We start from the raw sequence: 230686 nt of genomic DNA, 5'->3' as shown, positions 1-230686 counted from the left end.
GATGTATTTAATGTTTTATTACAAGTTTTGGATGAAGGTAGAATAACTGATTCATTAGGAAAAACAATTGATTTTAAAAACACAATAATCATAATGACTTCAAACTTGGGTAGTGAATATATGATTAATGCAGAAAAACCTGAAGACATTAATAAGGAATTAATTCAAAAAGAATTGCAAAAACATTTCCGTCCTGAATTTTTAAATAGAATTGATAATATTGTTTTATTCAATCCTTTATCAAAAAAGGTTATTGCAGAAATTATTGATAGAATGTTAGAACAATTAGCATTTAGACTTGAAAATACTCATTCTTATTTGATTTCTTTTTCATCTAAAACTAGAGATAACATTCTAAATAACGGATATGATAAACAGTTTGGAGCAAGACCAATTAGAAGATACATCGAAAAAAATGTTGAAACTTTACTGGCTAAAGAAATAGTTTCAGGAAATTTAATTGAAAATAAAAAATATGTAATTAATGTTGATGACAATGGAAATTTTATTTTAGAAGATTCTAAAGCCCTTAACTAGAAAGGTTGACAATGTTAACAGAGAGACAAGAACACATATTAAAAGCTATTGTTCAAGAATTTATTAAAACAGTTCAACCTGTAGGATCTAAAAGAATTTTGGAGTTGTTGAATGTTGATATATCTTCTGCAACCATTAGAAATGAATCAGCAGCGTTAGAAGAAAAGGGTTTTTTGGAAAAACAACACACATCTTCTGGAAGAGTTCCTTCTACACAGGGTTATCGTTATTATGTTGATTTTTTAATGAATAAAACAGACAACACTGATTTAAAAAAACAATTAGAGAAATTAAAGAGTTTGCGAAGTGAAAACATTGATGTTGTTTTAAATCAAGCTTCATCAATAATTAGTGAAATGACTAAACTAACCGCTATCATTTCTACTAAAGGGGCTAATGATAGTGTGGTTTTGAAAAAAATTGATTTAATTCCTTTATCGAATAAAAATGCTTCAGTCATATTTGCGCTATCAAATGGAAGTATTCAAACAAAAGTGTTTAATTTAAACAATACATCGCTAAACGATTTATCAATTTCAATTAAATTATTTTCTGACTCTTTAATAGATACAGAAATATCTAACATTGCTAATAAAATGAATTTAATTAAACCTGAACTTGAAGCAAATGTTAAAAACTATGAATATATTTTACAAACATTTTTACAAACTATTTTACAATCGAATGATGTTAAAAGAGAAATGTATGGAATGAAATATATGTTAGAAAATCCAGAATTTAATGACACTGAAAAAATAAAAAGTGTAATCAACTTAATGGAACATATGTCACCATTCGATTGATATGATGTTCGTTATTCTCAAAATCAACAAATTAACAAAATTAGTACAAAAATCGGAGAAGAAATTAGCGTTGATGCAGGGGACATAGGAATTGTGGGTACAGAATTTGAAAAAAATGGCAGCACCACATCTATTACCTTAGTTGGTCCTAAAAGAATGGATTACAATCAAGCAAATCAATTAGTTCAATGATTGCTTGAACTTGTGAATGAAAGAGGTGAAACTTAGTATGAGTAAAGAAAATAATCAATTAATCCCGAAAAATATTTTAGAAATTTTAGAAGGTTTAAAAAATCCTATAGAAACAAATAATGCAAACAATGAGCCGAAAGAAAATTCAAAAGAAAATCAAAAACATAAAGAAACTAAACCTTATGAAGTTTTAAAAAAATATCTTGAAGAATTAGTTTTAACTAAAAATAAATTAGAAGAACAAAATTTAGAATCAATCGCTAAAATCCAAACAATGGCAAGAAGACACAAAGAAGAAGAAATCAGCATTCGTAAGTATGGGGGCATTAAATTAGCTGAGGAAATTATTAAGCCAATAGATTTATTTAAAAAAGTTTTGGAAATGCCTACAACAAGTGATGAGGTTAAAAATTATTTAATGGGTTTCAATATGATTGTTAACCAATTAGAACAAGTATTTAGTGACAACGGCATTACAGTTATTTCTGTAAAGCCTGGAGATAAATTTGATCATACAATTCATAACGCCAATGAAGCAATTGAATCCAATGATTACAAAAAAGATGAAGTAGTTCAAGTTATATCGAACGGATATAAAATGCATGATCGTGTAATTGTACATGCCATAGTAAAAGTAGCAAAATAGGAAAAGGGGAAAAATTATGAGTAAAGAAAAAATTATAGGAATCGATTTAGGAACAACTAATTCAGTTGTTTCAGTTATGGAAGGTGGACAACCAATAGTTTTAGAAAATCCAGAAGGACAAAGAACTACAGCTTCAGTTGTTGCTTTCAAAAATTCAGAAATTATTGTTGGTGGGGCTGCTAAAAGACAAGCAGTTACTAATCCAAATGTTGTAATCTCAGCAAAAAGAAAAATGGGTACAACTGATAAATTTCATGTAAATAACAAAGATTACACACCAGAACAAATTTCTGCTGAAATCTTAAGATACATTAAAAAATATGCAGAAGATAAATTAGGGGAAAAAATTACTAAAGCCGTAATTACTGTGCCTGCTTATTTCAATGATGCTCAACGTAAAGCAACTAAAGATGCCGGGACAATTGCTGGATTGAAAGTTGAACGTATTATTAACGAACCAACTGCTGCTGCATTAGCTTATGGATTAGAGAAAAAAAATAAAGAACAAAAAGTTTTAGTTTACGATTTAGGTGGAGGAACATTTGATGTTTCAATTCTTGAATTGGCAGATGGTACTTTTGAAGTTTTATCAACATCTGGTGATAACAAACTTGGAGGGGATGATTTTGACCAAAAAATTATTGATTGATTAGTGTTTAAAATTAAAAACGAAGCAAATGCAGATCTTTCAAAAGACAAAATGGCTTTACAAAGATTAAAAGAAGAAGCAGAAAAAGCTAAAATTAATTTATCTTCTCAATCAGAAACAGAAATTAATTTACCTTTTATTGCCATGAATGCTGATGGTCCAGTTTCTTATTCAACTAACTTATCAAAAGCAGAATTCGAAAAAATGACAAAGGACTTAGTTGATAGAACTTCAAAACCTGTTAAAGATGCTCTTGAAGCAGCTAAATTAAAACCATCAGACATCAATGAAATTTTATTAGTTGGAGGATCAACAAGAATTCCTGCTGTTCAAACTTTAGTAAAAACATTATTAGGAAAAGAACCAAACAGAACCATTAATCCAGATGAAGTTGTAGCTATGGGTGCTGCAATTCAAGGTGGAGTTTTAGCAGGTGATGTTACAGATGTTTTATTATTAGATGTAACTCCACTTTCTTTAGGAATCGAAACAATGGGTGGAGTGTTTACTAAGTTGATCGAACGTAACACTACAATTCCAACAGAAAAATCGCAAATCTTTTCAACAGCAGTAGATAATCAACCAGCAGTTGATATTAACATTTTACAAGGTGAAAGACCTATGGCTGCAGATAACAAATCTTTAGGTCAATTCCAATTAACAGGAATTAAACCAGCACCTAAAGGGACTCCTCAAATTGAAGTAACTTTTAAAATTGATGTAAACGGAATTGTTTCAGTAACTGCAAAAGATAAACAAACAAATGAAGAAAAATCGATCACTATTTCAAATTCTGGTTCATTAAGCGAAGCAGAAATCGAAAAAATGGTTAAAGAAGCTGAAGAAAATTCTGAAGCAGATAACAAAAAACGTCAAAATATCGAATTAAAAAATAAAGCTGAATCATACATTAACATTATTGAATCTTCATTAGCTGAAGCAGGAGATAAAATCACTCCTGAGCAAAAAACTCAAAGTGAAACAATGGTTAATGAAATTAGAGAATTGTTAGCAAAAGATGATTATGATGCTTTAGCACAAAAAATGGAAGAATTAGAAAAAGCAATGACAGCTGCTGCAGAATTTGCAAATAGCCAAGCACAAGCTAATCCAAGTGAAAATATAGAAGAAAATTCTGAATCAGATAAATCAGAAAATAATTAATATTCTAAAAACTAACTATTAGTTAGTTTTTATTGTTAATTAAGAAAGGTAAAATGGCAAAAAGAGACTATTATGAAATTTTAGGATTATCTAAAAATGCTGATGAAACGGAAATCAAAAAAGCATATCGGAATCTTGCAAAAAAATATCACCCTGATGTAAATAAAGGTCATGATGCAGAAGAAAAATTTAAAGAAGTCAATGAAGCTGCTCAAATTTTGTTAGATAAAGATAAAAGAGCTATGTATGACAAATTAGGCCATGCAGGAGTTGATGGGCAATCAGGATTTGGTGGTTCAGGATTTGGTGGTTTTGAAGATTTTTTCTCATCAGCTGGAGGATTTGGAGATATTTTTGGTAGCATGTTTGGCGGAACTGGACAAAGTTCTAGTTCTCGCAGAAATTATGGCCCTTCAAGGGGTGAAGATATTGTTGTTGATGTTCAATTAAATTTTAAAGAATTAATGTTTGGTGTTGATAAAATAATTAAAACTAAATTATTAACAAAGTGTAAGACTTGTGATGGTATTGGAGCTCCAAATAAAAATGATGTTAAAACTTGTGGTCAATGTGGCGGAAGTGGTTCAATAATGACAACTCAAAGAATGGGACCATTAAGTTTCCAATCACAAGCTAAATGTCCAAACTGTAATGGGGCAGGAAAAACATTCGCTAATAAATGCCGCGATTGTTCAGGACATGGTTATAAATTTGAAACTCAAGAAATAACTTTACCTATTCCAAAAGGAACTAGACCCGGTCAACAACTTATGATGTCGGGTGCAGGACACGCTAGTGAAGATGGTGGTCCTAACGGGAATATTTATATTAACGTTGGAATTATTAAAAGTAACATTTTTTCAATTTCTGGATCATCTGATTTAATTATGAATTATAACATTTCTTATTTAGATGCAATTTTAGGAAATGAAATCACAATTGAAACTTATGATGGAATCATTAAAATGAAAGTTCCTAAAGGAATTAATTCAGGAGAGTATATCACAATCAAAGATAAAGGGTTGCATAAGGATTCTCACTCTCATAAGCGTGGAGATTTAAAATTGAAAGTAAATATCGTTGTTCCTTCATCAGCTTCCAAAGAAGTTAAAGAAAAATTAGAAGAAATTAATAATAAAGATGAATTTAAAGCAAAAAATAAATTAGAATAATTTGTGTGTTTTGTGTGTATTTAAAAATAAACTGGACAGAAAAAAGCGAATTTACTTACTTGTTACCCCTTTTTATTTTTAAGTACACTTTTTTTATGGTTTTTATTATAAAATAATATTGTAAATTGAATAAAGAAAACTTATATAATCCTCCATATTGGGGAGGAGTCTCTACCTAACACCTATGTTAGCCTATGAGTTGTTTAACTATCTTTAGTTACGAGTTTTCGTATTTCTGGAGATGGTTTTTTTGTTTCTAGGTTTTCCTTTAACAATTTGCAAATAATTAAGAAAGGATAAAAATGGATACAGAAAATCTAATAAATTTAGAAGCAAATAAACAAAACAAATTTGCTAATCAAACCCCCGAACAAACGGCTGCTCTTAATGCTAAAAATTTTAAATTTAGTCAAAATAAAGCAATATCAAAAATTCAAAAGTATTTTAAATTTGATACTTTAGGTTCTACTTTTAAAAAAGAAATAATGGGAGGTTTGATAACATTTTTGGCAATGTCTTATATTTTATCTGTAAACCCAGCCATTGTTAGTAACGCTGTTTCGATTCATGATCCTAATCAACACATGAATACATTTGGAATTTTTTTAGCCACAGCACTAACGTCTTTTATTGGGACTTTTGTGATTGGAATTTTTGCAAATGTACCTTTAGCGGTTTCTGCTTCAATGGGTCTTAATGCAATGTTTGTTTTCAACATTGCCAACGGAAGTGGAGGAATTGGATATGAGGGTGCTTTGATTGCAACTATGTTATCATCAATTGTTTTCGTTATTTTATCAGTTACTCCTTTAAGAAAATTAATTATTAATGCTATTCCAAAAAGTTTAGTTCTTGGTGTCGGAATTGCAATCGGTTTTTTCATTTCTTATGCTGGAATATCTGGAATGGGTTGAGTTGCTAAAAGCGACGGCGGTTTACCAATTGCTTCTTTAGCGATTTTAAGAAATAATTATCCAATGATCATAGTAGGAACTTTTACATTTGGTTTAATGTTAATTTTGCATTATAAAAAAGTTCCTGGTTCAGCTGCTTTAGCAATTTTAACAGGATTTATAATTGTGGTTATTGTTGCCAATTCTTTACCTGATAATCATTGATTAGTTGTTGATAAAGGTGGTTTCGGAGCATCCAATTTTTCTTTAATTGGTCATGGTTGAGAATATGATTTTAGTGGTTTTACTTTAAATATTAAAAATACCTGAAAAGAATTTTCTAACCCCGAAATTTGAAATAAGCCAGTTTTATATATTTCAATATTTGTTGTTATGTTTATGTGTTTTTTTGATGCGACAGGAACATTAGCTGCTACAAGTGTTCAATTAAATAAACGAACTAATCAACATCACGAAATCCAACAAAAAGCTTTAATCGTCGATTCAGCTTCAACTGTTATTGCCGCTTCTTTAGCTTCAACTCCTGCTTGTGTTTATGTTGAAAGTTCAGCCGGAATTGAACAAGGAGCAAGAACAGGTTTTGCTTCAATTATTACTGCATTTTTATTTTTATCATCAATTGCTTTATTTCCTATTTTTAAAGCAATTCCTCAATGTGTTACTTCTGCGGCTTTAATATTTGTGGGAATTATGATGATTACAGGAATAACAGAAATAGAATGAAAAAAACCAGAATTTTCAGTAGCAGTATTTTTAACTATTATGTTTATGATGGTTACTTATACAATTGCTAATGGAATGGCTGTCGGATTTATTGCTTATACATTCATTATGATAGTTACAGGTAAAATAAAACAAGTGCCTATCGCAATGTGACCGTTAACAGCGATTTTTATTGCCTATTTTGTCGCAACATCCTTTATTCAATAACTAACTTAATATGTTAAAATAAAATTGCTTGTTTGTTAAAATGAGCAATTTTATTTTTATATAAAAATTAAGAAAAGAGAGTCAAAATGAAAAAGAAAGTGATAGTAGGTTTATCAGGTGGTGTTGATTCTTCGGTTGCGGCTTTATTGCTTTTGGAACAAGGTTATGAAGTTGAAGGTTTATTTATGCGTAACTGAGATTCAAATGTCAATGGTGATATTTTGGGTAACAATGAATCTCCTGATGAAATTTGCACCCAAGAACAAGATTATATAGATGCTACTCGTGTAGCTGACAAATTAGGCATTAAATTACACAGAACAGATTTTATAAAAGAATATTGAGATTATGTTTTTGAATATTTTATAACAGAATATAAAAAGGGCAGAACACCAAATCCTGATATTTTGTGTAATAAATATATAAAATTCGATAAATTTCTTGATCATGCAATTAATAATTTACATGCAGATTACATTGCTATGGGTCATTACGCAGGTGTTAGATTCAATAATACAACCGAACAATTCGAAATGCTTCGTGCTGCCGATCAAAATAAAGACCAAACATATTTTTTGTGTCAATTAAATCAAAAACAATTATCCAAAACATTATTTCCTTTGCAAAATTTAGAAAAAAGCGAAATTAGAAAATTAGCAAAAGAACATAATTTAGCAACTGCAGATAAAAAAGATTCTACTGGGATTTGTTTTATAGGTGAACGAGAATTTACTAAATTTTTACAAAATTATATACCAAATCAACCCGGAGATATAGTTGATATCCATACTCAAAAAATAGTTGGAAAACATATCGGTGTTATGTATTATACAATCGGTCAAAGAAAAGGTTTAAATCTTGGTGGAATGGATGAACCTTATTATGTTGCTAAAAAAGATATTGAACAAAAAATAATTTATGTTGCTAAAGCAAGTGATGAATCGTTTTTATTATCAAAATCTTGTGAAGTTAATGAAATTAACTTTACTTTAGATATTAGTAAATATGTTGATGATGTTAATGATTTTGAGTGTTCTGCAAAATTTAGATATCGTCAAAAAGACCAAAAAGTATTTTTGAAAAAAGTTGATTATAAAACTTATCAAGTAATTTTTGATAATCAAGTTAAAGCTGTAACAGAAGGTCAAGAAGCAGTTTTTTATTTAAATGAGATTTGTATTGGTGGAGGAGTTATTAATAAAGTTTTTAATTAATAATGCGAAAAAGAGACCCTATTAATTTATAATTTAATTATTGAGCAAATTTAGGAGAAAATCATGAGTACAATGAATATAATTTTGATCGTTGTTCTTTTAGCTGTAATAGTTTTTGTTATTGTAACAACAATTACAGGGAGAAAAGCATCGAAAAAAGAAAAAGCTAAAAGATATCAAGAAGTAAGAGATAGAATTAAACAATATCTAGCAAAAACCGAAAATAAAAAAAATTTAAGAGTTGAGTTTGAAAAAGTTTATGCTCGTAAAGGTGCTGAATATAAATATCGTGACGTCTTTGACGTTATTGTTGAAATAATCGAACCTAAGACTAACAAAATTGTAGAAATTACCGCTTATGAAATCGAAGGAATCACAACTAAAATTGATAAAAAAAATTATAAAACAAATTGAGTTGTTAATACTACATTAGATTTAGACGAAACTAAAAAAAGAATTGCTATAGCAGAAAAAGAAATTAAATTAACAAAAGAAGAAAAAAGAACTTTAAAACAAGAAGAAAAACTTCGTGAAAAAGAAATGCGCGAAAAAGAACGTTTGGAAATGAAAGAAGCAAAAATTGCTGCTAAACAAACTAAAACAAATAAAAATTCAGAAATCGAAAGAGTTACAAGAAAAACAGGGGACAAATTTGTACCCACTAGAAGAAAAGATTAATAATCTCATGGTTGGTATAAATTGCCAACCTTTTTATTTGGTAAAATATAGTTATTGTAATTAAACAAGGAGTTTATATGACTAAAATTTATAAAAGTAAAATAAGTAAAGAAGACTTTAAAGTGATTATGACTACTTGTTTTAAATCTGCGTGAATTACCTATAATAAAGAAAATTTTCTCCAAGCATTAGAATGAAAAAAAAATAAAAAATATGAATATTTTATAGAAAACCAAATTGAAAGTGAAGAAGATTTTAATAGTGATTCTTCATCTATTGATTTATTTGAAACTTATAATGATTTGCTAAATGATAATTTTAATGAAAATAAAGAAAAATTAAAAACATTTGATCAACATTGAACCGATGAAGAAGGCTTTGTTTTAGAAAAATTTGTAGGTGAACAAATTGAAAATGGAAATGCTGTCGGTTTAGCAGCAAGAGAATATTATTCGATAATTAATGCAAAAGAAAATCTTGAAAATAAACTTAACAAAAAAATTTTAGATTTGAGTGATGAAACTTTTGAAAAAGCTTTAAAATCAACTACACAAAATTTAACAAATAAGGAAATAAGTTATATTTTTGAAGCGACATTTCAATATGATGAAAATAATTTTAAAACAAGATGTGACATTTTAAAAATTAAAGAAAATCGCCATGTTGAAATCATTGAATTTAAAGCAACAGCAAAAGTTAAAAAAGAACACTTTTTTGATTTGCTTTATCAAGTTTGAGTTTTAGAAAAAAACGGAATGATTGTTGACAATGTTTTTCTAGGGCATTTAAACAATGAATATTTAACAGATTATGGATCAGTTACTAAAACTGAAATTGAGGAATTTATTAATTCATTTGGTGAAATTAATTTTTTAGATATAAAAGATTTTGTTAATAATGATTTTCATGTTGAGCCAACTAAAGAAAAAATTGATGTAGATTATAATAAATTGTTCATTATTGATGAAAATTTTAAAAACTATAAGAAAGGTGGAATTAAAATTATTGATTCCATCAATTCATTTAGAGAAGTAAATGATTTGGATGAACTTTTTTCAAAATATTCAGATATGTTTTCTTGAGATAAAAATAAAATTGAAAAATATTTTGATTTTGACTATTGTGATTCTCCATTTATTTTTAATAATAATATTTTAAAATGAGAAAATGAATTTTTAAAAAATGAAAACAATTGTTATTGTTTTCATGTAGTTAAATGATTCGATAAAAACCGTCAGACTTTATTTAACATTCCTAATTTAGCAAATAAAACAAAAGCTAAATTATATAAATTTTCTGACAAAATTTATTTAGATGATATTTCAAGTCTTGATGCTAGTTACTTTCCTTTAAATGAAAAAAACAAGAGTGAGTTTAATGAAAAGCATTATATATTTTTTGATTCATATAAAAAATATCAACAAAATGGTTTTCAAATTAATTGGTCTGATTGTGTGAATAAACAAGCAATTGGTGAATTAAATAATATGTTGAATTTATATAAAAATTTTCCTGTTTATATGTATGATTTTGAAACTATAAAGTGAGCAATTCCGAAATTTGCTTTAACATCAGCATACATGCAAATACCTTTTCAATATTCTGTGGATATTATTTATGATGAAAATTTTGATTACAATAATGCTGAAAATACAATGAAGCATTTTGATTTCATTAGCAAAAATAAAAAAGATCCAAGACCTGCATTTATTCAACAGTTTTTAAAAGATATGTTTAGTCAAGGACCTGGAGTTTATGTTGCTTACTATAAATCTTTTGAGAAAAATGTTTTAAAAAAATTAGCTTTCTTATTTCCTGAATATGCAAAACCGTTGCTTTTTATTGCTCAAAATACAATAGACTTAATGGATTTTTTTCAAGGTAATAAAAGCGAAAATAGAAGTTCATTTTTAATATATCACCCCGATTTTGCAGGATCATGTTCAATTAAAAAAACACAGCCCGCTTTAGACCCTAAATTTTCTTATAAAGATTTAAAAATTAACAAAGGAGATAAAGCGTCTCAAACTTTTAGAGAATATGTTGAAGGTTTGGTTGATGAAAATGCATGAAAAAAATTAATCAAAGAGGATATGATTAAATATTGCAATCGCGACACTTTAGCAATGGTTGTAATTTTACAAAGAATTCAAGAAATATTTAATGACTTTAGAAAGGAAAACCCACAATGGATAAATTAAAAATAGTTTTTTGTGGAACTCCTGAAATCGGGGCTACAATTTTAAAAAAACTTACAAAAATGCCTAATATTAATGTTTGTTTAGTAATTACACAACCAGACAAGGCTGTGGGAAGAAAAAAAATTATTACCACAACGCCTGTAAAAAAAGTTGCATTAGAAAATAATCTTAAAGTGATTCAGCCCCTTAAGATTGGAACAGAATTTGAATTTATTAAAAATTTAAATCCAGATTTTATTGTCACGTGCGCTTATGGTCAATTCATTCCTTCAAAAATTTTAGAAATACCTAAAATTGATTCCATTAATTTACACGGGAGTTTATTACCTAAATATCGTGGAGGTGCGCCTATTCAATATGCGATTGCAAACGGAGATGCTCAAACTGGTATTTCGATTATGAAAATGGTTAAAGAAATGGATGCTGGAGATTATTATATTCAAGAAGCTATTCCTATAACACTTGAAGATAATGCTGGAACTATTTTTCTTAAACTTGCTGATTTAGGAGCTCGAATGCTTGAAGAAAATATTTGAAAAATAGCAAATCGAGAATTAATACCAATTCCTCAAAACCCTAAAGAAGTTACATTTTCTAAAAACATAACAAGTGAACAAGAAAAAATTGATTGATCAAAAAGTAATTTTCAAGTCTTTAATCAAATAAGGTCTTTGCAACCTTGACCAATTCCCCACACTTTTCTTGAAAATGAAAGGTACAAAATTGGTAAATGTTCTATTACAAATTTATTTTTACCTGAAAAAATAAAAACCCAAAAATTTAAAATCGGAGAAATAGTTTTTTTCGACAAAGAAGGGATTATTGTAAAAACAGGTGAAGGTTATTTAAAAATTTTAGAAATTCAAAGACCGGGAAAACCAATGATTGATGCAGGTTTAGCAGCTAATGGTCAATTTAAGGATTTACAGATAGGAGCGACTTTTAAATAATGTATCGTTTTAAGTCAATTAGATATATAGTTGAAGCATCAATGATTTTAGCAATTTTGGTAATTCTTTCTTTGACAACTTTGTTTTTTAAAATTAATGACACAACATTTCAAATAACTGATGGTTTATATTTAGTTCTTTGTGCTTTAGTTCCGGGTCCCATGATGTTAGTTGTTGGTATTTCCTATTCAACAATTATCGATCTTATTTCCGGGGGTTTTATTTTTATACCAATTACAATAACAATTCATATACTGATGTTTTGTGTTGTTAAAATTCTAAAAAAACCAATTTCGCCTTATCTTTCTTTTATTGTTGCAGCGTTATTGATTTTCATATATGTCTTTTATGTATATTTATTAAACTTAAATTTAGGGCATTTACAAGCTCAAAATGTTGCTATAAAAGAATTGATAACTGATTCGATTCAATTTGGAATATCAATTATTATTAGTTTTGTTCTTTATTTTTTCTTGAGTAAAAAAAATATCAAAACGATATTATTCAATGATAACAAATACAATAGCTTTAAAAGCAACAAAAGTAGATATTAAAAATAGTGATATATTGCTATAATTAATTAAGATTATTAGAATTTAAAAGGGAGATTTTAAGTAAATGCAAGTAAATGATTTAAGACCCGGAACAACATTTTTATATGAAAATAATATTTTTGTTGTTTTGGAACAATCTTTTTCAAAAACAGGTAGACAACAAGGAAAAGTAACTGTTAAAGTTAGAAATTTGCGTACTGGTTCTAGAACTGACATTACTTTTACTGGTGGTGACAAAGTTGAAAAAGCAATGATTGAAAAAAAAGATATGCAATATTTGTATAACGATGGAAACGATGCTTTCTTGATGGATATCGAAACTTATGAACAAGTTCAAATTCCGATGTCAAGATTAGAATGAGAACAAAATTTTTTAACTGACGGTTTAATGATAAAGATGACCGAGTACGATGGTGAAATTTTAGGAATAAATTTGCCAGATAAAGTTGAATTAAAAATTGTTGAAGCTGAAGCAGCGGTTAAAGGTGATACAACATCAGGTGCACAAAAAAAAGCTAAAGTTGAAACAGGTTGGGAAATTCAAGTTCCATTATTTGTGACAGAGGGCACTGTTGTACTAATTTCAACAATTGATGGTAAATACTCTGGAAGAGTACAATAATTTTTAATAAGAAAGTGAGGTGTTCAAATGTATATTTCTGTCGAAAGAAATAATCGCGGTAGTTTAGATATTGAGCAATATGCTCTTAATAAATTAATTCAGTTTACGGTTAATAGTTCACTTAACAAAGAGGTTAAGGATGTATCAGTATTAACTCATTTGCATCATGATAATTTAATTTATGTGTTGATTAAAATAACTTTATTGGATGGTGTTAGAAAAATTGAAATTGACGAAAAAAGTATTAACAAATCTGTAGAAGAAATAATTATTAAAACACTTGATTTAAAACCAAAAAACATTGCTATCGCATATAGCAAATAAGGGAGAAAAAATGAAATTTTTAGAAGAAAAAATAAAAGATAAAGGTCAAGGTAAGTGATCTGTAACAATTGAAGGTAAAGAATGAGAAGAAATTCTAAAAAAAGCCAAAAATAGAGTTAGAACAAACATAGAAATACCAGGATTTAGAAAGGGTAAAGCTCCAGAAAGTGAAGTTGTTAAGTTATTAACTCCATCAAAAATTTATAATGAAGCGTTTAGAATTTCGGTGCAACCAGCTTTTGAATTTGCTCGTAATTCTGAATCAAAACTTGAACCAATGACTAGCCCTGAACCAATTCCTTTTAAAGTGAATGAGAAAGAAATAATTATTGATTTCGTATTTGATTTAAAACCTGAAATTAAATTAGGTAAATATACAGGAATAAATTCAATTTCAAAAGAAAAAATTGAAGTTACTAAAGAAGATTTAGAACAAGCTATAAATCAATACCAACAAAAATTTGTGATGGAAAAAATCCGTGATCAAAAAGAAACTATTAAAGACGGCGATTCAGTAACATTTGATTTTAAAGGTTTCATTGATGGCGTTGCTTTTAAAGGTGGAGAAGCAAAAGATCATACTTTAATAATTGGTTCTAACCAATTTATTCCAGGTTTTGAAGCTTCAATGATAGGAAAAGGTTTAGGAAAAACATCAATTAATGTTAAATTTCCTGAAGATTACACTCCCGAATTAGCAGGAAAAGATTCTACTTTTGAATTAGAAATTAAAGAAATTAAAGAAAGAATTTTACCTAAAAAAGATGATGAACTAGCAAAAGATTTAAACATTAAAGGTATTACTACTTTTGCTGAATTAGAAACTAAACTTAAAAGTGATATTTTAATTCAAAAAACTGAAAGCATTAAAAATCAATTTGTTAACAACGTGATTAATGAAGTAATTAAAGATTCTGAAATTGATTTACCTGCTTCAGCTATAAAGCACCAAATTCAAGATCTAAAAAAAGAATTTGAAGAACAAGTTAAACGTCAAGGATTAACATTAAAAGATTACAAAAAAGCAACAGGACTATCTGATGCTGATATTGAAGCAGAAATGGTTGATGATGCTAAATACAGATTGAATTCTTATCTTGTAACCAGCGAAATTAAAATTAAAGAAAATTTTGTTCCAACAGAAAAACAAATAAATGAAAAGTACAATGAGTTAGCAACTAAATTTGGGGTTGAACAATCTTACATTAAAGAAATTCTTGGTTTAGAACAAATTAAAGCTGAAATGCAAAATGAATTATTAACTAACTTTTTATATGAAAACAACGGTAAATAATAATTATTTTAAAACTGAAAATATTAAAACAAAAAGGAAACTTTTTGTTTTTTATTAGCACTCAAATGTTGAAAGTGCTAATAAATATGTTATTATAATCGTGTACCTTAAGGAGGAACGGAAATGAGTAAAAAAGTAAACCTTCCAGTTTTGGTGACTAGAGGAATTGTGATTTATCCCAATTTTTCAGAATCAATCGAAGTTGGTCGTAAACAGTCTGAAGATGCAATTAGAGCTGCTATAGATAATTTTGATGGTCAAATTATAGTGACATCGCAAAAACAAATTTCGGACGATAATCCTTCAGTTGAAAATATTTACACTACAGGAACACTTGCTAAAGTTGAAATATCAAAAAATTGAAAAGATGGTACATTAACTGTTTTATTAACAGGATTGCAAAGAATTAAATTAGAAAATATTTCTTTAAATGAGAAAAGTTTTTTCATTGCTGATGCAATCATTCTTGAACCAAAAACAGAATTTAGTGAAGAATACCTTACTGAAGCTGTTGAGTTAATTAAAAAATTAAAACTAGAAATAAAACAAGTTAGTTCTGAAGTTGAAAGTTTTATTTCTAATCCAAGTTCTGAAAAATTAGATGAAATTGTTGATAAATTATCAACAGAATCGCCAGTTTTTAGTACTGAGCAAAAAGCAGAATTGATTACAACAATTGATCCAATTCAAAGACTTGAATACTTACTAAAAATTTATGGAACTAAATTTGTAACATCTGATGTCGATAATTTAATTGCTAAAAAACTTAAAGAAAAAATGGATAATCAACAAAGAGATTATTATTTGCGTGAAAAAATGCGTGCAATTAAAGATGAACTTGGCGAAGGCGAAGGCGCTGATATAGATATTTTAGAAAAATACAAAGCTCGTTTAGATAAGGAACCTTTTCCTAAACATGTTAAAGAAAAAATTCTTTCTTCTATTTCTAAATTAGAAGGAATGCAATCTGGTAGTGCTGAAGCCAATGTTGAAAGAAACTATATTGAATGAATGATGTCACTGCCTTGATGAGAAAAAACAGAAGACATTGAAGATTTAAAACATGCTAAAGAAGTTTTGGATTCTCATCATTATGGATTAAAAAAAGTGAAAGATAGAATTATTGAATATCTTGCTGTTAAATCAAAAACTAAGGATTTAAAAGGACAAATAATTACATTAGTAGGTCCTCCTGGAGTTGGTAAAACTTCATTAGCTAAATCAATTGCTGAAGCAATAGGACGTAATTTTGTCAAAATATCTCTTGGAGGAGTTAAAGACGAAGCGGAAATCAGAGGTCATCGTAAAACTTATGTTGGTGCTATGCCTGGACGTATCATTCAAACAATGAAACGCGCTAAAGTTAAAAATCCTTTGTTCTTATTAGATGAAATTGATAAAATGGCATCAGATCAAAGAGGGGATCCAGCTTCAGCAATGTTAGAAGTTTTAGATCCAGAGCAAAATGCTGAATTCTCAGATCACTATATCGAAGAACCTTATGATTTAAGTAATGTTATGTTTATTGCTACAGCTAACTATCCTGAAGACATTCCAGAAGCATTATACGATCGTATGGAAATCATCAACCTATCAAGTTATACTGAAATTGAAAAGATGAAAATCGCTAAAGATTACCTTGTGCCAAAAGTTCTAAAAGAACACTCTTTGACAAACGAAGAAATTGAATTTAAAGATGAAGCATTAGATGAATTAATTAAATATTATACTCGTGAAGCCGGTGTACGTTCTTTAGAGAGATGAATTTCTTCTGTAGCTCGTAAATTTATAGTTAAATTGTTAAATAAAGAAGTAACTAATGTTGTTGTTGACAGAAAAGTTATTAATGATTATCTTGGAAAAAGGTTGGTAGAGCACTCAGATAAACAAAAAGTATCTGAACCTGGTGTGGTTACTGGATTGGCATATACACAATTCGGTGGAGATATTTTACCAATTGAGGTTAATTATTTTCAAGGTAAAGGTGGTTTGACTTTAACAGGTAAACTTGGAGATGTTATGAAAGAATCTGCAACAATAGCTCTAGATTTTGTTAAATCAAATGCTGAAAAATATGGAATAAATCCAGATTTATTTGAAAAGAATGATATTCACATCCATGTCCCAGAAGGAGCTGTTCCAAAAGATGGACCATCAGCTGGGGTTACTATGGTTACCGCTATCGTTTCTGCTTTAACTAATAAACCAGTTTCTAAAGAAATTGGAATGACAGGGGAAATTACTTTAAGAGGTTTAGTGTTTCCAATTGGTGGATTAAGAGAAAAATCTATTGCCGCTTCTAGAAGCGGATTGAAAAAAATCTTAATTCCAATGAAAAATTTAAAAGATCTTGATGAAGTGCCTGAAGAGGTTAAGGCAGTTTTAGAAATCAAAGGTATTGAACACTTTGATCAAACATTTTCAGAAGTTTTTGGATCTAACTCTGAATTAAGTAAGTAAGATTTTGTAGTAAAATAACTAGTGTAAACTAGTTATTTTTTTATAGGAGGATAAAATGAATAAAAAGCCATTAGCATTTATTTTAAGACCCATATCAACTAGAAATATAGTTGGTCAATCAAAAATTAACTCATCTAATGGTTTAATTCAAAAAATGATTAAAAACAACTTTTTGACTTCATTGATTTTTTTTGGACCACCAGGAACTGGTAAAACTTCCTTTGCGATAGCATTAGCTAATGACCTTAATGTTAAATATGAAATTTTTAACGCTTCATATGATAAAAAAGAAAAACTGGACAAAATAATTAATTTAGCTAAAAATGAAAATAATTTTATTTTGATAATTGATGAAATTCATCGTATGAATAAAGATAAACAAGATTTATTGTTAGAACATATGGAAGCCGGTAATTTAACCATTTTTTCTACAACAACCGAAAATCCTTTTTTTGTTATTAATCCCGCAGTTAGATCGCGTTCAACAATAGTTAAGTTAGAATCGATTACAAATCAAGAAATGTTTGAATATTTCGATAAATTGCTCTCTGATAAAATTATTAATTTAAAAATATCTAATGAAGCATTAAACTATTTAATCGAAATTGCGGGCGGGGATCTACGTAGCGCTATTAATAATCTGGAATTATTTATTAATTTATATGCTGATGAATATATTGATTTGGATTTAGTTTTAAAAGTTATGCCCTTAGCTAAAACAAGAAGTGGTGGTTATGGAGATGATTTTCATGATTTAAAATCAGCTTTACAAAAATCTATTCGAGGAAGTGATATTAATGCGTCATTATATTATTTTTCGAGATTAGTACAAATTGGTGATTTTGAAACATTAATGCGCAGAATGGTTATTATGGCATATGAAGATATAGGTTTGGCAAATCCCAATATTCCTATCCATGTTTTGAAAGCATGCGAAAGTTTTAGAATTATTGGCATGCCTGAAGGTATCATTCCTTTAGGTTTAGCCATTGTAGAAATGGCTTTAAGTGAAAAATCTAATTCCGCATACCTCGCAGTTAACAAGGCCATGAGTGATGTTGAAGCAGGAATTATTTTAGATGTTCCTAACCATTTAAAAGATACTCATTATAAATCAGCAGCGAAACTTGGTTACGGAAAAAATTACAAATATCCTCATGATTTTAAAAATGATTGAGTTGATCAACAATACCTACCTAATGAAATAAAAAATGTGCAATATTATAAACCTAAAATAAGTTCTGCTTATGAAAAAAAAGTCATTGAACTTTACGAAAGAATGAAAGGGAAAAAAATAATATGATAAATATTGGATTATTTTTACATAACAAATTTGAAGAAATAGAAGCCGTTGCAGCAATAGATATTCTAAGAAGAGCAAACTATAACGTTGAAATTATATCGGTTGAAAATAACTTAGAAGTTACCGGTTCACACGGGATTAAAATCATTTCAGATATAAATATATCTGAAGCTAATTTTGAAAAGTATAATGGATTAATTATTCCTGGTGGTCCTGGAATTGAAAAATTAATTAATAATGATATGTTTTTAAAAATCATTACTGATTTTTATAGAGAAGACAAAATGTTAGGAGCTATTTGTGCTGCTCCGCAAATTTTAGGTAAACTCCAGTTACTTAACAACAAATTTATTACACATTTTCCAGGAGCTGATAAATTTTTATTGAATGCAAAAATAGATTTATCAAAACCTTCAATTATTGACAAAAATATTGTGACCGGACAATCAGCAGGTACTGCTGTCCAATTCGCTTTAAATATAATTGAATATTTTGAGGGGATTGAACGAAAAGAAAAAATGAGTAAAGAAATTGTTACAAATTATAATTAATATTTCTAATTATAATTGAGGTGATAATTTGTGGAATTTGTAAAACAAGATAGCAATAATGATTGTGGAGTTGCTTGTATGGCTATGATTTACAATCATTTTTTCAAAAAAAGTATACTAACGTATGAAATTAAAGAAAATTTAAATTTAGGTGATGATGTTTTAAGTTTTTTTGACCTAATTAATATAGGATCAAAATATAATTTAAAAGCATCACCTTTTGCTTGTGAAACAAATATGTTGAGTGAACAAAAAAACAATTTACCAATTATCTGTCAAGTTCAAAATGAAGTTGGCTATGTTCATTTTGTAATTGTTATAGAAATGAATGAAAATTTATTCAAAATTGCAGATCCGAGTAAAAATAAAATTTGTAAGATACCGAAGCAAAAATTTCTCGATTCATACTTAGGTAATATTTTAATATTTAAAAAAGGTAAATTTGTTAAAAATAAACTGGATTTTAAGTTTGAATTCAAAATAGCTTTTAAACACATATGGTGAATTATCTTATTGTTTTCTTTAACTTCAGCAATAAATACATTATTGTTATACAATTCTCTTTTTGTTAAAAGCTTTTCAAACTGATTTACTGATACGTCTAATATATGGAATGACATATTGGTTTTTTCTTTACTTTCTTTATTAACTAGTTTATTATTTTTTGCAAAAAGTATTTTGTTTAAACGTTTTAAGGTATTGATATTACAGGATAATTTAAATTTGATAAAAATTTATTTCAAAAACATGTCAAATGAAGAATTCTGTAAAATTAGTTTTCATAAAAAAGAGAATCATTTACAAAAGTCTCATATCTACACACTTTCTTTTATACAGCTCTTTTATAATTTTCCAAATTATCTTTTATTTATGATTTTTTTATCTTTTATGATTATTGAAATTTCTGTATTAATTTTTCTAATTTTAATCACATTTATTTTTTTAGAAGTTTTCTTGAATTTCATAACACTTAGTATTGAACAAAAAAATAAATACAAACAAGAAAATAAAAAGCAAAAAAGTATAAAAATTATTTATGATTTCTTATCACTTAAAAATAAAGAAACCGAAAAAATAACAAAAGAAATTATTTATGATTTGCAGGAAAATTTAAAAAATAGTTTTGAATATTTCTTTAGTAAAATTTCATATTTTGTTGTCATGTTATTTTCCTATTATTTGATAAAAACAAATCAAATAGATTATTCTGATGTTTTGTTTTTAACAATAATTTCTTTTAGTTTAAATTCAAATATAAAATCTTTTTTTAAGTTTTCTACAAATATCATTTTAAACAAAAATGGGAAAAAATATTTAAATATTTTTTTGAAAACTAAATCAATTGAATTTACTAATCTTAATGAAGAAATAAATAGTATTCGAATAGTTAATTTAACAAAAAATATTAACGAAATTGATGTGTTAGAAAATTATAATTTAACAATTAAAAAAAATACTTTTATCAAAAACCATGGAGAACTTTTATTAAAAATTTTAGGTGACAAGATAAATTTTTATACGGGAAAAATAACTTTTAATAATATTGATATAAAAATTATTAGTAAAGAAAGTCTTTCGAAAAGAATAAAATATTTTGAATCATATTCAGAAATTGATTTAAATTCCAATGTTTTAAAGCACATTGTTGGTGAAACTATAGACGTTAATATTTTTAAAGAAATAAATTGTACAAATATTTTAAAAAACAACAACATTAACTTATTTGATAAAATTTCTTCTTTAGATTCTAATCAAAAAAATTTGGTTAACTTTTTATCTCTGTTTTTTACAAAATTTGAAACTATATTTTTGAATAATCCTTTACCTAATTTTTCTTTTGAATTTAAAGAAGAACTTTATAAAAAGTTTTTAGAATTAAATAATAAAAAAGCTTTTATTGTTTTGACTGATTTAAACCATGATTATAGTCACTTATTTTAAATTTTTAAATATTGTTATTATATAATTTATTTAAAGGAACATTCAATGATAGATATTTTTTTCGATAACAAAGCAAAAGTTAATATGACAAAATTTCAAGATCTTGCTATAAAAGTTATTGAAAAAGGTGTTTCGGAACTAAAATTAGAAAATCAAAATATTGAATTATCTATAACTTTTTTAAATGAAGCTGAAGCTTTAAAAATGAATAAAACATACCGAAATAAAAATTATATACCTGATGTGATTTCTTTTCCTATTTTTTTAACCAATAAAGAAATGAAAAAAATTAAATCTAGAGAAATTGGTGACATTTTTATTTGTTTTGAAGAAGCTAATAAAAAAGCTATTAAGTATATGCATACAATTGAAGAAGAAATGTGTTTCCTTTTTGCGCATGGTTTTTTACATTTGTTGGGATACGATCATGAAGAAAGCAAAAAAAGAGAAAAAGAAATGTTTGATTTACAAGAAAAAATTTTATTGTCAATAGGTGTAGAATATCAAATTAAATTTGCAGAAGAAGATTATGAAAAGGATAAAAAACATTATGGCTAATTTTAAATCAGGATTTGTATCAATAGTTGGTCGTCCAAATGTCGGAAAATCAACACTTCTAAATAAAATTATGGGACACAAAATTTCGATTGTAACAAGTAAAGCTCAAACAACAAGAAATAATATCAAAGGAATACTAAACAAAAAAGACGCATATCAAATTATTTTTATAGATACTCCAGGAGTGCATAATCCAAAAAATGATTTGGATAAAGTTATGAACGCTTCTGCACTTAAAAGTATTAAAGATGTTGATTTGGTTTTGTTTTTAGTTCCAGCAGACGAACCGATCGGTAAAAATGATAATTTTTTATTAAACGAATTAGAAAAAAGAGATGTACCCAAAATTCTAGTTATAACCAAAGCAGATAATGTTAAAAAAGATAAATTATTAGAAAAAGTTATTGAGTGAAAAAGTTTAAGTTCTAACTTTAAAGACGTGGTGATAACATCTTCTGTTGAAAATATTAATATTGAAAAACTTAAAGAAATAATTTTAGATAAATTACCAGAAAGCGAACATCCTTATTATCCATATGAAACAATTACTGATCAGCCAAATAGATTTTTAATCAGAGAAATAATAAGAGAAAACATTTTATTAAAAACAGGACAAGAGATACCTCATAGTGTTGCCATATTAATAGATGATTTAGATGATGAAGAAAATATTTTAAATATATCGGCATCTATTATAGTTGAACGTAAATCCCAAAAAGGAATTATAATAGGTAAAGCTGGAAACAAAATTAAAGATATAAAATATAAGTCAAAAAAAGAATTACAGGAAATATTTGGTAAAAAAGTTAATTTGGAAGTTTTTGTTAAAGTTCAAGAAAATTGAAGGAATTCACCTTCATTAATTAAAAAACTTGGCTATGACAAAGATAAGTACTAAAAACCAAAAAGAGGTGAACTTATGGCCGCAACAATATTTAACGCAATTGTTTTAGATTCTTTTGATTTTGATGAAAACGCTAAAATAGTAACAACTTTTTCTGATAAATTCGGTAAAATCGCTTTTGTAGCACTAGGTGTAAATAAAGTGAGTTCTAAAAATAGATACTCTATACAAACTTTTTCTAATTCAGAATTCGAAGTTTTTAAAAGCAAAAAATATAATGGACTATCCAAGTTGAAAACAGGAATTTTAATTAATCAAAACAACAATATAGCAAATAACTATGATGATTACTTATATGTTTCTTGTATTTCCAAAATAATTATTTCAGGAACAAATTTTGATCAAAAAAATTATAAATTATATAATTTGTTAAATGAAACAATTAAAATTATTAATAATAAAAAATCATCATTTTCATGTTTTGCATTTTTTTTGTTTTACGCTATGAATTTTTTTGGCGGCAGTTGATCCTTGAATCAATGCCTTAGATGCAAAAGAACTAATCCGATAATAAAGACATTCTCATTTAACGATTTTGGAATTATTTGTCATAATTGTTTTCAAGAAAATGACACAGAGTATTCTTATGAATTTATTTCATTTTTAAAAAAAATAAACGATAATAATATCGCTTATATGATTGAACAAGTTAATAACTCTTCTTTTTTAATTGCGTTACTATATGCGTTGATAACATATTATCAAAAAGTTCTAGGTATCGATAATAACCTGTTTTCATTTTTGTTGAATAAGAAGATTTTTTCAAAAGAAAACCTTCTTAACAACACTTATAGTGTCTTGACAAAAGCGGGAAAATGAGTATAATAAAAGAAAAATATAAATGATCAAAAAAGTCAGCTTGAGCTGGCTTTTCCATTGTTAGAAGGAGAAAAGATGGCAAAAAACATGGAAGATATAGTTAATCATCTTAAAAATTCTGGTTTTGTTTTTCAAGGTTCTGAAATTTATGGAGGTTTAGCTAATAGTTGAGACTATGGACCATTAGGTACTGAATTAAAAAACAAATTAAAAAAAATGTGATGAGATTATTTTATTAAAAAAAATTCTTTAAATGTTGGTTTGGACTCATCTATAATTTTAAATTCTAAGGTTTGAGAAGCTTCTGGACACATTGCTGGTTTTAATGATCCTTTAATTGATTGTAAAAACTGCCGTTCTAGATGAAGAGCGGACAAATTAATTGAAGATTTTGATTCAAAAATAATTATAGGCAATATGAGTAATGCCGATATGGAAATGTTTATCAAAAAAAATAATATAAAATGCCCTAAATGTGAAAAAAATGATTTTACTGAAATAAGACAATTTGGATTAATGTTCAAAACTAGTCAAGGTGTCTTGGAAAACGAAAATTCAAGAGTTTATTTAAGACCAGAAACAGCACAGGGTATTTTTATAAATTTTAAAAATACACAAAGATCATTGAGAAAAAAACTACCTTTCGGAATTGGACAAATTGGTAAATCATTTAGAAATGAAATTACACCCGGAAATTTCATCTTTAGAACAAGAGAATTTGAGCAAATGGAGCTAGAATTTTTTTACAACCCTAATGACGATAAAGATTGATTTAAATATTGATTGGATCAAGTTACTGATTTTTTAGATAAAAAAGTTGAATTGAAAAAAGAAAATTACAGAATACATGAAATTGATAAAAAAGATTTAGCTCATTATTCAAATAGAACTTGTGATATTGAATTTAATTTCTTGTTTGGTTGAGGTGAACTTTGAGGTATTGCTCATCGTGGGAATTTTGATTTAAATGTTCATCAAAAATCAAGCGGAGAAGATTTAACATATTTAGATCCTATTTCTAACACTAAAATTTTACCGAATATAATTGAGCCTTCTGTTGGTGTTGAAAGACTTATTCTAGCAATAATTACACAGGCATACGAAGAAGAACAAATTGAAAACAATAATTATAGAATAGTTATGAAATTTCCATATGCTTTAGCGCCTTATCAAATTGCTGTTATGCCATTGCAAAAACAACAAAACGATGTTGCAAAAGAATTGTTTAATAATTTAATTCAAGATTTTGATGTAACATTTGACGAAACAGGAAATATAGGAAAACGTTATCGCCGTCAAGACGCAATCGGAACACCGTTTGTTATAACTTGTGATTTTGAAACCGAAAATGATAATAGTGTTACTATTAGAAATCGCGATACTATGCATCAAGAGAGAATAAAAATATCAAGTTTAAAAGAGTATTTTAGTTCAAAATTTTAATTGTTTTAAAAAGGAGGTTTTAGTTATGAGTACTGTATCAGAAGAAAAAATAAATCAAATTATTAATAAGGCTGATATTGTTGAAATTATTTCATCTTATATAAAACTTTCAAAAAAAGGAAGAAACTATTGAGCTGTTTGTCCTTTTCATGAAGATAGCAATCCTTCTATGTCTATTTCTCCTGATAAAAAAATTTATAAATGCTTTAGTTGTGGAGCGAGCGGAAACATTATCAAGTTTATTGAAAATTTTGAAAAATTAGATTTTCTTTCCACTTTAAAAAAATTAGCTTTAATAACCGGTATTGATTTATCAGAATTAAAAAACGAAACAAAAACAAGTAAGTATAATGAAAAAGAACAAAAAATATTTGAAATAAATAATGTTGCAATGAATTTTTATCAAATGGTTTTAAATTCTAAATTCGGAAGTGATGCTAAACATTATCTCGAAAATAGAAATATTAAAAAAGAAGAATTGATTTTTTGGGGTATTGGTTTCGCCTCTAAAGAAGTAAAACTTTATGAAAAACTTATTGAAAAAGGTTTTAATCTTAAAGAAATAGAAGAGGCTGGACTTATTTCAATTAAAGAAGAAAAGATTTATGACTTTTTCTTTGATAGAATTATTTTTCCTATCATGAATGAAGATGGTAAAGTTATTGGTTTCTCAGCCAGAACAGTAAATGATATAAAGCCAAAATATATTAATAGTCGAGAAAATTTAGTATTTAAAAAATCGGATTTAGCTTATAATGTTCAAAATATTCAACAAGAGGTCAATTTTAAAAAAACAATCATTGTTTTAGAAGGTTTTATGGATGTTATTTCTATGTATAAAGCTGGAATAAAAAACACTATTGCAATTATGGGAACTTCATTAAGCGATTATCATATTAAATTATTCAAACGTTTCAAAGCTCATATTAAATTGTTTTTAGATGGTGACAATGCCGGCATAGAAGCAACAATAAAAGCTAGTAAAAAAATTATTGCAAACAATATTTCTTTATCAATAATTGATAATCAAACAAATATGGATCCTGACGAATTAATCTCTAATAATGATTTAAATTCGGTATTAACAATGATTGAAGAAAGCGTTTATCCTTTACATTTTATTGCAAAAAAAACTTATCAATACGTTAGAAATGAAGATCCTTATAGTTTAGATGAATATTTGGATAGAATTTTTTCGATATTAATATTCATTAAATCAGATGTAGAAAAAAGTCAAACATTACAAAAAATTTCTGAAATAACAAAAATTGATATTTTAGAAATTAAAAAATATTTTGAAAATTATTCAAATAAAAGTAATGGTCAGAATCAAGTTTTGAGTGATAAAAGATTTGAAAATATTAAAAAAAGCAAATTATCTAACAAGGAATTAGAAGCATACCAAAGAGCTGAACAAAGAGTTTTTCTTTCTTTATTAAAAAGCGATAATTTCATTGATCAAGTAGAAGAAAATATTGAAAACTTCAATTCCCCAAAAACAAAAATGTTAGTAAAAAGTATTATTGAAGAATATAAAAAAGGAACTTATCAAGGCAGTGACTTTAATTTGATTAGTCATATTTTAGAAAATAAAGGATTAAAAATAAATGATTTAATTTTTAATTTAACAGAAGATAAATTTCTTAATATTTTAGAAATGTCTGGAACAGAAATGGATGATTCATTGCGAAAAATGAAAATATACCAACTAGAGAAGGAAAAAGATATCTATTTTAAAAAAATAAGTGATGCGAAAAGTTATATTGAACAAAAAACTTATTTGGAACTAGTCGATAAATACACAAGAAAAATAAATTTATTAAAAAACAAGAATTAAGAGGAAAAGACAATGACAATTAAAAAGTTTAAACCAGCAGATTTTAAAAAAATCAGTAATACCGAGGATTTTAAAGATTATATTTTAAATTTCTCTAAAGTAAACGGAAAAGTGAGCATTGAAGAAATTCAAGATACAATAGCAAAACAATTTCCTAATTTTACAGATGATGATCAAGAAAATCTTTTTGAAGAATTTACGAAAGCTAAAATTTTATCTGGAGATCAAGATTTCGAAGAAGATTTTGTTCCTGAATTTTTATCTGATGATGAAGATATTGAAATTATTGAAAATATTGAAGATTTGGAAATTGAAAGTTTGGAAGATGATTTTTTAGATGACATAAAAGCATCTAAAAAAGCTATGGACAAAGCAAAAAAAGAAGCTAAAGAAATTACTAATTCAAAATATAGAGTTGGCGGAATATCTAATGAAACAAAAATCCAAGACATAATCAAAGCTTATTTTAACCGTATTGGTTCTGCAAGAATATTATCAAAAACAGAAGAAATTGAATATGCTAAAATGCTTGAATCTGAAGACCCTGAAGATGTTTTAGAAGGTAAACATAAATTGATTGAATCTAACTTGAAACTTGTTATTTCTGTTGCAAGAAAACATCTTAATAGGGGTCTTGATTTTTCTGACTTGATTGAAGAAGGAAATATAGGTTTGATGAAAGCTGTGGATAAATTTGATTACAAAAAAGGTTTCAAATTTTCTACTTATGCAACATGGTGAATTAGACAAGCTATAACTAGAGCAATTGCAGATCAAGCAAGAACAATAAGAATTCCAGTTCATATGGTTGAAACGATAAATAAATTATCAAGAATTGAAAGACAATTGACTCAAGAACTTGGTCGTGAACCATCACCAAAAGAAGTTGCTGAAAAATTAGGTGCAGGAATGACTGCTCATAAAGTTGTTGAAATTAAAAAATTGTCAACTGAACCTGTATCTTTGGAAAAACCATTTGGTGATGAAGATGATACTCATTTTGATGATTTTGTAGAAGATAAAGATATGGTTTCTCCTAATGAATATGCTGAAAAAGAAGTTTTAAAAGAAGTTATGGATAATGTTTTTTCAGAAATGGCTCCAAGAGAAGAAAAAGTTATTCGTATGCGTTATGGAATAATCCCAACAAAACTTAGAACATTAATACGTTTAGCTGAAGAATGTGGTGATGATTCAGTTAAAGAATTAAGAGATGCAGTTAAAGAACTAAACATTCATATAGATACTCCAATTGAAAAAATTAGAATTTTTGATAGTGAAATTATCAAACTTCACTTATCTAAATATGATTCGCCAAAAACTCTTGAAGAAGTTGGAAAAGAACTTAACGTTACTAGAGAAAGAATTAGACAAATTGAAGCAAAAACTGTTAGAAAATTAAAAACACCTCAAAATAATAATAAATTAGGTAAAACACTTAAAGAATTTTATAAAGGGTAATAATGCACATTTCTGAAAGAATAAAACTTTTAGTAGATATACTTCCAAATGATAAACTTACTTTGGCAGATATAGGGACAGATCATGGATTTTTACCTATATATGCAGTAAAAACAAATAAAGCAAAAATGGTTTATGCTGTAGATATAAATGAAGGTCCTCTTAATTCGGCTAAAAATAACATTTCTAAACATGATCTAGATTCACAAATCAAAATCATTTTAGCAAATGGTTTAGACTTTATAAATGAAAAAACTCAAATTATTGATTATGTAACAATTTCTGGTTTGGGCACAAAAACAATGTTAAAAATAATTGAAAATGATAATGAAAAAATTAAAAACTATTTATTCTGTTCAAATACAGAAATCCAAGGTTTAAGACAATGAGCAAAATCTAATGATTATAAAATAGAATTTGAAAGTTTTATTTACGAAAACAAAAAACCTTATTGAATAATTATGATAAATAAAAGTTTTAAATTTAAAAAACATGATTTGGAATTAGGTGATTTTAATTTTTATAAAAATAACTTAGAATATAGAAGTTATTTATTAAACAAATTTAACTACAACAATGAAATTATTTCAAAAATATCAAAAAAAAGCAAAAGCAAAAAATTAAGAAAATCTAATAAAAAGATAGTAAGGTTTATAAAATTATGGAATTAATAAAAATCATAAAGTACTTGGACAAAAAATTCGATCCTAATTTAGCTTATGAATGAGATTTTAACGGTATTCAAAATATTAGTAACAAGCAAAATATAGATTTTAATACCGAAATTACAAATGTAGTTATTGCTTTAGATTTAAATAAAAATGTCGTTGAGTTTGCAATTGCAAATAATGTTAATTTGATAATTACTAGGCATCCATTTATATTTGGTGAATTAGTTGTGGAAAAACAAAATCCGCAAAAAAGTAAAATGATTAAATTATTAATTAACCATAATCTTGTAATATATTCTATCCACACAAATTATGATGCTTCAATATACCAAAATATACAAAATATTGTTTCTGAACAATTTAATATAAAAAAATTTAGCCATCTTAAAAAAAATAAAGAATGCATTAAATTTATTTTAAAAAATAAAATTACACACAAAGAATTTAGAGAAACTTTCAAAAAAATTTTTTCACTTGAACACTGTCAAATAAATAAAAGCTGAGATGATCATAAACAATTAAATGAATTTTATTTAACTAGTGGTTCGGGGGCTTCAACTATGATTGAACAAAAAATGGAACAAAAGATTTTTGTAACAGGTGAAGTAAAGTGAAATGAATGAATTTATGCAGAAGATAATGAAGTGAGTTTGTTAGCTTTGGGTCATTATATGGAAAACTATTTTATTTATGACATAAAAAACAAATTAATAAATACATTTAAAGATTTAAAAATTACGACTATTGATATTGAAAATCAATTTAGAAAGGGTTAAAAATATGTTATTTTCATCATTTGGATTTAAAAAATATATTAACGATACTCTTTTTGATATTGGTTTTGAAACTCCAACATCAATTCAAAACAAAGTTATCCCATTAATAAAAAAGCATAAAAATGTCATCGGTTTAGCTCATACAGGAACTGGTAAAACTCACTCTTTTTTGCTGCCTATTTTAAATAACTTAGATTTAAACGTGTCTTTTGAAAAAAGACATGTTCAAGCTATTATTATTGCTCCAACTCGTGAATTGGCAAAGCAAATATTCGATAATATAAAACCATTCCAAAAACAAGAATCAAAAATAACTTGTGGACTTTTCATTGGTGGTGAGGATATTAATAAAAATATAAGTAATTTAAGAAAAACTCAACCAATGATAGTTGTAGGAACGCCAACTAGAATCAAAGAATTATATGAACAAAATGAATTGCGAATTACAACAGCTAGTTATGTTGTTGTTGATGAATGTGACATGATTTTCGATTTAGGTTTTATTGAAGATGTTGATTTCATGATTTCTAGGGTAAACCAAAATGTTGTGATTTCACTTTTTTCAGCAACTATAGATGAAAATCTACGACCATTTATTAAAAAATATTTAAAAAATTCTATTTTTATTGATGATTCTGAATCTATTCCCTCAACTAAAAATGTGGAACATATTTTAATAGATACTAAAAATAAAGAAATTGAATTAGTTTTATCGAATTTAGTTAAAAGTATAAATCCTTATATGTGCTTGATTTTCGTTAATAGTAAAGATAATATTTCTTCAATTGTTAAGATATTGCGTAAAAATAACGTTGGTCACGTTGGCGAATTACATGGTAATCTTCAACCAAGAACAAGAATGGCAACTCTTAAAAAGGTAAAAAATAATGATTTCAAATATGTTGTTGCTACAGATGTTGCGGCAAGAGGTGTTGATATTGAAGGAGTTTCTCATGTAATATCAATAAATTTACCTTCTGATTCCAATTACTACATCCATCGTTCAGGAAGAACTGGTAGATCAAATCTTAAAGGTAAAAGTTATGTTTTATTCAATATTAAAAATCAACAAAGAATTGAAGAACTAAAAAATAAAGGTATTGAATTTTCGATTCAAAAATTAGTTGAAGGTGAACTTATTGATATTAAACAAAGAGAGCAAAAAAAGAAGAAAAATAATTTAAATTTAGATACAGAGTCTAAAATTGTTATTTCTAAATATAAAAACACAAAAGTTAAGCCCGGGTACAAGAAAAAACGTAAAGATGAATTAGAAAAAATCAAACAAAAACGCAAAAGAGAACATATTAAAGAATCTATTGCTAAAATTAAAAAAGAAAAGTATAAAAGACGTCGTTCAGAATTGTTTGGTGACTAGGAGAAATTAAATGAAAATAACTGTTAAGACAAAGAAAAAAACAAAAGTTGTTTCTCTTAGTGAGCAACAAGTTTTTGAAATTAAAGCTTCGGAATTTTATGAAAAAATTCACAACACGCTTATTTCTAAAGCACAAATAAGTTTAATGAGAACAACTTATTTTAAAAGAGCTTTTTGATATGAGTTTTTATTATTGTGTTTAGCTGCCTTTGCAACAACTATAGCAATAGATTATTTTATTTCTTCTACAGGTAAAACGGGTCTATTTCCAGGCGGTTTAGGTTCTTTTGCAAGATTTTTATCGGTTGTAACTTATCCAGATAATGCTAGTCAACAAGGTAGTTTCTATTTTGTTTACTACTTCCTGTTAAATATTCCGTTAATTATTTTTGGTTATTTAAAGTTAGGAGTTAAATTCACTTTAACAACACTTCTTTATATGGTTTTATCAATTGGTTTTGACCAAATCATCACAAGACTTCCAGTTATAAATCCTACTGAATGACATTTTGTTTTGGATTATCAATTAATTTCTTCATTGCAAGATTCATGAAACACAACTATTTGGCTGTTTGTGTTCGCCTTTTTTGGAGGAGCTTTGTTAGGTTGATCTTTAGCAACAACTTATAAAGTTGGTGCTTCTTCAGGAGGAACTGATTTTTTAACACTTTGATTTGCTAAGAAAAAAAATAAAGATATCGGAACAATTAATCGTAATATGAATTTTGTTATTTTGTTCATAGTAATAATTTCAAACACAATGTTATTAGTACCTGAAGATTTTCATAAATCATTTAAATATTCAGTATTAAATAGTTCAACAAATGCTGAAATTTTAAATTTAAATGGTATTGATGAATGATTTAAATCATCACCTCTTTGAAACGAAAGTCAACCAACAACACTAGCAGATGCATTAAAAAATTCAAGACAAGAAGTTTTAAGATTATTGTCAACAGACCCAAATTTCTCTGGTTACTCATCAAGCATGCTCGCTATTTTAAGAGTTAAATTTATTTTTGGACCGACTTTGTTTGCTTCTGTTATCTTGGTTATTGTTCAAGGAGTTGCAATTAATGTTAGTTATCCTAAAAATGTTAAAAGAACAATATTGTTAACTACAACAAAACCAGATGAAGTTAAAAAGTTTTTATTTGATTCAGGTTACAGAAATGATGTTCTAATTCACGAAACAGAAATTCATCATTCCGGAAGAGAAATGACAAAGAAAAAGGTATTAACAATAACAACCACTTTAATGAATTGAAAATCAATTGAAAAAGGAGTTATGAACGTAGATTTAGATATGAATGCTAATGTTATTCAAACTAGAGCAGTAAAAGGACCTTTCATTTCGGAGCTAAAAGATGAAAGACGAATGGAATCAATTAAGTTGAAATTGTCTGCAGACAAAAAAATGATGAACAAAATTGACAAAGAAGCCATTTATAAAACTTGAAAACGTATGCAAAGCAAAATTAAGAAATAGTTTTTATTTGAACTTAAATTTGTTATAAATAAGTTAAAGATTTATTTCAATTTTGTTAACTTGTTTAATAATCTTGAATAGAAAGGGGCGTTTGTATGAAAAACCAAAATAAAAAACATAAATTTCGGCCAAAAAGTATAGTTAGAATTTCAATTATATTCTTAATGATCGTGGCTTTAGTTTTAAGCATAGGTTTTTCTATATCTTCTTCTCAATCTAATTTAAAGCTAGGTCCGCAATATCAACGAAAATTTCAAGCACTTGTTGATGTTTACGATACAAAAAAAACTGATGAATCAACTGTTTTACCAAATGGTAATGCTGATAAGGCGGCTGAAATTTTACAGTCAAAATTATCACCTTTTTCTGATGGTTCTGTTGATGTTAAAATTTCGGGTAAATCAAGATTATTAGTTTCTGCTCCAGAAAATTTTTATAGTAATAACAAAGAAATTTTCAAAAACGAAATTGAGTCAGCTGGAGGTTTATTTGCTTTAACTCAGGATACTCACAAAGATATAATGTTTGATCAAACATTAATGTCTAAAATCGGGATTACAAATGTAGAAGAAGGTAAAAAAGGTTTATCTTCTGTATTTGGACAAGTTCAAACAGAATCTGTTAAAGTTGGAGAATCTAACAAACCATATATTTCTTTTGAATTACCTGAAGGTAATTGAGAAAAAATTATTGCTAGTGAAAGTTCTGAAACAGAAGGTAATGAATCCAATAAAACACCAACTTTTGACTTAATTGCTAATGTCGACGGTTTGTTTAGTAATTTTAGATCTTATTTTTTACTATCCAATAATGATAACAAAGATAAATTTTACGAAAATTATGTCGATGGAGTTATTAAACCTATTGAAAATTACTTAAATGACCTTAATTCAGACAATAAAGATACTAAAAATATTTTAAATGATTTTTTCTTTGGAACTTTTTACTATAGAAATGCTGCTGGTTATTGAGTAGAAAAATCCGGATCAATAGTTGATAAAGACTTTATTGACGCTGTTATTGATGAAACTAGAAATAGTAAAGATGGATTAGTTGACATAAGAACAAGTGAGGGGCTTGGAAAATTTTTAAATCCAGAAAATAATCCTGACCACAGTTTTAAATTTGCGAACCAAATTTCCAAATATGTTTACGATTCTAATTCAGTTGCTGCTGATTTTTCCAACAAATCAACTGAAGGCGCGGTTCCTGGTAAGTATTCAAAATCCTTGATTTCTAAAAAAGACCCAACTATTGAAATTGGAAGAGTTGATAAAGTTTTTGCAACTTTAGTTGATACAATTTTCACTAAATCTTTAGAAATTAAAAATGGTATAATTTCGTCATCTAACTTTGATAAAGATATTTTTAAATATAACTTTATTTTTAGTGGTTCTACACGAAAAATAGAAGCAACAGAAGCCAAACCAAAAAATTATATTGATCCAAATGGTAAGAAATTTTTTATTGAAACTCCAAATTATACTTTTGCAAAAACAATTAGAGCTCAAATAGCTGCTAATGCTGAAGGTTTGTCTTTTAAAGTTTCATCAATAAGTTCTGTTGAACCAACATTAACAAAAGCTTTATTAATCGCTTCAATTATCTTTTTAATTATTATTGTATTAGCGATGATGATATTCATGTTGTTTTTCTATAGATTATTAGGGCTTTTCACTCTTATCGTGGCTTTAGCTATTGGAAGTGCCGTGTTGTTCATGTTTACCTTGTTCAATATCACTTTAGGACCTGAATTTATTCCTTTGCTGATGATTGTTATAGGTATTACAATAGATATAGCAGTAGTGTTCTTTGAGTCTTTAAAAAATAATATTTATATAGAAAAAAGACCTATTTTGTCTTCTTTCAAAATAGGAAGTAAAGAAACCTTAGGAATTGCAGTTGATATGATCATTGCTACAATAATTCCTAACATAGTTTTATTTTGAATAGGAACTGAAGGATTGAGAAATTTTGCAACAATCGCTACTCTTGGTCTTATTTGCGTTCTTGTCTTTGCGGTTATCTTCTTCAGAATTTTAATGTTTGTGCTTGTTAGAACAAACATATTCAAAAAATACGAATGATTATTGCCGATTGACACTTCATTTAAAAATGAAGGTTCATTCTTTATTCAATATTTAATTGAATCTAATAAAGAAAAAAATAATAAATTGTCACAAAAAGATAAGTTAACTTCTAAACAATTAATTAAAATTAAAAAAAATGAAGATTTAATTAAAAAATTAGAAACAAAACAAAAGAATATTATTGAAAAGAAAAAGATTAAAATAACAAATAAAATTGAAAAACACAAACTTAAATGAATTAAAAAAACAAATAAAATTGAAAGAAGTTATCAAAAGGCTTCTTCTTCAAAAAATAAGTTTATTTTATTAATGATTCTTCCTTTTATAAGTTGAAAAAAATCTTATATAAAGTCCTCACAAAATTCACAATTAGAAAATAGCCAAGATATTAGTGTAAATCAAATAAGTAAGGTAAATTTTTTAGAAAAAAAAGTTAATAAAGCTGGAATTATAACAACTATTGTAACTGGCATTCTTTTACTTGTGTCAATAATTTTATCTTTATTATTTGGATTTAATTATTCTTCTAATTTTGGAAAAGGATCTAACATTTATATATACGGTTCTTATATAACTAGGTCATTTGATTTAGATAGTCGTGATGACTACGAAATAAATTCTCAATTAAAATCTATTAAAGATAATACAGAGATTAGAATTAAAGAAAAATATGAAATTAATGGTGAAATAGCAGAAAACACAATTGCTAAAAAAGAATGACAAGCAGCTACTGTTGCGGGTTATTACGAATATATTTTTGCAAATGACAAATTAGGATTATTTTTCTCAAAAGCAAATGGAATATCTTTAGATGATGTTAAAGTTACATACGGAATAGATTATTCAACCAACACCAATATTCCTATTTCGGAAACAGGTTGAATTTCAATATTTACAACTTCTAACATAATTAAACAAAGTAATATTTTTAGAATTGCGGTTCAAAAAATTGCTAATGAAAACATTTCTGAAATTACTCCAGTAGAACCAACACCAACTGAAGGTGTTTTGGTATTAGAAACTAAACCATATACAACTTATAAACAAATGATTCAAATAGTTGTAACATTTGCAATTGTTCTTTTAGCATTGTTGGCTTACATGATTATTAGATTTAAATGAACATACTTTGTAGCCTTAGCTTTAGGATTGACTATTGCAGTAGTAGCGACAGCTGCAGTAATAATTACATTAAGAGTTCCTTTCTCTATTGAAATTTTACCGGCGATTGTTACAATTATTAGTTTTGTAATTCTACTAGGAATATTAATATTAGGAAAAGGTAAAAAAATTATTGATTCTAAAGATGAAAAATCATTGCATAATTACTTTAAACAAGAAATTGAATTAACGTTTAAAATCAAAAACAAACAAAAGGACATTAAAAATAGAATTTTAGAATTGAAAAAAATCAAAAAAGAGCAGTTATCTAAATTTGTAAAAAAAGAAAAAATTCAAAGTTCAACTAAAAAGAAGATTTCGAAATTTAAGAAACAATTAGAAATGAATTTTAAAAAATTATTTAGTAAACTTCCAAAAGAATTGAAAGTAGAAAAAAGAATTATTATTCAAGACTTTAAACATCAAAAACAAATGTTAAAAGAAGAATTGAAAGTATTTAAGTCAAAAATTAACAAAGAAATTAAAATTGAAGCTAGTCAAAATAATTTTTTAAAAGAAATTTTTGCCCAAATATTTAAATTCGGAATAGTAAGATCATTAACTATTGGTTTATTGTACTTGTCTATTAGTATTGTTGCGGTAATCACAATGCCAACAATTATAGGTATGGGTCTGTCGTTAACAATCGGAATTATTGTTGCTTCAATTGCAGTTTTAACAATTATGTTACCGCTTTGATTAGTTCTAGAACAAAAAAGAATTCGAGCAAAATACGGATTTAAAAAATATATTGCCCAACTAAAAGTTTCGGGAGAAGAACAAATTATAGAAAACATAAATGATTAAGAGGTTAAGATGAATTTAAAAGATTTTATTTATGATGTTAAAGATTTCCCTAACAAAGGCGTTAACTTTAAAGATATCACCCCGTTGCTAAATAATGTCGAAGCTTTTCAATACGTAATTGAGCAAATTTCTATTTTTGTTAAAGAAAGTAAAGCTAATGTTGTTGTAGCTCCAGAAGCAAGAGGATTTCTTTTAGCATCAGCTGTTGCTTTTAATACCAAAACTAGATTTGTTTTGGTACGCAAACCAGGTAAATTACCAAGAAAAGTTTTAGATATCGAATATACATTAGAATACGGAACAAACCATCAACAAATGCATGTTGGGGATATTCAACCAGGAGACAAAGTTGTAATTATCGACGACATCTTAGCCACTGGTGGAACAATTGAAGCTATTATTGATTTGGTAAATCAACAACAAGGACAAGTTAGTGGAATTTCTTTTTTAGCAGATTTAACAGATTTACATGATAAAAGTTTATTATCCAAATATCGTGTTCAAAAATTAATTGAATATTAGAATATTTAACGACGATGTATAATCGTCGTTTTTTATTATCTATTGTATAATAATTAGCATAAGAGGCTGATTTATGATACTAAACAGAAAAAAAGAAATTACATCAAGAAAATTATTAAATGTTGTTCAAATTGATGATTATGCTCCATTGGAAAAGGAATTAAAAACTTATATTTATTCCAAAAAAGAACTACGATCAATTTATGAGGCATTTGAATTTGCAAAAAACCAGCATGAAGGACAACTTAGAAAAAATAATGATCCATATATTTGTCACCCTTTGTCAACTGCTTATTATTTAGCGCAATTAAAATTGGGACCCAAAACTATTATTGCTGGTTTGCTACATGATATTTTAGAAGACACAGCAATAACGTATGCAGAACTTAAAGATGTTTTTGGCGAAGAAGTTGCTAATCTTGTTGAAGCTGTAACTAAGGTTTCTTATTTTGCCAAAGAAAATCGTGAACAACAAAAAGCTGAATACTTAAGAAAAATTTATCTATCGATGGCTGTTGATATTAGAGTAATTATAATCAAATTAGCAGATCGTATGCACAACATGCTGACAATAAAAAATTTGAACGAACAAAAACAACAAATCATTGCTAAAGAAACTTTAGAGACTTACACAGCAATTGCCCATAGATTAGGAATGAAACAAGTTAAATCGATTCTTGAAGATTTATCATTTGAAGTTTTAAATCCTGAAGAATACAAAAAAATTGAAAAATTGGTAGAAACTAACTCAGAAAAAAGAATATCTTCAATAAACTCTATAATCAAAGATATCGAAAGATTCTTAAGAGTTGAAAAGCATATTAAAATAATTGATATTTTCGGAAGACCAAAAACAATTTATTCAATATATCGAAAAATGAACCAAATTGGTAAATCATTTGATGAAATTACAGATTTATTAGCTATTAGAATTATTGTTAACTCTGCAGATGATTGTTACAAAGTTTTAGGTTACCTACATCAATTTTATACGCCCGTGACAAGTAGATTCAAAGATTATATAGCAACACCTAAAAATAACGTTTATCAATCATTACACACAACTTTAGCTGATGTGAAAGGAGAAATATTCGAAGTTCAAATCAGAACTGAAAAAATGGATAAAGTAGCAGAAACCGGAGCAGCAGCACACTGAGCATATAAAGAAGGTGAATCTGTTGATATTAATAAAAAACAAAAAGAAATCGATGAACAAATAGATTTATTTGATCGTATTATTTCTTTGGATCAAGAATCAGCCACAATTTCAGATGATTCAACAGAAAAAAAAGAAAAAATTGAAGATGTTTTAAAAGAAGATATTTTTACTTCTTCAATTTATGTTATGACTCCAAATAAAAAAGTGGTAACTTTACCATTCGGTTCAACTGTTTTGGATTTTGCGTATAGAATTCATACAGAAGTTGGAGAACATACAACTGGAGCTAAAATTAATGGAGTTTATTCTCCTATTAATACTGTTTTAAAATCAGGACAAATTGTTGAAGTTAAAACTTCTTCTAAACAAAAGCCGACTCATGAATGGTTGAAAATTGTTGTCACAAGCAATGCTAGAAATAGAATCAAAAAATATTTAACTTCAATGATTAATGAAACAAATATTAAAGATCGTAAAGACGAAATTAAAGTTTATGTTGAAAAAACTAAAAATGCCATTAATTCAGCAATTAACCAAAAAGATTTGCGTTGAAAACGAAAAACATCCGCAGAAATTCTTGAATCACTTAAAAAAATATCATTTAATAGTGAAGATGATTTTTTGTATGCTGTTTATAAAGGTGAATATTCAATTGAAAAAGCAATTGATTTAATTTATATTGATCATGATTTTAGTAAAGATGACGCAGCAAGAGAAGCGATTAAAAGTGAAAAAATACAAATTTTAGATTTTAAAAATGATGTTTTAGTTGACGGAATCGCTAATTTGAAAACACAACTTTCAAGTTGTTGTGCTCCTATCCCTTATGAGTCAATTGTTGGATATGTTTCTAAAGGTAATGGGATTAAAGTTCATTTGTCAGAATGTATTAATGTTAGTGGTGATTTGGCGCAAAGATTGGTTGTTGTAAATTGAAATCCTAATGTTGCAGAAACACATGATTACCAAACAACAATTAAATATTATGCAACTGATAGACCAAATCTTCTTTATGATGTTACAAAGGTGCTAATTGGTTTAAAAGCTTCAACAATATCAGCAAATGTTAAAGCTGACCAAAAATCATTATTAGCTACAGGGACAATGAAGATTAAAGTTAGAAACAGTGATCAATTATCAATGATAATTTCTGCTTTAAAATCAGTGCCTGCTGTTGTTGATGTTGTTAGAGATATTAAGAAAGAAAACAAAAAAAATGACTAGTATAGCATGAAACGAATATAAGTTCTATCTTTATAAAGGTTATGAGCCAGTTGATATTAGAGAAAATATTGAAACAGATCTAGCCTATGTTTCTGAAGCTAAATTGCTTCCGTTTTCACAAATAAATGAAAACCTTAGTTTTAATAGTTAATAAAAAATTTTTGTTATATTGTGCTAGTGGTAGAAGGGTTCACAACTTATTATCATAACTAGAATTTCAAAAATTTGATGTAAGTGAATTAATTAAACATTGAAGGTGAGTACAATATTTACCGTACAATAAAATAACTTTCTTTTTTAAAACAACATACAATTTGTTAACTTGTATGTTGTTTTACTTTATTTTTGCAAAAGAGAATTTCGATAATGCGACTAATATAAGTTATAATTTTATAGATGAAAGAAGTGAAATAAATGATTCAAAAACCTCGTGGAACACAAGATCTTTTTTTAAATGAAATAAATGAAATAATTGAATTGGAAACAATTTTAAAAACAATTGCTAAAAACTATAATTTTCAAGAAATTAGAACCCCTATTTTTGAGGCTAAAGAATTATTTGTTCGTTCAGTTGGAACAACTAGTGATGTTGTTTCTAAAGAAATGTATGAATTTGTAGATAAAAAAAATCGTCAATTTGTTTTAAGACCAGAAGGAACAGCGCCAGTAGTTAGAGCATTGATTGAAAACAAATTGTATGCTCCTGAATTTATACCATTTAAAACTTTTTATATCGGACCAATGTTTAGATATGAAAGACCACAAGTTGGAAGAAATAGACAATTTAATCAATTTGGAGTTGAAGTATTTGGCCCAAACAATATTGAGCAAGACTTAGAATTAATAAATTTTGCATATGCGATTACAAAAAAAATAGGTATAGAAAAAAACATTCAAATTGATTTAAATTTTTTGGTTACAGGAATTAGAAGAGAAAAATATATTTCGGATTTAAAAAAATATTTAGAAACTTTTAAAAATTTATGTAATGATTGTACTCAAAGATTATCGTTAAATCCTTTAAGGGTTTTAGATTGCAAAATTGATGGTATCAAATTTTTAGATGCACCTAATATGCAAAAATATTTAAACTCAGAAGATGAACTTTATTTTTCAAAAATCGTCCAAAAGTTAAAAGAATCAGAAATTAATGTAAAAATTAGTAGTAAATTAGTTAGAGGTTTAGATTACTATACTGGTTTAATATTTGAAGTTAAATATAATTCAGAAATTTTAGGTTCTCAAGATACCATTATTGCCGGAGGAAGATACAATAACTTAGTATCAGAATTAGGTGGACCAAATATGCCGGCTGCAGGTTTTGCTTTAGGTATAGAAAGAATTTTGATTATTTTAAAAAATTTGAAAAAGGACTTAAAAACAAATAAAGGCTTAGATTTATACACAATTGCATTGTCTGAAAAAGGAATGGAATTAAATTATAAAGTTTTAAGAACATTAAGAGAACAAAATGTTATAGTTGATACAGATTTGATGAATAGAAGTTTTAAATCAGCTTTTAAACAAGCAGAAAAGTTAGATGCAAAATGAATTATTATTTTTGGCGATGAAGAATTCACAACTCAAAAAGTTACATTAAAAAACCAAAAAAACGGTGAACAAATTATGGTTGATGTAAAAGATATTTTTGAAATAATTCAAAAAAATAAATAGGAAAGGGGCTAACATGAAAAGAACACATACATGTGGAGAATTAAATATTTCCAACATTGGGCAAAAAGTTTTATTGCAAGGATGAGTTAAAAAAATTAGAAAGATGGGAGCAATGACTTTTATTGATTTAAGAGATCGTTATGGAATTACACAAATTATAGCTTCAGATAAAGAAACCTCAATATTAAATGACATTAAAACAGAATTTGTTGTTGAAGTTATAGGTATAGTGGTTGAAAGGAAATCTAAAAATTTAGAATTAACTACAGGTGAAATTGAAATTCAAGTTGAAAATATTTTGGTAATTAATAAATCAGAATTGACACCTTTTCAAATTGAAGACAAAATAGATACATTAGAAGATACTCGTCTATCATATCGTTATTTAGATTTACGAAGACCTGAAATGACAAACAATCTTTTAATAAGATCAAAAATGAATTCAATTATTCGTAGATACTTAGAAGACCAAAAATTTGTGGAAGTTGAAACACCAATTTTAGGAAAATCAACACCCGAAGGAGCTAGAGACTTTTTAGTACCCTCAAGAACTAACAAAAATAAGTTTTATGCTTTACCACAATCTCCGCAGCTTTTTAAACAACTATTAATGATTTCGGGAATAGACAGATATTTTCAAATTGTTAGATGTTTTAGAGATGAAGATTTAAGAATTGATCGTCAACCAGAATTTACACAGTTAGATATGGAAATGTCGTTTGCAACCAATGAAGATGTCATGGAAATTATCGAAAATTTAATCAAAAAAATTCTTAAAGATTTAAAAAATGTTGATATTATTGAACCGTTAATAAGACTTCCTTACAAAGAAGCAATTGCAAATTATGGAGTTGATAAACCAGATTTAAGATATGATTTACTAATCAAAGATCTTAATGAAGTTTTTGCTAATACAGAAATCAAAATGCTAAAACCTTTAGTTAAGCAAAATCTTTCAATTAGAGGAGTTATGATTGATGAAATATTAACTAAAAAGCAAATTCTTGAAATCGAAGAAACAGCTAAGCAAAATCATTTAAAATCAATTGGATTTGCTAAATTTGAAAACGATACTTGATCAGGTTCGATTGCTTCACAATTGAACGAAAAAGAAAAAAAAGAATTACTTACTATTTTCAATATTAAAGATAAGGGAACTTTATTTGTCAATGGAGACAAATATAAAACCATTTCTCAAGCAATGGGTGCAATCAGAATTAATTTAGCTAAAATTTTTAATTTAGCTAACGTTACCGATTTTAAATTGTTGTGAGTGGTTGATTTTCCTTTATTCGAATGAAGTGAAGATGATAATCGTTTTGTTGCAGCACACCACCCATTTACAATGCCTAAACAAGAATCATTAAAAGATTTTGATACCAATAAAGAGCAAGCTTTAGCTAATTCGTACGATCTTGTAATGAACGGTTTTGAAATTGGAGGAGGTTCTCAAAGAATAACTAATTTCGATCTTCAAAAACGCATGTTTGATGCAATAGAATTATCTAAAGAAGAAATTGTAAATAATTTTGATTGATTTATGAATGCTTACAAATATGGAGCACCATACCATTCGGGTCTCGCCTTAGGTTTAGATCGTATAGGAATGTTATTAACTGGCGCTTATTCAATCAGAGATGTGATTGCTTTTCCTAAAAACTCATCTGGAATTGATCCGATGTCTAATGCTCCAGATTTTGTTAATGATTCCCTTTTAGAACAATTAAACGTTAAAACAATAAAATAAAAAGAGTTCTTAATGAACTCTTTTTATTTTATTTTCTCTGGTGTTTAAAATGTGCATATATAAAGTTGAGAATCCTATTAAGATTGCTGCAATTGCAATAACTGCAATAAAGAATCAAGCAACCCCTGGTAATCCAACAACTTTAGCTTCATGAACACGTAAGAAGAAGTATGGGTATTGAGTGTCAACAGGTTTGTTTCCCTGGTAACGAATTTCTCCTCTAATTAAAATTAAAATTCCATAAGTCAACAATAAGATGATAGCCTTAACTCAACCTTTTTTAATATATTGTTTAGCTTTTTGAGTATTAATGGGTTTCATTACTAAAGCGACATATAAAATTAAAGCAAGTGGGAATAACATGTGTTCTAATACAGTTGTTGTTCAATTGAAGGCACTCATGTAATCTCCATTCATTAATGAAGTTGGTAATAAAATTCCATTATAAATAATTAAAGTAATTGTTATGTAAGTTGTTACAATAATTGTTGAATTTAATGAAATATAACCTTTAATTCCTTCGTTTTGTGGTTTTAATGCAGCTACTAAAAATCAAATTCCTACAGCAATGTTTGATAAAGTTGTAAAGTATGTAAATGAATTAATGAAAAAATCACCAAAACTTGTTGATGATAATCATCCGATGTTATCACCATCAATTTTATTAGGGACAATAGATATCCAATTCATATAACTTCTAGCTTCATCAAATCCTTTAAGTGTTGCGATTTCCTTAACTTTGTTGAATATATCATCAATGCTAATGCCTTTAAGTTCTGAACTTGCCAGAATGGCTTCTACTTGCTTAGAAGCAGTCATTAATGAAACCATGTCTGATATTTTGGTACCAATAATTAGGCCCATAATACTTAAACCAATAATTAATTTAAATCAAAATTTTCAATCATGAATCATATCTTTTGTTATGATTTGTTTTTTCAAATGCATGATCGTTTCTCCTTATTTTCAATCGTCTCTTTTTGAGACAGTTTAAAATATTTTAGCATATTTATTTTTGGTGCAAACCCATTGGTTAAGTTTTTTCATTTTTTTCATTTAATTTATTTTTAGTAAATTTAAGACAAAAACATTATAGTTAGAAACAAAATTTAAATTTAAAGAATTATAAATTATTGCATGTAATAAAGTGTCTGCATATTTTTCTTTACTTAATTGTTTGTTTTTAAATAACTTACTAGCATATTTCACAATTGAATTAACGATTAAAGAAGAATCATTTAGTTTACCGTCATTAAAATTTTCATTTTTAAAAATAACATCTAGCACTTCATTATTGCCTAAAGTATTTATAATGTTTTTTTTAAAACGATCATAAAATTCTAGGTTTTTATTGTTAAAAACTTTTATTGAATGTCCTCTTTTATTATTAATTTCTAAGCTATTAAAATCACGATAATAATAAATCATAATAACAATTGATCAACACGTTCCTAATAATAATGAGTAATCGCTGATCATTTTTTGAAATTTTTTAATCATTTTCAGTTCATTTTTTATTTGTTTAATTTTAGGTTCAAAAAAAGTTTGCATATTATTGACCGCTTGAAACAATTTTTTATAATCTTCAATTTTTTCTTTTGGTTTTAACGAAATAAAAATATTTGAATCTTTATTAAATCTTTTAATTCAATTCAAGTTCTTTTGCACAAGTTTCTTTAAAGTTTTTTCTCATCATGGATTAATATAATTTAGTTGAGATAATTCATTATCTGATAATTTAGGTAATTTGTATATTTCTAACATGGATTAACCTCCGAGATAGTTTTATTATATACAATATAAAACTTATATAAGTTATAATCTTAATAATTAAAGAGGTAAAAAAATGACGCTGGGAAATGAACTAATTAAAGAAGAACTTGAAGTAAATTTTTTTGAACCTGCATTAGGACTTATTATAACTAATCTTGAATTTTTAGAAGATGAATTAAATCAAGAAAGTAAAAATGTTAAATTTATAAGCAAATTTATTGATAATTTAAATGAATTAGATGATTATGATGATTTTGATAATCTAGTTAAAAAATTTGAAATAATTGAAAACGAAATTATTGATGTAATTAAACAAACTCGTGATGCTGATAAATATATGTTGTTGGATAATTTTTTCACAGCTAAAACTCTTTTGAATGAAATGATTTCTCAAGGTTCATTTATGGATAAAGCTTTAAGTTTTGAAGAACAAGAAAACATTTCAGAAATAGAACTTATTAAGGAAATGAAAAAGTTTGTTATTTCACAAGCGAATATTTGATATCAAAATTTAGATAATAAAGACCAAAATGATTTTAATATTTCTAATGAATTTGCTAAAGTTTTGAATATTTTAATAAAAGAAAAAGATTTTGTAGATTTTAAAGAAGCTAATGATATGTTAGTTCAATTATTTGTTTTAGATAATAAAATTACTTTAAATAATTTTGCATATATCGAAGAAATATTTGCAAAATTAATAAAGACCAAAGCCTTAATAACTTTAATTGATTTTTGAGAACAAGGAGAAACTGATTAATAATTTTTAAAGGAGTAAACGTGGAAATAAAGTACATTTTTATATTAGTTAGTTTATTAATATATTTTGGAATTTTAATAATTTCAGGATTTTTAGCTTTTTCATATAGCAAAAAACATAAACCCTTTATTGAAGTTAGAAATAAATACTTTAAAGAATGAAAGATTAAAAAAAGCACAATTAATATTAATGAGCTTATGAAACCATTAAAAGTAAAAATAGAATTACCTATTGGAGAAATTCTTCATTTTCTAGAAAATGAAGTAATAGTATACCTGGTTGAAAAAAAACAAAAAGCTTACAAATTTTTTGACAAAATCAGTGACGGTAAACTAACTAATTATGATGACTATTTTGAAGACCCTGATTTTATATCTTTAAAAAACAATTATCGTTTAAAAAAATCTAATTTAAAAGAACATAAATACAAAGGCATGATGTATATTTCTAATTTAAGAGTTTTGTTTGAAAATAAAGGTAAATATGAACAAATTTTAATTAATGATATTTTAAAATCATACATTTCTATTATTAGAGTCGGAGATCAATATTTTCCTGGTTACATTCTTCATACAGATGAAAAATTATATGAAGTTATTTCTAACAATCCGCAAGTAACTATCATAATCAACGAATTAATTTCCACAAAAATGAAAGGTGATCATTAAATGTTTTTAGTCGAAAATAATAATTTTAAATTAATGCTTTCAATTTCAGGTTTCATTTTGACAACTATAGTTATGATTTTAGTTTTTTATTATTTAATATCTTTCACATTTAAATACAAACAAGTTAGTTTGTTTAAAAAACAAGATGTTAAATTTTTTGAAAATAAAAATTACAAACTTTTATTTATTTTTTCATGACTTATTACTTTGTTTTTATATTTTTCTAATATATTAACTTTTACCATTTATTTATTGCTGGATAAAAATGCTAATAGTTCTGAAATTGTTGTTTATGTAATTAATGAAATAATATCGTTAATCCTAATAATTTGAATAATTGTTTACATTGTTGTAATTTCTAAATCTTTATCTTCATTGATAGTTATCGTAAAAAATGAGAAAATTGTTTTTATAGAAGATATTTTTGAAATCAAAAATATTAAGGAGATTTTTAACGACTCAAAACGTAAATATATTTTTATTAATTTTTTTATTAAAGATAAGAATAATAATTCTCAAAAATCTGAACAATTGAAAATTAGGTATTGTTATCAATTAAAAGATTTTCTTGATGAAATTCAAGGTATCAAAAAAACATGAAATTAAGGAGATCAAGCAATGATTAAACAAGCTATTTTTATTAAATCTGCAGCAGACAAAACGGGATGAATAATTGATGAAATTCCTGAAATAGTGTTTGTAGGAAGATCAAATGTTGGTAAATCAACTTTTATAAATGCAATTAGTAATCAAAATAAATTAGCAAAAGTTTCGCAGATCCCAGGTAAAACTAGATTATTAAATTTCTTTGATATAAACAATGGATTGTTTAGAATTGTTGATGCGCCAGGATATGGTTATGCTAAAGTAAACGAAAAAATGCGAATGGATTTTGCAGAAATGATGGAAGATTACTTAACTACGAGAACAAATCTAAAAGGTGTGTGCATGCTTGTTGATTTACGTCATAAACCAACAAATGATGATAAGGAAATGTATTCTTTTTTTAAATCAATAGGTCTTAATGTTTTATTAGTTGCAACAAAACTCGATAAAGTTAAAAAAAATGATATTATCAAAAATGAAAAAATGATTAAGCAAGAACTAAAAATGAATTCAGACGATCAATTTGTGAAAGTTTCGTCACCGGACAAAAAAACAGTGATAGGAATATATCAAGAATTCATAAATTTGTTAGAAAGGGAATAATAAATGAATAATTTTGAATCACAGACTCCAAAAGATATTGAAAAAAATCTCAATACAGATTTTAAAAAGGGTTTAACTCAAGATGAGGTAAATCAAAGACTTGCTAAAAATGGAAGAAACGAACTTCCTGCAGGTAAAGTTAGACCTTGATATGTAACATTTCTTTTGGCTTTAATTGAGCCATTACAATTAATTTTATTGGCTGCAGCCGTTATTTCTGTGGTAGCTCCTAGAATTGGGAATTGGAATGCCCCAATAATCGTTGAAGACTTTATTGATTTTGTCGTAATTGTTTTAATTGTTATTGTTGATGCTGTTTTAGAAACCGTTCAAACAGTAAAAGCTCGAAAGTCAGTTGATGCTTTAAAGTCTTTATCAAAACCTAAAACAGTAGTTTTAAGAGACGGTGCACAAAAAGAGATTGATGCTGCAGAACTAGTCGTTGGAGATATTGTTATTCTGGAAGCTGGTAAATATGTACCAGCAGAATTAAGAATTATTGAATCTTCAGAATTCATGATTGATGAGTCTATTTTAACCGGAGAATCTGTACCTGTTGAAAAAACTCATAAAGCACAATCAGAAACTTTAATTTTAGCTGAAATGAAAAACATTGCCTTTATGTCAACTTTTACAACTGCTGGAAGAGCTATTGGTGTAGTTATTAAAACTGCAACTGATACAGAAATTGGTAAAATCGCAACTACAGTTAATGCTAATGTTCACCAACAAACACCACTAGAAAAAAAATTAAGTTCTTTTTCGTATTGAATTTCAGCAATCGCTGCTTTAATTGGGGTACTAATTTTTACAAGTATGTTTTTCACTGGTGAAAGACAAGTTTGAGCAGAATATCTAATGATTGCAATTACTTTAGCAATTGGTGTTATTCCAGAATCTTTATCAGCCGTTGTTTCAATTACCTTATCTTTTTCGACAAAAAGAATGACAAAGGAAAACGTCATTGTTAAAAAATTGGCGTCAGTAGAAACGTTGGGTTCTGTAAATGTTATTTGTACTGACAAAACCGGAACTTTAACACAAAATAAAATGACAGTTAAAAGAGTTATTTTAAATAATACAACTATCACTAGCGAAGAGTATGTTAAATCATTATTAGATGAACAAAAAGATTTATTTTTAAAATCATTGGTTTTACCAAACGATTCAGTTACAGAAGATTCTGAACGTTTAGGTGATCCAACTGAGTTAGCTTTAGTTGACTTTGCCGAATTAATGAATATTGATGAACAAAAAGCAAGAATTGATTGAAATCGAATTGATGAAATACCTTTTGATAGCGAAAGAAAATTAATGACAACTGTTAATAACATTTCTGGAACAAATACTGTTTTTACAAAAGGTGCTATTGATCAATTATTGAATATTTGTGACCGTATCATGCTTAATAACAAAATCGTTAAGTTAACAAAAGACCATAAAAATCAATTACTTGAAGAAGCTAAAAAATTATCAAATGATGCTTTAAGAGTTTTAGCGTTTGCTTACAATGAAAATTATGATGATGTCGATAGTAATGGGGAACTAGAAAAATCATTAATCTTTTTAGGCGCTGTTGCTATGATTGATCCTGTTAGAAATGAAGCTGTACAAGCAATTAGTGAAGCTCACGCTGCAGGAATTGGTGTAGTTATGATTACAGGAGACCACGCAACTACAGCTTTAGCTATTGCTCGTGATTTAGATTTAGCTTATACAAGTTATGAAGTAATTTCTTCTGAAGTATTAGAAAAAATGACAGATGATGAATTAGGAAGAATTATTGATAATATCAGTGTCTTTGCTCGTGTTAACCCAGAACACAAAGTTAGAATTGTCTCAGCATTACAAGCAAAAGGTTATATTGTTTCTATGACTGGAGATGGTGTTAATGATGCACCATCATTATCAAAAGCAGACATTGGTGTTGCGATGGGAATTACTGGAACAGACGTTGCTAAACAAGCATCAGATGTTATTTTAACTGATGATAATTTCGCAACAATTATGAAAGGGGTTAACGAAGGAAGAAACGTCTATCAAAAAATTAAACGAGCTATTGTTTTATTGATGGGATTTAACTTAGCTAACGTTTTAACGATTTTTATTCTTTCATTACTAATTCATGTTTCCCCTCTTGAAGCAACTAATATTTTATACATTAACTTGATTGTGGAGTCATGTTTAGCAATCGCTATTGGAATGGGTCCATTAGATCCAACATTAATGATGTTGCCTCCAAAAACAGGAAAAAATAAATTATTAAACGGTTTAATTTGACCAATCATCAAAATAGGAATCGCTACAAGTATTGCAGGAATTGGTTCATTCTTTATTGGAATGACATTCACTCCCGATTCTTTACTACATGGTTTATCTTGATATGATCTCCTTACTTCAACCGAAATATCAACTTTAGTTAAAGAAGAAGGGATTGTTTACGGACGTACTTCATTATTTATTACAACTGTCTTTGCTGCTTTATTTTTTGCTCATACAATTAAACTGTCAAATTGAAGAGTTTCAAGAAAAGTTAATCTATTAATATCACCAACATTAATATATGCTTCATTTATTGCAGGGGCTATGAATTTAATATTGATTTTAGTACCTGGAATTAATAGTTCGATTTTCGGATTAATGAATTACGGTGCAGAAGGTTGAAATGCATCTAATGTTGGTTTATTTTTTATTGCTTTTGCATTGTCATTTATTCCAACAATTTTAATTTTAATTTTTGATGCGATTACTTTTTATTCATATCACTGAGCTCCTAAATCTTGACAACGCAATCGTCACTTAGTTAGCACAATGGTCGAAGAAGATCGTAAAAAAGAATTAGCAAAAGTTAAAAGAAAAAGAAAACAATATAGATAAGAAAAAAATGCAAATTTTTGCATTTTTTTTGTTTACCTTTTTTAAATAAGTGAGTAAAATAAGCATAATGATAATTTTTTAAAAAAGAGAGGAGTTAATTTATGGAAGAAAATAATAAAATAATCAATAATGATGAAGCTAAAAATTTTGAAGTTAATGTTAATCAAATTATTAAAGAAGATAAATTTTCACAACAAGCAACTTTATTTACTAGACGTGAATGAATTTTAAGATATGCTTCACCATTTAAAGCATTAATGTTTATGGCAGGACCAATGATTATAATTACTTTGGTTAATGCATTGTATGGAATAATTGATAAACAATTAACTTTACATTTTGCGATGGACCAAGTAATTTCTATGGTTAAATCTGGAGAAATAAAAGGTTGATTAGCAGATGGGATTACAGAGATTAATGCAAACACCGATAATGTTTATTTAGAGCTTTTTGCTAAACAATTAATTAATGTTTCAACACAATATTCTAATACGATTATTTTTATTCTTCAGGCATTATCGTTATTAACTGCTGTTGGAACGGCTGTTAAATGAGGACAAGCAATGGGAAGAAGAAATAAACAAGAAATGGATAGTGTTCTTGTAACTGGTTTATTACAAACCTTATTGATGGCAGTTATTGGAGTTATTATTTTATATTTTGTTTCACCTCTAATAATTTGTGCACAAGCTAATGTTGCTTATGGAGACCGAGAAACTTCAGTAGCTTATTTACTTGCCAGTCAATACACAAGTAAGTTTATTATGGGATTTCCATTATTAGTTTTTGCAACCTTTTTATCAACTTTACTAAGAACCGAAGGTAAGGTTTGATGAGTTATTGCAATTAACGTTGCTTCAGTTGCTATCAACATGATTACTGGAGAATTAATTATGAAAGCATCTCCTGCAGATCAAAAAATGGCTGGGGCAGTTTATGGTTCAATGATTGCTTGAGGATTTTTAATTATTGTTGCTTTATTAATTATTACTTTTTCAAAAAATACATTATTAAGACCAAATTTGAAAAAAATTAAATTAACTTGAAAAGACTCACTTTCAATTTGGTCTTTAGGATTTTCACCATTTTTATCAAATTTCATTTTTGCAGCAGCTAACTTCATTTTGACTTTGTTAATTACTGTAATGCACCCAAATCCTGGTCCACCTTCACAAGCATGAGCAGGATGAATAATTATTGTAGTTAATGATCATCCAGCCTATGTTTCAACAGCAATTCGAGTATTGTCAGCAGGCAGTCCTTGAATGGGGATTTTATGAGCACCGATTGTTGGAATGATGCAAGGTGGAAATGCAAACTACGCTTACAACAAAGGTTCAGGAAATCGATTTAGAATTTTACAAACTTTAAGAATCCAAATGCTAATTAATACAATTTGAGGATTTTTAGTGGTATTTATTGTTATGGCATTTGGAGGGATGATGTTACAGTTGTTCGACGGTCCAAAAGAACAACATTGATGATTTTTCTTGTATTTCAGTTGTTTCTTTATGGCTGGATGAACTTATTCAGCGATGTCGCTTTTTCAGGGAACAGGACAATCAACTTATGCGACATTATTATCGGTTTTAAGAGCATTAATTTCGGTTATTACAATGACAATTATTGGTTGAGCAATTGCTCGCGGAAGTTGAAATAATAATGGAAATGCAGATTGAATTATTTTTTTATTCTACGGAATGGCAGAAATCCCTGCAGCAATAGCAGCAACGGTGTTATTGTATTTAACTTCTAAAAAAGCTATCAAAAATTACCAATTAAATAATGTTAAAGATGAGTTCACACCTCCAACCTTGCTAGAATCAGCTTTAAACGAAGTAACGATTGCAAATGAAGCTGATATTAGTCATGTTAATAAAACAATTGGAATTAAAATTCATGCACTCGAAGTAAGTGAAAAAAGCAATAAAAAAGATTTGATTAAAGAACTTGAAAATAAAAAAAATAAATTAATTAATTCTATTATTGAAAAATCACGTTTAAAACGTGAAAAAATAAATATTAAATATCAATTTGACGATCAAATCAGTAATGATATTTTTGAGAATAGCGAAATTGCTTTAACAAGAAAATTTAACAAACATCAAATTTTTTTGAAAAAATATAAATTAGACAAGACAAAAATTATGGAGATGTTAAATAAACATCAAAATAAATCAAAAGCTAATTTAGCAAAAAAACATAAAAAATGACACAAAGATATGGAAGCACGTCAAAGTAATGTTCTTAAACCAACACCATTTAATGTTTTGTTTTCATTAACCGAACCACAACCAATCAAAAAATATGAGCAAGATATTATTGACCATAAAGAAGTCGTTATTCGTTAATTGTAGATAACTAAAATCGAAAGCAACACAGCTTTCGATTTTTTGTTTTTGCATTTATAAGAAACTACTTTTAAGGTAAAATTATTATATTGAAAGTTAGAGAATTCCGCTATGAAAAATAAAGAATTAAGTCCTAAATATGATTCAAATTTAGTTGAAAAAAATAAATATGAAAACTGAATTAAAAATGGTTATTTTAAGGCTGATATCAATTCTTTAAAACCACCTTTTTCTATTATTTTGCCCCCTCCAAATGTTACTGGTAAATTACACTTGGGTCATGCTTGGGATGGAAGTTTACAAGATGCTATTATTCGTTTCAAAAAATTGAATGGCTTTGATACTTTATATCTTCCAGGAATGGATCATGCCGGAATCGCAACACAAACAAAAGTTGAATCTAAACTAAAAGAACAAGATTTAACTCGCCATGATTTAGGTAGAGATAAATTTTTAAAAGAAGTGTGAAAATGAAAAAATGAATATGCGCAAACAATTCGTCAACAATGAGCCAAAATGGGTTTGGCACTAGATTATTCTCTTGAAAACTTTACATTTAATCCTGAAATTAATAAACTAGTTAATTCAGTATTTGTTTCGATGTTTGAAAAGGGTTTAATTTATAAAGATAAAAAAATTATTAATTGAGATCCTAAACAAAAAACAGCTTTATCAAATATTGAAGTAATTTACAAAGAAGTTGAAGGGAAAATGTTTTATTTCAAATATGTTATTGAAGGAACAAATGATTTTTTAGAAGTAGCCACTACAAGACCAGAAACAATGTTTGCGGATCAATGTTTGGTTGTTAATCCAAATGATCAAAGATATTTAAAATTTGTTGGTAAAAAAGTTATCAATCCAGTTAATAATAATTTAATTCCTGTTATCACTGATGATTATGTAGAAATTGATTTCGGAACAGGAGTTATGAAATGTACACCAGCTCATGATCCTAATGATTTTGAAATAGGAAAACGTCATAATTTAGCACAACCCATTTGTATGAATGAAGATGGAACAATTAACGAATTGGGTGGAGCCAACTATAATGGTTTAGATCGTTTTGCAGCAAGAAAAAAAATTATTATTAATACTAAAAAAATGAATACTTTCATTAAAGAAGAAGCAATTAAACATCAAGTTGGTTTTTCAGAACGTACTGACACTATTGTTGAACCATATTTGTCTAATCAATGATTTGTTAAAATGAAAACTTTGGCTCAAGAGGTTTTAAATTTACAAAATAGTAATCAACAAATTAATTTTTTTCCAGAACGATTTAATAAAGTTTTAGAAAAATGAATGACCGATGCCTATGATTGAACAATTTCACGTCAATTATGATGAGGTCATCAAATTCCTGCTTACTACAACAAAAAAACTAAACAAATGATTGTTAGTTTGACTCCTCCTGTAGACTTAGAAAATTGAGAACAAGATACTGATGTTTTAGATACATGATTTTCTTCTGCTTTATGGCCATTTGCAACACTAAAATGAGAAGCTACAAAATTTAGTGAATATTTTGAACGTTATTATCCGACAAATGTATTAGTAACAGGTTATGATATTATTTTCTTTTGAGTAGCAAGAATGATTTTTCAAGGTTTGGTTTTTACAGGTAAAAAACCTTTTAAAGATGTTTTAATACATGGTCTTGTTAGAGATGAACAAGGACAAAAAATGTCTAAATCTTTAGGTAATGGAATTGATCCGATGGACTTAATTAATCAATATGGTGTTGATTCGTTGCGTTTCTTTTTGTTAACAAATTCAACCCCAGGACAAGATATTAAATATAGCGAAGAGAAAATTAGAAGTTCATGAAATTTTATGAATAAATTGTGAAATGCTTCTAGATATTTATTGATGAATATTGGAGATAATTTTGAACCACAAATTATTTCCAACGAAACCTTGTTAAACAAAGAGTCTGATGTTGATAGATGAATTCTTAATGAATTTAATAAATTAAATATTCAAGTTTCAGAGTTGATTAATAAATATGAATTCGCAATTGCCGGAAAATTAATTTATGATTTTGTTTGAACTAAATATTGCTCATGATATATTGAATTTGCAAAAGTAAATTTAGCTTCAACTAATTTATCAATTGTAAATTCAACTAAACAAACACTTTTTTATGTTTTGAAACAAATTTTAATTATTTTACATCCCTTTACGCCTTTTATAACAGAAGAAATTTATTGTAAAATGAATTTAAAAAATTCAATAATGTTAGAGCAATGATGCCAAGAGAAATTCAATTTTGAAACTGAATATATCAATTATGTAGTTGATTTAATTAGTGCTATTAGAGAATTTAGAAATTCAAATAATATCAAAAATGTATCATCTTTAAATTTTACGGTAACTAATTTAAATGACAAAAATTTCGAAATTTTTAAGAAAAATTTCGAAATAATAAATGAATTTTTAAAAAGTTTTGTAAATTCAGAAATTAGCTTTGAAAATTTAAATACAAAGGATGTTTCATCAATATCTATTAATGGATATTTTTTAGAAATTTTAAATTCACAATTTATTAATAAAGAAGAACTTTTTAAAGAGCTTCAAGCGAAAAAAATTGAGTTGGAACAAGAAATTAAACGTTCAGAAAAAATGTTAAACAATTCTAATTTTGTTGAAAAAGCTTCTTCTGAAAAAATTGCATTAGAAAAAGATAAATATAAGTCTTACAAAGAACATTTGTTAGCAATAGAACAAAAACTTCAAAATTTATAAAAGAGATTTAAACAATCTCTTTTTTTATTTCTAATCTTTTATGGGGAATAAATGAAAAAAATACTTTTTATCTTTATTGTTATTTTTAGTTTTTTAGGTGGAGGAATAATTTATTTTTATAACCAAGAACTTGGTTTATCGAATAAAGAAATAACTAATTATTATTGTGCAATTAGATATAATTTGCCAACTGAAATTAAAATAAATTTTCCAAAAATTTTATTCAAAGATTCAAACGTACCATTAAAAGAACAATTTGTTAGTAATAACTCTAATATCGATTTTTTTGAACCTATTATTTTTGAAAAAAATTATGTAATTTTAGATATTAAAACTAAATATGTACAAAAAATTAATTACAAATTATTAACAATTAATTTTTTAAAACAAACACTAAGAGTTTCTGAGCAAATATGTTCTGATTTAATTGCTATTTTTAAAACTGGTTTAAACAAAGAAATAAGAAAAAGAGAGGTGATCAATTATTGTTCAAAAATTAATCAAAGCATTATTTACGAAAAAGGAATGAAAAAATTTATTATCTTTTAAAATAAACACATTATTTATTACGACATTGTTATTAATTATTTCAATTTTTTTTCTTTATTCTAAAGGTATTTGAACAATAAGTTTAATTTCTTTAATTATAGTTTTAATAATGATCTTTTATAAACCCAAACAAAACAAATATTTATTTCTTTTATTTCTCTTGCCTTTAGTGTTTTTTATAATATATTGAAAAATTACTGAACCCTCAATGAAATCAGGAGATTATTTAAATAATGTTGAAGTAACTGCAATTAAAAGTACAAATAGTTATTTAATTGTTAAATATAACAATACTTATTTTTATTTAAATATTTTCAACAATACTCACATTGTTGGTCAAAAATTTAACATATCAGGAACTATTGGAGCAATAGATTCAAAACAAAATTTCTTTAATTTTGATTTTCAAAATTATTTGTGAACTCAAAATATTCATCAACAAGTCATTGATTATAAAATCGATGCCATAGAAACGAATAACATTATATTTTTATTTAATAAATATATTGTCAAAAAATTTAATAATGAATTAATTCAAAAATTTATTTTTCACAATTATTTACCAGGTGATTTAAAAAATACTTTTAATAGTTTAGGTATAAGTTATTTATTAAATTTAAGTGGTTTAAATATATTCTTAATTTCTGTTTTTTTAAATAAAACAATTTTTAGATTTAAAAAAAATATTTATTTAAAAATGGTAATTGATGTTTTCTTATTTTTTTATCTTTTTTTATTAAAGTTTCCATTAATTATAACAAGAGTATTTTTTGGCATTTATATTAATAATTTTGGCTATTTAAAAAAAATAAAAATATCTAAAATAACTAAAAATTGTATCATTATTGTTTTATTGGTTTTTGTTCAACCATTATTTTTTTTAAATATAACTTTTATCTTTTTGTTAGTAACTTTAATATTTTTTGATAGTAAAAATAATAATAGTAACTGAAAATTTATTTTGATCAATCTTTTAAAAGCAACAATGATTTTTATACCTTTACAAATTTATTATGATTGAAAGTGACATGTTTTTGATGAGTTTTTCCAATTGCTTATAAGTCCTTTTGTTTTTGTTTGCTATTTTTTGACATTTTTATTTTGATGATTACCTAATGTTGAAACTTTTTTTATATTTTTGAAAAATGTTTTAATTAATTATGTTCATTTGTTTAGTTATATTGATATTTGCTGAAATATTGGGCACCTTAGTCCGTTTTTGATATTTTTATATTATTTATTTTTATATGCTTTATTAAAATATAAAAAATATTTAATTTTAAGAATTGCTATTTTTTGTAGCTTTACAATTTTTATATTATTTTTAAATAGATTATTTCTTCCCGAAGAAATATTAACTATGGTCAATGTTGGTAATGGACAATCGATAATTTATATAAATAAGGTTAAACATGTTACTATTTTGTTCGATGTTGGTAATGGACAAGGCTTTGGTAAAACTAATGCAGCTGACTTGTTAAGGTATTGAGGAATAAATGACATTGATTATGTCTTTATATCTCATAATCATGAAGACCATTATAATGGAATAAATAAAATTAAAGAAGAGTTCCATGTGAAGAATATAATAAAACGCGAAAATACGCAAAGCGAATGAAATATTAATGGATTAATTTTAAAAACTTTTAAATTAACAAAACAAAAAGATGAGAATGATAACTCTAGATTGATAATATTGATGACAGGTAAGAGCAACATTTTTATTAGCGGTGATTTAACTAAGGTGGGAGAACAACAATTTATCAATGATACAAACTTTCAAAAATTAATTAAATCTTTGAATATTGATTTAATGATTATTGGACATCACGGTTCAAAAACTTCTTCTAGCGATGATTGAATTAAGTTAATTAATCCGCTTTATGCTTTTATAAGCGGAACAGATCATAACAATTTACATTTTCCAAATTCTGAAACTTTAGAAACATTAAAAAACAATAATATTCAGTATTGAATAAGCCAAAACATTCACAATTGAACTTTGGATTTACAAACAAAATCGATTTTTGATCTAAAATAAAAAAAGTTAGATAATAAATCTAACTTTATAAATTCTAATTGTCGAAGTAATTGAAAATTAAGCACTCATTAAACGTGATTTTTCACGAGCAGCTTTGTTAGCTTTAAAAATCCCTTTTGAAACACCTTTATCAACTAATTTAATTGCAGCTAAAACTAATTCATCTTTGTTAGTTGCATTTTCTGATTTAGCAACTAAAGCTTTTTTGATCGCTGTTTTAACTTCTGATTTTAATGATTTATTAGCTAATCTTGATTTTTCATTAGTTAACACACGTTTTTTTTGTGATTTGATATTTGCCATTTTTTCAACTCCTTTTTATATTTCGGTCTAATCGTCAATACAAAATAAATTATAACAAATAAAAACTCCATATGAGCAATAAAAATGTTTATTTTTTTGTCTAAAACCTTTAATATTATATAAAGGAGTTTTAAAAGGATGCACTTCATTTATTCTTCAGATTTGTTTTTGTTAAAAAAACATTTAGATAAAATAATCAAAAATATTAGCAAAGATAAAAAATGCGAAATAATTGAACATTCATTCATTGAGGATTCTCTTCAAGATATCAAAAACACTTTAATAACTTTTTCTATGTTTGAAGATTTTAAAATTATTATTTTAAAGGAATCTTGATTTGTCAATGAAAGCAAAGTTCAATTACACAAGGATTTTAACAATGAAACACTAATCTCAATGTTGTCTAAAATTGCTCCAAATACAGAGGTAATTTTTACATTAAATAGTGATAAATTTTCTAAAAAATTGAAAATAGCTAATTTCATTAAATATAATTTTGAAATTTACAAAATTGAAAAATTATCAGAACAAACTACATTTAATTACATTAATGAATTTTTTAAAAGAAATAATAAAATAATTGAAAATGAGACAATTTCTTATATTGTTAATAATTTACCAAATGATATGCAAGTAATCTCTAATGAATTAAATAAATTTATTAACATTCCTGAAAATGAAATCACATTAAAAATAGTTGCTGAGAATTTGAACAAATATTTTGATGTAGATATTTTTGAATTAAGCAATCATTTTATCAATAACGATTTAACAGGATTTTTAAATAAATTTAAAGACTTTTCGATAATAAATAACGATTTGACAGGATTTCTTTCTTTACTTAACACAAATTTATCTTTTACAAGAAACTTAATAATTCTCAAAAATCAAGGAGTAAGCGATCAAGAAATAGCTAAAAAATTAAATACCACACCTTATCGTATAAAAATGACATTAAAATTTATTAAAGCCGATATTAACAATTTAAATGATAAAATTATATTATTATATAACCTTAACAAAAAAATGATGCAAGGCAAATCTGACAATAAGATTATTCCTGAATATGAATTTTTAAAGGTAATGAAGGGGTAAAATGGAACCAAACAAAATTTACGAAAGTATTGTTGAACTACTTTATAACGTAATTAAAAATGAAAAATTACGTTATGAATTAACTAAGGATGCAGATTTTAAAAATCAAATAGTTAATCAGATAAATAATATTTTGTTTTTAGAAAAAGAAAATGCACAAAATTATAATAATGTTCAATGAGCAACAACTTTTGCTAAAGCTATTGTTAAAATAACAAATGAAAAACAACGTTTTGAAAAGCCTGAGCAAAAAAAATCTGAAGACATTTATGCAGAATACTCATCTTTTATTTCATATGTAACAAAAACTTTTGAAATCGGAAGAAACGAATTGGTAGAATCTAAAATAAAGTTTACCGAACAAGACGTAATGTTTATCTCTATAATGAATGATGAAATTAAAGCTAAATATAAACTTATTGAAGATGAAAAGATAGCAGCCGAAAAAGCAGTCGCAGATGCTGAGAAAAAATCAAAAAGTAATAATCAAAACAATAATTATTCAAACAATAACTTTAATCAAGCAGGGCAAAACCCTTTTGGTGGCAATGGTTTTAATGCTCAAGATAATTATTTTTCAAATATGCCTGTGCATCCAATGCAAGATCCTAGATTTTATCCATATAACATCAAGCGCAAATGAATGCCAATTGCAAAATATATTATAGCTGCTTTTACAATATTCACTACTTTATTCTTAATTGTGACAATGGCAATGTTAATGAGTACAAAAATTGATTTTAGTGGTTCTAATTATGTAAGTGATTATACAAACGGTGCATTTTTGTCTTGACAAGATATATTTAAATCAGATTTTAAAGATACGCCTACAGCATTAGCTTTAGCAGGAGTTTCTTTCCAAACAATTATGTCTTATTTTTTCTTTATTCTACCTTCAATTTATATTGGGGTTTCTGCTTTTAGAAAACCAAGAAGCATGAGAGACAAGTATAGAATTGGTTTATGACCAGTAATATTTACAATTATTTTCTTTACATTCGAAATTGTTAGTTTAATTTCTTATGTAGACTCAAATCACATTAAAACTAGTTTTGGCAAAATTTTAAAAATTATTGTTGATCCAGAAAAAGCTAAAGAAACTAATTTAAATGCATTTTGAAATGTGGTTATGAACAATTACGGTTCAAGAATTAATACTTTAACTTTAATGGCTGATCTTTCGATAGCCTTCTTGTCTCTTTCAATTGTTGTTGGTGGTGTAATATTGGCATTAAACCCAAGATTAGACAGAAATAAAATTGCTTTTGCAAATATGGAATTTCAAAAAGCTGCAGCTGCAATGATGCAAGGACAAAATTATACAATGGATCAATCTTTGTATGAAAATGATGATGAAGTTATTAACAGTAAAGAAACAAAATTTTCAAAATGATGAAATGATTTTATTAAAAAATTTAAAAAGAAAAAATAATGAGTGGTAAAACACTCATTATTTTATTCAAATATAACATAAAATAATAATAGAAAGTTGACAATACAAACTATGGGATATTACTTTAAACATGATTACAACTTTTCTTATCACGGTATTCAACGTTGCAAAGAAAGACTTAATTTAAAAGATAAAACAGATTTTGAAGTAAAAGACGAAGTTATGAAATTAATTAAAAAGTCTACTAAATCTTTTGAGACTGAATATGAAATTTATCTTTCAGCTGGTAATACTGATTTGTATTTTGTTATCAATAAAAGTTCTAAATTAATTATTACAGCAACAAATATATCCGTTGAAAAACAATTAAGAATGATAAGCAAAGGAAATTATTAAATTATGATATTAGGAATTTTTGGTTTAATTGGAGCAGGAAAATCAGCAGCAACAAAATATCTTGGCGAAAACTATGATTTTGAAATTTTAGATTTAGATAAAATTTCAAAAATAGTTATGAATCAAGATGACTCCAAAACTTTTGTTAGAAACTATATTCCCGAAGCTTATGTAATAGAAACACAAAGTATTGATAATAGTAAATTAAGAGAAATTTTGTTTTCAGATTTCAAAAGAAATAAATATTTATCAAAATATATATGACCTAAGGTATCTGATTTAACTAATGAAATCATTTTATCCATACCTAAAGAAAGAAACATTTTACTTGAATCTGCATTGCTACCATTACTTGATTTAAAAGTTGATAAGATGATTTATATTGCCTCTAATAATTTACAAAAAAATATTGCTCGTGTAATTAATAGAGATGGAAGAAGTTTGAAAGAAACTACTTCAGTAATTAATATACAAAAACGTTTAAACAAAAATGCTGATTATGATATTGTAATAATTAACGATAAAACAATCGAAAATTTACATGTTAAATTAGATTTATATATGAATAAATTAGGAATTAACAAAAAGAAGTAAAAAATTTTATTTCTTTTTGTTAGATATTTTTTTATCAATATTTTTATCAATGAATTTTTTTTGGATTGGATTGCTTGTTTGTAATTTATCTGCTGTTATTATTAAATTTTTACTTTTTTTGTTCATATCTCTAATAATTTCAAGAACTTTAGGTTTGGTTAAATTCAACTTTTCAGGATCATCTTCAAAAGATATTTGTTTATTATACTGCATTACATTTATTAAATTTGTAAATCCAACTCCGATTAAAGAGATATCTTTTTCAGGATTTTGTAAATAATAAAAACATTCTAAAATGCTTGCATATAATATTTCAAAATTATTTTCATAATTCTCTAACGTTATTTGTTTCGAACGTCCTAAATGATGCTTGGTGATATTGAATGTTTCGTTATTTTTGTTTTTTCAAACATATCTAACATGAACAAAAACCGTTTTCACTAAAAGATTTCTTATGTTAATTCTTAAAAAAATATGTTCGGTTATTTGTTTAACAATGGCTTCTAATTCTTCAAGGTTATTTGTCGGTCTATTAAGGGTGACTTCGTTAGAAATGCTTTTATTTTCATTATTTTGAACACTAACTACGCTATCATCGATTCCATTAGCCTTTTGCTTTAAAATGAGCCCATTACGACCTAAAATCTCATATATCTTTGCATCTGATATTTGCGCTAATTCACCAATGGTATTTATATCATTTTTTATTAAAGATGCGCCAGTTACATTTCCAACACCTATCATTTTACCAATATTTAAATTTCATATTTTTTCTTTGAAGTTCTGCGGTGTTAAAATTGTTATTCCACTGGGTTTTTGTAAATCAGTACCCATTTTCGCTAAAAACTTATTTCAACTAATACCAATTGAACATGTTAATTTAAATTTAGAATATATTTCGTGTTGAATTTCCAAAGCGATAGTTTTTACGGATTTATTTATATTTATTAAATCACTAACATCTAAATAACACTCATCAATAGAGGCTACTTCTATTTTCTTTGAAAATTTTTCACCAATAAGTTCTCATATTTTTTTAGAAGTTTCAATATATAGTGAATGCTCAGGCTCAACAACAATTAAATTAGGGCATTTCTTTTTAGCTTCAACTAAATTCATAGCTGATTTTATTCCGTATTTACGAGATTCATATGAAGCTGCAACAATAATTGAATGCTTATTATTATATGCAATAGCAATTGGTTTATTTCTCAACTGTTTATATTTAGCTTGTGTGCATGAAGCAAAAAAAGCATCCATGTCAATGTGAAAAATTATTTTTTCTTTTTTAATCGATGTTTGCATATAAATTATTCAAATTCTTGAACAGAATTATCTTCTAAAATTTTGTTAATTTTGCCTTTATAATTTTCTAATTGGTTTTTAGCTAAAGTTATTTTTTGCATACCCTCTTCAAAAAGTTCAATTGCTTCTTGCATTGATACATTTTCTGAATTTAATTTTATTAACTCTTCTTTTATTTCTTTAATTAATTGATCGTAATTTTTTTCTGAATTTAACATTATTTATTCTCCTTTATATCTTTAATTTCTGAAGTTATTAATAATTTTTTTAAGACTATTTCTATTTCATCATTAAGTTTAAAATCATTGTTAGAATTTATTATTTGACCATTTTTATTTTTTAGTAATGCATAACCTTTTTCTAATGGTTTTTTAGGATTAAGCAATTCAAATTTTTCAAAATAAGTTTTTAAATTATTTTGTTCAAATAAATAAAAGTTTTTTATTTGCTTTATGAAATGTTCCTTAAGTGACTCTAATTTTGTTGTTTCTAACTTTATATGATTAAAAGTTGTATTAAGAATTTTTTCTTGATTAGTATTTATTTGTTTTTGATTATATTCATAAATCTTTTGTAATTCTTTTTTATATTGCGAATAGTAATAAGAAAGTTCTCTTTTTAACTCAAGAATATCTGGTGTAGATATTTCTCCGGCAGCCGTTGGAGTAGCGGCTCTGAAGTCAGCAACATAATCAGCTAATGTTGTATCAGGTTCGTGGCCTACTGCTGATATTATTGGAATATTCGCATCTTTAATGGCTTGTAAAACGGGCATTTCATTAAAAGATCACAAATCTTCATAACTTCCTCCACCTCTACCAACAATTAATAAATCCAGTTTCGTTACAAAACTATCTGCTTGCTTGATTTTTTTGGAAATATCAAATTGAGCTTGTTCACCCTGGACTTGACTAGGAAATAAAAAAATGTTTACAAGTGGATATCTACGTTTAATTGTTGTAACTATATCTCTTATCGCAGCCCCTGTTGGAGCTGTTACTATTCCGATGTTTTTAGGGAATCTTGGAATAGGCTTTTTAAGTGATCTATCAAATCAACCTGCTTTTTCAAGTTCATTTTTACGTTGATCAAAAATTTCTTGTAACTCACCTTTTCCTTCAAGTTTAACATCTCTTACTTCAAAATTTATTTTTCCTGTTGGAACGTAATATGTTATCCTTCCAGAACAAGTTATTTTCATACCCTCTTTAGGATTTAAATTTATAAGTTTATTTCCATTATCTTTTCAAATCATGCAGCTTATTGCTGCTTTTTCGTCTTTAATTGAAAAATATATATGACCGGATTTATTCAGCGTTAAATTGCTAAGTTCTCCAATTACATATATATTTTTAAAATATTCTTCATTTTCAATAGATTTTTTGAGTAGGGTATTTATTTCTTGAACAGTAAAAATAAAACTTTCCATAGTACTCCTTTTTTTATTAAAATTTAATAATTTTGTCTAATATTGCATTAATAAATTGGTAGTTAAAATCTGGTTCAAATTCTTTTGAAATATTAATCATTTCATTTATTGTAACTGCTTTAGGGGTTTGGGTATATTTTATTTCAAAAATACCCACCAACAATATTGCTTGAATCAAAAATGGGATACGATCTCAATTTCAATCATCACTCAATTTAAATGCTATTTCATCAATTAAATCTTCTTTTTCTTTGAGGATTACTTTAATATTTTCCATCATTTCATCATTAATTTTTTCTTCATTTTTTAATTGGGTTTCGTCGAGTAAATCTTGAATAATGTAAGAATTATCATTATTCATTAAAAGATAACGATAAAATAATTGCACAAGAATTTTTCTTTTTTTGGTGACTCCCATTTTATTATTTTCCATATTAATTTTTTCTTTCTGTTTGTTTTTCACTTATTTCTTTAAAACCAACTTCTATATTATTTCCTAAATTAAATGCTGATTCTTGGTTATAAATTATTTGATTTAAAATATCAGATTTTATTGTTCCAAATTCCTCAAGATTTTTTTCGTAAAATTCTTTCATTTCTTTATCGATATATTTAGGTTTTTCCTTATTCTTTACTATGTTATCATAATCTAATTCTTCGCCAATCTGAATTTTAATATATCTAATTGCTGGTAAAAATTCATCTTTAATAAGATTGTCAATTAATGATGAATTAAGAATCACATCTTTTGGTTTTTTTTCTCCAATTTTTACTAACTGTTCGTATTTACCCTTGATTAAATTTAAATCATCTTGAATTTTTTTAGGACTTTTTGCTTCTCACAAATCATAAAATTTACTATTTTCATAATTGTCATTTTTTTCAGTTGATACAACAGCTTTTGTAACCGAAATGTAATTTATTGGCAATTTTTCAACAACTTCTTTTTCATTAGACTTTATAGATAAATAAAGAGTTTGAGTTTTATCTTTTTTAAGGTCTTCAATTTTCGCGATATCAAAATCACCTTTAGCGTTTTGCGAATATAGTGTTCCTGTTATTTTGTTTTTTTCAAATAAATCATAAACTTCTTTATAATTGTTGTAAAAAGAAGCTAAAATAACCGCTATTTTATTTCCGGAAACTTTGTTTTCTCCTAGATCTTTTTCATAAAAGTTAGCATAACTTCTAATATAAGTTCAATCATAAATTAATTTAGTAAAATCTTTGAAATTTCTATCTATCTTTTTGTCTACACCACATGAAACAACAGTAAAACTGGTAGTGGCTATTAACGAAATTGAACCTATTAATCCTAATAACTTTTTCATTTTCTCTTGCTCCTTGTGATAAACTTATCTATATGATTATATCAATAAAATCGGGTTTATTTTTCTCTTAATATTTCTAGTTTATTATCAAATAATTGTTCTCTAAAATTCTTTATTTCTTGTTTATACGGTGAGTGATCTCCAATATATGGAGTTTCTAATATTTTTGGTATTTCTTTAAAGTCTTCATCTCAAACGATGTTGTTTAAAACATCAAAACCAATTGTTCCGTATCCTATATTCTCGTGTCTATCCTTATGTGAATTAATTGGATTTTTAGAATCATTTATATGAAAAACTAAAATTTTTTCTAACCCAATAGAGTTTTTGATGGCATTTTTTATTTCTGCTCAGTCTTTTAAATTATAGCCAGCATCATTCATGTGACATGTGTCTATGCAAATTCCAATACGTTCTTTATTTTCAACCTTAGATAAAACATAACTTAGCTCTTCAATTGTTGTGCCAACCTCTGTACCTTTACCACTCATGGTTTCAATTGCTATTTTTACATTACCTTGTTTTTTTAAAACTATGTTTAAACCTTGTATTAATTTTTCTATTCCATCTTTGCTTGTGCCTTTGGTAAAAGAACCGGGGTGCAAGACTAAAATATTAATTCCTATTTTTTCGCATCTTTCAATTTCTTGTTGTAAAAAATCTACTCCAAATTTTCAAGTTTGTTCGTTAACGGGATTGGAAATATTTATTAAATAAGGTGCATGAACTACTAAATCCTTAATATCAATATTGTTTTTGATTAATATTTCTTTCATCTCTGAAAGATTAAATTCATCAACATTTTTTCTTAAAGTGTTTTGTGGTGGTCCTGTATAAATCATAAAAGTATTTCCACCGTCATTAATTGCTTGTTCAGCAGCACCAATTAAATAGTTATTGTTTTTATTAACACCAACATGGCTACCTAATATAGGATATTTTTTCATTTTTATACCTCTTCTTTAATTATTTTCTTCAATTCTTCTTCATCTTTTTTTAATAAAGATTTTAGTTCCTCTAAATTTTTTATTTTTACATTTTCTCTATGGTATTTAATTAATTCTAGTCTAATTCCTGATTTATAAATATCTTTACTAAAATCAAAAATATTTGTTTCAATAACTATTTGATCTAAAGGATTTTTTCATAAAACAGCCATTCCTCAATGGTTTATTTCGTCATTAGGTAATTTAACTTTTACTAAGTAAACTCCTTGTTTTAATTTTGTATCGTTAGAAAATATTAAATTAGCAGTAGGATATCCTATTGTTCTTCCTAATTTTTGTCCCTCACCAACAAAACCTTTAACGAAATAGTTGGCGTTATATTTTTGTTTATATTTTTTTAAATCAGCATTATTTAGAATTTCTATATCTTCTAAATTTGTAGGTTCTAAGATATTATCTTTTGCAAAAATTGTCAGATTATTATTGTAAACTTTTTGTAATTCTTCAATTCTAGATTCATTTTTAAAAACTACAACATTACTTAAATTAAAAAGATGTTTATAATAATCTAATGGTAAAAAGCCATTTTCATAAACCGTAATTAATTGGTCAACTCCTGCGTTTTCTGCCTTTTTAACAATTGCTTCATAGCTTAATAAATTATTTTGTGCATAATCTTTTTCAAAATATAAAAGAGTTACTGGTTGATTGTTTTTTTTCGCTTCATTAATTATTTCATTTGTTAAATTATTTCATTGCTCGGGGTATCCTATAACTCCTAATGTTGGTTTTAAATTTAGCATCATGCGAGTTAATGGATTAATTTTTATCTCTATCATTTTCAAATCACCTATGAATATATTATAAAATAAAAAGCACCTATAAAAAGTGCTTAATTAATTTACTTAATGGTGCCTGATGTGGGAATCGAACCCACAACCCACTGATTAAGAGTCAGTTGCTCTACCAATTGCGCTAATCAGACATTTATAAGTAGATTTTACTACTTATAATCATTTATGGAAATAGTGAACATAAATTCATTTTCATAAAGAGGCTAGTATTGTGTAAATAACAAATAATCCTAAAGAATATAAATATCATTCAAATTTTGGTGGTTGAATATTAAAAGTAAATTTAATTTCTGGGATAAAAGGTATTATAAAGAATAAGATCCCTGCTATTAGAATTGATAACAATAAACCATAAGCAGCATTATCAGTTAAAATAGATTTATAGTGATTTCTAATTATTAATACAGAAATTAAATGAATTATGGAATCTTCTGTTCAAATAATTGTTTGTAATATCGCTAATTTGCTTTCATATCCTTCAACACCGTTTTTAATATCAGAAAACATATCTGGGTATAACACAAATCCGGTAATTGCTAAGTTAACTAAAGAAATTATTTGAATAATTACTCCATTTCATATAGCAAATTTTAAAATAGATTTGGTATCTCAAGAAACAGGTCGCTTTGTATATCTTTCATCAACCCAATCATAAATAATCATATATTCAACAAAATCAAAAATTAGATTTTGAACCAAAAGCTGAATTTCGCTTATTGATTCATTTCCAAGCAAGAATAGTCCGATAATCAATTTAATCGTTATAGAAATTGATCAAACTGTTTTGATTTTAACAAATTTCATTACATTGACCAATGAACGTCTTGACTGCTTAATTGCTGTCAAAACTTCATAAATACCGTCGTTTCCTATCAACATATTTGCACAGTTTTTTGCAAATACATCAGAATCATGAGTTGTAATTCCGACATTAGCATTTAGAATTTGCAAAGAACTATTTAAATCTCTTCCAATATATCCAACTGTGTGTTTCAATTTCTTTAATATGTTAATCACACGAACTTCTGTAAGTGGATCCATATCGTAAAACAAGTTTATTTTTTCAACAACTTTTTGCAGTTCTTTGTCTGTCATGTTTTGTATTTCGGGACCAGAAATATAATCTGATACTTTAAAATCAAGGTTTTTAGTCATTGATAAAGCATATTCTAAAGTTCTTTGGGAAAATAATTTAAGACTTAATGCTGACTTGCTTAATAATTTTAATTGTTCATTAACTTTGGGTTTTGCTTCTTGCTTTAAATTTACTAATCCAATTAAAGTAAAATTATCTTTTATAATTTCTTCTTCATTATCTTTATTTATGTCATTTACTTTTTTTATTGCAATTCCCACAGAAATATAAGATTTATTAGTTATTGCCACAAAAGCTTCTTGTAAAGTTTTGTTTAAATTTTGCTTATTAATTGCTTTAACTTCATTATTGGTATCATTGAATTTATTGCAACTATTTAAGATTGTCGTTAAAGCCCCTCTACTAATTGCTCATCTTTGTCCTTGCTTGTCTTCAACAACAGTTGTGTATACACCTGGATGCGCTAAAGAGGAAATCGTTCTAATAACTTTATATTTATCGTTAATTTGATTTTTTAAACCAATCATTTTGCGTGATTTTGCAATAGCTGAATTAATATCTCTATTATCTGAAGGAGAAGCTAAAAAACTTAACAATGAAAGTTTTGCTATTTCGGAATCAGCTTCCAATTTTAAATTCACAATTTCTTCTAATCTGAAATTTTTATGAACGAAAATATCTTCATAATCAATCATTACGACATCCATTACCCCAATGTTTTGAACAGCTGTAATATCTCTAGAAATAATATTTTTTTTAGCAAGTAATTTTCTTGATTTCGAAAATGCAGAAGTCATAATCAAAGGTAATGCATCAGGAGCTAACGCCACAGCAATAGCCATTGAAAAAACTAATGAATCTAAATAAATATCAATGTTCTTAAAATCTGTACTGAAGCCCTCTAGAATAACAGCTAAAATAAAAATCATGGGCACAAAAATGATTACTGATCTTACTAAAAATTTTGTCACATCTTTAACTTTGTCAAAAAATATGGATTTAGGTTGATTATTTTTTGCTTTCGCTTGTTTAAATTCAAAGTATGTTTCTGCGCTTTTGTATATAACTATCGCTCAACAACTTCCATCAACAACTTTAGTTCCACGATACAAAATATTTGTTAATTGAAATAAATTATCACCATTATAAGTATTAAATGCTTTTTTCTCAATAGGAGTTTTTGCTCCATTCATTACTTCTTGAGTTAATTTTAGATTATTTTTATGAATAACTTTACAATCAACTGGAACAACATCACCAGATCGAAGGTAAATGATGTCTCCAACAAAAAGTTCTTCTTTTCTAATACGAGTAACTTTTTGTAACAAAATATCTTCACTAGTCAAAAGTGTATTTGGTGACAAAATAATGTTACGTAAACAACCAACTAATTCATTACTCCCTGTTTTGATTTTGTTGTTAGATTTGTGCATTGAATACTCGGCAGAAATATCAAAAATTATTGAAGCTCCAACTAAAAAAACTACTAGTAATCCACCAGCAATATTGGTAATATTTTGTTCTAAACCATACATAACTAAGTTATAAATTGCTATCGCCAACAATAATAAAGTAAATGGTTCTTTAAGATTTTTTAATAAATGTTTTCAAAAAGCAAAACGATATTTTTTCTTGTGTTCTTTCTTTAAAACACGTTTACTTTTTTGATGTTTTGATATATATTTTTCTGTTAAACCCAACGTTTCAACATTAAGTTTTTCAACAGTTTCATTAATTGAAAGATTTGCAAAAATTTTAATATCATTTTTATGAGGCCATTCATTACGTTTCAGTTTATTTTTAAAAACTTTTGGTTTTTCTAGAGTGTTATTAACCATAATTTGGCCTCCTTTTATTCATTTCTAGAAATTATATCATCATCGGTTTCGTTTGGTTTGACAACTTTATCGTGATCTTTATTTTTCCATCATTTAAAGGTTCCTTCGAATGGATATAATTCTTTAACTTTGCGATAAAGTTCTAAATCTTGTTCTGCTCCCAATGATTTTCAATTATATTTTTGAAATTTTTTTTCACCATTTGCAAAAGAATTAATGTCTTCTTCACTACGTTTCAATTCTTTTAAAGCTATCAATATTTTTTTGCCTTTAAATGATCCGAATAAAATATCTTTATGTCTATTTCTAGCGCCTACTAAAAGACCTAAAGTTAAAAAGATTAGAACAAATAAAATAATGATTGAAAAATTAATTAAAACTACATTTGTAGTAACTGGATTAGTTCCTAATTCAGGAACTCCAAAAACTATTGCTCCTAATCCTTTCAAAACATATGTGAAAGGTACTAAATAACTTATAATTTCAAAAAATTTAAATTGTGAGAAAGCAGGGAAAGTGCCACCTCCAGAAGCCAAAGATAAAACCATTACTAAAACTACTAAAAATTTACCTACAGATTCATCTTTAACTAAAAATCATAGTGCTTGAATTAAAATTACAAACATGAATCCTGAAGCAATTAAAAAAATTCAAACATAAAGAATTGTTTCTAAACCTAAGATATTTCATCCAAAAGCATATGCCATTCATACCTGAGCTGTAACTTGAATAAAAGTTGTTAACAACATTAATAATGTTTTTGATAAATATCATGTAGATTGTGAAGATTTTTTACGTCTTTTTGCTCGATCATAAATAAATGTTTGCATTAAAACACCGATTCAAATCCCGATCACAAGAAAGAATTCTCCTAATCCAATTCCGTATAAACCGTTTTCTTTTCCCCTTATTTCAACATCAACTCATTTAGTGTTTAATAATTGATCAAGTTCGTTCTCTAAATGAGTTTTTAAAATTATAGTTCTAATTAGTGAACCAATTGAATTTGCTAAACCATTTTCTTTTAAAACATGATTTATACCTTTGATAAAGTCATTTTGATTCATTACAGTTTTATCTGAGTTTGTAATTGCAAATTTAGAAAAATCTATCGTTTTGTTATCTAATTTTGTGCCTGTTAATATTTTAAAAATGATTTGATTAATTTCATTAATATCAATAACTGAATTGTTATTAAAAATTATTTTATTTATTAATTCAAAAATAAATTGTAGATTCTTCATTTGATTAATAAATTTTCCTGGAATAAAATCTTCTGGTTGTGTTCCGTTTGAATTTAATGTTCCAAATAATGTTCTTGTCGCTATTTGCTTTTCAGCTGCCTTTTTTTGTTCATTGTTTTCAAAATTAAATAATTTTTTTAAGTCAGCATTTAAAAGGATATAGTTAGTTTTTTCATTAAATTTATTCGAAACTTTTATTTCATTTCCTATTATCGCTCTTATTTGCTCACCTTTTATTCCAGCAGTTGAAAAAACATTGTCAAGAGCCGTGTCAATGATTAATCCTGGTATGCTTTGAAGAAACATTCCTTTTGCAAAATTAGAAAATGTATTCATGTAGTATCCAAAAATAAAATTGCGTTCAAAAGTAGTTCATATTTTTAATGGTTGAATATCAATTTGTTCATTTTTATTAGAAGGTGAATTAAATAATTTACCAAAACTATTAACAATTTTACTTAAATAATTATTTTCTATTTTTGCCTGTAAATAATATTTAGAACCTTCCCACTGTTTGCTAATTTCATTTGCGTTTGAAATATATCTAATATTTCTTAAAGCTAAACCTTCGGTGATTACAGGTGTTGAAAATTGATAATTTTCATCATTTATTTTTATATCAGTTTTAGGTAACAATTTGCTTTTTATAAGCTCTCAAGCACTAAGTACTCTCAATTTTGTTAGTTGGCCTTTTTTAATTTCACCATTATCAGTAGAAAAAATAAATGAATTTTTGCTTTCTTCTAAAGCTAATTTAATTTTTAATAATTCATCATATTTAAATTGATTAGATTGATTTGGGTTGTTGTAAATTTCTTCTAAATTAATATTATTTTGATCACCATCTTGATAACTATTAACAACTCCTAGCTCAATTTTTTTGTTTGAAATGTCAACATTTTCAACAATTAATATCGGATGGTCATTATCCATTATTGCAGTTGGAGCATTACCTATGTTTGGCATTGGATTTCAAAAGGCTACTAAACAAACAACGCCGTAAATGATTGGCACAAAAATTATTCCAATAAATTTAATAATTCGTTTTCTGCTCATCAAAACTCGATCTTGGAGTTCTGTTATAAAACTAATTCATAAATTAATTAATCAATTTTTAATTTTTTTCATAAACTTCCTCCTATTTGAGGTTTAAATTATGAAAAAATTATCTAGCAAGTTTTATAGAATTTTTTAGTAAAAAATTAACAACTTCTCTTAATTTCAAAATTTCTTCATCAGTTAAACCATCTTCAATATTTTTGACATATTCATCAACTGTTTTAGCTATTTTCTCAATTAATTGATCCGCTTTTTCAATTGTGCGTAAAACATTACTTCTTTTATTATTTTTATCTTGAACTCTTTCGATATATTTTTCTTCTTCAAGTTTAGATAAAATTCTTCCAGTTGTAGTTTTATCAATGTTTAAAGTATTAGCCACTTTATTTTGATTGATTCCTGGCATATGGTAAATAAGCATTAATGTTAAAATGCTTATTTTATCTAAATTTTGTGGGTCAATTTTTGAGTATAAAAATTTTACTGTGTTTATAACTAACATGTAAATTTTTAAAACTGTTGGTATATCCTTAAATTCATTGTTTTCGTGGTATATCATAATATCTCCTATTGTCTCAAATGAGATAATACCATATTTTTACTATTTTGTCATTAATTTTCAAGATTGTTGATTGCAGTATCATTAATTTTTATCTTTAATTCGTTTTTTACTATTTCTGTTTTAACATTCAATAAAGCTGGAGCATATTTTTCGCTATCTTTGCGTTTTTGCAATAAAAAAGCGAAAATAATAAAGCCAAATAATGGCAATAACATCCATAATCAAATTTTTTTTCTCATTTCTTTTTCAAGGTCTTTTAAAATTTTGTTAAATTCTATTATTTGATCTTTTAATACTCTATTTTCTTCAATAAGTTCTTTTTTACTTTTCTTTATATTTTCCATTATTTTTCATCCTCATTTATTTTCATTAGATTATGGACAACTTTTTCAATTAATGTGTCAATTGTTTGCAAAACGATTTTCAGTTCACTTAAATTGAAGATAAAGTTTTTCTTTTCGTGATCATCACTTTTTTCATCAAGTTCATTTCAAAGTTGTTGTGAATTTTGAATCTTTAAAATAAATTCCTCTATTATTTGAACTTTTTTTGCAAAATCCTTTTCAATTAAAATTATGCTTATGTAGTTGTCAATTTCTTTAAAAAAACTTTCATTTCATCCTCATATTTGATAATTATTTAAAGTATAAATAAAGTTAGAAAGATAAAAATCAATTTGAGAATTAAAATAGGGAATAAAAACTTGATTAAATGTTACCCAACTTCTAAATTTAAAGCTATCTGTTCAAGATCGTTTGTATAAATTGAATAATCATTGTTCGCTCTATTTAAAAAAGTATATCTTTGTAAAAAATATTGAACAACAATAGCAAGATTAATTTCTTGATCAGTTGCCAATTTTTCGAATAATTCGCCTAATTTATTAGCTATTTCATTTAAATCAGTTTGTTTTTGTATTTTGTCAATTTCTTTTTGGTATTTTTGTTTTATTTTAATATCTTTAAAACTGATTGTTTTGAAGTATTCTACATCTCTTGTAAAAGAGATAATACAATTATATCCAAACTAACAATTTGGTTAAACTTTTAAATCATAAATTCTCCTAACATTATTATCTTATTATATAATCACTATTGTATAAAGGAGAAATCTTGAATGAATTTCTTAGGTATCATTTTAGCTTCAATCTTCGGTTATTTATTAGGCTCTGTTTCCTTTTCAATAATCGTTGTGCAATGAAGAAAAGGATTTGACATTAGAACTACAGGTTCTGGAAATGCTGGAGCCACGAACACAACAAGAGTGCTAGGTAAGTTTTGAGGCTTTATCGTTGCCTTTCTCGATGGATGTAAAGTCATTGTTACAGCATTATTTGCAGTAGGATTATCTGCAATTAATTTGCCTCTATTTAGCGAAACATCTTACTTTATTCCTGCTTTTTTTGTATTAATAGGACATTGTTGACCAATTTGATACAAATTCAAAGGAGGCAAAGCAGTGTCTACTTTTTTAGGATTACTTTTTATTTCTAATATTTTCTACTTCATCTTTTTTATGATTTTATGATTTAGTTTTGCAGCTTATACAAGAAAAGTTTCTATTGCCTCAATTATCGCAGGACTTTCTACAGGTTTGTTTTTTATTTGATTGCCTTGAGTAAGTGGGATTAACGAGTTTAGTTACATGTGAAATTCTTACGATTCTTGATCATTAGTTTGAAATGGTCCTGATGGAGAATTTATGCGATTTGCTTGAATCAATTATTTACATGTTCCGACATCAGAGTTAACGGGTTATTATTTTGCAGATTCATTGTTGGAAATAAATTTAATAATTATGATATCTTTAATAATCTTGGCATATAGACACTTTCCAAACATTGTGAGAATTAAAAAAAGAATTGAACCTCAAACGTTCCCAAAGATGACCCCAGAGCAAAAAGCAGAATACAGAAGATATATTCATGAACCAAAAAAAAAGAAGCAAAAAAGATAAAAACTTGTTGCTTCTTTTTTTGTATTATTTTTTCTTAGCGTTTTTCATGGCGTTCATTGTTTTTTTAATGTCGCCTTCACTTGGTTTACGTCCCATGCTCATGTACATGGCTCTAATTTGAGCTTCTGTAATTGGTGGATTATCTTTCAATTGTTTTTTTACAATTGCTCTTGTAATAAAGAATCCTGCAATTCCACCAACTAATAAAGCTCCTATAATTACTCCAATTAAAGTACCAATTAAAGCTCCACCTGATAATTCTGCTAATAATGCTATATTCATTTTAAAACCTATTTAACTTTCTTCATAATTTCATTGTATATATTATTTGCTGTAAACCCAAATTTTTCAATAACAAGGTTACCTGGTGCAGATTCTCCGAATCTATCAATTCCAAAATTTAAACCATTATCACCGGTGTATTTGCTTCAACCGAATGTAGTTCCCATTTCCAATGAAATTCTAATTGTGTTTTTATCTATAATTTTATTTTTGTAACTTTGTTCTTGTTTATCAAATAAATTCATTGAAGGCATTGATACAACTCTTGTTAAAATGCCGTTTTTATTTAATAATTCTTGAACTTCAATTGCTAAACTAACTTCTGAACCTGATCCAATTAAAGTAATTTTTGGATTAGTTACATCAGAAATTATATATGCACCTTTTTTAACATTTTCTAAAACGTTTTCGTGTTGTAATTCTTTTAAATCTTGTCTTGTTAATATGATTGATGTTGGAGTTGTTTTTGATTCTAATCCTATTTTATATGCAGCCACTGTTTCATTAAAATCAGCTGGTCTAATAACATTGTGATTAGGAATTGCTCTTAACATCGCAAGTTGCTCAATTGGTTCATGTGTTGGGCCATCTTCTCCAACAGCAATTGAATCGTGAGTAAAAATAAACAATTCTTGTAAATTCATGATTGATGCTAAACGCATCGCAGGTTTCATATAGTCAGCAAAAACAAAGAATCCTGATCCAACTGGCAAAACTCCACCATGAGCAGCCATACCATTGTTGATTGTGGTCATTCCAAATTCTCTTACACCGTACATGATATTTCTACCAGTTCTATTTTCTGATGAAAAATTGCCATCCACACCTTTAATCTTAGTAGAAGATGCTAAATCTGCAGATCCTCCTATTAATGTTGGGTTTGTTTTCGCAATTGAATTAAATATTAAACCCGAACTTATACGAGTTGCTTGAGTTTTACCAGAATTTAATTCATTAATTTCATCATTGTTAATTTTTCATTCACCGTTAATAGCATTCAAAAGTTCTTTTGCTTCATTTTTATAAGTAACTTCATATTTTTTGAATAAATTTTCTCAAGTTTTAAATTTATCTTGACCAACATTGATTACGTTATTTTGATAAAAATCAGTAACTGATTGAGGAATAGTGAAGTCAACATGTTTTCAATCAAAGTAATCATTAACTTTAGATATATCGTTTCCAAGAGGACTTCCGTGAACAGCGCTAGTTCCTTGTTTTGAAGCTCCTAAACCAATAATTGTTTTAACTTCAATGTATGTTGGCTTATCTGATTTTTTAGCTTCATCAATCGCTTTATCGATTTCATTAATATTTTCACCGTCTTTAACAAGAATAGTATTTCAACCTGATGCTTCAAAACGTTTATGAAGATCTTCTATTTGTGCTTCTTTAACCAAATCATCCAATTGAACATCATTAGAATCATGTAATAAGATAAGTTTATTTAATTTATTTTTACCAGCGAATGAAATCGCTTCTTGAGCGACTCCTTCTTGTAAATCACCATCGCCACATAAAACGTATGTATAGTGATTAATGATTTCAAAATCGGGTTTGTTATACTTAACACTTAAAAATGATTCTGCAACAGCCATACCTACAGCCATACCAATACCTTGTCCTAGTGGTCCTGTAGTCACTTCAACCCCTTCTGTTAAGTGTTTTTCTGGGTGACCTGGTGTAATTGAACCTCATTGTCTAAAGTTTTTTAAATCGTCAATCTTTACATTAAATCCAGTTAGATGTAATGTTGAATACAATAATGCTGAACCATGTCCTGCTGACAACACAAAGCGATCTCTATTAAATCATTTTACATGTTTAGAACTATAATTCATTTTGTTAACAAATAAAGAATACATCATTGGTGCAGCTCCTAATACTATTCCAGGGTGCCCTGAATTAGCTTTGTTCACTGCTTGTACTCCCAAAATTCTGATTGCATTTAAATTATCATTGCTTTTATTGTTAACCATTATTTATTCTCCTCTTTAAGTTTTTTAATTTTGCTAGGTGTAATATCTTTACCGTTTTTATCAACAACTTTAATATTTTTTAAATTAGATATTAAATTTTCTTTATATGAATTAATGTAGGTTTTTCGCAATTCGTCACGAATATTTTTTTCTTCTTTAGTTAGTTCCTTTTTTTTAGAAATTTCAAAAAAATTATTTATTTCTTTAACAATTTCTTCAATTGTCATTTTACTTATATTCATAATTTAATATTCTCAATTATTTATTGCATAGTAAGCAGCACCTACAATACCTGCTTCGTTTCCAAGTTTTGCAATTTCTATTCGTATTTTGCCTTTGTAAATATTTAAAATAAATGGACTTAAACCTTCTTCAAAAATTTCAATTAAAGGTTGACCCATAGCGCTAGCACCACCACCAATGATGATTGCTTTTGGATTTAAAGCACCTATCATTATTGACATATGAGAAAATAGAGGTTTTCAAGAATCTAATAAAAAATCTTTAATTTCAACGGGTTTACCAGCTTTAATATAAGCTTCTGATATAGATTTAAAATTAAATTCTTTAATATTTTTAAAGTATTTGGTTAAAGATGATCTTGGATTATTTTTAACTTCTTTTTCAATTTCGTTAGCTATTCTAACAACAGATGCAGAAGGTTCTAAACAATATCTCAAACCACAGTTGCATGAAAATTTAGTTTGCATGTGACCACCATGGCCAAATTCTCCTGCAAAACCGTTTTCTCCAGAAATTAATTTACCATCAATTACAATAGCTCCCCCAATTCCTGTTCCTAACGTATAAAATATTTCAGAATTATAAGTTGAAGCAGCACCTGTTCAAAATTCACCTAATGCCGCTGCATTTGCATCATTTAAAACAGATATAGGTTTAGTTACAAAAATCGCTTCTAATTGAGACTTTAAATCAAAATCTCTTCAACCTAAATTTCCTGAAATTCTAACAATTCCTTCTTCGTGATCTAAAAATCCCGGTGTTGCGAAACCAATTCTCTCGATATCAATAGCATAATCATATCCTCAATTTTCTAAAGCAATAAGCGTTTGATTATATATATTAACCAATAAATTATCGCTATCGTTTTTTATAATTAATGATTTTTCTATCTCACCAAATTGATTAACGACTCCAACTTTAGCTGAGGTTCCTCCAAGATCTATACCCAATACTTTTTTCATATTTACCCCTTGTTAAAATCTATTCTCTTTTATTATAGATTAATTACCTTTTAATACCATATTAAAAATATAAAAAAAGGCACTATATAAGTGCTTTTCTTACTTGAAAATTATAATAATTATTCTTGTTATCTGTATTTGAATTAACAAAGATATTCACTTGTTTAACTTCTTTTGCATTAAAATTAATTCAACCCAAACCAGGCAATAAAATATCTAGTTTTTCAGATGATTTATATTTACTTTGAATTAAAATTTCCTCTTTAAAAACATTTAATAATTTTGAATTACTAGATTGCGGAAATATAATGTTATAGTTTCTATCAATATAGTCAAATGCATTACTTATTTTTGTTCTATGTAAATTTATTTCAGGATTCGCATACACATGTATGCTATTTTTAACATTGGTTGCAAAAACAAATTCAATTCAAACAACAGAACCAAAAATAATCGCTTGTTTTTGTTCTAATTGGTAGCTATATTGTTTAACTTCTTTTTTGAAATAAAAATATTTTCATTGTTTTGGATCTGTAGCTAATGCCAAAGAATTAGTTCTCGAAACACCGGGTGTATCAAAAATTTTCTTGTTTTTTGCAATAATTATTTCAATTAAATCCAAAGTTGTATTAAAAAACTTAGATTCCACTCCAACTGCTGGTTTGTTGCTATATTTTAAAATTGCATTAATTAAAGATGTTTTACCAACATTAGAGCTGCCTATAAAATATTGATCACCGTCAAATTTTAAAATTTCTTTTTCTAAAATTTCAATATATTTACCATTTCTTTTAGTTGTTAACATCACTTTTGCATTGTTTAATGGTGTTTCTTTAAAGTAATCTTCAATATATTTTTTTATTTTAGTTTTTTTAACTGATCTAGGAAGTAAATCAATTTTATTTATTAAAATAACAACTTCATGTTTTGCGATTATTTTTTCTAAATCAAAGATTCTTGAATTTTCTAAATCAAAGATGTCTAAAACATAATAAAATTTGTTTTTTTTATTTATATTGCATATATTTATAATGCTTTGCAAAAATAATTTAGGATCTAAATCTTGATTTATTAAATCATTGTAATGTTTTATTCTAAAGCATCTCAAACAATAATTTGCATCTATATTTTTTACATAACCAATTGTTTTTTCATTAGTTGATTGCAAAACAGATCCACAACCCGAACATTTTTTCATTAAATATCTCCTTTAAGGTATTTATTGTTGATATCTTCAAAATTAGTGAAAGCAAATAAAAATTTTATTAAATACAATAATTTCAAAACATCGTTATAACAATGAATTTTAGCTTTATTCACATCTTTATTTAATTTAATAAATTCATCATAATGCATCGTGTTTGCGGAAAAAAATTTTAAAGCAGAACAACATAATTTGTAAATATCATCTGATTCTTCAAATTTTTTAAGATCAAAAATGTTATTAAAATAATCAAAAAATTTTTTCAAAGAAGGTAAACTGATTGTATCTTCTCCAACTTTACCTTTTTCTAAATTTTGCTTTTTGTAAAATTCTAGTCCTTCAGAAGTGTAATTAGAAAAAGACAGTGCGTTTTCTAAAATATTATAGATATCAAAACTGTTAACCGAATAATCTTGTGTTTTTTCGTCCAAAACAAATAACTCTGTTTTTTTATTATTCAATATTTTTTTATTACTATTAATTCATGATGAAATTATTTTTTTATCATTTGCTGCACCTGCAAAAATTAAAGTTTTTATTCCCTTGCCAATACACATATTAATAAAAGAATTCATCATTGCTTTGTATTGTTTTTTAAAATTATATTTTTCATCTTTATAACTTCTTTTAATTGTTAATGATTTAATAGATTTGGTGTTTTTTCTTTCATAAATTTCTCTAAAATTTTTAGCAAATGAATATTGTAATATATAGACTAAATCTTTATTTATTTCATTATATAAATTTGATTTGTTCCCATTAGTTTCATGAGATTTGTTAAAAAACTCTGTGTCCATTATTATTGCAGGAAATTTAATTGTTTTAAAATCTTTTAACACAGTATCTTTGTTTAAATAAAAATACTGATGATCGTTTAAGTAATAACGATCACCTTTCTTTTGTATGGAATTGTTTTTCACACTAACCTCTTAATTGCTCTACTTATTATTTTAACAAATTGCAAGCAAATATAATTGTATAATAATTACATAATCAAAGGAGAAATCATGATAATAAGTAAAGAATCTACAATAAAAAGTTTGTTCGATCAGACAATAGTTAAATGATTTGTTGATTTAGTTAGCGAAAGATCACAAAGTGTAAGATCAGAATTTGTACAAATGACTAATGAATTACCAATTTTAATTCAAGCCGGAGCATCAGATTTAGAAATTGAGAGTGGTATTCAAAGTGTTATATCTGAATTAAAACTTTTAAAAAATGTAGAAGAAATTAAAATTTATTGCAAGAAAAATGAATTTAATTCAAATGAAGTAATGTTTAAAAATAATCAAATTTCCTTTGATACTATGACTCAATTTTTACAAAATGGAGAATCGGTAATTAAAATGATGTTGAAAGTTCAATTTGGTTCAACTTTTGCAATGGCAATTGATGTTATTGATAAATTTGAAGAAGTAGAACTAAAATTAGGTAAAGAAACTCAATTATTAGAAATGGAAATTGAGGATTTAAATTATTTATTAAATAAATCATTAGAAAAATGATTAGAAACTTTAAATGAATTTATTTCTAAAAATCCTAATGACATCGAAAACATTATTGTTGAGTTTGAACAAATCAAAAATAGTAAAACTTGAGAAATCAAGAAAAAGGCGATCGAAATCATCAATCGTTATTTATTGAATTTTAAGTCTCAAGACATATTTGCAAATTTAACAGATGTTCAAGATTTCAATAATGCCAAAAATAAAGATGAGATAATTATTTATAGTAGAACATTAGCTGCTGTAACTTCATTAAAATTAGCAATTGATTTAGCAATTGATTTAAATAAAGTTATTGACCAAACCGTTAATTAAAAATTAACGGTTTTTATTTTATCCAAATACATTATTCCTTGATTAGTGATCTTTCTACCTTTATAAGTTTTAATTATTAATTTTTCTTGCAATAACAATGGTTCAATAAAATTTAGAACGTTTGGTGTTGAAGTGTTAAGTACTTGACTAATGGTTTCAATTCCCATTACATTGTGTTCTTTTAATAAAAATAAATACTCTAAATCTTTTTTTGTTAAACCTAATTCATAAATTCCCATTTCCTTAAAAACATTTATAACAAATTCCGTTGTAATCTCAGTTTTGTTATAAGTAATACTAAAATCACTAATTCTTTTAAGCAAATTTATCGATACTCGCGGGATCTTTCTGGAATAATTTGCAATTAACTTGGCGATTTTTAAATCTAATTTTAAAGAAATTTTATCTGCAATATTCAAGACGATTTGTGTAATTTCATCTTCGTTATAATTTGTTAATTCAAAATTTATTGGAAATCTATTAATAAACGGAAAGGCTAAACGATTAATTTCTGTTGTAGCTCCGATTAAAGTAAACGGAGGAAGTTTAAGATTAATGACTTTAGAATTGTAATCTTTACCTATAATGATACTCATTTTATTTTCTTCTAAAACAGGATACAAAACTTCTAAAACTTCTTTATTGATAGCGTGTATTTCATCTATAAAGAGAATATTATTTTCTTTGATGCTTGAAAGTATTGAAATAACATCACTAGGTTTTTGCAAACTAGGTCCATTTAGAAAAATAAGTTTAGTTTTTAAAATTTTGGCAATTAAATAAGCTAATGAAGTTTTACCCATCCCACTTGGTCCATGAATCAAAATATGATCAAGAGCAGTTTGTTTAATTTTATTAGCTTCAACATAAACTTTTAGATTATTGATTATTTGTTTTTGACCAAGATATTCATCTCAAGTTGCGGGTCTAAAGTCTTGTAATTGCATTGTTACTTACTCTTTCTAATGTCAACTTTGTCATTGTTTCTAAATCACAATTACTATCAATTTCTTGAAGTGCTTGATATATATCTTTTGATTTAAAACCTAACTTAATAAGTGATGTAATAACTTTTTCCTGTCTTAATGTCATTTTTTTTGCAAAATAAATTTTGTTTAACTCACTAATAATAATTTTGGCAGTAAAACTTCCTACACCTTTAATTTTTAACAATGAGTCTAAGTCATTATTTCTAACTATTGTTTTCAGCTCATCTAATTCTAAAATGTTTAAAATTAAAAGCGCCGTTTTAGGACCTACTGTTTTTATTTGCAATAAACTTTTGAATCAATCTCTAATTTCTTTATTTTCACAAGCATAACATTCATTGATGAATTCATTTGTTATTTCACAAGTAAAAAGTTTTAAATTTTCAAGTTTATTTTTTTCTATGTTTATTGGTTTTATTAAGTTATACACAAAACCTTGTTTATTATTTTCTATGACAATCTGTTGTTGATTTAAATCAATTACTTTACCGATAATATATTCAATCATAAGACCCCCAATATAGATTAGAAAAAAATAAAAAAACGAACCAAAGTTCGTTTTTAAAGTTTTGATAAATCAACTAATGTAAAAAATTATTTAAATTTACGGTTTTGTTTTTGTTTGTAAATTCTTTTTTCTTTTTTACTTAAGTGATATTCACGTTTACGAGCTTCAGCTTTATTTGCTGAGGCAACCTTTTGAAAGCGTTTTAATGCTTTTTCAATTGGCTCTCCTTCGTGTACGATAACACTTGCCATTAATTCTCAACTCCAATTCTTTTAAATTATAACTTATTTATTAATGATTTTATTTATTTTTTTAACAAAAAAGAAGAGGAATATTATTTCTCTTCATCATCATCATCATCATTATCTATTATTGTTTCTTCTTTTAGAATATCATCATATTTTGATTCCATTTTATCCAAAAAGTTAAAAGCATCAATTGTGCTTGAAAAAGTTTCCTCATTTTTATTAGAACTTATGTCTTCATTGACTTTAACTGTTTTATCTTCATGATCATTTGAAAAAACATCAGCAAATGTTATCTTTTCTCGATTATCTAATCCCAACGTTTTTGTAATTTCATCTAGATTCACTGCTGAAATATCATCAAATTCATTTTCAGCAAACATTGATTCTTCAATAGTTTGAGTATTATTATCTTCAAAAGAAATTGATTCTTCAGTGTCTAATTCTTGTTGCTCAACAATTGTTGCTTGCTTAATGATGTTTTCAAAAGAAATTTCTTTAATTTTTGTTTCTTCGTTAAGGTTAATTTCTTTGAAACTTTCTTCACCTAAATCAACGTTGTTAATTGTTTCATTAAATTCAACATCATTTAAATCCGGAGTTTTAGCAAAAATATTTAGTTTATCTTCAAAAGCTAAAGTTTCATCAGCACCATAAGCGTCTTCTTCAACTGGCATCTCTAATTCGGCTAAAAATGAAGAGATTGTTTCATTAAACATTTTGCTTTCATTTTTATTTTCAATTAAAGATGAAAAAGTTGCTTCTAATTCTTCATCGCTTAATTCTCCAAAAAGTTTATCTACAGTTTCAGTAAATTCGTTTTTATGTGTAATTTCAGCTTCAATTTCTGATTCTAATTTATCGATATCTTTTAATTTGTTATGATTTACTGATGCGGATAAAGCATCAATTCTTGCTTGTTCTTTACGACGTTGATTCATTTTCATTTCGTAATTTTCTTGTTCTTCACGACTAATTGTTGATTTATTGGTGTTTTCAAATTTAGAAATGTTTTGACCTGTTTTTTCTTTATATTTTTCAAAAGCTCTGTCAGTATTTTTATTTTTATCCTTAAGTCAAATTAAGTACTTAGTGAAGCGAATAGTTTCATCAAGCATGTATTCTTCAAAAGCAAAAAGTTCATTAGACATTAACGACATAACAGAATTTTCATCAAGATTTAATCCCACTAATTCAAGGATTCTAGTTCTTATCTTTGGTGTCAAATATTCATCTATATGTCTTTTCATGTGTTTTGCTCCTTGCGTCTAATATAATTATATCTAAAATGCAAAATATTATCTTAATCAAAATAAAAACCTTTTGTAAAAAGGTTTTAAAGATTTTAAATTATTTTATTGCTACTTCAGCTTTTGCAATCGATTCTTTTAAAGTTGAACAAGAAGCATTGAATTGTTCTTGTTCTTTTTTGGTTAAATCTCAATTGATAATTTCACTTCATCCATCTTTACCAATGATTGCAGGAACTCCAGTATAAACATCTTTATTGTTGAATTCCCCATTTAATTTTGCTCCAACCATTAAAGTAACCATTTCGTCTCTTAAAACAGCTTTAACAATACGAGTTAAACAAACTCCGATTCCATAAAAAGTGGCACGTTTTAATTCAATTATTTTATAAGCCATATGAACTGCATCTTCACGAATTTGGTCTAATTCTGCTTGAGAAATTTTACCTTCTTCTATGTATTTAAAAATTGGTTTTTCCATAACTGTTGCATGTGATCAAACAGCAACTGATGAATCTCCATGTTCACCAGCTAAAAAAGCATTAACTGATTGAGCAGAAACTTTTAATTTGTCAGCCACTAAACGACGTAAACGTGCTGAATCTAAAGTGGTCCCTGATCCAATTACTTTATGCTCATCAAATCCTGTTACTTTTTGATATACATAAGTTAAAACGTCAACTGGGTTTGAAGCGATTACAGTAATTCCTTTGAATCCTGATTTTTTAACCTCTTCAGCAATTGATTTCATAATTATAGCATTACCTGCAACCATATCTAATCTAGTTTCACCTTCTTTTTGTGGACGACCTGCTGTAATAACAATAACATCAGCATCACCGCAATCTGCATAATTTCCTGCTTTAATTGATGTGAATGAAGTTGGTAAAACTGCCATTGTATCTGCTAAATCTAAAGCATTACCTTCCGCTGCTTGAGGGAAGGCATCAATTAATACATAATTTTCTGCAACTCCTTGATTAATTGCTGCGTACATAAAAGATGTCCCAACAGCTCCTGCCCCAATTAAAACAACTTTGTTACTTGTTTTTTTCATTTTTACTCCTCTTTTCTCAACATTAATTATATTCTTTCTTTCATAAAAAATAATCAACAAATTATTAAGTTTTAGAATATTCTTATAAAGGATTAATAAAAAAACAGCATCAAAGTGCTGTTTAAAAAATGTTATTTTTTAATTGTTTTATTTTTTAGGTTTAATTTCTCTTTATTGTTAGTTAATCTAAATTGATTATCAATTTTGTTTTGCAATTCTGGGTTCTCAATCAAGCGTTTTGCCATTTTCTTTTTGAAACCAGTGAAGTATCAAATTGTGCAAGTAGACATTGAAGTGATAATAAAAGCAATTTCAATAATTACTCCTGTTAATGTAGAACTAAAATGTTCAGCATCAACAGTTGCTATTTTATTAATTAGTTCATAATAATGTCAAACGAATACAAATGCTAAAATCAATAATACGATTGGGTATAAAATAATTTCTCAAATTTTTAAGCGATTTTTCTTTTTAAAGTGTAATGTCAGCGCAACAGCAATTACCATTCCGTAAATAAAGATCGTAATAACTGATGAAGCTTCTGTTAGTGATGAAACGTTAAAGACATCTTGATAAGTTACTGGATCGGCTCCATTTAATAAAGATACTCCTTTAATGATGTCAGGAATACATAACCAAATAAAAATCATAAATCCAGTGATAATTAAGTTAAAAATCGAAGCCTTAATTGGTAAATTATCTTTATTTAATTTTTTCATTTTATCTGGTAAGAAACCTTCGTTAGCTAATGGTTGAAGTGTTGTTCCTCCATATAAGGCATTTTGCATTGCGACATTGATTTTTAAAGCAACCGAAGAAATCATCATAACGATAGGTCCTCCATATAACAAGACTTTATTTAAAGTTGGTTGCGCTGAACTTCATGCCCCCATGTTCATATTTTGCTCAAAACTGCTATATGCTGCAAAAAAGATTATTGTGATAACAACATAAAAGACAGTTGAGATTGCCATAATAATAACAACCCCTTTCCCTACATTTTTTTCAGGATTTTCAATATTTTTTCCAGCGGTTGAAAATACTTCAAAACCAGCAAAGAAAAAGAAACATGAGTTAAAAGCTTTAACAAATCCCTCTAAACTAATCTCGGATTTAGTTGTTCAATGTTGCATATTATCGTGACCATTTTGAAAAGCCAAAACTAGTCCTAAAATAATTAGACATCCTGCAGTTATTCATTTAATTAAAGCTGATCCATGAGCAATTTTTTTATATCACTTAATTCCTAAGAAAATAATTGTCGCAGCTGACATGTAAATAAAAATTCCAATTAAATCTAATCAAAGATCTGTGAACGGACCTCAATTGGCAGCATATCATGCACCTTGTCCAACGTATTCTGGTGAAAACGAACCTTTAATCAAAGAGTTGATTTGAATTGTGATTAAAAATGGTAATGAAACATATTGCATGAATGCAATAAATACACCCCAAAATTTACCAAAGGTTGTTCTTACATAAATATAAGAACCTCCATTATTGTCTGAATTATGAATTTTTGCCATTCTTGCAAATGCAATAGCACAAATACCAGCAATAAATCCTTCTAATAGGAATAATCACGTCACATGAATCCCTATAGAATTTTCTTGTCCAATATTTGAAAGAATGGCAAAATTTCCAATAAAAGCAATTCCAACTGAATAGTTAAACCCCATTCAAATAAATTCTTTTAAACTAAATTTTTTTCCTGATTTATTTTTTACTTTCATTTAAAATTTTTCCTTTTTTACTATTTTTTAATTTATAAATAATTGTAATTAAAATTTTTTAAGTAAATCTTAATCCTTAGTCAACATAATATAAATAATAGCATAAATATTGTGTTTTTATAAGCAATTAATTTTTGAAAAGATCTTCATTTTCGTATTTTTGAAAATTTTTTAATGTCAAATTCTAAAATTGTAAAAAATTTAAAAATTAAACAAAATAAAAGGTTATGCACTTGTTTATTTGATGAACAATTTATTAAAAATGTTTTGCAAATTAAGAAATTCTATTTGCTAAATTTGTTGATTATTTAAAAATGCTATTATTCACTTAAGTTATTGATTTTGCGCATCTAAAACTTAAATTAGATGATGTTGATTCAGCACTATTACTGTTTCTTGAATAAACTTTATATCTTTTACAGAACTTATCATGACACAAAAATGAACCGCCACGAATTGCAAAAAAATTATTTGATTGTTTTTTATTTGCATTATAGATATTATGACTATTTTGTTGATTAAAATAGTCATAATCAACATCCTTAGGATTTGAGCATCATTCTCATACATTTCCCACCATTTGGTAAAGACCATAATTATTAGGCTTAAATGTTTTTACGGGTGCTGTTCCTAAAAAACCGTCTTCTTTTGTGTTTCCGAAAGGAAATTCACCTTGTCAAATATTACAGTTTCATTCTTCATTTAACAACAATTCATTGCCTCAAGGAAATTTTTGGTTTTCTAATCCACCTCGAGCAGCATATTCTCATTCTGCTTCAGTTAATAATCGTTTTCCTGATCAATTACAATATTCAATTGCGTCATTTCTTGAAACATGCACAACTGGGTGATTCATTCTAGTTTTAATATCGCTATGAGGACCTTCGGGATTTTTTCAATTTGCACCTTGAACATAATATCAAAGTTTATCAAAATCTACAGGATTACTTTTCTGTTTAGTTTTTTCATCAAGTAATGCTGTAAACACAAAAGAAGCATTATATTTTTCTGCTTCTGTAATATAACTTGTATCTTGAATAAATTTTTGGAATTCTAAATTCGTAACTGGAGTTTCGTCTATAAAAAAAGATTCAACTTTAACAGATTTTATAGTTTGGCTATTATCAACCTTAAAAGAATCGCTATTTTTTGAACCCATTAAAAATGAATTTCCAAGTATTTTGATCATATTTTTTCTCCTTTTTTATTTTTTAAAAGCTTATTGCAAAATCAACAAACATTTTTACTGAACTACCTAAAATTAATGATATTAAAATTCATCTTAAATAATTGTCTTTTTTAAAATATTTTTTAAAATAAATTGCACTTAAAGTTCCTATAATTACACCAATAATTGTCGGCAAAACTACTGTTAGTCAATCAATTTGATAATTTCCTATTACTTTATAATTTGTGATTAAAGTAATTAAACTTGTAACAGCTATTATCGAATGGCTAATTGGCACACTAACTTTTAAATTCAATTTTAACCATATTAAAAGAATTGGCATAATAATAGGACCACCCCCAATTCCAGTTAAACTTGTTAAAATTCCTGCTAAAAATATAATTAACGACAATTGCAAACAATTAATTTTTTGCTGGTTTTGTACTATATATATTCAGTTATATTTAGCGATTGGTTCTTTTTTTTGGTTTGGTTTAATGACATACATTTGTAAGATTAATATTATAGAAACCATTAATAATAATAAAGCAATCAAAAACTGAACTCATTTAGGGTTTATTAAAGTTTCTAAATAGTTCCCTAAAAAGACTCCGGGAATGGCAAAAATTATAACGTTTAAAAATATTAAATAATTATATTGTTTTTTATAAAAATTTATACATGTATTAATAAGACTCGATGTAAATACTAGTATTGTAGATAGCAACTTAATTTCTTGAAAATTATTATTAACTAACAATAGTAAAAAAAGCGGGAGAAAAAGAACACCCCCACCTACTCCAGATAAACTTCCTAACACAGAAATTACTAAAGTTATGATAATCAATAATGGAATTAATAAACCGATTTCCATAAGTTTATATTAACCTCCCGCTTTTTTCGAAATTATTTTTATAAATGTCGGCCTATTCGGCCTATTCTTTAAGATTTTTTTAAAGTAAATATATTTTTTACACTTTATTAATAAAAGGTTTTTTAAAATATTGTTATTTTTTAAAAAAATTACAATTCATTTGTTTGTCTAAATTTTTTGAATCATTCAAATGATTTCTTTTTATATCTTTTGCCACTACCATTATGATAGTCATCATAATCAACATAAATTAGTCCATATCTTTTTGACATTTCATTTGTGCCAGCTGAAACAACATCAATTGGTGTTCACATTGTGTAACCAAAGACATCACACCCATCTAAAATTGCTTCATTGATTTGTTTCATATGAGAACTTAAATAATCAATTCGATAATCATCATCAATTGTTTTATTTTCATTTAATTTTTCTAATACACCAATTCCATTTTCTGAAATGAATAGTGGTAAACGGTATCTATCTCATAAATCATTTAAAGTAATTCTTAGACCTATTGGATCAATTTGTCAACCTCATTCAGTTTCCTTTAAAAAGGGATTTTTTTCTAAAGAAAGTAGATTACCTTCAGTTTTTTCTTGACTTTTAATTGAAACTGTTGATGTCATGTAATAACTAAATGTTAAATAATCCATTGTATTATTTTTTAAAATTTCTTTTTCTTCGTTTGTTATTTCTAGATTAATCTTTTTTTGTTCAAAATATCTTTTAATGTAGTTTGGGTATTCACCACGTGCAACAACATCAAAGAAAAAATATTTATTTAATTGTTGCATTTTTTGATTTTCACGAACATTATCTGGATTGCAATCTAAAGAATATGTTGTCATATTTGCAATCATACAACCAATTTTAAAATTTTTATTAATTTTTTGTGCCAATTCTTTTACTTTTGCTTGAGCAACAAATTGGTGATGAAGAGATTGATAACATGCTTGTAAATATTGTTGATCATTTTTAAAATCTTCTTTAAAAATTCCTGTTCCCATTTCAGAAGCTAAAACCGCAACATTAATTTCGTTAAATGGTAATCAATATTTTATTTCGTCTTTAAATTCTTGAAATAAAACTTTTACATATTTTAAATACATGTCAATGGTTTTTTTATTAAATCAACCACCATATTTTTTGATTATTGGATATGGCAAATCAAAATGATGTAATGTTACCATGACTTCAATATTGTATTTTTTACATTCATTTATCACATTTCTATAGAAATCTAAACCTTTTTGGTTAGGGTGTTTGTCATCTCCATTTGGAAAAATTCTTGCTCATGCAATAGACATTCTATAAATGTTCATTCCTGCTTCTGCAAATAATCTAATGTCCTCTTTATACTTATGATAAAAATCAATTCCATATCTTTTTGGATAATGCAATCCTTCAACGTTTTTAATAGATTTTTCATAATCATTTTTTGTCATATTTCTTAGTACACTTAAATCTTTACGATTTAAGTTCGGATTATAAGGACGCATTTCTGCAATGGTTAAACTTTTGTCATTAACATCAAATGCTCCTTCAATTTGAGAAGCTGCAGTAGCACCTCCTCATAAAAAATTTTCTTTTACAAATTTCATTTTTGTCTCCTTAGTTTTTATCTTTTATCTTTTCTTGAAGGTACAAAATCGCCTGTTTCAACCATTCAATCTAAAATTCTTAACTTAAATCAAGCAATTTGTTCTTTATAATTTTCATTTTTTATTAAATTAAATATTTCATGAGGGTCACTATTTAAATCATAAAGTTCATCTAATTCATAAAGTCTGTATATGTATTTTAAATTATCTTTTCTACACATAATTGCCTTTGTATGCTCTGGTCCTTCTTGGCATTGTGTTTCTAATCTGGGCCAATATTCAGAATCGGGACCATGACCTTTTTCCATAGCATATGTTTCACCATGAATTCTTCCACCTTCGCTAAACACCACATCATTGAATTCGATTTCGTGATTTAATCTTTTAATTAATGAATGACCAAATTGGGTATAAGACAATTGAAAACCAGCAATATCAGCTAAAGTTGCTGGAATATCAATTAATTCGACCGGTTTTTCAATAATAGAAGATTTAATCTTTATGTTTTTTGAAGGTTTAAATAATAAGGGAACATTTACTACTGGATTTTCAAAAGAATTTTGAACTTTTTCAGCAATTCCATAATCACCAGTATAATCACCGTGGTCAGAAAATACAAAAATATTTGTGTCTTCAAATAATTTTTTTTCTTTTAAGACCTTTACTATATCACCATAATATTCATCAAATTTATTTACCATTCCTAAATAAACGGCTCTTAATTCATCTCATTTTTCTTCAGATCATTTTTTTAAATTTTGTCTTTCGAAAATTCCGTAAAGCATAGAAGATTTATTCTTTATCAAATTAATATTAGGTCTTCTTTTAGGCAGTTTTTTTCTATCAATTTTTGAAAAATAGGGTTCAGGAATTCCGTAAGGAGGGTGAGGAAGACCAATTGTACAATAAACAAAAAACGGTTTCGGTGAATTTCGATTTTTTAAATAATCAATTAAACTCTTTACTCAAACTTCATCCATTTTTAACATTCCAAAATTTTTTGGCACCTCACCATAATAAAACGAATAAAAATTATCACCTTTTCTCTTTTCTTTAATAAAATTTTGAGTTTCATCATTAATGAATTGTTCTTTCATTTTTTGCATATCACCATTAATGCCACTAATATATAAATCGCAATATTCAGATTTATCTTTTCTTGAATCAAGGACATCATTTCTTCCAATTCAAATAACTTCATATCCGTTTTCCTTCATTTCTTTTAAAATGTTGGGTTCAAAATCATTTTGTAAATAACTAATTGTTCTATGTCCTAACGTATGAGGATATAAACCGGTCAAAAAACTAATTCTTGATGGTGAACAAACAGGGTTTTGACAATAAGCATTTTTAAATGAAACACCTAATTCTTCTTTTACGATTGTATCTAAATTAGGCGTTAAAGAAGCTGGATTGCCTAAGTGGGCTAATGAATCAGACCTCATTTGATCTGCTATAAACATTACTATATTTGGTTTCATTTTATATTGCCTTTCGTGTTTTTTCTTTTTTTCCATTTGTTTGAAGATTTAATTTTAAATCATTAAAATCATTTAAAATTGATTGCTCAATTTCAATAGGTTGAGCTTCATTATAAAATATTAATAACGAGTTTAATGCATTTAAATATTCATTTTGATATTTTAAAATGTTTGTGTTAAATTCTTTGTCAATTTTTTGAATATTTTCTAAAATAGTATTTTTGTTTTTTGCAACTAATGTTTTTAATAAGTCAAAATTGATTTTTTCGTTTTCTAGTTTAATTTGCTCTTGCAATTGTCGTTTTTTATTGCCATATATATCAGTAATATGTTTTTCATATATTTTTTCGACTTTTAAAGTGTCATTATTTTTTACAGCTTTTTGGCCCTTTTTAAGAAGTAAATTTTTTATCTTTTTATCTTTTTTTAAAAGTGAATTATATAATTCCTTTAAATTAGCATTTTTTAAAATTTGTTTTTCTAGTTTTTTGATTTCTTTTTTTTCTTCTTTTGATACATTGAAACTTATTGCTTTAATTTCACTTTTGAATTTGTTAAATGTTTCTTCTGAAAAAATGCTTGATAATTTAACGAACTTTACAATATTGTTATTAATTTTTTGAATTAGACTTGTCTCTTTAATTCTTTCGACATGTAAAAGACTTGTAAAAACTATAGATGAAGCACACGCAATCAATGATGCTAAAATAAAGAATAAACCATTTTGAATGTTTGGTAATAAATTTGTTGGAGCTGATGATGGATCTACTGGATCACTAAAATAGCCAATAAAACCAAATACTCCTAAACCTGATGATACTCTAGAACTCACACCCATAGCACCTATAAATAAACCACCGATAGCTCCTCCTAAACAAGCAGCTACAAATGGTTTAAAGCGAGGCAAAGTAACACCATAAATTGCGGGTTCTGTGATTCCCATAATTCCGGGAGGTAATGCCCCTATAGCTTCATTTTTGGTTTTGCTATTTTTAGAAATTATCAATAATCCTAACAATGCACCTACAGAACCTCATTGTGTCATTGCTGCTGCTGGTAAAAGTGCTGAAACTTGACCTTGAGCAAATGATTGAACCTGGATAAGAGTAGATACAGGTAAATGAATCCCAAAGACAACTAATATAGGTCAAAATAACGATAATATTGCTTGCGCTATACCAAATGGTGCCAATGTTAGATAATACATTAATCCAGCAATAATCGTTTCTATTATGTAGTATATTGGACCGATCACAAAAAAAGTTAATAAAGCAATTGTTAAAAGTACCACAAAAGGTCTAAAAACCAATTCCAACGAAGGATGGATTCACCCTTTAATTCAAACATCCAATTTTGAAGCAACAAAAATTGAAAGCATTGCAACAAAGGGTCTATTTGCAAATATCATTATAGGAATTTTTGAAAATCCAAATCAAGCTGGATTAGTTGTTGGATCAGGATTAACATTAGTGGTGATTAAGTCTCATTGAATTCCTTTATCACCAAATCCTGAACCATAAAATAAAATTGGATTAGAAATTATTAAGCCAATTCCTGCTCCCAGTAATGGATTAAAATTAAAATATTTAGAAGCAGATATTGCTGTAAATAATGCTAAAAATTTTAATGGAACATCAGAAGTGACTTTTAATATCCCTCAAAAAACATTTACGTCTTGAATGAAATAGGTATTAGTTGGTAAGAGTTGTCCATCCGGAATCGTGTAAACAATTTTAGGCATTAAATTGCTAATTTGTAATATCGAAACTATTCCCATCATTAAACCTGCTCCAATTAATAACGGAATCAATGGAACCATAATACCGGAAATTATACTAAAAAATTTTTTAACAAGATTTTCTTTTTGATTATTTTTTAAAGTAAAATCTTGCAAATTTATTCCATTATTAAAACTGATAATCGCATCTTTAACTTTGTAAACATCTTGACCAATGACGATTTGCAATTCATTGTTATTTCAAATTATTCCTTTGACACCCTCGATTTGTCTTATTTGTTTTTCTTGAACTAAATTTTTATTTTTAATTTTAAATCTTAATCTAGTCATACAATTATAAACATCATTATAATTATTTTTTAAACCCACCAGTTCATTAATTTTTAAAGCTAATTTTGTATAAAAATCTTTTTGATTAAAATAATCTTCAAAATCTATATTGTTTTTGTTATTTAAGAACTTGTTAGGATTTTTTTTATCTTCTTTTAATTCAAAATATCCTATTAATTCTCCTCTTTTTACATTGCCTTTTTTGTTAAATTTAAAAATATATTTACTATTTTTAGTGTCTACATCCAAAGTTATCGGAACTTGTGTTTGTAAACCCATTGATTTAATATATTCTAAATCAACATCAACAATTTTAGTATTTAAATTGACTTTTTGATTTATTGAAACATGTTCTTTAAATGGGATCCCGTTTAATTTAACTGTATCAATACCAATATGCATAAGTAAATTAATATTATTTTCTAGTTCAAAAAAATATGCATGTTTTGTATCAGTAATTAAGGAAATTTTTGCATCTTCTAAGGGGGTATAGAATTCATTATTTTTAGGTATTATAAAAAAACCATTTCCTAACATACCTTTAGAAAAAACTCCGTCGTTTAAATCTTTTAATTTTTTAATTTCACCATCACAAGGTGCAAAAATGTTAATCTTTTGTGGTGGAACACTCATAGCAATCCTCCTTTCGCTGTTTAATCTAATGCACTTACATTAAGAATTAAAACATTTTAAAAAATTTAATAAAATGTTAAAAATGTTAATTTTAACTACTTTAAAAATATTTATTTAATTACAAAAGAAAAAGTTGTAGATTTGTAAAAAAAAATTAAATAAAAAATCTCTTTAAGCACTTAATGATATGTTTTGTTACCACTAAGTATTTTTAGAGAATTAGCTTTAGGATTATTTTTTGTCTTTTTCGTTTAATCATTTTTTAATATCTTGATTATCTTTTAATTCTTTGTTTAATTTCGAATCCATAAATGGATTGTATTCATTGGTATCATTTTTTGGTTCAACTTTTTTTGACTCTTTTTTCTTGTCAACTTTTTTTGTTTCATTACCTTTTAATAGTAGTTTTTCAGCATCGCTAGTTCTAGATGCATCAATTTCTTTTCTGATTTCATCTTTATCTGATTCATCATCAACGATTTGTTTTCTTTTTGCAAGAATTTGTTGGTTAACTTTTTTTTCACGTTCTTGATAAATTTTAATCTGTTCATTGATTCTTGAAAGTGATTCGAAAATAGCACCTAAAATCATACCAATTCAAACAATTGGATAGGTTGGTCCAAAAGCAATCATTACTTGATTAGCATGGTTTTCTTTTCAAATAATTGCGATGACAACATAAATAATGGCAGCTATCACACCTGATATATAACTGATTATAGAAATGGTTAAATATATTAAATCTTTATGTTCATATTTATATGATGATTTATGTTTTAAATAAAGTCTTAAACTAATGTAAATGCTAATTGTTGTAATTCCAATTGCTAACAAAATTGAAATTACAACAACCATAGTATCGACATTTGAAAAAATATTTCTTCATTGTTGTAAGAATCCTAATAATGGTGCTGTAAAAATAAAAATTGACCCTAGTGTTGCAATATATTTGGTAAAAGCGTAAGTTTTAATATTCATTATTTTCAAAAATTACTCGACCTTCTGCAATTGTTTTAAGCACTTTAAGATTTTTATCCAAAACTACAATATCCGCTAATTTGTTTGGGGCTAAACTTCCTGTTTGTTCGTAAACATTTAATTGTTTAGCGGCATTAATTGATGTCATTTTAATTAAATCAGTCATTTCCATTTTGCAAGTATTGTAATAAACACGCACATTGTGATCATAAGTAGCTCCAGCCGCTGCTAAAACACCAGAATCTTTTAAAGCAACTTTCATTCCTGTCTTTATTACGGGTAGTTGACCTATTTTGTATTCACCGTCTGGTAAACCTTTGGCATTCATAGCATCAGTTATGATAGAAATTTTATCAGGACCTTTATGATCGAAAATCATTTTTAGAATTTCAGGTTGCAAATGAATTCCATCAGAAATTACTTCAACAACTACATCATCGTGATTTAAAGCCGCAACTGCTAATCCTGGACGATAATGATCAACACCACTCATTCCATTAAATAAATGAGTAATATGTTTTACTCCAAGTTTTCAATCTTTGTCAAATTCTTGAGCAAGCATATCAGTATGTCCAATTGAAGGTAAAATATCATTTTCAATAAGGTATTTTGTGTAAGAACCATCTTGTAATTCTCCAGCATAAGTTATTATTTTAATATTATTTTTTGCTAACTCATTTCAGTGTTTTGTAATTTCGATGTCAGGATTGATTAAAAGCTTGGGATCGTGAGCACCTTTTTTGGCAGGACTAATAAAAGGTCCTTCCATGTGGGCTCCAAGACATATAGCTCCTTGCTTATTAGATTTACTCATGAAATCACCAAATTCTTTATAAATTTTATTGGTGAATCCCAAACTGTTAGTGATAGAAGCTTGACAATATTTCGTAATCCCTTCTTTGCCGACATTAAGAGCAAAATGTTCAAAACGGTTAGTATCCCCAGTTTCAAAATCGACTCCATATCCTCCATGAACATGACAATCAATAAAACCAGGTAAAACTCAATTACCTTTTAAGTCAACACCAAATTCATCAGTTGTTCCTTCAACAATATCGATAATTTTTTTATCATGAATAACAAGATATCCTTTTTCTATAATTTTGTGTTCTAAAACTATTTTTCCATTTTTAAGTATCATTATTTTTTTACCTCTTTTATTATTTTATGCTAACTATTAATCTATTTGTAGTTCTTTTAAACGTTCTTTAAGAGTAGTTTTACGTGGAATCGCTTCTCTTGCGGCAGCTTTAATAAACAAATTTTTATCACCTATCAAGACTAACTTATCTTTAGCTCTTGTAATTGCTGTATAAATTAATTTTTTATTTAAAAAGAAACTCTTTCCATTATCTTCGATAGCGAAGACAACATGTTTGTATTCGCTACCTTGAGTTTTATGAACACTGCAAGCATAAGAAAGCGAAACATCTTCAAAATTAGCTGTTTTTAAAGATATTCTTTTATCTTGACCAAAATTAACTAAAGCATGGTCAAGAGTATTTTTGTTTAAAATTATTTCTTCAATTATTCCAGATTCACCATTGGTTAAATCCATTTCTGAATCATTTTTTAAGAACATTATTTTGTCACCAATTGTATAGCGATGACGACCACGATCATAAACTTTATCTTTATCAAAAATATTGCTGTTAAATTCAACTTGGATTTCGCTATTTAAGTTTTCTACACCTAATTGGCCAGCATACATTGGAGAAATAATTTGGTAATTAAAAGGGTTCTGATTAATTGAATCTAAATTAGTTTCAAAATCTTTCTTTAATAAATGTAATGAAACTTCACTATCTTGATCAAAAAAGTTTTCTACATTATTTAAATTATTTAAATCTAAATTTGCTAAAGAATTGTTTTGAATTGCATGCGCTAATTCAATAATTCCGTTTCCTTGAGCTTGACGGTAAATATTCGTTAATTTAACTGTTGAAAATAAATTAACATCAATTAAATCTTCAAAAACATTTCCATAACCAACACTTGGTAACTGATTAACATCGCCAACTAAAACAAGTTTTTTACAACGACCAATCGCTTTAATGAATTGAGCAAATAAATGATTTTCGATCATTGAGCATTCATCTAAAATTAATAAATCAAATTTTAAAGGATTTTTTTCATTAACCAAATAATTATTACTAATATCTGCTTCTAACATTTTATGAATAGTAGTTGCTGATAATTCAGACCAAGATTCTCTTACTCTTGCAGCAGCTCTTCCCGTTGGAGCTGCGATTCCAATATTATTTGAATTAAATATTTTAGTAAATAATTTTGCCATTCCTTTAATAACAGTCGTTTTACCAGTTCCTGGTCCTCCTGTTAAGATTAAAAAATTGGAATTTGCAAATTCAATTAATGCTTGACGTTGGATTGAATCATATTTGAAATCAGTTTTACCAATTTCATAACCGATTTCTCTTTGGATTTCATCAATAATGTTTTCTAAGTTAATTTTGCTTGGCAACTTATGGATTTTATTTTTAATATCACAAACTTTTTGTGCAATAAGTTGTTCATCACTTCATGCTTCAGCACAATAAATCTTTCCATCAACAAAAAACAATAACTGGTTTTCTTTAGCGTATTTATAACCCGCTAAAACTAGTTCTGAATCATATATTTTTAAATCCTTGACAACTTTAGCATCCAAATTACGTTTGTCAGTGTAAGTATTTCCTGTTTGCATACAAAGATCAAGAACAATTTTAGCAGCTCAATGTCCAATTCTTTCAGGAGAATTTAAGTCTAATCCAAAATGAACAGCAACTCTATCCGCTTCTTCAAAGGGAAAAATATTTTTATCACGAGCAAATTTTAAAAAATTATTTTTAAAAATGTGTTCTGTTTCATCATCATCTTCAGTATATTTTTTGACTTGATTTAAAATATCTACTTTTAAATTATGTTCAAAAAACTCTGAAATTAGACGTTCTGAATATTGCATTTCTTTTAAAGCGTCAATAATCACTCTAGCAATTGCTTTGTCTAATCCCGGAACCTCATACAAAGCGTCAAAATCATTTTTGATTTGCGTTATAGCCTGATCTCCGAAGTGATTTACAATTAGCTCAGCTTTCTTTTCTCCAACGCCAGGAAAAATTGGTGATGATAAAAATTTAATAACTTGGTTTTTAGAATTAGCTTCAGCTTGTTTAAAGGTTGTCACTGCAAATGATTTACCATACTTAGGGTGTTCTTCATACTTTCCATTAATTTCATATAAAACTTTTGCTTTCATTAAAGAAATTGAACCTTTAATTTTAATTTGGGCTTTACTATTATTTTCATTAACAAAAATTGCTAATCCCCAACCATTAGTGTTTGAAGTTAAAAATCTCGAAATATAACCTCTTAATATAGTTGTTTCCATATAACCTCTTTAATGATAATTATAAATCTAAATACATTGTTTTAGAAAACTTGCTATAAATCCTTTTAAAAATAAAAAAACAACAACTTTTGTTGTTGTTTAAATGCAAAATGGCGGAAGATAAGGGATTCGAACCCTTGCATGATTGCTCAACTAACGGTTTTCGAGACCGTCCCCTTCAGCCAGACTTGGGTAATCTTCCATACCATCTTATTTTAATGGAAAAACAATTTAATTTATAAAATAAAAAATAAATTTTAGATTTATTATATATAGTTATAAAATATATATCTACCCGGTTTTTTAAAACCAATATAAAAAAATTAATTTTTAAAAAAGTTTTTTATTTTCTCATTTAAAGTGAAAGATATATCATTTCGGTCTTCTATTCAACCCGTTAAATCATCATAATTTTTATTTAAAAAATTTTTTATATAATTAAATTTTTTATTTTCTTTCTCTTTAATTTTGTTTAATTCTTCAATGTAAATTTTTGTTTTAAAACTGTTTATTTTTTTTAATTTAGAATTTATATAATCAATTTCTTCATTTAAATGATCACATTCAATTTTTGCATTAATAAATTGTTTTGTTGTAATACCGACAAGATCATTTTGATTTTTTAAATTTTTTTCTTTCATTGTAAACATTTCAGATTCTCAATTAAAATCCACATCTGCTTTCATAGAATTGTATTCATGAACATCATTTTCTAATTTCTTTTGTTTTTCTTTTGCTGTATTTAACTTATCATCTATTTTTAAAAATAAATTTTTGCATTCATTCAAATTTAAATTTAAAGAAGTTAATTTAGATGTTAGCAAACTTTTTATTTTTTTTAAATACGAGTTTATATTTTGAATTTCTGAAATATAATCATTATTAAAGTTATAGTAAAATTTTTGGCCTGATTTCTCTTGAAAAATTTTATTTACAAAATTGTCCATTTCGCTTAAATTTATGTTAAAAATTGAATTTGATCAATCGCTGGTTTTTACTTCATTTTTAAAAAAATTACTAATAATCTCATTAATTTCTTTGTGAAAAAGTTTAAAGTCATTTATATCATTGATAATTATAGATTTGAATACATCTGATGAATCTCATATAAATTCCTTTATTTTTTTTAAAATTTCATATTCCTCTTCTGTTTCAAAAATTCCATATTTTTCAAAAGAACTTTTAACTTCTCTGATACTTAATTTTTCACCATCAATGTCATTGTCTAATATTTTATTTATATCCATAATTAAATCTTCGTTTTTATTATTTTTAAATCCGTTTTTTAAAAAATTGTAATAATCTTGATTGAAATTATAAAAATTGAAATCTATATATTTTTGAATAGGGTATTCAGAATTCTTGTTTTCATCTTTAATATTATTTTTCATTTTTTCTAAATTAAGAGGTAATAAAATTAAAAAATTGGGGAATTCCTGCAGTTTAATTATTGATTTTAATAAATCCCAAGAATAAGAACCAAGTCTTTCTAAATTATCTATAAAAATAATTGTTTTAATTGCATTTTTTTGAAAATTTTTAAATTCTTTATTAATTTCACTTTCTTTCTTTTTGTCTTTTTCATTTAGTTTTTTAGTTGCTTGAAGACCAGCTGAAACAAAACCTAAATTAGCACTTAAATTAAAAGAAACCTGAGAAGGTGTTATTGATTTAAAAAGTTTGCTTACAACTCCATCTTTATTTTTTTCAGGTACATTATGTAATTGAACCAATTTTTTTGATATTTCTGTCGCAAATTCCGTAGGCACTGAATTTGATGACGAAAACTTTCAAGCATCAATTATTATAATTGAATCAAAAATATCCGATTTTATTTGTTTGTCAATAAAAGCTTTAGTGAAACTTTCTATAAAAAATGTTTTACCACTTCCTCATGGGGCGTTTATTATTGTTAAAGGAGATTTTTTAATCAAATCTTCGGGAGTAAAAATATATTTTTTATGATTCAAATATTGTTCATTTTCTTTTTTGGAATTTATATATTTTTCATTAAATTTTTTAAAATTTAATTCAATATTTTGTAAAAATTCTTTTGAAAGTTCTAAAAGGTTTACATCATCTACTTTTGCCACCAATTTTACTGAGTTACCTTCTTTATATTTGCTTTGCATATGTGCTTCTCCTATTTTAAAAACTAATTTAATTATACTTAATGTGTTTATTAATCTTCGAAAAGATCATCAAAGTCTAATTGAATTTTTGGACTATCTTTTTCGTCTTTTGCTTTAGATTTATTTTGAATCTCTTTTTTAGCGTTAGTAAATGACGAAGTAACATTAGATAAATCTCCAAGCAAATCACTTAGTGAAGAAGTATAAGAATTTACTTTTTGAACAGCTTCTTCTTTTGCTTTTGAAGTTATAGTAACTTTTGAACTTACTTTGCCTTCGTTTGACAGTTTTTCAGTGGCTTTTTTAGCCATTGTTGCTGCTTTAGAAACATATTCTTCTTCATCTTCGTTAAGTTGTGAAATTGGTGGTAAATCACCGTTTGTCACAATATATTCTTTTTCTAAAGATGCTCCAATAATTTCATTAATTCCAGTGTCGGCTGTTGTATCTTTAGGGTCTAACATTTTTACTTTGGCTAAATTAATTTCTTGATATAAATCTTCTCCGTTTAAAACATGCAAAATGTCATCTGGGGCAACTGAATAACCATTTGTTACTAATTCCACTCCACGCTTACGTTCTGGGAATAATCTTGAACCACGCTTAGGTCTGTTTAATAGTGGTATATCCAATTGCGATACTTTTTTCATATTATCTTTGTCAGTTAAAATGAATACAGAATCAATATCTTCTAAAGTAGTTCCAGAAATAATCAAATCATCTTTTAAATTAGCAGCTTTAACCCCTTTAGAACCAGCTCCTTGAATAGGAACATCCCCGATGTTATATCTAACTGCATAACTATTTTGCGTAACGATTACAACATTATTAGTTTTTGAAGTTACTAAACTAGCTGAAACAATTTCATCTTGATCAGCTAATTTAATTAATCTGAAAGCACGAGTGAAAATTTTCGTTTCCATATCAACAATTGGCGTTCTTTTAATACTTCCTAATTTAGTGGTGATTAAAATTTGTTGAGTTGCTGTTGAAAAGTCTTTAACAGCAAAAGCTGCAACAATTTGTTCGTTTCCATCCATGGTAGCAACGGTATTAACATGCATTCCCATATCACGTCATTTACTCATTGTTACTTTATATAATGGAATCGAGTAATAAGTCCCGACATTAGAAACTAAAATTAAATGATGTAAATTAGTTGTTTGTAAATGACTAATTCATAAATCTTGAGGTTTACGCCCAAAAGTAGATCATTCGTTTTTATTAATAACTCCTGGTTCAATTGCTTTTAAATAACCATCTTTTGAAACTCATAAATGAAAGTTTTTTTCCACCAAGGTATCTTTTAATTCCACTTCAAAATTTTCAACAATTTGGGTAATTTCGCTTCGTCTTGGAATTGCGAATTGTTTTTTAACTTCGCGTAAACGTTCAACAATTTCTTTATCCATTGCTACAGGGTTACATAAAATTTCTTGTAAATGTTCAATTGTTGTTTTTAAAGTTTTTTGTTCTTCTTGTAACTTAACAACATCTGTTGAAGTTAAACGATATAAACGCATATCTACAACTGCAGTTGATTGGGCTTCAGTTAAACCAACTTGTGGGTTTGAAGTTAAATTAACAATTGCATCAGCGCGATTAGTTGAATTACGAATAATCTTAATTACAAGATCTAAAATCGACATAACTTTAATCAAACCTTCAACAATTTCTAAACGTTTTTCAGCTTTATTTAAATCGAATTGAGAACGTTTTGTAAAAACGTCTTTGTAATGATTAATATAGGCTTTTAAAATATCGATAATGCCCAATTGTTTAGGTTGTTTATCAACAATAACAACATTGTTGTAATTGTAAGAAACTGATAATGGTGTACTCTTAAATAAAAATTTTCTTACAATTTCAACATTAGCTTTATCCGATAATTCAATTGCGATTCTTAATCCTGTTCGGTCAGTTTCGTCACGAACTTCTCTAATTCCTAAACCCGGATTAGCATCCACAACATCCCCAATTTTACGAACCAAATCTTGTTTAACTACTTCGTAAGGGATTTCGTCAATAATAATGTTTCCATGTTCTTCATGTCATTTAGAATTAATGATAACTTTACCTTTACCAGTTCCAAAAGCTTCACGAATTCCATCCATTCCTTGAACAATTCCTCCTGTTGGAAAATCAGGACCTTTAACAATTGATAGAATTGTGTCTAAACGAGTTCCGGGAGTATTAATAATTGCAATAGTTGCATCAATAATCTCCCCAAGATTATGTGGAGGAATATTAGTTGCATAACCAGCAGCGATTCCTGTTGATCCATTAACTAAAATATTTGGAAAATAACTTGGTAAAACGGTTGGTTCTTTTTCTGAATCATCAAAGTTAGGTGCAAATAAGACTGTTTGTTTATCTAAATCAGCTAACATTGCTTCTGAAATTTTTGCTAAACGTGTTTCAGTATAACGCATAGCAGCGGCTCCATCACCATCGATTGAACCATTGTTTCCTTGCATATCAATTAAAGGCATAGCTAGTTTTCAAGTTTGACTCATACGCACCATTGCGTCGTAAATTGAAGTATCTCCATGAGGGTGATACTTCCCGATAACTTCTCCAACTACTCTTGCTGATTTTTTATGTGGTTTATCAAATCATAAATTTAAATCACTCATTGCATACAAAATTCTTCTTTGAACAGGTTTTAAACCATCTCTAACATCAGGAAGGGCACGTTCTTGAATAATGTATTTCGCATAACGACCAAAACGATCACCCATTAAATCTTCTAATGGGTAATTTATAATTCCGCGTTCATTCATAACTTGGTTGCTATCAATTACTTTTTTAGCCATAAATTTTAAACTTCCTTTCTGTTATTTTGCAATTATTTTTGCATCGTTATCTAATAATTCGATTCCCTTATCTTCTAAAGTGAATTTAACATTTTCATCAATTCATTCTTTACGTTTTTCAGCATCTTCACCCATTAACACTTTAAAAGCTTTTTCAGCCGCTAAAGCATCATCAATCGTAACTAAAATCAACATTCTTCTTGCTGGATCCATGGTTGTTTCTCATAATTGATCAGCATTCATTTCTCCTAAACCTTTATAACGTTGAATTTCAAATTTTTTAGAAGTATTTTCCATAAAATCAGCTAATTCGTTTTCGTCTCAAAGATATTGAATCTTTTTGTCTGAGAAAGTAATTTTATAAAGTGGTGGTAAAGCAATATAAATATTATGATTAATAATCAAATCTTTCATATATCTAAAAAAGAATGTTAATAATAATGTTTGAATGTGTGCTCCATCAGTATCAGCATCAGTCATAATAATGATTTTTCCATAATTGATATCTTTAATATCAAAATCAGAACCAATTCCTGCCCCAATTGCAGTAATAATTGTATTAATTTCTTCATTTTTTAATAAATCAACTAGTTTAGCTTTTTCAGAGTTAATTACTTTTCCTCGTAAAGGTAAAATTGCTTGAAAAGTACGATCTCTCCCTGATTTAGCGCTTCCTCCAGCCGAATCCCCTTCAACTAAATAAAGTTCGTTGTTTTCTTTTTTACGACCTTGAGCAGGAGTTAGCTTACCTAACATGGTTTTACCTTTGATTTTACCTTTTGAATCACGAATTGCTTGGCGAGCTTTTCGTGCTTCATCACGGGCTTTTCTTGCTAATAAAGCTTTTTCAATAATCTTGGTTGCTTGAGCTTTATTTTCTTGCAATCAAAAGTTGAAATAATTATAAGTAATTGATTCTGTTGCAACTCTAGCTTCAACTGTACCTAATTTACCTTTAGTTTGCCCTTCATACTGAATTAAATTTTCAGGAACTTTAACTGTAACAACCGCAATTAAACCTTCACGTAAATCGTTAGAATCTAATCTTGGATCTTTATCTTTTAAAATTTTAGAAGATTTAGCATAATCATTCATTGCCTTTACTAAACCAATTTTAAAACCTGTGATGTGAGTTCCTCCATCACCGGTTTTAACATTATTGGCAAAACCTAAAACTGTTTCGTTATAGTCTTCAGTGTATTGCATACAAATTTCAACTTCAATTTTTGAATTTTCACCAGTTAAAGTTATTGGAGTTGTAATTGGTTTGAAATCTTCCGCTAATTCTTTAACAAATTCTTGTAACCCATTTTCAAATTGATATTCAATAAATTTATCGGCATGTTCATCTTTTAAAGTGATTTTTAAACCTGAATTCAATAATGCCGATTCTTTTAAACGTTCAGCGATAGTTGAAAAACTAAATTTAGTTGCTGAAAAGATTTTTTCATCAGGTAAAAAATTAACTGTAGTTCCAGTTTTGTAAGTATTACCAATTTCAGTTAAATCTTGAGCAAGTTTACCACCGTCTTTAAATTTGATTTCTCAAATTTTTTTATCACGATAAATGGTTATGTTCATTTTTGAAGATAAGGCATTAACTACCGATGATCCAACACCATGAAGTCCTCCAGAAGTTTTATATCCATCGCCACCAAATTTACCCCCAGCATGAAGAATTGAAAAAATAACTTCTGGAGTTGATTTTCCGGTTTTATGCATTCCAACAGGTACACCACGACCGTTATCACTAACAGTAACTGAACCGTTTTTTTCTAATATAACGCTAATTTCAGTGGCATATCCAGCAAGTGCTTCATCAATTGAGTTATCGACTATTTCTCAAACCAAATGATGTAACCCTTTAACATCTGTTGAACCAATGTACATTCCGGGACGTTTTCTTACAGCTTCAAGACCCTCTAAAACTTGAATACTATTTTCATTGTAATTATTTTTAATATCAGCCATTGAATCACCCTTTCTTAAACTAGTAGAAGATTAACTAAATAATTTATATTAATTATATAAAATTAAAAAGAAAAGTGATATTTTTTCCACTTTTCCACAATTATAAAAATATTATTTATTAAATTTTTATAAACATTTTTAAATAAATAAAATTAACAATAAATTTATTAACACAAATTTATTGTTAATTTTTGACAAACGATTATTTTATATTTATAAGTGCAAACAACATTTACTAAAATTTTCACTTTTCATTTTTTGTTTATTTTCTAAGTCATTTTAATAAAGAAATTATTTTTTATGGTTTGTTTAAAAGGTAGGTTAAGCTCTTGAACTGTAAAAATGTATTTAATAAAAGATTTGAAAAAAGTGGCAAATTTTAAAGCACTCAACAACAAGATATATTAAAAAATTAATGTTGTTTTTATTAACAAAATTGTGTAAAAAAACAATTAGTAATATTTAGTAATTATTTTAAATAGAACTAAAGATATTTCAAACATTGCTTATTTTTAAAAGATTTTTAACACAATTAGTGTTAAAAATGTTAAAAATGACTACTATATGTGTAAAAAATAAATATTTACTTTCCAAATTTTTAAAAAACACAGCTAATTTAAATTTTTAAATAACTAGAATGATTTAAACACAATTGCAAAAATATTTTTAAAATAAAATTAAGGTTTATATAAATAAGCCCCAAGAAATGGAGAACATTAAAATGAAAGTTTTATTATCTTTATTAAGTATTTCAGGAATTGGTGCCGGTAATGCCGCAGCACTTCTACAAAATCAAGATCAAAATATGAATCAAATCAAAAATGATAGTCTTTTGATAGGTTATTGACATAACTGAGATAACGGAGGCGGTTACAAGGGTGGTCTTGCTAAATACATGGATCTAACAGATGTTCCACAAGATTACGACTTTATTAATGTATCATTCTTAAAAGCAGCATATGGAAACAGAATTCCTGATTTTGTTCCAGCAATGCCAAATCGTGGAAATTGAACTCAAGCTCAAAAAAATCAGGAATTTAAAAATCAAGTTAAAATTTTACATGATCGTGGACAAAAAGTTATCTTGTCACTTGGTGGTGCTGATGCACAAATTTATTTGAAATCATCAGATTTAGAAGCTTTTAAAGCTAAAATTATTAGTTTGGTTAATGATTATGGATTTGATGGAATTGACATTGATTTAGAACAAAATGCAATTAATTACGCTGATAATAGAACCGTTATCCCCCAAGCTTTACGTGAAGTAAAAGATTATTTAAAAACCAAGAATAAATATTTCTATATAACAATGGCCCCAGAATTCCCTTACATGCATATTGGGGGAGAGTATATTCCATATATGGCTGGTTTAGAAGGTTATTATGATTGAATTAACCCTCAATTTTACAATCAAGCCGGAGATGGAGTAAACGTTTTCGCTGATGAACAAAAAGAATTGGGCTTGAATGGCTTGTGATGACTACCACAAAATAATGTTAAAAATAAAGCCGAATTTTTATACTTAATCAGTAAATACATTACAACAGGTAAAGATAATTTTTATCAAATAGATGCCGATAAATTAGTACTTGGTTTACCAGCAAATAATGATGCTGCAGCAAATGGGCAAGTTAAAGCTGGTGACATCAAAAAAGCTACCTCTTATTTAAAATCTAAAAATATTTATCTACGTGGAATGATGACATGATCAATCAATTGAGATAAAAACACTAATTATAATTTCGCAAATATTTACAAAGATGAATTTTATAAATAAAACAATATTATAAAAAACATTTTTTAAGATTAAATAATAACTAAAAAATAAAACCAGCATTTTATAGTGCTGGTTTTATAATTTTCAAAACTTATTTCAATATAAATGCTCCTAAGTGTAAATTACTAAACAAAGATGGTTTTATTATTGAATTTGAATAAAATATCATAGAATTAAATAGAATAATATAAATTTTATTTTCACTAACAAAGGAGAGATGATGACAAATCAAAATAATATCGATAATTTTAAGATAACCTTGAAAAAATATGGATTTTTAGGATGTAAAACTATCAAAAAGGAATTTTTAGAATTGAGCAAGACTTTACGAATAATTATATGTGTAACGATTGTGCTTTTTATTCTTACAGGAGTTTTTAATTTTACTGATTTAATCAATAACAATTATTCGCTAAATTTTTATAGTGCTTATGCAGCATTTAATAATAATGAGGCCTTTATTCCGATTCCTTGGTTAAATGCAATTCTTTCGCAAATGAATGTAATTTCATCTTCAGCAGGAATTCTTTCGTTAATTTTAATTTTAAAAGGAAAAATAAGTGGTTTCTTTTGATCAATGATAAATGTTCTTGGGTATGGTTTGTTTGCCTTAAATTTTAAATATGTTGGTGATGCTCAAATAATGTTATTGATTATGCCTGTTTCGCTAATTTTGGGATGATATATTTGAGCTAAAAACCCGGTTGAAGTCGAAGATATTAAATTAAGTAAAGAAAAAAAGATGCAAATTTGATTTTTTTCGGTTTATCTTTCGTTATTATTTCTAATAATTTGGTATTTTGAAATTCCGGCAATCACAAGTGCAATTAATCCTAACAACACTGCTACAACAATTGGAACTTGATTCGATTCTGTTACAAGTACATTTAATACAGTTGGAATCTTATTACAGGCTGTAAAAGTTCCGCAACAATGATACGCATGATTAATTGTTGATTTTTTCACAATTATTAAATATACGCCAGTTGTTAATGGTTGAGACCCAACAATTCTTCTTCAATATGTTTTTTGAACATTTTCAGCACTTGCTGGTTTATGATCATGAGAGATTAAAAAATGATTGTTTGTTAATAAATGGTTAAATAAAACTGAATTGTTAAATGTTTAAATTTAAAAAAACTTACAAAACAAAATTTTTGTAAGTTTTTTTAGCTTTATAGGAAGAAAATAATAAGAACAGAAGTTATAAAAAACACAATTTGAAATATGGAAATAAAAATTATTCTTTTTGATTTTCTCCTAAATATTTTCAAAGAATGTTCTATTTGATAATCGAGATGTCTTTCATAATTTTCAACATTTCAATTATCATAACTATCACTATAAATATTATGTTTTTTGTATTTTGTATTTTCTTCTTCATTTCTTTTTTTAAAAAGAGTTGGTAATTTAGGATTAATTAATAAAACTATTGAAATAAAAATAATTAAAAATACAGAAATAATTAAAACGATTTGGATTGTGTCAAATTTTTCTAAATTCGAGAAAGTGAATGCGATAATCGGACTTCACAAAACACTAAAAATAAACGTTAAAAAATTGATTTTTTGGTCAAGAACATTTTCTTGTCTTTTTACGAATTCTAATTCTTTTTCTTTAAGATCTAGTTCACTCATCTTTAATAACCTAACATCCTTTAAATTAATTTTACAATATTTTTTAAGGTTATTTTTTTCTTATTCGGTAATTAATCTAAGATTTTTCTAATTCAACAATCAAGTTAGCATAAACATTCAAAGCTCTTTTTAAGTTTTCTATATCAACTCATTCGTTATATTGATGAGCTGATGCATTATCTAAATTATCAATTATCCCACAAGCAATTAAATTAGGAACGACTTTAGCATAAGTTCCTCCACCCATTGGGAACGGTGGTAAATTGTTACCTGTAACTTTATTATAAACTTCGACCATTGTTTTAACAATTTTACGATCTTTTCTAAAGAAGATAGGTATTAAGTTGCCCTTAATAGCTACTTTCATTTTATAAGGTTCTGTTTTTTGCTCTAAAGGAGCAATTACATGAATTTGGTCTAATTTAGTTGCTGGAACTCTGAAATTAATTCCTAATTTATATTTATCTTTTTCTAATTTTATATACCCAATACATGCTGTTAAACCTCCTGTTTCATCAGTTAAGTCCCCAAATATTTTTTTGACATCATAACTATCAAAGAAATATTTACTTACAAATTCCGCTAACGGATGATGTATTTTAACTTCATCAATAGCTTTTAATAATCAAATTGCTGCATTAACTCCTAATTCAGGCATGCTTCCATGAGCGGGTTTTCCAAAAACATGTAATTCTGAATTAATAATTTGATTTTCAATTTTGTGTTTTGTTAGATATTTTGCTATTTCACCAGTTTTGTCACCATTATAAATAACGTGATCAATAACAACGTTGTAATCTTGAGATTCAATGCCTTTTCTGATTGTTAATGAAGAATTATATTTTCCGGTTAAATTAACATTAGATCAAGCTTTTTCGGCATAGACGCATGGGAAAACACCATCAGGGGTGAAACCAATCGTTGGAGCTCCAAAATCTCTAACATATTTTTTTAAGCAGCGCATTTCCTTTTCTTCATCTAAACCAAAGACAATTCTTATTAAATAATTCTTTGGCATTCAACCGTTATCCATTAAATATTTAAAGGCAAATAAAACCATGTAAGCTGGACCTTTATCGTCTAATGCCCCTCGAGCATAAATTTTGTCATCTTTAATAATGGGTTTGTATGGATGATGTTCTCATTTGTCAGGATTTGCAGCAGTCACCACATCAAGGTGTGGGGCTATCAAAAAAACATCACTGCCTTGCCCATATTCTAAAAAACCATAACTACCATCAGCATCTAAATGAGTTTTCAAACCTCATTTTTTAGCTAAATTTAAGGTATATTCCAAAGCTTCTTTGGTTTTTGCACCAAAGACAGCTCCTTTAACAGGTTCACCTTGTTCACTGGGGATTGCTAAAACTTTTAATAAATGTTCTAATGCTTCATCAAAATATTTGCTATTTAAAATGTTTTCATTAATTTTCATTTTATGCCTCCGTCTTAAAAATATTATATTCTTTTAAATTAGGTATTTATAAATTGAAAATTATAATGAACTTTTATAAAATCTTTTAAAACAAAAAAACACCAGCTTAGCTGGTGTTTAATATTTATTTGTTAATTTAAAACTACTTCTAAAGAATTTTCTAAAAGATCAACTTTAATTGGAACATTTAAATAAAACTTTACGTTATTATCATCACCTTTGTAATAAAACGAGTCGTTTTCACTTGGTTTTTTACCAATTGCCATGAATATACTATTGAAAAAATCGTATAGTTTTAAATCTAAGGCAAAAAAGGTGAAATTTTTATCTCCTGCTAATCTAGCTTTAAATCCAAAGTGTATTTTTATATCTCTAAAATTATAATTACCAAAAACTTCATGGTTAACGATATAATTATAACTATTTTTATTCTCATATAATTTAGAGGTAATTTTTCTTGTAGAGTGAGGTTGAACTAATATGGATTGCTCTGGAGAAGTCAAAGTTATATCAGTTGTAGTTGTTATTGAATGAGTGTATTGAATATTTAAATTTAATTTAAAGGTAAAAATTTTAATTGGAAATTCCATAATTACACCAGCATTACCCGAAGTTGTACTAGTTAAACTATTGGCGCGTTTTCATGAATAACCAGCTGATTTTAAAGTTTGGGGACTATCTGTATTATTTGTTAATGTATCTGTTTCTGTATGCACAAGATTCTTTTGAGAAGATAATAATTTTTCATGTTTTAAAATAGCATCTCCACCTGAAGGTGCCATTATCTGAAAAATATAAAAATCCAAACCTAATTCGTCAAGATAGGCATTTTGAAATTTTGAACTACCTTTGGCAATCAGTTCTCTAATATATAGTTCTACGTATTCTGACAAAAGATTTGGTACTGATTTGTAGTTTGTGTACGGATCATCATCAGCGGCTTTTTTTAGTAAATTATCATGTTCTTGATTATAAACAACAAGACTGTGTCTATTCAATTCTAAAGAACCGGCAGTTCCGGCTGCTATACTACTTGTTAATAAAAGTGGTAGTAAAAATTTCATACGTGTATCATCCTTCTCTCTTTATTTTTACTTCAAGTAAAAACGGCTTATAAATGATTTAATTTCGAAAGCAAAAGCTTAATAACTCTTGATTTCGCGATTATTATATTATTGTGTTTTCATTTAACAATGCTAAGCAAAGAAATGATTATTTTTTTTATTTTTTGATTTCCATTTTTTTATTATTCTATTTCCGATTTTCATTTTTTTACTATATTTAAATTAAAAAGACTTTTTTGTTTTATACAAACAAAAAAGTCTTTAAAAATTCATTTCTAAAAAAGAAAAAGCGAGTTAGTTATTTTCTTCAATAATAGCTTTGGCTTTTGTTGCTACCAAATCCATTGCTACCTCATTACCTTCATAATAAGGAACAATTAAATCAGCAACATCAATGCTTGGTTCAACAAATAAATCATGCATTGGTTTAACGGTGGTCAAATATTGATTAATAACATTTTCCAAAGTTCTACCACGTTCATGCACGTCACGTTGTAAACGACGAATAAATCTAATATCATCAGCAGTTTTAATGAATAACTTTAAATCACCATGATTTCTAATTTCAGGGATATGTAAAGCTAAAATTCCATCCAAAATAATAACATCCGCTGGCTCAAGAATCAAAGTTTTATTTGAACGCGAAAAAATTGTAAAATCATAAATTGGCACTTCAATTGCTTCGCGATTTTTGAATTTATTGATGTGTTCAACTAAAAGTTGGATGTCTAATGAATTAGGGTGATCAAAATTGATTTTTTTGCGTTCTTCTAAAGACATTTCGGCAAAATCTTTATAATAATTATCCATAGATCAATATCTTACAGATGTTTTGTTAGTAGCTGCTAATTCAGCTATTTTTTTAGCTAAAGTTGTTTTACCTGATGCTGTTCCTCCAGCAATAATAATAAAATAAACAGGTATTTTTTTCTCTCTCATAATAAACTCCACTAGATATTATTATAAATAAAATTTATAACAAACATTACTGTTATTTTTTAATTGATTTGTTTAGTTTTATATATGATATTTTTTATTCTAATGATTTATAATAGCAGAGTTATCTGTTAAACTGTTTATATTATGAGTATTGAAAGAAATGAATTTATTTCCAAGAAACTGGAAGCTCACTTACACCTTGCGAGTGAAGGAGCAATTGAGGTAAAAATTGTTAGTCCATTTATTTCTAAATTAGGGACTAAATTTTTGAAACAAATAATTGAAAACAATTCTTCAATTAAAAAATTAAAAATAATAACAACAACTTATGATGGAACATCAAAATTTTTAGACTTAGGTGCATTAGAGAATCTTTACAATAATTTTAAAAATAAAAACATTATTGAAATAGTCATTGAAAATAGTTATCAAAATAATATTGAAAGATTACACGCTAAGAATATGATTTTTATCAAACCGAATAATCTTTCTGTTGCTTTTGTAGGCTCGTCAAATGTAACCGATAAAGGTATGAACACAGGAAAAGAAACAAGTGTAAGAATAGATGAAGTTTTTAATCCTACAGTTTTTCATAACGCCAATAATTATTTTGATCAACTTTGAAATGATAGAGAAAATTTTTTTAGTATTGAAGATAGAGAAAAATTAAATTTAGCAATGAGTAAAAAAGAACGTTATGAAGTTCAAATTAAAAATTCTTTTTTAAAAAGACAACAAGAGTTAACCGATACTGATTTTCATAGTCTTCAATCCAAAAATGAAAGCAAAAAACTCTATGGTTATCAACAAAATGCAATTTGCAAAATTTTTGAAAACATTAAAAATGGAAATAACAAACATTTATTAGTTATGGCCACTGGAACAGGAAAAACTTTTACTATCATGAGTTTTATTGAACAATACTACAATAACCAAGATTATCATCAGAATAATGATTTTCCAAAAGTTTTATTTCTTGCGCCAAGAAACGAAATTCTTGAATCGAGCATCGAAACATTAAAATATAGTTTAAAAAATGTTAATGAATCATATATTTTTAAATTTTTTAGCAATTATAACAAAACCGAAAAGTATAATGGGGAATCATTTATTTTTTCAACATATCAATCAACAATTTTGAACAAAGATTGAATAAGTCAACAAGATTTTGATCTTTTAATAATTGATGAAGTTCACCACTCTGAAGCTGATGGCTTAAAAGAAATTATCGAACGTTTAGCAAATAAAACAAAACACTTGATCGGTTTAACTGCAACACCAGAAAGAACTGACGGCTTCAACATTTCCAATTATTTTGATAATAAATATGTATACGAAATAGGATTGCACGAGGCTATAGACAAAGGTTATTTGTGTGATTTTAATTATTATTTTATAAACGACGAGACCAATATTGAAGGGGTTGATGTCATTAATGATACTAAAGAACTGGCAAAACGTTTAAACAACAAAGAACGAAACAAATTAATACTTAAGACAATTAATGAACAAATTATCCCATATACCGAAGAAATAAAATCTGTTTTGTTTTGTATAAATATAGAGCATGCAAATGCAATTGCTGAATTTTTAAAATCTAACGACTTAAAAGCTGAATGTTTAAGTTCTCAAGATAACAACACTAAAAGAAGTGAAATTTTAGATAATTTCCAAAAAGGTAAAATAAATTTTTTATGCACAGTGAACATTTTAAATGAGGGGATAGATATTCCAAGTATTAATAGCGTTATTTTCTTAAGACCGACTCAATCCTTTTTAATATACTTGCAACAGCTAGGAAGAGGTCTGAGAAAATTTGATAACAAAATTTTAGAAATTTATGATTTTGTTAATAACGTGGATTTAAATATCAACAAGAAATATAATCCTTTCTTAATTCAAAAAGCGTTTTTCGGTGACAATAATACAGCACTTAGTGCAATTAAGGTTGCTCTTGAAAAAGATCAATTTAATACTATTGAAAAATGAATGCCAGGTGACTCAATTTTGCATTTATCAAAATTGAACAAAAAAACATTACTAGATAAAATTTCAGAGTACGGAAAATTGCAAAGTTTAGATTCAATTTTAAAGAACTATCAAAAAGGTGTTCTAGATTACGAAAAATACAAGAACTTTTTCAAAGACACACAATTAGCTACTTATGAATTATATAAAAAGAAAAAATCACTTTCTAAGAAAAATAGTAATTTTTCAAATTTTGGTAGTTATGACTACGATATACTTTTATCTTTTTCTATTTTTAATCACAAAAAAATTATTATTGAATTTTTAAAATTATTAGAAAACAAAACACACCAAAAAAGATTTGTGGTCGAAATGTTTATTTCATTTTTCTTCACCTCTAGAAAAGAAATTAATAAAAAATCTTGTTCAATTCAAGAAGCTTTAAAAGAAATTTTTTCTAAAAAAGAATTATTAAATGAATTGATATTTTTGCTTAATTGAAAATTGGAAAGTGAAATTTTATTAGAAAATAAAATAGAAGATTTATATGGAACTTATATCAATCAACTTCAAATGCAAGTTTTAATAGGAACTTATATAATTGGTGATAATATAGAAGCTAAATTAATTCAACGTGGTATTGAAATTGTTAATGATTCTGTATTTATTAAAGCAAGAGAACAAAATATTAACACCGCTTTTAAACATACTAATTTTTATGATTGAAATACTGGCGTTTTACATTGAGAATCTCCAGATGGTTGAAGAATTAACTGCGAAGTTAAAGAATATAAAACTTTAATTGAGCAATATAAACCTATATATGTTTTATGTAATAGTAAAAATTTATATGAAAAAACAGGAAACCCTAAGTATGGAATATTTTTAGGTAAACCAAAAAAAATCAAAATTATTAAAGAAGAAAAAAAATCAAACGGAAATTGAAATATTTTTTTCGAATTAACAATGAAGAACTAAAAGAATTTTCAAAACGCTTAAACCCTTAAGGGTTTTTTCTTTTGTCTATTGCAAAAAAAAAAAAAAAAGTTAAACTTTTTATTATAGAGGTAGCCATAACCATGAATAAAAAGTTGAAAGTTTTTGAAACGTTCGCAGGGATAGGGGCTCAACATAAAGCATTAGAAATTTTAAAGAAAAATAACACTTTAGATTATGAGATAGTAGGGACTAGCGAATGAGATGCTTGGGCAAATATTTCTTATCATGCAATTCATAATAATAATAAAAATATTGCTAAAGAATTAAGTGATGAAAAAATTGATAATTTTTTAAAAAAGTTTACTTTATCTTTAGACTCAAAAAGTCCGGCAAAATTTAGTTCAATCAAAAAATTATCAAGACAAAATAAAGAAATTTTATATTCTTCTCTTGTTTTAAACAATAACTTATCGGACATAACGAAAGTAACAGGTAAACAGCTCTTTGATACAACTAAAGGTATTGATCTTTTAACTTATTCTTTTCCTTGCCAAGATCTATCAACCGCTGGTAGTTTTCACGGTGGTAATCAAGGAATGAAAAAGGGAAGTGGAACAAGATCTGGTTTACTTTGAGAAATCGAAAGAATATTGAAAGAATTAAAAAAAATTGAACAATTACCTAAATTTTTATTATTAGAAAATGTTCGTAATATGCTCTCTAACGCACATATTAAAGATTACGAAGAATGGTTGAAGTTTTTGAATAGTATTGGTTATAACACACAAACATACGTTTTAAATTCAAATGATTTTGGGTCGCCACAAAAAAGAACACGTGTTTTTGGTTTAAGTGTTTTGAAACCTGATTATAATTTTGAGGATACATTTAAAGAAACTAAAGAAGTTATTGAAAAAAATAATCAACCAAAATCTGTTTCTGAAATATTTTCAATAACTAAAAAGCTAGATGAAATAATCACAACAAAATACACAAAAGACTTGTCTTTAAATTTAGATGAATTCATAAATTCTGTTCCAAACAATACATATTCAAGAAAAAAAATATTCGAAGACAATCCACATCTTTTTGTAAAAAATAAAGAAGAGTTAACAAAAAATATTAATTATCAAAAAATAAAGGATGGATATATGACATTAACAACAAGGACAATAACAACGAAACAAGATCGAAATCCTAACGCAGGAGTTATTGATATTTCTAACACAATAATCGAAAAAGAATTAATTAAAAGGGGTCTCAATAATAAATCTCGCTATAGATTTTTAACCCCTCGCGAATGCTTTATGTTAATGGGTTTTGAGTCTGAAGATTTTAATCGAGTTATAAAAGAAATTTGCAGAAAAGATATTTTACTAAGGCAGGCAGGTAACTCTATTGCTGTTAATGTTTTAGTGAGTATATTCATGCACATTAAAGAACAAAATAAATAAAAAAAATTTGAAACAAATAATTTGAAATATTTATTTTAAAACATAGAAAGGATTTAAAATGAAAACAAAAAATTTTGAATTTATTAAAAACTTAAATGATAAAGGCGACATTTTATATAATTTATATTCAGAAATTGAAGAAAATATAAACAATATAAATTGAAGTTTTAGGCAAAAATGCGGAATTGCATTAGAAGGTTTGGCAAAAATTGTTTTAAAAAAACCGTTAGATAAACCTTTTCTCATACAACAAGCAATTGAAGATATAAGAGGAAAACAAAATATTCCACCGGAAATTATGAATTCATTTAAAACATTACAATTGAACAGGAATATAGATTCACATTTTTTTGATGATGGTATATACAAAGAAGGAACGCAAACAATTAATCAAAAAATTAATTTACTTAGACAATTGTTTTATGTTAGCGCTTTTATGGTTAATGAATTTGTTGATTCTTTTGATCAAAAAGCAATTGCTTTTGGTGATTTTAAAGAAACTCCTTATTTTGAAAATATTTCTTCAAATATTAAAGAAATAGTTGAAGAAAAAGGCAGCGATAAACATGACGATAAATTAATTTTGATAGATAAACTATCTATTGCTGATTTATTGTTGAATAAAAAAATTTTCTTTTACATACCATCTTATCAACGCTCATATTCATGAAATAAGGAATTTTGTGAAGATTTAATAGAAAATGTATTACAAAATGGAAAAGTAAATGAATCGCAATTTTTTGGTTCTATAGCAATTATTATAGAGGAATGAAAAGACGACAACAAAAGAATTAAACTTATAGACGGACAACAAAGAATAACTACAAGTTTGATTATATTTAGAGTGATAAGAGATTTGCTTATAAATATTAATCAAAAAAATTTAATACTAGAAGATTTAAAAGATACCTTCGGAACTAAAGCACAATATAAAATCATTAATGACTCTGGTAATTATATCGAAGGAGATGCTCTGAAAGAACTTATAAAATATGATAAAGTACCATATGATGAAAAAAGTCAATATTTTAAACCCTTTAAAAAAACTAATGCTTGGAAAAATTATACTTCTATCTTTGATAAATTAAAATTACTTAATGAAGAAGAAATTGAAGGATTTTATTACTATTATGCTAAAAAGTATATTTTTTCGTGCATTGATTTCAAAAAAAACAGAGAACAAGAAATGGAAATTTTTGAAAATTTAAATTCAAAAGGTATGGAATTATCAATAATGGACTTGTGTAAAAATGCGTTGTTTCTAAAAATTGATAAAAAAGATTTCGAAGAACATGAAGATCTTATTGTTAATCTTTTCAATAAAAATTTAAATATATCAGAATATGAAAATAGATTGCCTTCAGAAGAAATAGAAGATAACAAAAAAAGAGAGATAGAAGAATCTTTTATATATACATACATAGTTTATGCTTTAAAAACAGATAAGCACAAACGAAAAGATAGAAGAAGTATGTTGAAATTTTTTACCCAAACTCTTAGTGGCGATAATTGAACTATCAACGAATTCGAAAAAAACATTAACAATTTGGGTAAATATTTTTCAATATTCTTGGAAGTTTGATTCGGAAGATATAAAGGACCTGATAGTTCATTATATGAATTTAGAAATTATATGGACGTTTTTGACAAAAAAGGCGCTTTGCTTTCGCTCTTGTTTTATATTTCTGATTTATTCGAAAAAAACTATGATCCTTATATAAAAAAAATCTTCTATAAAGACGAAAAATACGAAAAAATGAAAAATATATTTTTTGAAATAGAGAAATGAAGTTTTGGAGTTGTTCAATATAGGGGTGGACAATCTTCTGTTGGTGCAACAATAGCACTAACAAAATATATTGATTCAATCAAAAATAGAAGTAATTACTTTTTAGAATTAGATAAATATATAGGTAAATGATTCGGTGGTAAAGTCGGTGGTTTTGAAGAAAATGATAAAAGTATACCTAAAATAAGTATGGATTTTAAAACTCCTACAAGAGAAGAATTCATAAGTTCATTAATTGAAAAAAAACTAAAAGCACCAGTTAGAAAAACCTTTTTAAAAAGAATAGAAGAATACACATACAACCAAGGAAATAACAAGAAACAAATCGAATTTATTGATCCTTCTATCGAACACATAATTCCTCAAACTCTCTCTAGAGAATGAAAAAAATATTTAGTTGAAAATTCTGAAAATGAATATAACGAAAGCAATATTGAAGAAATCTCGACAAACAAAATAGATATGATAGGAAATTTGTTAATTTTTGATAGTAGTGAAAATACAAAAATATCCAATAAAATATTTAGTGATAAACAAAGATGGTATAAAAAATCTAACAGCATGTCAGCAAGAAATATAAATATAGTTGACAATTTTAATTTAACAAATATAGAAGTATTTTCTTTAAAACAATTAGACCATAGAACAGAGGCGTTGGCAACACTTCTTGCTGATACAATTTACAAATATGAATAAGATATATTTGGACCTACTTAATTTGTTAAATGAAACAAAAAATTATAAATTTTGAAATATAAAGACTTCTTTTCATAAACAAATAATAAGATTTGTTTGGCAAGTGAATAATAATGTTTTAGAAGAAGATAACTTTAGTTTTAACATTGTGAAGTATAGAAGCACAAATAAATATTCATTTTTAAAAAATAATGGAATTAATTTAACGCCGACGGAAGATGTATTAAATATTAATAGATCCGCTAGTGATTCTTATTTAACTCAAACTTTAAAAATATTAAGGTCGTTTGGAATTATCAAACCAGGATTACCATTTTACGAAAATGTAACTAATTGTTTTAAAAATGATAAAATTTATGAAAAATATGAAGTAACAGGAATTTATGAATATCGTAAAAATTTACAAAGTTTAAATAATAATAACGTTTTATCTAAGGTTTTCGAATATTTGCTAAATTTAGCAAATGAAAATAAATTTGAATCAAGAAGATTTGTTTATGGAATTATTTTAGGATGAATTATTTCTAAACTAGATTTTTCTAACGAAGATTACATAGAAATAATGAATGATAGCGGAAACAAAATAGAATGAGAAATACTAGAACTTAAAAAAGCTTTGGAAAATTCAAGTTATATATCGGCATGAATAGATGTTGTTGAAATGATTGCAATGAGAGATGAGCAAATAATAGAAGAATTGAAAAGAAAACTTTTTCTTAAATAAAAATATGCAAAATAGTTTTTTAATTATTTTGCTATTTTTTTAATTAACTTTAAAATCTTATTAACATAAATTTCTGGATTTTCAATATTTCCATCAATTAATAAAAAAGGCAATTTATCTTTTAATTTTTCATATCAATAATCATATTTCTTTACGAGTAATTTTCAAAATTCTTTATCAACTTTTAATTCTCTCTCGATTCCACGATTTACAATTCTTTTAATTGAAGTTTCAGGAGTAACTTTTAAATAAATTACTAAATCATAACCGTTAGTATTTTGTAAATTATTTGCAATTGACGGAACTACGCAATTTTCAAAATAATCAGAATAGACGTTTCAGTCAACTTCATTAATTCGTTGATTATCATAGTTGCAATGAACAAAAGTAATTGTATCCATAATGCCACGATCATAAATTACATTTTCGTATTTTAATGACTCTTTAAATTGTTGATATCTTGCAGAAAGCATATATATCTCACTTTTGTAAGTTGCTGCTTTTGCTAGTTCTAAATCTAGAGAATAACTATCTTCAAAATAAGGATTATTGGTGATGGGTTCTCAAAAAACTTTATAACTATTTGGTAAATTTTGTTTTAAATAATTAATAAGTGTTGTTTTACCTGCTCCAACTGTTCCATAAATTGCTATCTTCATTTTTTCTCCTAACTATCTTATTTTAAAATTAATTGTACTAATTCATTTAGCTTTTGAGCTACTTTTGGTAAAAACTCATCAAATTGTTCTTCATTGCTATTTTCTAAACCAATAACATCACTAACAATTTTAATTGCCACTATTGAAATATCAAATAAATAAGCCACTTGATAATATGCGGCACATTCCATTTCAACAATATGAGCTGTGAAAGGTAATTTAGAAGCATATTTTTGAACTTGTTCATAATTAGAAAAAAATCTATCACTAGTTGCTGTATTTGCTAAGAAAAAAGTTTGGTTTACTTGTTCTAATTTATAACCAATAGTGGCAATTAAATCTTCTGTGCCAAGAAAATATTTCGGCATTCTTGGAATTTGTCCATAAACATACCCAAAACCAGTAACATCAGCTGATGAATAACTGGCTTTTTCTATAAATAACAAATCACCTCTTTTGAAATCTTTATTAATAGCTCCTGCAGTACCCACATTTAAAACATATTCAACTGCTTGTCCATATTTGGTTAATAAATAAGTTAAACCAGTAGCTGCATTAACTTGACCAATTCCTGTTCAAGCAACTAGGACTTCTTTATCATTGCTAATATATTCTTGAATTAGAGAATTGATTACTGGTTTTAAGTTTAATGCCTTTTTTAAAGGTTCTAACTCTTCTTCCATTGCTCCGATTATAATTTTCATTATTCTCTAACTCCTTTAACTCAATAATCATATGTATGTTGCAACATTGATCCAATGCTATTTTTTCCATGTCTTTCAATCGCTACATCATATTGGTTTTTAACAAGCAGTTTGAAACCTTTAATTAAATCTTCAAAACAAATCTCTCTTAATTTTTCAACTTCAGAATAATTTCGTTCTGCAGATATCTTATCAGCACAAAAAACAATCATATCTAAAGGCGTCATATCGGGAGAACCCACAGTATGATTAAAAACCGCTTGAAGAATTTCTTGATCTTTAATTAATCAATCTTTTTCTAAATGCAATGATCCAGTAAATGAATGTCAAACAGGTAAAGGTTCATTAATTAAACCTGGAGTGTATTTCTTTAAATATCATTCTGCTTTTTGTTTGTCTCAACGTTTAGTAATATCGTGTAAAGTTCCGGCAACTAATGCTTTGTTTTCATCAACTCCATGTTTAATAGCTAATTTTTTAGCCATTTGACCAACATTTAAGCAATGAACAAATCTTTCATGATCCATGTGTTTTTCCATACGTTCTGATAAATATAAAAGATTGTAGTTAACATAATCATTGATTTGAGGAATTTGTTTATCAAGATGTTTTAAATCTCTAATATCTGTTGAAGATAAAAAATTATTGTTAAATTCAAAAACTTCTAAATTATATTTAGCAACAACATCTTTGTTGTATTTTTCTGATCTTAAAAAGACTTTAAAAGGAACTAAATTAATTAATTTGTCAAAATTATTTCATTTTTCAAAAGTATCTAATTGGTCTGATCCCATAATAAACGCAAATTCAAAATCATGATAATTTTCAACTAAATAAGCAACTGTTTCATAAGTGTAAGTTGGGCGATTATTTTGAATTTCATATTGATTAATACGAATAAAATGATGTTTTTTTTCAATGATTCTTAACATTGCTAAACGGTCAACAATCGGACTATGTTCTTTTTTCTTAAAAGGATTCAAATAAGCGGGAATCATTCAAACTTCTTCAAAATTTAATTTTTCGTGACATGCAAGAGCAATATTAACATGATCTGTATGAACAGGGTCAAAACTTCCGCCAAATAATGCTACACGCTTTTTAGTTTTCATTGTTGTCCTCAATCATTTTTTCTAGTTGTTGACCAACTCCATTTTGCTCTACACTTCCAATCACTTGGTAAGCAACTTTTTTTAGTTCGTTTACAGCATTGTTTACAGCATAACCATAAGTTACACCTTTTGTCATTTCTATATCATTATAATTATCTCCAAATGTCACTATTTTTTGATAATCTACACCAATTATTTTTGCAAAATGTTTCAATCCTGACAATTTGTTAACATTTTTTTTAACTATATTAAAAACACCAGGTAATGATTGCCCAAAATCAATTTTAGATAAATATTTTTTAAATAATTCATGAGCTTTTTGCTCAATTTTCTTATCAAGTGTATAAAAAATAATTTCAACAGGTTTAACTTCTTCATTTTTAATTGCTGTAGCAATTTCTTGTAAATTTGAATATGTAATTGTAGGAAAGTGATATTTTTTAGAAATTGTTTTCTTGTACTCTTTTCATTTATTCATTCGGACTGAATTAGGTGTTCCAACCATACTTCCTGGTTGATAAACTACCAAGTCTAAACCTAGTTCATGTCCTTGTTCAAATAGCTTAATACAAGTAGTTTTATCAATGTATTCTGCATGTAAAAATTCTCCAGTGTTAATATTTGTAATTAAAGCTCCATTACATGAAACAACAGGTAATTGAATTTTTAATTGTTTGGCAATTTTTTTGGAAGAAACATCTAAGCGTCCAGTTATAAAAGAAAAACGATAACCACTTTTTCTTTGGTATTTGACGATTGATTTAACTGTATCTTTAGCCACATCAAAACCACTGTCACAAATTGTGCCATCACAATCAGTTAATACATAATCCAATTTTTTACCAAACATTAGTTCTGCCCCTTTTAATCTTCTATCCCTTTTCAAGCACCACTTAATAAATAATCAGCACCTTTTTGAACTTCTTCTTTAGCTAAATCTAAATAATCCCATTGTCTCAAAACTTCATAAGCTGCAATTCCAACAGTATTAGCGATATTTATCGAACGTGCTTCAGGCACCATTGGGATACGAAAACAAGTTTCAATATTATCAATTAAAATTTGTTTTGGTATACCAGTTGATTCTTTACCAAACATTAAGAAAACGTCATCATTAATTGCTGCGAAATTAAAATCACTAATTGGCTTTTGTCCATATCTAGTCAAACAAAATAATTGCACTTGAGGATTTTTGTCTTGAAAATCATTTCAATCATCATATCTAATCGCATCTACGAATTTGTATTCATTAGCGCTGGGACGAGATAAATGACGATCATCATATGGGAAACCCAAAGGCTCAATAATGTGCAGTCTTGCATTAGTAGCTACACATGTTCGCATAATAGCTCCCATGTTTTGTGCTATTTCTGTTTGAAATAGCACAATATTTAATTTACGTTTATTAGTCATCTTTTTCTCCTTTTAAAAATTTGATTAATTGTTCCAATGCTAAATAACGAGCTGAAGTTTGGTTTTTAATATCTGCTCCCAACATTGAATATGGTTGTTTTTGACCATTTGGAATAAAAATATTGTCATAACCAAATCCTGATGGACTAGAAATCACTTTTGGTGATATTTGACCTTCCACTTTACCAACAAAATATTTTGTTTCAGTTGATTTTGCATCATAAAAAGCAATACAAGTTGTCATGTTGCAGGTTCATCTTTGATTTGGATACTTTTCATTAATTTTGTTGATTAAGGCTTGAGAAATTTCAGGATCATTAACCAGCGGATAAGCTCATCTTTTCGAATAAATTCCTGGAAAACCATCTAATAAATCAATGCATATCCCTGAGTCGTCTCCGATTGCAATTCCATTAACAAATTCAGCTAAATGTTTAGCTTTAATTAAGGCATTTTCTTTAAAGGTTGTTCCATTTTCTTCGATATCTTCATAACCTGGTAGATCTAATAAAGTTTTTACTTCATATTCATTAAAAATACTTTTATATTCCTTAGCTTTACCTTTATTTGCAGTTGCTACTCACAATGTTTTTAGACCCATACTCAACCCTTTTTAAAATGTTAATATAATTATATATTTACGAGGTTGATATGCCAAGAATAAAATTAAAAGGTTTAACTAATAAATTAATAGTAAAAAATAATTTAATTTACAAAACATCTAATAAAAAAGTGGATTACTTTTTAAATCGTCGCAATGAAAGTAATTTTTATAAACAAATGAAACAAAACAATAGCTCATACTGAGTTTTACCTACTGAATATTATTTTAATCAAAGAGGAAGATTTGTAAGTGTTTATAACTATTTACCTAATAGCAGCACTTTGTGAGATATTATGGAAATCGATCAAGAAAAGAGTCAAAAGATTATTAATTTAATTACTAACTTTCATAAATTAGATTTAGATCTTGAAGTGTTTAAACCTTTAGAATTTTTGATGCTATTTAAAACCAAAGTTAAAGAAATTAAAGAACTAAAAAAATATGATCATAAAATTGAAATGGTTATTAAAGATTGAAACAAATTGGAACCTGTAGTAAGTCACAACGATTTAGTGAGAGGTAATTTTTTATTAGTTAATGAGGAATGAAAATTAATTGATTTTGAATATGTTAAAAAAAATCATCCACTATTTGATTTTGCGAGTTTCATAAGCGAATCTTGCAGTTTAAAAGAAGCAAATATTTTTCTTAAAGAATTAAATCTTACACAACAAGAATTAAAAGTTTTAAATCAAATTATTATTTATCAAAATTATTTATGAGCCTATTGAGCAAAGTATATGTATAAAAAAACTTACAAATGTATTTATAAAAAAATTATGAAAGAAAAAATAAATGCAATTTTAACATTTAAAAAGACCTAAATAGGTCTTTTTAAATTCGTTGTTATAAAAAAATTAAGATAAAATTTTGTTTAAAATTTTGCATATTTTATTCAAAGTTTTTTGTGAGCAACCAATATTTATTCTAAATAGATTTTCAGAACAATTAGCGAAATCATTATAGTCAGAAAAAATAACTCCTGACTCTTTTGCTTTTGCAGTAAACTCCAAATAGCTGATATTTTTAAATTTACACCAAACAAGATAAGAAGATTCCAGATTCATAATTTCTAAATTAGATAAATTTTGTAATTTTTTTTGTAGTAATTTAAAATTTTCTAAAATAAAATCTTTAAAATCATCTAATCATTTTTGAGTTTCACTATTTGTATAAGCTGCGCTTATAGCGGGTATCGAAAAAACATTAGGAGAAGTTAATGAATTGCTTTCAAAAATGTTATTTATTTTCGAAAGCAACATTTTATTTTTTGATATTAAATAAGAACTTTTTAAACCTCCTAGATTAAAGGTTTTATTTGCGGAATTACAAATGATAACTTGATCATCTTGATTCATTAAATTTATTAAAGAAGTAAATTTTTTACCTTTTAAAGTTAAATCGGCATGAACTTCATCCGAAACAAGTAAAACATTATTTTTTCTACAAATTTCTAAAATTTGAATCAATAACTTTTTATTTCAAACAACACCACCAGGATTATGTGGATTACACAAAATAAATATTTTAGGTTTGAAATTTTTTATTTTTAATTTGAAATCTTCAATATTAAATAAATATCCATTAGTATTTCAAATTAAATCGGAAAAAATAGGTAATCTATTGCTGTTTTTTATGGCTCTTAAAAAAGGACCGTAAACAGGAGTGTTGATAATCACAGAATCTCCTTCATTGCTTAACCCCATTATTAATTGATGTAAGGCATTAACTGTTCCATGAACTAATTTTATTTGTTTTGAATTTAAAGAAACTTGATAATTTTTTTTATATCATAATTTAACTGCATAATAAAAATCATCAGTCACATAGGTATAACTATATGTTCCTTTTTTTGCTCTTTCTAAAATAGCTTCAATAATAGGCTTAGGAGTTTGAAAATCAAAATCAGCAATTGTTGAATTTATTATTTTTTTATTTTTGTCTATTTGAAAAGTGCGTTCGATGTAATTTTTATCGCTTTTTCTTTCTTGTGTTTTAGTTCTGTCAAAATTATTTTGAAATTCTTTTCTCATGTTTTCTCCTAAACTTAATTATTGAGCCACAAGTTCTATTTCGATTTTAGCGCCTCTTGGTAAAGCAACAACTTGATAAGCAGAACGAGCAGGTTTAACTTCTTTAAAGAAATTTTCATAAATTTTGTTCATTTCTTGAAATTCATTTATATCAGTTAATAAAACAGTAACTTTAATGACATTTTCTAAATTTTTGCCTGCAGATTTTAAAATATACTCTAAGTTTTTTAAACATTGCAATGTTTGGTCTGAGATATTATCAGAAACGATTTTTCCTATTTTATTATCAATGGGTAATTGCCCAGAAATATAAATTGTGTTGTTTTGATCTAATATAGCTTGTGAATATGGACCTATCGCTGCAGGAGCTTCGGGACTAAAAATAATTTTATTTTTCATTTTTTAAATTTCCTTTGTATTTTCTTGAACTTTTTTAATAGTTTTTTTAGATTTAAGCATTTTTAAACTAATTAACATTAACGAAGATAGTAACGTTCCTGTTAATGCAAAAGTGAATCATAATAATATAGAAATCCCTATCGAAAAACTTCCATTTGCAAATGAAATTCCAGCCATAGTTATAAATCCACCTCCAGGTATATTTGATCCTAAATTAAAGGCTGAAGTTAATCCACCGGAAATAGCGCCACCTAACATAAAAGAAGGAAGTACTCTACCAGGATCAGATAAAGCCAAAGGTATAGACCCTTCTGTAATTCCTAGAGAAGATAGCAATCAAGATATCTTTCCTGCTTCTTTTTCTGCATCATTACAATGTTTTCTTCCGATAATCGTAACAATTGTTGTTGTTCAACCCGTTCCTATACCTGCAGCTCAAAATGCAGAATAAGGAACTAATAATTCGGGTTTTACAACTTCTCCTGTTTCTGATAAAGCCCCAGACATTGATGCAAAAGCAAATGCTCAAGCAACTTTATTAAATGGACCTCCTAAATCAGAAACACACATTAGACCAACAACTGCACCCATAACAAATGCTGCTTTTGAATTTTGAAGTTTTGTAAGTCCGTCATAAATTAAACTAACTAATAAGGCAATTGGTTTACCAATACCAAATAAAATTAAACACATAATTAGCAATGAGCCAAAAACCGGATATATAAATCAAGTTATAACTCCTTGAATTTTTTTGTTAACAATATATTTTTTCGAAAATTTCATCATGTACCCAACTATAATTCCTGAAATTAAACCTCCTAAAAACCCCAAGCCTGCTACAACAGTAATTATTTCACCATTCACTATTTTATTATAGTTAACAGCATTACATGCCAAACCTCCTAAAAAACCAGGGAATAGACCAGGTTTGTCCGCTAAAGCATAAGCTATATAGCCTGATAACAATGGAGCTAATAAGATGCTAAGAGCTCCTCCGGCAGTATTACTTAAAGTGTTTAATCAATTAGCGTGAATTTTAATATTTTCAGCTCCTGCTATCTGTTGGATGATGGTAACTAAAGCAACAATAACAGTACCCGCAACAATAACCGGAACGGTATAAGAAATACCTGTTAAAATTGCATTTTTTAATGTTGAAGACCCTGCCTTAGTTTTAGTTTTAAATCTTGTTAAAAAACTTCCATTTATTTTATTAGCTTCAAATTTTGAAACTTCTGTATTTAAAATTTGATCTTTTACATCTCTGAACTTAGTTAACGCTTTGTTTCAAATATCTTCCATATTTCGCAATGGCTCAGCAACAGGAACTCTTAATTGAGGAACTGTGTTAAATCTATCCATTTTTGCAGGATTCACATCAACAGCTAAAATCATAAAATTTGCATTTCTTATATCTTCGTTTGTTAACTCATCTTCAATACCGTTAGCACCTTGTTTTTCAATTTTAACTTTGTAGTTTCTGGCCTTAGCAAAATCTTCAATTGCCTTAGCTGACATGTATGTATGAGCAACTCCGGCAGGACATGCTGTAATTCCTATAACATAACCTTTGTAATTTTCTTCTTTTTCATTTTTTTGTTCATTTTCAAATAATTTGTTAATTATTTTATTTTTATCATTTTCTTTCTTTAAAAAATCTCTTGTATTTTTATTAAGTAATTTTTGAGCAATTTCACTCAAAACACTAATATGCAAATTAACAGATTCATTTTCAGGAATTGCCAAAAAAATTGCAACTTTAACAGGTTTATTATCAAAGGTTTCTCATTTTATTGATTTCTTGAATTTAACAAAAAAAACTGCAGCTTTTTTTATCTTTTTAGACCTTGAATGGGGAATAGCGAAACCATCTTCAAGTCCTGTTGAGGTTTCTTTTTCTCTTGCGACAAGACCATCATACATATCTTTTTCATTATTAATAATTTTATTTTTAAAAGCTAAACTTGAAACTTCTTCGAAAGCTTCTTCTTTGTTTTTTGCATTAGAATCTAAAATAATTAAATTTGAATTGATGATTTGTTTTGCGTTTAGTTTATTCATTTTCATTGCCTCCAAATTAATTTAATAATTATTGAAACAACAAATGGTGTTAAAAATAATTTTTGAAATTGCTTACAAAAAATGTAATAAGTTTCATTAAACATTTTCTGAATAAAAATTATAATAAACGAAATCTCATATATGTTGCAAACTTTGACTTCTAAGGGAATAAACATCCCAAAGTTCACTTTCTTTATTATTAAAAATTATTGATTTATTTACAAATTTTTTAATCGGACTATCATTGCCAGAAATTAATATAGTTTGCGCTTTATTGTTAATAAATTTTGAATATTTTAGTAACATTGCGTTTTCGCCAGATAACGTAACAAAAATAACCAAATCATTTGGTTGTAGTAAGTCTATATACCATTCTATAGAAGAAGGATCTGATTCCAAAAAAATATTTGAATCAAAAGATCTCATTCTTTGAACAAAACTTTTTGATGCATTATATGCAACATTAAGACAAAAAATGTAAATATTTCGAGATTCTTTAATTTTATTTTTTAGAGAAAATAACTCTGAAGACAATTCAATTATTGAATGAAAAGATTCTTTTTTTATTTGCTTATATGCAACCAAAAAATCATTAGTAGATTTTAAGTCAACTCTTTTATATTCTTTTATTGGTTTATTTTGATTTTTTAAATAATATTTTAATTCATTAAATCCTTCTAGGTTTAAAATTTTACAAAAGCGAACAACCGAAGCCGTAGAGACATTACATTTATTTGCTACATATTTGATATTTTGATTTAATATATTTTCGCCTTTGTTTAAAATATAATTTGCAATAGAAATATTTACAGAATTATTCGTGTTAATAACTATATCTTTTATTTTTTTTATTATGTCCATATTTTTATTATATTTTTTTTATTTTAATAAAACAAAAATTTTCTGTAAATATTATCTGATTAGAATAATATTTACAGAAAATTTTCCATAGAAATAAATTGTTTAGTTTTTAAATAATTAAAAAGCAAACATTAATAAAATCTTATGATTGTTAATTAAAGTTTTTCAACAAATTTTTTTGTTGTTTTTTCTTTTTCTATTTTTTTAGTTTTTTTGAAAATTGATTTTAAACTAGTTCCTTTGGTTCCTTTAACTTGCACTTCAACTAAAATTCTAAATAAAATAATATGTACAAAGGTTCCGGCACTAATAGCTATTAAATATCATAAAATTCCTATGAAATTACCAGAACTGTCAGTAACTCCGGCAAAGACCGCAATAATAGGACCACCTCATGCTCCAACGTGTCCTTGAACCATGAATGCACCAGCTAATAAACCAGCAATCCCTGAACAAATAATATTTGGAATTATGGCAGCTCATTTGTATTTAATCGCGAATGGTATGGCGCTTTCTGACACCCCCATAAATCCAAGAATTGTAGCATTAATACCCATTTCTTTATCGTTTTTAAAGGTTTTGCCAAACACCATTGTTGCTAATCCTGCTCCAAGTGGCGCGACTGCAAATGCTGCAGCTGAACATCCCATTGCTAATCCTCCGTCAATCGGAATCATTGCTGTCGCTCCAAATGACGCAATTTTGTTAATGGGACCACCCATATCAACTCCCGATAATAAACCTAGAATTAAACCAACTAAAATCATTCCAACTCCAGATTTTTCTATTGACAGAATTCCGGTGTATAAGTATCCGATTGCAATTCCAATAATTGGGCCAAATGTAAACATGTACAATATTGCAAAAATTAGTGTTAAGAACACAGGAATAATAATGATTGGCATAATAGGTTGAATATACTGATTAATTTTTCATTTTGTATTAATTCATTTAATTGTGTAACCAACACTTAAACCGAATATAACAGCACCAAATATATTTAATGGTTGCATAACATCGTTAATTGAACCATTTATTCATTCACCATTTGGGCCCATTTGTTGAACCATTACATTTTGGAAATATCCTTGTCATACTAAATGCGGATTGTTTCCAATCATGACCAATATAAATGCTGGGGCAATTGCTGCTCTGCCGGCGATTGAATTAGCAATATATGCACCAGAAATAGCAAACATTACCGAAAATCCAATATTAGCAAATTCATTTAAATGTCATGCGAATATTCAAAATCCTTGTAAAGATGCTTTATTACTTAAATTAACTCCAGCAGCATTTGCAGCTCCAGCAATAATTGCTGATGTTAATCCAGCAAACACAATAAATGGAATCATGTATGAGATACCTGACATTAAGTGCTGAACTCAACTTTGTTTTTGTTTTTTTGTTGTTTCAGTTTTAAAATCATTTTTACTATTATTTGATGAATAAATATGAGCTTCCTCTAAAGATTTTTTTAATTCTTCTTCTGCATATCTCAACGTTTTTTTAGTACTTACTTGATAAACTTTTTTACCAATAAATCTTGTCTTATCAATTGTGATATCAATTGCTAAAAAAACAACATCTGCTTCTTCAATTTCTTTATCAGTTAATTTAAATTCTTGTCCTTTTTGTCCTTGAGTTTCTATTTTGACACTTCATCCAAGATTCTCCCCGGCTTTTAATAATGCCGTTCTTGCCATATAAGTGTGAGCAACTCCTGTTGGACATGCTGAAATTCCAACAACTTTTATAACTTTTTCGTTATTTTTTAATGGTTTTAATTTTTCCCCTTCAAGATCAAAAGCTTTAATAATCTCTAAATGAGTTTTAGCATTAATTATTGCATTTTTAAAATCTGAAAACATTAGCTTAGTTGCAATATCGCTTAGCATTGACATATGTTCGTCAGCTTTGCCCTCCGGAATTATTAAAGCAAATAAATATTGAGTTGGTTTTTTATCCATTGAATTTCAATCAATAGCTTTTTTAAGTTTTATAATTAAACAAGCCGGTTTTGTTGCTTCTTTAATTTTTGCGTGCGGAATAGCAAATCCATCTTCAAAACCCGTTGTGCCTTCAAGTTCACGATTTTTAAATCCTTTGATTAAAGCTTCTTTGTTAGTTATTAATTTCATATTTAAAGCCTGGTCAGCTATAAAAGAAAAAGCCTCGTCTCGAGATTTAACATCAACATCTAAAAAAATACAATCTTTTTTTAGGATTTTATTGTTCATATTTTATCCTCCTTGTTTTATTAAATAATAAAAATATTCATAAAATTGTAAAAATTACATTTTATGAATATTTTTTGAATATTTATTTCCACTTACATGGAAATAAATTTTTAGCATTAAAGTTTGAAAAAGGAACAGCTTAAAACAATATTTTTTTAATAACAAAATTTTATAAAACTTAAAAAATTAATTATGTTTATTTTTATTGTGTTTATCTCTTTGTTTTTTTTCTTTAGCATCAAGTTTGGCTTTTAGTTTATCTTTCTTTTCTTTTTGTTTAATTTCTAAATTGTCATAATTTTCTAATAATTTTTGATCTAAAGTCGCTTTAAAGTCTTCAAGATCTTGAAGGTTTTTTTCCCTTTTGGCAGCATCTTCTTCTGCTTTTTTAAATCTTAACATCTTACGATTTGGAACTTCTTGACCATTACGATATGCTTTTAATATTTCGTAATCTTCTTCTTCAATTTTAAAACGATAATTACGTGCAAAAGTTGTTAAAATCACTCCGAAAATACTTCCTATAGCAGCACCCACCAAACAAAATAAAAATCTTAAAAAAATTTTAATACTTTCATTAGCTGCTCATTGTTGCATTCAAGAAGCGTTTAAAATTAACATTACTCCTGTTAATCAAAAAGCGATTGTATATGTATAAAGATCGGCTTTAATTAATTTAGTAAAAAAGAAAATTGAAACAATCATTAAACTTCATATCAAAAATCCCAACAGAACAATTAATGCTAAATAACCAGTTTGTGGAGTTGGTAATTGCTCATAAAAATTAAAACTTTTATTTGCAAAGTCTGCACTTAATAAAATTCAAACAACAATAATAGGTGCAATGATTGCTAAAGATGTTACACCAAAACCAATTCAAAATGGTGTTCTTGATAAACGGAAGTCACGAATTTTGTTTCAATAATTATCATTGCTATTTTTGTTATTATCCACAATAATTCACTTCCTAACTTTTATAATTTTATCTTATTTTAAATGAAAAAATAAAAAAGAACCTTGCGGTTCTTTGTTTGTTTACAATGGAGCAGGTGAAGGGAATCGAACCCTCACAGTCAGCTTGGAAGGCTGAAGTTCTACCATTAAACTACACCTGCATGTTTAACACTCTTAAATAATACAATAGATTGTTGAAGAGTGTCAAGTTTTTAAGAAAATTATTTTCTAATTCCTAATTTTTCGATGATTGCTTTGTAACGATTAACGTCTTTTTTAGCTAAATAATCTAATAAATGACGACGTTGAGCAACTTTTTTTAATAAAGTTCTACGTGTTGGAACATCTTTTTTATGAATTTGTAAATGTTCTGTCATGTTTTTAATATCTGCTGTCAAAATTGCAATTTGCACTTCTGATAATCCAGTATTGCTTTCAGCTCCACCGAATTGTTTAATTAATTCTAATTTTTGTTCTTTTGAAACCATGTTTTTCTCCCTTTGTTTTTGATTTGCTAGTGTCTTATCAAAGTAATAAATCTGGGAAAGAATCAAAACTTTGGTAAACAATCACCTATAAAATAATATCATATTCTAATGTTATATGCTTGTTTTTGTTAATAAATTAAATCGCTTGTTTAGTATGGGTTAACATAATTTCTTTTAAGTTAACATGTTGTGGTAATTCATAAGTGTGTAAAATGACTTGAGCAACTTCTTGAGCTGTTAAACCATTGTCCATAGCAGTTTTACGTTTTTGATATTCTTGAAGAATTTGATCATTAACAGTTGTAGATAATAAATTAGTATCTACAATTCCTGGTTCAATTAAGATTAAACGCACATTATCTTTAGCAACTTCTTTTCTTGTTTGCTCTGTAATAGCATTAACCGCAAATTTAGCACCATTATAAAGTGAATGTTCAGCTGAAGTATATCTTCCTGCCACTGAAGAAATATTCATAATTGTGCCGTGTTTTCTTTCAACCATTCCTGATAAAACAACTTGCATTCCGTTAACAACACCTTTAATGTTGACATCTAAAGTATCATACTTATCTTTCATTGACTGGTTTAAAAATGTTTCTAAAGGCATAATCCCTGCATTATTAATCATTAAGTCAACTGGTCCATAAAGTGCTTCAGCATCTTCAACTGCTTTTTGAATGTCTTCAAGATTAGTGACATCGACTTTAGCAGTTACTTTATTAGCTATTTCTAATTCATCTAATAATTCTTTTCTTCTTGCCATCAACAAAACAGGATAACCCTTTTGGCCAAATTCTAAAGCTAAAGCTTTGCCAATTCCTGATGATGCTCCGGTGATTGCTACTAATGGTTTTTTCATATTACCTCCATAATATAAAGATTATAAAACAAAACAAAAATAGGTCACCCTATTTTTGTTTTGTTTTGTTTTTAATTCCTAAATATTTTTTCAAAAAAATCTTTTCAACGGCTAAATCATTCATTTTATTTAAATCAAGTACTGAAACTTGGTTATTTGCAATAAAAATTTTACCAGGAACTTCATTATTTAGAAAAACATTATAATAACCATCTTTAACTTTGCTATTTGGAAAATTTATTGCAAATTGTTGATCTTGAGAATTAGTTTTTTTGACATAAAGACTAAAAGGAATTCCTAACATTTTATTAGCTTTGTGAACTTTTCCTTTTGCAATATAAGATCTTATTTTTGAGCTTGAGTGAGATTTGACACGTTTTTTAATAATTACATTTTGTGGATCAAATTCTAATTCTAAATCTTTAATAGTTCCGACTCCTTGAGCGCCAAAACAAAAATCTTCACCTTCAACTAAAGCAATGGTTTTAAGGTCTTCTTTTAATCATTTTAAAAAATCTTTTGGTGATGTTTCAATTAATTGTTCATCAACTTCTAATTCAATATAATAGTCAAGCTTAAAATTAGTCTCTAAATAATTTTGCTTAGCTTCACTTGCGATGAGCGCATCGTTTTGCTTTTTCAAAAATGAACTAATTTTATGACTAAAACTAATAACAATTGAAGTCATGTTCTTGCTTTGTGCTAATTCTTGAGTAGTTTGTAAAATATCATTATGATATTTGTGAAATCCATCAAAAAAACCGATTGTTACAACTGAATCTCCAGATTTAATAAGGTTTTTAATTTGGTTCATATTTTTTTTAACAACAATCATAAAAAAACCCTTTCTAAAGATTCAAACCACCACGACGGCAAGCAAATAAATCATTTTTTTCTCTTTGATAACATGCAATAATATTTTGCTTATCATCTTCAATAAAAACTAAATCAACATCACAATTTGATAAAAGAATTTTTTTACCAAATTCAACATCTTTAATGTTGTTAACGGTGATTATAGTTTGCTTGCTTAACAGTAATGTTTGTCTAAGACTAATTAAATCATTTTCTTCTAATGTATCAAGACTTTTTGCGCTATTAATAGCAAAACCTCCTGATTGTGTTCTTCTTAATGTTTTCACATGAGCAATTGTGCCTAATTCTTTAGCAATATCAACAATTAAAGAACGTACATAAGTGCCCTTTGAACAGTCAATTTTCAAAGTGATTTCATCATTTTGAAAATTGACAAATTCTAAAGCTTGAATAGTTATCTCCCGAGGTTCAACTGCAATTTGTGTATTTTCACGAGCATACTCATATAATTTTTTGCCATTAACTTTAATCGCTGAATAAATTGGTGGTGTTTGTTTATAAGTTAATCCGTTAAATTTGGCAATAACCGCTTCAACTTGTGATGTTTCAATTTTTCAAGGTTCTTGTTGTTCAATAATTGTTCCATCAGCATCATAACTATCAGTAGCAACAAATAATTTCACTGTTACTAAATATTGTTTATCTGCATTTAGTAAAAAATCACTAATTTTTGTTGCACTATTAACTAAACAAACTACAACTCCAGTTGCAAGAGGATCCAATGTTCCTGCGTGACCAATTTTTTTAATGTTAAATTTACGCTTAACTTTTTGAATCACAGCGTTTGTTGACAAACCTTCTGGTTTATCAACAATAAAAATTCCTGATGATAAAAACATTATTTTCTCCTCTCTTAAGCTTGATAGTTATTTTTTTAAATCATTTAAGATTTTTTCAATTTTATTTGCATTGTCTAATGAAGTATCGTAAATAAATTCCAAATCTGGAACAGCACGCATTTTAACTTTAGCTGCTAGCAAACGACGAATTTTTTTATGATGTTTTTCTAATTCTTCAGTCACTTTTTCTAAAGTGATATCAGAGTTAGTAAAAACAATAAATGAATAATAAATTTTTGCTAATTCTTGATCATGAGTTAAACGAACTTCACTAATTGAAATCGAGTTCAAAATTGGATTTTGTAATTCTCTTGATAAAATCAAGGTTAACTCTCTTAGAATTAACGACTCTTTACGAGCTGATATTTTGTAATTCCCCATTAAGCCTCCTAATAAGCACTAACTTCTTCAGTTTTGTAAGCTTCAATAACATCGCCTTCTTTTAAATCATTAAAGTTTTTGATAGTTAATCCACCTTCACTGCTGATTTTTGCTTCTTTAATGTCTTCTTTTTGGTGTTTTAGTGAAGAAATTTCTCCAGTATAAATAACAACTCCATCACGTAAAATTCTAACTTTAGAATTACGAGCAATGACCCCATCAACAACATGGAAACCAGCAATTGTTCCGATTGCAGAATGTCTAAATAAAGCACGTACTTCGGCTTGACCTAAAACTTTTTCTTCAATGATTGGGTCTAACATTCCTTTTGCAGCAGCTTCTAATTCTTCAATTACTTTATAAATAATTGTGTGCAAACGAATATCAACACCATCTTCATCAGCTTTATTTCTTACATTTGCAGTCGGACGGACATTAAATCCATAAATTATTGCTTGACCAGCGGCTGCTAAAGTAATATCAGAATTTGAAATAGCCCCAACAGATGCACGAATAACATTGATTTTCACTCCATCAACATCAATTTTCATTAATGAACCTTTTAAGGCTTCAACAGAACCTTGAGTATCAGCTTTAACAATAACGTTAATTGACTTTAATTCTCCTTCATCAATGTGGTTTTTAATTGAATCCAAAGTAAAACTTTGTTTAGTCATTCTTTCGGCAGCTAATTGTTTTTCAGCTTGAGCTTCAGCGATTGAACGTGCCATTTTTTCATCGTTCATTACTAAAAATTTATCTCCCGCATTAGGAACTGAATTCAATCCGAAAATAACTACTGGTTTTGAGGGACCAGCAGATGTTATTTTAAGACCGTTTGCATTTTCGATATCTTTGATAGCACCAAAAGTTGGTCCTGCCACTAAGACATCGCGCATATTTAAAGTTCCTGCTTGCACAAGAATTGAAGCAACTGGTCCTTTTGCTTTATCTAGGTGCGCTTCTAAAACAACTCCACTTGCAAATTTTTTGGCATTAGCTTTTAAATCTAAAACATCAGCAATTAAAAGAATTGTTTCTTGCAATTCTTCTAATCCGATTTTTTGTTTAGCAGATCCAAAAATAAACGGAATGTCTCCACCAAATTCTTCTGCAACTAATCCATAATTCATTAATTCAACTTTAACTTTTTCAGGATCTGCACCTGGTTTATCAGTTTTATTAACAAACACGATAATTGGTACATTTGCTTGTTTAGCATGATCGATTGCTTCTTCTGTTTGTGGTTTAACTCCATCATCAGCCGCAACAATTAAAATAACAATATCAGTGGCATTAGCTCCACGACTACGCATTTCTGTAAAAGCTTCATGGCCAGGAGTATCAATGAAAGTTATCGATTTGTTTGTTGCTTTGTTTTTAACTTGATATGCACCAATTGCTTGAGTAATTCCCCCTGCTTCACCATCAACAACATTAGAATTTCGCATTGAATCTAATAATGTAGTTTTTCCATGATCGACATGGCCCATAATCGTTACAATAGGAGCTCTTGGGGTTAAATCTTCTGGATTATCTTCAACTTGTAATTGTTCGAAAATATTTTCTTTAGTTAAGACTTCTTCTTTTTTAAAGTCAAAACCAAATTCTAAAGCTAATTCTCCAATTTGACTTTCGTTTAAAATTGCGTTTTGATTCAACATCACTCCATGAGCAAAAAAGTATTTAACAATTTCAGTAATAGGCTTACCAATTTTTTTTGAAAAATCAGCGATTGATAGTGGTTCTGTGAAAACAAAAACTCCATCAATTAAACCTGTAGCTGTGGTTTCGTTTAGTTGTTGTTTGATGTTTTTTGTATGCTCTGCTGCGCGTTTTTTTGCAGCAACATTATTCGGTTTTTTATATTTATTGTTTTTAATCATACAAATAACTCCTTTCAGAAAGTTTTATAAAGCAGATTTAATAAGTTTAATTATATTGATATCTTCAGTACCAATTGCGACTTTTAATTTTTGACCACAAGCTTGGGCAATTTCTTCAACAGTTAATAAGTCATCAAAATATTCAATATTATAAAATTTGCATTTATCAGTTATTTTTTTCTTTTGACTTGGTCCCATATTTGAGCCAACAATCACTAATGAAACTTTGTTCGATTTGATAAAATCAAACAATTTTTCACCACTAATTATTTTTGTGCTATTAAAGGCCAAACCAATTGCATTAGTTAATTTTTTCTTATCCATTTTTATTATGCTCTTTTATTTCTAGTAATAAAGAATTGTAAATTTCTTCACTAACATTTTTTTTAAATGAACGTGATAATAAATTGCGTTTTTTGACTATTTCAAAAGCATTAATAGAAGGGAAAATATAAACCCCATGACCTGCTGCTTTAAAAGTTTTGTCAATAAAAATTTCATTTGCTTTATTTTTAACAATACGAATTAATTCATTTTTAATAAACATTTGGTTAGAAGAAATATCCTTACGAAAATTTGTTTTTTTATTTTTCGTAATATTCATCGTATTCATCGATGATTTCTTCATCTTCTTCAGTTTGTGATTCTTCTTCTAACTCATCAAAAGCTTCAATGTTAGCATTGATTTCTGCCAAATCAACAATTTCTTTGTCATTTTCTTCTTCAATTTCAAGCATATCAGAGTCATTAACATTAATTGCATTAGCTGCTTGTTTAGCTCTAATTTCTTCTTGAAATTTTTCTAATGCTTCATTGTCGATTTCAAAATGATTGTCTCGGCGAACTGAACGATTTTGATTAGGAACAAATGGTTTTTTAGCTTTACGTTTTGAAACATTCTCCAAGAACATTGGATCGTTTAGTTCGCTTTCTGAAATGTTTCCGTTTCATAAAATTTCTAAATCATCTATTTTAGCATTTTCAAGCGAATAAATATTAATTCTCATTTTTACAAGATTAACAACTAATCTTGCAGCCATTCCTGATTTTCCAATTGCTAATGATAATTGTTCATTAGGAACAATTACATCACATTCATTATTTTCTTCGTCAATGTTAACCGAAATAACTCTAACTGGAGCCATTGCATTAATTAAAAATTGTTTAAAATCAGTGTCATATTTAATAACATCGATTTGTTCTCCTTTTAATTCTTTTGTTACTGCTTTAATTCTTGAACCATTGCTTCCCACAACAGCTCCAACCGGTTCAACATTTTGATCGTGAGAATAAACAGCAATTTTAGCACGTTTACCAGGTTCACGAGAAACAGCTTTAATTTCCACAATTCCATCAGCGATTTCAGGAACTTGTTCTTCTACTAATTTGCTTAAAAAATTAGGCGCAACTCTTGAAATTGATAATTGTGAAAATTTAGCATCTTTAGATACTTCTTCAACATAAAAAGAAACAAATTGATTAATATCAAATTTTTCTCCTGGAATAATTTTTTGATTTCAAATCGAAGCTTGTGTTCCTTCAACATCAATTAAATAAGAAGTTCCTTGTTCGTTCATTCCCGTTACTTTTCCAGATAAAATCTCTCCAGTTTTAGCAACAAATTTAGCATAAACATTTTCACGTTCTGCTCCTCTAATTTTTTGTTGAATAATTTGACGTACTTGGTAAACTGCTAAACGTGAAAATTCATCATTAAAAGGTAGTTCTCTTTTAACTGTATCTCCAACTTCGATTGATTTACCAAATTCTTTTTGTGCATCAACCAAAGATATTTCTAATCAATCATCTTCAACTTCTTGATCTGTTACAACTAATTCTTGGAACATTTTAATTGTTCCTGCTTGTTCATCGATTACTGTTTGAACCTTTGCTTCAGTATCAAAAAATCTTTCATGAGCTTTTTGAAAACCTTCTTTAATTCCATTAAAAATTACTTCTTTATCGATTTTTTTCTCTGAAGCAATTTCACTAATTGCTTCTAATAATTCTGCACCGTTAATCATGGTACCTCCTAAAATTTAACTGCATATCTAATTTTAGATATATCTTTTCATGTGATTTTACTTTTCTTTTTTTGCCCTTTAATGAAGTATTCAATTGTAAATTCTTCACCATCAATAGAAACTAAGGTTCCGTTAGTTTCTTGTAGGCCATTAATAGGCTTTTTAAAAACAACATTAATGTATTGGTTTAAAGCTTTTTTTAATTCTTCAAAGTTACGAATATTTTTTTCTATTCCAGCAGATGCTATCTCTAACATATAAGGATCGCTAAGTTCATTAAATGAATCCATCATTTCTGATAAATGATCAGTTACTGTTGATAAAATGTCAAAATCTAAAGGTTTATTTGGTTGATTTAAATCTTCAACTAAAATTTGTAAAACATCGCTTTCAAATTCAGAATTTTTAATTTCTAAAACATCATAAACACATAAATTATTTTTTTGTAAAATTTCATTTGCCATTTCAATAATTTTGGTTTTGATACTTATGAATTTACTCATTAAATTCTCCTTTCATAAGAGCAATAAGAAAGCAAGCCTTTCGGCTTGCTGAGATTTATTAATCTTATTTCTATATTATACTAGAAAAATGTAATTTTTGTTCAAAGATAGTTATTTTGTTTTTCTCCTAAAAATTTGGTTAATTGAGAGTTCAACAAGTACTAAAGCAATTATCCCAAAAAATAACGAAAATGTAATATCGGACCATCAATGTCCTCGACAAACAACCAATGCAAAACTCATTGATGTTAAATGTAAAATAAACCAAACAATCAAAACTTTAATAGAATTATTTATTTTGTTTTTTCTGCCACATAGTATTCAAAAAAATGAACCAACACAATAAGTTCCATTTACATGACCCGAAGGAAATGCATATGCTAAACCTTGTTGAAGTTTAGGAAAATTAGGGTCACTGTTAAAACCGAAAAAGCCATTAAAATCTCACCAAGGTATTTCCAAACCTTCAGGGGCATTTCCAGATCAAGTACCATCAATGCTTTTTCAACCCTGTTTATCAAAACCGGGAATATTTGTGTTTTGGTAAATTTCTAAGTAACCATTTTCCTTAGCTAAAGTTTCGAATTGCATATTGTAAAGATAAGGTCGACTTGAAGAAATCTTTAAAAAGGCAACAACAAAGTAAGATAAGCAAAAAAATGAAACAATTTTAAGAGCTTGAATTCAATATTTGTCTTGAACAAAAGATTTCTTTTTAGCTAGTTTAAAATGAATTCAATAATATAAACTTAATAATATTACTGTTTGAAAAATAAAAATAACAATTTTTACAGTTTGCCTAACTTTAAAAGGTTGAAATAAGAGAACATCGATTCCGGGACCAAAACCAGTATTTTTTCAATTCATTTCAATAATTGAGTAAATATTATATGCTAACCAAGATAAAACCATTAATAAATAAATGGCAATTAATATCCAACGGTTTTTGAAATAAAAACCGTTTTGAGTTTTGTGAATTTTATATCTAAAAAAACTTTCTAACAAAATAAAGAAAGTTGCTGAACCAATTATTAAAAGTTCTGTTTCACCAATTTCAAGCATTGCTGCAACCCAATAATGAACTATTTTATATTCCATTCCTTGAGCAAATAAAATTGCACTATCTCATTCCAATTTCCAAAAAGATGTAAGAATAAACCCAATTAATCCAAGACAAAAGAAAGTTCCCATAGGAATTCATAATCATAAATAATTTAAATTCTTTTTTTTAATTAAAAAATCTGTTTTCAAAATATACCTCAAGTTTTATTTAAGTTAAAATATATCACATTATATCTAAATAAAAAAACAAAAAACCTAGCGAAAATTTCACTAGGTTACGACATTTTAATTAATTATTTTTTTAATAACTTCAATTTCTTGATTATTTAACTCTTTAACATAATTTAAGACTGCTTTTAATTTACCATGAACAGAAATATAATTACTTAATTCAACCGCTTCTTTATCTTCTGAAAAATGATAATTTAAGAGATCATTAAATGCTTGACTTAAATATTCGAATTTTAATCCTTTGCTTGCTGCAAAAAATAAAGGATTTAATATTCTTTCGTTTTTTTGCATTTTTGTAATTGGATTGCGAGCAATTCTTGACATTTCATCTTTAATTTTAGGATTATTAAATCTTTTTCAAATTGAAGAAATATATTCTTTAAGATATTTAATTTCAAAGTTATATTGCTGAGCAATAATTATTACTAATTCTGAAGTTAAATTATCAAAATAATTTTTTGTTTCATTAAATTTTAATGCATCTTGTAAAATGGGAATTTGAAATTTATCTATTGCATATCTATGCCATGAAAGTGCTGAATGAACACCGTTTAAAAGACAAATTTTTTTATTGATTTCTGAATCTAAATCTTTTGAATAAACAATGGTTTTAATTTTTGTAAAATTACTTGGTCATTGCTCCTCATCAACGATTCAAGAAAAATATTTTTCAACTTGAACATTTAAGCTGTCTCTTTCTTGATTAGGAACAATTCTATCAACTACCACATCAACAAAATGAAAAGGTAAAACATTAATTTTATTTTCAATTAATAATTTTTTGAAATAGCTAGAAACTCTATTACCGTTTTCACAACATAAAATCAACATTTCTTTATTGTTTTTAATTAATAAATCCGAAATATATTCAAAGTTTTTAATTAAAAATCGTAAATTTGGTTGACCGATTGAAATTGTGATTATTTTTGCATCAAGTAAATAATCATCAATTTTAGCTTTTAAAATATCATCAAGCAAATTCGCGGAAATATTTTTAATTAATATTTCGTTATCTTTTTCGGCTAATTCTTTTACTATATATTTTTTTTGTGTTTTTATTAAATTAATAACTTCGGGGTTAACATCTAAAAATTTAATTTCTCCAATTGCTGGGTCTTGTTTTAAAATTGGGGCAATAAAACCACGACCAATATTACCTGCTCCTAAATGAATTGTTTTCATCTATTCACCTTGTAACAATTTAAAGACTTTTTCTACTGTTACTTCCTTTTTTAGAAAACTTTTAACTAAATCAGCATCACTAAAAATTTCTGCAATATTTGCTAAAATTTCTAAATGATAATTATCTTTAGAGGCAATTCCAATTATAAAGTGAGCTTTTTCTTTACCAAAATCAACACCTTTTTTATAATGGTGAAAAACTATTCCCGTAGTTTTAACTAAACTAGCAGAACCAGTATCACCATGAGGAATTGCTACGTGATTTCCTATATAAGTTGTTAAATTATTTTCTCTTCTTAACATTGAATCAATGTATTCTTTTTGCACATAACCTAAATTTAATAAATGTTCTCCAGCAAACCGAATTGCTTCTTCTTTTGAAACACTATTTAGATTAACTTTAATATTTTCTAATTCTAGTACTTTTTTCATCCTATCCCTCGTTTTTATTTATTGACTAATATTTTTTTATAAATAATTTTTGATAATTTTTTGTGAATTAATTCTTTATTATTTATGACTGACATAAACGGCAAATTCAGAATGTTATCATAGTTTTTATGATCAATTTCTAAGGCCGAAATAATCAAATCAGAGTTTATATAATCTTCTTTAGTTAACATTGCATATGGTTTTGGTTCAATTAGCGCATTTTTATAAATTGTTTTAATATGATGTGACATCATTGCACTTTGTCCCATGCCACCAATGCAAACTGTTTTTATAGTTAATTTATAATCATAAATCATGGCATCAAATCAAACCATAATATATAAAAAGACTTCATAAGTTAAAATGTCATTAACATTTTCTTGTTTTAAAAATTTATCAAGAACTTCCTTAGTTACAAGCCAAATTTCGTTAAAATCTTTTATGTAATTAGCAATACCCTGAACATGAAAATCATTAATAAATTTATCATGAACTTGAAAAGAATTATTTTTAATATTTCTAGATAAATGATTTTTAATATTTAAAATAGCTTCATCATTTAAAAATACTTCATCCATAAATAACGCATTTATCTTTAAAGTTAACTCAGATACAATGCGATTAACTAAATTATTGTCATTATCAAAATTTTCATAAAAATTACTTAAAAGAATTTTTTTATTATCTTTTATGTAAATTTGATCCATTATTTCATCCAAATTTATTGATTCGCTTTTTTTTAAAATGGTTATTAATTTTAAATTTCTTGAATGATTTAATCAAAAAGTTATATAAAGACTTAGATAAATAATTTCATAATCTGAATTATTAAGATTCTTTTGCGTTTTTACAATAATTAAAGAATTAAAGATTTTATTAAACAAATCGATATTTCAATTAGCAACTAAATTACGATAAATATAAGGATTAAAAATTGGTTCAATTGACATATTTTTAATAATTGTTTTACCTTGTCTTGTGATAATTTGATTCAAAATTAAATTTAAATAAAGATCAATAATTTGACTTTCATTCATTTGTTTAAGAATTAAACCATCATTTTTAGAAGAAATTAATTCTTCTCCTTTTTGATTTAAACGTAAATTTAAAGAACTAATATCTTTTTTAATTGTTGTAATAGGGAAATCGATATTTAAAGCTATGTTATTTAAAGTTATTTTTTCTTCTGAATCTTTATTAAGAAACAAATTTAAAATATAAATTTGTCGTTCATAAGTTGTAAAAATATCATTTTCTTCAAAACTATAAAATTTTTTAAAAATATCTTTAGAATTACCCTTAAAAAAAACATCATTTTTTTCAAACATTATTTGACAACTAAATTTTTTTAACTTATTGTTAAGCGTTTCAACTGATCTTAATATGGTTTTTTCACTTACACTTAAATATTTTGAAAGATCTAATACATTAACCTTTTGGATATTTAATAATAAATATAAAATTTGTACATTTCTTTCGTTAGTTAGCATATTTAAGTTACCCCATATTTATTTGATATTTAATTTACTTAACTTTTTTCTTTAATTCTACAATAATATTTTCATAAAACTCATTATCTAAGAAATTACTAATACTTCTATGAATTGCGTTTGGCACTTTTTGTTTGGCTAAATTTGTTAATGTTTCTTGAGTAATGACAAATTCAGCATTTGTAGGTAATTCCTTAATTGGATAATTTTTAACTTCAATATCTAATCCTGCAGCTTTAATTTTCTTTCGTAATAAACCTGCTCCCATAGCTGAACTTCCCATTCCTGCTTCACAAGCAAAAATAATAAGTTTTGGCATTTCGTTGATTTCATTTTTTACAGTATCAGTTTTAATTACTTTTGATTCTTTTCCTTTTAATTTAACCGTTTGTAATTTAGCTACGTTTAAACTTTCTTGATTTTGTTTTGCATATTTTTTTCTGTTAATAATAAAAATTAATGAAGTAATAATTAATGAAGTAACACAAGAAGCAGCGATACCTCCAGCAATTGCAGCATAGTTTCCAGCACCATTGGCACCTGCTACTGCGAAAATGGCAATGATTGATCCTGGGCTAGCTGGGGCAACAAGTCCGGCTCCAGCAATTTGGAAGACAGCATCTCCAACAAGACCTCCACCAATTAAGGCAATTATAAATGCAGGTCTCATTAATGCGAATGGGAAGTAAACTTCATGAATTCCTCCAAAGAATTGAATAATTGAAGCCCCCCCCGCTTGTCCTCTTAATTTTTTATCAAAAATCATAATTGCTAACATCATTCCCAATCCTGTTCCTGGGTTAGCTTCTAATAAGAATAAGATTGATTTTCCTGCTTCAGCTGCTTCTGGAATTCCTAAAGTCGTAAAAATTCCATGATTAATAGCATTATTTAAGAATAAGATTTTTGCAGGTTCAACAATTATTGCGGCTAGGAAAATAATATTATTATTTACAAGTCCTCCCACAATTAACATAAATAAATATGAAATACCGTTAATAACTCATGGCATTCCATAAAAAGCCCCTAATGCTAAAGCAGCTCCAATAATACCCATTGAAAAGTTGTTTACTAGCATTTCAAAACCTTGTCTAATTTTACCTTCAATAAGTTTATCAAAACCTTTTAAAACTCCAGCAGCAATCGGTCCTACGATCATTGCTCCTAAAAATTGTGGTGATGCAGCTGCACCATCTCATCAACCTGGGTTATATTTGTTTCCGGCTATTACTCCGAAAACAACAAAGGCTGCCATAATTCCTCCACGATTACCGTGAACAATTTTTCCAGCATGGAAACCTATTAAAATAGGAATTAGATAAGCAATCATCGGTCCTACTACATAATCATTTATTTGTGCAACTGGTGTTCATCCAGTTGGAATAAAGAATGCAGTCAATAAACCTCAACCAATAATTACACCAATGATTGGCATAATCATCGCACTTAATCATCCACCAAATTTTTGACTTCTGCGCATCATAACTTTACCATTAAAGTTATTTAAGAAAAATAACTTCATTTGCTGTTTATGACTTAGATTTTTGTTTAACTCTTTTTGTATTTCTTTCATTTTTTTATTCCTTTCCTAATTTAATTATTCCCTTTTAACAATAAAAGTATAATTTTGAGAATAAATTATTTGTCTAATTTTCCGACAAAAAAAATAATTTTGGAAAATTTAATTCAAATTTTTTTTAAAGTATAGTGTAAAAAATAACACAAATACAAAAATATATTAAAAAACAATATAAAAAAATCCAAACATTGATCTAATGTTGGATTTTTACAATTTATTTAACTTCTTTATAAAAGTCAACTAATTTTTTTCTAATTTTTTTAGCATGATTTTTATTTTTAGTTTCTTCAAATATTTTTCCTAGGGCCATACCTAAACAAATAAATTCATCTTTTTGAATTAAATTTTTTTCTCAAAATAATTCATTTAGTTTTTTACCATCAAATCCTTCCATGATACAAGTATCAATGTCTTTTTCAGCTGCAGCAACAGTTACTATTCCTGAGGCAATGTATGCTGATTTTGAAGATCATTCATTAGCCAGACGTTCATTATCACCAAATCTTACTTCATAACTATTTTTAATATTATTAATAAAATTTAAAGATTTTTCACTTGTAACATCACCCATAATATCACCAACAGATTTCTCAATTGTTTCATTTAAAATTTTTGTTCCGCTATCAGCAACAAATAAAAAATAATCTGATGCTGTAATAAAATTAAGTTGGTTATAAAAAAGTGAGTTTAATGACTCTCTAAATTCTGATTGTGGCAAATGAATAATTTTGAAATTTTGTAATCCATATGATGTTGGGGCCATTCTTGCTGCTTCAATTAAGTCCATAACATCTTGCTTATTTATAATCAACTCTTTTGCGAATGCTCTAGCCGAGCTTCTTAATACCATTAGTTCGTTAATATTTTTTGACATAATAATTCTCCCTTAAATAAAAAATATTTAGCAGATATTCAAATTAATCCGCTAAATATTATTCTACCTTAAAAATAAGCTATTATTTTTTAATAATTGTTGTGAATTTGTCCTCATCCATTCTTTCTTTTTCAAAGAAATGAACCATGTTGTCATCTAGGTCAGCTTTACCAATTCCAATTGCAACAGATACACTTTCTTCTTGACGGTTTATTAGATTGTGTTTTTCTAAAATAGCCTCAACTGCGTTACGATCAAAACCTTCATAAGGAGATGAATCTAAACCTAAATCTGCTACTGCAATCATTGCTGTCCCTAAAGCGATATAAGTTTGTTTAGCTGATCATTCATCAGGGTTAACATTATTGGTTGCTCAGTTATTTAAAACAGCATTTTTCATAACATCTCTAATTTCGATTGCTGAATCTGGTATTGCTTTGTTAAACGAATTATTCATTGTTTTATTTCTGATTTTATTTTCTTTGTCGTGTAAAAAAATAATAACGTGTGATGAATTAATAAATGATGGTTGATTATATCAAACTGGAGCTAATTCATCTCTTAATTGTCCTCTAGGAACTACAATAATACGATAACATCATACTCCGTAACTCATTGATGTTCAACGAATCGATTCAGTGATCAATCTTAGTTGCTCATCTGTTATAGTGAAACCAGATTTCATTCTTTTGGTTGCACGTCTATTTCTTACCAATTCAAAAACATAACTGTTTTTTTGATTATTCATAAAATACCTCTTCTTAGAACAAATCCTAAGTTTGTTCTTGGATATATTCTACACCTAATAAAAATAAATCAATAAATGAAATTAATGAATTCAGCTTGTTAAAATTCAAATGTTAACTGTTCATCATTAGATAAAGAATCAGTAATTCCTAAATTTTCAAAAGTTTTTAATTGAGTTTGAGTAACTTGAGTACGAGTTTTCAAATCCGAAAGCGAAGAAAATTGCTTAACACTTCTTGCGTTAATAATTGATTGTTGACCGGCTTCACCTAATGAATCAATTACAACAAAAGGAGGATAAATAACTTTTTGCCCTGTTTTTCCATCTATTTCAATTAAAAATTTATTTCCAAGCGATTTGTTAAAATCGATATTTTTAATCTTTATTCCTCTTGACAACATTTCTAATTGTACTTCATAAGTTGTCATTAACCCAATTTCTTTGGCTGTAGCAATTTTTTGATTCACTTTAGTTTGATGTTCATTTAATTTTTGCAAAATTGCATCATAACCTTTTAAAGTTACTTCCAAGTCAAAAAAATCAGATCTAGTAGTAAAGTATGTTGTGTAGTATTCAATTGGATAATGTACTTTATATCAAGCTACACGATAAGCCATAAGTACGTAAGCAGTAGCATGTGCTTTGGGAAACATATATTTAATTTTTAAACATGAATCAATATATCAATCAGGAACATTTTTTGATTTCATAAGATTAATTCAATTATTTTTTAAACCTTTACCTTTACGCACTGATTCCATAATCGCAAAAGCATCACCAGGTTCTAGTCCCATATTCATTAAATAAACCATAATATCATCTCTACATCCGATGACAGTAGAAATTGATGCAAGGTTTTGTGAAATTAATGTTTGTGCATTGTTGATTCATACATCAGTCCCATGCGAAAGACCAGAAATTTGAACTAAATCTGCAAATGTTTTTGGCTTAGTTTCTTTTAACATAGATCTAACAAATTGAGTCCCAAATTCAGGAATACCTAAAGCCCCTGTTGTTTCATTGTTTATATCTTCAGGTTTAATTCCCAAAACATCTAATCCACCAAATAAAGAATAAACTTTTTCATCATTGGTTGGGATTGTAATTGGATCTACTCCTGTTAAATCTTTTAACATTTTTAAAGCGGTAGGATCTACATGTCCTAAAATATCCATTTTAAGTAAGTTATCGTGAATTGACGAAAAATCAAAATGGGTGGTTTTTCATGTACTATCAGGTTTATCAGCTGGGTAATTAACTGGAGTAAAATCTTCAATTTCAAATTCTTGAGGTAGAATAATAATTCCCCCTGGGTGCTGACCAGTTGTTCTTTTAACTCCTTCAGCCAAACCAGCAATTCTTTCAATTTCGACTTTCCTTGGTTGATTACCATAGTCAAAATGAGATTCAAAATATCCTCTAACATATCCAAAAGCTGTTTTATTAGCAACGGTACTAATTGTTCCTGCTCTAAACGCATTATTTTGCCCAAACATTTGTTTAGTAAAATTGTGCGCGATTGGTTGGTATTCTCCTGAAAAATTTAGATCGATATCTGGAACTTTATCCCCATCAAAACCTAAAAAAGTTTCAAAAGGAATATCATGACCTTCACCAATTAAAGGGTTATCACATTCTGGACATTTTCTTTTTGGTAAATCATAGCCACATCGAAATTGTGGATCAGTATCAAAATCTGAAAATTTGCAATTAGGGCATAAATAATGGGCTTTAAGAGGATTAACCTCAGTGATGCTTGACATAGTTGCAACAAATGAAGAACCGACTGAACCACGGGAACCTACTAAATAACCATCAGTTAATGATTTTTCAACTAATTTATGAGAAATTCAATAAATAACTCCAAATCCATGTTTAGTTATTGAATTAAGTTCTCTTTCAAGACGATCAAAAACAATCTTAGGTAAAGATTCACCATATAATTGATGTGCTTTTTCATAACATTTATTTCTTAATAATTCATTAACATTATCAATTTTAGGGTCATAAGTACCAGTTTTAAGGGCTTGAATATCATTATCAACCATTTCAGCAATTAAATTACTATTTTTAATCACTATTTCATTAACGAATTCTTCATCTTCTAGTCACGAAAATTCTTCAAGCATTTCTGATGTTGTTCTTAAATGTTGTTCTGGAAAGTCTTTAACACGATTTTTAAAGTCGAATAAAGGGTGATTTTCTCCCCCCAGACCTTTAGCATTTATATAAATTTCACGAATTAATTTTAATTCAGGATCAACATAATGAGCATCACTAGAAGCTACAATTAATTTGTTGTTTTCCTTAGCTGCTTTAATAATAATTTTGATTGTACGTTTAAGTTCAAATTCATCTAATGTATCATTTTGTAATAAATTTTTAAAAACACTTAGCGGTTGAATTTCCACATAATCATAAAACTTAATTTTTTCTTTCAATACGTCATATGTATTAGTTCTTGCTAAATCAAAAATTTCACCATTAACACAAGATGTGCCGATAAGAATATTATCGTTATTTCTGAACTCAGTTAATTTACTTTGAAATATTTTTGGACTACCTAACATCGATTCTGTGTGTGTATGAGAAATTATTTTATATAAATCTTTCAAACCTATTTGGTTTTTAGCTATAACGGTTGTGTGAAATCCTCTTGTTCTTACGAAATTCATGTTTTCAGCTTTGTTTTCAACATGAACTTTATTTCAATCTTCATCAGTATTTAATTCTATATTCATTTTAGCATCATGTCACATATGTTCATAAACGTCAGTTAAAATATCCGCATCATAATCAGCACGGTGAGCAATTTTCTCATCATAAATAATTCCCGTTTTTTTAGCAACAGTTCCTAATCTAAAGTTTTTTAATTTTGGATACATTGCACGAGCAATTGACAGTGTGTCAACTACTGTATTTGTTAGCTCGGGGTAACCTAATTTTTTAGCAAACGATTGTAAAAAATTAAAGTCAAAATTAGCATTGTGAGCAACTAAGATAGCATCTTTAATAATTTCATAAATTTCTTTAAAAGCAATTTCTATGCCTGGTTTATCTTCCAACATTTCATCGCTAATATGAGTTAATTCTTTTGTGAAAGTCTTTAAAACAGTTTTAGGTTTTATTAAAATATCTTTTCTAACTCTATTTCCGGTTTTGTAATCATAAATTACAGCTCCAAATTCAATAATTTCATCAAATTCTGGTGATAATCCCGTTGTTTCTAAGTCGAAAATTACAAATTTCGATTCACGTAATTTTTTGCCTTTGGGGTTTTTTACATATCAAAGTTCATCAAGAAGCATTGTTAATTCACAACCATAGATTAACTTTAAAGGATTTTGATCTTTTTCTTTACGTTTTTTATTAACTTCTTTAATAGCTAAAAAAGCATCAGGAAAAGATTGAACATTAGTATGATCAGTTATTGCAATTGCATTTCAGTTTCAAGAATCTGCTCTTTTAATATAGTCTTTAACATGACTAACTCCATCCATAACAGACATTTTGGTATGATTATGCAATTCAACTCTTTTAATAGGTGCATGATCTTCTCTAGTTGCAATCTTGCGTTCGATTTTTTGAAAACTATCAACAGTAAAAGTGGTTTCACCTTCATATTGGTTAAAACCTGTTTTTCCTTTTAAAGCGATTCAATCACCAACTTTAATTCTTTCTTCAAACATTTCTTTAGCATTATCAGCATTTTTTTCGTCTTCTGTCAAAGGGTCTAACAAACACATACCTTGATCTTTACCAAAATAAGTAGCTTTAATAGAAGAAGTATTATCAGTAACTGCAAAAGAATAAATTTTTCTTCCTGTTTTAGAATTTTTAACTTCTAAATTCATAATCATTGCATGAATAACAATATTTTGAGCATCATCTTCAATATCTATTAATTTTTCATAAGAAGGTTCATCCATTTTTGTTGTTCTTCTAAAATTATTGTTTGGATGTGGGGTGTAAGAAGTTCTTTTTTCTTGCACTTGCAATTCAGTTTTACTATTAATTGCAACTTGTTGTTCTAATAGTTGTTGATAATGCAGTTCTTTTTTGAACAATTCATCTTCGCCGCTATCAATAACATCAACTGTGTATTGTAAATTTTTAAAACCATATTGTTGCATTTTTGCTTTCAAATAACTTAACTCTTTTTCTAAATCATTTTTTTGAGAATTAGAATCAACATTTAGTTTGATTATTCCTTCATCAATACTTAAATGTATTTTAGTATTATCAATAAAATTTCAGGCCCCACCTTTTTTTTGCGATTTAAATTTTTTAATAAAATCTATGTAGTCATGAACTAATTCTTCATCTAACATTTGATATTTAACATCAATTGTTATTTTAGTTTTTAAATTTTGATTATTCGCAAAACCTTCGTTCAAAATTTTTATAAATCTAATTGGTAAAAAATTTGGTGTGGCCAATTTTAAATAACATTTTCTTTTTTCTTGAGAAACTATTAATTCATCAACAATTTCCATGTCATCAAAAAAAACCAAATCTTCCTCATCAATTTGGATATTAAAATTTTGAAATATATTTTTTATTTCTTTTTTCATAAAGCTCCACTTCTACTTAATAAACATTGTTATTAAAAACATAAAGAAAAAGACAAAAACAAATGAGTCTAAACGATCCAGAACTCCACCATGTCCAGGAATTAGTTTAGAGTAATCTTTAATATTTACATAACGCTTAATTGCACTAAAAAATAAATCTCCAACATGAGCCAAAATACTAATAACAAAAGTTAATAAGAACAAGAAAATTCCGGGAATTCAATCACCAATATTTGTTTTTAAATTATAAAACGGTACAGAAAAAGGACCATAAGCAGCATTATCAGTTAAATAAAAGGGCAGTATTGCTATCAAAGAACCTATAATCAGAGCAACAATAGAACCTATTACTGCACCTTCAACTGATTTTTTAGGACTGATGCTTGGAGCTAACTTGGTTTTTCCAAACATTGTTCCTCCTAAGTAAGCGAAAGAATCAGTTAAAATAATTACTATTCAAATTCAAATAACTGTTGAGAAAGAGTATTTGGGAATATCACCATTCATTGAAAGTGAAATATAATTAAATCCCTTCATCCCAAAAACTACTAAGAGCATAACTACTGTCAATATTAAACTTTTACGATATGAAAATTCAGCTTTAGAAAATTTAGTAAAAACAATTGTTGACAAAGCAATTAATATAACAAGAATTAAAGATTGTCATCATTTATATCATTCATTCACTTTTAAATCTTTGTAAATTAAAAGATCTAAATCACCTGAAATAGGAAAATAAAATAAAATTAATGCCATACCAATTATTGGAATAACTACATATCATTCCTTAATTCCTATCGCTCTAATTAATTCATACACCATAGATGTTAATAATGCCATTGAAGCAACAACAAAGATGTAATGAGGGACAGCAACATTAATTTGTAAATTATGTCTAATACCTTCTGTATAAAGAATTGATAAACCAACGTATGTTATTAACAATAGCAACATTACAGAAGTACTAATTAATCTAATTGTTAAATCATTTAAAAATTTTTTAGAATGGAGAGTTTCATTTACTTTAATTTTAGTCATAGATTCTCCTTTTGTATCAAAAATATTTTACCAATTTTAGATAAAAAAACCTACCGCAAAAGTAGGTTAATTATTATTTGACAATAATCAGTTTCCTTGGTGAAGAAGTCAACATTTCATAACCGTTTTCAGTTACCAAAATATCATCTTCGATTCTTACACCACCAACTCCAGGAATGTAAATTCCTGGCTCTACAGTAATTGTCATATTTTTAGTTAAAATTGATTTTGAAATAGCGTTTTCATAAGGTTCTTCATGAATTTCTACACCAATACCGTGACCTAAACCATGATCGAAATAACCTTCATAACCTTTTTGAGCAATAAATTTAGCAACTTCATTGTGAATGAAACCAGCGTTTTGACCAGCTTTTACTAAAGATATCCCCAAACTTTGAGCTTCAAAAACAGTGTTGTAAATATCTAATAACTTAGCATCTTTAATTTCTCCAAGCGCAAAAGTTCTTGTTTGGTCTGAACAATATCCATTGTAAAAACATCCCATATCTAAAGTTATCAACTCTCCTAATGCTAATTTTTTATCAGTAGGAACAGCGTGTGGCATACTTCCATTAATTCCTGAAGCAATAATTGTATCAAAACTCAACTTATCTGCTCCGAAAGCAAAAAATTGATCACTAACAAAGCGTGCAAGTTCTTTTTCAGTTATTCCTGGTTTTACAAATTTTAAAACTGTTTGAAAAACTTGATCAGTAATGTCGCAAGCTTTTTGAATTTGTTCAATTTCTCATTGATCTTTAACCATTCTCATTCCTGAACAATCAACAGGAATTAGTTTTTGGTTTATAAACGCATTTTTAAATCCTAAATATTGTTTATAAATTATCCAATCAGATTCAAATGCAATGTTTTGAATATTTTCATTTTTTAAAACATTGTTCATTTCTTCTCAAACGCTTTTACCAAAATGTTTAATGTGATCAATATTTTGCAAATCTTTTTGGTTTTTAGCAGCAGTTATATATCGGCCATCTAAGAATAAATAACTTTGTTTTTTAGTAATAATCAAATATCCCATCGATGAATGGAAACGTGAAAATCAATATCTATTTTCTGGAGAATGTAAAATAATAGCATCAGCTTTGTTTTGTTCTAGCAATTTTTTGATTATGTCCATTTTATTCATTTTCTTAACCTCTTGAATCTTTGCTAATATTTTATAGTAAAAAATAGTCCTTTTAAGACTATTTTTTTTGTTTGTGAATTTCATGCTTGTTACAATTTGCACAATATTTTGAAGCTTCAATTTTTTCTTTTTTCTTATCGTTTTTACCGATGTAGTTTTCGTTCTTACATATTGTACATCTTAAAATAATTTTTTCGCGCATCTCTCTTCACCTCTCAATGGAAACAACATTAATATGTGAAAAGATATTTCACATTACTTGCTAATAATACCAAGGATGTACTAAATAATCAACACTTATGAAAAATATATTTTTCCTACCAAAAGTGGAGTTTTTACTTCACCAACAAATAATATATTATATAATTATATTTATAAATGTATTGCAGGAGGAACTATGAAAAAAATGCTTTCAATTTTAGGGGTGATTGGACTAACCGCAACAGCTGGTTTTAGTGTTGTCGCTTGCGGAACTAGTAACTCTGAATTCGATAATATTATGAACTTCATTAATGCCACAAGAGGGCATTTCGATGAAGAGGGTAATCCAATTATTGGTAAAGAAGCTGCAACGAGTATTTTGTACATTGGTGCTAAAGATAGCACAAATTCAAAATCTTTTGAATTTGCCTTAACACATAACACTAAACTAAAAGTTAGTAGTTTAGAAAAGGCTAATGAGGAATTAAATAATTCAAATAGCGGATGAGCTACCTTAAAAAATCCTGATAAAGATCAAATGACAATGGAAACAGAAGCAATAATCAATACTGATACAAATTCAGAAAAGTATGGAGAAGTAAAAGAAAAAAGCAAAATACCTCTTTACGGGATGAAAAATAAAGATAATTCATTATCTGAAAAATTGAGTTTTAATTCATTAATTCTTGAGTCATGAGAACAATTTGGAAATAGCAACACTTTTTCTAAATTAATAAACGATTATTTAAAAACAGACATATTAGTTCAATACCAATCTTTAAATAATACTTCAGTAGGACCTACAGGCCAAAACGCAAAAACTGCTATGGAAGAAATAATTAAAAAAATAGAAGAACAATTTAAAAAAGGTCCTTTATTTTTAATTTTTACAAATGGTCATTTTACAGGACTGGTTAATGGTTGAAAAGATTACTACAAAACTACTGAACCGATTAATAAAGAGTTATTAAACGAACAAATAAATGATTGAGAAAATAACATTTCAGAAATTATAAAATCAGGATATAAAGGTGAAAAAATTATTTCAAAGGACTTTAATAATACAAACAGCTTTTCAGGAGTTGATACAGATTCTAAATGAGATGATGATTTACCACCTTTAAAATTAAAAGAAACAACATATAAATTTAATATTTCTAAAAAATATGCCGCTTAGAGGCATTTTTTATTATTCAAATAAATTTTAAAATAAAAAAATCACTCCTAAAAGTGATCGATTTTTAAAATGGTCCCCAAGGCCGGACTTGAACCGGCACGGGATATAAAGCCCGTTGGATTTTAAGTCCAATGCGTCTACCGATTCCGCCACTTGGGGATTAAAACCAAAATATAAATAAATGGTGATTCGTCGGAGGCTCGAACTCCGGACCCACTGGTTAAAAGCCAGTTGCTCTACCGACTGAGCTAACGAATCATGATAAATGGCTGGGCCAGCTGGATTCGAACCGGCGCATGAAGGAGTCAAAGTCCTTTGCCTTACCGCTTGGCTATGGCCCAATATAAATGGTGGAAGGGGAGGGATTCGAACCCCCGAACCGAAAGGAAGTGGGTTACAGCCACCCGCGTTTAGCCACTTCGCTACCCTTCCATATTATAATGGTGCTGACTATAGGAGTCGAACCTACGACCTATTGATTACTAGTCAATTGCTCTACCAACTGAGCTAAGTCAGCGTGTTAATCACGCATAGAATTTTAAGTTATATGTGCTTTGCGCGTTTTAAGAAAACACCCTATTATTTTGCCCTATTTTTATTTTAATTTCAAGCAATAAAATAAAAAAAATTGTTGATTAATCAACAATTTTAAATAAATCTTTAAGTGATTTTTTTTCTTTTGATTTTTTAGCAACCTTTTTTTCTTTTTTAGGTTTTCTTAATTCCATTGATGGCTCTTTGTTTTTTCATTCTTGTAAATTGGCAATGACTTCTTTACGAACATTTTTTGTTAGATCTTCTGTTTTTAAAGAAATATGTTTAGTGCCCATAATTGGTTTTCCGAAAATTACTTTAATAACTAAACGTTTAGAATTTTTATCTCTATTTTCTTTAGTTGCTTTATAAGAGTTAATGATTGAAACAGGTACAACTGGAGCATTTGCCATTTGTGCTACTTTTAAAGATGCTGAATGAAATTTACCAACTTCTTGACTTCCGCTTCTTGTTCCTTCTGGGAAAATCACTAAACTACGTTTGTAATCAACTACTAATTCTTTTGCATCCTTAAAGGCTTCTAAAGCAGAGCGAGGATTATTTCTATCTAAAGGAACACAATCAATTAATCTTACAAAATTCTTCATACTTTTTGATTCTCATAACTCTTTTTTAGCAATAAAAGCAAGAGGTTGTTGTAGAGAAAAATCATTAATAGCTAATAATACTAGTGGGTCAATATTTGATTGATGATTTGGAACTAAAACAACTCCTTTATCTAGTCAATTTTCAATTCCTTCTACTTTAATATCGATGTTTGAAACATACATTAATCTATTAACTACTTTTTTAACTCAGTTATAGCAATATTCTTCACTATAAGTCCCTGGCACTTTACGATTTTTCTTAATAATCTTTTTAGCTTTTGATTTAATTCTTGCCACTGCTGGTCACATATAAATCATTTTAATTGGGTCTAAATAAAATTTTTCAACTTCTTCTTTTTGGTTTTTCTTCCCTTTAACCACAACTTCATTCATTTCTAATTTTTCTTCGACTACATTTGATGCTTCTTTTGTAATGTTTTTTTCTTCACTAATAACTTTTTTAATTTTTGTCTTTTGTTCCATGTTTTTAATAACCTCTTTTTCAATATTCGATGATAAATTCTGGATAATCTTCACTTGATTCTAATTTAAAATTTTTGTAATCAAAATTAGATATAAAAGTATCTCCTTGATAATCATTTTTTACAACTGTTTTTATTATCTCATTTGCGAATGGAAAAAAAAGTGTATAAACAACATTTCCCCCGATGACAAACAAATTGTTTTGATCATTATTAGTATATTTCTTAACCAATTCAGTAATGTCGCTAATGATGATTAAATTTTCAAAATTTAAATCTTGATATTTTTCTTTAGAATTAGTTAATACATAATTCGTTCTTCCAGGTAGTGGCTTTTTATTCATTGAATCAAAAGTTTTAGAACCCATAAGCACATCTTGGCCTTTAGTGGTACGAATAAAATGTTGCATTTCTTCTTTTATATTTCAAGGAAGTTTTCCTTGTGCTCCAATTACTCCGTTTTGAGTTTGCGCTCAAATCATTTTAATCATTAAACAGCCACCTCACCTTTAATTGGAGCATCAAATTCATAATCAATAATTTCAATATCTTCAAATTTTACATCGAAAATTGAAGTAAAATTTTTAACTGCAATTTTTGGTAATTTATGAGGAGTTCTTGATAATTGCAATTTAGCTTGTTCAACATGATTTAAATAAATGTGAGTATCTCCGGTTGTGTGAACAAATTCTCCAGCTATTAAATCGCATTCTTGAGCAACCAAAAATAATAACAATGCGTATGACGCAATATTAAAAGGCACTCCCAAAAATAAATCAGCACTACGTTGATATAATTGAATATTTAAAATGTTCTTACCATTTTTATTTTCAGTTACATAAAATTGAAACATTGTATGGCATGGAGGTAATGCCATTTGACCAATTTCAGTAGGATTTCATGCAGAAACTATTAAGCGTCTTGAAAAAGGATTTTTTTTAATCTCATTAATAATTCATTCTAATTGATCTACTCCATTAAAATTTCTTCATTGTTTTCCGTAAACAGGACCTAAATTACCATATTTGTTAGCAAAATCTATGTTAGTTTTAATTTTTTCAACAAACTCAGCCAATGATTCATTGTTAAAGTCGGCAGATTTTTTAAATGCTTCATATGGTCATTCATTTCAAATATTTACTTTATTGTCAACAAGGTATTTTATATTAGTGTCTCCTGCAATGAATCATAATAATTCATGAAAAATTCCTTTATAAAATACCTTCTTAGTTGTAACCAACGGAAAACCTTCACGCAAATCATATCGTGCTTGAGTTGCGAATAACGAAATAGTTCCTGTTCCAGTTCTATCTTGTTTTTTAATTCCGTTTTCCAGCACATTCTTTAATACATCTAGATATTGTTTCATGTTAATCTCCTATTCAACTCGCAATTGCAATACTATACTTTTTTTCATGAGATAAAGACACAACGATGTTACTTAAATTTTTGTTTTTAATTAATAATTTATTATTATCGTAACCTAATTCTATTTCATTTAAATTTATTTTTTTGGTGGTTTTAAGAACTTTAAAAATAGCTTCTTTAGCAGCTCATCTACCAGCTGCAAATTCTTTTTTACGCTTTTTGGAAGTAAAATTTTCCATCATTTTTAATTCTGTTTTTGTTAAAAATTTAATAAGAAAATTATAATTTATTTTGATTCTAGAATTCTTAACAATATCAATACCTAATTCTTGTCGCATAAAATTCCTCACATGACTAAATTTTAACATTTATGCGAAAAAAAACTAAATAGAATACTATTTAGTTTTTACTTCAATTTTAATTTCAATATTTGGTAGTTGATTGTATTCAACTTTTGCTGATTCAAACATTTTTTTAGAAGCTTTGACGCTATCTGTTGAAGCGTATTTATCTTCTAAATAAAAAACTTTTGAAATTCCCGCTTGGATAATTATTTTTGCACATTCATTGCAAGGAAAAAGATTTACATATAAATGACAGTTAGTTAAATCGCTTCTAGCAGCTACAATCGCATTTAATTCTGCATGAGCAACATAAGGATATTTGGTTTTCTTTCAATCTTCACTAGTTCTTGATCATGGAAATTCTTCATCATCAACTCCACGAGGAAAACCATTATAACCTGTTGAAACAATTTGATTGATAGAATTTACAACAACAGCTCCAACTTGTGTATTAGGATCTTTACTTCGCATTGCTGATACATGAGCAACAGCCATGAAGTATTCTTGTCATTTTAAATAATTTTTTCTTTTATCCATTTTAACCCCCATTATCTAGTTAATAATAATGCTGATAACGCCATTGGTCCCTAAACGCAATTGAGCGTCTCAACCAATTTTTTGAATAATATTATTAGCAATATCAACGTTATTTAGTAAATCTTTATCTAGATAAACTTTTAAAGCCATTAGTGTATTCATGTCAATTGGAGTCCCATAACGCGGAACTCATACAAAAACAGTTGGCACAATTATAATTGCTAGTAAAATAATTGCTGCTAAAATGTGTGTTCAATTTAAATCTTTAAAATTCTTCTTAATTATCATTTCAATTAAAGCTCCGGAAGCAAACCCAACTCCAATTGCAATAAATTGCATTTTGTTGCCAAACATTAATTGAACAAAAATTAATATTATTATTGGACCAATTAATTTCATTCTTGTAAATGTCGCTTTTGGGGTCTTTTCCATAGCAACGCTCATAATTGTAATTCCAATCAAGATTGCTAAAACAGGTAATAATCCTCCAGTTACAATTGAAGGCGGTAACATAACTGAACTAAAAAATCCCGTTAAGACATAAGCCAGAATAAAAGCTATAAACATTTTAATCGGTCCTGCTGTATTTTCGGATAACCTCGAAACATTAAATAAAGAATAACCAGCAATACCGATAATTACCAAGTTGGTAATTAAGTTTGAACTTGGAGTTGCAAATCCATAGGTTAGAACTCTCCAACCCTGTTCTCCAGCAATTGTTAAATTAAAATTAGTCCCCCCCGTTAATAGAGTTTGCAATTGAGAATAAAGATTCGGGTTTAAAGAAGCAAGACTTTGAATGCCCATATTCATTGTTAATAAAACAAAAATTAAAGGGACAGCTGCAAACGCGGCAATTATTAATCAAGTTACTGTTAATCTATTAGCACGTAAATTTACTTGAAATTTATTAAATTCATCACGCATTTCATCAAGAGTTGGTAAATCTTTAATCGCCTCTTCATTATCAATGTTTGTTGCTTTTTTAAAAAATGGTTGATCAGAATTTTTCTTAATTGATAAAAGATTTATTCTTGCGTAAAAATTTTTAAGATTATTTTTTAGTTCACCTTCGCCACACTTAATAACTGTAAGATTTTCATTTTGTGTTACTTGATTTTGTTTATTATCAATTACAATATTTAAAATTTTTACAGCATGATGATTACTTATTTTGACTTTTTCTAAAATCTTGAGTAATTCTTCGTTTTCTAAATTAATAGTATAGTTTTCACCAGCTAAAACAATTAAGCCATATTCATTTTCATTAGAGTAAAAATAAATTAAATCATTAATTTCTTTGGATTTAATCATTTTATATTTTTCAATTTTTACAAAATATTTAATTAAACCTAATTTTATTTCTTTATATGAAAAATCCATAACCTTATTTACCTCTTAATTCTTTAATTTTATCATTAAATTCGTCAGGAATTGGCGCTTCAAACTCCATTCTTTCTTTTGTAATCGGGTGATTAAAAATTAATTTTGAAGCATGTAAAAATTGCCCAAACTTAGTATCCTTGTCGTTAATTCTCCCGTAAGTTGGATCACCAACAATTGGATGTTTTATAAAATTAAAGTGAACTCTAATTTGATGTGTTCTTCCGGTTTCGATATTACATTTAATCAACGCTGTGTTGCTATATTCAAAATTTTCAATTACTTCAAAATTTGTTTTTGCAGATTTAGAATGTTTGCTTGTTACAACCATTTTTTTACGATCATTAGGGTGACGTCCTATCGGAGCATCGATGATTCCTTTACTTGGTTCAATATTTCCTCACACTAAAGCTATATATTCTTTGTAAACTTCATGATTTGCAATCATTTCACTCATTACACGGTGAGATTTATCGTTTTTAGCAACAATTAACAAACCTGTTGTTTGCTTATCTAAACGATGAACTATTCCTGGTCTTTCGACTCCACCGATTGAAGATAAATCTTCAATCGCATCTAATAGTCCGTTAACTAAAGTTCCCGAACGATTACCAGCTCCTGGATGTACAACTAAATCATTCGGTTTATTAATAACTAAAATATCAGCATCTTCATATATTATTTCAAATTCAATTTTTTCAGCAGTTATTTCTGTTTTTTTAGCTTCAGGAATGGTTACTTCAATAATATCACCAACAATAATTGCCATTTTTTGTGATGCAGCAATTTCACCATTTACAGTTACTAAATTTTGCTCAATTAATTTTTGAATCATAGAACGTGAAAAATCAAAATTATCTTTAAATAATTCTGTTAATAATTTGTCTAATCTTTCAGAATTTTTTTCTGCAATAAATTTTGATTTTTCGTTCATTATTTCTCCTTATTTTTAGATTCAATTTTAGACTTTTTAGAAATCGATTTTTTATTGTTGCTTAATTTATTATTTTTAACTTCTGTTTCTAAAACAACCTCTGAATTCACAGCATCAGTTGTTTTATCAATGCTGTTTGGTTTCTTTTTAAATAAAGTAATAAGATAAACTATAATATCGTAAGCAATCGCTAATAGCATAATGATAATTCCTATATTAACTCATGTATCAGCTAAATTAAAAATATAACTTTCAGAATTTAGAAACCCAAATTCTCAATGCAAGAAGTCAACAACTCCTCCCGCTTGACCTGCGAATGCACCACCAACAACAACAGGAGCTCATGCCCTTCCTAAGAGATTGGCAAAAGATCCAGCAAAGATAAATGCTATTCCAATTAAAATTTTCTTTTCATTAATAAAAACTAATAACACCAATAATAAAATTGTGACCACTGAAGCAAGAATAATAGCCAATCAAGCTTTGTCAGCATTGATACTATAAGCACTTCCCGGATTAATGGTGTATATGAATCCTAAAAAACCATCAATAAAACTTTTGTGCTCGCCTTGTTCCATATTTGCAGCAATAACACCTTTTGAAACTCAATCAAAAATTGCCAATATCAAAATTATTGGTAGAATAACTTTTAATTTAAACTTTCACTTAAAATCATAACTTTTTATTCATTCTTTAAAGTTTAATCACATAATTAAGCCTTTCTTTCTATTTATTATTAACTATATTATTACATCTTTGGCATATTTCTTGGTCAATTAATTCACTAAATATTCCTCAGCATCTTTGACATTTTAGACCTTGTTTTGTAGAAATTTTTATAAATGACATTTCACGTTCAATAAATTGCGAATCTTTTGATACAAAATTAATTTCTCCGACAATAAAAATTTGTTCTAAATTTTTGATTTCACTAATAAATTTAAATTCATCTTTTAGTTGAACATCAATTTTTGCTTCAAAACCTTTCGTAACAACTCCAGCTATTTTAGCTTCTTCTAAAGATTTATTAATGTCGTCTTTAAATTTTAAAATTGTTTCTCAACGTTTTACAAATTCGTGAGACTGAACAAAATCTTGATCTTTTAAATCCAATAAGTGCACTGATTTATTTTTATTATCATCACTCGTTGATTGGTAAGCTTCCTCAACTGTATGAACTAAAATTGGTCTTAAAATATCTAACAATGCTCATAATTGTTCGAATAGAACTGTTTGAACTTGTCTACGACGTTTATTATCTTTAGATTCAATATATAAAATATCTTTAATAAAATCTAAATAAAAAGCAGATAAATCATTAGTCACATAATTAATTACTAAATTGTAAACCTGATTAAATTGATAGTTATCAAAAGCTCTAATGGCTTTGTTTTTAAATTCAGATAAATTGTTTAGAGCATATAAATCTACTTCTTCTAATTTTTCTTGATAATTTTTGTTTTCATCAAAATCATTTATGTTAGCTAAAATGAAACGCATTGTATTTCTTATTTTTCGATAAGATTCAGAAATTTGCTTAATAATTTCAGGACCTATTTTTTGGTCATCAGTGTAATCTGTAGAAGCAACTCACAAACGTAAAATATCAGTTCCTGAATCATTTGCAAATTCAATTGGATTAATTCCATTGCCTAAAGATTTAGACATTTTACGCCCTTTTTCATCAGTTGTCATTCCGTGAGAAATTAAATTGTTGTAAGGTGACTTATCATCGTAAACAACTGAATTAATCATTGAGGCATTAAATCAACCGCGATATTGATCATTTCCTTCTAAATAGACGTTAAATGGTCTTTTTAAATTTGGGAATCTTTCTTCTAAAGCAATTGCTGAAGTACCAGAGTCAAATCAAACATCTAAAATATCTTTTTCTTTTTTGAAATCTTTATTTTTGAATTTTTCTGGTAAAAAAACATCAGCTGGTTCACTAAATCATGAATTTGTTCCTAATTCTTCAATTTTTCTAATTGTATAATCTAAAATTTCAGCATTTAAAACTAAATTATCATCTTGATCATAAAAACCTAATATTGGTACTCCTCAAAGTCTTTGACGAGAAATGGTTCAATCAGTACGGTCATCCAATACTTGATATAATCTAGATTTTGCTCACTTTGGATTAGTTTGAATTTCATCAACATGATTTAAAATTTTTTCTTTAGCTTTATTTAGACCTACAAATCATTGAAGAGTTGCACGATAAATAACTGGTTTTTTAGTTCTTCAATCATGAGGATAGGAATGAGTAACAAATTTTAATTTTAATAATTTTTGATTTGCGTCTAATCTTTGAACAATTTCTTTGTTGGTATCGTCATAAAATTTACCAACTAAATTTTCATCCATGACTTCTGATGTGAATTTACCTTGATTATCAATTGGAGCAAAAATTTCTAAATTATTATTTTTGGCAATTAAATAATCATCTTCACCAAACCCAGAAGCAATATGGACAAGTCCTGTTCCCGCTTCATCAGTAACGTGATGTCCTAAAACTACTTTAGAAATTTTTGTTTCATACAATGGATGAGCGTATTCAACATTAACTAAATCCTTACCTTTAAAATTTGCTAATACTTCAGGGTTTTCTCAACCAATTGTTTCAGTTACATTTTTAATCAATGAACTAGCAACAACTATTTTACGTTTATCGCTTTTTGAAGTAATCAAAGAGTAATCCATCATTTCTCCAACAGCGATTAATTGATTTGCAGGAATAGTTCAAGGAGTAGTAGTTCAAATTAATAAATTATCATTAATGTTAACAAATTGATTTCCTCTGGTAATTTGGCAAGCAACAAAAATTGTTGGCGATTTAATATCAGCATATTCGATTTCTGATTCAGCTAATGCCGATTCACTTGATGGTGACCAATAAATAGGTTTCAAGGCTTTGTATATCAATCCATCGTTAAACATTTTTGCAAAAAGTTTTAATTCAGAAATTTCAAAATCAGGTCTTAAAGTTAAATAATTAATATCATAATCAGTAAACATTCCTAATCTCTTAAATTGTTGTGATTGATTTTTAACTTGTTCTAAAGCATATTTTTCACATAATTTTCTGAATTCTGCGGCCTCCATATTTTTGCGATCAACGCCTGTTTTGGTAACTGCTGTTTCAATAGGTAAACCGTGAGTATCTCATCCCATAATAAAAGGAGCATTATAGCCATTTGAATTTTTTCAACGAATAATAAAATCTTTTAAAGATTTATTTAAAGCATGTCCAATGTGCAAATCACCATTCGCATAAGGAGGACCATCATGCAGCATGAACAGTTCTTTATTTTCATTTGCTTTTAATCGTTGTTTATAGATTGCTTTATCTTCTCAAAACTTTTCAATTAAAGGTTCTTTATCTTTTAATCCTGCTCTCATTTCAAAAGTTGTTTGTCCAATTAATAAAGTATCTTTGTATTTGTTATTCCCCATAAATCTCCTTTTAAATAAAAAATCGCTCCTAAAATAGGAGCGATTAACGCGGTACCATCCTAATTAATGAATCTAAATATTATGATTCATCATCTCTAAATGGTTTTAACGGTGCCACCGCAGAACTCTACTCGATTACTCTTTCTTTTCTAAATAAGTAATAGTGATGAAGTTGAAGAGTTGTTACTGTTTTGCACCACCCAACAGCTCTCTAAAACACTTTTCTCAACCACGTGTCTATTAATAAAATTATTATACTTTATTTTTAAAAAAATTAATCATTATTCTTATATTCTTTAATGTGCATTTCTCTTTGCACTTGATCTACAATTGTTTTAGTTAAATTTGATTTATTCCTTAATTCATCTATACGCGATTGGTGAATCATTTCAATTTCTTCTTTTGATTTAGCACGTTTAATTTGAACAATATATCTGGAAGTGGATTGATTAACAGCAAATTTACCATATTCATTTTTTTCATGAAAAATAACATTTTTAATTGTTTTATAAATTGTTATTAAACCATAAAACATCGCTCAACCAGTTCAACCTAAATAAGCAATTCACGCTTTACCAACGAAACCAAAATCTACTGTTAAAGTTTTTTGCAAACCATTTTTATCTAGAACTGGGGTTCCATCATTATTAAACAAAGGGAAATTTTCAATGTTCATAATACCCAAGTAATTTTGTCCTTCAACTCAAGTAGTTATTTCACCGGTCTTTATTGATTCAAAAGCATGAGTAACATTCGCAAATCCCGCTTGAAGAATATTTAAGGAAAACCTTTGAGGTCATAAATAAAGTACATCACCCATTCATGTTCAACCATTATTTAAAATTACTTGAATTGGAAAAGCAAGACCTAAAAAATTTAAAGAAGTTGTGTAAATTAAAAGTCCAATCATTTGACATGCACTAGGATTTTTAACATATAAATAAATAACAGTTCCCATCAAATAAGAAACTAATCATGTCATAAAAAAACCACTAATGACCATCAAACCATTAGCATGTGGTAGCAAATCTCTTTGAGCTGGAAAGCATAAAATTGCAATAATAAACATAAATAAGGCAATTCCAAATGTCGTTGCTAAATTAAAAGTGATTGTAGCAGCCGCTCTTACATATTTAGGAATTGGCAAAGTCTCTAATCTTTGATTTGTTCCGTGTATTCTTCAATCAACTAACGATTTTTGATAAATGTGTAAACCATTTCTTATAATACCAACAGAGATTCCAGAAACCATCAAAAATGGGTCTCCACTTTTAAAGGAAAGTCAACAAACCATTGTATATAATGAAACCGCTATTCCTAAAAATAAATTCATAATGTTATCAGATCAATAACGGCTTTGAACCACCCATAATCTGCAAAAAATATTTAAATTTTTTCTAAAATTATTATTAAACATTATGAAGAACCCCCTATCTTTTTATTAGGTTCTTTAAGGTTTTTTTCGTTTAATGCTTTTGTGTTGTTAGTTTCTTCTTTAATTTGTTTAATTATTAATTCCATTTCAGTTATTGATTTAGCTCTTTTAATTAAGGAAATATTGTAAAAGTGTTTATTAATTCCTTTATAGGTTTTAAGTCCTCTTCTTCCAAAACTAAATTTTCTTTTCACGCCTAAATATATCAAACCTAAAAAAATTGAAATTCAAACGAGAGAAACTAAAACAGGAATTCATAATTGTCCATTCATTCCTAATCCTCTTCTTGCTAATAATGAGCCGGCTTCTACTCCTCCAGGGAGAGTTGGGTCTCCAGCAATCGGTAACATAAAATTAGGTGTATGACCCCATATTCAACCCGACTGAATGATTGAAAGCGTATAACGGTGAGGCCATAAATATAAAAAATCATTTAGTCATTTTACATTACCAGAAAGATTTCATGGTAAGCCTAATCCTAAAAGATACATTGGTCCAAAATAAGACAATAAGGATAAAACAAGTATCACATCACGACGTTTTCATACAAATGTTAAAGCGATAGCGATTACATTTGAAAGTAAAACATTTAGTACAAAACCTAAAATAAAAATTGGTCAATTGACATATTGAACTATAACCCTTTGTTCTTGAAAAATCATGGCCAAAGAAAACAAAACTAAAGCCACAAGCAAATTGATAAACCAATTAAACATTAAGATACCTAAGAAAACCAAAGTTTTAGAAACGGGGGTTGATGAAAAGGTTCTAAAAAAACCTTTAAAACGTCAATCAGTTAGCGTCAAATTAAAGTTATATTGAGAATTACTAATCGCACTAATTCCCATTGCTGATGCCAAAACAAAAGGATCAGCAATTAAACCTCCTTCTTTTGTTTTGAATGCTATTCAACAAATCATTGTTAAAGAAGTCATGATGACTCCTAATGTAATATTTGTAACATCTTTAAAATAATTTACTGCTTGAACTTTTCAAAGTCTACCCAAAATTATGAACGTGTTTTTCATTATTTAATTTCCTCAGATACATTATTTTCTTTTTCAATTATTTCTTCAAGTTCCTTAATTTTATTAGCATTATCTTCAATTTTTGTTTGTAAAATATCCACCAATAACTGTGTTTTATTATTTTCTAATTCACTTGAATTTTCTTTCAAGGTTTTCGAATCATTTTCTAAAGTATCAATAACAGCTTCTTGACTAGTAGCATTAATTTCATTTTCATATTTAATTTGTTCATTAATTAATTGATTTTTAAGTTCATCTCTTTTTTCAATTGACATAGCTTCTAATTGCTTACGTCTTTTGCTTTTTTTACGTTCTAATTTGATTATTTTCATTTCTTCTTTTATATATTTTTTCTTAAGAGATTTTAGTTTTTTGCGGTCGCTTATTGAAGTGTCCACATCATCTGATTCTTCAAGCGATAAAAGTGCATCACCTTCTAAGGCGTGAATTATTTTATTTTCAATAAAATAATCAATATTAATTAAACTTTTTAAGAAAATTGGTAAATTAATAAACTTTGTAGCAGAAGCGCTATTGTAAGTGTTTAATTTTTTTAAAAGTTTCTGAAGAGATTTTTTAGTTTTAATGAAATTTATTTTTGCAACTTTGACAGAATCGCTTGTAAGATTTACTGAAAAAGTTTCTATTAATAATTCTCTACTTAAATTAACATAATATAAATTATTTTTAATATCAACTGCTAAATTTTTAGTTTTTAAATCACTTTCATTAATTACTAAATTTTGGAATTTTACATTCAGATCCGTATATAAAGAGTTATATTTATTTATTAATGATTTTAAATTTGGATCAATTTTCTTTTTATATTTATTAACTTTGATTCTTTCTGCTGATTTTTTAACAAATTCAAATGTCGAACCAAAGTCATTAATAACTTCACTAATTTTTAAATCTTCCTCTATTTCTCCATTATTCAAAAGAATTATACGATTGCAAATTGAATTTAGAACAAAATCATCTGGATAAACTACAACAACCGAACCACCATCATTAGTATATTCTTTTAATAAATTAACTATTTTAAATCTAGTTTCAAAACCAATTGTTGCTGAAAATTCATCAATTATTACTAACTCAGGTTTATGCAACATTGCCAAAAACATTGCAAATAATTGCAAACTAATAATATTTAATTTACTTAAAGTTTTATGAAAAATAAATTGTATTTCAAAAGTATCCATAAGCTTATTAATCCACTCTTGATCTCTGACATTATAAATTGTTGAATACAATCGATAAATATCTTTAACGGTAAAACCTCCGGGTCAAGTTTGTTCTCTTCCTTGATAACCAATTGCTCTAAAGATATTATCTTCTTCAAAGAAATAATCAATAGTTCCTGATGTTTGAGAAATTTGATTACCAATTAATTTTCCTAAAACAGACTTACCCGATCCGTTATTGCCCATAATCGCCAAGCAATCGCCTCTATTAATAGTTAAACTAATTTTTTTAATCGCTCAATTGGTTTTATTAAAAATCTTTGTGATGTTGTAAAGTTCTACAACGGGTTGAATTTTTGAGTTATCATCTAGCATTTTTTTAACGCCTTCTTCCTTAAAAAATAAAAAATATCATTGATATTTATTATATATCAATGATATTTTATAAAAACTATTTTTGATGTTTTTTAACAAATTTTAAGGTTATTTCTTTATAAATTTCTTGATCCTCGATTATTGCTTTTGTATGATGTTTGCCATCAAAAATTTTTACTTCATTTTCTTCAGAATTTTCCATACTATTTTTGATGTTACACATTCTAAAGCTATCCATAGAATTTGTAATTCTATCATATCTATTATGCAAGTAAAGAATCGGAGGATGTTTATCATCTGGCTTAATTAAAGAAATAAAATCCAATCTAGTTAAGTCTACATTATATTCTTGTTTGTAAATTTTTAACATTGTTTTTAAAGTTTCTTTAGCATAACCACCTAAAATTTTGGGGGCATTCGAAAAAACCATTTTTTTTAATAGCTCGGGAACAGACATGTATGAAGAATCAGAGATTCCTCATTTAATATTTGCCTTTTTTATTAGTTCGGGTTCAGACAATATAAAATAATTCATTGTAAATGCACCCATGCTTGTCCCGACTAAGCCGATTTCTTGAACGCTATAAGATTTAATTAACCAATTAATAACCGCCATTAAATCTCATTTTTCTTTATATCCTCAACTAACTATATCAATTCCACTTGCTCCATGATTACGAAAATCAAAAGTTATAATATTATATCCAAGTTCACGGTAATGTCATGTTAAATACAAAACATCAAAACGTGTAGAGTTATAACCATGAATTCCTACTATTCATTTTTTTGTTGGCTTAGGATTTAACCAAATTGATGCAGCTATTTTTAAATTGTCTTTTGAAGAAAGAAAAATACTTGCTGTTGGATTTTTAACTTCTTTGATCCCCATTTTTTTATTAGAATCAAAATTGGTTGGATTTCAATTAAACATATCAATAATGTTTATTTTAATATCTTTTCCATCTTCGCGTTTATAAACTGTTCTTGCAAAGTGAGAATTTCACATTGAAATCATAGCTTTTGCAAACATTGAATTTTCGATATTTAACACCTCATTTGTTTTTATATATTTTTATTATACTAATAGAAATAAATATATAAATTTTAATTTAAAACAATTAACGATTTAATACTTGGTTCATCAGTGTTTTATAAAAAGTTCACCAGTGTATTTTCAAGCATTTTCAAATTTACCATTGCCAGTAATTGTTCATTCAGTAAATGACGGTTGTCCTGGTCATCCAATTTGCGAACCATGTGATTTAACGGTAATTCCACCAGCAATATCAATACCAGCATCCACAATTGCTTGTTCTAATTCTTTTTTAGTTCAAGGTATATCTTTTCTTGAAAAAACAACATTTCGTATTTCATGATTTACAACCGTTATTCTTTGAGTTGTATTGGTTTTTTTATATCAAGTTTGGGTTAAATTTATTGATCCATTATATTTTTTGTCGTTAGAAATATTACCACTACCGATAAAAGTAAAATTTTGTTTATGCATTTCAGCATCAAAAGAATACTGAGTAATTATTTTTGATTCAAGAACAGTTATTTGATTTCAGCCATATTTGTTATTAACTCTATATTGCAAATTGTTAAGACTTCAAGCAGAAGTTGGTTTTTCATCTATTAATTTTTGCAAGTCATTTGCAATGTGTGAAATATTAATGCTTGTATCTTCTTTTTGAGTTCATGAATGAGTAAGAATTATTTTATTTTTATATTTAAAAACATTGTTTTCATCACCATTAGCGATGAATTCTCAACTTTTTTTATAATTTAAAAAGGCTGATGATCGTGACTTAATCATAACTTCTTTAACGGATATTCCCCCTTCAACATCAATATTATGTTTAACAATTTCATTTTCAATTTCTGATTTAGTTCAACTTGAATTAGTTCTTGAATTTAAAATATCTTGAAGTTTTGAATTAATTTTATTAATGTCAATACTAACATCTTTATAATAGCTTCAATTTTGTGACAAAATAATTTCCCCATTATATTTAAAATCATTTTTTAAGGTCCCATTACCAATAAATTTGTATTTATTTTGGTTTTGCACGTTTTCTCATGAACGATTATTTATTGTTTCGATCGGGACAACTGTAATTCCATTTTTTAAATCTAAGTTTAATTCATTAATAGCTTTTTGTAAGTCATTGATATTTCATTTAGAGTCAAATTTTGTATTGATTAAATCTTGAAGTTCTGGTGCTAAATCTTTAATTGAAAGTAAATATTTAAAAGGTTTTTTTCAAATATGAGATATTATTATAGAATTTTTATATTCAAAATCGTTATCAATAGATCCATTTCCTTTGATAGAATATCGATTAATTATATTGATAAATTTGTCATTCTTTTCTTGCTCTGTTGTATGCAACGATATAGTCATTTCTCCAAATCCATATTTTTTATCAAGTTTGGCTTGTAAAACATTTAAATTTCAATCATCATTAGTTAAAGAGTTTAAAGCAAGTAATTTATTAATTTCTTCACTAATGTTTGAAATGTCAATTGAAATATCTTTTTTATCATTTCATTTGTGAATTAAAGATGTTGAATCATTATATTTATATGGTGAGTGTAGTGATCCATTACCAATAAATGTTCAACCACTTTTATGTTTTCCACCACTTGCTGCACGGTTTTTATTGGCTATTTCTTCAACGGTAATTCCGCCTATGACATCAATACCTTTTTCAACAATTGCTGATTCTAATTCTGTTTTTGTTCAAACAGAATTAGTTCTTGAATTTAAAAGATCTTGCAATCTTTTTCTAACCTTAGCAATATTTTTGGTTGAATCTTTTTTATTGCTCCATTGGTGATTTAAAGTTATTGCTCCATTATAGCTAAAAGCATTTTTATCATTGGCTTTTCCAATAAAATTTCATTGATTAATTTGTTCATCACCGAATCAAGAACGAGAATTCTTAAAAGTTGCTTTTTCAACTTTAATGCCACCTCTAATATCTAAATTACTTTTTATAATTGCAGATTCTAATTCTAAATTTGTTCAGGCATAATGAATTCTAGAATTTAAAATATTTTGTAAATCATTTTTAATATTTTTTATATCTTTAACATTATTATTACTTAAAAAAAATTTGTGATTTAAAGTGACTAAACCATTGTATTTAAAGTTATTATTCTCATTGCCTAAAGCTTGAAAATCTCAAGATTCATAAGTTCACTCAATTTTTCATGAACGATTAAAATCAAGATTTTTTCGTTTAACAACAATACTTCCTTTAACATCAAAATTGGCTTCATCAATTGCGGTTTGTAATTCATTTTGGGTTCATTTTGAATCAATTTTTCTGTCTAAAATAATTTGTAAATCTTTTCTTAATTTGCGAATGTTTAATTTTTGCTGTTTATGCACTTTTAAACAATGTTTTAATTTTATAAAACCATTATATGTAAAATTGTTATCTTTTAATCCTTTACCTATAAATTTTCAATTAGTAATAATTTGGTTATCACTAATTTCTGTTTGTTCTTTTTCAGCAATTATTCCGCCAAAATTATCTAAATTTTCTTTTATTATAATATTCTCTAATTCTTGTTTTGTTCACTGTGCTTCTGTTTTTGCATTTAGTATGTTTTGAAGTTGATTTTGAATTGTTGAAATATTTAATAAGTGTTTTTCGTATTCTAATCATTCATGAGTTAATTTGATTTCGCCTTTAAAATTTTTGCTTATTCCAGTGAATTTTCAAATGTTATTCTTTCATTTCGTTCTTGCAAAATTTTTTGTAATCATATTTTCTTTTGCAACTTTAATGTTGTTAACTTTATATTTTTGATTAATTTTTTCTTGTAATTCTTGTTTTGTTCAACCGAAGTAAACTTTTGAAAGCAATAATTCATTAATTTCCTTTCTTAAATAAGATAAATTTTTGTGTTTATTATTTGCTTTGTTTCAAGAGTGATTTAAGGTAATAAATTTATTATTTCCACCTTCAATTCTTGTTTTTAAAGTTATTCCTCATTTACTATTACCTTTTAAATTTTCTTGATTGGTTAAAATACTATTTTCAATTTTTTCAATTTTTAAAATCCTTTTTTTTGAAATACCAGCATTGACAAGTGCGTTCAATAAATCTGTCTCAGTTCAGTCATCATAATTTTTTTCATCCAAAACAGTTTTTATTTGTTGTGCGTCATCTAAGAAAAAACTATTTTGTTTAGAATATTCTTTAAAACTTAAAGTTAAAATGGTCAAAGATACTAGTGGTATCATTGCCAATAATAATAACGTTAAATGTTTAAGAGTTTTTTTATTATTTTTCATTTTTACTTTTCCTTAAAATTTATTTTGATTTTTTTTTTTTTTTTTGATTTTTGTAATTATTGTTCAACAAATAAAAATATTTCATAAAATATTTAATGAAAAAATATAATTTTAAAATTTAATTGGAAAAAATATTATTAATGCAAAATGTACAAACTTTTTGTTCCTGTTGTATTATAAAATTTATAATTATTATTTATATTTCCTAAACCAATAAGCTCAATATATATATGAGTCGTGTTTCCGCCAACTATATTCATACTAATTTTAATTTTTAATCCTGATGAGTCTTCACCAAGTGATGAAAGTACAGTGTTTATAACCTCAGCAGTAGAGGTGTTAACTTTGAACTTAATGCTTCTAATTGCACTCTCAATTTGTGATCAATAATCATTAATATTTTTAGTAGTATCTACTTTAGTTGTTCATTTTTGTGTTAATGAAATAGAACTATTGTATTGAAAATCATTTAAAGATGATCCATTACCTATAAAAGTAAATCGACTTTGATTATTTTTAATCGAAGATGAATAAGGGGTGATATTTCGTGTTGAACCAACGGTTATTTCTCCACTTCCATAATCTTTATCAACTCTATTTTGTAAATCACCAACATTTCATTCAGAAGTTTTTTTCTCGTCAAGTATTTTTTGTAATTGAGATTGAATATTAGATATTGAACTTGTTGTGTCTTCTTTTTTAAATCAAGAATGCACAAGAATTATATTTTCGTTATATTTATAATTATTGGTTTGATCACCTTTACCAATAAAATTTCAATTACTCTTATAATTCAGTGTTTGTGAAGAACGAATTCTAGATTTAATATTTTCTACAACTATAGCTCTTTCAACATCAACCTTTTGTTTAACAATTTCAGCTTCAAGTTCAGATTTGGTTCAATCTGAACTTTTTCTTGAATCCAAAATTTTTTGTAAATCTTTTTCAATCTTAGAAATATGTTGAGAATTATCTTTTTTGTAGTTTCATTTATGTAATAATGTAATACTTTCATTATATTTAAATTCATTCAATAATGTTCCGTTACCAACAAATTTATATTGTCTCTCAACATTAATTGTTTCTGAAGAACGAGTGTTTTTGTTATTTTTTATTACTTCAACAGTAATTCCTTTAGCGAAATCTAATTTTAAAGCATCAATAGCCATTTGTAATTCATTGATATCTCAGTTAGAATCTTGCTTTTCATTTAAAATATTTTTCAGTTGAGTTTCAATAGTTTTAATGGAAATTAATGATTTTGCTGGTTTTTCTCAATTATGAATTAAAGTGGTTGACTGATTGTATTTGTAAACATTATCAATTTTTCCATTACCTTTGAATAAATAAGTATTCGAAACTTTAATAATTTCTCCCACTTGTTTTTGATTTGTTTTATCTAAAGAAACTGTAATTTCTCCAACACCGTATTTTTCATCAATTTTAGATTGTAACAACACTAAATCTCATTCTTTTTCAATTAATTCATTAAGTTTTAATAAATTACTAATTTCATTATTAATAGTTTCAATATTAATTGAAGTATCTTTCTTATCGTTTCATTTGTGTGTTAAAGAAATTGTACCTTTGTATTTGTAAGGAGAATTTAAACTTCCTTTACCTGTAAAATTTCATTTGGTTTGGCCAAGTCCACCGCTTCAGGAACGACTATTGTTTGCAATTTCTTCAACAATAACTCCTCCAGACACATCAATATTTGCATTCACAATTGCTTGTTCTAATGTTGCTTTAGTTCATGCTCTATTTGTTTTTGAATCCAAAACATTTTGCAAATATGTTTTAATTGATGTAATTTTTTTTGTGTTTTCATATTTGTTGTTTCATTTATGAATTAAAATTATTGACTCATTATAAGAAAAACTATTATTTAAATTTCCATTTCCTATTATTTTTCAAGAATCAGTTTTATCATCTCCAACTCAAGAACGACTTTCAATATAATCCAATTTCTCAACGGTAATTCCGCCTTTAATATCTAGGTTATTTCTAACGATTTCTCGCTCTAAATCTGCTTTTGTTCAATTTATTTTGGTTCTACTATTTAATAATTTTTGCAAATCATTTTCAATAATGCTTATATTTTTAAATTGATTTGTACTTGACAAATATTCGTGTTCCAAAGTGATAATACCTTCAAATTTACTTTTTTCGCTGTCGATACTTTTAAATGACCAAAAAGATTTTTTTCATCCCATCGATCAAGAACGATTTGAAATTTTCTCTTGTAGTTCAACAATTATTGCACCTTTTTCATCAAATTTAGCTTCATCAATTGCAAGTTGCAATTCTGCTTGAGTTCAAACAGAATTGACTCTTTTGTTCAAAATTTGTTCTAATTGATTTTTGATTTTATAAATATTATTAACTTCAAATACTTTTTCTTTTCAATGATGCTCTAATCTTGTAAATTTATTATATTTAAAATTATTATTAACAGTTCCGTTACCAGTAAAAATTCAAGTAGTAATATTTTCACCATTTACATTTTTATTGCTTTCTTTTTTAACTGTTATTCCTTTTGCTAAATCAATACCTTCAATAACAATCGTTTCTTCTAAGTCTTGTTCAGTTCAATTAGAATTCTCTTTGGTATTTAAAATTTTTTGCAAATTATTTTTAATTTTATTAATGTCAATTAAAGTTTTAATTTCTTCTAATCATTCATGTTCTATAGACATTTCGCTTTCAAATTTATTACTTATAGCTAAAAAATTTCATGTATCTTTTTTTCATCCAAAATTAGATGAATATGAATTATTTGAAATAACTTTTTCAACTTTAATATTATTGGCTTCATATTTTTTGTCAATTGCTAACTGTAATTCTTCTTGACTTCAAGCTGAATATACTTTTGTAAGAAGAATTGCATATACATCTTCTCTGATATTAGACAAGTTTACTGGTAATGAATTTGAATTATTTCAACTATGAATTAAATTTATAATTTCGTTTTTATTATCACCATTTTTTGAATTTAAAGTTATTTTTCAATTTGAAGTACTAAATAAATTTGAGTTTGTTTTATTGTTTTTAGAAGAAATTTTTTCAATTTTTTCAATTTGATTTTCTAAAAAACCTGCTTTTATCATTTCTACAAACAAATCTTCTTCGTTTCAATCAGAATTTATTTTTCTGCTTAAAATTTGTTCTATTCTTGATTTATTAGACATTATTTTTGAAATCGTTTTTTGCCTACTAGCACTTTTGAAACTAGTTGCCAAAAATATAGAAGAAGTTATTGGAATTGTTGTTAAAAATAATAAAGATATTTTTTTAAATTTTTTTATTGGCAAAACGTTAATCACCTTTCATTTTATTTATTAAAAAAATATTATAGCCTTAAGCCTTTAATTTATTAATATATATTTTATGTTGTTTCATTAACTCTAATTAATGATTTATGCATATTTGCTTTCTTACCATGTTTTCACAATCTTTGAATCTAAATATGAAGAAATTCAGAATCAATTTCTTTTTGCTAAGTATCGAATTGCCAACAAGCATTGCCAACACGAATATTTTTTAACAAAAACAATTTTGAAAAAATATCAATTCAATATTTGTTTTTAGGACCATTTATAAATTAATTACTAAGTTAATTAATTATAATAAGTATGACGCAAGTCTATTGAATTTTTATATTTATAATCGTTATTAACATTGCCTTGACCTGTAAAAGTATATTTATCACTATGACTTAATGACGCATCTCTTAAAATGTTTCGATTTCTAGAAATTCATCTTGAAACTTTGATTTCACCGGCACCATATTTTCTATCTACGGCTCGTTGTAAATCTGTTATTGATCATTCTTTGTTTAAATGACCATCAGATGTTAATAGACGATTTAATTCATTTTTAATGACCTCTATATCAATTGATGTATCTGCTTTTTGTTCTCACTTGTGAACAAGAGTTGTTTCACCGTAATATAGATGTGGATTTGTTATGCTTTCATTTTCTCCAATACCTTTGAATATTCAGTTCTTAATTTTGTTTTCTAAACCTCAAGAACGATTTTTAGCTTTTACTGCATCTGAATCAATAACTGTAATTTCTCCAATTCCATATTTTTCATCAACTTTTGTTTGTAATTCTGTTTGAAGTCAAGCATTATCTTTTCTTTCATTTAAAATATTTTCTAATTCTGATTTAATTTCTTCAATATTTTTTGTGGTTGGAATTAATTCAATTCAACTATGTTCTATGTCAACAGTATTTTTATAAGGGTATTTATTCGTAACATCCCCATTACCTGTAAATGTTCATATAGTTGTTTGTTGTTTTTCATCCCAACTACGAGTTTGTGGAACAAGTTTTTCTTCAACAGTAATTCCAGCTCCAACCCATTTTGCATTAACGGCATCTTGCAGATCATCTTTAATTCATTTTTTATTTTTGTATTTTGTCGAATTTACTAGCATAGTTAACTCATCTTTAATAACATTAATTTCTTGTGTTGTGTCTTTTATATCATTTCATTCATGATTTAAAGTCACATTACCATAATATCTTCCGTCATTATCTGAATTTCCATTACCAATAAATATTCAAGTAGTAACTTTGGGACTTCCTTCAGACAAGCGAGTTTCTATAACCGTTTCTATTTCTTCAACGGTAATTCCTCCAAGTTCTGAAGCAACATCAATATCTCGTTTAACAATTTCTTCTTGTAGAAGTTGTGGTGTTCAAGGTCTATATTTATAGCTTTCAGAATCTAAAAGATTTTGAAGTTCGATAATTGTTTCATTGTTATTAATATCTTTAGTAGTATCGACTGTGTTATCTCATACGTGAGTTAAAGTAACTTTGTTATTTCACATGAATTCATTCATTTCGTTTCCGTTACCAATAAATTCTCAAATATCTTGATCTATTTCACCAGTTGAAGAACGAGTTTCTATTTCGGGTAAAACCTGTTTTACAATAATACCACCTGCACCAACAGGATCAATTTTAGCTTCATCAATTGCGAGTTGTAATTCTTCTTGAGTTCAAGATTGCAATGATCGTCTATCTAATATACGCTGTAAAGCGTAACTTACTTTTTCGATGTTTATACTGCTATCATAACTGCTATCCCATTCTTGAGTTAAAGTCACACTTTCATTATATTTTCAGTCATTGTTAATTGCCCCTTTACCCGTAAAAGTAAATGAAGTTTTTTCTCAACCACCATTTCATGAACGAGTTTTTTGTTCTGAATTATGTTCTTTAACTTCAATGCCGCCAGTTAAATCAATACCTTTAGCAACAATTTCTTGTTCAAGCTCTTCTGGAGTTCAAACATTTTTAAATTTTGAATTTAGAATATCCTGTAATTGTAAACTTATTTCTAAAATACTTTTGGTATTATCTTTCGTTGTATTTCATGTATGCTTAATTGTAGTTGAACCCTTAAATTTAAAATTATTAAATTTAGTACCTCTAGCAGTAAATACTCAAGTTTCTGAACCACTTACATTTTCATACAAACGTTCATTAAAAGTTTCTTGCTTAGAAACAATAATTGCTCCTTTGATAGGATCTAAATCAGAATCATCTATAACTTTTTGCAATTCATGTTGAGTCCATGAAGAATCTTTTCTCTCACTAACAATGTTTTCAATGGTTTGTTGAATTTCGCTTAACTCACGAGTCGTATCCAATTTATCACTTCATTCATGTTTTAAAGTTAATTCCCCTTTATATTTATAATCATTGTCAGCTCTTCCGTTTCCTATAATTTTTCATGAATCAATATGATCAGAACCTTGTCAAGAACGAGTTTTAGAATTTTCTAACTTAGAAACTGTTAAACCTCCTTTAATATCAATTGCATCTTCTGAACTAGTTAACGCTTCTAATAAATCTGTTTCGTTTCAAGCGTTATTAACTTTAGAATTTAAAACATCAACTATTTTTTCTTTAACATAAGAAATGTGTTTAGAATTATCTGTTAAATTATTTCATATATGTTCAATCAACACAGAACCATTATATTTATAATTATTATCCACACTTCCATTACCAGTAATTCTTCAAGTGGTTTTTTGTTGTCCGCCATTTCCTAAACGAGTTTCAATTGTTTTAGAAATAGTCTTTTCAACATTAAATCCCTCTTTTACATCAATTCCAGCAGAAGAAATTGCTGATTTTAATGTTTCAACAGTTCATTCATTATGTTTACGTTTTGTTATTACTTCAGTTAATTCTGATTCAATTTTCTTTATATCTTGACTCCCGTCAATTTCATTAATTCATTGATGTTTTAGTGTTGTTTGATCTTTAAATTTAACTCCATTTCCAATAAATTTTCATGAGCTATTTTTTCATTCGAAATTAGCTGATCTTTGAGATAAAGTTGACTTGTCCAATTCAACAGTAATTTCTCCAACTCCAAATTTTTCATCAATCTTATCCTTTAAATCATTTTGGCTTCATTCTTTAATTTCGGTATTTAAAATTTGTTGAAGATCTTTTTGAATTTTAACAATACTTTCAGTATTATTTTCAGATTCTATACGAGAATGTTTAATAATAATTTCACCTTTATATGTAAAAGCGTTTGTAACCTTGGCATTACCTAAAAATTTTCAAGTGGTAATAATTTCGTGACCGTTTTTAGCAGTAGTTCTTTTTGAACCTAACTCTTGGACTGTAATTCCACCTTCAATATCAAATTTTTGTTCAGTAATTTTAGTTTCAAGTTCGACTTTAGACCATTTCTTATTTGTTCGTTCAGATAAAATTGTTTCTAATGCAGTTCTTAAATCACCAATACTTTTTGAACCATTTTTTGAATCATCTTTTATATTATGATTCATCGAACTCATTGCTAAAGCAGCCGATCCAGCAACCGGTAAAGTAGCAACAAATAGTAGTCCAATTTTTTTTAAACTTGGTTTGTTGTTTTTCATTTTTTTATATCCTTTCAATAAGATATCAATTAAATATTATTTAACTTAGTAAATAAAATTAAGTTATTTTATACTTGGATTTCAAATATGAATTAATTCAATCTCATCAATATATTGATGACCATTAATTCCTATACTTTTACCAGTAAATTTGTATTTATCATAATGATCACCTGATTCATTTGGAATTTTTTGTTGAGAAATGTTTACAATAATTGCATTAGCTCCATATTTATTATCAAGAGCATTTTGTAATTTTAGTATATCTCAAGGATGTTGTTTATTTGACTGTGAATCAAGTAATATTTGTAGATCATCTTTTAAATTCTTAACACTTATTGTGTTAGATATAGTTTCAAATCATTCATGAGTAATTGATTCTTCACCATAATATTTAAACTTATTAGTTGTGCTGTCTTTTTCCCCATTGCCTCTGAAAATTCAAGATTTTCCACTTTTGATTTTCATAGAATAGTGGATTACATTATTTTCATTTGGATCAATAACTGTAATTTCTTTAGTCCCATATAGTTCATCAACTTTTGTTTGCAATTCTTCTTGGGATCAAGCATTTTCTTTTTTTTCGTTTAAGATATTTACTAATTCTGATTTAATTTCTTCAATATTTTTTGTAGTTGATATTAATTCAACCCAATTATGTTTTATGTCAACAGTGTTTTTATAAGGATGTTGATTTGTAACATCTCCATTACCTGTAAATGTTCATATAGTTGTTTGTTGTTTTTCATCCCAACTACGAGTTTGTGAAACAAGTTTTTCTTCAACAGTTATTCCAGCTCCAACCCATTTTGCATTAATAGCATCTTGTAAATCATCTTTAGTTCAATTTTTATTTTTGTATTCTATTGAATTTACTAGATCAATTAACTCATCTTTAATAACATTAATTTCTTGTGTTGTGTCTTTTGTGTCATTTCATTCATGATTTAAAGTCACATTACCATAATATCTTCCGTTATTATCTAAATTTCCATGACCAGTAAATTTTCAAGTTGTAACTTTTTGACCGCCAGTAAAAGAACGAGTTTCTAAAGTGGTTTCAACTTCTTGAACTGTTATACCTCCAAATTCTAGGGAAACATCAATATCTTGTTTAACAATTTCATTTTTTAAAAGTTCAGCTGTTCAGGTTTTATTTTTATAATTTTTAGAATCTAAAAGATTTTGAAGTTTGGTAATTGTTGTTTTATTACGAATATTTTCAGTAGTGTCAATTTTGTTATTTCAAGAATGTTCTAGAGAAATGGAAGCATTAAAATGAAAATCGTTGTTATCATCGGCTTGACCTATAAATTTTCAAGTCGTGTTTCGCGATTTGGTCTCTGAAGAACGATTGTTTTTAACATTAATTTCTTCAACCAAAATTCCACCCTTAACATCCAATCCCCTATTGACAACCTCTTGTTCAAGTTCGGTTTTAGATCAAACTTTACCTTTTCTTGAATCTAAGATTCGTTGGAGATAAGTTTCAATATCTGAAATTGGTCTTATCTTAGCATTAATGTCACTATAACTATGAATTAAGTTTATTGATCCATTGTATGTAAAATCGTTTTCTCTAGAAGCATTACCAATAAATGTATAGATATCATTATAGGGTTTATGAAAAGAAATATTCGAAACATTATTAAATGCTTCATTTTTTCCATATTCAATAATAGGAACAAATTTTACAGTTATTTGTCCCGTCCCTCATTTTTTATCAATTTCTTTTTGTAACTCTTCAATTTGTCATTTTTGATTAAGCTTTTTATCTAAAATCTCTTGAAGTTCATTTTTTATTTCTAAAATATTTTTTATATTCCTTTGTGATAATTGAAACACTACAAACGTTGTTGTTGCGATAGGTATGAATAAAAGAAGTAAAAGTAAAAGTCCTTTAAACTTACTCTTTTTTTCATTGTTTTCGTTACTCATTTTTGTTCCTTTCATATTAGTAAGATGTCAAATATGTTTTGCTTTTTTGAAAAATAAAATAAAACCATTAAAATAAAATAAATATTGAAATTATTTTTTAAAAAGCAATTATTATATTTCCTACAAAAATAATTATACTATAAAATTACACTTATAAAGTGATAATAACACTTATAATGTTTTATTAAAGCATTATGTATTAATGTAAACTCATTATACAAAAAAAAAAAAAAAACCAATTTATTTTGTTAAATATTGAAAAAACATTTAAGAAATGATTTTAAAAATTGAAATTGCAAGGCTTAATCCTTACAATTTCAATTTTTGTTATTTTAGTTATTTATGAAATTAACATTTGTTTTTTAAAACACTAATAACTTTTTTAATTTAATATCTATACTTTTAATAAAAATTAATTTTTCTAATGTTTTTTGTTTTACATTCAATATCTTCAAATCGATAAATCCCCACGATAAATAAAATCATTATCAATTGTAGCAAGTCCTGAAATAAAGATTCATTCTTTTAAATCAAGTAAACGATAGGCATCAGTTACCTTAAGTCCTGCCATTGGTGGAAATTTTGCATCAATTTCTTTTTGAAACGCATCTGCGGTCCATCTATAGCTTAATGGTTTACTATTTAAAATTCCATTAAGAATATTTCATGCTCGTTGATCTTCTCATCATTTTATAGAAATGTCCTTAATTCTTTGATTTCAAACATGAACAATTTCTGTTGAACCTTTATATTTATAATTGTTTCCGATATTACCCTTTCCGATAAAAATATAAGTATTCTTATATTCTTTTTTCTCAGCAAGACGTGTGTTTCTAGTTTTCGCTTTAACCTCAATTTCTCCAACACCATAACGTGTGTTAACAGCTTTTTGCAAATCAGCTAATGTTCAAGCTTTTTCTTTATGTGCTTCATCATTGACTAGAATATTTAATTTATCATTAATGGTTGAAATATCTATTGATGTATCTATTTTTTCTGTTCAGGAGTGAATTACCGATGTTTCTCCGAAGTATTTTAATTGGTTTGCATCTGTACCGTTTCCTTTAAATATTCAATTTTTTGAAAGAGATGCAGTTCCTGAAGAACGACCTTTAATTATTTCACTTGAATCAATAATCGTTATTTCTCCAAGACCATATACATTGTCAACTTCACTTTGCAATTCAACTTTAGTTCAAGTTTTATCTTTTCTTTTATTCATTATTGTTTCAAGTTCATTTTTAATTGATTCAATATGTTTAGTCGTTGGAGTAATTTGAATTCAATTGTGAATTATTTCAATACTTTCATTATATGGTAAATCATTATTTATATTTCCATTACCTGTAAAAATTCAAGTTGTCGTTTTTGGTGTTTCAACAAATGAACGAGTTGTTGAAGTGTTTTTTTGAGATACAGTAATTCCAGCTCCTACTCATTTTTTGTTAACAGCCATTTGTAATTCTTCTTGAGTTCAAGGTTTGTTTTTGTGTTCTGCAGAATTTACCATTGCCTTTAACTCATCTTGAATAACAGAAATCGGCTTTGTTGTATCAACTTTATTATTTCATTTATGTTCTAATATTGTACTTCCTTTGTATTTTCAATTATTGCTTTCTTTTCCATGACCAGTAAATTTTCAAGTAGAAATATGTGGCCCTCCTGTTGAAGAACGAATATTTTTTATTGTGTCAACTTCTTCAACAGTAATTCCCCCTAAAATATCAATTTTAGCGTCCACAATAGCTTGTTCTAATGTTAGTTTATCTCAAGTTTTTTTATTGTATTCTTCAGAATTTAAAACTATTTGTAGATCATTAATAATAGCAGCGATATCAACAGTGGTATCCACTTTATCACTCCATTTGTGTTTTAATTGAATTTTACCATTGAACAAATATTGATTTAGTTCATTTCCGTTACCAATGAATTCTCAAGTATCTTCAATTTCTGCTCCAACTGATGAACGACTCTCAATATTGGGAATCACTTTTTTTACTAATATCCCATTCTGTTCATCAATGCCTTTTGAGATTAATTCGGTCTCTAATTCCTCTTTGGTTCAAGCACTTCTTGGTCGTGAATCTAAAACTCCTTGTAATAAAGATTCTACATTGTCAATATCAACAGTGGTATCATAACTATTATCTCATTCATGATTTAAAGTAACACTTTCATTGTACTTTCAATCATTACTTATATCACCTTTACCGCTAAATTCTCAGGATGTTTTTTCTCAACCCCCACCTCAAGAGCGTGTATTTAAATTTATATTTATTTGTTTAACTTCAATACCACCCTGAGAATCAATTCCCGCTTTTACAATTTCTTGTTCTAGTTCTTCTTTAGATCAAGAACTAGTAGTTCTTAAATTTAAAATAGTTTGCAAGTCTAAACTTTTTTCTAAAATGCTTTTGGTTTTATCTTTTGTTGTACTTCAGTTATGAACGACAGTTGTTGAACCATTGAATTTAAAATTATTGTCTTTGTTACCTCGAGCAGTAAATATCCAAGTTTCTGAACCGCTCGCATTTTCATGCAAACGTTCATTAAAAACTTCTTGCTTAGAAACAATAATTGCTCCTTTGATAGGATCTAAATCGGAATTATCTATAATTTTTTGCAATTCATATTGAGTCCATGAAGAATTTTTTCTCTCACTAACAATTTTTTCAATCGTTGGTTGAATTTCGCTTAACTCGCGAGTCGTATTCAATTTATCACTTCATTCATGTTTTAAAGTTAATTCCCCTTTATATTTATAATCATTGTCAGCCTTTCCGTTTCCTATAATTTTTCATGAATCAATATGATCAGAACCTTGTCAAGAACGAGTTTTAGGATTTTCTAACTTAGAAACTGTTAAACCTCCTTTGATATCAATCGGATTTTTTGAACGAGTTAACGCTTCTAATAAATCTGTTTCGTTTCAAGCGTTGTCAACTTTAGAATTTAAAATCTCAATTATTTGTTCTTTAACATGGGAGATATGCTGAGAAACATCATATAAATCATTTCATGCATGATTAATTGTTAGAGAATTTTTGTATTTATAATTGTTATTAACTGAGCCTTTACCTGTAAATTTTCAGATTGTTGTTTTAGGCCCTCCTTCACCCAAACGATTTTGCCCTGATTTAGGTGTGATATCTTCAATATCAAAACCATCCTTAACATCTATTCCAGCCGAGAAAATAGCTGTTTTTAATTCATCAACCGTTCATTGAGTTTTTTTTCGATTATTTACAACGTCTTCCAATTTATCTTTGATAGTATCTATCTCGATGCTTGCATCAGTTTTACTTATTCACTTATGACTTAACGTTGTTTCGCCTGAGTATTTAACTCCATTACCTATAAAGGTTCATGCTGTTGTTTTTCAAACAATTTGTGATGATCTTAAAAATGAAGTTCCATTATTTTCAACTGTAATACCTCCAATGATGTCAATATTTGCTGCAACAATTGCAGCTTCTAAATTTTGTTTATTTCATTCATCAAGACTACTATTTAAAACTTTTTGTAAATCTTTTTGAATTTTAATAATGCTTTGAACACTATTTCTTGGTTCTGTGTGATAGTGCTCAATGATAATTTCACCATTATAAGTGTAAGGATTAGTTATCTTAGCATTACCAATGAATTTTCAAGTTGTAATAATTTCACGTTCATTTTTTGCTGATGTTCTTTTTGATCCTAATTCTTGAACTGATATTCCACCATCAATATCAAGTTTTTTTTGAGCAATTTTGTTCTCAAGTTCGGTTTTAGTTCAAGGAAAATCTTTTTTTTCATTTAAAATGTCTTGTAATGTATTTTCTAGAACACTGATATTCTTTGAATTGTTTTTTACATTATAATTCATTGCACTAATTGCAAAAACTGTTGATCCAGCAAATGGTAAAGCCGTTACAAATAATAAGCCTATTTTTTTAAAAGCTGGTTTATCTTTTTTCATATTAATCTCCTTTTTGCGAAATTAAATTCGTCGCACAAACTTTTTATTTTATTTAAAAATGTTTTTAACACTTTTTAAATAAAGGTTCATATATGAGTTACTTCTGTTAAACATTTATATTTATAACTGTTATCAATATTAACCTTTTCGATAAAAACGCAAATATCATCATGTTCATTGTTATCAACAAGATTACTGTTTTTAGTTTTAACTTGACCCTCAATTTTTCCATCATTAAATTTTGGATTTACGGTATTTTCTAACTCTTCTAAAATTTAAGGTTTATTTTTGTGATTTTTATCATTGACTAAAATGTTTAAATTATCATTAATAGTTAAAATATCTATTGATCTATTTGTTTTTTTATTCAATGACTAACTGATGATGTTTTTTTGAAATATTTTAATTATTTTTAGCTTTATCGTTTTCTTTAAATGTTCAGGTTTTGAACAGTAGTATAATTTCTGAGAAACGAAATTTCATTACTTCGTTTTGATCAATAAATATTATTTCTTTAATTTTATGTGTAGTATCAAGCTAACTTTGCAATTAAATTTTAAATAAATCTATATCTTGTTTAATATTAATTATTAATATAAATTCATCTTTTGTTAATTTAATATTTTGATTTTTTAAAATGAGTTTAATTCATTTTTGAATTATTTAAACACTATCTTTATATGGTAAATCATTGTTTATAGCTCCATTATCAATAAACTCTCATGTTATGATTTGTGGTTTTTTCCAAATAAACAAATTAATCAAAAAATTTTTTAGTATAAAATAATTTTAATTCCTGTTCATTTTTGTCAATAGTCATTTGTAGAACATCTTGAATTCAAGTTTTGTTTTTATATTTTTCTGAATATTATTGTTTATTTTTGTAATTAGTTGCAAATTATTATTAATATCATTATAAATATGAATTAAATTTATTGATTCATTATATATAAAATCATTTTCTTTAAAAACATTATCTATTAAATTAATAAGTGGCATTTATCAAATTTGCCGTTTAAAAATACGCATATAATTATTTACAAAATAATTTGGTTTTTCTTCATTACTAGTGAAAAACAATTTTACAGTTATTTGTATAGACTCTCAATTATTGTTAACTTTTTTTTGAAGTTTATTTATATCTCATTTGAAATTAGGCTTATTATTTAAAATGTTTTGAAGATTATTTTTTATTTTTGAAATATTTTTTTTGTATCTTTGTCATAATTGAAAAACTACAAAAAATATTGTGACAATAGTAAACAATAAAATAAGTAAAATCAAAACATATTTTAATTCAATTCTTAATTTATTATTTTTCTTTTTCATTTTGTTCCTTTCAAAAAGCAAATATTAAAAACATTTTACTTTTTTAAATAATAAAAATGAATATTAAATTAAGAGAGATACTTAAAAAATTAATATTTTTTTAAACAATAATCTTATCTCTCTTATAATGTAATTATACTAAAATTTATAGTTATATATCGTTAACGGTATTTATAATATTTTATTAAGGCATTATGCATCGGTATAAAATCCTTATAAAAAACAATGATTTTAAAAATTGAAATTGCAAGACTTAATTCTTACAATTTCAATTTCTGTTTCTTTAATTATTTATGAAATTAACATTTAATTTTTAAACACTAATAATTTTTATAATGTTTTTATTGTTTACATTCAAGTTCTTCAAATCTGTGCAGCTCCATAATAGATAAAATCATTATCGATTGTGGCAATTCCTTCAATATGGATATATTCTTTATAATCAGGTAATCGAAGAACTCAAATTGCCTTAAGTCCTGACATTGGTGGAAATTTTGCATCAATTTCCTTTTGAAATGCATTTGCCGTCCATTTATAACTTGATGGTTTACTATTTAAAATTGCATTAAGAATATTTCATACTTGTTGATCTTTTGGTCAATTTATAGAAATATCCTTAACTCTTTGATTTCAAATATGAACTACCTCTGTTGAACCTTTATATTTATAATTGTTTTCGATATTACCCTTTCCGATAAAAATATAAGTGTTCTTATATTCTTTTTTCTCAGCAAGACGAGTGTTTCTAGTTTTCGCTTTAACCTCAATTTCTCCAACACCATAACGTGTGTTAACAGCTTTTTGCAAATCAGCTAATGTTCAAGCTTTTTCTTTATGTGCTTCATCATTGACTAGAATATTTAATTTATCATTAATGGTTGAAATATCTATTGATGTATCTATTTTTTCTATTCAAGAGTGAATTGCTAATGTTTCTCCGAAGTATTTTAATTGGTTTGCATCTGTACCATTTCCTTTAAATGTTCAATTTTTTGAAAGAGATGCAGTTCCTGAAGAACGACCTTTAATTATTTCACTTGAATCAATAATCGTTATTTCTCCAAGACCATATACATTGTCAATTTCACTTTGCAATTCAACTTTAGTTCAAGTTTTATCTTTTCTTTTATTAATTATTGTTTCAAGTTCGGTTTTAATTGATTCAATATGTTTAGTCGTTGGAGTAATTTGAATTCAATTGTGAACTATCTCAATACTTTCATTATATGGTAAATCATTATTTATATTTCCATTACCTGTAAAAATTCAAGTTGTTGTTTTTGGTGTTTCAACAAATGAACGAGTTGTTGGAGTACTTTTTTGAGATACAGTAATTCCAGCTCCTACTCATTTTTTGTTAACAGCCATTTGTAATTCTTCTTGAATTCAAGGTTTATTTTTGTGTTCTGCAGAATTTACCATTGCTTTTAACTCATCTTGAATAACAGAAATCGGCTTTGTTGTATCAATTTTATTATTTCATTTATGTTCCAATATTGTACTGCCTTTGTATTTTCAATTATTACTTTCTTTTCCATGACCAGTAAATTTTCAAGTAGAAATATGTGGTCCTCCTGTTGAAGAACGAATAGTTTTTACTGTGTCAATTTCTTCAACAGTAATTCCTCCTACAAGATCAATTTTAGCGTCCACAATAGCTTGTTCTAATGTGGGTTTATCTCAAGTTTTTTTATTGTATTCTTCAGAATTTAAAACTATTTGTAGATCATTAATAGCAGCGGCGATGTCAACAGTGGTATCCATTTTATTACTCCATTTGTGTTTTAATTGAATTTTACCATTAAACAAATATTGATTTAATTCATTTCCGTTACCGATAAATTCTCAAGTATCTTCAATTTCTGCTCCAACTGATGAACGATTTTCAATATTGGGAATCACTTGTTTTACTAATATCCCATTCTGTTCATCAATGCCTTTTGAAACTAATTCGGTCTCTAATTCCTCTTTGGTTCAAGCGCTTCTTGGTCGTGAATCTAAAATTCCTTGTAATAAAGATTCTACATTGTCAATATCAACAGTGGTATCATAACTATTATCTCATTCATGATTTAAAGTAACACTTCCATTGTACTTTCAATCATTACTTATATCACCTTTACCGCTAAATTCTCAAGATGCTTTTTCTCAACCCCCACCTCAAGAACGTGTATTTAAATTTATATTTATTTGTTTAACTTCAATGCCACCCTGAGAATCAATTCCCGCCTTTACAATTTCTTGTTCTAGTTCTTCTTTAGATCAAGAGCTATTAGTTCTTAAATTTAAAATAGTTTGCAAGTCTAAACTTTTTTCTAAAATGCTTTTGGTTTTATCTTTTGTTGTACTTCAGTTATGAACAACAGTTATTGAATTATTGAATTTAAAATTATTGTTTTTGTTACCTCGAGCAGTAAATACTCAAGTTTCTGAATCACTTATATTTTCATACAAACGTTCATTAAAAGTTTCTTGCTTAGAAACAATAATTGCTCCTTTGATAGGATCTAAACCAGAATCATCTATAACTTTTTGTAATTCATATTGAGTCCATGAAGAATCTTTTCTCTCACTAACAATGTTTTCAATGGTTGGTTGAATTTCGCTTAACTCACGAGTCGTATCCAATTTATCACTTCATTCATGCTTTAAAGTTAATTCACCTTTGTATTTATAATCATTGTCAGCTTTTCCATGTCCTGTAAATTTTCATGAATCAATATGATCAGAGCCTTGTCAAGAACGAGTTTTAGGATTTTCTAATTTAGTAACCGTTAAACCTCCTTTGATATCAATTGCATTTTCTGAACTAGTTAATGCTTCTAATAAATCCGTTTCATTTCAAGCATTATTAGTTCTAGAATTTAAAATTTCAATTATTTGAGCTTTTGCATGAAAAATGTGCTGAGAAACATCATGTAAATCACTTCATGCATGATTGATTGTTACAGAATTTTTGTATTTATAATTGTTATTTACTGAGCCTTTACCTGTGAATTTTCAGATTGTTGTTTTAGGACCTCCTTCACCCAAACGATTTTGCTCTGATTTAGGTGTGATATCTTCAATATCAAAACCATCTTTAACATCTATTCCAGCCGAGAAAATAGCCGTTTTTAATTCATCAACCGTTCATTGAGTTTTTTTTCGATTATTTACAACGTCTTCCAATTTATCTTTAATAGTATCTATCTCAATGCTTGCATCAGTTTTACTTATTCACTTATGACTTAACGTTGTTTTACCTGAATATTTAACTCCATTACCTATAAAGGTTCATGATGTTGTTTTTCAAACAATTTGTGATGATCTTAAAAATGAAGTTCCAGCATTTTCAACTGTAATACCTCCAATGATATCAATATTTGCTGCAACAATTGCAGCTTCTAAATTTTGTTTATTTCATTCATCAAGACTACTATTTAAAACTTTTTGTAAATCTTTTTGAATTTTGATAATGCTTTGAACACTAATTTTTGGTTCTGTGTGATAGTGTTCAATGATAATTTCGCCATTATAAGTGTAAGGATTAGTTATCTTAGCATTACCAATGAATTTTCAAGTTGTAATAATTTCACGTTCATTTTTTGCTGTTGTTCTTTTTGATCCTAATTCTTGAACTGATATTCCACCATCAATATCAAGTTTTTTTTGAGCAATTTTGTTCTCAAGTTCGGTTTTAGTTCAAGAAAAATCTTTTTTTTCACTTAAAATGTCTTGTAATGTATTTTCTAGAACACTGATATTCTTTGAATCGTTTTTTACATTATAATTCATTGCGCTAATTGCAAAGACTGCTGATCCAGCAAATGGTAAAGCCGTTACAAATAATAAGCCCATTTTTTTAAAAGTTGGTTTATTTTTTTTCATATTAATCTCCTTTTTGCGAAATTAAATTCGCCGCACAAACTTTTTATTTTATTTAAAAATGTTTTTAACACTTTTTAAATAAAGGTTCGTATATGAGTTACTTCTTTTAAACATTTATATTTATAACTGTTTCAATATTAACCTTTTCGATAAAAACGCAAATATCATCATGTTCATTGTTATCAACAAAATTACTGTTTTTAGTTTTAACTTGACCCTCAATTTCTCCGTCATTAAATTTTGAATTTATGGTATTTTCCAACTCTTCTAAAATTTAAGGTTTATTTTTGTGATTTTTATCATTGACTAAAATGTTTAATTTATCATTAATAGTTAAAATATCTATTGATTTATTTGTTTTTTTATTCAATGACAAACTGATGATGCTTTTTTGAAATATTTTAATTATTTTTGGCTTTATCGTTTTCTTTAAATGTTCAGGTTTTGAATAGTAGTATAATTTCTGAAAAACAAAATTTCATTACTTCGTTTTGATCAATAAATATTATTTCTCTAATTTTATGTGTAGTATCAAGCTAACTTTGCAATTAAATTTTAAATAAAGTTATATCTTGTTTAATATTAATTATTAATATAAATTTATTTTTTGTTAATTTAATATTTTGAGCTTTTGGAATTAATTAAATTTTTTTTGGAAACTATTTAAACACTATTTTTATATGATAAATCAATGTTTATAATTTCATTATCAATAAACACTCCTCATGTCATGATTAATGGTTTTTTTAAATAAACAAATTGATAAAAAATTTTTTAAGATGCAATAATTTCAAATCTCGTTCTTTTTTTGTCAATAGTCATTTTTAGAAAGTCTTGAATTCAAGTTTTGTTTTTGTGTTTTCCCGAATTTATTATTGCTTTTAATTCAACTTGAATTTTAAAAATTGTTTTGTTAAATTTTTTTTATTATTTAACTCATAATTTAAAGTTGTAGTTTCTTAGTTTTTTTAATCACTACTTTTTTATTATCAGCAAATTTTTAAATAGTAACTTGTTACTTACTGATTGAAGAACGAATAGTTTTTATTGTTTCAAAAATTATCTCTAATATAATATAAATGCCATCATTTGCAATTTTGGCTCTAATTTATTTTTACCTCATTAAGAGTTATTATTAGATTGAAATATTTCATTTAATTTGTGTTTTAAAACAGGCGAATTTTTATATGCAAATGTGTTTTCTAAAGTTTTATTATCAGTAAATTTCTATTTTTTTGAAAAAAAATTCAGTATTTATATCTAATTCTTCAACATTTATTAAATAATAAAATACATAACTTTTATTAATTCTTGTTTACAAATTTTCCGATTTTCAAGTTTTTTCAAGTTTAATTTTTTTTATTAACATTTTCTGAAGATTATCTTTTATTTTTGTAATTAGTTGCAAATTATTATTAATATCATTATAAATATGAATTAAATTTATTGATTCCTTATATATAAAATCATTTTCTTTAAAAACATTATCTATAAATTAATAAATGCCATTATCAATTTGCCGTTCTAAAATACTCATGTAATTATTTACAGAGTCTTTTGTTTTTTCTTCATTATTAGTAAAAATTAATTTTACAGTTATTTTTATGGACTCTCAATTGTTATTAACTTTTTTTTGAAGTTCATTTACATCTCATTTAAAATTAAATTTATTATTTAAAATGTTTTGAAAATCATTTTTTATTTTTGAAATATTTTTTTTGCGTCTTTGCGATAATTGAAACACAACAAAAAATATTCTTAAAATAATAGTCAATAAAATAATTAAAATCAAAACACATTTTAATTCACTTCTTAATTTAATATTTTCCTTTTTCATTTTGTTCCTTTCAAATAACAAAATGTTTTTAACATTTTGTTATTTTAAATAATAGAAATGAATATTAAATTAAGAGAGATATATAAAAAATTAATATTTTTTTAAAAAATAATCTTATCTCTCTTATAATGTAATTATACTAAAATTTATAGTTATGTATTGTTGATGGTATTTATAATATTTTTATTAAGACACTGTACACCGTTGTAAAATCGTTATAAAACAATAATTTTAAAAATTGAAATTGAAAGATTTAATTCTTTCAATTTCAATTTTTATTTCTTTAATTATTTACAAAATTATCATTTGGTTTTAAATATTAATAATTTTTATAATGTTTTATAATCAATACCTTCAAATTTGTGCATCTCCATAGTAAATGAAATCATTATCCATTGTGGCAATTCCTTGAATATAAATATATTCCTTAAAATCAATTGATCGCGTAGCACTAATTACCTTAAGTCCTGACATTGGTGGAAATTTTGCTTCAATTTCCTTTTGAAATGCATCTACCGTTCATTTATAAATTAATGGTTTACTATTTAAAATTCCATGAAGAATAGTTAATACTTGCTGATCTTTTCATCAATTTATAGAAATGTCCTTAATTCTTTGATTTCAAACATGAACTACTTCTGTTGAACCTTTATATTTATAATTATTTCCGATATTACCCTTTCCAATAAAAATGTAAGTATTTCTATGTTCTTTTTTCTCAGCAAGACGAATGTTTCTAGTTTTCGCTTTAACCTCAATTTCTCCAACGCCATAACGTGTGTTAACAGCTTTTTGCAAATCAGCTAATGTTCAAGCTTTTTCTTTATGTGCTTCATCATTGACTAGAATATTTAATTTATCATTAATCGTTGAAATATCTATTGATGTATCTATTTTTTCTGTTCAAGAGTGAATTGCTAAAGTTTCTCCGAAGTATTTTAATTGATTTGCATCTGTACCATTTCCTTTAAATGTTCAATTTTTTGAAAGAGATGCAGTTCCTGAAGAACGACCTTTAATTATTTCGCTTGAATCAATAATCGTTATTTCTCCAAGACCATATACATTGTCAATTTCACTTTGCAATTCAACTTTAGTTCAAGTTTTATCTTTTCTTTTATTAATTATTGTTTCAAGTTCGGTTTTAATTGATTCAATGTGTTTAGTCGTTGGAGTAATTTGAATTCAATTGTGAACTATTTCAATACTTTCATTATATGGTAAATCATTATTTATATTTCCATTACCTGTAAAAATTCAAGTTGTGGTTTTTGGTGTTTCAACAAATGAACGAGTTGATGAAGTGTTTTTTTGAGATACAGTAATTCCAGATCCTACTCATTTTTTGTTAACAGCCATTTGTAATTCTTCTTGAGTTCAAGATTTGTTTTTGTGTTCTGCAGAATTTACCATTGCTTTTAACTCATCTTGAATAACAGAAATCGGCTTTGTTGTATCAATTGTATTATTTCATTTATGTTCTAATACTGTACTACCTTTGTATTTTCAATTATTACTTTCTTTTCCATGACCAGTAAATTTTCAAGTAGAAATATGTGGTCCTCCTGTTGAAGAACGAATATTTTTTACTGTGTCAACTTCTTCAACAGTAATTCCTCCTACAAGATCAATTTTAGCGTCCACAATAGCTTGTTCTAATGTGGGTTTATCTCAAGTTTTTTTATTGTATTCTTCAGAATTTAAAATTATTTGTAAATCATTAATAATAGTAGCAATATCAACAGTGGTATCCATTTTATCACTTCATTGATGTCTTAATTGAATTTTACCATTGAACAAATATTGATTTAATTCATTTCCGTTACCAATGAATTCTCAAGTATCTTCGATTTCTGCTCCAACTGATGAACGACTTTCAATATTGGGAATCACTTGTTTTACTAATATCCCATTTTGTTCATCAATGCCTTTTGAGACTAATTCGGTCTCTAATTCCTCTTTGGTTCAAGCACTTCTTGGTCGTGAATCCAAAACTCCTTGTAATAAAGATTCTACATTGCCAATATCAACAGTGGTATCATAACTATTATCTCATTCATGATTTAAAGTAACACTTCCATTGTACTTTCAATCATTACTTATATCACCTTTACCGCTAAATTCTCAAGATGCTTTTTCTCAACTACCACCTCAAGAACGTGTATTTAAATCTATATTTATTTGTTTAACTTCAATACCACCCTGAGAATCAATTCCCGCTTTTACAATTTCTTGTTCTAGTTCTTCTTTGGATCAAGAACTACTAGTTCTTAAATTTAAAATAGTTTTTAGATCTAAACTTTTTTCTAAAATGCTTTTAGTTTTATCTTTTGTCGTACTTCACTTATGAACGACAGTTATTGAACCCTTGAATTTAAAATTATTGTTTTTGTTACCTCGAGCAGTAAATACCCAAGTTTCTGAACCACTCAAATTTTCATGCAAACGTTCATTAAAAACTTCTTGCTTAGAAACAATAATTGCTCCTTTGATAGGATCTAAACCAGAATCATCTATAATTTTTTGCAATTCATATTGAGTCCATAAAGAATCTTTTCTCTCACTAACAATGTTTTCAATGGTTGGTTGAATTTCGCTTAACTCACGTGTCGTATCCGATTTATCACTTCATTCATGTTTTAAAGTTAATTCCCCTTTATATTTATAATCATTGTCAACTCTTCCATTTCCTATAATTTTTCATGAATCAATATGATCAGAACCTTGTCAAGAACGAGTTTTAGAATTTTCTAACTTAGAAACTGTTAAACCTCCTTTGATATCAATCGGATTTTTTGAACTAGTTAATGCTTCTAATAAATCTGTTTCGTTTCAAGCATTATTAGTTCTAGAATTTAAAATTTCAATTATTTGTTCTTTAGCATGGGAAATATGTTGAGAAACATCATGTAAATCATTTCATGCATGATTAATTGTTACAGAATTTTTGTATTTATAATTGTTATTAACTGAACCTTTGCCTGTGAATTTTCAGATTGTTGTTTTAGGCCCTCCTTCACCTAAACGATTTTGCTCTGATTTAGGTGTGATATCTTCAATATCAAAACCATCTTTAACATCTATTCCAGCCGAGAAAATAGCCGTTTTTAATTCATCAACCGTTCATTGAGTTTTTTTCCGATTATTTACAACATCATTCAATTTATCTTTGATAGTATCTATCTCTATGCTTGCATCAGTTTTACTTATTCACTTATGACTTAGTGTTGTTTTGCCTGAGTATTTAACTCCATTACCCATAAAGGTTCATGATGTTGTTTTTCAAACAATTTGTGATGATCTTAAAAATGAAGTTCCAGTATTTTCAACTGTAATACCTCCGGTGATGTCAATATTTGCCGCAACAATTGCAGCTTCTAAATTTTGTTTATTTCATTCATCAAGATTACTATTTAAAACTTTTTGTAAATCTTTTTGAATTTTAATAATGCTTTGAACACTATTTCTTGGTTCTGTGTGATAGTGTTCAATGATAATTTCATCATTATAAGTGTAAGGATTAGTTATCTTAGCATTACCAATGAATTTTCAAGTTGTAATAATTTCACGTTCATTTTTTGCTGTTGTTCTTTTTGATCCTAATTCTTGAACTGATATTCCTCCATCAATATCAAGTTTTTTTTGAACAATTTTGTTCTCAAGTTCTGTTTTAGTTCAAGGAAAATCTTTTTTTTCATTTAAAATGTCTTGTAATGTATTTTCTAGAACACTGATATTCTTTGAATCGTTTTTTACATTATATTTCATTGCGCTAATTGCAAAGACTGCTGATCCAGCGAATGGTAAAGCCGTTACAAATAATAAGCCCATTTTTTTAAAAATTGGTTTATCTTTTTTCATATTAGTCTCCTTTTTGCGAAATTAAGTTCGCCGCACAAACTTTTTATTTTATTTCAAAATGTTTTTAACACTTCTTAAATTAAAGTTCATATATGAGTTACTTCTGTTAAACCTTTATATTTATAACTGTTATCAATATTACCTTTTCCAATAAAAACGTAAGTGTCATCATGTTCATTGTTATCAACAAAATTACTGTTTTTAATTTTAATTTGAACCTCAATTTCTCCATCATTAAATTTTGAATTTACAGTATTTTGCAATTCTTCTAAGGTTCAGGGTTTATCTTTGTGAGCTTCATCATTGACTAAAATATTTAATTTATCATTAATAGTTGAAATATCTATTGATGTATCTATTTTTTCTGTTCAAGAGTGAATTGCTGATGTTTCTCCGGAGTATTTTAATTGGTTTTCGGCTGTATCGTTTCCTTTAAATATTCACGTTTTAAACATTGGTACAATTTCTGAAGAACGACCTTTTATTGCTTCATTCTGATCAATCACTGTTATTTCTCCAACTCCATATGTAATGTCGACTTCACTTTGCAATTCAATTTTAGATCAAGTTTTGTCTTTTTCCATATTAATTATTAGTGTTAGTTCATCTTTAATTAATTCAATATCTTGAGTTTCTGGAATTAATTCAACTCAATTGTGAATTATTTCAACACTATCTTTATATGGTAAATTATTGTTTATAGTTCCATTACCGGTAAATATTCAAGTTGTAACTTGTGGTTTTTCTTCAAATAAATGAATTGATGAAATATTTTTTTGAGATACAGTGATTCCTGCTCCTGCTCATTTTTTGTTAACAGCCATTTGCAAATCATCTTGAATTCAAGCTTTGTTTTTATATTCTGTTGAATTTACCATCGCTTTTAATTCAACTTTAATGTTAGAAATTGGTTTTGTTGTGTCTTTTTTATTATTTCATTCATGATTTAAATTTATAGTTCCTCAGTATTTTCAATTATTACTTTCTTTTCCATGACCAATAAATTTTCAAATGGTAATATGTGGTCCGCCGATTGAAGAACGAGTAGTTTCTACTGTTTCTACTTCTTCAACAGTTATTCCACCAGCAATATCAATTTTGGCATCTACAATTGCTTGTTCTAATTTATTTTTATTTCAAGATTTAGTTTTGTAATCAGGTAAGTTTAAAATTATTTGAAGTCTATTAACTATTTCTTTGTCAGAAATATCTTGTGTTGTGTCAATTTTGTCATTCCAATTATGAACAAGAGCCATTTTACCTTCAAACATAAAATCATTGTTTTCATTAGCATTACCAGTAAATTCTCATGTGGTTTGTTGAGGTCCACCAATTGAAGAACGAGTTTTTTTTGACCTTATTTTTTCAACAGTAATTCCACCGTTTGTCTCAAGTCCGCTTTCAACAATCGCTTCTTCTAATTTCCATTTATCTCATTCAGAATTATGGTTAGACTGAAGTATTTCATTTAATTCTTGTTCAACTAAAGTTATATCAATAAATGAAACCAAACTATCGTCTCATTTATGTTTTAAAATAGTTGAACCTTCGTATGGAAATGTGTTTTCTAAAGTCCCATTACCAATAAACTTTCATTCTGTCGTTTTTGAAAAAAAATTTTCAGTAGTTGTTTCTAACTCTTCAACGGTTATTGAACCATCACCATAATCTTTATTAATTCTTGCTTGCAACTCTCTAAATGTTCAAGCTTGATTTGTTTTTTCATCCAATATTTTTTGAAGGTCATCGTTTATTTTTGTAATTGGTTGCAAATTATTATTAATATCACTATAACTATGAATTAAATTTATTGACCCACTATATATAAAATTGTTTTCTTTAGAAGCATTACCTATAAATGAATAAGTGTCATTGTGAATTTTCCGTTCAAAAATATTCATATAATTATTTACATAATTATTTGTTTTTTCTTTATCACTGGTAGAAATAAATTTTACAGTTATTTGTTTAGTCCCTCATTTGTTGTCAACTTCTTTCTGAAGTTCATTTACATCTCATTTGGAATTAAGTTTATTATTTAAAGTGGTTTGAAGTTCATTTTTTATTTCTGAAATATTTTTTATGTTTTTTTGCGATAATTGAAGCACCACAAAAGATATTGTCGCAATAGTAATAAATAGAATAAGTAAAATTAAAACATATTTTAATTTACTTCTTACTTTACTATTTTCCTTTTTCATTTTGTTCCTTTCAAATAGCAAGATGTTAAGAACATATTACTTTTTTAAATAATAAAAATGAATATTAAATTAAAAGAGATATATAAAATTTAGTGTTTTTTAAAACAACATTTTATCTCCTACAATATGATTATACTAAAAATTTAAATTTATATATACTTGATAACACTTATAGTATTTTATTGAAGGATTGTTTATTGATATAAATATATTTAAAAAATAATTAAGATTATTAATTGTTACAAAAAAATCACTTAAACAATAGTTTTTTTACAATTGCCAATCTTTAATTAATTAAGCAAATGAAAAAAAATAATTAATTTAAAACAAAAAACCAATCAACCGGAATGTTGATTGGTTTTAAATTTAACTTTATTTTCTAACAATAAATTTATAAACTTTATTTTCGATTTTACTAAATTCACCATTTAAAGAATACATAACTCCTGTTAAGAAATCGATTGTACGTTTACGATCAACTTCGCTTAATTTTGATAAATCTACTAAAATTATTTTATGTTGAATTAATTCATCGACCATTGGTTTAATAACCGAAAAAGCATTTGGTTGAAATAATGTTGTACGACGATTAACGTCTTTAGTTATAGTTTTTGTTAATGTTGGTTCAGAATTTTTATCTCCTTCGATTTCCCTGAAAGTTTTTAACTCTTCAACATCATTAATAATGTTATTAGAATTATATTCTGAATCTACATTAAATTTATTTTTCTTTAAAAAATTGAACATCTTATTTTAAGAAAGTTGGGAAATCATCATCAATCTCATCTTCGACATTATCAGAAGATTTCTTTACAAAATCACCTGAACGATTTTGTAAAGAACTTAGATCAGTATTTAAAGCTTGATTTAAATTGCGTTGTCTTGTTGATTCTACAATTCCTGATTGAGGAGTAACATATTTGTGATTATCATCTTGATCAAAACCAGTCGCAATTACTGTCACAATAATTTCGTCTTCTAATGCATCATTAATAGCAATTCCGAACACAATATTAGTTTCTTCACTGCCAACCGCTTGTTGAACAACATCAACTGCATCGTAAGCATCATTTAATGAAATATTTTTACCACCAGTAACATTAACAATCACATCTTTTGAACCTTGAATCGAAGCTTCTAATAATGCAGAAGAAATCGCTTTATTAGCAGCCGTTACTGCTTTTTCTTTGCCTTCAGCAATTCCGATTCCAAATAAAGCATTACCCTTTTTACTCATAACTGTTCGAACATCAGCAAAATCTAAGTTAATAACTGCAGGCACAGCAATTAAATCTGTAATTGTTTGGACCCCTTGTTTTAAAATGTTATCAGCTTCTTTGAAAGAATCTGTAATTGGTAATCCTCCGATATATTCCAATAACTTATCATTTGAAATAATAATAACAGAATCAACGTATTTTTTTAATTCTTCTAGTCCTGCAATTGCATGGGCAGAACGGTTTTTACCTTCAAATCTAAACGGCTTAGTAACAATTGCAACAACTAATGCTCCTGACTCTTGAGCAATTTTAGCGATTACCGGTGCAGCCCCTGTCCCAGTTCCCCCGCCCATTCCAGCGGCAATAAAAATTAAATCAGCTCCTTCTAAAGCTTCTTTAATTGTTTCTGCTGATTCTAAAGCTGCTTGTTTACCAACTTCAGGGTTAGCTCCAGCTCCAAGACCTTTAGAAATTTTTTCTCCTAAAATAATTTTTTTAGGAGCATTTGATGCAGCCAAAACTTGAGCATCGGTATTGGCAATAATAAATTCTACTCCATGAACATTTTCATTCACCATACGATTAACAGCGTTATTGCCACCACCACCAATTCCGATTACTTTAATTTTTGCTGTTTGATTAAATTCTTGATTTGACATATTGTCCTCCTTGTAATTTACAAATTTTAATTTGTTTCCTTTTTATCAATTATTATACCTTCATTTAATAGAAACAAAGGTTTTAGTTTAGGGTTTTCACTATTGTCTTTGTTGTAATTCTCTTTATTAATGAAGGTTTGATTTTTAAGTCTTTCGTTAATTGTTTTATGATTTTCTGTGTAAACTGAAGTTATCATACGATTTTGTTTCTCAACATTGCGATTATCCATAATCCTTGTTGAACCAATAAGAGCTTCCATATTTATTGAATTTCTAATTCCCATAATTGTTTCACTATAAACAAACTCATTGTCTAAAATATTTTTTTTCAAAAGTGCTTCTCCACCAGGGATTTTTCGGATTTCTCCAAAATTATAAATAATTAAATTTTGATCTTTTTTATTATTTTGTAAAGATTTTGCATTATTGTAAATTTCTGAAATTTGCTTTTGAATAATTAATTTAAGATTTTCTTTAGTATTTTTCTTTAGCGATTTAGTGTCGCTATCTCATTTATAAAGAATATTTGAATCAATGATATTAGTTGAATTAAAATCAACTAAATTGTATAAATACTTATTTGCAATATTTTCTTTGATTTTTAAAATTTTAGCGATTATCACTCTAACCGAAGCTAAACCTTGAGGAATATATTTATAATCTAATAATGCACCATTTGCAAAATAAGCTGCTTCTATTGAATTTTCACCTCAATTGACAATCATCATTGATCTTTTCTTTTTTAAATCTTGATCAATGTTACGATATAAAGCTTCAATATTTAAATAAAATGATAGTATTTCTTTACCAATCATTTTTACTACTTGAATATGCGTATTATAAACAGTTTTATCAATTTCATAAGTTTTAGAATCTAAGCCAATTTTATGACCTTTTAATTTTAAAATTCCTTCAATATTAGTTAGATTGCCATCTAAAAATCAATTTATACTCTTAGAATTAATAATTTTATAATCATTGTTCACAGCTTTTTGTTTTGTTAAACTAAGTAAATTAAGAATTTGTTCTCTCTTCACTTGTCCTGGAATATTTACATCAGATTCAATTAAAATTTCTTCATATTTATTGCAAATTTTAAGATTTTTTGAAGGAAGAATTATGCTAATTTTTGAAAGTTTATAACCATTATAAGATTGTTCATATTTTTCACAAAAATCATTTAGATATTTAGCGGCAGCTTTAATGTCAATGATTTTGCCTTCAGCATCTAATAAATCTTTTTTAGAATTATAACTTTCTTTGTATAAAACTAAAATGTCATTTTTATCGTTGTATTTAATAACAGAAAAATTGTAACTATTATTTTGAACTTCTCAAGTTGCATAAATTCTTTTATCAAGTATTTGCATAATTTTTCACCTCCTATTTCTTTTCTATCGCTCAAAGCTTGGCGCTATGTGCACGATTATTTATCTTTAATTCTGTCTTATCTGCCCGAACAGGTTTTTTAATTACAAGTTTAAACTCAGTGTCTGATTCAATTTCAATAGGCAATGTAGAAATCACGGTATCTCTTGGTGAAATTGTTAATTTTTTAAAAGTTTCCTTAACAATTTTTTCTTCTAAAGAGTGAAAAGTTATAACAACAATGCGTCCTTTTGAATTTAACAATTCTAAACTTTGTTCCAATGAATCTTTGAAAACTTCGATTTCATTATTGACAAAAATTCGTAGCGCTTGAAAAGTTTTTTTAGCTGGATGTTTTTGAGCTTTAAGAACTTTTTGAGGCAAAGAAGATTTGATTACATCTACTAATTCCAAAGTTGTATTAATTGGTCTTTTTAAAATAATATTTTCAACTATTTTTTCAGCAAAATTTTCATCACCAAAATTCTTTAAAATTTTCACCAAATCATTAGGATGATAAGTATTAATAACTTTAGCAGCTGTCAATGGATTATTGATAGGATCCATGCGCATATCTAACGGGCCATCAAAACGATAACTGAAACCTCTAGCACCAACATCTAGTTGTGGCGAAGAAACCCCTAAATCATATAAAATACCATCAACTTTAAAGACATTTTTAATAGCTAACAATGCGGAAATATTTAAAAAATTTCCTTCTAAAATTTCAAAGTTAGGTGAAATTTTTGTTAAAACTTCTTTTCCTTCTTTAATCGCAGTAGGATCTTGGTCAATTGCAAATAATTTACCAGTTGATAGCTTTTTTAAAATCTCACTAGAGTGCCCACCTCTTCCTAAAGTGCAATCTACATAGATGCCTCCAGGTTTAATATTGAGAAGCTTAATTGACTCTGTTAATAAAACTGGCACATGTAACTTTTCCATATTAACCTACATAACCGCTTAATAAGTCAGCTACTTTTTCCAACTCTGAGCTATTCGCTTCTAAATATTTATTATATTTGTTCTTATCTCAGAGTTCGATTCTTGAACCAACCCCGATAACAAAAACATCTTTAGCAATCCCTGCTAAAGTTAGTAGATTTGATGGAATTTTAATTCTTCCTGAAGAATCAATCTCTGCTTCAGCTGAATTTCCAAGAATTTCACGTTGAAGCAAACGTGCCTTAGTACTCATTGTTGCTAAAGACAAAATACTATCAATTCATTTTTGATATTCGTCAGCACTTCTGATTTCCAAACTGCATTCAAATCCTTTAGAGACAAAAACGACATTTCCTAATTGACCGCGCATTTTCGAAGGGATAGTCAAACGCAATTTATCATCTAATTTATTTTCAAAAGTTCCTAATAACATATGACACTTTTCCCCACTTTCACCCACTATATATATTATTATTACATATTTTTAAAAATATGCTATTTTTTGACTTAAATTTTGCAAAAAGAAAAGGCAAGGTTAAATCCTTGCCTTTTCTTTAAAAAATAATTAAACTTCAACTTTTTTAATTTCTTTTCCTTTGTAGAAACCACATTCTCTACATACATGGTGAGGTTTGATCATAGCACCACAGTTTGCACATGAAACGATTGATGCTGAAGCCAATGCTAAATGAGAACGTCTTTTGTTTTTAGCAGCCTTACTGGTTTTTCTAAATGGTACAGCCATACTAACACCTCCTATTTGTTATTTTTATTTGAAAATTCGTTCAATTTTTCTCATCTTGGGTCTGGGTCTTCACGGTCAACATCTTGAAGATATTCTTCCTCAGACATTACACTTCATCCAGAACCAGTCTTAGAAATTATACCATGATTAATTGTTAAGTTTAAAGGGATATTCATATTTATTTGTTCAATAGCATATGCTTCTATATCGAAATCATCGCCAAAAATAATGTTAGCATGATCGTTAAGTTCAGAATTAAAAGTGTAAACATCATTTCAATCAATTTCATTTGTATAATGAAATTCATGACCATCACGTGCATCAATTGCTAAAAGCTCAAAATTAATAATTCCTAAAATTTCAACAGTTTCAATTTTACTAAAATATTTTAGATCAATGTCAAATTCTACATTTAAAAATTTTTTAATTAGTGGATTAATGGATTTGTAAATTTCTAAATTTGGTAATTTTTTTTTAATTTCTTGACTAAAATTTTTACGTAACTCTTTATGTAGCATTAACGCACAACTCAACTTTTAAGATTAGCATTATTTAAAATCTTGCTTCATTCAGTGGTAATATCTTTTTCATCCATTTGTTTATCAACATTATTAAAAGTAAAAGAAATAGCTAAAGATTTTTGGTTTTGTTTAATTAATTTTTCGTCAGTGTATTCATCAATTAATTTAATATTAATTAAGTTATTTACTCCCGCAGTTAACTGTTTAATAACATCTTCATATTTTATTTCATTATTTAAAAGCAACGAGATATCTCTTGTTGAATGTTGAAATTTAGACAAAGCTTTGACACTATATATTTTTTCTGAATTTTTTTCAACAATTGATAAATTAAGTTCCAACCCAAATGTTTTGCTAATTTTTTTAATGTTAGCATGTTTGGGATTAACTTGAAAAATGTAACCCAAAACTTCGTCTTTAAATTTTATTTCTGCATTTACATAAGGATGAATTTCATCAATTACGTTTTCTAAAACTGAATAGGTAATCTTACTTGCGTCTAATTTATATTGAGAAAAAATATTTTCAGCAACACCTTTTAAATAGAAGTAATTATTTACAATTGAAGAATCATTCATTTTATCGTTCAAAACATCGCCAGAAACTAAAATTGCCAAATGTTTTTGTCTTTGTAAATCATTTGTATAAACATCTGCTGTTTCCCAAAGTTTTACTTTTTTATTGTCTATTGCAGAGTTAAATGCAGAAACCTCTATCAAAGAACTAATTAAAGATAATCGATAAGTTTCGTGTAGTTTGGATAGTGGCGACATTAAGTTTACTGGTTCTTTGAGTTTAAAAAGATTTCATTTCAATACTTCTTCTTTTGCTAATAATGAATAAGTTTTAGTGTTGTTAAATCCAAGACCAATTAAATAGTCAGAAATTTTATTTTGAATTTTTGCTTCCGTTTTTTTAGTATTTTCTCTGGCAATAATAGTTGGAGCAACTTCTTGGATGTTGTCATAACCATATAGTCTTGCGATTTCTTCGCAAATATCATATTTTCCATATAAATCAGTTCTATTAAGATCAACTGTAAAAATAAGTTCTTCATCATTTCCAGAGATGCTAATGTCTAACGTTCTAAATAATTTTTTAATTTTTTCACTACTTAAATTTGTTCCTAAAAAATCATTAATTTTTTTTAATGAAATTTTAAAGACATTGTTTGTATTAGGTTTTTCTATGACAACATAGATACTTGAAAGGCTTGTTAATAAATTATATCTTTCCAAATTTGCAACTAAAACTTTTGATGAAAATTCAAAAAGATTAGAATTTAGTGGTTTCATAAATCTTTGGGTAAATGTATTAGAAATATCCAAATTTTTTTGTTGTTTACGCATTAAATTTGTGTTCAAATTTAAATAAATCCCCATAACCTTTTCAGTTGTTTCAGAAACCTTAAATTCTTGTTCTATATCTTGACCAATAATGTTAATTATTTTATTTTGATTAGTTAAACAAATAAAATCTTTACCCTCAAGATTTTTTAATTCTAATTTAATTGAACCTCTAATTTTAGTTTGATCAATTAAAATAATTGGTTGACCAGATTCAATAGCCACAATATTTGCAAGATCTTCAAAGTTATTTTCTTTAGTTTTTACATTATTTAATTTTAATCAAATATCATCTGCTGCTTCTAAAACAAATTTTTGATTCTTAATACAAAATTCTTGAAATGCCAAAGTATTAATATCTTTATTTAAGTCCGATTCAACTTCAAATATTGCATTTGAAGTAAATGATGAAACTGTTTGAGGATTTAAATAATTTCAATCAATGTTAAGTTTAAAATAATTAGCAATTTCTTTAATTAATTGCGTTGCCCCTAAAGCATCACTACGATCTAATGTTAGATCCATATCTCAAATATAATCATCAAAACCAATCGCATTAATTGATTTACCTATATTATCTTTAGTGATATTAGCGGAATGAATTTCGTAAATTGAGTCAGCTTCTTTTTTGCTTAAAAAAGAATTTTTAATTCCTATTTCATTCAAAGCACAAATCATCCCTTGTGATTTGTAACCTCTAATTTTTCTCTCTCCAAGTGTTAACCCATTAGCGATAGTTTGTCCGGGTTGAGCAACAATCACAAATTGTTTAGCATTAACGTTTGGAGCCCCACACACAATCTCTAAAATATGATTGCCTACATTAACTTTATTAAATCTCAAATGAGTTCCTTCAATCTGTTGAGATTCTTCAACATATCCAATTACAAGTTGATCATTTCAAGTTTTAATGTCGTGTTCTTCTTCAACTTCAAAACCTAAAGAATTCAGAGCAATAGAAATTTGTTGATTAGTAACATCTTTTAGATTAATAAATTTTGATAATCAGTTTCTTGTTAGTATCATCTATTTTCTCCTATTCTCCATAAAATTTAAATTGATCTAAAAATTTAACATTATTTTCGTAAAAAGCACGAATATTAGTAACTCCAAACTTTAACATTGCTATTCTTTCAATTCCGATTCCAAATGCTAATCCAGTAATTTTTTCAGGGTCTAAACCATTTAATTCCAATACTTGCTGATTGATCATTCCTGAACCCAAAATTTCAATTCAACCAGATTGCTTACATAAAGCACATCCTGCTCCATTACATTTAAAACAAGAAACATCAACTTCAACTGAAGGTTCAGTAAATGGAAAGTAACTTGGTCTTAAACGAATATTTACTGAGTCATTAAATAATCTTTTACACATATATTTCAAAACTCATTTTAGATTTGCAAACGAAATCTTAGGACCAACTGCAAAACCGTCAATTTGCATAAATTGATGAGAATGAGTAGCATCGTCGTCATCTCTACGGTAAACATTACCATAAGAAATTGCTGCTAAATTTTTGGTTTCTCCACTTTGCTCTTGAGCTAATTTAGAAAGCATTCTCGAAGTCATGTTTGTACAATGAGTTCTCATAACAGTTTCTTCATTAATATAAAAAGTATCTTGCATATCTCTTGCTGGATGTCCAAGAGGTAAATTTAAATTTTGGAAATTATATAAATCTAATTCTACTTCAGTTCCATTAATCATTTCATAACCAATTTCTGTAAAAATATCAGAAATTTCTTCTATCACTAAATTCAAAGGGTGTTTAGTCCCAAATGAAAAATCAGTGCCTGGTTTTGAAACATCGATTTTATCATTAAGTAATTTTCTATTTAAAATTTCACGATTAAATACATCTAATTTTAAATTTAATTTATTAGCAATTTTTGCACGCGCTTCATTAGCGGCTTTACCTAGCTCTTGCTTCGTTGTTGCATCAGCATCTTTCATCATTTTTAGAATTTCATTCAATGGTGAAGATTTACCGGTAAATTGCTGCTTAATTTCTTCTAATTGTTCAACATTGTTTACTTTATTAAGCTGATCATTAAAATCTTTTAAAATTAACGTTATTTTTGCTATCATAATAAGTCCTTCCAATACATATAATTTTACTCTTTTTACTACTTATTTATAAGAATTAAAAGTTTTAAATTAATGCTTTTAATTTAATTTCTTTTAACATTAATTGTTTATCGTTAATATCTTTATCATATTGCAAATCTAATAAACCGAACGTTTGATCATTTGGCATTTGTTTAAACATAAACTTAACTATTTTACGAAGTGCCTTTTGAAAATCTAAACGCAATTTTTCTTTTCGGAAAGCAAAAAATAAATTTGCGTCATATTCAACACCTCTTTCAATTGTGTTTTTGCGCAAGGCATCATCAAAAATTCAACCAATAAAATCTTTATTAATAAATTCTCTCAAGATAACGTAAAGTTCTAAAAGTAATGTTTCATAAACTTTACTAATTTTGTCCTCAAAATCTAGTTCTGTTAGATAGCGCTGAGCTGCTTCAGTTGTTAAATTAAATAATTCTCTTATTTGTTCAATCTCTTTTTCAATAGCATCAATCATTAATGCTGAAAATTGATAATCTAAACTTGTAGAAATGTAAGTTAAAAAAGTAGGTTTAGATAAAATTTGAGGAAAGTTTTCAAATTTTCATTTTAAATTGTAAGGCCCATATTTAGTGTCGATAATTTTTCCTTTTTTTTCTTGATTAAATTTTTCTATTAATTTACTGTAATCCATTGGTTTCTCCATAGTTATATCTTTATTAATTTTATAATAAAACTCCAAGGTTTTACCTTGGAGTTTTTGATTACATAAAGTTAGTAATTTGATTCAATTTACGTTTGTTAACTTGTTTGTAAGCAGTGTACCAACCCAGTCCAATAATTCCAGATAGAACTAAAAAAGTTACAACTAATGCTTTTCACTCAAATGGTAAAAAAATATAAATTTGATATTCATTACCAATCACTGTTAAAATTATATACCAAATCAACATTGATAAACCGTAAGCAATTATAAATGAAATAATTGCTCCAATAATATATTTACCCATTACTACTCAATTGATTTCTTTAGTTTTATAACCAAGGGCTCTCATTGTCAAAATAATTTGTGAAGCTTCATCAACAATAATGTTCATGACAACAATTAAAATTATTGCTAACAAGAAAGTTTGTAAAACCAAGAAAATAATCATGATTGTATTGAATTGCTGAGTAACATTATCAACTGTTGCTAATAAAATATTGTATGGAGCAACACCAGATTTATCACTTATGAATGCTAGATTAGGATTTGTAACCAATAAAAGATTTTTATCAACCCTAAGAACATTAGGTAGTTCGGGTAGCATGCTACCAAAAATTGACATAAAAACTGATGAATCGTTTTTAATTGAAAAAGTTAATGACAAACCTTTAAATTTCATTGAAGATATTGACTTACTAATGTTTCAGACATCAACTTTACCTTCTAATAAAGTTTCGTTAGAATACATACGGTCAAACATCATTTCTTGTGAAACTTTAAATTCTTCATAAGCTTGCTTTCTAAACATTTGTTCAGCATAGTTATCATAATCAACAATAATAGGTCAATCATCAGTTAAACTAAATGTCATTGATTTATTTATACCAACAATTTGAATTGTAAATGGTTTTAACAAACTTGTGCGTGAAGTCATATAAACAATATCATTAACTTCTCAATTCATTTTTCTTGCAACCGCATAAGGAATAATTGCTTTTAAAGCAGTTTCATCTTTTTTGAAGTTAGGATTGTGTAAAGTTGCAAAAGTATCATTTGAAACTCCAGAGAAATTTAAATTATTTCGAATATCACCATATTTTCAATCTTTAAAATCCATAGCATAAATAGCAACATCAACTGGATTTTCGTAATGTTTTCTATCCAGTAATGCTTCAAAGCTGTTAGAAAGTGTTTCGGTGTTTTTATTAAAAAGTAATTGATTTATCGCTATGATAGATTCTTCTTTTAAAGAATTGGGTTTGTCAATCATCATTGATGTAGTAATAATTGAGATAGCTGATTTAGATAACCCAGTAAACGATAGTCCATCTTGATTTTTGGTTTGATTTATTTTCGCTTTTAAAATTTTGCTTGAAATTACATCTTCAATTTTAGGGTTAGTAATATCATCAGAAATTAAACTTTTTAAATCAATTAATGGATTATTAATAATTTTTCAATATTTGTCATTTTCGGGATTAAAATTTTTTAAAATCAAATTATTACTAATTTGTTTATAAACATCATTTATAATTTGCGATTCATCTTGAACAAAAAGATTTTTATTTAAAGATTCGTCAATGATATCTTTAGCTAATTGTGTTGCAAAACTTTGCGCTAATTCAAACGACAAAATTCTTGAAATATCGCTTAAATAAATATTGTTATATTGATCAAGTTTATTGGAAGCGGTAATACCAAATAAAGTCATTTCAAATTCTTTGACAAAATCTTCGATATTGCCACCGTTATTAATTGAACTTAAATCAATTTTATTCTTATTATCATTCAATCAACTTTTTAAAATTTCTGTAATATCTTTGCCTTCAATAAATTCTTTAGAAATGTTATCAAAGGATTCATTCATAATTTTGTAACTTAATATAGGATTTAAGAAATAATGTGCATCTGTAATTCCGGTTCCGTTATTAATTGAACTAGTTTCGTTATTCTTGTCTTTAATAATTTGCAAAATTGCTGCTTCAGGAAGAACTTGTTCAATTTTTTCACGACCTCAATCGGTTTCGTTATATTTTGAAGTGACATAGCTTAATAAAATTCGTGCACGATAACGTGAATCTGATGAAGATTTGGATGAGTTTAGCTCATCATTAACTGAACCTGATTTTGAGTAATCAATATAATTCATTTTAGTTTTTTCGAATTCTCTTTTGTTATTAATGTATCAACCGCTATCTTCTGAAATGTCGTTAAATGAATATTTAGATCTATTAGTTCAATAAAGTTGATGATCAGTTTCTGATTTAAGAGAGGCAAATCCTTGTTTAACGGTTTGATCAATTACAGCTTGATTAGCAAACATAATTGTGTAAAGCAATGAAGAAAAGGCAAAAAGTGTTTGAACAATAATGAATTTACCTCGTGCTCTAGCCACAAATGAATTTTGAATTCTGTAAGTAAAACCTTTACCTCTTTTTGATAATGCTTGGGCAATTAAGCTTTGTCTTCTTATTTTTTTTGGTATTTTAGAGCCATTATTAATTAATGATAATGTTGGCTCTAGTAAATAATAAATTGTAACACCATAAGAAACCAGCATCATTCCTAGCGGAATAATTAAAATAATTATAATCATAAATAAAGGATTTAAATAAACAGATTCAAAATCAAAAGTTACACTACTTTCAAATATTGAAGCTGAATATTGTTGTAGGGGTATTGATAACGAATAACCTACAATAACACCAAATGACATTGTAATTAAAGTTTTAAGAGCAAAAATTCATGATAATTCGGAAACTTTATAGCCAAATGATTTGAAAATTCCTAATTGACGACGAGTTTCATTAATTTCTTTTTTAATTATAAAATTAATAAAAACAAATGCTAAAACTAAGAACACAACACCTAAAATTAAATAACTAATAATTTGAATATTAGTCATTAATAATGCTCTCGCTGTAGGAGAAGTATCAAAGCTATCAAAAGCCGATGAAGTAACACTAATAATTGTTTTATCTTTAGTTCCTAAAAACAATTTTTCCATATTAACATATTTGTTAGTTTTGATTCTGTTAATAAAATCATTTTTTCGGTTTTGCCCTTTGGTTGAATAATATCATCTAGCTTCCTTGATATCCAATAAGTTTTGGTTAGAAACATAACCGATAGCATAGGTTTCAAAATCTTGGACAAAATTTTTAAAACCTTTTCCTGGAGCTAAGTTATCATATTTAATACCAATTCCTGAGATTGTAAATTCTGTTTCACTAGTAAGTTTTTTATCACTGTTAGAGTTTTTATCACCTAAAATTAAAGAATTTTCATCACTAACAGGAACAGTAATTTTATCACCAATACTTAGATCATTTAGTTTTGCATAAGCTGGAGATATTACTATTTCGTTAGGATTTTTTGCTAGACTACCAGTATCTAATAAAACTCTATTAAAAGTACTTTGATTATCTGAACCATACAATTCAATTGTTAAGGTAGGAAAAACAGAACTTGCATCACTTTTTTCATAAATGAAGTGAGGATCTGTTTCATATTCAATAATTTGTGAACCATTTTTTTCATTGTAAGCATCGTAAATTTTGGTTTGAATTAAATTTACAAAATTGTTGTTATAGTTATTTTTTAATTCTTTTCTAAAATCATAATTTAAAAACATCATTGGTAAATAATTTATATCAAAAGCTAGTTTTTCCTCAATTATTTTATTTTTTAATTTTGAAAATCTATCTTCGATAATTTTTTTAATTTCAGTAATGGCATTGCTTGGGGTTATTGTTGCAAAATCTTTAATTCCCAAAATTTCCATTTGGTTATTTTCTAAAAAAGAATTAATTTGAAATAATATTCTTGAACCTCAAAGTATTGCCTCTTTTGAGGTAATTTGTAAATCTTTAATTAAATTTTCCAATTCTTGTTTGTAGCTTTCAATAATGTTATTTTTCACAATATCAAAACGCTTATCAAAAAAAGCACTAGTTTCTTTTAAATCATCAACATAATAAATTCCAGTTCCAATTGTTGATGTTGCATTTCCATTATTAAATGACGATAAAGGACTTATTATCATTTTAGCAATTTGAGCTTTAGCATTTGCAAAAGCTGAATCAATTTCGTCTTGATCATTTTTATCGATGTCTCCTAACTCAATATTTGTAATAATTTGTTTGAAAATATCAACTCTAATGACTGCTAAAATTTCATAAAATTGTTTATTAAAAATTGGTCGAGAAAAAATTTCAGAAAAAATTTCACCACCAAAAAAACTATCATAGTTTTTGTCAACAAAAATGTCATCACTAGGTTTAATTTCTGCGCCATCAAATTTTAAAACAGGAATTTCTAATAAATCTTTAATTGAAGTCGGCAACGGAATCTCATCTAAAAAAGTACCTTTAGAAGTCGGGTCTGTTTCGCTAAATAAATCTGGATTAATTTTTAAATCATCTTCGGTTGAATTTTCAATAAATCTATTTAAATCGTTTTTAAAAATGTAATTATAAACAAAATCTTTATCTAAATCTAGACCACTTTTACCATAATAATCAAAAGTAACTGTACGGTCTTCATAAGCTTTAATTTTATTACTTAATTGCAAAGGTGTTGAAAGCATTCCCACCAAAATCGCAGTTAACATAATAATGAAAATTAATGTCCCTACTAATGCTGTTAAATTTTTGGTAAAAGTCTTTAAATATGATTTAATAATTAAACGCATTTTTAAAAACCTCCCGATATTCTATTAATTTTATCATTAATATTATTTTTTTAAATAAAAAAATTTCCTTTCGGAAATTTTTTACGAACTGGCATTGTGCTACTTTCTCGCATTGCAATATCATCGCCGCTAATGAGCTTAACTTCTGTGTTCGGCATGGGAACAGGTGTGACCTCATCGCCATAAACACCAGATCGATTTTTGTTTGAATTATTCTTTGAAAACTGAATACTAGATTGAAATATCGTTTGTTTTATAAATGTGCGTATTTTAAATAGATTTTATCTAAAATTCACTCGAACTATTAGTAATGGTTAGCTTAATACCTCGCGGCACTTACACATCCATCCTATCAACCATGTGGTCTACATGGGTTCTTACTTCTTACGAATGGGAAAATTCATCTTAAAGGAGGCTTCTCGCTTAGATGCCTTCAGCGATTATCCTTTCCACATATAGCTACCCAGCTGTGCCGTTGGCACGACAACTGGAGCACCAGGGATGTGTCCAACTCGGTCCTCTCGTACTAGAGTCAGCTCTCTTCAATTTTCCTACGCCCACAACAGATAGGGACCAAACTGTCTCACGACGTTCTGAACCCAGCTCGCGTACCGCTTTAATGGGCGAACAGCCCAACCCTTGGAACCGACTACAGCTCCAGGATGCGATGAGCCGACATCGAGGTGCCAAACCTCCCCGTCGATGTGAACTCTTGGGGGAGATCAGCCTGTTATCCCCGGGGTAACTTTTATCCGTTGAGCGACGGCCCTTCCACTCGGGACCGCCGGATCACTAAGTCCTTCTTTCGAATCTGTTCGACTTGTAAGTCTCGCAGTTAAGCATTCTTCTACCTTTGCGCTCTATGTATGATTTCCAACCATACTGAGAATACCTTTGAGCGCCTCCGTTACATTTTAGGAGGCGACCGCCCCAGTCAAACTACCCACCAGACACTGTCCCTAACCCGGATAACGGGTTGAGGTTAGAAATTCGAAGTAACGAGGGTGGTATTCCAAGGTTGGCTCCACACGGTCTAGCGACCGTGCTTCAAAGCCTCCCACCTATCCTCTACACGTTACACCAAATTTCAATATCAAGTTATAGTAAAGCTCCACGGGGTCTTTCCGTCTAGTTGCGGGTAACCAGCATCTTCACTGGTACTAAAATTTCACCGAGTCTACAGCCGAGACAGCGAAGAGATCATTACACCTTTCGTGCGGGTCAGAACTTACCTGACAAGGAATTTCGCTACCTTAGGACCGTTATAGTTACGGCCGCCGTTCACCGGGGCTTCAATTCAAAGCTTCGCCGAAGCTGACTTCTCCTTTTAACCTTCCGGCACTGGGCAGGTGTCACCCCCTATACTTCGTCTTACGACTTAGCAGAGAGCTGTGTTTTTGTTAAACAGTTGCCCCTCCCTCTTCACTGCGGCTCACATAAAGTGAGCACTCCTTCTTCCGAAGTTACGGAGTTATTTTGCAGAGTTCCTTAGCTATAGTTTTCTCGCTTGCCTTAGGATTTTCTCCTTGATCACGTGTGTTCGTTCTAGGTACGGGCGATTAGTTATTAAGTTAGAAGCTTTTCTTGGAAGCGTAGAGTCATGTACTTCGTTACTAGGCGAACCGTTCACTCCCCATCACACTTCAGTGTTGAGTATTGCGGATTTGCCAACAATACCACCTTTGTGCTTAGCCCAGGACAACCAACGCCTGGGATACACTATCTTTCTCCGTCACTCCATCACTAACTAACCGGTACAGGAATATCAACCTGTTGTCCATCGACTACGCTTTTCAGCCTCGCCTTAGGTCCCGACTAACCCTGGGTGGACGAACCTTGCCCAGGAAACCTTGATCAAATAGCATGAGGGATTCTCACCCTCAAACGTTACTCATGCCGGCATAATCACTTCTAAGCGCTCCACTGGTCCTCACGGTCCAACTTCATCGCCCTTAGAACGCTCCCCTACCACTGTACTTACGTACAATCCGTAGCTTCGGTAGTAAACTTAAGCCCCGGTACATTTTCGGCGCAGAATCACTCGACTAGTGAGCTGTTACGCACTCTTTAAATGATGGCTGCTTCTGAGCCAACATCCTAGCTGTCTGTGCAATTCCACATCCTTACACACTTAGTTTACATTTAGGGACCTTAGCTGACGATCTGGGCTGTTTCCCTCACGAGCATGGACCTTATCACCCATGTTCTGACTGCCGCACAATACGACTATGGCATTCGGAGTTTAATTCTATTCAGTACCGCTAGGTGCAGCCATCATAGATTCAGTGCTCTACCTCCATAGTTTTAATTGCGACGCTATCCTTAAAGATATATCGGGGAGAACTAGCTATCTCCGGGTTCGATTGGAATTTCACCACTAGCCACAAGTCATCCACGGTCTTTTCAACGAACGTTGGTTCGGTCCTCCATTGGGTTTTACCCCAACTTCAACCTGCTCATGGCTAGATCACCCGGTTTCGTGTCTACTGCTGCATACTGAACGCCCTATTAAGGCTCGCTTTCACTACGGCTCCGCGTTTATCCGCTTAACCTTGCATGCAACAGTAACTCGCCGGCTCTTTCTACAAAAAGCACGATGTCACCCCTTAACGGGCTCCATCTTCTTGTAAGCATATAGTTTCAGGAACTATTTCACTCCCCTCTCGGGGTACTTTTCACCTTTCCCTCACGGTACTGGTTCACTATCGGTAAAATGGTAGTATTTAGGCTTGCCGAGTGGTCTCGGCGGATTCCGACAAGGTTTCACGTGCCTCGCCGTACTCAGGATACTTCTTCGAGATCAACACATTTCGTATACGGGGGTATCACCCTCTATGCCCAGATTTCCCAATCTGTTCTACTATATGTTGACTTTGTAACTCTAACAAAAGTCCTACAACCCCGCCCCGTAGAGCGGTTTGGCCTGTTCCCCGTTCGCTCGCCGCTACTAGGGGAATCATTAATTTATTTTCTTTTCCTCTTGGTACTAAGATGTTTCAGTTCCCAAGGTTCCCTTCACGCCACCTATGTATTCAGTGGTCGGATAATACGAGGTAAATCGTATTGGGTTTCCCCATTCGGATATCACCGGATCAAAGCTCACTTCCAGCTCCCCGATGCTTTTCGCAGGTAGTCACGTCCTTCTTCGGCTCCATTTTCCAAGGCATTCACTATATGCCCTTACTATTTTTTAGAAAAAATCTATTTGCAATTTATAACAATTTTAGTTTTTTTTACTGATGTCAAAATTTTTATGTTTTTTAAACAATAAGAAAATTATATATTTCATCTAATATTCAGTTTTCAAAGAACAATTCTGATTTCTCAGAGATTAAATTAATAACCTCTGAAAACTAAATAGAACAGAAACAGTCAAGCAGTTCACTTCTGCTTTTTAATAATAACTCCATAGAAAGGAGGTGATCCATCCGCACGTTCCCGTACGGATACCTTGTTACGACTTCACCCCAATCGCTAATCCTACCTTGGGAAGCGCTCTCCTTGCGGTTAAGCTACCTACTTCTGGTATTACCAACTCTCGTGGTGTGACGGGCGGTGTGTACAAGACCCGAGAACGTATTCACCGCGGCATAGCTGATCCGCGATTACTAGTGATTCCGGCTTCATGAAGGCGAGTTGCAGCCTTCAATCCGAACTGAGACCGACTTTTTGAGATTAGCTCCCCATCACTGGATTGCGACTCTTTGTATCGGCCATTGTAGCACGTGTGTAGCCCAGGACATAAGGGGCATGATGATTTGACGTCATCCCCACCTTCCTCTAGCTTACACTAGCAGTCTCGTTAGAGTCCTCAACTTAATGATAGTAACTAACGACAAGGGTTGCGTTCGTTGCGGGACTTAACCCAACACCTCACGGCACGAACTGACGACAACCATGCACCACCTGTCTCAATGTTAACCTCCACTATATCTCTATAGCTTTGCACTGGATGTCAAGCCCTGGTAAGGTTCTTCGTGTTGCTTCGAATTAAACCACATGCTCCACCACTTGTGCGGGTCCCCGTCAATTCCTTTGAGTTTCACTCTTGCGAGCATACTACTCAGGCGGAGTACTTAATGCGTTAGCTGCAGCACCGAGGTAATCCCCGACACTTAGTACTCAACGTTTACGGCGTGGACTACTAGGGTATCTAATCCTATTTGCTCCCCACGCTTTCGTGCCTCAGCGTCAATAACAAGCCAGTAAACCGCTTTCGCCACAGGTGTTCTTCCATATATCTACGCATTTCACCGCTACACATGGAATTCCGTTTACCTCTCTTGTATTCTAGTGATGTAGTTTTCACGGCGAACCGAGGTTGAGCCTCGGGATTTGACCATGAACTTACAAAACCGCCTACGCACCCTATACGCCCAATAATTCCGGATAACGCTTGCCACCTATGTATTACCGCGGCTGCTGGCACATAGTTAGCCGTGGCTTTCTGGTAAGGTACCGTCAGTTTAAGAGCATTTCCTCTCCTAAGTTTTCTTCCCTTACAACAGAGTTTTACGATCCGAAGACCTTCATCACTCACGCGGCATTGCTTCATCAGACTTTCGTCCATTGTGAAAAATTCCCTACTGCTGCCTCCCGTAGGAGTCTGGGCCGTATCTCAGTCCCAATGTGGCCGATCAACCTCTCAGTTCGGCTACGTATCATCGCCTAGGTGAGCCATTACCTCACCTACTAGCTAATACGCCGCATCCTCATCATAAAGTGTTCCAAACGGAACTTTCAACATCTTCTCATGCGATAATGATGTTCACATGCGGTATTACCCTTCGTTTCCAAAGGCTATCCCCCGCTTTATGGTAGATTAGATACGTGTTACTCACCCGTTCGCCACTGGGGTGCAAGCACCCCCGTTCGACTTGCATGTATTAGGCATGCCGCCAGCGTTTATCCTGAGCCAGGATCAAACTCTCATTTAAAAAATGTGATTTGAAACTGACTGCTTCTTTTGTTGTATATTTATTACTCAATTTGAATTAAATTGATCAAGATTTGTACAATAATTGTTCTATTTAGTTTTCAAAGATCATTTTCGTCTGTTCCAACGAACGACTTTTAGATAATATCAAGTTTTAAAATAAAAAGCAATAGTTTTTTTAATATATTATTAAAAATTTTTTATTAATTTTTTTTAAATGTTCTAATTTCTAAAGTTCGTTCACTTGACGACAAATATGATAATAAACGATTGCTTTTAAAAATACAATATATATTTTTCACTTTTTTATAAAAAATAAAAAAAGCTTTATTTTAAAGCTCTTTTACGATTTTAAGCACTTTTAAACACTTAATTATGCTTAGTAATTAATAACAATTCCTTTATATCTTGTTACTGATAATAATGCTTCATGAATTCCTTGAACTCCTTGTCCTGAATCTTTAACCCCTAAGAAAGGGAAAGAATCTGGTCCACGTTGTGATTTTCCATTAATATTAACTGTTCCAACTTCAATTTTTTTAGCTAAATGAATTGCTTGTGCAATATCTTTTGTATAAATTGAAGCTTGCAAACCAAAATTAGATTTATTAATAACTTCTATACTTTGTTGTAAATCATCAATTCTAATAATTGGTAAAACTGGTCCAAATGGTTCTTCTCAAGCTAAACGCATTTTAGTTGTTACAAAATCCACTAAAGTTGGATAAATTAAATTAGCTTCACGTTTATCTCCGGTAATTACTTTTGCCCCATCCTTTTTAGAGTCTTGAATTAGTTCTCATATAAAATCTGCTGACTTCATATCAATAACTGGAGTAATAAAAGCATTATCTTTTGGTGAACCCACTTTTAACTTCTTAATTTTGTCAGCTAAAATCGGAACTAATTTATCAGCAATAGCATTTGTGGTAATTACACGTTTAACTGCAGTACAACGTTGTCCTGAATAAGAAAAGGCCCCAACAATAATTTCGCTTGCATATTTTTCTAAATCAGAGTCATCCATTACTAAAGCGGGATCTTTTCCTCCTAATTCTAAAACAATATCTTTTGAAGTGGCGATATCTAAAATTCGGTGGCCAATATCTACTGAACCTGTAAAATTAATAAAATTGATTTCTTTGTTTTGCGTAATTAAATCCCCAATTTCTCTTCCTCTTCCTGTTACAACATTGAAAACTCCCGCTGGTAATCCAGCTTCAACTGCTAATTTTCCTAACATTGAACCTGTTAATGAACCTGCTGTTGCTGGTTTGAAAACTAATGTGTTACCCATTACTAAAGCTGGAGCAATTTTAGACATTGCTAAATTAATAGGAAAGTTAAAAGGTGAAATAGCCAAACCAACACCTTTAGCGACATGTTCAAAGGTTCCTAATTTATTAGCAACCCCGAAATCTTGTCCCGTTAAAGATAAAGGTTGCATACGTTTAGCTTCTTCAAATGTGGCGTCCATGTATTCAACGCTTCGCATAACTTCGTTAACAGCATCGCTATGACTTTTTCCCACTTCTGCCATGATAATTTGTGCTAGTGCTTCTTTTTGTTCTAGTAAAAGGTTTGATCATTTTTTTAAAATAGAGATTCTTTTTAACAATGATTCACTTTCTCAAGCTTTTTGAGCAGCTCTTGCTGCTTGAAAAGCTTGATTGATTTGTTCTGCATTTAAAGCAGCGACAGTTCCTGCCACCAATAACCCATCTGGATTGATAATTTCTAATTGTGATTCGGTTTTAATAAATTCGTTGTTAATTACAGCGTCAAATTTGTACATTGTGCGTCCCTTCTTGCTTTGTAAATTTAATCACTTCTAAAAAAAGAACTAGAAATGATTACCTTTATTATAACTTAAAAATAGTAACAAAAAATGGAGGAAACCCCCATTAACAATTTTGAATATTATACATAATAAGTGAACCGGCAACTCCGGCATTTAAAGATTCAACTTGGACATCCATTTCTACTAAAACATTAAAATCTATAAGCTGTGAAATTTGAGAAGAAATACCATTAGCTTCATTGCCGATGATTAAAGCATATTTACTTTTCCTGCTTCAATTTACATCATTTAACATTTGAGCATCTTGATGCAAGGTTGTTCCAATAATTTGATAATTATTGTTTTTAAGAATTTCCATTGTGGTTATTAAATTTTGATTAATTAAATTAACTTGGAAAAAGTTACCTTGAGTAGAACGCAAAACTTTGTCGTTATAAAAATTCACTGTATTTTCTGAAGCGATAATTGTTTTAAAATTAAAGGCTGCTGCTGAACGAATTAAAGTTCCTAAGTTTCCTGGATTTTGTAATTGATCTAAAATTAAAATATTGTGTTCTAAATCGATTGTTTGTTCTAAAAATTGACAAACAGCAAAAAGATTTTGGCTAGTGACAACATCACTAAGTTTTTCAGCAATTGGGTTGGTAATAACAAGTATCTCTATGTTTTGAGTATTTAAATGGCTTAGAGTTTGCAATTGTTCTTCTGATCCAAGTAAAGTTAAAACTAAACCTTTTTTAAAAGCATCTTCAATTAAGTGTTTACCTTCAATTAAAAATTTTTTTTCAACTTTACGGACTTTTGCTTCCTTTAATTTGACAATTTTTTTAATTTTATTATTACTAAGTGAAGTTATATATTCCATGAGACTCCTAGTAATTATTATTTTGTCTTTCAAAGTTTATTTTGTTTTTAATTTTGTAAGCATTCAATAATTCTTCTTCACTATAATTTTTGATTTTAGCTATATTTAAATAACAAGATAATAATTCTTGATAAATTACTAAATCAAATTCCTTACTAAATTTAGCTAATAAACTAATTATTTCAAAGTAACAGTCAAGATTTGTAGTTGTTTTAAAGTTTATCATTGCAAAATTATTAAAATCAACATTAATTTGATTGCCAATACTTAAAATAAAGTGCAAACCATCGATATATTCATCAAGTTGCATAGCCAAATCACTGCTTGGTTTTTTTGATCAATATTTAAATGAACGTTCTTCATTAGCGTATTCTCCAAGTTCTACTAAAAAAGCAATAATTTTTTTACGTAACATTTCTTTATTAACTTTTAATTGATGATTTTCAACAATGTAGGCATCTAATTTCTTTTGTTGTTCACTTAATCAAATAATATTATTTTTAGTAATCATGACTCTCTCCATTTTCTTTCAATAATAAAATTATAAATTAGTTTAAATATTAAAAAATCACCAAATGGTGATTTTTTTACAAATAACAATTTATAACTAATGCATTGTAACTGACAAGTAACAGATTTATTTAGTATTTAAAATGTTTTATTTGTGTGGCGTATTATTCAAATTAATCGTTGTTAACTTGTTTAATAGATAATTTTAATTGGTTTTTAGCTTCATCAATTGACAAGATTTTAACTTCAACTTCTTGTCCTGGTTCAATAAATTCGTTAATATCACGAATAAATTCATTTGCGATTTCACTAATGTGGATTAACCCTTTGTAAGTTTTTCCATCAAGTTCAACTGCACAGAATGCTCCAAATGGTGCTATATCTGTAATTTTTGCTTTTACGATTTGATTTATCATTTTAAATACCTCCGACAATATTAATAATATAGGAATGAATTAACAATTACTTTGTTTTTTAAAAAAAATAAAAATAAAGGAATTAGTTCCTTTATGTATTTATCATATTTATTTAATTATTTAACCCCTGGTTTACCCAATAATTTAAACATGTTGTATTTGTAAATCTCAACTCCAGGTTGATCAAATGGGTTAACTTCCAACAGATATCCTGACATTGCCACTGCTAATTCAAAGAAGTAAACTAGATAACCAAGCATTTCCTCATCCATTTTTTCAAATTCCAAAATAATATTTGGCATTTTTCCTGAATTAACATGAGCATCAATAACTCCTTCAATTGCTGTAGAGTTAATTTCATGGAATGTTTTTCCAACCAAGTAATTTAATCCATCTAAGTCATCTTTGTCTTTTGTAATTTTCATATCATTAACAGGTTCAACTATTTTAATAACAGATTCGAATAAAACACCTCTTGTTCCTTGTTGAACTCATTGACCTAGAGAATGTAAATCTGTTGAAAAAATCATTGATGTTGGATATAAACCTTTACCATCTTTTCCTTCTGATTCACCAAACAATTGTTTTCATCATTCGTTTATGTATTGCATTTGCAATTCATAAGAAACTAAAGCTTCTGCTTTATATCCTTTATTATATAAAGCGTTACGTGCTGCAGCATATTTGTAAGCTTCATTAGTTAGGTTGTCTTGGACTAAATTGTTCATAGCTTTAATAGCTCCAGTAAAAATTTTGTCTGTATTGACTCCCGCCACCAATAAAGGAAAAATTCCAACAGGTGTTAAAACAGAAAAACGTCCTCCGATATTATCTGGAATAACAAAAGTAAGATAGCCTTTATTATCAGCAAGAGTTTTTAAAGCTCCTTTTGATTTATCTGTAATAGCCACTATTAAATCTTTTGATTTTTCAATTCCAACTTGCTCATTCAATTGTTGTTCTAAGGTTCTAAAGGCAAGTCCCGGCTCAGTTGTGGTTCCTGATTTAGAAATAACACAAATTCCAAATTTTTTATTTTTTAAATATTTTGATAATTGTGCAACATAAGTTGAACTCATTGTATGTCCAGCATAAACAATTTTAATTTTGTCAAAATTATTAATTCCTCTAATCATTTCGTCTGCTGCTCTAATACCTAAATAAGAACCGCCAATTCCAACAACCACTAAAACATCTATTTTATCCCTTAATGAAGAAGCCGCTTTTTTCATTTTTTCGTATTCGTTTTTATCAAATGTTTTTGGTCATTCAAGTCAACCTAAAAAATCGTTACCTTTTCCTGTTTTGTTGATTATCATTTTATGAATGTCTTTAACTTTTGTCTCGTTTAAATCATTTTTCTCTAATCCTGAATATTGCAAATCAACTTTAATCATATATTTTCTCCTTAATATATTTAACATTACAAAAAATATTATACTCTAATGAAATAAAAAAATAGCACGAGCAGCACGAGCTATTTTTTAAAAAATTATTAAATTATTTATCAATTGATTTTTCAGTTTCTTCGCTGTATCTGTGTCCTAAAATTTCAATATTATCTAGTTTTTGTTTAATTTCCTTTAATTCTTTTTCGGTAAATTTAACTTCAGCACCAGATAAATTTTGTTTTAATCTTTCAATTTTTTTTGTCCCAGGAATAGGAACTATCCATGGTTTTTGAGCTAATAACCAGCCAAGAGCAATAGCTGCTGGAGTTGTTTGTTTTTTAATTGATAATTCTTCTAAGTATTTTACTAATTTATAATTTTGTTCAACGTACTCCGGTGTGTTAAAACGAGGGATTGAATTTCGAAAATCACCTTCTGGAAAAACAGCACCTGGCTTAATTGCTCCTGTTAAAAATCCTCTACCTAATGGCGAAAAAGGCACAAGTCCGATTCCTAATTCCTCTAATGTCGGAATTACTTTTGATTCCGCTTCTCTTCAAAACATTGAATATTCGCTTTGTAAAACTGTAACTGGGCAAATTGCATGAGCCCTTCTTATTGTTGAAGCAGAAGCCTCGCTTAAACCTCAATGTTTAATTTTTCCTTGTGTAATTAATTCTTTCATAACTTGAGCAACTTCTTCAATTGGAACATTTGGATCAACTCTATGCTGATAGTATAAATCAATGTAATTGGTTTGTAGTCTCTTTAAAGATCCTTCTAATGCTTTTAAAATAGCTTTTCTACTACTGTCTAAACCAATATTTTTTCGATTTTCATCAAACTTAAAACCAAATTTAGTTGCAATAATAACATCTTTTCTAAATTCCTTTAAAGCTTCACCCACAATTTCTTCATTTGTGTCTGGTCCGTAAACTTCTGCTGTATCAAAAAAATTGACACCCATTTTATATGCTTCTTTCAAAAATTTAATAGACTCATCTTTTGAAGGAAATGGAGGTTGACTATAACTTAAACCCATGCATCCTAAACCAATTTCTGAAACAATTAAATTATTTCCTAAGTTTCTTGTTTTCATAACTATTTCTCCTTTGAGTTTTTATCCTCAAAATTATGATATTTAATTAACATTACTTTAATGCAAGCGAAATTATAAATTTTGTTTATATAAATTTTGTTTATATTTTATGTATTCTAATTGTTCTTGTAATTCTTGCATTTTTTTTAGAACAACTTTTTCTTGTTCTAACATCATTTCCAATCTTTTGGAATAAGTATTGTTGCCTTCCATTGCTAAGTTAATATATTCTTTGATTTTCGCTAAAGACATTCCTGATTTTTTTAAACAAATAACAATATTTACTCATTCTAATTTATCCTCGTTGATAAATCTGTAGTTTTTTTCATCTCTTTGAAAAAAAGGAAATAATCCTTTTTTATCATAAAACCTTAATACATATTCAGGAATATTTAGTTTAGTTGAAATATTTTTCATATAAAGTTTTTCCATCATAACCTCTTTCTTTTAAGAACTTAAATTTATTGTAAAAGATTAAACATACTTTAATGCAAAAAAATAAAAAAATAGGCTTTTAAACCTATTATTGATGTTTCAATTTTGCTGATAAAATAACCAATATTTAAATAAAACTTTGATTGTTTTCAAGAAATGAGTTTGGCAAGTTGTTTTCAGAAACAATTTCATCTAACTTAACATCAAAATTATTTGCATCAATTTTTTTGTTGGAAAATTGTGTGTATTGTGCTAAGCCGATTTTGTAACCTTTATATTCATTTTCGTTAAATCAACGATCATAATAACCTTTGCCTGAACCAATTCGCATCAAGGTATTGTCAAACGCAACTACAGGTAAAAAAACAGCATCTAATTCTTTAGCATTTCTTAAAGATTCGCATTTTTCTATAGGTTGAATAATATTTAATTTTTGATTTTTTTCTAGGTCATAAGTTAAATTTTTGATTTTTTTGAAAATCATTTTATTTTCGTTTATTTCACATCTTGGTATATAAATATTGATCTTATTAGTTAGGCAAAAAAATAATATTTTTTTAGTATCAATTTCGTATTCATTAGAAATGTATATACCAATATTTTTTAAATTGTTTTTTTGAATAAAAAATATTATTTTTTCAGAAATAATTTCGGAACTTTCGATAATGTAATTTTTCTTCAAAAGTTTTCTAATTTTTAGAAATCTTTCTCTTATTAATTTTTTATTTTCCATGATTTTCAACTACTTTCTTAAATATTACAAATATTTATATATTATATTTTTAACTTGCTTAATTTTCTTGTAAAAATTTTTTGATTCCATCTGAAAGAAGTGTTGCACACATTATTCTATTTCTTTGTTTGTGAACATTTTTAAAAGCAAGCAAAGAATCATTTTCAAAAGCGTCTTGTTTACCTAATTTAATTAAATCTTCAAAATTAGTAATAATCGCTAATGCTTGAGATTTATTTTTGTTCAAAAGCTTGTTAATAATCATATCGGCTGCAGCGGTTGCAATTACACAAGCTGAACCTTCGAATTTTAAACTTCTCAATATTGTATTTTCAATTTCGATTTCAAGTGTCAATTCATCACTACAAGTAGGAGAATTTAAATCAATTTTTAAACTATTAGAAGAATTTGTAAAACCTCTATTTTTTGATTCTGTATAATGATTTATAATGATTTTTCTTAATTCTTGATCTGTATATTGTTCCATTTTTGCAAACCCCTAAAAAATGACATCTAAAAACTTATCAATGTTATTTAAAGCTTCAATAAGAACATCAATTTCTTCTTTTGTATTATAAACCCCAAAACTAATTCTTACTGATGTTTTTTCTCCATACACTTCTTCAGTTCTTCGAGCACAATGAGCGCCACTTCTTGAAGCAATTTTGTATTTAAAGTCTAAAAAGTGAGTAATATCTTGAGGATTAACGTTTTTAGCATTGAAATTAAGAATTGGAGCATGATTTTCTAAGTTATAAAAATCTATTTTTAAATCTAATTTATTAGCTTTAATTTTATTTCTTAAATAATCTTTTAATTCGTGTTCGTGTTTTCTAATTTTTTCAATTTTTATTTCTTCTAAAAAATTTAAAGCGGCCAAAAAAGCAGCAATAGCTGAAATATTTGGTGTTCCTGCTTCGAATTTAGCAGGAATTGAAGCCAATTTATAATTTATTAGATCTTCGCTAATTTCTTTGCTCATTCCTCCGCCATAAAAAATTGGCAACAATTCATTTAAAAGCGCTATTTTACCTCACAAAACCCCTAAACCAAAAGGCCCATACATTTTATGTGCTGAAAATGCAATAAAATCAACATCTCAAGATTCTACATCAACATTAGTATGAGCAATTGTTTGGGCACAATCAACAACAATTATTATATTTGGATTAATCGTTCGCACTTTTTGAACAATTTTTTTAACATCATTTTCAAAACCTATGGTGTTTGAGGCGTGAACAAAAGAAAAAATTTTGGTTTGAGGCGTGATTACTTCAACCAATTTATTAATATTTATACCCGTGTCTTTATTAAGCGGAATTTTCACTATTTGGGCTTTTTTTTCGTTAGCAACAATAATTCATGGCAATAAATTAGCTGAATGTTCCATTGTAGTGACTAAAATTTCGTCTTTTTCATGAATAAAATTCTTCAAACCAAAAGCAATTTGATTAATAGAATGAGTAGTCCCGCTAGTAAAAATAACCTCATTGGTGTTTTTTGCATTAATTAGTTTAGCTGTTTTGACTCTAGTTTCGGTAATAATTTCAGTTGCTGCAAACCCAGTTTTGTAATCTATTGCATGTGGATTGGCACTAATATTTTCTAGATAACTAGTTTCTGCTTGAATAACACTTATAGGTTTCAAGGTTGTCGCTCCATTATCAAGATAAATTAGTCCCGGATTGTTTCTTAAAATTGGAAATTTTTCTCTTATTTTCATATAATTACCTCGCTATAGAACTCACTTTATATTTTTAATTATTATAACCTTTTAAAGTGTATTTTCCTTTATAATTATATTTGTAAATTAAGTGAAGTATTAAACGAATAGGAGAAAAAAGATGAAAAAATTATTAACATTGTTAGGAGCAATTTCAATTACAGCTTCTTCGGCTGCTTTGGTTGTTTCTTGTGGTTCAAAGGAAGAAGATAAAAGTGAAGGTTCAACCTTTATTGATAACAAAGGGAATATTAAATTTAATAGTGAAGACTTATTGAATTGATATATCTCGCTAAATGGTTTTGGAGATCATATTAAAATTGTTAAAAGTTTTTATCAAATTTTTGCAGTTGCAGTGATGCAAGAATCTAAAAAAGATGATTCGAAATTATTTAATGCTATATTCAACAAAGAAAATAACTATTATGCGCTTAATTCAAATAAAGATTCGAAAAATAACATGAAAAAAATTATCTCTGATTTATTAGGAGATATGGATTCAACTGAAACTTACACAGTTTATGGAGCAGCCATAAATAGTTTTAAGAAAAAAGAAAAAGAAGTTGATAATCGTGAGAAATTAGTTGACGAACTTGCGAAACAATTTCCAAACGTTGATAAAAACTATGATGCACTAAGAAAAGCTTATATTAATAACCTAGTATTAACTGATCCTAAAACTGGTGCTTATGCACAATTAAGTAACTTGTTGATTAAAAAAAGTCAAACAAACATTGCAGATATGACTTCTAATACAGAACTTAATAGAAATACATTGTTAGAACAACTAATGGAGAAATGACAAAATGTCAAAACTTCTGAGTTAGCAAATAAAATTGTTGAAGAAAAAGATAATAATAAAGAATTGTTAATTAATCTTTTTAATGCAACTGGTGGTTTTAATAATATTACTGAAAATACTCAATCTCAAACTAGATTTGATAGTCAAAACAAAAAAATTTGAAACATTTACG

General features: G+C 27.3%; 178 protein-coding genes, 8 tRNA genes, 3 rRNA genes and 1 riboswitch (2 of these 190 running past the window's edge). Of the genes, 58 read left to right on the top strand and 131 right to left on the bottom strand.

Annotation, left to right across the window (positions count from 1 at the left end):
- The 34 genes from ESOMN_RS02210 to aspS all read left to right on the top strand — a co-directional run.
- Positions 1 to 537, top strand: the end of a protein-coding gene (locus ESOMN_RS02210; protein ID WP_051445515.1) for an ATP-dependent Clp protease ATP-binding subunit. Its footprint begins 1608 nt before the window's first position; the window shows 537 of its 2145 coding nt (coding positions 1609-2145); its start codon lies beyond the left edge, outside the window; it ends in the stop codon at positions 535 to 537.
- Between the two features lie 11 nt (positions 538 to 548).
- Positions 549 to 1568, top strand: coding sequence for a heat-inducible transcriptional repressor HrcA (gene hrcA, locus ESOMN_RS02205; protein ID WP_024863332.1), 1020 nt, complete (start codon positions 549 to 551; stop codon positions 1566 to 1568).
- Between the two features lies 1 nt (position 1569).
- Positions 1570 to 2178, top strand: a complete 609-nt coding sequence (locus tag ESOMN_RS02200) for a nucleotide exchange factor GrpE (RefSeq protein ID WP_024863331.1) — start codon at positions 1570 to 1572, stop codon at positions 2176 to 2178.
- Between the two features lie 16 nt (positions 2179 to 2194).
- Positions 2195 to 3991 carry a molecular chaperone DnaK gene (gene dnaK, locus ESOMN_RS02195; RefSeq protein WP_024863330.1) on the top strand — a complete coding sequence of 599 codons (1797 nt, stop codon included), beginning with the start codon at positions 2195 to 2197 and terminating at the stop codon, positions 3989 to 3991.
- A 53-nt stretch (positions 3992 to 4044) separates the two neighbouring features.
- Positions 4045 to 5163, top strand: coding sequence for a molecular chaperone DnaJ (gene dnaJ, locus ESOMN_RS02190; RefSeq protein WP_024863329.1), 1119 nt, complete (start codon positions 4045 to 4047; stop codon positions 5161 to 5163).
- A gap of 120 nt (positions 5164 to 5283) precedes the next feature.
- A riboswitch (purine riboswitch) is annotated at positions 5284 to 5378 on the top strand.
- Positions 5379 to 5465: 87 nt separating this feature from the next.
- On the top strand, positions 5466 to 7007 hold the full coding sequence (locus tag ESOMN_RS02185) for an NCS2 family permease (RefSeq protein WP_024863328.1): 1542 nt from the start codon (positions 5466 to 5468) through the stop codon (positions 7005 to 7007).
- Positions 7008 to 7093: 86 nt separating this feature from the next.
- Positions 7094 to 8221, top strand: a complete 1128-nt coding sequence (gene mnmA, locus ESOMN_RS02180; RefSeq protein WP_024863327.1) for a tRNA 2-thiouridine(34) synthase MnmA — start codon at positions 7094 to 7096, stop codon at positions 8219 to 8221.
- Positions 8222 to 8284: 63 nt separating this feature from the next.
- Entirely contained in the window at positions 8285 to 8899 is a 615-nt protein-coding gene (locus ESOMN_RS02175) for a hypothetical protein (protein WP_024863326.1), read from the top strand.
- 77 nt (positions 8900 to 8976) lie between these two features.
- Entirely contained in the window at positions 8977 to 11100 is a 2124-nt protein-coding gene (locus ESOMN_RS02170) for a DUF2779 domain-containing protein (RefSeq protein WP_024863325.1), read from the top strand.
- Positions 11088 to 12050 carry a methionyl-tRNA formyltransferase gene (fmt, locus tag ESOMN_RS02165; protein ID WP_034942316.1) on the top strand — a complete coding sequence of 321 codons (963 nt, stop codon included), beginning with the start codon at positions 11088 to 11090 and terminating at the stop codon, positions 12048 to 12050. Before ESOMN_RS02170 ends, fmt begins: the two co-directional genes overlap by 13 nt.
- Entirely contained in the window at positions 12050 to 12604 is a 555-nt protein-coding gene (locus ESOMN_RS02160) for an ECF transporter S component family protein (protein ID WP_024863323.1), read from the top strand. Before fmt ends, ESOMN_RS02160 begins: the two co-directional genes overlap by 1 nt.
- Before the next feature lie 64 nt (positions 12605 to 12668).
- Complete coding sequence (gene efp, locus ESOMN_RS02155) at positions 12669 to 13226, top strand: elongation factor P (RefSeq protein WP_024863322.1); 558 nt, start codon at positions 12669 to 12671, stop codon at positions 13224 to 13226.
- A 27-nt stretch (positions 13227 to 13253) separates the two neighbouring features.
- Positions 13254 to 13550 carry an MMB_0454 family protein gene (locus ESOMN_RS02150; protein WP_024863321.1) on the top strand — a complete coding sequence of 99 codons (297 nt, stop codon included), beginning with the start codon at positions 13254 to 13256 and terminating at the stop codon, positions 13548 to 13550.
- A gap of 10 nt (positions 13551 to 13560) precedes the next feature.
- Entirely contained in the window at positions 13561 to 14844 is a 1284-nt protein-coding gene (gene tig / locus ESOMN_RS02145; RefSeq protein WP_024863320.1) for a trigger factor, read from the top strand.
- A gap of 123 nt (positions 14845 to 14967) precedes the next feature.
- Positions 14968 to 17304: an endopeptidase La gene (lon, locus tag ESOMN_RS02140; protein ID WP_024863319.1), complete on the top strand. Its 2337-nt coding sequence runs from the start codon at positions 14968 to 14970 to the stop codon at positions 17302 to 17304.
- Positions 17305 to 17359: 55 nt separating this feature from the next.
- Entirely contained in the window at positions 17360 to 18610 is a 1251-nt protein-coding gene (locus tag ESOMN_RS02135) for a replication-associated recombination protein A (protein ID WP_024863318.1), read from the top strand.
- Positions 18604 to 19158 (top strand): DJ-1 family glyoxalase III, encoded by a 555-nt coding sequence (locus ESOMN_RS02130; RefSeq protein WP_024863317.1) that lies wholly within the window; start codon positions 18604 to 18606, stop codon positions 19156 to 19158. Before ESOMN_RS02135 ends, ESOMN_RS02130 begins: the two co-directional genes overlap by 7 nt.
- A 30-nt stretch (positions 19159 to 19188) precedes the next feature.
- The gene (locus ESOMN_RS02125; protein ID WP_024863316.1) at positions 19189 to 21099 is read left to right on the top strand and encodes a cysteine peptidase family C39 domain-containing protein; all 1911 of its coding nucleotides are present in this window, start codon (positions 19189 to 19191) and stop codon (positions 21097 to 21099) included.
- A gap of 45 nt (positions 21100 to 21144) precedes the next feature.
- Positions 21145 to 21657 (top strand): rRNA maturation RNase YbeY, encoded by a 513-nt coding sequence (ybeY, locus tag ESOMN_RS02120; protein WP_024863315.1) that lies wholly within the window; start codon positions 21145 to 21147, stop codon positions 21655 to 21657.
- On the top strand, positions 21650 to 22555 hold the full coding sequence (gene era / locus ESOMN_RS02115; protein ID WP_024863314.1) for a GTPase Era: 906 nt from the start codon (positions 21650 to 21652) through the stop codon (positions 22553 to 22555). Before ybeY ends, era begins: the two co-directional genes overlap by 8 nt.
- 21 nt (positions 22556 to 22576) lie before the next feature.
- Positions 22577 to 23386, top strand: a complete 810-nt coding sequence (recO, locus tag ESOMN_RS02110) for a DNA repair protein RecO (RefSeq protein WP_024863313.1) — start codon at positions 22577 to 22579, stop codon at positions 23384 to 23386.
- Positions 23387 to 23455: 69 nt separating this feature from the next.
- A complete protein-coding gene (locus tag ESOMN_RS02105; RefSeq protein ID WP_024863312.1) occupies positions 23456 to 24823 on the top strand; it encodes a glycine--tRNA ligase in 1368 nt (455 codons plus the stop codon).
- A gap of 25 nt (positions 24824 to 24848) precedes the next feature.
- A complete protein-coding gene (gene dnaG / locus ESOMN_RS02100) occupies positions 24849 to 26660 on the top strand; it encodes a DNA primase (protein ID WP_024863311.1) in 1812 nt (603 codons plus the stop codon).
- Between the two features lie 18 nt (positions 26661 to 26678).
- Positions 26679 to 28121 (top strand): sigma-70 family RNA polymerase sigma factor, encoded by a 1443-nt coding sequence (locus ESOMN_RS02095; protein ID WP_420855355.1) that lies wholly within the window; start codon positions 26679 to 26681, stop codon positions 28119 to 28121.
- Between the two features lie 2 nt (positions 28122 to 28123).
- Positions 28124 to 28792, top strand: a complete 669-nt coding sequence (locus tag ESOMN_RS02090) for a class I SAM-dependent methyltransferase (protein WP_034942308.1) — start codon at positions 28124 to 28126, stop codon at positions 28790 to 28792.
- Positions 28783 to 29568: a Nif3-like dinuclear metal center hexameric protein gene (locus ESOMN_RS02085; protein WP_024863308.1), complete on the top strand. Its 786-nt coding sequence runs from the start codon at positions 28783 to 28785 to the stop codon at positions 29566 to 29568. The genes ESOMN_RS02090 and ESOMN_RS02085 overlap by 10 nt, the downstream gene beginning before the upstream one ends.
- Positions 29569 to 29572: 4 nt before the next feature.
- Positions 29573 to 30946 (top strand): DEAD/DEAH box helicase, encoded by a 1374-nt coding sequence (locus ESOMN_RS02080; protein WP_024863307.1) that lies wholly within the window; start codon positions 29573 to 29575, stop codon positions 30944 to 30946.
- Positions 30947 to 30956: 10 nt separating this feature from the next.
- Positions 30957 to 32435, top strand: a complete 1479-nt coding sequence (locus tag ESOMN_RS02075; protein WP_024863306.1) for a YitT family ABC transporter — start codon at positions 30957 to 30959, stop codon at positions 32433 to 32435.
- Between the two features lie 95 nt (positions 32436 to 32530).
- Entirely contained in the window at positions 32531 to 36493 is a 3963-nt protein-coding gene (locus tag ESOMN_RS02070) for a protein translocase SecDF, variant type (RefSeq protein WP_024863305.1), read from the top strand.
- 9 nt (positions 36494 to 36502) lie between these two features.
- Positions 36503 to 37015, top strand: coding sequence for an adenine phosphoribosyltransferase (locus ESOMN_RS02065; RefSeq protein ID WP_024863304.1), 513 nt, complete (start codon positions 36503 to 36505; stop codon positions 37013 to 37015).
- Between the two features lie 73 nt (positions 37016 to 37088).
- A complete protein-coding gene (locus ESOMN_RS02060) occupies positions 37089 to 39398 on the top strand; it encodes a RelA/SpoT family protein (protein WP_024863303.1) in 2310 nt (769 codons plus the stop codon).
- Positions 39391 to 39549, top strand: a complete 159-nt coding sequence (locus ESOMN_RS03825) for a hypothetical protein (protein ID WP_156920188.1) — start codon at positions 39391 to 39393, stop codon at positions 39547 to 39549. Before ESOMN_RS02060 ends, ESOMN_RS03825 begins: the two co-directional genes overlap by 8 nt.
- A 263-nt stretch (positions 39550 to 39812) precedes the next feature.
- Positions 39813 to 41072 (top strand): histidine--tRNA ligase, encoded by a 1260-nt coding sequence (hisS, locus tag ESOMN_RS02055; protein WP_024863302.1) that lies wholly within the window; start codon positions 39813 to 39815, stop codon positions 41070 to 41072.
- 13 nt (positions 41073 to 41085) lie between these two features.
- The gene (gene aspS, locus ESOMN_RS02050; protein WP_024863301.1) at positions 41086 to 42819 is read left to right on the top strand and encodes an aspartate--tRNA ligase; all 1734 of its coding nucleotides are present in this window, start codon (positions 41086 to 41088) and stop codon (positions 42817 to 42819) included.
- A 9-nt stretch (positions 42820 to 42828) separates the two neighbouring features.
- Here the strand turns inward: aspS and ESOMN_RS02045 are convergent, their stop codons facing one another.
- Together ESOMN_RS02045 and ESOMN_RS02040 are read right to left on the bottom strand one after the other, a co-directional pair.
- Positions 42829 to 43767 carry a Pr6Pr family membrane protein gene (locus ESOMN_RS02045; RefSeq protein WP_024863300.1) on the bottom strand — a complete coding sequence of 313 codons (939 nt, stop codon included), beginning with the start codon at positions 43765 to 43767 and terminating at the stop codon, positions 42829 to 42831.
- A 108-nt stretch (positions 43768 to 43875) separates the two neighbouring features.
- Positions 43876 to 44583, bottom strand: a complete 708-nt coding sequence (locus tag ESOMN_RS02040; RefSeq protein ID WP_024863299.1) for a hypothetical protein — start codon at positions 44581 to 44583, stop codon at positions 43876 to 43878.
- An 82-nt stretch (positions 44584 to 44665) separates the two neighbouring features.
- Here ESOMN_RS02040 and ESOMN_RS02035 point away from each other — a divergent pair, with 82 nt between their 5' ends.
- From ESOMN_RS02035 to ESOMN_RS01995, 9 genes are all read left to right on the top strand, one after another.
- Positions 44666 to 45352, top strand: coding sequence for a hypothetical protein (locus ESOMN_RS02035; protein ID WP_024863298.1), 687 nt, complete (start codon positions 44666 to 44668; stop codon positions 45350 to 45352).
- 20 nt (positions 45353 to 45372) lie between these two features.
- The gene (locus ESOMN_RS02030; RefSeq protein ID WP_024863297.1) at positions 45373 to 46020 is read left to right on the top strand and encodes a hypothetical protein; all 648 of its coding nucleotides are present in this window, start codon (positions 45373 to 45375) and stop codon (positions 46018 to 46020) included.
- The gene (locus ESOMN_RS02025) at positions 46021 to 46626 is read left to right on the top strand and encodes a hypothetical protein (RefSeq protein WP_024863296.1); all 606 of its coding nucleotides are present in this window, start codon (positions 46021 to 46023) and stop codon (positions 46624 to 46626) included.
- Positions 46627 to 46638: 12 nt separating this feature from the next.
- Positions 46639 to 47229, top strand: coding sequence for a ribosome biogenesis GTP-binding protein YihA/YsxC (gene yihA / locus ESOMN_RS02020; protein ID WP_024863295.1), 591 nt, complete (start codon positions 46639 to 46641; stop codon positions 47227 to 47229).
- Between the two features lie 3 nt (positions 47230 to 47232).
- Entirely contained in the window at positions 47233 to 50106 is a 2874-nt protein-coding gene (locus tag ESOMN_RS02015) for a cation-translocating P-type ATPase (RefSeq protein WP_024863294.1), read from the top strand.
- A gap of 101 nt (positions 50107 to 50207) precedes the next feature.
- Positions 50208 to 52457 carry an MATE family efflux transporter gene (locus ESOMN_RS02010; RefSeq protein WP_024863293.1) on the top strand — a complete coding sequence of 750 codons (2250 nt, stop codon included), beginning with the start codon at positions 50208 to 50210 and terminating at the stop codon, positions 52455 to 52457.
- A gap of 111 nt (positions 52458 to 52568) precedes the next feature.
- Positions 52569 to 55205 carry a valine--tRNA ligase gene (locus ESOMN_RS02005; RefSeq protein ID WP_024863292.1) on the top strand — a complete coding sequence of 879 codons (2637 nt, stop codon included), beginning with the start codon at positions 52569 to 52571 and terminating at the stop codon, positions 55203 to 55205.
- A gap of 51 nt (positions 55206 to 55256) precedes the next feature.
- A complete protein-coding gene (locus ESOMN_RS02000) occupies positions 55257 to 55754 on the top strand; it encodes a hypothetical protein (protein ID WP_024863291.1) in 498 nt (165 codons plus the stop codon).
- 208 nt (positions 55755 to 55962) lie between these two features.
- Positions 55963 to 57795, top strand: a complete 1833-nt coding sequence (locus tag ESOMN_RS01995) for a ComEC/Rec2 family competence protein (RefSeq protein ID WP_024863290.1) — start codon at positions 55963 to 55965, stop codon at positions 57793 to 57795.
- A gap of 57 nt (positions 57796 to 57852) precedes the next feature.
- Here the strand turns inward: ESOMN_RS01995 and rpsT are convergent, their stop codons facing one another.
- Entirely contained in the window at positions 57853 to 58098 is a 246-nt protein-coding gene (rpsT, locus tag ESOMN_RS01990; RefSeq protein WP_024863289.1) for a 30S ribosomal protein S20, read from the bottom strand.
- 138 nt (positions 58099 to 58236) lie between these two features.
- Between rpsT and holA the strand changes: the two genes are divergently transcribed.
- The 4 genes from holA to coaE all read left to right on the top strand — a co-directional run bounded on the left by holA (position 58237) and on the right by coaE (position 61576).
- Complete coding sequence (gene holA / locus ESOMN_RS01985) at positions 58237 to 59193, top strand: DNA polymerase III subunit delta (RefSeq protein WP_024863288.1); 957 nt, start codon at positions 58237 to 58239, stop codon at positions 59191 to 59193.
- Position 59194: 1 nt separating this feature from the next.
- Complete coding sequence (locus ESOMN_RS01980; protein WP_024863287.1) at positions 59195 to 60625, top strand: hypothetical protein; 1431 nt, start codon at positions 59195 to 59197, stop codon at positions 60623 to 60625.
- 72 nt (positions 60626 to 60697) lie between these two features.
- On the top strand, positions 60698 to 60982 hold the full coding sequence (locus ESOMN_RS01975; protein WP_024863286.1) for a hypothetical protein: 285 nt from the start codon (positions 60698 to 60700) through the stop codon (positions 60980 to 60982).
- Positions 60983 to 60985: 3 nt separating this feature from the next.
- On the top strand, positions 60986 to 61576 hold the full coding sequence (gene coaE / locus ESOMN_RS01970) for a dephospho-CoA kinase (protein WP_024863285.1): 591 nt from the start codon (positions 60986 to 60988) through the stop codon (positions 61574 to 61576).
- A 6-nt stretch (positions 61577 to 61582) separates the two neighbouring features.
- Here coaE and dinB read toward each other — a convergent pair whose 3' ends face one another.
- From dinB to ESOMN_RS03820, 13 genes are all read right to left on the bottom strand, one after another.
- Entirely contained in the window at positions 61583 to 62881 is a 1299-nt protein-coding gene (gene dinB, locus ESOMN_RS01965) for a DNA polymerase IV (protein ID WP_024863284.1), read from the bottom strand.
- Positions 62882 to 62886: 5 nt separating this feature from the next.
- A complete protein-coding gene (gene xseB, locus ESOMN_RS01960) occupies positions 62887 to 63099 on the bottom strand; it encodes an exodeoxyribonuclease VII small subunit (RefSeq protein WP_024863283.1) in 213 nt (70 codons plus the stop codon).
- Positions 63099 to 64310, bottom strand: a complete 1212-nt coding sequence (xseA, locus tag ESOMN_RS01955; RefSeq protein ID WP_024863282.1) for an exodeoxyribonuclease VII large subunit — start codon at positions 64308 to 64310, stop codon at positions 63099 to 63101. Before xseA ends, xseB begins: the two co-directional genes overlap by 1 nt.
- A gap of 16 nt (positions 64311 to 64326) precedes the next feature.
- The gene (gene nusB / locus ESOMN_RS01950) at positions 64327 to 64743 is read right to left on the bottom strand and encodes a transcription antitermination factor NusB (protein ID WP_024863281.1); all 417 of its coding nucleotides are present in this window, start codon (positions 64741 to 64743) and stop codon (positions 64327 to 64329) included.
- 1 nt (position 64744) lies between these two features.
- On the bottom strand, positions 64745 to 65641 hold the full coding sequence (locus tag ESOMN_RS01945; RefSeq protein WP_024863280.1) for a lipoprotein: 897 nt from the start codon (positions 65639 to 65641) through the stop codon (positions 64745 to 64747).
- 56 nt (positions 65642 to 65697) lie between these two features.
- Positions 65698 to 66588, bottom strand: coding sequence for a deoxyribonuclease IV (locus ESOMN_RS01940; RefSeq protein WP_024863279.1), 891 nt, complete (start codon positions 66586 to 66588; stop codon positions 65698 to 65700).
- Positions 66589 to 66590: 2 nt separating this feature from the next.
- Positions 66591 to 67427 (bottom strand): riboflavin kinase, encoded by an 837-nt coding sequence (locus ESOMN_RS01935; protein ID WP_024863278.1) that lies wholly within the window; start codon positions 67425 to 67427, stop codon positions 66591 to 66593.
- A gap of 70 nt (positions 67428 to 67497) precedes the next feature.
- A tRNA-Lys gene (locus ESOMN_RS01930) sits at positions 67498 to 67573 on the bottom strand.
- 22 nt (positions 67574 to 67595) lie between these two features.
- The gene (locus ESOMN_RS01925) at positions 67596 to 70376 is read right to left on the bottom strand and encodes a cation-translocating P-type ATPase (RefSeq protein ID WP_024863277.1); all 2781 of its coding nucleotides are present in this window, start codon (positions 70374 to 70376) and stop codon (positions 67596 to 67598) included.
- Positions 70377 to 70390: 14 nt separating this feature from the next.
- Positions 70391 to 72748, bottom strand: coding sequence for an ABC transporter permease (locus tag ESOMN_RS01920; RefSeq protein ID WP_024863276.1), 2358 nt, complete (start codon positions 72746 to 72748; stop codon positions 70391 to 70393).
- A 37-nt stretch (positions 72749 to 72785) separates the two neighbouring features.
- Positions 72786 to 73238: a MarR family winged helix-turn-helix transcriptional regulator gene (locus tag ESOMN_RS01915; protein ID WP_024863275.1), complete on the bottom strand. Its 453-nt coding sequence runs from the start codon at positions 73236 to 73238 to the stop codon at positions 72786 to 72788.
- Positions 73239 to 73291: 53 nt separating this feature from the next.
- The gene (locus tag ESOMN_RS01910) at positions 73292 to 73585 is read right to left on the bottom strand and encodes a hypothetical protein (RefSeq protein WP_024863274.1); all 294 of its coding nucleotides are present in this window, start codon (positions 73583 to 73585) and stop codon (positions 73292 to 73294) included.
- A 370-nt stretch (positions 73586 to 73955) separates the two neighbouring features.
- A complete protein-coding gene (locus ESOMN_RS03820; protein WP_156920187.1) occupies positions 73956 to 74099 on the bottom strand; it encodes a hypothetical protein in 144 nt (47 codons plus the stop codon).
- A gap of 258 nt (positions 74100 to 74357) precedes the next feature.
- Between ESOMN_RS03820 and ESOMN_RS01905 the strand changes: the two genes are divergently transcribed.
- Positions 74358 to 75197, top strand: a complete 840-nt coding sequence (locus ESOMN_RS01905; protein WP_024863273.1) for a glycerol-3-phosphate acyltransferase — start codon at positions 74358 to 74360, stop codon at positions 75195 to 75197.
- Positions 75198 to 75221: 24 nt separating this feature from the next.
- Here the strand turns inward: ESOMN_RS01905 and ESOMN_RS01900 are convergent, their stop codons facing one another.
- The 6 genes from ESOMN_RS01900 to ESOMN_RS03845 all read right to left on the bottom strand — a co-directional run bounded on the left by ESOMN_RS01900 (position 75222) and on the right by ESOMN_RS03845 (position 80787).
- Entirely contained in the window at positions 75222 to 75479 is a 258-nt protein-coding gene (locus ESOMN_RS01900) for a YneF family protein (protein WP_034942299.1), read from the bottom strand.
- Between the two features lie 8 nt (positions 75480 to 75487).
- Positions 75488 to 77458, bottom strand: coding sequence for a transketolase (gene tkt, locus ESOMN_RS01895; protein ID WP_024863271.1), 1971 nt, complete (start codon positions 77456 to 77458; stop codon positions 75488 to 75490).
- Complete coding sequence (locus ESOMN_RS01890; protein ID WP_034942296.1) at positions 77458 to 77700, bottom strand: DUF896 domain-containing protein; 243 nt, start codon at positions 77698 to 77700, stop codon at positions 77458 to 77460. The genes tkt and ESOMN_RS01890 overlap by 1 nt, the downstream gene beginning before the upstream one ends.
- Positions 77701 to 77703: 3 nt before the next feature.
- A complete protein-coding gene (locus ESOMN_RS01885; RefSeq protein ID WP_024863269.1) occupies positions 77704 to 78663 on the bottom strand; it encodes an ROK family protein in 960 nt (319 codons plus the stop codon).
- 82 nt (positions 78664 to 78745) lie between these two features.
- Positions 78746 to 79861 carry a ribosome biogenesis GTPase YqeH gene (gene yqeH, locus ESOMN_RS01880; protein ID WP_024863268.1) on the bottom strand — a complete coding sequence of 372 codons (1116 nt, stop codon included), beginning with the start codon at positions 79859 to 79861 and terminating at the stop codon, positions 78746 to 78748.
- The gene (locus ESOMN_RS03845; protein ID WP_024863267.1) at positions 79861 to 80787 is read right to left on the bottom strand and encodes a hypothetical protein; all 927 of its coding nucleotides are present in this window, start codon (positions 80785 to 80787) and stop codon (positions 79861 to 79863) included. Before ESOMN_RS03845 ends, yqeH begins: the two co-directional genes overlap by 1 nt.
- A gap of 87 nt (positions 80788 to 80874) precedes the next feature.
- On the opposite strand from ESOMN_RS03845, the gene ESOMN_RS01865 reads away from it, so the two are divergent.
- Positions 80875 to 81690, top strand: a complete 816-nt coding sequence (locus ESOMN_RS01865; RefSeq protein WP_024863266.1) for a hypothetical protein — start codon at positions 80875 to 80877, stop codon at positions 81688 to 81690.
- Here ESOMN_RS01865 and ruvB read toward each other — a convergent pair.
- The 18 genes from ruvB to parE all read right to left on the bottom strand — a co-directional run bounded on the left by ruvB (position 81687) and on the right by parE (position 106582).
- Complete coding sequence (ruvB, locus tag ESOMN_RS01860) at positions 81687 to 82637, bottom strand: Holliday junction branch migration DNA helicase RuvB (RefSeq protein ID WP_024863265.1); 951 nt, start codon at positions 82635 to 82637, stop codon at positions 81687 to 81689. The two genes, ESOMN_RS01865 and ruvB, sit on opposite strands and share 4 nt — an antisense overlap.
- The gene (ruvA, locus tag ESOMN_RS01855; RefSeq protein ID WP_024863264.1) at positions 82618 to 83187 is read right to left on the bottom strand and encodes a Holliday junction branch migration protein RuvA; all 570 of its coding nucleotides are present in this window, start codon (positions 83185 to 83187) and stop codon (positions 82618 to 82620) included. Before ruvA ends, ruvB begins: the two co-directional genes overlap by 20 nt.
- A gap of 86 nt (positions 83188 to 83273) precedes the next feature.
- Positions 83274 to 83438: a 30S ribosomal protein S21 gene (gene rpsU / locus ESOMN_RS01850; protein ID WP_024863263.1), complete on the bottom strand. Its 165-nt coding sequence runs from the start codon at positions 83436 to 83438 to the stop codon at positions 83274 to 83276.
- An 83-nt stretch (positions 83439 to 83521) separates the two neighbouring features.
- Entirely contained in the window at positions 83522 to 84682 is a 1161-nt protein-coding gene (locus ESOMN_RS01845; protein WP_024863262.1) for a hypothetical protein, read from the bottom strand.
- A 100-nt stretch (positions 84683 to 84782) separates the two neighbouring features.
- Positions 84783 to 85739: an L-lactate dehydrogenase gene (locus ESOMN_RS01840; RefSeq protein WP_024863261.1), complete on the bottom strand. Its 957-nt coding sequence runs from the start codon at positions 85737 to 85739 to the stop codon at positions 84783 to 84785.
- A 131-nt stretch (positions 85740 to 85870) separates the two neighbouring features.
- The gene (locus ESOMN_RS03815) at positions 85871 to 87472 is read right to left on the bottom strand and encodes an APC family permease (protein ID WP_156920186.1); all 1602 of its coding nucleotides are present in this window, start codon (positions 87470 to 87472) and stop codon (positions 85871 to 85873) included.
- Positions 87473 to 87800: 328 nt separating this feature from the next.
- Entirely contained in the window at positions 87801 to 88661 is an 861-nt protein-coding gene (locus tag ESOMN_RS01830; protein ID WP_024863259.1) for a formylglycine-generating enzyme family protein, read from the bottom strand.
- Between the two features lie 22 nt (positions 88662 to 88683).
- Positions 88684 to 89514, bottom strand: coding sequence for a sulfite exporter TauE/SafE family protein (locus ESOMN_RS01825; RefSeq protein WP_024863258.1), 831 nt, complete (start codon positions 89512 to 89514; stop codon positions 88684 to 88686).
- A gap of 149 nt (positions 89515 to 89663) precedes the next feature.
- Complete coding sequence (locus ESOMN_RS01820; RefSeq protein WP_024863257.1) at positions 89664 to 91115, bottom strand: glycoside hydrolase family 1 protein; 1452 nt, start codon at positions 91113 to 91115, stop codon at positions 89664 to 89666.
- Positions 91116 to 91132: 17 nt separating this feature from the next.
- Positions 91133 to 92596: a sulfatase family protein gene (locus ESOMN_RS01815; RefSeq protein WP_024863256.1), complete on the bottom strand. Its 1464-nt coding sequence runs from the start codon at positions 92594 to 92596 to the stop codon at positions 91133 to 91135.
- A gap of 1 nt (position 92597) precedes the next feature.
- Positions 92598 to 95297: a PTS glucose transporter subunit IIABC gene (locus ESOMN_RS01810; RefSeq protein WP_024863255.1), complete on the bottom strand. Its 2700-nt coding sequence runs from the start codon at positions 95295 to 95297 to the stop codon at positions 92598 to 92600.
- A gap of 231 nt (positions 95298 to 95528) precedes the next feature.
- Complete coding sequence (locus ESOMN_RS01805; RefSeq protein ID WP_024863254.1) at positions 95529 to 96275, bottom strand: MFS transporter; 747 nt, start codon at positions 96273 to 96275, stop codon at positions 95529 to 95531.
- Positions 96265 to 97416, bottom strand: a complete 1152-nt coding sequence (gene nagA, locus ESOMN_RS01800) for an N-acetylglucosamine-6-phosphate deacetylase (RefSeq protein ID WP_024863253.1) — start codon at positions 97414 to 97416, stop codon at positions 96265 to 96267. Before nagA ends, ESOMN_RS01805 begins: the two co-directional genes overlap by 11 nt.
- Positions 97417 to 97452: 36 nt before the next feature.
- A complete protein-coding gene (recD2, locus tag ESOMN_RS01795; RefSeq protein WP_024863252.1) occupies positions 97453 to 99663 on the bottom strand; it encodes an SF1B family DNA helicase RecD2 in 2211 nt (736 codons plus the stop codon).
- Between the two features lie 111 nt (positions 99664 to 99774).
- Positions 99775 to 99865, bottom strand: a tRNA-Ser gene (locus ESOMN_RS01790).
- A 121-nt stretch (positions 99866 to 99986) separates the two neighbouring features.
- Positions 99987 to 101795: a P-loop NTPase fold protein gene (locus ESOMN_RS01785; RefSeq protein WP_024863251.1), complete on the bottom strand. Its 1809-nt coding sequence runs from the start codon at positions 101793 to 101795 to the stop codon at positions 99987 to 99989.
- 50 nt (positions 101796 to 101845) lie between these two features.
- Positions 101846 to 104611, bottom strand: a complete 2766-nt coding sequence (gene parC / locus ESOMN_RS01780; RefSeq protein WP_051445514.1) for a DNA topoisomerase IV subunit A — start codon at positions 104609 to 104611, stop codon at positions 101846 to 101848.
- A 21-nt stretch (positions 104612 to 104632) separates the two neighbouring features.
- Positions 104633 to 106582, bottom strand: a complete 1950-nt coding sequence (parE, locus tag ESOMN_RS01775) for a DNA topoisomerase IV subunit B (RefSeq protein ID WP_024863249.1) — start codon at positions 106580 to 106582, stop codon at positions 104633 to 104635.
- A gap of 721 nt (positions 106583 to 107303) precedes the next feature.
- Between parE and ESOMN_RS01770 the strand changes: the two genes are divergently transcribed.
- Complete coding sequence (locus ESOMN_RS01770) at positions 107304 to 108359, top strand: glycosyl hydrolase family 18 protein (RefSeq protein WP_034942290.1); 1056 nt, start codon at positions 107304 to 107306, stop codon at positions 108357 to 108359.
- Between the two features lie 220 nt (positions 108360 to 108579).
- The gene (pnuC, locus tag ESOMN_RS01765) at positions 108580 to 109488 is read left to right on the top strand and encodes a nicotinamide riboside transporter PnuC (RefSeq protein ID WP_051445513.1); all 909 of its coding nucleotides are present in this window, start codon (positions 108580 to 108582) and stop codon (positions 109486 to 109488) included.
- 46 nt (positions 109489 to 109534) lie between these two features.
- On the opposite strand, the gene ESOMN_RS01760 is transcribed toward pnuC, so the two are convergent.
- The 4 genes from ESOMN_RS01760 to udk all read right to left on the bottom strand — a co-directional run bounded on the left by ESOMN_RS01760 (position 109535) and on the right by udk (position 113434).
- Positions 109535 to 109996, bottom strand: coding sequence for a hypothetical protein (locus tag ESOMN_RS01760; RefSeq protein WP_024863246.1), 462 nt, complete (start codon positions 109994 to 109996; stop codon positions 109535 to 109537).
- Positions 109997 to 110072: 76 nt separating this feature from the next.
- Positions 110073 to 111431: a Sapep family Mn(2+)-dependent dipeptidase gene (locus tag ESOMN_RS01755; RefSeq protein ID WP_024863245.1), complete on the bottom strand. Its 1359-nt coding sequence runs from the start codon at positions 111429 to 111431 to the stop codon at positions 110073 to 110075.
- A gap of 131 nt (positions 111432 to 111562) precedes the next feature.
- The gene (locus tag ESOMN_RS01750; RefSeq protein WP_024863244.1) at positions 111563 to 112495 is read right to left on the bottom strand and encodes an ETX/MTX2 family pore-forming toxin; all 933 of its coding nucleotides are present in this window, start codon (positions 112493 to 112495) and stop codon (positions 111563 to 111565) included.
- A gap of 294 nt (positions 112496 to 112789) precedes the next feature.
- Entirely contained in the window at positions 112790 to 113434 is a 645-nt protein-coding gene (gene udk, locus ESOMN_RS01745; RefSeq protein ID WP_024863243.1) for a uridine kinase, read from the bottom strand.
- A 144-nt stretch (positions 113435 to 113578) separates the two neighbouring features.
- Between udk and ESOMN_RS01740 the strand changes: the two genes are divergently transcribed.
- From ESOMN_RS01740 to ESOMN_RS01725, 4 genes are all read left to right on the top strand, one after another.
- The gene (locus ESOMN_RS01740) at positions 113579 to 116380 is read left to right on the top strand and encodes a DEAD/DEAH box helicase family protein (protein WP_024863242.1); all 2802 of its coding nucleotides are present in this window, start codon (positions 113579 to 113581) and stop codon (positions 116378 to 116380) included.
- A gap of 101 nt (positions 116381 to 116481) precedes the next feature.
- Positions 116482 to 117795, top strand: a complete 1314-nt coding sequence (dcm, locus tag ESOMN_RS01735; RefSeq protein ID WP_024863241.1) for a DNA (cytosine-5-)-methyltransferase — start codon at positions 116482 to 116484, stop codon at positions 117793 to 117795.
- 58 nt (positions 117796 to 117853) lie between these two features.
- Positions 117854 to 120280 (top strand): DUF262 domain-containing protein, encoded by a 2427-nt coding sequence (locus ESOMN_RS01730; protein WP_024863240.1) that lies wholly within the window; start codon positions 117854 to 117856, stop codon positions 120278 to 120280.
- Between the two features lie 103 nt (positions 120281 to 120383).
- Positions 120384 to 121004: a hypothetical protein gene (locus ESOMN_RS01725; protein WP_024863239.1), complete on the top strand. Its 621-nt coding sequence runs from the start codon at positions 120384 to 120386 to the stop codon at positions 121002 to 121004.
- 23 nt (positions 121005 to 121027) lie between these two features.
- Here the strand turns inward: ESOMN_RS01725 and ESOMN_RS01720 are convergent, their stop codons facing one another.
- The 6 genes from ESOMN_RS01720 to ESOMN_RS01695 are packed head-to-tail and all read right to left on the bottom strand — an operon-like array spanning position 121028 to position 125493.
- A complete protein-coding gene (locus ESOMN_RS01720; RefSeq protein WP_024863238.1) occupies positions 121028 to 121663 on the bottom strand; it encodes a deoxynucleoside kinase in 636 nt (211 codons plus the stop codon).
- 17 nt (positions 121664 to 121680) lie between these two features.
- Positions 121681 to 122367 (bottom strand): 5'-methylthioadenosine/S-adenosylhomocysteine nucleosidase, encoded by a 687-nt coding sequence (gene mtnN / locus ESOMN_RS01715; RefSeq protein WP_024863237.1) that lies wholly within the window; start codon positions 122365 to 122367, stop codon positions 121681 to 121683.
- On the bottom strand, positions 122367 to 123479 hold the full coding sequence (locus ESOMN_RS01710) for a nicotinate-nucleotide adenylyltransferase (RefSeq protein ID WP_024863236.1): 1113 nt from the start codon (positions 123477 to 123479) through the stop codon (positions 122367 to 122369). The genes mtnN and ESOMN_RS01710 overlap by 1 nt, the downstream gene beginning before the upstream one ends.
- Entirely contained in the window at positions 123469 to 124329 is an 861-nt protein-coding gene (locus ESOMN_RS01705) for a Cof-type HAD-IIB family hydrolase (protein ID WP_024863235.1), read from the bottom strand. The genes ESOMN_RS01710 and ESOMN_RS01705 overlap by 11 nt, the downstream gene beginning before the upstream one ends.
- Positions 124330 to 124343: 14 nt before the next feature.
- Positions 124344 to 124892: a tRNA (cytidine(34)-2'-O)-methyltransferase gene (locus ESOMN_RS01700; protein ID WP_024863234.1), complete on the bottom strand. Its 549-nt coding sequence runs from the start codon at positions 124890 to 124892 to the stop codon at positions 124344 to 124346.
- Positions 124885 to 125493, bottom strand: a complete 609-nt coding sequence (locus ESOMN_RS01695) for a non-canonical purine NTP pyrophosphatase (RefSeq protein ID WP_024863233.1) — start codon at positions 125491 to 125493, stop codon at positions 124885 to 124887. Before ESOMN_RS01695 ends, ESOMN_RS01700 begins: the two co-directional genes overlap by 8 nt.
- A gap of 50 nt (positions 125494 to 125543) precedes the next feature.
- Between ESOMN_RS01695 and ESOMN_RS01690 the strand changes: the two genes are divergently transcribed.
- Complete coding sequence (locus tag ESOMN_RS01690) at positions 125544 to 126320, top strand: phosphotransferase (RefSeq protein ID WP_024863232.1); 777 nt, start codon at positions 125544 to 125546, stop codon at positions 126318 to 126320.
- Positions 126321 to 126353: 33 nt separating this feature from the next.
- Here the strand turns inward: ESOMN_RS01690 and ESOMN_RS01685 are convergent, their stop codons facing one another.
- The 28 genes from ESOMN_RS01685 to rpmG form a co-directional block, all read right to left on the bottom strand.
- The gene (locus ESOMN_RS01685) at positions 126354 to 127529 is read right to left on the bottom strand and encodes a MalY/PatB family protein (protein ID WP_024863231.1); all 1176 of its coding nucleotides are present in this window, start codon (positions 127527 to 127529) and stop codon (positions 126354 to 126356) included.
- An 18-nt stretch (positions 127530 to 127547) separates the two neighbouring features.
- The gene (locus tag ESOMN_RS01680; RefSeq protein WP_024863230.1) at positions 127548 to 127928 is read right to left on the bottom strand and encodes a Rid family detoxifying hydrolase; all 381 of its coding nucleotides are present in this window, start codon (positions 127926 to 127928) and stop codon (positions 127548 to 127550) included.
- A gap of 3 nt (positions 127929 to 127931) precedes the next feature.
- Positions 127932 to 129989 (bottom strand): fructose-specific PTS transporter subunit EIIC, encoded by a 2058-nt coding sequence (locus tag ESOMN_RS01675; protein WP_024863229.1) that lies wholly within the window; start codon positions 129987 to 129989, stop codon positions 127932 to 127934.
- A gap of 96 nt (positions 129990 to 130085) precedes the next feature.
- Positions 130086 to 130850, bottom strand: a complete 765-nt coding sequence (locus ESOMN_RS01670) for a MurR/RpiR family transcriptional regulator (RefSeq protein ID WP_024863228.1) — start codon at positions 130848 to 130850, stop codon at positions 130086 to 130088.
- A gap of 155 nt (positions 130851 to 131005) precedes the next feature.
- On the bottom strand, positions 131006 to 133090 hold the full coding sequence (locus ESOMN_RS01665; protein ID WP_024863227.1) for a fructose PTS transporter subunit IIA: 2085 nt from the start codon (positions 133088 to 133090) through the stop codon (positions 131006 to 131008).
- 186 nt (positions 133091 to 133276) lie between these two features.
- Positions 133277 to 134044, bottom strand: a complete 768-nt coding sequence (locus ESOMN_RS01660; RefSeq protein ID WP_024863226.1) for a DxFTY motif-containing membrane protein — start codon at positions 134042 to 134044, stop codon at positions 133277 to 133279.
- 87 nt (positions 134045 to 134131) lie between these two features.
- A tRNA-Gly gene (locus tag ESOMN_RS01655) sits at positions 134132 to 134205 on the bottom strand.
- A 60-nt stretch (positions 134206 to 134265) separates the two neighbouring features.
- A complete protein-coding gene (gene rpsO, locus ESOMN_RS01650; RefSeq protein WP_024863225.1) occupies positions 134266 to 134532 on the bottom strand; it encodes a 30S ribosomal protein S15 in 267 nt (88 codons plus the stop codon).
- A 136-nt stretch (positions 134533 to 134668) separates the two neighbouring features.
- On the bottom strand, positions 134669 to 135391 hold the full coding sequence (locus ESOMN_RS01645) for an SDR family oxidoreductase (protein WP_024863224.1): 723 nt from the start codon (positions 135389 to 135391) through the stop codon (positions 134669 to 134671).
- 49 nt (positions 135392 to 135440) lie between these two features.
- The gene (locus ESOMN_RS01640; RefSeq protein WP_024863223.1) at positions 135441 to 136226 is read right to left on the bottom strand and encodes a nucleotidyl transferase family protein; all 786 of its coding nucleotides are present in this window, start codon (positions 136224 to 136226) and stop codon (positions 135441 to 135443) included.
- 13 nt (positions 136227 to 136239) lie between these two features.
- Positions 136240 to 137106, bottom strand: a complete 867-nt coding sequence (gene truB, locus ESOMN_RS01635; RefSeq protein ID WP_024863222.1) for a tRNA pseudouridine(55) synthase TruB — start codon at positions 137104 to 137106, stop codon at positions 136240 to 136242.
- A 27-nt stretch (positions 137107 to 137133) separates the two neighbouring features.
- Complete coding sequence (gene rbfA, locus ESOMN_RS01630) at positions 137134 to 137487, bottom strand: 30S ribosome-binding factor RbfA (RefSeq protein WP_024863221.1); 354 nt, start codon at positions 137485 to 137487, stop codon at positions 137134 to 137136.
- An 8-nt stretch (positions 137488 to 137495) separates the two neighbouring features.
- On the bottom strand, positions 137496 to 139373 hold the full coding sequence (infB, locus tag ESOMN_RS01625; protein ID WP_024863220.1) for a translation initiation factor IF-2: 1878 nt from the start codon (positions 139371 to 139373) through the stop codon (positions 137496 to 137498).
- Between the two features lie 24 nt (positions 139374 to 139397).
- Positions 139398 to 139697 carry a L7Ae/L30e/S12e/Gadd45 family ribosomal protein gene (locus ESOMN_RS01620; protein ID WP_024863219.1) on the bottom strand — a complete coding sequence of 100 codons (300 nt, stop codon included), beginning with the start codon at positions 139695 to 139697 and terminating at the stop codon, positions 139398 to 139400.
- Complete coding sequence (gene rnpM, locus ESOMN_RS01615; RefSeq protein ID WP_024863218.1) at positions 139690 to 139986, bottom strand: RNase P modulator RnpM; 297 nt, start codon at positions 139984 to 139986, stop codon at positions 139690 to 139692. Before rnpM ends, ESOMN_RS01620 begins: the two co-directional genes overlap by 8 nt.
- The gene (gene nusA / locus ESOMN_RS01610) at positions 139958 to 141397 is read right to left on the bottom strand and encodes a transcription termination factor NusA (protein WP_024863217.1); all 1440 of its coding nucleotides are present in this window, start codon (positions 141395 to 141397) and stop codon (positions 139958 to 139960) included. Before nusA ends, rnpM begins: the two co-directional genes overlap by 29 nt.
- A gap of 8 nt (positions 141398 to 141405) precedes the next feature.
- Positions 141406 to 141900, bottom strand: coding sequence for a ribosome assembly cofactor RimP (locus ESOMN_RS01605; RefSeq protein WP_024863216.1), 495 nt, complete (start codon positions 141898 to 141900; stop codon positions 141406 to 141408).
- 111 nt (positions 141901 to 142011) lie between these two features.
- On the bottom strand, positions 142012 to 143151 hold the full coding sequence (locus ESOMN_RS01600; protein ID WP_024863215.1) for a phosphatase PAP2 family protein: 1140 nt from the start codon (positions 143149 to 143151) through the stop codon (positions 142012 to 142014).
- 96 nt (positions 143152 to 143247) lie between these two features.
- Positions 143248 to 144375: a mannitol dehydrogenase family protein gene (locus ESOMN_RS01595; RefSeq protein ID WP_024863214.1), complete on the bottom strand. Its 1128-nt coding sequence runs from the start codon at positions 144373 to 144375 to the stop codon at positions 143248 to 143250.
- Entirely contained in the window at positions 144376 to 144807 is a 432-nt protein-coding gene (locus tag ESOMN_RS01590) for a PTS mannitol transporter subunit IIA (protein ID WP_024863213.1), read from the bottom strand.
- Between the two features lie 14 nt (positions 144808 to 144821).
- Entirely contained in the window at positions 144822 to 146297 is a 1476-nt protein-coding gene (locus tag ESOMN_RS01585) for a helix-turn-helix domain-containing protein (RefSeq protein ID WP_024863212.1), read from the bottom strand.
- A gap of 34 nt (positions 146298 to 146331) precedes the next feature.
- Complete coding sequence (locus tag ESOMN_RS01580) at positions 146332 to 147870, bottom strand: PTS transporter subunit EIIC (RefSeq protein WP_198511466.1); 1539 nt, start codon at positions 147868 to 147870, stop codon at positions 146332 to 146334.
- Positions 147871 to 148090: 220 nt separating this feature from the next.
- Positions 148091 to 148750 (bottom strand): nitroreductase family protein, encoded by a 660-nt coding sequence (locus tag ESOMN_RS01575; protein WP_051445511.1) that lies wholly within the window; start codon positions 148748 to 148750, stop codon positions 148091 to 148093.
- A gap of 82 nt (positions 148751 to 148832) precedes the next feature.
- A complete protein-coding gene (locus ESOMN_RS01570; RefSeq protein ID WP_024863209.1) occupies positions 148833 to 149498 on the bottom strand; it encodes a nitroreductase family protein in 666 nt (221 codons plus the stop codon).
- A 98-nt stretch (positions 149499 to 149596) separates the two neighbouring features.
- Positions 149597 to 154072: a PolC-type DNA polymerase III gene (locus ESOMN_RS01565; protein WP_024863208.1), complete on the bottom strand. Its 4476-nt coding sequence runs from the start codon at positions 154070 to 154072 to the stop codon at positions 149597 to 149599.
- A 12-nt stretch (positions 154073 to 154084) separates the two neighbouring features.
- A complete protein-coding gene (locus ESOMN_RS01560; protein ID WP_024863207.1) occupies positions 154085 to 155110 on the bottom strand; it encodes a phosphatidate cytidylyltransferase in 1026 nt (341 codons plus the stop codon).
- 73 nt (positions 155111 to 155183) lie between these two features.
- A complete protein-coding gene (locus ESOMN_RS01555) occupies positions 155184 to 156257 on the bottom strand; it encodes a M24 family metallopeptidase (RefSeq protein ID WP_024863206.1) in 1074 nt (357 codons plus the stop codon).
- Between the two features lie 58 nt (positions 156258 to 156315).
- Complete coding sequence (gene rpmG, locus ESOMN_RS01550; protein ID WP_024863205.1) at positions 156316 to 156459, bottom strand: 50S ribosomal protein L33; 144 nt, start codon at positions 156457 to 156459, stop codon at positions 156316 to 156318.
- A 195-nt stretch (positions 156460 to 156654) separates the two neighbouring features.
- Between rpmG and ESOMN_RS01545 the strand changes: the two genes are divergently transcribed.
- A complete protein-coding gene (locus tag ESOMN_RS01545; protein ID WP_024863204.1) occupies positions 156655 to 157635 on the top strand; it encodes a lipoprotein in 981 nt (326 codons plus the stop codon).
- Between the two features lie 70 nt (positions 157636 to 157705).
- Here the strand turns inward: ESOMN_RS01545 and ESOMN_RS01540 are convergent.
- From ESOMN_RS01540 to ESOMN_RS01280, 53 genes are all read right to left on the bottom strand, one after another.
- A tRNA-Leu gene (locus ESOMN_RS01540) sits at positions 157706 to 157794 on the bottom strand.
- 23 nt (positions 157795 to 157817) lie between these two features.
- Positions 157818 to 157893, bottom strand: a tRNA-Lys gene (locus ESOMN_RS01535).
- A gap of 8 nt (positions 157894 to 157901) precedes the next feature.
- Positions 157902 to 157976, bottom strand: a tRNA-Gln gene (locus tag ESOMN_RS01530).
- A gap of 7 nt (positions 157977 to 157983) precedes the next feature.
- Positions 157984 to 158067 (bottom strand) — tRNA-Tyr (locus ESOMN_RS01525).
- Positions 158068 to 158076: 9 nt separating this feature from the next.
- Positions 158077 to 158152, bottom strand: a tRNA-Thr gene (locus ESOMN_RS01520).
- A 118-nt stretch (positions 158153 to 158270) separates the two neighbouring features.
- Positions 158271 to 159260 carry a lysophospholipid acyltransferase family protein gene (locus tag ESOMN_RS01515; protein ID WP_198511465.1) on the bottom strand — a complete coding sequence of 330 codons (990 nt, stop codon included), beginning with the start codon at positions 159258 to 159260 and terminating at the stop codon, positions 158271 to 158273.
- Positions 159261 to 159264: 4 nt separating this feature from the next.
- On the bottom strand, positions 159265 to 159750 hold the full coding sequence (locus tag ESOMN_RS01510) for a dihydrofolate reductase (protein WP_024863202.1): 486 nt from the start codon (positions 159748 to 159750) through the stop codon (positions 159265 to 159267).
- Positions 159750 to 160628, bottom strand: a complete 879-nt coding sequence (gene thyA, locus ESOMN_RS01505) for a thymidylate synthase (protein WP_024863201.1) — start codon at positions 160626 to 160628, stop codon at positions 159750 to 159752. Before thyA ends, ESOMN_RS01510 begins: the two co-directional genes overlap by 1 nt.
- A gap of 1 nt (position 160629) precedes the next feature.
- Positions 160630 to 160965, bottom strand: coding sequence for a holo-ACP synthase (locus tag ESOMN_RS01500; protein ID WP_024863200.1), 336 nt, complete (start codon positions 160963 to 160965; stop codon positions 160630 to 160632).
- A 57-nt stretch (positions 160966 to 161022) separates the two neighbouring features.
- Positions 161023 to 161508, bottom strand: a complete 486-nt coding sequence (locus ESOMN_RS01495) for a deoxycytidylate deaminase (protein ID WP_024863199.1) — start codon at positions 161506 to 161508, stop codon at positions 161023 to 161025.
- Between the two features lie 15 nt (positions 161509 to 161523).
- Complete coding sequence (locus ESOMN_RS01490) at positions 161524 to 162891, bottom strand: rhomboid family protein (RefSeq protein WP_024863198.1); 1368 nt, start codon at positions 162889 to 162891, stop codon at positions 161524 to 161526.
- Between the two features lie 4 nt (positions 162892 to 162895).
- Positions 162896 to 163825 carry an RluA family pseudouridine synthase gene (locus ESOMN_RS01485; RefSeq protein WP_024863197.1) on the bottom strand — a complete coding sequence of 310 codons (930 nt, stop codon included), beginning with the start codon at positions 163823 to 163825 and terminating at the stop codon, positions 162896 to 162898.
- Entirely contained in the window at positions 163825 to 164535 is a 711-nt protein-coding gene (locus ESOMN_RS01480) for a signal peptidase II (RefSeq protein ID WP_024863196.1), read from the bottom strand. The genes ESOMN_RS01485 and ESOMN_RS01480 overlap by 1 nt, the downstream gene beginning before the upstream one ends.
- A 16-nt stretch (positions 164536 to 164551) precedes the next feature.
- A complete protein-coding gene (gene ileS, locus ESOMN_RS01475; protein WP_024863195.1) occupies positions 164552 to 167281 on the bottom strand; it encodes an isoleucine--tRNA ligase in 2730 nt (909 codons plus the stop codon).
- Between the two features lie 274 nt (positions 167282 to 167555).
- Positions 167556 to 168698, bottom strand: coding sequence for a hypothetical protein (locus ESOMN_RS01470; RefSeq protein WP_024863194.1), 1143 nt, complete (start codon positions 168696 to 168698; stop codon positions 167556 to 167558).
- Positions 168698 to 169744: a hypothetical protein gene (locus ESOMN_RS01465; protein WP_024863193.1), complete on the bottom strand. Its 1047-nt coding sequence runs from the start codon at positions 169742 to 169744 to the stop codon at positions 168698 to 168700. Before ESOMN_RS01465 ends, ESOMN_RS01470 begins: the two co-directional genes overlap by 1 nt.
- Positions 169744 to 171303 carry an ATP-binding cassette domain-containing protein gene (locus tag ESOMN_RS01460; protein ID WP_024863192.1) on the bottom strand — a complete coding sequence of 520 codons (1560 nt, stop codon included), beginning with the start codon at positions 171301 to 171303 and terminating at the stop codon, positions 169744 to 169746. Before ESOMN_RS01460 ends, ESOMN_RS01465 begins: the two co-directional genes overlap by 1 nt.
- A gap of 76 nt (positions 171304 to 171379) precedes the next feature.
- A complete protein-coding gene (locus ESOMN_RS01455) occupies positions 171380 to 172351 on the bottom strand; it encodes an alpha/beta hydrolase (RefSeq protein ID WP_411572013.1) in 972 nt (323 codons plus the stop codon).
- Positions 172352 to 172429: 78 nt separating this feature from the next.
- A complete protein-coding gene (locus tag ESOMN_RS01450; RefSeq protein ID WP_024863190.1) occupies positions 172430 to 175612 on the bottom strand; it encodes a hypothetical protein in 3183 nt (1060 codons plus the stop codon).
- A 137-nt stretch (positions 175613 to 175749) separates the two neighbouring features.
- Positions 175750 to 178926 (bottom strand): hypothetical protein, encoded by a 3177-nt coding sequence (locus ESOMN_RS01445; RefSeq protein ID WP_024863189.1) that lies wholly within the window; start codon positions 178924 to 178926, stop codon positions 175750 to 175752.
- A gap of 306 nt (positions 178927 to 179232) precedes the next feature.
- The gene (locus ESOMN_RS01440) at positions 179233 to 182532 is read right to left on the bottom strand and encodes a hypothetical protein (RefSeq protein WP_024863188.1); all 3300 of its coding nucleotides are present in this window, start codon (positions 182530 to 182532) and stop codon (positions 179233 to 179235) included.
- 63 nt (positions 182533 to 182595) lie between these two features.
- Complete coding sequence (locus tag ESOMN_RS01435) at positions 182596 to 184470, bottom strand: hypothetical protein (RefSeq protein ID WP_024863187.1); 1875 nt, start codon at positions 184468 to 184470, stop codon at positions 182596 to 182598.
- 436 nt (positions 184471 to 184906) lie between these two features.
- Positions 184907 to 188428 carry a hypothetical protein gene (locus tag ESOMN_RS01430; protein WP_100608755.1) on the bottom strand — a complete coding sequence of 1174 codons (3522 nt, stop codon included), beginning with the start codon at positions 188426 to 188428 and terminating at the stop codon, positions 184907 to 184909.
- Positions 188429 to 189427: 999 nt separating this feature from the next.
- Entirely contained in the window at positions 189428 to 189757 is a 330-nt protein-coding gene (locus tag ESOMN_RS01420) for a hypothetical protein (protein ID WP_024863185.1), read from the bottom strand.
- 348 nt (positions 189758 to 190105) lie between these two features.
- Complete coding sequence (locus ESOMN_RS01415; protein WP_100608753.1) at positions 190106 to 193627, bottom strand: hypothetical protein; 3522 nt, start codon at positions 193625 to 193627, stop codon at positions 190106 to 190108.
- Positions 193628 to 193733: 106 nt separating this feature from the next.
- Complete coding sequence (locus ESOMN_RS03810; protein WP_156920197.1) at positions 193734 to 193889, bottom strand: hypothetical protein; 156 nt, start codon at positions 193887 to 193889, stop codon at positions 193734 to 193736.
- A 1233-nt stretch (positions 193890 to 195122) separates the two neighbouring features.
- Entirely contained in the window at positions 195123 to 195464 is a 342-nt protein-coding gene (locus tag ESOMN_RS01410; RefSeq protein ID WP_024863890.1) for a hypothetical protein, read from the bottom strand.
- Positions 195465 to 195803: 339 nt separating this feature from the next.
- Positions 195804 to 199325: a hypothetical protein gene (locus tag ESOMN_RS01405; RefSeq protein ID WP_100608752.1), complete on the bottom strand. Its 3522-nt coding sequence runs from the start codon at positions 199323 to 199325 to the stop codon at positions 195804 to 195806.
- Positions 199326 to 199399: 74 nt separating this feature from the next.
- On the bottom strand, positions 199400 to 201526 hold the full coding sequence (locus tag ESOMN_RS01400; protein ID WP_024863889.1) for a hypothetical protein: 2127 nt from the start codon (positions 201524 to 201526) through the stop codon (positions 199400 to 199402).
- Positions 201527 to 201898: 372 nt separating this feature from the next.
- Complete coding sequence (sepF, locus tag ESOMN_RS01395; protein WP_024863888.1) at positions 201899 to 202273, bottom strand: cell division protein SepF; 375 nt, start codon at positions 202271 to 202273, stop codon at positions 201899 to 201901.
- Position 202274: 1 nt separating this feature from the next.
- Complete coding sequence (ftsZ, locus tag ESOMN_RS01390) at positions 202275 to 203405, bottom strand: cell division protein FtsZ (RefSeq protein WP_024863887.1); 1131 nt, start codon at positions 203403 to 203405, stop codon at positions 202275 to 202277.
- A gap of 26 nt (positions 203406 to 203431) precedes the next feature.
- On the bottom strand, positions 203432 to 204775 hold the full coding sequence (locus tag ESOMN_RS01385) for a cell division protein FtsA (RefSeq protein WP_024863886.1): 1344 nt from the start codon (positions 204773 to 204775) through the stop codon (positions 203432 to 203434).
- A 13-nt stretch (positions 204776 to 204788) separates the two neighbouring features.
- Complete coding sequence (rsmH, locus tag ESOMN_RS01380; RefSeq protein ID WP_024863885.1) at positions 204789 to 205718, bottom strand: 16S rRNA (cytosine(1402)-N(4))-methyltransferase RsmH; 930 nt, start codon at positions 205716 to 205718, stop codon at positions 204789 to 204791.
- Position 205719: 1 nt separating this feature from the next.
- Entirely contained in the window at positions 205720 to 206151 is a 432-nt protein-coding gene (gene mraZ / locus ESOMN_RS01375) for a division/cell wall cluster transcriptional repressor MraZ (RefSeq protein ID WP_024863884.1), read from the bottom strand.
- A gap of 132 nt (positions 206152 to 206283) precedes the next feature.
- Positions 206284 to 206463: a 50S ribosomal protein L32 gene (gene rpmF, locus ESOMN_RS01370; protein ID WP_024863883.1), complete on the bottom strand. Its 180-nt coding sequence runs from the start codon at positions 206461 to 206463 to the stop codon at positions 206284 to 206286.
- Positions 206464 to 206474: 11 nt separating this feature from the next.
- Positions 206475 to 206981, bottom strand: a complete 507-nt coding sequence (locus ESOMN_RS01365; protein WP_024863882.1) for a YceD family protein — start codon at positions 206979 to 206981, stop codon at positions 206475 to 206477.
- On the bottom strand, positions 206981 to 209356 hold the full coding sequence (gene pheT / locus ESOMN_RS01360; protein ID WP_024863881.1) for a phenylalanine--tRNA ligase subunit beta: 2376 nt from the start codon (positions 209354 to 209356) through the stop codon (positions 206981 to 206983). Before pheT ends, ESOMN_RS01365 begins: the two co-directional genes overlap by 1 nt.
- Before the next feature lie 10 nt (positions 209357 to 209366).
- The gene (pheS, locus tag ESOMN_RS01355) at positions 209367 to 210422 is read right to left on the bottom strand and encodes a phenylalanine--tRNA ligase subunit alpha (protein ID WP_024863880.1); all 1056 of its coding nucleotides are present in this window, start codon (positions 210420 to 210422) and stop codon (positions 209367 to 209369) included.
- A gap of 64 nt (positions 210423 to 210486) precedes the next feature.
- Entirely contained in the window at positions 210487 to 211098 is a 612-nt protein-coding gene (locus ESOMN_RS01350) for a hypothetical protein (RefSeq protein WP_024863879.1), read from the bottom strand.
- A gap of 70 nt (positions 211099 to 211168) precedes the next feature.
- Entirely contained in the window at positions 211169 to 215803 is a 4635-nt protein-coding gene (locus ESOMN_RS01345; RefSeq protein WP_024863878.1) for an ABC transporter permease, read from the bottom strand.
- Between the two features lie 86 nt (positions 215804 to 215889).
- Positions 215890 to 215997 (bottom strand): 5S ribosomal RNA (gene rrf, locus ESOMN_RS01340).
- 89 nt (positions 215998 to 216086) lie between these two features.
- Positions 216087 to 218997 (bottom strand): 23S ribosomal RNA (locus ESOMN_RS01335).
- 218 nt (positions 218998 to 219215) lie between these two features.
- A 16S ribosomal RNA gene (locus tag ESOMN_RS01330) occupies positions 219216 to 220740 on the bottom strand.
- Together the 16S, 23S and 5S rRNA genes form the textbook arrangement of a ribosomal RNA operon.
- Before the next feature lie 378 nt (positions 220741 to 221118).
- The gene (locus ESOMN_RS01325) at positions 221119 to 222534 is read right to left on the bottom strand and encodes an NADP-dependent glyceraldehyde-3-phosphate dehydrogenase (protein WP_024863877.1); all 1416 of its coding nucleotides are present in this window, start codon (positions 222532 to 222534) and stop codon (positions 221119 to 221121) included.
- A gap of 109 nt (positions 222535 to 222643) precedes the next feature.
- On the bottom strand, positions 222644 to 223405 hold the full coding sequence (locus tag ESOMN_RS01320) for a TrmH family RNA methyltransferase (RefSeq protein ID WP_024863876.1): 762 nt from the start codon (positions 223403 to 223405) through the stop codon (positions 222644 to 222646).
- Positions 223406 to 223412: 7 nt separating this feature from the next.
- Positions 223413 to 223916, bottom strand: coding sequence for a dUTP diphosphatase (locus tag ESOMN_RS01315; protein WP_024863875.1), 504 nt, complete (start codon positions 223914 to 223916; stop codon positions 223413 to 223415).
- A 172-nt stretch (positions 223917 to 224088) separates the two neighbouring features.
- Positions 224089 to 224331, bottom strand: a complete 243-nt coding sequence (locus tag ESOMN_RS01310) for a S1 RNA-binding domain-containing protein (RefSeq protein WP_051445534.1) — start codon at positions 224329 to 224331, stop codon at positions 224089 to 224091.
- A 116-nt stretch (positions 224332 to 224447) separates the two neighbouring features.
- Positions 224448 to 225728 carry a glucose-6-phosphate isomerase gene (locus ESOMN_RS01305; RefSeq protein ID WP_024863873.1) on the bottom strand — a complete coding sequence of 427 codons (1281 nt, stop codon included), beginning with the start codon at positions 225726 to 225728 and terminating at the stop codon, positions 224448 to 224450.
- Positions 225729 to 225831: 103 nt separating this feature from the next.
- Positions 225832 to 226821 carry an aldo/keto reductase gene (locus tag ESOMN_RS01300; RefSeq protein ID WP_024863872.1) on the bottom strand — a complete coding sequence of 330 codons (990 nt, stop codon included), beginning with the start codon at positions 226819 to 226821 and terminating at the stop codon, positions 225832 to 225834.
- Between the two features lie 72 nt (positions 226822 to 226893).
- Positions 226894 to 227253, bottom strand: a complete 360-nt coding sequence (locus ESOMN_RS01295; RefSeq protein ID WP_024863871.1) for a MerR family transcriptional regulator — start codon at positions 227251 to 227253, stop codon at positions 226894 to 226896.
- A gap of 130 nt (positions 227254 to 227383) precedes the next feature.
- Positions 227384 to 227989, bottom strand: coding sequence for a 5-formyltetrahydrofolate cyclo-ligase (locus tag ESOMN_RS01290; protein ID WP_024863870.1), 606 nt, complete (start codon positions 227987 to 227989; stop codon positions 227384 to 227386).
- A 58-nt stretch (positions 227990 to 228047) separates the two neighbouring features.
- Entirely contained in the window at positions 228048 to 228476 is a 429-nt protein-coding gene (locus ESOMN_RS01285) for an iron-sulfur cluster assembly scaffold protein (protein ID WP_024863869.1), read from the bottom strand.
- A 12-nt stretch (positions 228477 to 228488) separates the two neighbouring features.
- On the bottom strand, positions 228489 to 229712 hold the full coding sequence (locus ESOMN_RS01280; RefSeq protein ID WP_024863868.1) for an aminotransferase class V-fold PLP-dependent enzyme: 1224 nt from the start codon (positions 229710 to 229712) through the stop codon (positions 228489 to 228491).
- A 121-nt stretch (positions 229713 to 229833) separates the two neighbouring features.
- On the opposite strand from ESOMN_RS01280, the gene ESOMN_RS01275 reads away from it, so the two are divergent.
- A protein-coding gene (locus tag ESOMN_RS01275; RefSeq protein ID WP_024863867.1) for a lipoprotein crosses the window boundary here: on the top strand, positions 229834 to 230686 show its 5' end (the start). 2102 nt of this gene lie beyond the right edge of the window; 853 of the gene's 2955 nt are visible here — the first part of the coding sequence; the start codon lies at positions 229834 to 229836; its stop codon lies off the right edge, out of view.

It is taken from the genome of Williamsoniiplasma somnilux, from assembly GCF_002804005.1.
GTDB classification, from domain to species: Bacteria; Bacillota_I; Bacilli_A; order Mycoplasmatales; family Mycoplasmataceae; genus Williamsoniiplasma; species Williamsoniiplasma somnilux.
The sequence above is the reverse complement of the archived record's forward strand: the minus strand, read 5'-3'. Positions and strand labels throughout refer to the sequence as shown.